Origin of the sequence: Paenibacillus sp. HGH0039 (assembly GCF_000411255.1) — a bacterium.
In the GTDB taxonomy this organism is placed as follows: Bacteria; Bacillota; Bacilli; order Paenibacillales; family NBRC-103111; genus Paenibacillus_F.
In genome coordinates this window covers 10,197-240,882 of the sequence record NZ_KE150412.1, presented here as the reverse complement: position 1 = coordinate 240,882, position 230,686 = coordinate 10,197, and the positions used below count along the sequence as shown (strand labels likewise).

Genomic DNA, 230,686 nt, shown 5'->3' with positions numbered 1-230,686 from the left:
GTGGACCGGGTTCTCGAAATCGGCAGCCGGAAAGGTTGATTGGATGAGGAAGGTTATACGCGTCCCATCGTAACCAGTTTTTGCAGGAAAGAAAAGCACCGGGAAGCGAGCCGTTTTCGTTTGGCCCGAATGTCCCGGTGCTTTTTTTTGCATGGAAGATAATGGAAACATGCAGATCTGCTTTAATTAACGTGAAGTTTCACTCGAATTTTTCTGTTTGCCGCTCTGCAGACCGGCTGAAAACACAAGCGCGATGATCACCGCGGCAGCTATTGCCAGAAAAGCATCGGAGTAAGGAGCGGCGTCCAGAACATAGAACGGGTTCAGCGGATCTTGCGCGGCTTCTTTACGCGCCGCCAGAAAGGCTCCGATAACGGAAGCGCCTGTTCCGGCCCCGAGGAATAAGGCCCCCTGGAAGATTCCGAGCCCCGCGCCTAGCTGTTCGTTTTCGAGCGTACTTGCAGCAGCGTTGTTCGCCGGCGAATTCGTAAAGGCGACGCCGAAGCCCAGCCCGAGCATTCCGGTCGCAGCCAGCAGAGGAGAACTCCCCGCTGCAAAAGTGGAAATGAACAAAAGCGAAATGCCCATGACCGAAAGTCCGGCGGCGACGGGTATTTTAGCTCCGATCCGGTCGGAAAGACGGCCGGCCGCAGGGGAAAAGACGGCTACAGCCGCGGCACCCGGCAGCAGGACAAGTCCGGCTGCCCCGGGGGAGAGGCCGTTGACTTCGACGATCAGAAGCGGCACGAAGACGAGCGACGAGACGTAAGCGAACATCGTGAAGAAACCTGCCAAGACTGCCGCCATATAGCCTTTGTTTGCTAACAAGGCAGGTGGAAGGAAGGGGTGCTCCGCCGTGAAAATTCGCCAGATGAAGGCGGCTGTCATAAGACTAGCGCCTGCCAGACTGCCCCAGGAGGATAACGACCGGAATCCTTCCGCCTGTCCCTGGGTGACGCCGAAAAGGAATAAACCCGCCGCCAGGCCGAATACGATCCCGCCAAGCAGATCGAAACGGCGCTCTTTTGCGGTTTCGGTTCCGGGACGTCCGCCCGGGAGCACATAAAGAGCGCAGGGAACAAGCGCCAGCAGCAGCACTAGAGTGATCCAGAAGAGCGCGGGCCAGCCGAACAGTTGACCGACAAGACCGCCGAAGATCGGCCCGACTGCCGTTCCGATACCAATGCTGCCTGCAAGGATGCCGAGTGCGGCGCCTCTGCTTCCGGACGGAAGAACTTGGGAGACCGTGATGACGGAAAGGACCGGAATGGCCGCGGAGCCCGCCCCTTGCAGCATACGGCCCAGTACCAAAACCAGAAGGGTAGGAGCGGCTGCGCAGACGAGGCTTCCGGCTGCAAATATCAGGAGAGCAAGCGGATAAAGCCTCCGTAAACTGAAAAAGTCCGAAATTCGGCCGTAGAACGGGACACCGATGGCGATCACGAGCAGAACCCCGGTGACTACCCAGCCTGCCTGAGCATCGGAAGCTCCGAAATCTTTGCGGATGAGAGGCAGAACCGGATTGACCATATCGGCTGTCATACAGGCCACGAATAAGGAAAAGACAAGTACAAGCAGCAGGGAAAGCTGCCGGGTTCTTTTAGAATTGGCTTGAACGTTCATTTGTGTTTACCTCCTAAAATTAAAGTGGGTTCAATCTTAGGAGGGGGTTCCCATGTTTTATTTATCACGAACAGTCACCTCCCTTCAGGCAGAAGAACAAGGGCAAAAAAGTACGCAAAAAAGACGCCTCAACAAACCGGCGCCAAGTCGTTGCGTGTTAAATTAAAATCTGCTGGTTAATCAGAAACGTCCATTCACTTTGCAGATTCCATTACGCGAGGCAAAAAGCATCCGGCGGTTGTAACTATGAAATTTCGTTTTAACATTGCACGAAAAAAGGCAGACGGATCCCGTTGCAGCCTGATCTCCGGATTTTTTGATTTTATTTTTTACCGGAACGAAAATCGTTTCCATCGCTTTTTGCCTCCTTTCCTGCGTGATTGACTCTAATAGTATTCGATATCGCTTAGAAAAACAACTTGGCTTACAGCTTCGTTACATAAGATTTTTCAAATAATCATCCTCCCACTGAAAATAAACTTCGTTATTTTCTTTTTGCGAAAACAAATGCTTAGGGTATGGCAAGGCCAGTTCAGGCATCTGTTCCGGGCTGAAATAACGAAGTTCGGCTGTTTCGCTGTCTAAGGGATTCAAGGTGCCGGATTGAACGACGCAATCAAACATAAAAACGTTATATTCCACTTTATGGCCGTTCGGATATTGATAGCGATATTCCTTTCCGCCGAATACGCCTATCAACTTGCTCGGGAAAACATACAGTCCCGTTTCTTCGCGCACTTCGCGAACTATCGCTTCGGCAGGCGTCTCCCCAAGTTCAATGGCTCCTGCCGGCAGACTCCATTTCTCACCGTTTCCTTTGTTTTGCAATAAGATTTTTCCCGACTCATTACGAATAATTCCCGCAACGCTTGGCATGAAGATCAATTCACTGCCCGCTTTTTCTCGCAGATTTTTATAATAATCAGACATTCCCATTTCAACGACCACCTTAAATTTTTTTATGCGAAACAGTAGTATTCGTTCTTGATTAGGAACTTCCTTCTTCTCTATCCAACCCTATTGCCCATGAACGAAAAAAGGACGCGGGGCTAATCTATATGAAAAACGTCGTTTGCTCCTGCAAAAATCAATATCTTTGACGGGCGGGATTTAGTATGCTAAGAGATAAGACTTTACCGTAGGGGGGATGCTGGTTGAACGATAAAGAATCTTTAAAAGAGGCCTTTAAACGGGCGCCTTATCCGCTGGGCGGCAACGGGCCCCGGGATATCGGAATCTTGAAGCAAGCCTTTGACGAGATTGAGGAAACGCTGGAAAGTGACGTTTACGGAACGGGGACGCTGATTGAGGGGTTTCAAAGCAAAATAGCCGCCTATCTGGGCAAGGAAACGGCCGTGTTTTTCCCGAGCGGAACGATGGCGCAGCAAATTGCGCTAAGAATCTGGTGCGATGAAAAAGGAAGCAGGCGGGTCGCGTATCATCCGCTCTGTCACCTGGAAATACACGAGGAAGACGGCTTGAAGGAGCTGCACCGCATAGAGCCGGTTTTGCTTGCCGACAAGGACCGGCTGATTACGCTTGAGGATGTGAAGCAGTTAGACGGGGAAATTTCCTGTCTGCTTCTGGAGCTGCCGCAGCGGGAAATCGGCGGCCAACTGCCGGCATTCGAAGAGCTGGAGGCCATTTCGGCTTCCTGCCGCGAAAGAGGCATTAAGCTTCATTTGGACGGGGCGAGATTGTTCGAAATTACGCCTTACTACGGAAAATCGGCCGCTGAGATAGGTGCGCTGTTTGACAGCGTGTACGTGTCCTTTTACAAAGGAATCGGCGGAATTGCAGGTGCCGTACTGGCGGGCGGCCGTGATTTTACGGAGCGGTCCAAAGTGTGGAAAAGACGCCACGGCGGCGATCTGATTAGTCTTTACCCGTACATAATCACGTCGGATTATTATTTCGACCGGCGAATCGGCAGAATGGCACAGTACTTCGAGGAAGCGAAGGAACTCGCCGCTTTCTTCAATGACTGCGAGGGCGTTTATACAAAACCCGCGGTTCCGGTGTCCAACATGTTCCATATCCATTTTAAGCTGCCGGAGACGGCAATTCTTCCGATCCTCATCGCAGTAGCCGAGGCCACGGGGGTAGGATTGGCTTCTTGGCTGCATGAACGTGAAGAAGGAACCTGCTACACCGAGATCAGTGTGGGCGACCGGTACGAGAATGTGCCCAAAGACAAGATCCGGGAAGCATTCCGCCTGCTCAAGGAGAAGTTGGAAGCGGCGTTATCCGCGTAAGCGGAGCAGTCCGGTCAGATGTCGGGACCTTCCTTATCCTGTCCGGCATGTGGAGAGGATGGATGGAAGGACTTAGTCGTACAGCGTAAGTACGGATATTAATTAATGATGTTAACTATTTAATATATTTAATCTCATTAACTATTTCGTGGAATCATTTTTCATCCGTCTGTCATCTATACACACGAAAGAAGGAACGTTATGAAACGAACGCTGGTCGTCAGTGACATACATGGGGAGATAGACAAATTTACAAGGCTGCTGGAAAAGGTGAGCTACAATCCCCTTCGGGATCAGTTGATTTTACTCGGCGATTATGTGGATAAGGGGCCCGATTCCAGAAGAGTGGTGGAGAAGGTGATGCAGCTTCACCGGGAAGGCGCGATCGTCCTCAAAGGGAACCACGATCATATGATGGTCAAATCGTTCGAACGGGACCCTGTATTCATCGAACGCTGGTTCCGGAATGGGGCACGTGCAACATTAACCAGCTATGAACATGCGGGGGCCGTTTCGGAAGCTCCTGCTCCCGAAACAATGGAGCTTACGCCTCTGCTGGAGGAACACCTTTCCTTTTTGGACGGCCTTCAAACCTATTATGAAACCGAAGATACCATTTTTGTTCATGCCGGGGTGCATCCTTCGACCTCGCTTGCAGAGACGGATGCTTATGTGCTGATGTGGATCCGCGACGAGTTTCACAAGGGCTACCGGGGCGAGAAAACGGTCGTGTTCGGGCACACAATAACGGAAACCCTTCACGGCAAGCGGGATGTTTATTTCGGCGACAACAACATCATCGGAATCGACGGCGGAGCCGTATACGGAGGGGTGCTGCACTGCCTCGAGCTGCCGGCCCGGAACGTCTATTCCGTCGACTAAACAACTTTTTGCACCGGAAAATGATTCTTGAAAAAACGCACTCGCAAAGCGAGAGGACTTCTTAAAAAGCCGTTCAGAAACTGAACGGTTTTTTTCTTTTCTAAACGATTGTATAGAGGAAAGTAACAATTCCTTAATAAAGGCTTTATTTTTCGTTTCGGAATGAATGCCGCCCTCCGTTGTATAATGCAAACAAACGTCTCTTATAGACCGATTCATAATCGAAGAACTGCATGTGCGGCCGCTAATTTGCAGACAAGAAAGGATTATACTCACCCATGTATCAAGGTAAGCTGCGTAAAATGACTCTTCTCTTGTTAGGCTTATACACCGGATTGATTTTCTATTTCTTATATATCGGATTTAATCGCAGTTCGCATCTTGCGGACCGGGGCATGCGCTGCAATCTGACTCCGCATGGAATTCCCCTTCATTTTCCGATGGGCAGAGACTTTCAAAGCTGGTTTTTCGAATTCGGCAACTTTGCCGCTTTTGTTCCTTTCGGGCTGCTCATTCCGCTCTTGTTCCGCTGCAAATTCGTCCCGTTTATGGTGTGCTTCCTGGCGTCGATCACGTTTCTAGAAATGTTGCAAATGCTCACCCGCTTAGGCGCTTTCGATATCAACGACATCGTGATTAATACGTTAGGAGCTGCCGTAGGCTTCTGGGCGCAGCGCTTAGTTCCCGGCAGCCGGGATAGTTTGCAGGGCATGGTCCGGCTTGTTTTGATGACGATCATCCTTTCGGCCGGTACGGTTGCCGCTGTCGGAGGGATGAATGATTCGTTGGAAAAAGGACGCGGCAGCTACCTTTTCAAGCCGCTGGAGTCTCCGTCACACAGTGTGGTGCTGGATCACGACGTTCAGCCGCGGAGGGCTGAATAAGCCGTCCATCACCCTTTACCCCGCACGCGGCTGCCAGCGAGCTGGGTTTTTAGTGTCGCATGACTACAAGAATTCCTCGGCCGAGCAACTGACATGCAGAAATTAGTGTAGGGAGTCGATCAGCAGCTTTTTGAAGTTGCGGGCCGCTTGGGATACAAACTGGTGCTCAAGCGTAATGATCGCGGTATCGGATTCGATCGGCGGATCAATCTCGTCATAGCGGACCTGCCCGGGCTTGGGCGTACCCTTGCCTGCGGCCAAAAGATGGGGCGGGGTGAAGGAAGCCTGACCCGCATTGAATCAAACCTTCTCTTGACGTATAGTTGAACTATCTTGCATAACTATCCAGGACAGGGAGGAAGCGGAACCCATGAGCAAGAAAGCCCCCGAGCTGCCGGTTCTTTGTTTTGAGAATCAAGAAGCGTTTGAGATTTGGCTCGAAAGCAATCATGAAGCGTCGCCCGGAGTCCTTTTACAAATCGCGAAAAAAAATACCCGCCTTGTGACGGTTTCTTATCAGGAAGCCCTCGAAAGCGCGCTCTGTTACGGATGGATCGACAGCCAGAAGAAAACATTCGACGACCAATCGTGGCTTCAGCGGTTTACGCCGCGCGGGGCCGGAAGCATCTGGTCCAAGGTGAATAAAGACAAAGCGGAGCAGCTTATCGCGGACGCGAGAATGAAGCCGGGGGGCTTCAAGGCGATTGAAGACGCCAAACGCAGCGGTCAGTGGGACAAGGCCTACGAACCGCAAAGCAGCGGCGCCGCGCCGGAAGATTTTGCCGCCAGGCTGGAGCTTAATGCGCAGGCTAAAGCGTTTTACGACACGTTAAACAAGCAAAACAAGTTTGCGATCCATTTTAGAATCCAGAATGTTAAAAAGCAGGAAACCCGGGAAAAACGCATTTTACAGTTTATCGAAATGCTTGAGCGGGGCGAAAAAATTTATCCCTGATCGGGCGTGAGCCGTATATTTGCGGCTTATATCGAAAACCGCTTAATGGCTGTTATAAATAAGAACCGGCGAAAGAAGCCGGACGGAACGGAAAGGGCAGGCGGTCCGCAGCTGCCTTGCTGACGCAGCCGACCTGTATGAAGAGCCCCCAATCTTCCGGAGTGAGAAACAAACCAACCCAAACCGTACCGGATATCCGGTACGGTTTTTTGCCGCACTGAATGCGAATAGCTGAATCTGTGACGCCCGTCAGCCTTGTTTACTGCTCCAGGCTGCGCAAATAATTCTCATACTCGACGCTGAATTCGAGCGCTTGTTTGAAATCGGAGGACAAGCGGGACAAGGCTTCTACGATGTCTTGCTGACTCGTCTCGGTAAGCGCGATAATTCCCGGCCGGCGGGGAATACGAAACCGGGTATGGTCATGGTAAGTAATGGTGACAATCGTTCCGACAGGCGGACCCTCGATTGGATGAAGCGTACTCCACATCCAGCGCTCCTGATCGCTTTGGTCCGGATTCCGTCCCCATTCGCGTGAAATATCAAAATTACCCGGCAGGCGGGGTTCCGGCCGCAGTCCGGCTTCACTTAGCTGACGGTGTACCGGCAGGAAAAGCAGGTTCAAGTACGTTCCGTAAGCCGGATCTCCCGCTTCCGCGTAAGCTTTCAGCAGCCGGTCGTTCTCTTTAACCAGAATCTCCTGCCAGTTTTCGCGAACATGAGATTCAATAAAGGCGGCGACGGCCCCAATCTTGTTTTGCGGCTGTTCTTTCAAGAAATCGCTTAATGCTTGGGTTGTAGGCATTTAGGTGTAAACTCCCTTCCCGTTAACCATTTTATGGAATACAATTTCATCTTACAACATGCATGCAAATGATAAGCTTACCTTCACAAAGCAGGCTGCTGAAGCCGGTTTAGGCGTGACAACATTAGCAAGTGCTTGAAGCGGGTACATGATTATGCGGCAGCGAATCCGAAGGGCGACACGTTCAATGACCCGGTATCGCTTGAAGCGAAGCTGAAATTCATATCGGAAAGTCTGCTTTCCGAGAAATAACCGCCGCACATCCGGAAGAGAGGGCCATACACCTGATAACCGAGAGCCTGGCGGTAGTCGGGTGTATGCTTGTCGAGGCGGACGCCGGTTGACAACACCGTTTTATTTTTTCTATAATGGCATGGATTTTAAAGACGGAACTAAAGGTGAAGCGGCCATGTCTCCACGTACCAAAGAACAAAACGAAGCGATCCGGAATCAGCGCAAACAAGAAGTGCTGCAGGCGGCTATTCAAGTCTATGTCGAGAAAGGCTATGCGGCGGCCGAAATGGGGGATATAGCGGATCGGGCGGGGCTTGCTCACGGTCTCGTTTATTATTATTTCAAAAACAAGAAAGCATTGTTCCGCGAGCTTTACGAAACCATGATGGAAGAATCCAAACACTTTACGAAAACTTATTTTGAGCAAAAGGGGTCCGTATCAGACCTGTTCGAGAGTTATGCCCGGGTCGTCTGCGAACGGGTCAGGGTTGATCCCGTGATCCCGCGTTTTTACATGCGGATTAGTTTGGATGTGCATCATTTGTATACGCCCGAGGAATTCTCTCCGTTTTCGTGGGTGAAAAGCTTTTTGCAAGAAATGACTCAGGCCATTGAAAAAGGGATTGGAGAAGGCACGATTCGGCCGGGTAATTCCGATCTTATGGCGAGACAATTCTGGGGAGCCGTGTCGCAAGGGATGAATTACTTGGATCAGGCCCGGCAGGAATGGATGGCAAACGGCATGCCGGAGACGGAAAAGAAGGAACAATGGGAGAAGGCTTTGAATCAGGTGGCGGAGTCGTCCGTTTCCATCTTAAGGCTGCGCTAATTTTTTTTATTTTAATATTGACTTGTAACTCAATCAAAAATAAAATGTGGTAAAGGAGAGTGATGTTTGTCTGAAAACGCTAGTCGTCGTGGCTCATCCGAATTTGCAGCAGTCCCGCGTCAACAAACGATGGGTGGAGGAATTGAGAAAACATTCCGGCGAGGTTACCGTGCATGACCTGTACGGCGCGTATCCGGAGAAGGTATTGGATATCGGGCGGGAGCAGGCTTTGCTGGCGGAATGTGAACGTCTCGTGCTGCAGTTTCCGCTTCAATGGTACAGCACACCGCCGCTTCTGAAGCAGTGGCTCGACGAAGTGTTCACAACGGCGTGGTTGTTCGGTCCGGGCGGTAAAGCCGTTGCCGGAAAAGAACTCCTGCTCGCCGTTTCTATCGGAGGGGCGGAGGAGACTTATGAGGCAGGCGGCCTGATCGGGTACACGATCAGTGAATTGACCCGCCCTCTGCAAGCTTTTGCCAATCAGATCGGCATGACGATGCTTCCGCACTTCAAATTTCACGGTGCGAATCAGGCGGCGGACGAGCAGATCGAAAGCAGCGCGGAGCGATACGTCCGGCATATCTTGACTCCCGAGCTTGATCCCCGGATCGCCCGGCAGAGAATGCTTAATGAAATGAAACAGAAGATGCAGGCCACCCTGTAAAAAACAAAGCCGATGCTCCTCACACGGGGAACTTCGGCTTATGTGACGTTCGGATTCCGGGAGAGTATAATGGGAATGGTTGGTACAAACAGACACATGGTGAGAACTTGGGAGGAATCTGACATGAGCACAGAACCGAATACGGCGGGCTGGGACGCCATTGACAAGGAATTCGTAAAGCTGTACGGAGATCAAGAACCGAAACATTACGGTACGCTTATCTCCTATGCGCTGGGGGGACCGGATCCGCTGGATGGAATCAGTGCATACAAAACGGACGAGCCTGCCCCGCATTGGCATTTCGTAACGTTCGGATTTTCGGAACTTTACGATAAGGAATCCGATCATCCGGAAGAGAGCGGCTACGGATTCGAATTGACGTTTCGGCTGGACCGCGGGGCAGAAGAGGAAGAGCCTCCGGCTTGGGCGATCAACCTGCTGCAAAATATGGGGAGATACGTATTCAACAGCGGCAATATTTTCCGGTCGGGCGATTACATGGACGCCAACGGTCCGATTTGCCTCGGTTCCGATACCCGGCTGACCGCTCTGGCTTTCATCCAGGATCCCGAGCTTCCTGCAATCGATACGCCTAACGGGCGGGTGGAATTTATCCAGATGGTCGGAATTACGAGAGATGAGCTGGAAGCCATGCAAACCTGGAATACGCTTGGTATGCTGTCCGCCTGTTTGCCGTATATGCCGCACTACATAACGAATTTATCGCGGGATTCTCTGCTTAAAGTGGAAGCCGTTTCCGAAGCCGCCGAGAAAGGAATGCGGGAAGACGGCTCCAATACCGGCTTTTTGTTTGTGGATCAGCTCGCTTGGGAGCCGGGTAAAAAAGGCTGGCTGAACAAAACTCCCGCAGCGCTGACACTGGGGGCCAAACAAGCCGGCATAATCGGCAAGTTGCTGCAAGGGCGGATTTTGAAAGGCAAAGACCTCACTCTCGTGGGACCGGAAGTCCGCGTGATCTTTAAGGCGGGAGAAAAGCCGGAGTGTGTCGCCGGAGACGGCGAGGTCCGGATCATTCTCGATGAGAAGGCTGCCGGCGAGCTGAGCAGAGGCTTAATGCCTAAAGAAAGCGTGCTTGAGATTCCGTCCTTGCAGGGAACGGTCATTCGCATCGTGAAGACAAACATTAAGGACAGCGAAGGAAACGTAGTGGAAGTTATCGGCTGACTTGAGACTGAAACCGAGGAGATCGGAGAGATTCTGAATTCGCTGCAAATACAGGATTAACGGACTATATCGCACGGAGATCAGGGCCTGGAAACGGGCCTTTTTTTGTCGAAAAGGAAAGTGATAACGGTTCCTTACGAAGGGTGGACACGGTACCCATTTGTTTAAGGAGCCGTTTTTTGTGCAGCTGAAAAACAGGAAATCCCGTAGGTCATAGGAGCATGCGGGCGATCGGCTCTATCCGCTTCTTATCCGAAATGAACCTGTCCAACGGAATTTCACGGATTTAAGACCCTGCATATAATGCGTTGAGACTATAAGAGCTAATTTTTTACCGGTTATTGTCGTAAAATGCCGATTAAGGAACCGGCAAGCGTTAGGTACGAAAGAAGCAGAAGAGAATGAGCCGGTTGAAAGTTCAGACCTATTCGTTGTGACTCAAGCCTTATTTTCTGCAAAATGAGCAACCGAAACACGGATTGTGCGTAGAAGCAGAAGAAAATAAAATCCATATATAGGAAATAACCATATATTTATGGTTTATATATCATTCATTTTAGTTCTAAAACAAAATTAAAAACCAATTAATTTCCAAAAATGGTAGTTGACATTTAATTTTGGTAATTATAGGATGTAAATGTATCCATAAATAACACATTATGGAAACTATAGTCGATTAATAGACTTTAAATATCCCAAAGGAGAGTTATCATGACCATTCCATTTGACCAGTGGCCAGAATGGCCTCAACACTCCGATCGTACCCGCCAGAACATTGAAGAAGTGTTTCAGTCGAACAGATGGGCGATAAGCGGATATTGGACAGGCGAGGAAAGCATGGAACGGAAGTTCGCGAAGGCTTTTGCGGATTTCAACGGGGTCCCTTACTGTGTGCCGACGACGAGCGGCTCCACGGCTTTAATGCTTGCCCTTGAAGCGCTCGGAATAGGCGAAGGGGACGAAGTCATCGTTCCCAGCCTGACTTGGATTGCAACCGCTACCGCCGTATTGAACGTGAATGCGCTTCCTGTTTTTGTGGATGTCGAGGCGGATACCTATTGTATCGATCCCCAATTGATAAAGTCGGCCATTACGGATAAAACGAAAGCCATTATCCCGGTCCATTTGTTCGGAAGTATGGCGAATATGGATGAAATAAACGAAATTGCGCAAGAACACAACCTTTTTGTGATTGAAGATTGCGCGCAAAGCCACGGTTCCGTATGGAACAACCAGCGTGCCGGAACGATTGGAGATATAGGGGCGTTCAGCTGTCAGCAGGGCAAAGTGTTAACGGCCGGAGAAGGGGGAATTATCGTGACGAAAAATCCCCGTTTTTTTGAACTCATCCAACAACTGAGAGCGGATTCCAGGGTTTATTGCGATGACTCCTCCGAATTGATGCACGGTGACATGCAGCTGGTCAAAAAAGGGGACATTCAAGGCTCCAACTATTGCTTGTCCGAATTTCAATCAGCCATCCTTCTGGACCAACTTCAGGAGCTGGATGACAAGAACGCGATCCGGGAAAAGAACGCCATGTTCTTGAACGATGCCTTAAGCAAAATTGATGGCATTAAGGTGATGAAGCGTCCTCCTCAAGTCAGCAGACAAACTTATTACGGGTATGTGTTCCGGTTCGATCCGGTGAAATTCGGCGGGTTGAATGCGGATGAGTTCTGTGAAATTCTTCGTGAAAAGCTCCATATGGGGACGTTTTACCTGCATCCGCCGTATCTCCCCGTACACAAAAATCCGTTGTTCTGCCCCTGGACAAAGAACCGTTATTTGAAATCGGTTCGTAAGACAGAAGCTTATTGGAGAGGGCTTCATTACCCGGTCTCCGAACGGGCTTCCGAGCAATCCATCGTTATCCACCATGCTATTTTACTGGCTGAACCCTCACATCTGTCGCTTCTGGTCGATGCCGTAGCCGAACTTGCCCGGAAATTTTGCGTGACTCATTAACGAAGGATGATTAGCGAGGAGGAATTGGGATGGACAAGCTGTTTTCGATGATCGAAGTAGAAGTCAATTCTCAATGCAACCGCACGTGCTGGTACTGCCCCAACAGTGTATCTCAGCGTAAAGAAAACGGAGAGATGGACCCCGCTTTGTATAAAACGCTGATGGAACAGTTAAGTTCGCTGGATTTTGCGGGACGTATTTCGTTTCACTTTTACGGGGAGCCGCTTTTGTGCAAAAATCTCGATCTGTTTGTGGGCATGACATCGGAATATATCCCTAGAGCAAGGCCCATTATTTACACAAACGGCGATTTTCTCACCGAAAAACGGTTACAAACTTTGACGGAACTGGGTATTCAAAAATTCATTGTGACCCAGCATGCCGGAGCCAAGCACAAATTCAGAGGCGTATACGACCAACTGGCGGGAGCGGACAAAGAAAAAGTGGTCTATCTCGATCATTCGGATCTGATTTTATCCAATCGGGGCGGGATTCTGGATAATATTCCTCAAGCTTCGAAAGCCAACATGTCGTGTATGGTGCCATCCAATCTGGCCGTTGTTACCGTTTTGGGGAACGTGCTTCCATGCTTTGAAGATTTCAATCAAAAGATGGTTATGGGCAATATCAGCGAACATCATATTTCCGATATCTGGAACAATGACAAATTTACATCCTTCCGGAAAATGTTAAAAGAAGGGCATAGAGGCAAATCGGATCTATGCAAAAATTGCAACAATGTAAGCGTGCAGACGGAAGATCAATACGATTATGTGCTGTAACGAAGAGGGGGTGTACGTTTGAATATTTTGCGGCTTACCCCTCATTACTACTTTGAGACTACCGAATGGCCGAGCCGGTTTGATCCGATGGGCGGCATGCAGGTTCAAATCACGAATTTAACGGAATGGCTGGCCGATCAGGGAGTCATGCAGGATGTGCTCACAACCGGCATTCCCGGCATCCCCCGAACATTACAGCTTCGCGAAAGGTTGACCGTCCATTCCGTTCGTTTTATGACGCTGCCCTTTAAGTCCAGCCAAACGGGAACGGTGTTTCTCGATCAGAGCTGGTTCATGGGCGCTGTCAAATGGATCGTTCTGAACGGGAAAAAGAAGAACTACGATGCGATTCATGTCCATGCAAGCGGAGTGGTGTGGCCGTTACTCGCCGGAATGTTCGCTCAAAAATATTTAAAAAAGCCGTTGATTTTAACGATACATTGCAGCCGGATATTTACGTACAAGCCCATGAACAAGTGGGATCAATTCGTTCACGATTTTGTTAAATCCGTGGAATTAAAGAGTATCAAACTCAGCCATAAAGCCGTCGTTCTTACGGACAAGAGACTGGACAGCTACAACCGGCTGCTTGAGGATTCGTCGAAAATGACGGCGATCAGCGACTGTATCGGATCGAATCATCTCAGTCATTCCATCGATTGTCCTTTTTGCAGCCGATTAAAAACCGAGCTTCTCGGCAAAAAAACGGTTTTGTTTCTAGGCAGAATCGCACACGAGAAAGGCTGGGCCACCTTTGTAAGCGTTGCGAAAGAGCTAGCGGACAAAATCGGCGATTTGCAATTCATCGTGTGCGGGGACGGTCCCCAGCGCGAGGCGATGGAAGAACAAATTAAAGCGGCGAATTTGCAGAACCAATTCCGTATCACCGGTTTTATTTCACATAAATTTGTCTCCTGCTATCTGCACCATGCCCAGCTGTTCCTGCTGCCCTCCCACCATGAGGAATTCGGCGGAAGCCTGATTGAAGCCGCCATTGCGGGAGTACCGATCATCTCAACCAATAACGGAGGTCCCGCCGATATTTTCACTCACGGTGAAACCGCGATTTTAACGGACCCGAGCGACGTGTTGGGGATCGCTGACGAGGCTTATAAAATATTGACGAACGACTCCGTTGCCGAGTCCCTGAGGCTCCATTCCAGACCCGAAGTTGTCAGTAAATTTTTGCCTCACTGCGTGTATCCGAATTATTTGAATTTGTACGCTTCAAAAGAGGCTGCCGTCCATGAAGGATAATCCGATCTCTTTGTTTCACGAATTGGAAAGCTACGTCAGAGGAAGCAAGGACCGTCTTCATCGTTACATGTACGCCTGTATCCTGGAGCAGCGATTGGCGGATTTGCTTTTGCTGAGCCGGTGCGGCGTACATCCTGAAGACAGGGATCGTCTGGCTGTCCGGCTGGCCTCTCAACGCAGCCTTTGCGTGCAGGCTGCTTCCGACATTGCGGAAGGTACGCAGGAGGCGGGGGGGAGCACACCGGCATGGCCGGACTACAAGGCTGCCAAATCCTCCGTTACGCAGAAAAGACCGGAGCTGCTCTCTTTAATCAAAGTGATGCAGGAGCTTCGTACCCCGGAATGCTCCGGGTATGATTTGTGCGACTTGGAGGTTTGCCGGGAGGATGCTCTGCACTGGCTGAGAGTCCATGCCGATCCGTCTTCACCGCCTGTACTCATCGGCGTTCGAACCGGCGGGGCTTTCTACGCTCCGTTATGGGCATCGGTTTTGAAGCAGAGGTGGGGGAATGAAGCCCTATATCACACAGTCAGGGCTCTGCGGAAGCCTTCCGATCCGGGCGCGTCCTTGTATTTGCCCGAGGAACTCTCGATGCTGCCGGAGGCAATAAAGTCGGATACGGACATCGTGATCCTGGAAGATCAGCCGCATACGGGCGGGACCGTTCTGGAGCTGGCCGGAAGACTTAGCGTGAAATATCGGCTGAACAAACCTGTCTGGGTATCTTCTCCGGGCCGGTTGTTCAAAATCGAAAACGGCCGGCTTGCGAAGTGCAGCGATCGTATTCCTCTAAATACGGCGACAAGAAAGCGCATCTGGCAGATGCTCGGCAATTCGGAAGAAGTGGTGGAGTTTCTTCTGCCGAAACTCGGTTTATCTGACGCGCGTCCGGCGGATTTGGAAGCGGTCCCTTATAAATCCGTGCCTCATTGGAACGATCCGATGTATCGCCGTGAAGTTCCCTTCCGGATTAATCCGAAGAAAACTCCGCTATTCATCCGACGAAAAAGCACGAATGAGCCGGTCGTATTCGCAAAATTTATCGGGAAAGATCTTTTCGGCGACTTTCAATTTCATCAGCTTAAAAAGTTTGAAAAGTATTCCTCTGATATTTTAGCGTACCAGGACGGTTATGTGATGACCAAATATGAACCGGGATTACGGGAAATGAGAGATATGTTCGTCAACATGCCTTCAGCCGTGACAGGTGAGATTTGCCAAATCATTTCCGGTTACTGGAAAACGCTGCTTGATTCGTGCCAAGTAAGCGGAGGTCATCCCGTTCATCCTTTAGCCGATCATTGGCAGGCCCATCTTGGAGAAATGGAGGACTTCATCGGAAGAAAGCTGCCTTATGATCTGGATTGGTTCGAACAAAGTTTGCATACCGAATGGACCTCGTCCGCTCATGTTTATACGTCCTTGCCTTACGCCAACCGGTACGGGCACTGGAAAGCGAGGCTTTCAGCCGGGAAGCGCTTGAAAACGTACCGTTTTCACATTGACTCCACCTGGGGAGGCACTTCCAGCATCGAGGTGGAACTGGCTTCGTTTCTTTTGGAAAACAGGGTGAGGCCCGATGACTTCCGTCTGCTGGTAAACCAGGTGAAAAAAGAAGCCGAATCCTTAACCATTGGAGCGGTTACCGATGCCCTGCCGATCGCTTGCATCCTGCAAGTCGCGAATCTTTTAAAACAGGCGAAGGGTGAAAGCCGCTTGCCGAAAGGACTGATTTTGTCGGAAGCGATGCAATCATTCGAGTATCTTCAGGCCATGAAGCCGAAGCTTTCGGATGTAAGATAACTGTCAAGGTCGAACGAAACCACGCACATGCTTGAGGAGGCTTTGTATGAATAGCTTCGGAATAAAATGCGAGAGATTGTTGGAGCTGCGGAACAATAAAACGTTTACAGCGCATATTCCCCCTCTTTATCCGATCGATCCTACAGCTGCCGTTGAATTCCTGGAACAATACAGCGGTACCGAGGAGGAATTGCCAGGCCGGCTGGCCCAGTACATGGAGCAGCGCGAACCATCCCGGTTCGATCAAATTAAAAAAGTTTGCGGGGACCTTCCATGGATTGTCAGAAGCTCCGGGGAAGAAGACTTAAACGAAACGACGAATGCCGGCGCTTATCTCAGTTTGGTTTGTGAGCGCAGGGATAGCTTTTACGAAGTGCTTGCGCAGGTCATGCTCAGCGGAAGCACGGAGCACGCCAGGAACCAGAATAGACGTTTCGTGAACCGGCATCTGCACGATCATGAACCTATTCCCGTTTTTGTCCAGCCGTTGGTTCAATCGGAGCATACGGGCCATCCCGTTCCTTATGATGCAACCCCTTATGTCAAGGGAGAGGATTTACAAACGATCATCGGTCTGCTTAAAAACCTCCACAGCACCATGCCGGACTATGCGCTTGATTGCGAATGGGTAGGGGACTCGGATTTCGGAACGATTTCCATGACAAGCTTAACGGAACTTGTCGACGGAAATCTTACGGGGCAGATTGCTTTCGGTTTCGATCTTTTCTCTACGCAGCATGTGAAAGCGAACAATAGTGTCCGGTATTTACTGTCGGGCGACGAGTTGAACTTGTGGCAGGGGCATATTTTTCAGGAAGTGAACATGCAAAGCTTGTTTCTGGTGCAGACAAGACCGGCTAAGAACTACCGCTTGTTCCAGCATGTCTACGAGCTGTCGGCTTCCTCCAAAAAGGAATTGGAAAAGGACGCCGCCCTTTGTCTGGATGCAAAGGAGTTCATCTCGCAGGGCGGCAAGCCGTTCTTCGGCAAGTTTATTAAGGCGGTTACCTTGAACGAAGCCTGGAACGCCTATCTTCAGTACACCAGCAAAGACGTTAAGGAGGATATTGCCGCTATCCTGGTGGAATTCGGTACGAGAACGGAACATGCCGGAATTATGTTTAACCAGGTCGGCATCCCGGTCATTCGTATCGAGATCACGCTTATACCGGAAAGTATGAATTATATCGTACTTGATCCGTTTTCCCTGCAGTGCCGTTTGTACAGCCACAACAAAGAAGTCAAGGCATTGCAATACGAGACCAGGGAAATTATTCCCCTACCGGATAACTGCATTCTTGTTCAGGATCGCGAAGAGAAGCAGCAGCGGGAAGCTATGGCGGTATCGGCGGACGAGCACTTTAACGAGGCGTTGAACAAGCCCTTCTTCTCGGAAAAGACTAAACAGCATTTGACGGCAAATAGTGCCTATCCGGATTACAGCTTCATTTTTCACGGAGAAGAGGGTGTCCGATCACCGAGTTACTACGCAAATGAGGCCGAACGGTTGACGGCTGAAACGGTTGACGCATTTCTAAAAAGCCGTGAGTGGCCGGAAGCATCGGCGAATTATTTTCTGGCCTTGTTTCATGCGAAAAACTTGCTCAAAGACCGGAACATCGCCGCTTATTTCGAACGGAAGCCGGAAGACCGGGGCCGGTCTAATGAAACGCTCGTGTACTGGAAAGTGCTGCGCATCCATCATCTGCTGGCCAAATGCAGCAGCCGGGACCGGGAAACGCTATTGGAGCGGGTCCGTTCGGAAATGAACGTGAATTCGGCCGTAATCGAGCTGCGGCTGGACGTGCTGTTTTTATTCGAGCAATATCTGGACGCCTTGTGCATTTATTCGAAGCGGGAGGAAGAGGCGCTGATCCAAAACTTTATCGGCATTCTTTCTTCCGTTAAGGATGAAGACCTGCCGATCGTTCTGGACCTAGCCCGCAACGGGATTTTTAACGCGGGTCACCTGTGCCAATTTTTAAAGCAGGCCATAGAGAACCGGCACTTGTTCGATCTCTACCGGAATTATTCTCTCGTCAGCAAAGAGTTTGCCATCCTTCCGTACGATTTGAGCGTCATCGGCAGATTCCCGTATTTTAACGAGGTTTTCGTTGATTTGAACAACGAGATGAATAAATACGAGTCGCTCGGCGAGTTAAGCAGCTCTATTTTTCATACCGTAGTCGAAACGTACGATAAATCGGCCAAAGAAATTCTTTTAAGTGTGATAGATGACGGCAGTCCGTCTTATTATCAAGCGTATCTCAGACTGTTAACCGAATGGCTCGGTTTAATCCGGCAGTTCGATAAGAACGAGCAAGTGATTCAAACCTTCCTTGACTGGATCGGGGTCCAAGAAGATCGGCAAGCGGAAATCGAAGATTACTTCCTGGAAGAAATTCATTGGAAAACAAGAATACAAGAAGCCGAGGCCGTTATTGCCGAAGACTTGTCGTTAACCAATTTGCATCAACTGCACAATGTGCTGCACCAGTGGTCGCTATATTTGGTTCCCGCGTCCAATGGCGCTCATATGCCTCTTTTCGTCAAAGAAATGGTGGCGTTCGCCCAATCTTTTTCCGAACAGGAAAACCGTTTGCTGCGGATGCAAAAGGACTTTTTTGAAATCGAGCTGGCGATGTGTACGCACAAGGCAGGGTTTATGTTCTACAAGCATTCCGTTTCTGTCGAATTTAGCGAGCCTCCTTCCGTACATGACGACGAAATCGCGAGATTATCGGCTTTTGCGTCCTTTATGAACAAGTGCAACGACTGGTTCGAGGCTTATCGTTTCCGCACTCATTACGAGAAGGTAGCCGGAACCTGGACCTGTTATATGACTGTAAAATCCAGCGAAGACGGCGCACTTCAGCAAAGCGATTACAAAACGATTTTTCACATCATCCGGTTTGTTTTAGACAGCTCGTACGATTTTTCGCATAATCCGCTTTCTGCGGTTGAAGATTTGACCGCTCAATTTAATGACCCGGAATGGAAAGATATTTTCCGGAAGCTGGTAAACTATCGTGTCCATTTTGACGATGAAGGGCAGTTTATCAACTTGAAATTATTCGCCATGTCCACGTTCTTTACGTACCTGTGTCTTTCGCCGTCTCTGCGAAGCCGCCTGCTCTCTTTGTATCGGGAAGGGTTCGATCGTATGGTCGGTGAGCTCGCCGTACTGGAAGACGGGATGGCGCGCGCCGGTCATTATTCGGAATGGCTCGAGCATTATGAATCGGCAACCTATACCGCCTTATTCCTTGCGGCTATTTATCCTCTGGAGACAGTGGGCAAACTGGAGGCGCTGCATGACCGGCGGTTAACCTACGATATCGTGTCCAGAAACTTGCTGAAGCACAAAGATGCCGCCAACAAAGTTATCGAGACGCTGCCGTCCTGGGATAAAGCGCTGCAATCCAGCGTGACGGACAAGCTGCTGCACTATTGTCCGGCTAAATTTTTCAAAACCGTTTCTTCTGTTAACGAAGTGGCCAAAGAGCTCTCCAAACGAAGCAAATCGTTTAAACGTGCCAAGCAGGTTTTGCTCAACGCGTATGCGGACTCCTTGGAGCCAGACATTTTACAACAATTCACCGACGACTTGCAGTACGTCCCTTATGCCGGGACCGAGGCGCAAAATCAACGGCTGGATAAATGCCTGACGGATTCCGGTAAAAAGAGATATGACATTCAAAAAGAAATTTTGTATATCTGATCCGCCGTACCGCATGTCATGACTAAGGAGTGAGCGTTGAAATGAAACAGGATTTGGTTGAAAATTCGGAAAAGCTGCTAGCTGTACTCGGTACTCATATCGATTCGCCGGTCGATCCTTTCCGCAATGAAAGAGTAATGTTTTCAAGGGGAAGCGGGGCTTACTTATTCGATTACAACGGGGGCAATTATATCGACCTGATGAACGGGAAGGGCTCGATTATATTGGGGCATAACGATCCTCACCTCAACGCCGCTTTGCGGAATTTTCTGGAGCAGGACCGGGAAATAGTGACGGGTCCGTCCAAACCGATCGTCGAGCTGGCCGAACGGATTAAGAAAGACAGTGCTTTGCCGGATGCGAAAGTGTCGTTCTACGCGACCGGCACCGCCGCCTGCAGAGCGGCCGTGTATGCCGCACGCGATTACAGCGGCAAGAAAATCGTCCTCAGCTCGGGGTATCACGGCTGGGATCCCATGTGGAGGCAGCAGGGGGCCCTGCTGGAACCGAATGAGGACGGGGTGATTGAGTTTTATTTCATCCCCGAGCTGCTGGAACGCGCCTTAACGGCGCACAAGGATCAAGTCGCCCTGGTTCTGTTCTCGCCGGACTATACGTATTTATCGGCGTCGACGATAGAGAGAATCCTTGGCATATGCCGGGCACACGGAGTCCTGGTTTGCTGCGACGATGTGAAACAAGGCTACCGGCACCGTCAAGGATCATCGCTCGAGATGGTGACGGCCGAGAAGGCCGACATGTACGTCTTCTCCAAAGGGTTGTCGAACGGGCACCGGATTTCATGCCTGGTGAGTACGGACGAAATTATGGCGGAGACCAAGGAACACACGTACACGGCCTACTACCAGATGCTGCCGATTCTGTCGTCCCTGGAAACGCTGAAAAAAATGGAAACCGGTAAAGGCTACGATTTGATACGTTTCTACGGCCATGCCTTGACCGGGAACTTAAAGGAGCTGTTCGCTCAGTCGGCTTTGCCTATCGAAGTCAACGGAAGTTCCATTTTTCAGCTGGTATTCGGAGACGAAGAGCTGGAGGAGGCATTTTACCGGGAAGCCTTCAATCAGGGACTCATTCTATTCGAGGGGGATAATCAGTCGCTTTCCCTGTGCATGGACAAAGACGTCCAAGTGGACCTCCTTCGCAGGTTTGCGAACGTAACCGATGTCTTATCGGAGCAATTTAAACACCTGAGAGGCAAAGAGGTTACGACCGAGCAAACGTTCAGGACCGCTTGGAACATGATTGACGGGGCATCGGATTTGCTCCCCTATGAGAAACAGCTCAAACTTCTCGATAATTTGATCGGTGGAGGTTAACATGACGACTACACAAATTTGTTTTGCGGACCGGTGTTTTAACTTTTCATTCGGCGAACAAGTTCTGGAATCGATTGAATCCTATATTCCCCGGGATGAATTCGATCAATATATCGTGATTTCGGACTCGGGGGTACCGGACTCTATTGTTCATCATGCCGCCGAGTACTTCGGCAAACTCGCCCCTGTACATATTCTTCGCTTCCAGGGCGGAGAAGAATACAAAACACTCTCAACCGTGACAAATTTGCAAGAGCAGGCAATTGCTCTGGGAGCCAACCGCAGAACCGCTATCGTAGCGGTTGGCGGAGGGTTAACCGGGAACGTGGCCGGAGTGGCGGCCGGTATGATGTTTCGCGGGATTGCGCTTATTCACGTCCCGACCACGTTTTTGGCGGCCTCCGATTCGGTTCTTTCGATTAAGCAGGCTGTTAATTTAACGAGCGGAAAGAACCTGGTCGGCTTTTATTATCCGCCCCGCTTCGTGTTCGCCGATACCCGAATCTTGTCGGAGTCGCCGCCCCGTCAGGTGAAAGCGGGAATGTGCGAGCTGGTTAAAAATATGCTCATCCTGGAAAACGATAACAAAGAATTTACAGAGGATGACTTAAATTCAACCAATGTGTATTCTCCGAAGCAGTTGGAGACGTTTATTAACTTCTGCATTTCGGCCAAAATGTCGGTATTAAGCGAAGATATTTACGAGAAAAAGAAGGGCCTGATCTTTGAATACGGCCATACGATCGGTCATGCGATCGAGCTTGCCGAGCAGGGAGGAATCACTCACGGAGAAGCCATTGCAGTGGGCATGATTTACGCCGCTAAAATAGCGAACCGGATGAACCTGATGTCCGAGCATGACGTGTCCGCACATTACTGGCTTTTAAATAAAATAGGGGCTTTGCAGGATATTCCGCTCAAATCGGACCCGGATTCGATCTTCCATTATTTAATCCACGATAACAAGAGAGGCTACATTAAGCTGGATGAGGATAATTTGGGCATGATTTTACTTAGCGGAGTAGGGAAACCGGCGGTGTATAACCAATCCCTGCTTACCCCTGTCAGAAAAACGCTCATAAAAGAAGTGATCCGGGAAGGGCTGTAAGAATGAATCAGGATAAGCGTGCTTTTATGTTTATCTCGCCTCACTTCGATGATGTCATTTTGTCGTGCGCCTCGACTTTAATGGAACTGGTGAATCAGGGGCACACCTGCAAGGTGCTGACCGTATTCGGGGGCTGCCCGTCGGTTCGCTTTCAGCCCGGCGAGATTGCCAGACAGTATGCGGCCGAGGATTTGGGACTGTTCGAGGATGAAATAGAGGGCGACCACTTGTCCATACTCGTGGCGCGCCGCCTTCAGGAGGATCAGCAGGCTTTCCGGCATCTTGCCGGTGTACAGGTTGAAGTACTGTCCTTTCCGGATGCCATCTACAGGGAAAATAAGGGGCAGCCTTATTACCGGACGGAGGAAGACTTATTCGGCCTTCCGGACAAACAGGACGAAGACATTTTCCTGCCTAAAATCGAAAAATATTTGCAGTCCTGCGATCTTGCCCGGAAATTCACCTGGGTATTTCCCGCCATCTCCAAACATGTCGATCACCAGTTGCTGACCAAAGCCGGGTTGAGGCTGATGTCGCAAGGGTATCCGGTGCTTTTCTATTCCGAATTTCCGTACTGGCAGCAGTACAATGAGTTTTTACAGGACGGATGGCGTCAATTGGAATTGAGAAACAGCGTCTACACGCCGGTAAAAAGAGCCGCTGTATTGGAATACAAAACGCAGCTGCTCGGATTGTTCGGCGAGGAGGCGGAAACGAAAATCAATAATGGCGATATCCTTAGCGAAGCCGAGCTATTTTGGATACAAGGAACGGATACTCAGGTTTGGCGGGTATTCCGGGCAATAAGTTCCGAACCGCTTCAAACCTGACACAAAGAAAAGGAGTGCTTACCATGGAGATTTTAACGTACACGGGTCCAAGTCGATTAATCGTGGAAACGGCAGAAGAATTGCCGTTAAAAAGCGGCGAATGCCGGATACAGTCCCTCTATTCGGGGATCAGTCACGGAACGGAAATGGGAGCTTACAGAGGAATCGCTCCCTATTTCACAAGAGACATGGATTCCGAAACCCGGTTGTTCGAGGACCTGGCCGAAGAGCACAAAGTTAAATATCCGATCCGGAGCTGCGAGGACGACGCCTGGTTTATCGGGTATTCGAACGTAGGGAAAATTATTGAAGTTGGAGCCGATGTCGAAGGATTTTCGGTCGGAGATATCGTGTTTTCCCACGGCAGGCATCAAACGATCGTGTGCAAGCATCACAAAAAGATCTTTAAACTTCCCCAAAAGCTGGAGCCTGAGCTCGGCATCTTCTACACAAACCTGATGACGGCTTATAACGCTGTATTGGACACGAGAATTAAAATCGGGGACGTTGTCGTCGTATCGGGACTCGGTGTAGTCGGGCAGTTAATCGCTCAATTAGCTAAACTGTCCGGCGCCACAGTCGTCGGAGTGGACCCGCTTGAGAACAGACTGAACATCGCCAGGGAAGTTGAAATCGACCATGTGTTTAATCCGAATCGGACGGATGTCGCCAAGGAAATCAGAGAGATTACGAATAACCGGGGTGCCGATGCCGTCTTTGAAGTATCCGGTCATTCGACGGCTTTAAATCAGGCGATTCGCATAGCGGCGCCGGACACGGTAATTACAGCCGTAGGCTGGTATCAGGGCGGGCAATCGGTGCTGAATCTTTCCGAAGAATTTCACCAGAACCGGATTACGATCCGCGCTTCGCAAACCCTCGGGATCGACCCTTCCATCAGCCATATGTATAACGATGCGAGAAGAAGGAATATCGGGAAAGATCTGCTGCTCAAGCTGAAGCTCCGTAACCTGATCAGCCACCGGATTCCGTTCGGCGATGCGCCGAAAGCCTACGAAATGATCGATAAACATCCGCATGAAGTTCTGCAGGTCGTTCTGACCTACTCTTAAGGGGGAAGCCCATGATCGTTTTAATAACCGGCGCGAACCGCGGGCTGGGACTGAGTCTTTGTGAGGTTTTTCTGGAACGGGGCCATCACGTTCTTGCCGGAGTGAGAAACATGAACAGAGCCGAGCAGCTGCTCCCGTTAAAAACCAAGTACAAGGAAGAGCTGAGCATCATTCCCGTGGATGTAAGCAGCCAGGATTCAATCCGGCAGGCTTATTCCCTGATTACCGCCGTGACGCCAAAGCTTGACGCGATTATCAATAATGCGGCCCGTGAAGGCATACGATGCAAAATGATCCAGGAAGTGGACATCGCGGATTTCGAAGAAACGTGGAAAACGAACGTTTTGGGTCCGATGGCCATTATCAAATACCTCAAGCCTATGATGGAAAGCAGCGCGGTCAAAAGCATTCTTAATATCAGCTCCGAGGCCGGAAGCATTTCCGAACTTCCTTTGAAAACATACGGTTATTGTATCTCCAAAGCGGCTCTTAATATGTTTACCCGTATGCTGGAGAGAGAACTGAAGCCGGAGAACTTTAAGGTCCTTGCGGTTCACCCCGGCTGGATGAAAACCGAAATGGGGGGAGAGGACGCCCCTTACGAACCCGGTGAAATCGCCCGGCATTTGTACGAACGCCTCACGGAATCACTCGGGAATGAGGTTGATTTCAACATCGTCGATCATCTTGGAAACCGCATGCCCCTGTAAGGGAGTTCAAGGCGATGATTAGCTGGACGAAAGCTTTTACCAAAGCCGTTTAAAGGGGAGAATTTTCATGCCCAAATTATTTGTCTACGGGACCCTGCGTGAGGGAGAAAACAATCACAAGTATATGAAAGAAGCCACCCTGCTTTCACGAAAGGCCAGCATAACCGGCTCCTTGGTTGATACCGGCAACGGTTACCCCGGCTTATTGCTGGACAATCAGCTGGTGGCGGGCGAGTGGTATGAAGTCTCGGAAGAAACGCTGAAACGGATAGATGAGCTGGAAGAGTATTTCGGTCCCGGGGATACAAGAAACTTATTTGACCGAATCGAATGCCAAGTAAACGAGAGCGGCGGAACACACCTGGGTTGGACGTATGTTTACAACCGGGACGATTACCTGGAAACAAGGTTTTCCGACTGGAAACAATACCGGTTGCAGCATGCTTCCGGAATAGAGGAGAAGCAAGATGTGCCTCACTCGTTATGATGAGAAATTTTTCGATTGCAGAAAATCGCAAATAATCGCGTACTTGGACTCAAAACGGGTCCCCGTCATCCCTCTATTTTATAACAGTTATCAAAGTACAGCGGAAATTTACCGTCAGATCTTTATCGAAAATAAGAGCAAGTGGAAGTATTCGGAGCCTTCTTTTTCCGACGATGATTTACTAAGAAAAGGAATTATGCCTGTTCGGACTTCTTTTCCCGACTTCAGCCAGGCTTTGGATTGTTTAAAGGATTTGCTGGCCCGGCATAAACTCGTTTTCGTATGGGGGGACGAGTATTATCTGCCTTACCGGAAGGAAGCCTTCCATGCCATTCATTCCACTCATTCGCTTGTCGTCACGGGATATGACGGTGAGAACAAGGCATACTACGTGGAAGATTGGGACGGGCTCTACGGATATTTGCCGGCTGCGCATTTGGAAGCGGCTTTCGACAGTCTGTCCGGGCAGATGCGGACATTGTTGGTTCTGGAACTTAACGACGAGGAAATGCGGGAAAACAAAGAAGAAGATCTGGCCTTGTTCCGGCAGTGGCTGCAAGCCTTTGAGGACGACTATATCTTCTACGACCGGGTGCTGCTCGATATGCGTGATTACGAGGAAAACCGGCTGATCTCGATGGATCACGGTTTACGTTTAATCGCCGCATCCCGGCATGTTTTCTCCAAGTTTCTTCATTATATAGAGGATGCCCCGGAGGAAGTCGGCCTCCTTATCCGCAATCATCAACTCGCTAACCATATCGCGACCATCGTCAGGCGATACATGATCGCCAAACAGATCGACTGGGACGGCGCAGCTTGCAAGATTCAGCAATTAAGAGAGCAAGAGGACGACTTTATGCGGAAGCTAAAGAGTCGTTACGGCTAGTTACGGCACCAAAAGCGGATAAACCGCTGTGCGGAAACCGTCATCCATTACAGAAGGAGTTGAATGCGATGTCTTTAGAAACTCAGGAAAATGTTCGGACCGCTCAAATTGTATCCTGTGTGAATGAAATTCTACAGACGAAGGAATCCATTACCCCGGAAACCGATTTGTTTCTGCTTGGGTTGGACTCGGTAACCGCCGTGAATCTGATCGTCAGTTTGGAAAGCCAATTCGGTATCACGTTTAACGACGACGAACTGATCGTAGAAAATTTTTCGACGGTGCGGAAAATTACGGAACATGTGACGGATAAACTTGAGGGAACCTTATGAAGTTCACTCATCCGCTGGATTATTATCGTCTGAACGGCAAACAAATCCTGTGGTACATGAATATCGGCGAAGACCAGGACAGCCAGGCGTCGAATTACTTTCCCTCCGTCAAGGACCCTCAATCCGAGAAGATTGTCGTGCAGCAGGAGCAGCAGCTTCTCTTTCTGGCGAGGCCGCAGGACACGGTATTTTTTCATACGATGCCGGAGCAAGCCTTTCTCGATTATTGGAAAGAGCGCCGCCTCTCCTTGCCGTCGATAATTTGTTGCGACGAACTTTCGCAAGTGCCTGACCTGGCGCGTTATACGGTTATCCCGTTCATCGTTTCGGATCATCTGCTTGAGCTGAAGCGGCGGTATCCGCACATGGATATCCTTGCGCCGGATTTGGCGGTCTGCCGGGAAATCAACCACAAGTTCAACACGAGAAGACTTATGGAGAAGAACGGGTTCAACGTCACAACCGGTTATTTCTGCAGCGATATCGAGAGCTTGGAGCATGCCTACGATCAGCTCATTTCCGCCGGCTTTTCCAAATGCGTGTTAAAAGTTCCATACGGTTCGTCGGGTAAAGGTCTCAAAGTCATCGACAACGAACGGAATTTCCGTTTTTTGCTGAATTATATTCGAAACCGCCAGACAAACGTCGACCTGCTCCTGGAAGGCTGGCATCCCCACCGTCTCAGCTTGACGTCTCAGCTTTTCATTTCCGAATATGAAGTCCATCTGCTGGCCGTCACCGAGCAAATCGTAGACCCGAACGGTGTCTACAAAGGAACGAATTTCACGCCTGCCTTATCGCAAACGGAAGCGGCCGAATATCGCGAAGAAATTTTGCGGGCAGGAGAACTGATACGGCAGATGGGGTACACCGGCGTGCTTGGGATCGATTCGATCATCGATACGAATGGAGAACTGATTCCGGTTATCGAGATTAACGCCAGGCTCACTCAGGTCACCTATATTCTTCCTCTGGTTATCGAACAGAAGAAGCGTTATGAGTTTGTCGAAAGCAGGGTGCTGGTGTTTAATTCCAGGGCGGATCTAAATTATGAAGATTACGTAAACGATCTCTCGGAAGTGACCCGCGATTTACCGGTCGAAATCGATCTATACAATTTCTGCAAGGCTTCGGGAGCCTTTAAAAACACCTATAAGCTCTTTGTGTTAGTCTCTGCCCACAATTCCGAACAGCTGAAAAAGGCCCGAAGCCTGCTTGACGAGCTGAACACAAAAATGACAACGGCTGTTCATTAAGTCATGAAGAAGGAAGGGGACTTGCGGATGAACCTGGATCAAGCTGAAATCACGGCCTTAACGAAAAGGTTTGAGACTCCTTTTTATTTGTATGACGGCGATTTTATCGAAACGCATTACCGGCAATTAAGAAGCCGGACGAACCCCGCGATTCAGTTTTATTTGTCCCTAAAGGCGAATAACAATATTCATCTGGCCAAATTGTTCCGGCAGTGGGGGCTTGGCGTCGAGGTGGCATCCGCCGGAGAACTCGCTTTAGCCCGGCATGCCGGATTTTCAGCCGAAAACATCATTTTCTCGGGACCGGGGAAGAAGCGAAGCGAGCTGGAGATTGCCGTTAAAAGCGGGATTTACTGCATCATCGCGGAATCCGTTGAAGAACTCTTTTACATAGAAGAACTGGCTGAAAAAGAAAACAAAACGGCCCGCGTCGCGATCCGGATCAACCCCGACAAAAGCTTCGGCAGCACGGCCATTAAAATGGGCGGGGTACCGAGACAGTTCGGAACGGACGAATCCATGCTGGATGCCGTAATTGATGTCATCCGCTCACTTCAATTCACCAAATTTATCGGGATACACGTCTATACGGGAACCCAGAATCTGAATACCGACAGCATTATCGAGTCGATGAAATATACCGTAGATCTAGGCAGAAGCCTTTATGAACGATACGGAATCGTCTGTGAATTTATTAATCTTGGCGGAGGGTTCGGAGTCCCGTATTTTTCACACGAAAAGGCGCTGGATATCGGCAGAATTACTCAAACGATCAGTGATTACGTTCAAGAGGCCAGAGATTCCTTGTTCCCTCAAACGACCTTTATTATCGAAAGCGGAAGATACTTATTGGCTCAAGCGGCCGTGTATGTAACCGAGGTGCTCTACCGGAAATCGTCCAAGGGAGAGACTTTTGTGATCGTAGACGGAGGCATGCACCACCATGCGGCCTCCACTTTCCGGGGAAGAAGTATGCGGAGCAATTATCCTATGGAATGTATTCCCGTTAGGGAAAACTCCGGCCGTCGCGAACTCGAAAAAGTCACCATTACCGGTCCTCTCTGTACGCCAGAGGATTGTGTGGGGAAGGATGTCCATGTGCCGGCCTTGTATCCGGGCGACCTCGTATGTGTGTTGAACTCGGGCGCCTACGGACTGAGCTTCAGCCCGGTTCATTTTCTGGGGCATCCGACCCCCATTGAAATTCTCAAACGGAACGGTTCATACGAGCTGATCAGACGGAAAGGAACGGCGGATGATATAGTCGCGACCCAGCTGCAGACCGAATCGAATCTCCTCTTTGTGGACAAATAGAAAGCCCAATATACGAAAAGCAGGGGGATGATTGCATTGGATACGATTCAGTATTATTGCCAAATTCCAGGCGTCAACCATTATGCGGCCAAAAAAGAATTCATGGAAAACTCCGTCAAAATCGCTCAACTGTCCGATGCTTACGGCATAGTCGGGTCCCTGTCGTTTTTTAACCATTCCGTATTGGACCCTTGGGCCGTAAGCTCGGTTATTATGCAGCATACGGAACGTCATGTTCCTCTAATTGCGCTTCAGCCCTATATGTATCCTCCCTATACGGCGGCCAAATTAATTCAGAGCTTCACTTATTTGTACAACCGGCGGATTGACTTGAATATGATCACCGGCGCCGTTACCGGCGAACTCCAGCAAACCGGGGGCTATATCGACCATTCGTCCCGCTACAAGAAACTGTACGAATATGTTCAGGTGCTCCGTCTGCTGCTGGAATCCGATTCTCCCGTTTCGTTCAAAGGCGATTATTATGAGCTGAATAATTTGGAGTTCAAGCCTTCGTTGCCGGACAAACAGCTTTTCCCGCGCATATTTATGTCCGGTTCTTCCGAGGAGGGGCTTGAAACGGGTTTGCAAGCGGCGGATTTCGTCGTTACTCATCCGGGACCGCTGGAACATTTTAAACACCATTTTAGCGAAAAGGTGCAGGGATCGCCTGTTCAGAGCGCCATAAGAATCGAGATTATTGCCAGAGAAACGGCGGAGGAAGCATGGAAGGCCGCTCATGCCCGTTATCCCGGCAACCGGCAGGGGACGATCCAGCTCCGGATGAAAAAAAATTCGGAATCAAGCTGGCAGCGGACGCTGGCCGAACTGGCTTTAGCGAGCGAAACGTACGATGAAGTCTTCTGGATGGGCGGGTACATGAACGGCGGAATTTACAGTCCCGTGTTAGTCGGGGATTACGAACAAGTGGCCGCTTATTTGAATGAGTATTATAAACTCGGCGTGAAAGCCGTGTTACTGGGTTCCATGTACAGCGAGGAGGATTTTATTCATTTCAGCCGGGTGAAGGAAGGAATTTCGAATCCGGTCTAGGGGACCGCAGCGAACAATCCGACGGAAGGAGAGATAGCATGCGATTGATTTTAATCCGTCATGCGCAGGCCCACTGCAATATTCTGGAGGACGACGCTCTTATGGACGCTTACGATCCTCATTGCGAGCTGACGGAAGCGGGGATCGGCCAGGCCGTGAAGCTCCGGGATGAATACCCGGTTTCGCTGACGCCGTCGGTCATTTATTCCAGCCCTTTGAAAAGGGCGAGGGAAACGGCGGCTATTTTCCAAGGGCGGTTTCCGGCCGTGCCTTTCATCGAAGACGAACGTTTGAGCGAGCTGAAAGCTCCGGAGTCTTTTATTCCGCCGATTACGCAGGGGCAGTGGGATCTGTATCTGGAGCAGCGGATCCGGTCGCCTCATTTGGAAATCGTAAAGGGCTTGGAGTCGCTTGACGTACAACGGGAACGGATCGAGCGGTTCTATAAGGATCTGTTCCGGAAGTATGCCGAAGAAGCGTGCAACATCGTCATTTTTACCCATGCTTTCAGCATCCAGCTGTCCATCCTGTTTTTTCTCGGATTAGGGAACGAACAGCTCCTGCAATGGCAAATCAAAGCAAGCAATACGGCGATGCACATCATTCATTACGATCCGACTAGCAGCAGTTTTCTCCTGGAGAGTCTGAACAACCGTTCACATCTCCAAACAACCGGATAAGGGAGGGCGAGACGGGATGGATAACAAAGAACGGAACGGTTTGTATCAAGTGATCTATGCGATTTCCGGTGTGACCGGCGAGGACGGGGACGAGCTTGTGGAAACGTTTAAACAAGGACCGATGGAAGTGGATAAGCGGGATTTCTTTGAAATTATACAGCGGGTTGAATCCCTTTTTGACTGCACGCTGGATATGAATTTGGAAGGTCCTTATTTGATACATGCCGATGAGATCGCGACTAAGATTACGAAGCTAAACGTTTAGTCCCGGCAATTGAAATAATCAAGTAGGGGGGAATCACCTTGACCAAGCAATTCGATGTATGTGTGATCGGCAGCGGAGCCGGCGGCTCCGTTGTCAGCAAGTATTTGGCCGAGAAAGGCCTGGAAGTCGTCATCGTGGAACAAGGCGAACTCATTGAACCGGGAACGAATATAGATTCGGTCATGAGCCATGCGGAGAAAGCCTACGCGAGAGAGTCGGACGGGACTTGGGGAGATAACGGCTATCCGTGGTCTGCCAGTGCGGTTGGCGGCGGAACGATTTTTTATGCCGGTATCTCGTTCCGGTACAAAGACGTCGACTTCGATGCGAGGGAATACGTAGCGCCCGATGCTCTGGACCCCCAGTGGCCCATCCGGTATTCGGACTTGGACCCCTACTACAATAAGATTGAACAGTGGCTTGGGGTGTCCGGGGATTTGAATGCCGATCCGTTCAAAAACAGGGCCGGTACCGGTTCGCTCCGAACGGCCCATTCCTACAGCCAGCAGGGAGCCCTGATCGACCAGGCGGGCAAAGAGCTCGGCCTGCATCCGTTTCCGACTCCGCTGGCGGTTAACACAACGGATCATAACGGATATCCGGGCTGCGACAACTTAACCAGCTGTACGGATTACGCGTGCCCGATCGGCGCCAAAGCGGACAGTTTTACGCGTATTTTGAAGCCCGTGTTGAAGCTGGAGCATGTGACGCTGATGAAAAATACGAAGGCTCTGGCATTCCATCAGACGGACCCGTCCGTAATCGACTCCTTGGAATGCCTGGATCTGGGCACGAAAGAACGGTTCCGCATCAGAGCGAAACAATTCGTTCTGGCCGGAAACGCCATCCAAAGCGCCGCGCTCGTGCTGCGTTCAACGAACAAATGGTGGCCGGACGGAGTAGGGAACAAATCCGGTCTGGTCGGCTCGGGATTAAGCTTCAAGAACAGCGAATACGTATCCGGCTGGGTGGACAATCATCCCTACGAGCAGTTGAACGAACCGCTGAAAGGGCTGTATTCCACCGTTTCGATTACGGATTATTATCAAGATCCGCACTGTCATTCCGGTCTGGGCGGGCTGATCTACGAAGCGAACCCGTGGACCTATTACGGCCATGAAGGCAGCGGCATGTATGTTCAATTGGAATGTATCATAGCGGACCAGCCTATGGTGACCAATAAAGTCCGGTTATCGAACGATAAAGAAGCCACGGGGGTACCCAAAATTGTCCTTGATTATCAGACACATGAATGGGACAAGCGCCGGCTGAGCTTTATGATCGAGAGGGCCGGAGAGATTTTGACGGCCATGGGAGCCAAGCAGGTCCAATGCAACCCTTCCTACTATTATTTAGGAAGCGCTCATTTGCACGGAACTTGCAGGGCAGGCACGGATGAGCTGACTTCCGTTGTCGATAAGTTCGGCCGATTCCACACGATCGACAATTTGTTTGCGGCGGACGGGTCCTTCATGCCTTTTGCGGGTGGCGTCAATCCGACCTTGACGATCCAGGCCAACGCTTTACGAATAGCCGAAAATATGAGTGTCTGATTACGCGCGATACCTGTGTAAGACGGGAAATCCGGAAGCAGGGAAGTGATCGTTATCGTTTCTGTTTTAGTAAGGCTCGGCTGGTTTTTTAAAGAGCATAAAATCCGGTATACGCTGGCGGTACTCATCCTGGTCCTCGTAAACGGGGTCGAAATGCTGCCGCCGCTGCTGCTGGGCTCCGCTCTCGACCATATCCAGCAAAACACGCTAACCCCGGCGAGTCTGGCGCAGTATATCGGATTTATTCTCGGGCTCTCCGTCGTCATCTATACCCTGAATTACGCTTGGATGTTTCAATTGCACGGCGGAGCGAACCGTCTGCAGCTGAAGATGCGTTCCCGCTTAATGAGCCATCTGCTGAAGATGACACCGCCCTTTTTCGAAAAGTACCGGACCGGAGATCTCATGGCCCGGGCGACCAACGATATCAAATCCATCGGAGAAACGTCGGGTTCCGGCATTTTAACCTTAGTCGATTCTTGTTTGTTTTCGGTGACGATCCTGATTACGATGGGCTTGTTTATCGATTGGAATTTAATGCTGGTCACCATCTTGCCGCTTCCGCTTATCGCGGCGGTCATTACCTTTTTCGGAAAATACCTTCACCGCCGTTTTACGATCGCCCAGGATGCTTTCGGCGCGCTTAACGATCAAGTGCTGGAGACCATTACCGGTATTCGCGTTGTTAGAGCTTATGTGCGGGAAGAGGCGAATCAGAAAAATTTTGAAACCATGGCGGAAGATCTGTTCCGGAAAAATGTCGCCATCGCGCGGGTCGAAGCTTTATTCGAGCCCACCATACGCATGTTAATCGGGATCAGTTATTTGATCGGTCTCGGATACGGGACCTATCTGGTTTTTCAGCAGCGCATTTCACTGGGCGAACTGATCACGTTCAACGTCTATTTGGGCATGCTGATCTGGCCCATGTACGCGATCGGTGAACTGATTAATATTATGCAGCGGGGGAGCGCTTCCTTGGACCGTTTGGATGAGATCATGAACTATCCGCCCGACGTACGGGATGGGGAAGATCTTGAGGAGGACATCGCGCTGCCGCATACCCTGCAATTCCACCGCGTAAGCTTCCGCTATCCGTCTTCCCAATCCGATAACCTGAAAGACATCACGCTGCATATTAACCGCGGACAGACCATTGGTATCGTCGGCCGGACAGGAAGCGGCAAGACTACCCTGTTAAGGCAGCTGCTCAGGGAGTATCCGGCAGACAGGGGCGAAATCACCGTTTCGGGCATCTCGCTGGAACGCATTCGGCTTGAAGCCTGGAATCAATGGATCGGTTATGTCCCGCAGGAGCAGCTGCTATTTTCGAAAACCGTCAAAGAAAATGTTCGATTCGGCAAGGAGAACTCGACCGATCAGGAAGTGTTCCGAGCTCTGGAGCTGGCTTCCTTTATGCAGGATATTCATACGCTTCCGGACGGGGTCGATACACTGGTAGGGGAAAGAGGGGTGTCCTTGTCGGGCGGACAGAAGCAAAGAATCGCTTTTGCGCGGGCGATCATTTCCGAACCGGAAATGTTGCTGCTGGATGACGCTTTATCCGCTGTCGACGCTAAAACGGAGGCGAGCATAATCGCGAACCTTATTGCGGAGCGAAAAGGGCGTACGACGCTCATTTCGACGCACCGGTTATCCGCCGTGGAACATTCCGATTTCATCGTCGTAATGGATCAGGGCCGAATCGTCCAATGCGGCACGCATCTCCAATTGATTGCCTGCCACGGTTGGTATAAAGAACAATACGAGTCACAAAAATTGCAAATGAACTTGTTAAAGTGAGCGTGGAAAATCCTATGAATGTAGGAAAGAAACTGTTCAAGTATGTTCTTTATTACAAGAAATCGTTTATCGGGGCGCTTTGTCTTCTCTTGCTGATGGTAGCGGCGGAATTGTCCGGACCGCTTATCGCCAAACAGTTAATCGACCAACATATTCTGGGGATTGAAAAACCTTGGTACGAAACACGGGAACCCGGGGAAAATGCCGTGCCATACAAAGGGAAGTATTATAAAAGAGGCGATTATTTTCACGAGCAGGAAGAGAAGGGACAAGAGGTCCGCATTCTGCAGGTGCAGCGGCAGTTCGTATTTGTTCCGGAAGCCGTGAAGGTGGACGGTGAACGCCTCGTACAAGGGGAGCAACTCATCATCAAGCGAAATGCGGAAACCGGAGCTTATCCGGCCGATATTCTCTCCACACGCGACTTGTTTCTCTTTTATGAACCGGAATTGGGGAAAATCGTCCACTTGATCCTTCTTTATTTCGGATTCGTAGGAGCAGCCAGCTTGCTCGAATACGGTCAAACGTATGCCTTGCAAGTCTCTTCCAACCGTGTCATTCAAAAAATGCGGGTAGATGTTCTAAAGCAAATTCACCGGATCCCCATTCCGTACTTCGACCGAATACCGGCCGGCCGGATCGTATCTTGCGTAACCAACGATACCGAAGCCGTGAAAGAATTGTTTGTTACCGTTTTGAGAAATTTTTTCACCGGAGCCGTCTACATCACCGGAATCTTGACGGCCCTCTTTATACTGGACGTCAGGCTCGCGCTTATTTGCACGCTCATCATTCCTGCCCTTGCGGGCTGGATTTACCTTTATCAGAAATTTGCATCCAAATACAGCCAAACCATCCGCTCCACATTGAGCGATATCAACGGGTTGATCAACGAAACCATTCAATGTATGCCTGTCATTCGCGCGTTCTCCCGGCAGCGCACCGTGCGGCAGGAATTTGAGGATAAAAATGTACGTTACTTTACGTATTCCAATAAACTGCTTACCTTAAAAGCGCTCACCTCCAATAATCTGGTTACGGTTCTCAGAAGTCTCGCTCTCGCCGCAATCATCTGGTATTTCGGCGGCGCCGGTTTGAGCCATCAATCGGTTTTCACCTTTGGCATGATTTATGCCTTTGTGGAATATGTGGAACGCTTATTCCAGCCTCTGGTGGGAATGGTGAATCAACTGGCTCAGCTGAATCATTCCCTCGTTTCGGCCGAACGGGTTTTCAGGCTGATGGAAGAGGAAGGCTCGGATGTCGTAGACGAGGAAACGCCGAGAATGAAAGGGGACGTAAAATTCGAGAACGTTTCCTTTGCCTATTCGGACGATCATTACGTTCTCCGAGATATTTCTTTCGAGGCGAAGCAGGGACAGACGATCGCATTCGTCGGGCATACGGGATCGGGGAAAAGTTCCATCATGAACGTACTGCTGAGATTTTACGAGCTGCAAAAGGGAACCGTTACGATTGACGGGCACAATATCCAGACCCTTTCCAGGCAGCAAGTAAGGAAACAGATCGGCATCGTTCTACAGGAACCTTTCTTGTTCACAGGCAACATTGCCAGCAATATCAGTTTGGACAATCCGGCCATCAGCCGCGAGTTGATCGAGGATTCGCTAAGAGCGGTCGGAGCCCAGCGCGTGCTTCAACATTTGCCCAATGGATTGGACGAACCCGTGATTGAAAAAGGAAGCACCTTATCGGTCGGGCAGAAGCAGCTGATTTCGTTTGCAAGGGCGCTCGCCTACAACACGCCCGTCCTTATCCTGGATGAGGCAACGTCCAACATCGATACGGAGACCGAAGGGATGATCCAATCGGCACTGGAAGTGTTGAAGAAAGGAAGAACTACGTTTGTCATTGCCCACCGGTTGTCTACCATCCACCATGCGGATCTCATTCTAGTGATGGACCGGGGCCAAATCGCGGAACGCGGCAATCACGACGAATTGATGCGGCAACGGGGCATCTACTATCAGATGTATCAATTGCAAATGCGTGATAGGGCGAACGTTCCCGTTTAATCCAAGAAAGCAGTCGACCGCATCGTGCGGGCACTGCTTTTTTGCTTTTTAAGCAAATCGACGTGGATTAGAAAATCCTGTGGAAATAAGGGTTGTAAAAATTGCCTGTTCATGGTAATTTAGCTCCTATCCAGTAAGAATCGGGAGGATTATTTCACATGAATTGGCTCAAATGGGATCTGAATCTAAAAATCAGATTAACAGGCGATACCGTGTTCAATCTGCTTTTTTGGATGTATTTCCCTTTCATCACCTTGTTTTTCAGCGAAGCGTTCGGCAAATCCGTTGCCAGCGTGCTGATGGCTGTACCGCCTATATTCAGCCTGGCTGGCGGCTTGTTCGGCGGTTTTCTGTCGGACCGCCTGGGCAGGAGGCCGGCCATGCTGCTGGGCGCGTTTATGCAAGCTTCGATGTTTGCCGTGTTTGCGTTATCTTCCTCCCACTGGCTGGATTATTTCGCTTACATCGGCATCGGGCTCGGGGGAGCCATCTATAATCCGGCCAGTTCGGCCATGGTGGCGGATGTGACACCGCCCAAAGACAGGCGGATGGTCTATGCCACTTTTGTGACCGGAAGGAACATCGGCGCCGTGTTCGGACCCGCGCTCGGTTCGGTCTTCTTTTTCCAGTACCGGCAAGAGCTGCTCTGGACCTGCACCGCTGTCACGCTGCTGTATTCGCTGGCCATCCTGCTGATGATCAAGGAGACGCTGCCGGCGGCGGCCGGAGCAGCCCGGCAAAGCATGAGGCTGTCCGGAATTTGGAAGGAGCAGGTGAGCAGCTACGGCGTCATTTTCCGGGATAAACTATTTGCTCTCTACATCGCCGCAGGCGTTCTGGTTACGATCGCTTTTATGCAGCTCGATATGTACCTGGCGGTGTACGTGACCGAATACGTACCGGCGCAGAAGCTGCTGACCCTCCGGGATTGGAGCCTTGCCCTCAACAGTTCGCAGGCATTCGGTTTAATCCTCGGCCTGAACGGCCTGCTGTTCGTCCTGTGTGTGATGCCGGTAACGAAATGGTTTGAAACATGGCCGGAACGCAACGTCCTTATCCTGTCTTCGCTGCTGTTCGGAGCGGGAATGTTTATGTTCGGATTCACGACACAAATAGGGCTGCTGCTGATTTTCACGGTTATTTTCACGATTGGAGAGCTGTCACGCAGCCCGGTTACGGAAAGCTTCATCAGCAAATATGCGCCGGACCATGCCAGAGGCCGGTATATGGGGGCATCGGGTCTTCAGTTTTCGATCGGCAGGCTGATTGCGCCCGTTACGGTTTTGTTCTCGGCCTGGTTTCCTCCGCTAGTGGTGTTCGGATTTATTTTTTTGGTTACCATCCTCAGTTCTCTCCTTTATATACGCCTGTTTAAAATGCTCCCTGCCAGCTACTACGACCACCAGCGGGAAGCGGATGCCGTCTGACTAAGAAACGATTGGGGGTAAAACAAACTTGAAAGAAAGCCGGAGAGGCTTTCTTTTTTTGTTGCGGAGATGCGAACGGTATGAAGTAAAAATAATTTCTTTTTTTGGGAGGGCTGTCGATTTTGCCGTTTGTTCTTCGTCGTCTTAATAGAAGGCGGCCGATGAAGCATTCATTCGGGACGATCCGAACCAGAGAAAGCCGGAAAGACAGCGTTGGAGAAGAAGTGGTTGAAGACAGGCACGTTGGAAAGACGCCCGCCTGCATGGTCCGGTACTTTCCAAAAACAGCGTTCCGTTTTAAGATAGCTAAATAATCCGTTCAGCAGAAAAGGAGACATTTATAATGGACTCGGTAATTTCAAAAGACGGTACAAAAATCGTTTACGACAAGACAGGGCAAGGCCCGGCGCTTATTCTCGTGACTGGAGCGTTCAGCTACCGCAAATTTCCGGGGCAGGTGCAGCTGGCCGAGCTGTTGTCCGGGCAATTCACGGTGTATAACTACGACCGTCGGGGAAGAGGCGACAGCGGAGACAAACAGCCCTATGCGATCGAACGCGAAATCGAGGATCTGCAGGCTGTTATTGACGAAGCCGGCGGTTCCGCTTTCGTCTGGGGCTTGTCTTCCGGAGCGGTCCTTGCCTTACAGGCGGCGGCGAGCGGGGCGGGCATCGCCAAATTAGCTTTGCATGAACCCCCGTTTGTGGTCGACCCGGCCGATCGGAAGCCGCCTCACAATTTTACGGCGCATGTAAGCGAGCTAATTGCCGCCGGACGTCGTGCCGAGGCCATCAAATATTTTATGGCCCAGGGCATGGGCGCGCCTTCGTTCGTGGTCGGCATGATGAAGCTGATGCCGAGCGTCTGGTCAAACCTGATGGCCGTTGCCCATACGCTCCCTTACGATGCCGCCCTGCTCGATGGCTATATGGAAGGAACGCCATTGCCAGCCGAATTATGGCGCTCCGTCACGCTGCCTGTTCTTGTGCTTGAAGGCACGGAAAGTCCGGCGGGTCTGCGTCATGGCGCACAAGCGCTCGCTCATGCTCTTCCCAATGCGCGGCTGCTCAGCAAGAAAGGACTCGGTCACACGAAAAAGCTCCCCGCAAAGTTAATTTCAACGGAACTTTCGGCGTTTTTTACAGGGAAACAGTGATGTTCGTTTTGCAGTTGGCAGGTAAGCGGGGGGTAGGGGAGTGTCCGGAATGTGACCTATATTTCCGAATGGCAGGAACTAGACTTGCTTCCGCCGAAAACTAGTAACCAAAGTTAACGTGAGAAATCGAAACGGGAAAATGGAAAACGAAAAAGGATCCGGTTGTCGATCTTTCGTATACCCATTCGTCGTATAAGTGAAAGTAAACGAAAAAGAGGAGGAAATATACCGATGAGATTTATGATGATTGTGAAAGCGACGACGGATTCCGAGGCAGGGGCCATGCCCAGCCAAGAGCTTATCGAGGCGATGCAGAAGTATAACGAAGAATTGGTAAAAGCGGGCGTTCTGCTGGCCGCCGACGGCCTGCAGCCAAGCTCGAGCGGAATCCGGATTTCCTATCCGGAACCCGGAGGCAAACCGAAGGTGGTAGACGGACCGTTCACCGAGGCGAAAGAAATGATTGCGGGCTATACGCTTATTGAAGTCAAAACGAGAGAAGAAGCTATCGAGTGGGCTATGCGTATGCCGGATCCGCACGGATATGGACAAGGCGAGATCGAGTTGAGACAGGTGTTTGAGGTGGAAGATCTGATGAGTAATCCCGAGACGGCCGAGAAGGAAAAATCGCTCCGCAGACAGGTTGAGGAGCAGAAGAAAGCGTGACGCAGTCTTCCGCACACCGGACGATCGATGCGATATGGCGTATCGAATCGGCCAAACTTATCGCGGGACTGACGCGTATGGTGAGGGACGTAGGACTCGCAGAGGATCTCGCCCAGGATGCTCTCGTAATCGCGCTGGAGAAATGGCCTCTTTCCGGTATTCCGGACAATCCCGGGGCCTGGCTGATGACGACGGCGAAGCGGCGTGCGATTGACCTCCTGCGAAGAACGAAGGTGCGTGACCGGAAATACGCCGAAATGGCCCAACGCATGGATTTGTATACGGAGGAAGACCTCAATCCCACACTGGACGGGGAGATCGGCGACGATCTCCTTCGTCTGATCTTTATGACCTGCCATCCGGTGCTGTCGCAGGAAGCCCGAGTCGCGCTGACGCTCCGCCTGTTATGCGGGCTTACCACGGATGAAATCGCCCGTTCTTTCCTGGCTGCGGAGTCAACGGTTGCCCAGCGGATCGTACGAGCCAAAAAAACGTTAAGCACGGAGAAAATACCTTTTGAAGTGCCGGCCGGAGAAGCGCTCAAGGAACGTTTGTCGGCCGTACTCGAGGTGATTTACCTGATGTTTAATGAAGGCTATTCCGCAACGTCGGGGGAGGACTGGATCCGGCCGCTGCTGTGCCAGGAGGCGTTGAGACTGGGACGCGTTCTGGCCGAGATCGCTCCTGGGGAAGGGGAGGTCCATGGACTGGTCGCCCTGATGGAAATTCAATCTTCGCGGTTTCGAACTCGGATTGGCGCAGCGGGCGAGCCCGTCCTCTTGATGGACCAGAACCGCGCGCAGTGGGACCGCCTGCTGATACGGCGGGGTTTGGCGGCGCTTGAACGCAGCCGGAAGCTCGGACGCCCGCTCGGTCCTTATGCGCTGCAGGCTGCCATCTCCGCCTGCCATGCGGAGGCGCTAAACGCTGCCGAGACCGATTGGATCCGGATCGCGGCGCTTTACGAAGCGCTGTCAAGAGCTGCGCCGTCGCCGATTGTCGAGCTGAACCGGGCCGTCGCCATCGCTATGGCGTTCGGTCCGGCCTTCGGACTGCAGATTGTCGACGAGCTGAGCGGCGAGCCTGCTCTGAAGGGATACCATCTGCTGCCGAGCGTCCGCGGCGACCTTCTGGTGAAGCTCGGACGGCTGGGAGAAGCCCGTGCGGAATTCGAGCGGGCGGCTTCCATGACGCGCAATGCCCGGGAACGGGATCTTTTGCTGAGCCGGGCCGCTGAATGCAGGACGGATACCGCGGAATAATTTTGTGCCGGTTTGTCGATCGCAAGGCTTCTCGTTCGTTGTCCTAATAAGGGGAAGAGCTGCGGAGGAAACTGCCGCAAGTATTCTTCCCGCGAGGAGGAGACGGGGATGCGATTTATGCTGATTGTAAAAGCGACTAGTTATTCGGAGGCAGGTGTAAAACCCGGCCGGGAATACGCCGAAGCGGTGGCTGCGTACCGAAAGTCACTGGCAGAGGCCGGTGTGCTGCTTGCAGCGGAAGAGCTGCGGCCAAGCTCCAGCGGAATCCGGATAGGCTATTCGCCGAATGGAGAGGAGCCTGAATTCGAGGCTGGGCCTTTTCAAACCGGGCAAGGGCTTTTGGCGGGCTACACACTCATTGAGGTGAATTCCGAACAGGAGGCCGTGAACTGGGCGCGACAGATGCCGGTTCCGCCAGGACTCGGGACTTTCGGTATTGAAGTCCGAGAGCTCACTGAGCAGTCCAATCGGGCAAAAGAACCGATGAATCGGGCCTTGGAAGCCGATTTGAAAAATCAGCTCGATATGCTGAAACATACCTAAAGGAGACAAAAATATGACCCCCACGAACCAGGAAGTAACCGATTTTATTGAAGCGTTGAAGGAACAATGGCAGAAAGAACTGTCTGCCGGGCTGCGTGAGGTCGTTCGCCAGGCTATCCCCGATGTGGCGGAACGGATTCAGTACAAGAAGCCGCATTTTCTGAAAAACGGAAAATACGCCGCCGTCATTTCGACTTCCAAAGATGCGGTGAGCTTTACGATCTTTAACGCCACCGATCTCCAGCTGCCCGAAGGAATGTTTGACGGTCCTCCAGAAAGAAAAACATTGAAGCTGCGTAAAGGGGAGACGTTTGATTCCGGGCTTCTGGTTCCTCTGGTTGTCCAAGCCTCAAGCGCACTTTAGTTAGGAGAACCGCAAAAAAAGCAGGGACTGATTTTGCACACGCTAAATCAATCCCTGCTTTTTTGTTGTTCCTAAGCTGTGTCAGGCGGAAAACGGGCCGGAAAGCATACGGGAGAAAATGATCTCGCTAGTTTGTGACCGTATAGCGAAGTTGTTTGGCGGGGTAAATCAATGACCTTCCTCGTTACATTTATAGTAGTAAAGCACGCTTAATCGTCGTCAACCGTTCATCTAAAGAATATGAATCTTCAAGGTTTATACCATGTTTTTTGATAGGACGATTTTTCCCCGTTTCGGCATCTCTTCGCTTTTGCGATACGCCTTAAGCAGGCCTTGAGCAGTAAAGGGATAGGTTTCATCGATATAGATACTCAATTTATTCTCTTTCATATGGCGAACAACAGATTCAAAATCGGGACGGTTAGGTCTTGCCTGGAAGTAATAGGCGTCAATGTCGCGGACCTTCGGATATTGATTAATCGCGAATGCCACTAATGAAATATAGGTTCCGCCATCCTTGATGACCGAGTAGTTCTTCTTTCCGATATCTCCCGGTAACCCGGTACCAAAAGTGGATTGGTCCATAGCGGAATCCAATACGAGATCAACAGGTTCTGTTATTTGGGTGGCAAAGTCGACTTTCGTGTAGTCGAACACCTCGTCCGCACCGAGTCCTTTGACGAAATCATGATTATAGTCCCTCGCGGTTGCGATAACATATGCTCCATGTTGCTTGGCCAACTGAACCGCCGCATGCCCCACACCTCCGGCGCCGGCTTGAACGAGGATGCGTTGTCCCGGTTGAAGACGGCCATGCTCAAACAGCGCTTGCCAAGCTGTCAGGGCAACCGCAGGCGCGGCACCTGCCTCTTCGAAGGAAAGACTCTCCGGGATAAGGGCAAGATGATCTTCTTCCACCGCAACATAGTCCATGTATGAACCCATCGGAACCATGCCCATGACACGATCCCCCGGCTTGAAATGACGCACTTTTTCTCCAACCTCTTTTACGATGCCGGCTACTTCATTACCAAGAACAAGCGGCAATTGAGCCGGAAATTTATCGGCCATCGGACTCTTAAGAATCGCGCCGTTACGCAAGAGAATATCTGCGGGGTTGATGGACGAGACACGCATTTCGATGAGAACTTGTGTGTTGGTGATTGTGGGAATCGGCACTTCCAGTTCCTCTAGCACTTCGGGGATTCCAAAGCTTGTCAAAGCAATTGCTTTCATGATTACGCCTCCTCATAAGTTAAACAAACGTTGAATTTTCAACATATGTTATATATAGTGAGCGTATCAAGGCGGTAGATAGTGTTCAATGGTTAAAACAAGCTCCGTTGTTGGTTTTTCAACAGAGGGCTTCGATATGTTCATTTTGTATGGGATAAAGGGGGAGAATGATATGGACAGGCGTATTCAAAAATCGAGGCAGGCAATTATGGATGCTTTTATGAGGTTGATGTCGGAAAAGGACTTCGAGAGCATGACGATCAACCAAATTGCGGAGGAAGCGAATGTCAATCGAGGAACGGTGTATCTGCATTTCGCTGACAAGTACGATCTGCGCGATCAATGCGTGGAAGCACAATTAAACCAGTTGCAGCTCAGTTGTATGCCTGAAGAGGGCTTGGTTCTTCTCACTTCCAAAACCGCGCTGCTGCGCACGTTTGAATATTTGGAACAGCATGCTTCATTCTATTCCATAATGCTGACTAGCAAGGGAAGCGCGGTTTTCCGAAACCAATTGGAGACAATGTTCCGGCAAAGTCTGAGCATGGTTTCGATCAGTCTCGATCGGGAGCTGAACAGGGACATTACGGTACAATTTTTAATTTCAGCGGGAGTGGGTTTATTGGAATGGTGGATTACCCGTTCGATGCCGTATCCACCATCGGTCATGGTTGAACAATATTGGAAATTGTTGAACAGGTTCCAATTGCAAATGTTCGAAGAAAATAGCGTATTAGAATGACTCAAAACCGTTAGAGCCTCCAGTGTTTTGAACGATTGAGATACGATATTGATTGTGAAACAGTGGTGTACAATAAAGAACTTGTTTTGATCCATGTTTGAACTGAATCCCGAATAGTGGACTTTTTATAAAGTGACCCTATTCGGGGTTCAGTTCACCCTGGCGGGTGCCTTTTTAAAATTGCTGATACAGGTAATATGGAGACGCTACGACTGCCGCGCCACTCGTGCGATACTTTCGTTGACACCGCCCTGAACGAGACCACCGTGGTAACAGATCACCCGATCAATATCGAAGGCGGCGAACTTCTTCAGTGACTCTAGTGCCTGCTCCATATTGGGCGTAACCGTCGGGTTGGGCCCCGACAATTCGCCGTTCTTGGCGATCATGGCGTCCCCGGCAATCAGCGTTTTGCTGGGTGAATGGTACAGGCTGACATGGCCTGGCGTGTGCCCCGGAGTATGGATAACGGTTAAACCTCCGCCGTAAGGCAGCGTCTCTCCGTCAGCCAATGTCCGGTCCACGTTCGGGCGCTGCGGATTCAGGAACGTCCGCTCGAACTGCTCCCGGACGTCCGCGGGCACCTGCTCGAGGAAACCGGCCAGCCGTTCCGGCGTCATTTTCAGCATCGGCTGCGTGCCGTTAATGGCGTCTTCGTCGCCGGGGTGGGCGAGGACAGGGGCCGAGCCGCCGGTAGCAGCCAAGATGCCGGGCAGTCCCCCGATGTGGTCGATGTCCTGGTGCGTCAGAACAATGGAGCGAAGCGGCAGTTCTCCGGTGCCCGCTTGTCTTGCCAGCTCCAGAATCGCCGGAGCGGACCCCGGCATGCCTGTATCGATCAGCGTCCAGGATTCCTGATCAAACAAGATTACTGGATGAATCGTCATCGGTCCTAATTGCAGCTCTAACATCTCAATACCTTCGGCAATTCGCATATGAACGCCGCTTCAAGCCTTCTGTCAGTGGCCTGAACCGGCTGCCTCCTTTCGTAGTGCGTATCGGATGAATTTATTTTAGAACTAAAAAATTTATGTGTCAATAGAGTGGGGCGCGGCTGTATAAGGGGCCCCGCCAATATTTTAATAAGACAGTAGGAATAACGAGTCAAGGCCGCTGGGGTTGGCAAAACATCGGACTGCATGAAAGGAAGCGTCAAATAACTCCCGCTTTATTAGGGGCGGGGGCTACTTGACGTTTTCCGGAATGATTCCATACAGCAAGCGGCCGTTATGGGATCGAGAAACTTAGTTTATCGGGCTTCATCATCGGCCGACGGACCGTAGAAGCCAGGTACCGGAATATCGAGAAGCCGCAAGTATACCCCGAGCTGCGCCCGGTGGTGGACCATATGGCTTACTCCGAAGGTGCGGAGCGCGATCGCCCGCGGCTCGCGGAGGATGACATGGCTGCCGTTGCGCAGCGTCCATTCCTCGCCGAGCGTTCTCTCGTCGCATTCGGCGAGCAGCTTTTGAAACCTGTCAACGTTCGCGTCGAACTCTTCCAGAATGTCAGCGCGTTTTTCCAAAGGCTCCCGCCGCAGCGCCACGGTCGAAAGATCAAACTCCGGGTACTGAAAAATCGCGATTTGCCAGTTCAGCAAGTTGATCAGGTGCGTGGCCAGCCCGCCGAGCGTCATCGATTTCTCGTGGGGCTTCCACGACATATGCTCCTCAGGCAAGCGTTCCAGAATGCGGCGCGTATGGGCCAGTTCATGTGCTGCGTCGCCGATGATCAGTTGTTTGTCCATAAACCCATCTCCTCTCTTACGGTTTAGCATACTATAAATTCCAGTGCAAAGATGTCCTAACTGAATGTGAGGGCATCTTTTTTTTGTGAATAAAACGATCTAAAAAGAACCTGTAAAAAACAACTGCAAACCGATTTACCCTTTGTTGGTCGGACTTCAGTAGTGATATTCTAATAAAAAACAACGGGAGTGATAACCATGACTTTTTACCCGGCAGCCAAAATTAGAAAGAACGCCGATTGTGCCGGAAAAACCGGCTGTGCAATCCAAACCATGCGGAGGTATCCGGGTGAAAATGATAAAAAGGTTCGTGACTTATTACAAGCCTTATAAAAAGGTGCTGTTTGCCGATTTGATATTTGCGGCGCTTGCTTCCATGTGCGCGCTTGCCTTTCCGATGCTGGTCCATTTCATGACCTCGAGCGCTATCAGCGAGGAGGGGATCGCGGCTGCGCTTCTTGTCAAAATGATTGCCGTTTTTTTATTTCTGATGGCGGTAGAGTATGGAAGCGGCTTTTATACGGACTATTACGGACATGCGATGGGCGCGGCGATGGAGGCGGATATGCGAAACGACTTGTTTCGGCATGTTCAAAGTCTTCCGTTCAGCTTTCATGACAAGACAGCTACCGGTCAGCTTATGTCCCGCGCCACCCATGATTTGTTTAACATCTCCGAACTTGCGCACCATGGTCCGGAGGATCTGGTCATCTCTTTCGTAAGAATCGCGGGATCGGCGCTTATTTTGTGGCTGCTGAACCCCGTGCTGGCCATGACTCTGTTAGCGATTCTGCCGTTTATGGTCCTGTTTGCCTATAACTACAGTATCAAGGTAAAAGAAGCGCTGAAAAGGAACAACGAACGAATCGGAGATCTTAACGCTCAGCTGGAAGACAGCCTTGCCGGCGTTCGCGTCGTCCAGTCTTTCGCCAACGAAGAGATTGAAACCGCCAAATTCAAAGCCAGCAACGAGTTGTTCCTCGGGAGCCGAAAAAAAGGCTATAAAGCCGAGGCTTTATTTTTTAACGGGTTGACTTCATTCATGTCCTTGATGAATATAGCGGTCGTTGTAGCGGGTGCGCTTCTCATCAGCAATAACATGCTTCTCTTGACGGAATTGATTACTTTTCTGCTGTATATAAACACCATCACCGATCCGGTAAAAAGACTGGTTAACTTTACGCAAAATCTGCAAAACGGGGCGGCGGGTTTCGAGCGGTTTGTAGAAATCCTCTCGATAAAACCCGATATCACCGACTCGGAAGACGCAGTAACGTTAAACCGGGTCCGCGGAAAAATCCGATTCGAAAACGTTGGTTTCAGGTATTCGGGCGACCATTCCCCCGTGTTCAGTCATTTAAACTTAACCGTGTTTCCCGGTGAAACCGTTGCGCTAGTCGGTTCGTCCGGTGTGGGGAAAACGACCCTTTGTCGATTGATTCCCCGCTTCTACGATCCCTGTGAAGGACATGTATACGTGGATGATCTGAACATTAAAGATGTGGAGCTAAAATCGCTACGCAGCCAAATCGGAATTGTGCAGCAGGACGTTTATTTATTCGCGGGCACCGTACGCGACAATATTAGGTACGGAAAACCGGACGCAACCGAGGAGGAAATTATAGCTGCCGCCAAATTGGCGCATGCTCATGAATTCATTACGGGTTTACCGGGCGCTTATGAAGCCTTTGTCGGGCAGCGGGGAAGCAAGCTTTCGGGCGGACAGAAACAACGCATCAGCATCGCCCGCGTTATTTTGAGAAACCCGGCCATCCTGATCTTCGATGAAGCCACTTCCGCTCTCGACAACGAAAGCGAGAAGATCATTCAACACCGTTTGGAAACGCTGGCCCGAAACCGCACGGCCTTAATCATCGCCCACCGGTTGTCCACGATCCGGAATGCCGACCGGATTGTTGTGCTTACGGAACAGGGAATCGCCGAGGAGGGAACTCATGAGACGCTTATGAGACAGGGAGGGACGTACGCGAAGCTGAATAACATGCAGTCGAATTGAGCGCGGCTGATATGCCGGCACGGTTCACGCGGAGATGTTTAAAATCCAGGATAAACATTTCGTAACCCAAACGATTCTTTCCCGTATAAATAGAACAAAATCGGTTGCCGTCCGGCGAGGGAATTGTTCTTCTAAGCACGGTTTAACCAAATAGAAGTCGAGGTCGTGCATCCTATGAATCAGACATTTACAGGCCAGCCCGAAACCTGGTACCGGCTGGCTGAGCAGAGAGCCGCGCAGTATTTCACATCGCTTTATGAGCAGGTCAAGGAGAAGAGCTATGTGCCGGTCCTGACTGAAGATATCCGCGTTTGGAAAAAAGATCATATCCCGCCTTTTTCGCTATTTCCCTTCTTATCCCGGAGAAAAAGAAGGCCCGATTCACGGGATTATTCCCGATATATCCAATGGCTCCGTTACACGGGAAAATTGGACGATTATCTGGACCGGAGCATTTCTTACATTTATTTGCGGGATCTGGGCCAAGCCCTGGATGCCCCCGCCACACAGAAGAAGGTCCTGGGCCTGATCGGCGATATCAAAAACCAGTTGATGGATTCCGGCAAAGCGGACGGGGGAGATCAGCCGAATTATATAAGCTGGGCGGGCTTGTACCGCTGGGCCCAGAAGGAAGGTATCGAAACCGCCGCAATATGGTTAATAACCAAACTCAAAAACGTTTCTTCCCGTATCCCCAAAGAAATGAATGCCGAGCAAGCCCAGCGCAAACTGCTCAAAATCATTCTCGGAGTCATTCTGCACGTAGACGACGATATGGACGATGAAACGCCGCCGGATGAACGGTCCCGCAGACTTGATGAAGCCATCCGGCTCGGATATTCGTACGGTCTGACCTATCCTTTCATAGACGATCTTCTCGATTCCGGTATCTTAACTGACTTAGAGAAAGAACAATTTACCGGCATGATACGCAACGCGCTTCTGACGGGTTCCGTGCCGGAATTAGGCGATTGGTCCGACAATAACCGGACTTTGCTGGAATTCGTACATGCGGAGCTGCGGGATGCTTTTCAGTCGATTCAGGCGTATCAGAGGCCGGAAACATTGAGAACCTTTTACGAACAATCGTATGTGTTCTTCCACTCCCAAGAGCTGGACCGTATAAAGGATCTGTCCTGTGAGTCTTACACGAATGAAGAGCTGTATGTCCCCATCATTTTAAAATCCTCTTCTTCCCGGCTGATTGTGCGTTCCGTACTTAGCGCGGATGCGGACGAAGGCTTTGATAACCGGACTTTTTATTACGGCATTTACAATCAGTTGGCCGATGATTTCGCGGATATGTTCGATGATAGGAAAGACGGTGCGGTAACCCCCTATACCTACTATTTAAAATACCGGGATCGCCGTCCGGATCTGATCAACCCCTATGAATTGTACTGGACGGTCATCTCCCATCTGATTCATAACGTGTACCGGTCCGATGCGAAGACCCGTGAGGTCATCCTGGATCGTGCGATCAACGGACTCAAACGATGCAGAGAACGTCTCGGTGCCGACAAGTATAACGAGATTATGGAGATATTTGCTTCCGGAGATCCCGAATTCAATCGTCTCGTCCAAACCATGGTAAGCAAAGCGGACGATGTCGATTTCTTCGATAAACTGCTGCGGGATCAGGTGGTTACCGTTCTCCAAAACAACCGGAGGGAGAAAGAGGCTTTCTCCGATACGATCCGGACTGTCCGGGATCAGATCAACAGCTTCCTGCACATTTCCAAGCCTCACGGAATGCCGGGGATGAAAGAAGCGCTTATTGACGCCGCCAATTACAGTCTGGAAGGATCGGGAAAGCGTATCCGGCCAATTTTAACCTGGGTTATGGGTGTAAACGAATACGGCCTGAAGGCGGAAGAGATCGTCCCGCTTCTCAGATCGCTCGAATATATGCACACCGCTTCCCTCATCTTCGACGATCTGCCTTCCCAGGATAATGCGTCCACGAGGAGAGGACGGCCGACCCTGCATCAGGTGCATAATATTGCGACCGCTGAACTTACCGGTCTGTACCTGATCCAGAAGGCCACCCAAGAGCAGACATCGCTGGACCGTTTTCCAGCCAAATCCGTACTTGCCCTTATCCGCTATTCGGCCGAAAAGACCGAAGAAATGTGTATGGGACAGGCGATGGACCTGCAGGCCAGGGGGAAAGCATTGACCCTGGAGCAGTTGAACCGGATCTGCTTTTACAAGACCGGCATCGCATTCGAGGCGGCTCTCGTCATGCCGGCCATTCTTGCGGAAGTTCCGGCTCCTGAGATGGAAGCTTTGAAAAAGTTCGCCTACCATGCGGGCATAGCCTTTCAGATCAAAGACGATTTGCTTGACGCGGAAGGAAATTTGGATGTGCTCGGCAAACCTGCCGGTAAAGATATTGAAAACAACAACTCGACTTTTGTGACGATCCTGGGAGAGGACGGCGCCGGCAAAGAGATGTGGGAGCACTACTGCCTGGCAACGGAAACGCTGAAGGAAATTCCCCGCAATACCGCTTTCCTGAAGCATTTATTGACTTATATAGTCGGCAGGGATCATTAAACTTGCGGTGCACAAACATAAGGCTCTGTAAAATATAAAAAAAAGCCGATTTTCTGAATACAGAAAATCGGCTTTTGCAGGGAAGAACGTTTACCTGAATAGGCCGCTTTTATTTTACGGGTAGCTGCAGCTTTTTACTTACGAATACCATTATCAGCGACAAAACGAGAAAATAAAGCGGCATGGTGAGTAAAGAATCATTGTGCAGGTAACTCATGCCGCTCGTGATCAGACTGACAAGGATATAGTAGCCCAAGCCGAAGATGGCGCCCGCCGTCCCGAGTACATCGCTGTATCGGACCAGCGCCAAGCTTAGACAGTTGGGTATAGCCATCCCGATTCCCAGCAGGAAGATGAAGATACAGACGGCCAGAAGGATTAGAAAGATTGCGGAAGGACTCGCCTTGTACAATACGATGGCGGTCATGCAGGCTGCTCCGACAGCGGATAGTACCGTGCCGGCGACGATGATCTTTTCGGCGGTGAATCTCGTTAACAGTTTTTTCGACAACAAGGCGCCGAGAATGGAAGAAAGCGCCACAAGAATACCGAAAATACCGAACTCGCCCGGTGTCAGTCGAAAATACTCCATAAAAATAAACGGCGACTCGGCATAGTAACTGAACAAAAGACCGTTAGTTGCACCAATGAGAAAACCGAATGCCCATAACTTTCTATCGCCAATCATGCGCCGGAACACAGACCGGATTTTGATGTTAGTTGTTACGGCTCCTTTTGTTTCAGGAAGTGCAGCGAACGTATACGCAAAAACGGCCGCGCTCATGATAACAAGCGTGAGGAAAACCGCTCTGAAACCGAGCGCTTGATCTACCCAGCCGCCAATTAACGGGCCGATCGCCGGAGTGAAGGCCAGCGCTGCGGAAATTTGGGCAAACACGGCGTGACGTTTGGCTCCGTCGATGCTCTCGCGCAGGATGGTTTGCGTGACAACCGAGCCGGTACTGGCTCCAAAAGCCTGAACGAACCGGCTTACCAATAGCCATTCGGCGGTGCCGGACAAATAACACCCCAAGCTTCCGAGACCATAAACGAGGATTCCCCAAAGCAGCGCGGGACGCCGTCCGATAGAATCCGAGAGCCTTCCCCAGCAAAAAACACCAAGGGCGAAGCCCAGGAAGTAGATACTGAGCGTCAGTTGGATCAAGTTCCGGCTGACCTGGAGATGATCCGCGATATCCGGTAATGAAGGCGTGTATATCGTTTCACTAATTTGCGGAAAACCCACAAGAATAATAAACAGCAGGATGGATGGTGTTGAGATTTTTTTTGTTAACACAGTTCATGCCCCCTATAAATTGAAAAATCTCAATTCGTCACGGGTATTACGGGATAGGGGGCTTGCATTTAATTAATCGGGCAAATGAGAGCATGTAATTTCACCTTATTTTTTTATAGGGGGGACTATAACGAGTATTATAGCAAGAATTCTCAAAGTTCCCAACACTGGAGGGGAAAAGGAATGGAGACAGAGAGCTTGAAGCTCGCCCGGCTCACAAAATTGGTTACGGAACATTATCATCTGGAGCCGATTAGCATCAGCCGGCAGCAAGGAGGATGGGCTTCCTTGGCTTACCGGATCGAGACCCCAAGTAACACGACCTATTTTTTGAAAGAGTATGAGAAAAAACGGTCGTCGACTCCCAAATTAACCGCACGGCTGGACAAATATATCCCCGTAACCTGCTGGCTTAACGAAAACACAGACCTGGCCGGTAAAATCCCGGTGCCTCTGAAAACTCAATCGGGGGAATATGTATGTGAAAATGCGGACGGTATTTTTCTTCTTTACGAGTATATTCACGGAGAAACGATCGGAGAAAAAGCTTTAAACCAAGCTCAGATCGAACAACTGACCCATATATTGGCCGAGCTGCACAAGGTCGGCAATTCCATCCCGGTGCCTGCGGAACATCTGACGGAGGATTTTCATGTCCCTTTTATGAACGCACTCAACGAAACGATGGCAGCCCGCCATTTGCCTCCAAGATTGAGATCCGCAATAAAACCTTACGAAAACGTTTTGTTTGAACATCTATCCATTTTGCAGGAGCTATCTTCGAAATTGGCCGGTCGCATGCTGCCCTTGCGCTGGTGTCATACGGATATTCATCCCTGGAACATGATGCAGAGCGATCATCAGCTGATTTTGATTGATTGGGAAGGTTTGAAGCTGGCACCGGTGGAAGCCGACTTGATGTTCCTGACAGATGAAACTTATTTTCACGATTTCTTCGCTTTATATAAAAAAATACATCCCAGCTATATCATTGATGAAGAAGCGCTCCGATTTTACAAAATCAGGAGACTGCTTGAAGATATTTGGGAATTTACGGAACAATTTTTATATGACGAACAAAGTGAACCTGAAAAAGAAGGAACTCTCAAACAATTGATCCATGAACTGGATGCTTTGAAGCGGTGGGGCCGGTAATGGCTGCCTCGGGACGGCTGATTGGCTCTCCATTGACAAAATAAAATTCGAATCGTATTCTGATAAAAACATACGCTGCCGTATCTAAAGGAGGAGTCATGCAAGTAACGAGAGAAGATTGGGTAAAAGCCGGACTAAATAAGCTGGGCGAAGCCGGCATACATGAAGTGCGTGTCGAAGTACTTGCCAAGGCGCTGAAAATAAGTAAAGGGAGCTTCTACCACTATTTTCGAGACCGTAAAGAACTTCTGGATTCCATGCTGGATTATTGGGAAGATCATGCAACCAAACGGATCATCCGGAATGTAGAACAGGATAACTCCTCGCTGGAACAACTGCTTAATCTTAGTATCAACAACCGGGACAAGAAAATGGAGATCGGTATTTATGCCTGGGCTAAACATGATCCTATCGTGGCATCCCGACTAGTCGATATTGAGGAACAAAGAATTCATTTTATTTCCGTCTTGTATCAGAAGAGAGGGTTGACGCATTCAGAGGCCGCCGACAGGTCCAGACTTACCTATTTAACTTATGTAGGATGGATGACTCGGTTTGAGAGCAATACGAATTTTGATATCGTCAAAATGTTTGAGATTTTATTAAAGCTATGAACACTCATGTCCCGATGCGGTTGTACGTGCTGCAGGGACATAAAAAATGCACAACCATACGGAAACGTATGGTTTAGCTGTTAACTACCGCTTGTTAGATGAAGAAAGGAGCTGGAGCTTCTATGAACATCCTATATCTTATCATGGCAATCATGATTATGCTTTTGGGGATTCTTCATATTTACATCACACCGCTAAGAAGGAGCCCGGTTTATTGGATTATTTTTGCCATGTAAATAACCTGCTGACTCTTATATTTTCATTTATTTTGCTTCGTGTACTTCCGAGGCCGCAAACGAAACTGTTCGCATGTTTAATGGTCTTGGAAACTTTGTTGGGTTTTTCGGACAAGTTTTAAAAACTGCACTGGGAGGCGGATGTAATGAAACTCGTTATGACTTTGTCAACCGTAAGTATTTTGGCTCTGATTAGCATCTTACATATTTATTGGGCGTATGGGGGACGCTGGGGGATCGGTGCTGCCATACCTTCGAAAGCGGGGGAGTATAAGCCTGCTTTTAAACCCGGGAAGTCGGGGACACTCTTCGTGGCTGTTCTTCTTTTAATGGTTTGTTTCATTCTCCTGATGCAAGGCGGTTATATAGATCAATTTCCGGCAAATCCCCTTTCAAGAACGGGGTGTATCGTTTGCGCTTCTGTTTTCTTCCTACGGGCGGTCGGTGACTTTAGACATATCGGATTTTTCAAGAAAGTAAAGCACACGGTATTTGCAAGAAATGATACGTGGTTATATAGTCCGCTTTGTTTATATGTAGCGCTAACGTGTACGATTCTTCTGTTTTAATTTGCGGGCTCAAAAAAATGAAGCGGCAACCCCTTAGGGTTATCGCTTCATGGAAATTAGATTCTTCGTTCAAAAACTAGGACATTCCGTCTGGATGACACAAGCCGAAAGCCGTGTCTTAACAGACAGCGTTCAGCAAAAAACACACGACCGCCAAAGAATAAGAAACGGTTGCATGGTCGGGCGCTGCCGATTATACGGAAGGCAATGATAATTCTTCGTCCGGTTATGACACTGCGTCTAAACTTGATTTCGACTACATCTCTTCTTATGCGGGCCATATTAATCACCTCGCTTTCCTTTGAATACTATAGATAATGCGAGAATTGATAGAAAGGTAACTTAGAAATCACTAGAAGCCATACAATTCCATGAATGACCTTATGTAGGGGACGCAGCAACATGTATTCATTGCCGATGCGTCTTTCGATCTCGTGACATGCAGAATCGCGGCACATCATTTTCGACGACCGATTCGAATCTCTCTACAACCAGGTGGAAAAACAAAGAGACCCGAGTCATGTTCGGGTCTAGAAAAAATTGGAATGGATTCAAAATCTGGTCCTTTTTAGTTCCTCATCGTTCACAGTAAGCTGTTGGCGGCAATCACGAGAAGCATCATGCCGCTAACCAGGGTGCCGAATTGGCCTAACGTAAAGGAACCGATGCGGATACCGGCAACTTTGCCGCCCAGCCAGACTCCAAGCCATACGGTCAGAAAACTTCCAAAAGCCGCCGTAAGAGATATCGCAAAGGGAGAGAGGCCGAGCAGCCCCGCACTTAACCCATTGGTCAGCGCATTGGCCGAAAGGGCAATCCCCAGAATAAACGATTCGGCGATTCCGATATGCTTGGAATTGTCCCGGTCCACTTGCTCGGGATTCTGTAAGATCCCCCGTAATCCATTCCTATTTGACTGAGAGGGAGCTATTTCGGGCTCCTTTCCCGGAGTTGCCATCAAAATGATCCGTATTCCGATGAAGAAGAGGCTAAACGCGCCCAGAAGGACGGGGAGCATGCCGGGCAGGACGGAAGAAATCCATTTTCCAAACCATATTCCCGTATAGCTGAACAAGAAGCAGACAGCGGCAACGATCAAGTTGGACAAAATTCCGATTCGGATTTTTCGAATCCCGTAAGAAATTCCCACACCTAAATTATCGAGACTCGATGAAATTGCAAAACCTAAGATAAGCAGCCACGCCATTTCTCAACACCTCGTTATGTTGTATTTGCTTTTAAAGTATGTGCCGTTGAGAAAGTAGTGCCAGTACCACCCAAAAATCTCAACAAACTTCGTGCTTTTACGGACAAAGACAAGGTAAATTTTTCAACAGTCTTTCATATACTAGTTCATAAAGGGTCGAGAAAGGAGATGCCCCGATGGAAGCTCTTGATCCGCCGAAGGAAAGCACGATTGGGGAACTCATTAAGGTTCAGTTGAAAAAGCAATCGCTTTCCATGCGTAAGCTTAGCAGTCTCTGCGGAATGGACACCGCTACGATTTCACGAATCGTAAACGGCAAACAGGAGCCGAAGCTCATTCATCTAAAGCTTTTTTCCGAATACCTGGATCTGTCGTTGGATAGGTTGATCGAAGCTTCCGGTTATAGAGTGAACCCTGGAAAACAAACCGGCCATTCTCACATCTATCATTCGCTGGGTATGCTGCTGGAGTTGTTCGGGGACTCCAGCGTGTCCGATTTAAAAGCCACAACGGGGCGCATTGAGCAGGAATTGGCCAAATACGAGCTGTATGCGCAGACGGAAGAAGGACACCGCTTGATCTGCCGGGAGTTCGATACCAAGCTGGCACAAGTGAACGGGGTAGGGCCGTTAATCGATCAATTGAAGGAAATGTATACGCTCTACAGCGCCAAAAGTTCCTCCGAAACCCATCAGGCTATCCTCGGAAGCGCTTTGTTGTACTTCATTTTATCTGCTGATATTATACCCGACTATCTGTTTCCGATCGGTTACGTGGACGATGCCATGGCTGTTCATCTTGTTCTAGACAGGCTGAGTCAAAGAGGTTTTCCGCACAAGCTTTGACCGCCTGCAGGCGGTTTTTTTAATTAACGGGCGGGTGGAGACTAGCCGGCGGCAGGCAGCGCAGACCGCCGAGATTTTTACCCGCAGCGGGCTGAACGCGCGGGTCGTCTGTTCCGGCGAGCTGGACGCCGATGTCGTGATCGGAAGCCGATGAGTACCCAAGTTCTTGTCATTGAGTTAGGACAAGTACTTGGGTGCTTAAAACAAAAAAGCCGCAGTTTATGCGACTTTCATAGTGTATATGTTCCTGTCGTCTGACAGTTGGAATAAATAGACAGTGGATTATAGCATACTCGCCGGTCATTGCACTCGTGCAGAAGACCCGTGGCTTTGCGTCCCAGTCTTCATTCTATGCATCCGTCATGCCAAGTGCTTTATTCCTTTCCTTGAACTTGGCATTATGCGAAGAAACATAGGCCGTCTTCGCTGCCGCCGGTTCCAAATACAGCTTGGCGCTATTGACTGCCAACACTGCATCGGTAAAAGCCCCGGCGATCAGATTCACTTTAGATGGGTAGTTCGCCGTATCCCCGGCCACAAAAATACCAGGCAAATTGGTTGCGAGTTTCTCGTTCACATTAATATTCCATTGCCCCATATCCATACCCCAATCGACAATCGAACCGAAGTCACCGCGCAGCCCGTGATTAACGATCACGGCATCTATCACCAATTGTTCCGTTTCTTCCATTAAAAAGCCCTCTGCATTCACCCGTGCAATCGATACCGCTTCAATGGCGTCACCGCTAACGTTGCCATGAAGCCGATCCACCGCATACGGCGTACGAACATCGACAGATGATTCCTTCATCCGCTTCACATTCTTCTCATGTCCGCCGAAGCGTTCACGGCGGTGCACGACAGTGACACTTGCGGCAATCGGCTCCAGTGCGTTGGCCCAGTCAACTGCCGAATCACCGCCACCGGAGATGAGCACCCGCTTGCCGTGAAAGCTTTCGAGCTCCTGTACGGTATAGTGCAAATTCGTCACTTCATAACGCTCAGCGCCTTCGATGTCCAGCTTCGCCATCTTCAGCACGCCATATCCCAGCGCCAAAACGAGCGTACGTGTATGGTGCTGCTCACCCGTTACGGCGGTCAGAAGCATTGTCCCATCCTCGAGCCGCTCCAGTCCGCTAATCTGTTGTCCCAATACGATGGTCGGATCAAACGTATGAGCCTGCTGGATCATTTGCTGGATGAGGTGCTCGCAACGGATTGGCGTAACTCCGCCGACATCCCAAATCATTTTCTCCGGGTAAATCAACAGCCGTCCACCCAGTTCCTCCTTCGCTTCGATCAGCTTCGTTTTCAAATCGCGCATGCCGCTGTAAAAAGCCGCATACAATCCGGCGGGTCCCCCGCCAACGATCGTAATATCATAAAGCTCCAACGCTTGTGTCATGCCGCTACCTCCTGTATGGTTATTAACGATTCGCATCTCAGTTAGCAGGTCTAAGCTACGGTACACGGGTGTGTACCTTTTTTGATACTAAACCTAATCACATAATTTTCTTCTTAAAAATATATGGCAGTACCTCTAACAACCGTCCGCGTGTGATGGGATCTTCATAATTCCACGTAGCATCCATAAAATGAATTTTACCGGGAGTTAACTCGGCTATAGCCTCGATCTGTGGACGGTGAGCAACAACTGTTTGCAATTCTAGGGGAGAAGCCAAGATGAAATTGCGGTCTCCAGCAAAGTGATTCATTTGATGCTGCTGAATTTCTATCCATGATTGCCCTTGCTCGATTAGGTGCATCACTTTGGCAGAGGGACGAAAGCCAAGTGATTCATACAAGGTGGCTGCAAACCCGCTGTGGCCCATAACATAAAGTTTTGCACCTAACTTGAGATAAACAGCAGCTGTCTCACCAGCAACATAAGCATTTGCTAATTGCCTGCGCACCAGTCTTACTTTGTCCTCATATGTAGTAATCCACTTCTCCGCCGCTTTACTACGTTCAAATAGTTTAGCGATATACCGTAACCGCTCAAATAATCTAAACTTACTGTTCAGTATAACAGTAGGAGCGATCGCATCTAGTTTCTGCAAATCTTGTTCAGGATGAAAATAGCTAAGCAATAATAACTCCGGCTGCAGTTGTGCTATTTTATCGGGATCTGCCCAGTACCCGATATTTTGAATATTTCGTAACTTATTGTGATAAATCACATTATCTTTCATAGAGATGGCCGCTCCTATAGGGGAGATGCCTAAAACGAGTAATTCTCCAAGTGTATATTTGCCATCCGTCACAATACGCGTTGCATTTTTAGGAACATGAACTTTTCTGCCAAGTGAATCGATAACTGTTCTTTGCTGAGTATGTAGATGGATATTGGCATATTCACGCGGAGTATTTCCGGTTAATTTACGAAAGCACCGGCTGAAATAGTATTCGTCCTTGAACCCAATTTGTCGAGATAGTTTGCTCAATGGCTCGGTGGAATTGCAAAGAAGTTTCTTTGCCTGTTTTATACGTAGATGCACTAAATAATCAGTCGGCTTTTGGCCGGTCAATGTTTTAAACTGTTGACTATATTGCCATCTGACCATTCCTGCCATGTTAGCTAGTTGTTCTACTGTCAAATCCTCATCATAATGCTGTTCCATATAATGTACAGTATATTGAATCATTTTTATCTTTTCTTCGCTCTGCAAATGGGTAGCTTGCTGATCTAACTGAGCCATCAACCCTAGAATAAGCTGAAGTCTGCCTTGCATCATAGCCATTTCTGATGTAGATAGGGAGGAGCAAAATCGATTCCTCATCCATGATTCATTCCCTAATACTTGCTTGACTTGAGAAAATAACAGACTATAAGGATAACCACAAAGCAACGGTGGGTGAGCAACCGGATTCAAAATCAATCCTTCTACTTCAAAGGTTTCAAAGCTAAAGCGCGCAAGCTGTGCTTCTCCGTTACTTGATTCCACAGAGTAGTGTTGTACCGGTAAAACTAGAATGCAGCTGCCTTGTCGCAGATCGATTGCAATTTTGTCTACATACAGCCGTATGCCATGACTGAGTGCTATCAATAATGTGCATAAATTTGTTTCATTGCAATTAATTTCCTCATTATGGCTGCTCACTGGCATCCTCTGGTCAACTTGAAACCTATCATAGTGTTGCAGCCTAATATACAGGGGGGCTAGATTCATAAGCGACTCTCCAAAAATGATAATGATTCTCATTATCATTATCATAACATATAATGACCTGCTTTCAACTATAGCAGTTCGAATATGCGCTATTTTAGAAAACTAACGGTTTAAAGAACGGAGTGGGCGGCAGATACAATTTCTTACGGCCGTCGCATCCATTGTGGCAGCTCTTTAAACAATTGCTCCAAAGCCAACAAACCATCTGTATTCCATTCAGCTGAAACAACGTATACATTTCCCTTTTGGACTGCGGGAAGAGTTTTCCATATCGGGCTTTGCAGCAGTTGGTCAGATTCTGTCTTACTTTCCCCATTATCTTGTACAAGTACAAACAAGTGATCACCAGCAAACTCTGGAAGCACCTCTTCTGAAACCTTAACGAAAGAAACCCCTTTTTGATCAATAATATTTTTCCGTACAGCTGGTGGGATGGCAAAGCCGTTCTCTCCATAAATAACGGCACCAAGTGAACGATTGCCCATAACATAAAGCGTTTTACCTAGCTGGTAGAAAACGGTTGCTGTCTCCCCGTCTGCTAATTGAAGCTTATCAAACATTTCTTTCGACTGTGTTTCAAACTTAGCAATCAATTGAGCTGCCTTTTCCTGTTGGCCAAAGATATTTCCCATCTCCTTTACACGTTCTGCATAAGGAAGAGCCGGGTTGAAGGGGATAGTAGGAGCAATTTTCGAAAATGCCTTATTTTTCTCTGCATCCGCATTGTGATAACTATTAATAATCAAATCCGGTTTTAAACTTAGAATCATCTCTAAGTCACCTGGATTGCCAACATCAACTATTCCTTCCGTTTTACCTTTATAGTAACTTTGATTCGTATGGATAAGATTACTACCAACGATTGGAATATCCATCACCAAGAAATCGCCAAGCGTCGGACCAATATAAACGACCTGTTTTGGATGTGCAGGTATTTCAATCTGTTCACCTGTAATCGTTGTATACTGAAATGTTTTTTCGTTTTTCCCTACCTGTACATCAGATGCATTGCCTCCAGAATTGCTGCATGCCGATACTATTAACAACAGGAGGAAAATCCCTCCCCCTAGCATAATTGGCATTCCACGATGTCTCTTCACACTTGCTGCCCCTTTCCTTCTCACATTCAATTGAAAATGATTATCATTCTCTGAGTTATTATAGTTTGTGTGAAAAGGGGGGGCAATGAAAAAAACGCAACGATTTATTTGGATAAATGTAAACAGCCAGGATATGAAAGGTCCCAAATCGTAAGTGATACATTAGCTGCATCCATTTATTATTTGTATAAGTAGTTCAATCGTTAATAGAATATGTATGCATTGTAAGCCGCATCGTGTGTGGCTTTTTCTTTTTTGATTGCTTACATAAGCAATTTCTGTTATTATCATGACAACTTATTAAATGCGTTTAATAAGTGAGTGAGGAGTGTGATACCGGGTGAGTGAGCTGCCTCCTACATCCAATGACAGCATGAAGAAAGCGATCCTTCGCAGCATACGCGCAGCTCTTCTGGAGCTTGGAAGCGCAACGAAGGTTGAACTTAGTCACAAACTAGGCATCAGTTTTCCTACCGTCAGTAAGTTTCTGACTCAAATGGCGAAGGACGGGGAAATTTTTTCAACCGGTCTTGATGGTTCGAGTGGGGGAAGACGGGCCGAAAGATACGCGTATAATCCGGATTGTATGCTTGGTTTGGCTCTGTTTCTGGAGAAAACAGAAACGAATTACACGATTTTCAATTGTTCGGGGGACATAAAAGAATATGGCCAAACATCCGGTGTCCTGACGGGTCCTATTCCCGGCTTAACGGATCAAATCGGGAGGATCATTGCGAAGTATCCGAAAATCCGATCCATAGCGGTCGGTGTGCCCGGCGCGGTCAACAATGGCCGGATCATCTATATTCCCGGCTATGAGCAGTTTCATCAGTTTGATCTGAAAAGCTATTTTGAAGAGCGTTTTTCCATTCCGGTCGCGGTTGAAAACGATATGAATGCGGCCATTCTCGGCTATCATTTAAAAGGGACCCAGACAGACAATCCGACTCTGATCTATCTGAATTTCGGACAAAACGGACCCGGTGCCGGCATTCTGGTCAATGGCGACGTGGTGCGGGGAAGCACGTTCTTTTCGGGAGAAGTTTCATTCGTGCCTCAGTATGACGACCGCAATTTCCTGCAAGCTTTGGAGCGTGAAGCGGGATCTGAGGAAGAAGCCCTTCGAGAGAAGGAGATAGATGCCGTTAGCAGGTTGATCGCTTCGTTTACCGCTATTCTTAATCCTCACGCGATTATTTTTTGCGTCAATGAAGTCAGCGGCTCTCTTCTTAATTTAATCGCAAGTAGGAGTGCCGCCTACATACCGGAAGAACATCTTCCGGAACTGTGTACCAGTGACTGGAAGCAGGATTATTTGAACGGATTACAGCACCTCGGGCTTGACCTTATGATGTGGGAGAAGAGGTGACCTATGGCTACTTTCTTTTTATTGATTATTTATATGGCTTTTATCAGCCTGGGCCTGCCTGATTCCTTGCTGGGATCGGCTTGGCCCGTCATGCAAACGGATCTAGGCGCGCCGCTTGAAACCGCCGGTTTGCTGTTTATGACCGTCACAGCCGGCACGATTGTTTCCAGTATGGCAAGCGGCACCCTGCTTAAATGGTTCGGAACGGGAAAACTCACTCTCATCAGCTGCATCATGACGGCCTGTGCTCTGCTCGGCTTTGCTGCAGCCCCGTCGCTTGTCTGGTTAATGATCTGCGCCATACCCCTTGGATTGGGCGGAGGCGCCGTAGATGCGGGCCTGAACAATTACGTTGCCGCACATTACAAAGCGCATCATATGAGTTGGCTTCATTGCTTCTGGGGAGTGGGAGCTACGCTCGGGCCGATTATTATGGCGCAATTTATTTCAGGGCCGGACTCCTGGAGAGATGGATACCTGACGGTTGCCGGGATTCAGTTTGCCCTGGTGATCCTCCTGTTCGTCACCCTGCCCTTATGGAACCGGGTGGCAAGGAACAACCACGCGGCTCTAGGCAAAGAAACGGAAGACCCGCACGGGGCAGGAGATGAGCATTCCGAGAGCTCCATAAAGCCTTTACAAATCAGGGGAGTTAAGCTCGCTTTGGTCACCTTTTTGTTTTATTCCGGAGCGGAAGCGACAATCGGGCTGTGGGGAAGCAGCTTTCTGGTGAGTATGAAAGAGCTGCCGGCCGCGGTCGGGGCGCAGTGGGTGTCCCTTTATTATGCGGGAATCACAGTCGGCAGAATGGTTACGGGATTTATTACGTTCAAAGTGTCTAACCGAACCCTTATCCGGTGCGGCCAAATCACCGCTCTCGCCGGTGCGGCCTTGCTGATTCTGCCATTGCCGCCTGTTTTCTCGCTTGCGGGTTTTATGATAACGGGATTGGGCCTGGCGCCTATCTACCCGTGTATGCTGCATGAAACGCCTGTGCGTTTCGGCCGGAAACACTCCCAGTCGATTATGGGGTATCAAATGGCCGTGGCCTATGTGGGCAGCACGTTTATGCCTCCTCTGCTCGGTTTTCTGGCTTCCCTTTTCGGCATCGGAGTGTTCCCGTTTTACATTGTACTGTCCGCCGCAGCTATGCTCTTGTTCTCGGAAAAATTGAATGTCTTCTTAACGGCCAGGAAGAATGCCTTGAAGAACAACACGACTTTCACAGGATGATCATTTTGTCCTTATGCGTTCCTAAGATATAATAGATGTACTAAAAAATAGGGGAGGCATTTCAATGAGCCAGCGTTATCGCATTACAAGGGCGTTTCAGGAAAACGGCAATTCCGCAAAAACGATCTCTTTGGAGGAGTGCAAACAGCTTTTCTCGTCCAAAGCCGATTTTACTTATACAACCGTTTTTACGGTGAATGGCGCAACCAGCATGTCCATTGAAGGGGACTTTTTCATGTGGAGCTACGACGAGGACACCAAGATTCCATTCAGGCATTACGAGGGGGACATCTACGTGTCCGGTACGAATAAAGTCGTCATTCCCTTGGTCATTGAAATTGCGAGCGAATTAGGGGCGGATGTACAGGAGGAGTAGATCCTAAACTGAATCGTACGAAAGCAGGAAGCCTTCCGGGGCGATTTTACGATTACCCTGAAAGGAAATGCGAAGCTGTGGGATGTTTCGTTCAGTGAAATGAAGGATTGGTGGGAATGACAAAAGAGCTTGTCTTCATGAGAAGGCAAGCTCTTTTCGCCTTTTGTAACTGTTAAGTTAGCGAAGAAAGCGGGGCAAAAGGCAGCGAATCTTTTAAAGCCCAGAGCTCTTCAAAACTGCTTACCCGGTGATCGGCGAGTGAAAGATCCTGATTGCCCGAACCGGGATTTTGAAGTCCGATGCACCGCATGCCGGCGCTTTTCGCGGCAATGACGCCGTTGCGCGAATCTTCGATGACGAGACAGGAAGAGGGTTCCACTCCCAGCAAGCCGGCCGCATGAAGAAAAATGTCCGGCGCCGGTTTTCCGTGATTGACTTCCTCTCCGCTGACTCGTACGTCAAGGTAACGCCCAAGGCCGGTCTTGTCCATAATCAGCTCAATAAGCGGCCGGGGGGAAGAGGAGGCGACAGCTACCGGAATCTGCTTTTCTTTGAGCCAGCTTAACCAGCGTTCCGCTTGAGGCATGGCCGTAAGCTCCGTATGTCCGGACAAAATAGTCATCACATTGTCCTTGTGATACGTTAACACCTGCTCCAGCGCAAACGGAATCCGGTGCTTGTCCAGTATTTGCTCCCACATGGATTCCAGCGTTACACCGACAAAACTATGATGGTCCTCTTCGCTCACAGGCACGCCGAAATGGTCGAACGAACTGCGTTCAATATCAAAATATATCGGTTCGCTGTCTATAAGGACGCCGTCCATATCGAACAGAACCGCTTTTATGGAAGCTGCCTTCCATTCGGATTTATTTAAATCCTTCAATGAAATTCCTCCTTTGACCTACAGTGCGGATTACAAACTCATGCTAGCATATTCGTTCGTTCTTTTAAAGATTAGGCTAAGTTTAACCTCAATGTTGAGTCTGGGTTAATTGAGCAAACGTGTCCGTTTATTACCGAAAATGTTCATTTACTTTAAAAGCAATGATTTAATTATTGGCTCTATTTCAAATGGTTCCGTCGTTGTTTCGTATCTTCCGTACAACTGACCGTTCTGATCGATCAAAAACTTTGTGAAATTCCACTTGATCCCATCACCAGCGTATAAATCAGGATATTTTTCTTGCAGAAAGTTTTGCATCTTTTGACCGTCTGAAGTCTGGGTATTGAAACCATGAAATGGAGCTTGCTCTGTCAAAAATTGAAATAATGGATGAGTCTTTTGACCTCTAACCTCCATTTTCTCAAATAACGGAAACGTCACTCCAAAGTTACTCTCACAATATTCTTGCACTTCCGAGTTGCTTCCTGGCTCTTTTTCGTTGAATTGGTTACAAGGAAAACAGAGAATCTCAAAATCTCGCTCATTATGACTTTCGTAAAGCTTTTGAAGACCAGCGAATTGGCGAGAATAACTGCACCTACTGGCAGTGTTGACAATTAGGAGAACTTTTCCACGATAAATTGACAATTCAATAAGATTACCGTTAATTGTGTTCACTTGAAAATCATAGATAGACATAAGTGCATTCCACCTCAATTCCGTTATTTAATTTATAACAATAACACATCGACTTTTATTGGTATAATATATAATGGAAATAACTTTTATAGGTAAATGAAATAAACAAATATTCATCCGTCAAAAATATACTTTCAATACTGCTTTCTCTCAACTATTCATCCATTTGATACAGCCGGAATGAACCTTTCAAAACGTGGTCCGCCATGCTATACTTCATGCAAGCAAGTACTTGCACGCATGAAAGGTGATGCAGATGGAACATACTGCGCAAGAAACCCGAGATAAGATTTTAACTGCCGCCATCTCTTTAATGAAGGAAAAGGGATACAAAGGCATGACGACACGCGCAATCGCAAAAGCAGCCGGTGTGAACGAAAGTACGATTTTCCGGCATTTTGTTAATAAACAAGGAATCTTGGACGCCTTAGTGGACCGGTATTCCTATGTTCCCGGCATCCATCAAGTCTTTGACAGCTTAATGGGAGAGCTTCAATCCGACCTGACCCACGTTGCGCGAGCGTACCAGGAGTTTATGAAGCACAATGGCGAGATGGTGTTAATCGGATTAAGAGAGACCGGGCAGTTTCCTGAACTGGACGAAAAAACAGCCGCTATACCGATTCAATTAAAGGAGCTGCTTGTCGACTATTTAACCCGTATGTACGAGAACGGCGTCATTCAGAGAACCGATTTTGAAGCGTCGGCGATGACTTTTATTTGGATGAATCTCGGCTATTTTATATCCGCTTCGCTTTACGGTCAAAAAATAACGCTCGTCAAAGTGGAAGATTTTCTCCAGTTCGGTGTTCGTACATTCGCTCAAGGTTTGTTAAAGGGACATTAGAGAAACGATAAAATCGCAGCTAGGGGAAATGTGAAGATGAACCATGTGGAAGTTATCATAATCGGCGGAGGACAAGCCGGTCTGGCTATGGGGTATTTACTGAAGCGGAAAGGAGTCACCTTCTTCATTCTGGATGCCCATAAACGGACCGGAGATTCTTGGAGATCGCGCTACGATTCCTTGACTTTATTTACACCGAGGATGTACAGCAGCCTTCCCGGCATGAAGTTTCCGGGGGTGCCTGAAGGCTTGCCTGCCAAGGATGAAACGGCTGATTATTTGGAGGCGTATGCCAAGGCTTTCGCTCTGCCTATCCGGCATCAGACGAATGTATATTCACTTACTAAACATGAATTTGGTTTTAAAATTGAAACCGGACAGGAAACTTTTACTGCGCGTCAAGTACTCGTGGCCACGGGGCCTTTCCAAGAACCTGTTATCCCGGATTTTGCGAAAAAACTGCCGAAAGAAATCGTTCAGTTGCATTCTTCCAGCTATAAAAATGAATCACAGCTTGCGGACGGTCCCGTACTGGTGGTCGGCGGCGGCAATTCGGGTGCGCAAATCGCGGTTGAGCTTTCGGATCGCAGGCCAGTTACGATCTCGGTGAGCCGACCCATGCATTTTAAACCCATGCAATTGTTCGGAAGAAACATTTTCTGGTATTTCGAGACATTCGGTTTGTTGAAAGCGAACGCAGAGTCTCCGCTTGGTTCTTGGCTGAAAAAACAACCCGAGCAAGTATACGGGACGGAATTAAAATCCCTGCTGAAAAAAAGAATCGTTTCTTTGAAGCAAAGAGCAATAGATGCAGACTCCGCAGAGATCCTCTTTAAGGACAAATCGCGGATGAAGGTATCTACTGTCATTTGGGCCACCGGTTTTCGAAACGCTTATCCGTGGATCGACATTCCGGAAGCGGTAGATGTCAACGGAAAGCCGATTCATCGCAGCGGTGTCAGCAAGGTGAAAGGATTGTATTATTTAGGATTGCCTTGGCAATCCTGCCGCGGCTCCGCTTTGTTAGGGTGGATGGGGCGAGATGCCGAACACTTGGCGGAAGTCATCGAACAGCATGCTGAGCGATCAGGGTGAAACATGCGACTGTCGATGAGAACAGCAAAGAGCGGGGAGCCCGCCGGAGAAAACGGGTGACGCGCGTGCATACCAGAGACATACGTACATGACAACGGAAAACTCCATAAATTTCACACCTTATCAGATAGTCTATAACCACGTTTAAAGGCCATATAAAAACTTCATGTATAGGATATTGTTCGATGGTCTTAAAACCGCTTTAAAAGCACTTAAAACCCGTTAAAACACGTATTTTATACATAGAAAACGTATGATATTATATAGACCTGTACAAAAAGGAGGGGTTCTTTGCGTTATTTTAATGTTGATGCTAAATGGTTGAACAGGCGGTCTTATTTAGCCGATGGGAGGGAGCAATGACTTTCTCTCTGATCGCGCTGGTGGTCGCTGCGGTTTTTGTCGGCGCCTTCATGAAATCTATGTTCGGCTTCGGGGAGGCGATCGTGAGCATGCCTTTGCTTGCCCTGCTGCCGGTGCCTCTGCAAACGTCGGTTTCTCTGATCGGTTTGGCGGGGCTGACCGTTGCATTGCTGACCGTGTTTAGCGGCTGGCGCCATGTTGAACGTCCTGTCCTGATTCGATTGGCCGTTTCCACTGTAATCGGCATTCCTTTCGGGCTTATTATGCTTCACCTTATTCCTGCTATCGTGATTACTTCCGCACTTGGTATTTTCTTAATCATTTTCGGCTGTTATTCCTTGCTGAAGAAGTTACTTTCCCGGAAAATCGGGCGGCCGCTGCTTCACAACCGAGGATGGGTTTTGCCGTTCGGTTTTGCTTCCGGAGTTCTTGGCAGCGCCTATAATTTTAACGGTGTACCGGTCGTGGTTTACGGTACCTTGCGGCGCTGGAATCCGGATCGTTTTCGGGGCACGCTGCAAGCACATTTTCTTATATCCGGTTTACTCGTTGTGACAGGACATGCACTCGGCGGATTATGGACGGCAGACGCGTTGGTTTTGTATGCGTACTCTTTGCCCGCTATTCTTGCGGCTACCGGACTTGGCGTCCTCTTGAATAAGCGAATTTCCGCTGAAAATTTCGAGCGGTACTTATTTATGATCATCATCGCACTTGGAATTTTGTTAATTCTGCCAAGCGGCTCTAACTAGGCTTATCCGATATCTTGTACCGTGTTTCTGGCGGCAGCATGATCGGAATAACTTTCCTGATCTAACTGGTTGGAACCAGATAAAGGGAAACGTCAAACCTAATTATGGTAAAATAAGTGAGTGCGGTATTTCTTTGTTATATACGAAAGAGGCGATAAAATATGAATGATGAAACCAATAAGGAAATATTAAAAGAACTAAGGAACTTAAACGAAAAAATCGATCATTTAATCGCCGCAAAAGGATTATCCGCCCCTCTTAAATTATTAGCCGTTTTTATCGGATTCGCGGTGATAGGTCCTATAGTTGTTGTAATTTTGTCGGCCTTGCTAAATTTATTCTAGATAACCGCTTTGGAACAAATCAGGAAGCTGAAAGAACGGGAAGCGCCGCTGGAAACATCGGTTTCCGAACTCATTGAACTGTATGACGAATTAATTGAATCCGCAGAAAAAAAGGCGGCCTGGGACCCGGTTCCGACCTGTACCCGTGTCCATTTTGTTGTAGGCTATTCCTTTGCGGGCAGCATAAAAGCGGCTCTGAAGCAGCTCAACTGGTCGGGCACACACAAGGTGATTACGCTGAGCGAGAACTACGCCATTGGACCGATTCATGGCTTGGACTCTTACGAAGGACGGAAAGCAAGGCGGGACTGGTTTCAGGACCATATTACCGAGCCCTTTGAAGTCTGCGATGACCCTGAAGAAGATTACGGTCAGTTACTGGAAAGGGTCAACAAAATTCCGGAGCAGGCGAAGGTAATTGTCTGGACCAGCCGCAACGCATGCGAGCAGACGGGAATGCTGCACGCGTTCCGTTTGCTTAGCGGGCGGTCAAATTCTTTAGCACTCTATGACGCTTGCACAATCTGCGAGGAACTTGATAATCGTCCGAATGCCACGATCAGCTACAGGCACTCGGGAGAGATTCCGTCAGATAAACTGCAAGCGGCGCTTGTCCGCATGGACGACAGTAGTTTCCTGAAGGATGCGGATAAGGCCAGATTGGAGCAAGAATGGCAAACAATCTCGAAGCAAAGCGGAGCACTTCGAATTTGGCGCGACGGCGCAGTGACTGAGGTGCCGGATGATTATTATGACATGTACTTGCTGGACAAGCTGGACAAGCTAAGACCAGCCTCCGATTCTCGTTATCTGAAAGCAGCCCGTCTAATTGGAGAAGCGATGGGCTGTTGTGAGCAATATATCGGAGACGCCTATTTTGAATTTCGGTTGAGGCAGTTGATTTATGAGGGTATTCTTGAGATTAAAGGTGTTCCCAGCTCAATGAGACGCTATAGCGTCAGACGTAAAAAGCTTTCGTCAAACTGAGTTCCGAGATTGTAAGGAACCTGTTCAGGATTTCCAGCGGCGCATGCAGCTATAACTCGGACCGCATAGGGACCGGAACAACAGAGAGGATGAAGGCAAGCTGTATCAGCATCTCAGACTTCTAAGCATCCGGAATAATCGTAAAGGCAATCGTTCGGACCGGTGCATTAGTATCTTTGCCCGCGGAATGGTAATACTTCGTCATCAATTCGTTTAATTCGTTCTGAAACTGACTGAATTGTTCCTCATCCAGCTTCATTTCTACCAATGAAAAAGTGGCGCCGTCTTCCCGGGTGTTTTGTTCTTCTATTTTTTTGAGATAAGTTTGATATTGAGTCATAAGGGATAGCTGATAATAGGAAACATAATCAAGCTTCTTTTCATGAGAAGCTTTTTTCCATTCTTCCACATTTAACTTCGCTTCAAGTTCATTCAGAACATAGTATTTTTCCACAACGGATTTCACTTTTTTTTCTTTAAGTACACGTAGGATTCCCGCATCCGACATCACCTGTATATGTCTATATAAAGTGGCTTGAGGTACGTCTTTGATGATTTTGACCATTTCCAAGGATGTCAGTCCCGTGTCTTTGTTCCTCATCAGCACTTGAGAGATTTTCATTCTTACCGGATGCATTAAAATTTCCGCTTTGTTAGCCATCATTTTCTCCTTGTGTGGGCATGAATTGGTTTTCGAAGCTCTGCGCTTCTATTCTTATTATAAATAATGAGAATAGGTATTGCAACGAACGCGCTTTGAAGTTAATATTATCGTTATCAATAACGATAATAAAAGAGGTGCTACACACATGCAGCTGCATTATGGGTTTGACGAATTAAAAGAAATTGACTTTATGGCTTTTATCCCTATGCTTCTCCCGTTTTTAGCCATTGGTACCCTGCTGGTTCTGATTGCCTTAATTGATCTATACCGGCACAGAACGACGAGAAAGAGCGTTCTCCTATGGACCTGTATAATCCTTTTCGTTCATACACTGGGTCCCATTCTGTACTTTGTGCTAGGCCGAAAGGATGACGTGAAACTATGAAATTGGAGATCAAGCATGTAAAGAAGGCCTATAAAGATAAAATTGCGGTAAATGATTTCTCGATGGAGCTTAGTACGGGGGAATGTGTCGGCTTAATCGGTCCGAACGGAGCGGGGAAATCGACTTTACTAAAAATGATTACAGATATGATCAAGCCGGACGAGGGCGAAGTTTTGCTCAATGGGAATAAAATAGCGCAAATGAAAAGGGAAATCGGCTACTTGCCGCAGTACCCAAACTTTTATCATTGGATGACAGCTCGGGAAACTCTTGCGTTTATGGGGCAGCTTTCCGGACTGCAAAAAGAAGAATTAATCCATTCAATCCCGGAGATTTTGGCTAAAGTTGGACTAAGGGAGGTCGGGAATTCAAAAGTCGGCACCTTTTCCGGCGGTATGAAACAGCGGCTCGGTATTGCACAAGCACTGCTGCACAAGCCTGCGCTCATCGTTATGGATGAACCGGTATCCGCACTGGATCCGATTGGCCGGCGGGAAGTGGTAAACCTGATCCGGGATATCAAACAAGATACCACGATTATATTGTCCACCCACATACTTAGCGATGCTGAAGAAATATGCGAACGATTTGTGATGATAAGCAACGGAATCAAAATAGAAGACACCACGATTGCCGAACTTTTCGCTCGCAGTAACAAAAACAAGCTGAGCATACAATGTACAGCGAAAGATTTAAAATGGATTGACGTTGCAAAAAAATTGCCTTACGTGAGAGAGATAGAAGTTACCGGGAACAGGATTGATATCGAAGTCGAAAATATCCAAACAGATAAAAACAGAGTATTGGAAAACGCTCTTGTTCATGAAGTGGACATCGTAAAATTCGAAATCCATACCGACACGTTAGAAGAAATTTTCCTGCAACTGGTGGTGAAGTAAATGAATACATTCTATGTGCTCGTAAAAAAAGAAGGGGTTCAAATGATACGTGAGCTAAAAGTGATATGGCTGCCGGTCGTTTTTATTTTATTGGGAATGACCCAGCCCATAGTGACTCATTACTTGCCATCCATTCTGGGAACATTAGGCAGTGGGAAGGGAATCACCATCGATCCGATTATGGCTGCTCAAAAAGGCGGGGAAGTTCTAGCCGGCACGTTGGGATCTCAATTTGATCAACTCGGCCTGATTATTCTTGCCGTCTCCATGATGGGGATGATTCAAAGCGAAAAGGCAAACGGCATGTTGGCTTTCATCCTGACACGACCTGTAACTGTCCGTACCTATCTAGCTGGAAAAATCATAACCCATTATTTGATGGCCGCTTTCAGTGTAGCAATGGGATACTTCGTTTCTTATGTATATGTTCATTTTCTTTTTACGAAGGTTCCGTTTTTCCAGATGATGACGGCCTTATTGCTTTATCTGGTATGGATTTGTTTTGTTACTTCTTTTATCACTATGCTCAGTACCCTTTTTAACAGCCAGAGTATGATTGCATTAACGGCGATTGTTTTGCTTATCGGTTCCCGGATTATGGCGGGTATAAGTCCGATCGTCGATTTAATAAATCCGGCAAGTATGAGCAAGCTGGCCATGGAATTGCTGATCGCAGGATCGATGCCTTCAAGAGAAATGGAGCATACACTCGTAACGCTTGTTTGGATTACGCTGATCCTCTTTGTAACGAATTACTGGATTTCGGGCAAAAAAATCAATTCCGATTAAGTAAACTGCATTGGACTGGACTTAGCGCGACAGGATACGCATTCTTTTTATGTACATTCTTCACAAATTTATGTGAAGAATATAATCATGGAGTTCACGAGAACAGATCAGGAAAAAACCAAATCCTATTTACATGATCGGACTAAGTGACGAAATAACGCTTAATTCGGATTGAAGAATACGCTGATCCGTGACAAGATTACCAAATCCATCGATGCCGAAAACGGAAAGTAACGCATTGGGTGTTGCGACGGAAGCCGTGTTAATTTGAACTTCATAAGAGACGTTCCCGGCAATAAAAAATTCTCTGACATTATAAGAGTTTGCAGGAACCACATACGTGACTAGATAGGCCGTATAGAAAGTAGTCGAATTTACAGAAGCGAATACCTGTACCGTAACGGTTACCGGGTTAGTCGTATCCAAATTCCTGACGTTCATCACAATGTTGGAAGATGCGGTGCCTACGTCTCTCGTATTGGTAATTAAACCTGTTGAAAATGGCATACATTTTCCTCTCCTTTTGGTAGATTTGCTGTAGGATATGAACGGCTGCTAGTGATTGATTGGATTATCATCTACGGGCAAGAGAAATGGATAAGATCCGGTATAAAAAAACAATAACGACGACCGTAATCTGGAAACGAATCGTTATAATGAACCATGATTTTGGAGATAAATACCGATATTCGCATAAAAAAAGACTTCAGGTTTTACGAATCGTAACGATGATAGAAGCGGTCGTCCGGCAGGAATGATGACTCTATAAGCGTTACAAATATTCCTTTACAGGAATATTCCTTATATGGTATATTGATTTCAGCAAGAAAAAGTAAACCGAACAACGACTCCGGACACTTACCTACAAGACCGGCAGAGAATGGATGATGACCATGGACGCTCGCGTTATGAGTGCTCTTGCCGAGCCGAACCGGCTGTTGATTTTGGAGCTGCTGCGGGAATGTCCGCTCACGGTAGGGGAAATTGCGGAGCGGCTGCAGATGCGCCAGCCTCAGGCATCGAAGCATTTGCGTGTTCTGAGCGAAGCGGGCCTTGTTAAGGCGCAGGCGGATGCGAATCGGCGAATCTACAGTCTTCAGCCGGACCCTTTCCGGGAGCTGGATGAATGGCTGGAGAGCTACCGCGTCATCTGGGAGGAACGATTCGATCGTCTGGACGACTATCTGCAGAAGCTGCAGGGCCGGGAAACCGGGGAAGATCGGCAAGATTGACGGAAGAGAACCCAATTATTGAGGAGGAATTTACAATGACAAATCCAATCACTTCCAAGGTGGAAGACAAGACCCTGACGCTGGAGCGCGTATTCAAGGCTCCCCGCGAGCTGGTGTTCGAGGCTTTCTCGCAGGCCGAGCACCTGAAGCTCTGGTGGGGACCGCGAGGCTGGAGCATTCCGGTATGCAGCATAGATTTCCGTGTCGGCGGCGTTTGGCATTATTGCATGAAATGCGAGGACAAAAATCAAGGCGAATTCTACGGGATGGAATCGTGGGGCAAAGCGGTATACAGCGAGATCCAGGCACCGGAGAAGATCGTGTACACGGACTATTTCTCCGACGCGGAAGGCGGCATTGCGGAAACGATGCCGACCACGGTCTGCACGCTGACGTTCACCGAAGTTGAAGGCGGCACCAAAGTCGTCAGCAGAGGCGAATATGCAACGGCCGAGGGCTTGAAGCAGGTGCTGGATATGGGTATGCTGCAAGGCATCACCGAAACGTGGGATCGTCTGGGCGAGCACCTGGAATCGATTCAGTAGAACAGCCGGTCGGTCACGCGGCCAGTCATCCTTAAAATCTATACATGAGAGAAGAGGATCACTCCCCGGAGTGATCCTCTTTATCGATAGCCGTCTAGGGGCATTTCCGGAGCCGGGCGCGTGACGTGGCAGAAGATAGAGTCATTGTCGTTCCCGGATAGAGGGTACAGGGGTATAAATGTTCCGAAGCTCCACATATACAATAAGGTATCCGTAAAAATGGACGTGTGGGAGGGACAATGATTATGGAAGGAAACAACGGACGGTTTCAATCAGACGCAACATCTCCACGCAGCGGTTCGCCGCAAAGATCTTCAGCGCAGCATGTACCGAGAGAGGAGCCTCCTAGAGGTCACATTCCTGCGCAAGGGGCGGGGAACATACCGGCAGCATTTCATTCACAGACGGTAGGCGAAAGAGGTCCGGTACTCGAACAGGACAATATTTTACACGAAACACTGGAAACCTTTGTACATACAAAAATTATCGAAAGGCCGGTGCATGTGAAAGGCAGCGGTGCCTTCGGTTACTTTCAGAACGTCCATTCCATGGCGGCTTATACCAAGCTCTGCTTTTTACAAAGTCCCGGCCAGCAGGTTCCCGTTACCGTTAGGTTTTCCCTCGCCGTCAGCAATAAAGGCACCCCGGATACTTCCCGCAATGTGCGCGGTTTCTCCACCAAGTTTTACACGGAACAAGGTGTTTTTGATTTGCTCTGCAATCATATCCCCGTATTTTCCGTACGGGATGCCATTCGTTTTCCGGAGTTCGTTCAAGCCTTTCTGCCCTCGCCGGTAAACAACCTGATCGATCCGGAGCGGATGTGGAGCTTTGTCGCCAGAGCGCCCGAATCCACTCATTTCCTGGTCCGGCTCTACTCGGACGCGGGTACGGTCAAAAGCTTTCGCCATATCCCGGGCCATAGTGTAAACACCTATGTGTGGAGAAACGCGCAGGGCGTCCGCACTTATGTAAAATACCACTGGATCCCGTTTGCCGGCGTGCAGGTTATCGACCGCCACGAAGCGGCCCGATTGAGCGAGAATCCGGATCTTGCAGGCCAAGATTTATTCGATACCCTGGCAGCGGGCAACACCGTTGAATACGGGCTGCATGTACAGCTTATGAACCCGGACGACGAGGCCAAACTTCCTTTTGATCCGCTGGATGATACCAAGGTCTGGGACGAGAGGCAATATCCTTTGGTGCCGGTAGGCCGGCTGGTACTGAACCGCAATCCGGACAACTATATGGATCAGGTGGAGAAAATAGCTTTCTCGCCGTCCAATCTTTTGGATGGAGCCGAGCTATCGGACGATAAGCTGCTGCAAGGACGTGCGAACATTTACTGGGATTCTCAGCGCCGGCGGTTGGGGCCGGATTTCCGCAAAATCCCTGTCAATCATCAGGAAAATTGGTCGCCGGATTCCCTTGTGACCAGCGGCAGCGGCAGATATGTGGAAGGCCGTCTCGTGCGGACCGATCTGCCCGAACCGGATAATTTTACACAGGCCGGCCAGTACTATCGCGCTCTGCCTCCTGTGCAGCAAGAGCATCTGGTGGATAACCTCTCTGCCGATCTTGCCGGTATATCCCAAGGAACGCAAAGCATTGTCTTAAACTATCTGTACCACGCCTCGGCGGAACTGGGAGAACGGGTTGCCCGGCACATTCAAATGCAGACTAAAGGATAATGATCCAGAAAATGAAGGACCCCTCAGGGCGGCACGCATGGTTGGACCTGCTTAGAGCGCAATCTGTTTTATAACAAGGATAGGTGTTCTTGTCTTTGGTACCGGACAAGAATATCTATCCTTTTTCCGTATTACCGGCAGCATTCTGTATTTCAGGCAAATCACAGAGGCGGAGCAGGAAAGGAAAAGCTGTACGATTCGGCGTCAGCCAAGGCCAGACTCCGCCGTCCCAGTCATTCGTGCAATCGTTTTATTGTCAAAAAGCGACGGGAAGGGAGGTTATTCCCTGCGAGCTCAGCGTGAAACTCCAGGCGACGCTCTCCCGGGGGACGCTGAGCCGCAGATTAGGCAAGCGCCTTAGCAGGGTGGTAAAAGCGATGTCACCTTCCACTCGGGCAAGCGGAGCCCCCAAACACATATGGATGCCTTGTCCAAAGGCGAGATGGCGATGGATTGTACGAGTGATGTCGAGCTCCTCCGGCTGCGTAAACTGATTTTCATCGCGGTTCGCTGATTTCAACACGGGAATGACGATATCGCCCTTCCTGATCGCCTGTCCGGCAAGCTTTAGATCTTCCGTTGCAAAACGCGGTCCGGCTATGGTGGCAGGTCCATTGAAGCGCAGCAGCTCTTCGACGGCGGAAGGAACCAGGCTAAGATCGGATGCTTGCGGGAACGCAAGAAACGTCAGGCACAGGCTGCCATTGAAGAAGCGGCGCTCCGGCTTTTTCAGCAAAAGGGCTACGAACAAACTTCCATCCAGGACATAGCTGATGCGGTGACGATGTCTCCGCGTACTTTTTTTCGCTATTATGCGTCCAAGGAAGAGGTCCTCTCCGGGCTCATTCATACCATACAGAGCGACGGTGTCCGTACGCTCATGCACGTTGCGTCAACGGCATCGCCGCACACTGCGCTGCGGGAAGTTTTTGGGTATCTGGCGGGCAGGTATCAGGAGCAGCGGTCCAATCTTTATATCCGTCATCAGATAGCCATGCAGACCCCGCCCATGGCTTCCTTGTTTCTGTATGCGCTGCTGGAAACCGAGCCGGCCATCTGCGAAGCGGTTTGCTCCCGCCTCGAACCGGCAAGGGACCGCAATGAGATGCGCTTCTTGGTCGCGGTCTATATGGCGGCATTACGTGTCTCCCTGGAGGAGTGGCTGGAGCATGAGGAAAGCCGTGATCTCGTCTCCCTGCTGTACAGCCATTTGGACTGCTTCTCTACCGAGCCGAAGCGAACCGATGAATGAACGCTAATTTGCTTGTATAGAGGTACTGCAAAAGAATGTACAACTCTTACCTGGTTTTGGTATAGTGAAGAAAAAAACACCACTGAATGCGAGGAAGTGAAGCAGTGAACATTGCACTTTTAATCGTCGATATGCAAATGGATTTCCTGCAAGACCGTCCGGTGGCAACCGCAAGCGCGTATATTAATCATACCGCTCAAATTTTGCGTTCCGGCGGACATCAAGTCATCCATATCCAGGATGTAGAAGAGGCCGGGACGATTAGTCCGGAACGGCTTGAGTTCATCCCCGAGATTCAAGTGGAGAAAGACGACCTTGTCGTGAAGAAGACGTTCTCCAATGCTTTCTGGCGAACGGATTTGGAACAAATTCTGCTTGACCGCCAGATCGGCCTTGTTGTGATAGCAGGCTTTGACGCGGGGAATTGCGTCTTATTTACCTACAATGGCGCGATTGAGCGCGGGTTTAAGGCTGCTATTTTACAAAATGGAATTTTGAGTGCCAAAGAAGATCTTATTGCCCTGACATACCGAGATCGGCATGTGATTTCCTATCCGGTCATTGAGTTCATGGTTCAGTCATAACCGGCAAGAAAGGTACAAATTCGAACATCCGCGAAACCGCGGATTTTTTTATTTTCAGGGAGAAAATAAATAAGGAAACGTGGTGTTAACTGTATGGCAGGATTCTTAGAGGGTACCGTTTAAATGTCCCCGATCCTGGTTACAAAGAGAAGTGTCAGACACTTTTCAGACCCTGCCGATGATACAGATAAGACCAAGAGGAGGACTTCACTATGCCTGAACAAGATCAATATAAAGTGCAAGATCCAACCGCCCAATATCCGAAGCCGACACCTGAATGGAAGCAAAAGCAGCCTGAGCCGGGTCTCCAAAAGAAAATGACTCCTGTGCCCGATGCAGGGGAGACAAGCTACCGCGGAACCGGACGATTAACCGGACGCAAAGCCGTGGTGACGGGAGCCGACAGCGGAATCGGCCGTGCGGCGGCGATTGCTTTTGCCCGTGAAGGTGCCGACGTGCTGTTGTCTTACTTGCCGGAGGAAGAGGCGGATGCGCAAGAGGTCGTCAAACTGATCGAAGAAGCCGGCCGTAAAGCCATTGCTTTTCCTGGCGATCTGAAGGACGAGCAGTACTGCGAGCAGCTGATTGCGACCGCGGTAGATAAACTGGGCGGAATCGATATTCTGGCCAACGTGGCCGGCATGCAGCAGTTCGTCGAGAACATTGCGGATCTGACGACCGAACAATTCGATGCCACTTTCAAGACCAATGTCTACTCTCTCTTCTGGCTTTGCAAGGCCGCGGTCAGACATATGAAGCCGGGCGGCTCCATCATTAACACGTCCTCCATTCAAGCGTATAAACCGTCCCCGATTCTTTTGGATTATGCGACTACGAAATCCGCGATTAATACCTTTAGCAAAGCCCTCGCACAGCAGGTAGCGAGCAAGGGCATCCGGGTAAATGTGGTGGCGCCGGGCCCCGTATGGACGCCCCTGCAAGTTGCGGGCGGACAACCGACCGAGAAGCTGGCGGAATTCGGTACGAATACGCCGCTTGGCCGTCCGGGACAGCCTGCTGAAATGGCTCCGGCTTTTGTCTTCTTGGCCAGTCAGGAATCCAGCTATATCAGCGGGGAAACCCTTAACGCTAACGGCGGTACGCCAACGCCTTAACCTTAGCGGAATTCATGTTCAAACCGTTAACTAAAAACCTTTCCGGTCTTAATTAAGATCGGTAAGGTTTTTTTAGGTTCAACAACGAACGGACCAACAAGAACCCGCCACACTCACCTTTATGTAAGTACCTGTACTAAAAGTGCATACTTACATATTTGTAGGCTGGACTCTATACTCAAGAAGTAAATACACTTTTAGGAGGAGAGCACTCTGAAAACTCTTGTTATCGTCACACATCCGAGCCTGGAAACATCCGTCATTAATAAACGCTGGGTAGAAGAACTCAAAAAATACCCGGAAAAATATACGGTACACGAATTGCATAAAGTTTATCCTGACGGAAACATAGACGTGGAGAGAGAACAGCAGCTGATTGAATCGCACGGCAACCTTGTTCTGCAATTCCCTGTGTATTGGTTTAATTGTCCGCCTCTTCTAAAAAAATGGCTCGACGATGTTCTTGCTTATGGCTGGGCCTATGGTTCTAACGGCGATAAATTAAGGAATCGCAAAGCGGCTTTAGCGGTTTCTGTCGGAATTAAAGAAGAAGACTACAGGGAAGAGGGGAAGTACCGCTATACGCTTGAACAGTTGCTAACCCCTTTTGAAACGACCTTCCGATACTGCCATGCGGACTATCGTTCGTTCTATGCGTATTACGGTACAGAAACCGAGCCTGGCGAAAATGAACCCGGTGCGGAAAATGAACCGCCGGCAAACAATTTGGATAAAAGCGCACAAAAGTATGTGAGTTTTATTGATCATCTTTAAGAGGCAATTATATTGAACTATAAAAAAGAAGTATTTCCTCAGGGGAGATACTTCTTTTTTTTGAACTAATACCTTTTGGCTACCGCTGTACAGCCTGGGGATCGGGCAAATTGTTCTCGCCCCACTCGCACATCATGTTCAGCAGCGGAAGGAGAGATAGGCCGCGTTCCGATAAAGAATACTCGACTTTAGGAGGAACTTGAGGGAATTCCTTGCGCAGGATAAGCCCGTCTGCCTCCATCTCTTTTAACATGACACTTAAGGTTTTAAAAGAAATGCTTCCGATACTTCGCTTCAGCTCATTATGCCGCATCACCTTGTTCTCGGCCAGCCAATACATAATGATCATTTTATATTTACCGCCTATTAAAGACAACGTATAGCCAAAGCCGGTGTCTTTTAGTGCCACGCCGGAGGGAACACAGGTTTCACGCATAAATTACACTCTCCTTTGGGTGAGTATAGGACATAAATAGGGATACAATCTAATAGATCATTATGCAATTTTTTGGTAGGAATGTAAAGGCAGACGGCTTTTGCGGTTGACTTTGCCCCTAGGGTAAGCTGTACAGTGAAGGTGAACAAAGCAAGGATAGTTAGACCGTATCGTTCGTAAAAAATAAGAAGAAGGGAGGTGACCTCTTGCTGTCGATCGGGGAGTTCTCGAAGATTTGCGAAGTGTCTACAAAAACGCTCCGGTATTATGATGAGATCGGATTACTCCATCCGGATGAGATTAACCCGGAGAACGGGTATCGGTATTACTCCATCCGGCAGCTTAAAAAGATGCTTTTGATCAACCGGTTGAAATCTTATCACTTTTCTCTGGAAGAAATCAAAGCCATGCTGGAAATGGAAGGGGATCAATCGGAAGAAAAGCTTTGTTCCGCTCTTCATCGCAAGAGAAAGGAAATACAGGAGAAGCTGACTGCTTTTGAATACACTCTAAACCAGATTAGCACGGATATTTTAAACGTACAGAAAGGTATCCCCATTATGTCCCACCTGGACCGGATAGAAGTGGAGCTAGTTGAAACCCAGCCCATGAATATCCTGTATACGCGTCAAATGATGAGCCGGGATGACTTTATTCGAGGATATGAGAACTATTTTGGCAAACTGTATGAAAAGATCGCGGTTGAAAAACTGACCCTGCTTGGCACGCCAATGACCATTTATCACAGCTCGGAATACAATCCTGCCGGCAATGATACAGAGTTTGCCATCCCGGTAGGGGAGTTCGTAAAGGGAACACGGGATTTGCCCGGAGGTCTATGCGCGAAGTCCGTTCTGGAGGGTGCTTATTCGGAATTGACCACGGTGTATGCCAGACTGATGGAGTGGATCGAGAATGAAGGATATCGATTGGTAAGATCCCCTTACGAAGTGTATGTAACCGATCCCACCCAAGCCGAAGATTCCGATGATATTGTGACCGAGGTATATTTTCCTGTAAAGAAAAAATAGCAGAAAGACCTGACATTATCTTTGGGGAGGTATCTATCGTGCAAAAAAACGACTGGCCGACTGCAGAATGGCAAGCCGCAGACCCGGCGCTCGTAAGACTGGACCCTGAAAAGCTTGCAGAGCTTGAACCTGTCATCCGATCCGAGTACAGCAATATAAACGGTGTGGTTATCGTGAGGAATGGAGCTATCGCTTGCGAGAGCTATTACAACGGCTATGGCCCTGATGATACGCATCATGTGGCATCGGTAACGAAAAGCATCCTGTCCGCCCTCATTGGCATTGCCATAGATACCGGTTTTATTAAACACGTGGACCAGAAGGTCCTGGATTTCTTCCCCGAATATGTTCCCGATGCCGCCGATAGCCAGAAACGGGAAATCACCTTGCGCCATCTTCTCACTATGACGGCTCCTTATCCATTCGAGGATTGGCACGAACCGCTGGACAAGATGTGCATGCAGCCTGACTGGGTAAAGTATACGCTGGATATGCTGGGCCAAAAAGGGGAAATCGGAACTTTTAAGTATTCCACCGCGGGGGCGCACCTGCTGTCAAGCATCCTTACTCGCAGCACAGGAAAAAGCGCCCGTGAATTCGCCAATGAACGATTATTCAGACCCATCGGCATGAAAGAGATCCCGGATTATGAAATGGAATCATTCGGGTTCGAGGACTTATTCGGGAAGAAGGTAAGAGGGTGGGTTCAAGACCCGAACCGGATTTCCACCGGAGGATGGGGACTTACGCTGACTCCCCGTGACATGGCGCGTTTCGGTCTTCTATATTTGAACCGTGGCTTATGGAATCATCATCCGATTATTTCCGGGACATGGGTGAACGAATCCACGGCAATGAACGCAAATAATTACGGATATTTATGGTGGTTACGTGAAGAGGACGGGGTCTATGCTTACTCGGCAATGGGGGACGGGGGGAATGTCATTTGTTGTATCCCGGAAAAAGACCTGGTCCTGGCAATTGCATCCGAATTTGTCGCTCATCCCCGGGACAGGTGGACACTGATTAAGGATCATGTGATCCCGGCTGTGTTAGACTAGTCATTACCGCCAAGCTGTAAGACAATACATAGAACATGCTTAACGCTTCTCCTGATGGGGAAGCGTTAAGCATCGTTGTGCAGAAGCCAACGAGTGATTCTAAACCAAAGCGTGGCTTTCGTTATTTGACATAGCCGCTTAAGCATCCCTATAATTTAAATGAACACCTGTTCAATAACTCCTTTGGAGGGAATCCACATGAGACTCGAAGGTAAAGTGGCGGTCGTCACCGGCGCCGCATCGGGCATGGGCAAAGCGATTGCCGAGCTGTACGCGAATGAAGGAGCAAAAGTCGTCGTTTCCGATTTGAATGTCGAAGGCGCGGAAGCGGTTGCGGCCGGTATTAAGGCGAACGGCGGCGAAGCGACCGCGGTAAAAACCAACGTTGCCGACCTGAACGATATTCATGCCATGATCGACACGGCTGTCACTAAATACGGCACGCTCGATATATTGGTCAACAATGCCGGTATTATGGATAATATGGCGGCAGCGGGCGATGTAGACGACGACAGATGGGATCTTATTTTCGACATCAATACGAAAGGCGTCATGCGTGCGATCCGTAAGTCGATTCCGATCTTCCTGGAGAAAGGGAAAGGCGTTATTATCAATACGGCTTCGACTGGCGGTTTCAGCGGAGCGCATGCGGGCGCCGCTTATACGGCTTCCAAACATGCCGTCATCGGCCTCACTAAAAACACGGCCTTCATGTACGCGCAAAAAGGCATTCGCTGCAATGCGATCGCACCGGGCGCTACGATGACGAACATCGCTTCGACGATCACCAATTCTATGAATGAAACCGATTTAAGAGTCATAAAGACGAAGAAAGCGCTACATCAAGCGCTCCTAGCCTTGTTAAAAACACAATCGCTCGAAGCGATCACCGTGTCCGCTCTCTGCCGCGAGGCTGCCGTAAACCGGGGGACTTTCTACTTGCATTACACAGACATCGGGGCTTTGTTCGATGAGCATCTCCATTTTTTGCTTCAAGATTTGGAGGATTCGTACAACGAGCCTTATCGCCATGTGGTACATGTAAACCCGAGCGAACTCGACCCTTCGACGATTCGTATCTTTCATCATGTGAAGAAATTCCAGTCGTTTTACGAGATCGTATTCGAGAAAAAGTCGCCGCTGGCTTACTATTATTCCTTGTTAGCGAAAATAAAAAGCCTGATGCGGACTAACTCGCAGGTTTATCCTTTGGGGGATAGAGATCTCTCCCTGCTGGTTGCTTATCAGGCCAACGCGATTATGGGCTTGCTTCTCCAATGGAGTGAAGACGGCTTTGCCCGCAGCCCGGAATATATGAACGAACAGCTCACTTATTTTTTAAGGAAACCCGATAAAGGTTCGTTCTCCGAATAAACTTCAGCGGACGGGCATGTATGGTTTGATCACCTGAAAAAATTCGGCCGGATGCGGTGGAGAGCTTGAACCGCAGCTGATTCGGCAGGGAAGGGGATTTACCTATGAAAAAGGCGTTAATGGACAGATTAAAGGCTTTCCTTCACCGGGAGGATAACAGTACACTGGCAGGCAGTCCGGCGAGCCAACAGGAAATAGCTCATGCACAGCAGCAGTTGGGCGTAACCTTTCATGAGGATTATGTGCATTTTATCCGGACGTTTGGGGGAGCGTATGCAGGTCTTGCGGTGTATGCGTTTTCTAACGGCTCCAGTCTCGGAAATGAAACGGTTATCGATTTGACGCTGGGGTACCGGGAGCAATTCAAGGAGCTTCCCTTAGCAGAGGTTTTGCGAACCGGCTATGTCATCTCAATGGATGGTTCCGGTAATCCGATTATCATCGATCAGTCCGGACAGGTCATCTTCTGTGATCACGATACCGGGGAGATCAAGTTATTGGCGGATTCCTTCGAAGCGCTGATCGAAGAACATTTTTATGAATGGTGAGTTACGGATTGCCTAATAGGTTTCATAGACGAGCTGACTGTTCAATTCATGCTTGCGGGTAAATACGGCGTAAATGTACAGCTGTCCGGCTGGAGACTCGCCTGCATCGTAGCCTATCCGAAAGGCGGCGTCTTTATCGAATACGAGCTCGGACAGGACTAATTCGGTAACATCTTCGTCAGGATGTGTGCGGGCAATCAGGTCTGCTGCCTGCTCATGAAGCTGATCCAGTCGTTCCCAGGTCTTCCTGATCACCGGTGACAGACGTTTCATATCCGCCTTGGCGGGTACATCGGCTCTAACGGATAGTTCCTTGTCCTTATAACGAAGTGCGGTTTGATAGGAACAAAACGAGCTGTCGTATTGAAAAGTACCCATTCCTTTGACCGTATGATCCGGCTCAACGATCAGATTATCGGCATAATCCAGCCGTTTCAGCATCGGATTACAACGAGTATGGAGTTCCGGGAGTTTATTTTCCGAGCAGTAAAGCTCGTTCAAAAGCGGATTGTGACTGAGATCCAAGCTTGTAAGATGATTCTGGAAGCATCTTAAACTTTCTAAAACCGGGCACTGAGATACGTCCAATTGCTTCAAATGATTGTTGTTGCAGCGTATTTTAACGAGGCCGGCGCCATCTTGTATAATCAATTCGATCAAATAATTGCTTCCGCAATCCAGGTACATGAGGGATGCATTCCGCTTCAGTTCCAAATTGAATAGGGAATTGTAGGAGCAGTTAAGTTCCTGCAGATTGGGGTTTTGCTCTACATGCAAGTCTGAAATCATGTTCCAGCAGCAGATCAACTTGGTGATCATAGGATTGCGGCTGACATCCAGGTTCCTAAGCCGGTTAAAGCTGCAATCCACCGCTTCCAACTGCACATTGGCCGTCAAATCTAGGGAATAAATCTCGTTGTTGCTGCAGGACAGCTCTTTCAGTTTCGAGTTATGGCTCGTATCCAGCAGATGAAGGTTATTTCTCTTGCATTCGAGTCGTTTAAGGTGCGCATTTTGGCTGATGTCAAGTTCCGTCAAGTTATTAAACGAGCAATCAAGCTCCTCAAGAGAAGTGAAGTGTTCAAGCCCTTTCAGACTGGAAAATTGCAGATTCGTAAGCTGAAGGGAGACGATTCCCTCCACATCGCCTGTTTGAATCCGACCGGGATTCTCGCTAAAATGGTCCAGAACATACGTTTTAAAACGTTCATCCATGAAATCTTGGGTAATATCCATGACAAATCTCCCCGCGATATGGTTTTTCCGTTCATTCGGCAAAAAGCCTTGTCATACGACAATCTTTAACAGCTTTAAAGTAATCTATTTCCAAAATTATTGCAAGTCTAAGCCCTTCTACTAAAATGGGAATTCGCTGTAGGACAATCCCTACGGATGTAAGCAAGGTATGCAAAAAGTTCTTCGGAATCTTATTGACAGGTTCGCAAAATCGAAGCTATTATAGATTCGTAAAGTCTTTAACTAAAGTGAAGAAAATGAACTATTCGAGAGCGACGAACTATGCCTCAGCGAGGATTCGCCGTGCGTTATCCGACAAGGGATGTTCACTGCCGAGGAAGCGATGGATCGGCATCTGAAGAACATCATAAGGATCGGATTTGCCTCTCAAGCCGCATTGTCCGTGTTAGTAGAAAGCGGATTGTTAAGGTTGGACCAATTATAGATATAAAATATCTTTTAAGTATATGAAGTGGTCTGTTGCCGATGTGTTGGGCGGGACTACCACAGTGGAGTATACGCAGCCGGGGATTCTGTCTATGTGATGCCTTCCCGATTGATTTATACCAAAGCCTCCGGCAGGAAGAAGCGTTGGCCGCCGCTGTAGACCTCACGGAAGAGAATTTCCAGTCATACAAAAAAAGGAGACAAAACTTATGAGCAGCGAACTTTCTAACAACCACCGGAACCCGAAAGTGTATCCGGAGCATCCGGATGTTGGTGTCAAACCGGGAGCGGAGGCCTTGGCCCTGCTGCAGCCGCGAACCGGAGAACGAATCCTGGACGTAGGATGCGGGAACGGTGACCTGACGGCGGAGATCGCGGCTGCGGGAGCGGTACCTACGGGTATCGATCTGTCGGAAGAGATGGTGAGAAAGGCCCGACAGAAGTATCCTGAACTGAACTTTCAGGTGAAAGACGTTTGTCAGTATCGGACTGATGTCCGATTTGATGCTGTGTTCTCCAATGCGGCTGTGCACTGGATCAAGGATGCTCCCGCTGTTGCCCGCACCATCTGGCTGGCTCTCCGGGAGGGAGGGCGATTCGTTGCCGAATTCGCCGGCAGAGGGAACGTTGCCGCGCTGACCACCGCCATGGAGCAGGAGCTGGAAGCTCGTGGCTATGCGTGGGCGGGACGGAGCCCGTGGTATTTTCCCACGATAGGCGAATACGCCAGCCTGCTGGAGCAGACCGGCTTTCGCGTTATGCTGGCTCAGCACTTCGACAAGCCCACTCCGCTTAAGGGAGATATCGGAGTCAGGAAATGGCTGGACAGTTTCGCCGATTATTTCTTCCGGGACGTCACCTTAGCTGACAAAGCGTCCATCTACCGTGCTATCGAGGCAAAGGTTAAACCCCACCTCGTCCGTGAAGGTCAATGGATGATGGACACAAGCCGGTTACGCATCGTCGCCGTCAAGGAATCCCTTGATTGAAGTGATGCCGCCCTACGGGCCTTCATACCTCCCGGATTACAAACAGCTAGGATTGGAGAAACGGGATCTAAAATCATATTAGTCCTGCTATCAGATGTTTTCGTATGGTAAAATAAAGTAAATATCCTTAATTAGAAGGGATTTTACGGTAGCCATATAAAGGAGCATCAGATGGACATGGATCTTACTCTAGAAACGATTCTGGACGAAATGAAACGGCAAATCGATAAATGGGCGGCCTACATTAGCGATAAGGACGCGGACCAAATCGTGAAGCGCACTTCGCTTCAGGTAGGCATTCACGATTACGCTCTGCTGGAATACGCCAATGGCAGGACAAACGTGTCGGATAATAATCTTGACTTTACAGTGCCGGGAGCTGCGGCCAGACGAGGCAATTCCGCGGAAACCCTGACAGAGGAACAAGTGAGGGAGCGGATCGTTCCGGAACTTGCTGCTTATATCGGGCAAACATTGGACGCTCTGACGCCTGCGTTAATTGATTATCATTTTACCTTCACTGGAAAATTCCGGACGAGGGAAGGCGAGGTCCGCGTTCGTATTTACGAATACGTCAACGAGACGAAGAAGAAACAACTGCTGGAACGAATCTCTTTCTACATCGAGAAAAAGCTCGAAGCGGGAAAATATCCGACCAAACCTTTGGAGACGTTTTTCCTGTCCAGACATCTGCTTGACGAGCGGCTGTTTCCGAACATGGATGTCGGGCGGATTATTTCCCTTTTCGAGAAGATTCAACAAGTGAATAAAGGGAACAAACATCTTGCCGAACATCGGAACTACCTGACAGTGGCTTTGCGGAATTGGGCGGAGGATCAATGGCTGCCCCGTTATTTTGATCAGGCAGGGACACAGTTCCAGAAACAATATAAGAAAAAAAGCGAGGCTTGGCTGGAAAATACCGAGCAGGGTCCGATCGAGCTTATCATTTATGCCGCAATCTTGATTCTGAAATACGAGCCCTCCTACAGCAGAACCACGGGGCTGGCTATGTTGGATTGCGCGATCGAGCTGGGAAGTGCCAGGGCAAAACGTCTTACTGTGGAAGGCAGCGGCACATACGCCAAGGAAGACGTCTGCTTTCGCGACGAAGTGGCGGAATGTACAGCCAATGATGTGTTTGCCGAGGTGACCCTTGTTATTAAGCGGGAAACGGAGGAGAGCTACGGTCGTGCGCTCTGGTTTCTGACTCGCTTGTTAAGCCTGGGTTTTCCCAAAAGCTATCAGATCAAGCTGAAATCCGGTCTCAAACAAGGGCTGCCGATCAAAGGGCTGGCCAAGTCGGGAACACACCGCTTCTTCGCCCAAGCCTTGGAATATCCGAATTTGCATCCCTTGCTGGAGGAGTACGCCCGAGCGGCGATGGAACCGTTCGAATGGTATGCGGATACGGAAGGGGAAAAGAATTGCATGCCCGGCAGCTATGCCGTCTTCGGCCTCGGATTGGCGGATCGGGCCTATTTTCCGTTAGTTGAAGATTATATGGGGAAGATTGACGCAGAACATCAGTCCGTTCAGAACCACTTCACAGTCGCTCTGGCCGAGCGGCATGGCGTTAACGCGGAGACAATTCCTACGCTGGTGAAATGCATGCTGCACAGCACGGATTCGATGAAGCTGAAGATCAAAGCGGATATGGAAGACGATACGCATCTCAGAGTGCTGCTTGAACAGGTTCGCGGCCTTCAGTCCTATGAGGTGGCGCATATCAATTATTTGATCTGGGGCGGAACAGATAAGTTGAAGAAAATGGCCGCCAAGGAGGAAGGGGATCGTCGGCAACGGCTTTCCGAGCTGCTGCAGCTCGCCGGCCACCAGTAATCATCGTGCGTTCCTCCTAGTTAAAGAAGTCGCCAAACGGGCGGCTTTTTTTGATTTCGTGCTAGAAATTGTTCTTCTATACCATGAACCCTAAAATGAACTTCTTGACAATGATAATGATTATCAATATCATTAAGACAGCCAGCGATTAGAAAAATTCGGAATGGTGGGAAAAGGATGACTGAATCTGTTCATGACAACGTGAATCAGTTTTTTGATCAAATGGATTTTTTCTATCGTTCTTTGAACCGGACAGAGAATATGGAGAGAAGCGATTCGACAGGTGAAGGTTTTGCTTTGCGCATCGTACCGAGACCTGAACTGATTATTGTTCTCACCAATTGTACGTTATACAAGAACAAACAAGTTAATTTCCGGTTCGACATTCCGATGGTGGAACTGTCGATCTGTCTGGAAGGGGAGGGAGTCGGACAAGTTAACGGCTTTGAGATTCCACTATGTCCGAATACGGTTAATCTCGGTCTTATGGGACATGGGGCCGGAGAATTTTGTTTTGCCGGCGGCCGCTCTCTCGTAACGGCGAGTATTTATATTCCGGTATCGTCTTTCAATCATTATCTTGAAAACATCGCCCAGGGCAAAACGGCCGATTTCCATCGTCTGCTCGGCTCCAAATCATTCCATCAGTACAGACAAGCGATAAATCCCGCCATGCTCCAGCTCGTCCGGCAGCTTATTCATATGCCTTTCTCCCAGGCAATCCGCAACATCCATATGGAATGTAAAGTTCTTGAGTTGCTCTCTTTATCGTTTCAGCAGCTGCTGTTTGAAAACGATCCCGGTCCTTCCTCGTTTTCCATGACTCGAAGCGAGCTGGAGAAGATTCGCCGCGCGAGGGAAATTTTGCTGGAACGGATGGAGTGTCCGCCGTCTTTGCTGGAGCTGTCCCGGATCGCCGGGTTAAACGATTTTAAATTGAAAGCCGGATTCAAGAAAGTTTACGGTACGACCGTATTCGGATATTTGCGCGAGCAAAGACTGGAAAAAGCGAAACAATTGCTTCAGAGCGGCCGGTTTCGGGTGGGGGAGGCTGCGGCTTACGTGGGATATACGAATTCCAGTTATTTTGCCGATGCTTTCCGCAAGCACTATGGGGTTAATCCGGGAGAATTCATGAGGAGTTCCTCGACTGTTTTTTGATCGCTACGTTCATTCATTTAAGAGACGCCGGATGCCTGCATCCGGTGTTTTTTTTTATTAGATTCGCCCGATAAAAAAATCCGTCTGACCGCTTTAAAATCCGTATGGAGGCGGCAAGGAAGAAAGAATTGGTATAGGATGTTGGTTGATCGAGAGTGAAAATCATTATCAACAAAGAGAGAGGGTTAGCACACATGATACGCAGCCGTATAACGTTACCTTTTTGGGCAGCAGCCCTGTGTATTCTTCTTCTGACGGGATGTTCCCATGCAGAGAAAACCGTTTCCCCGGAAGCGGGTAGTCCGTCAAGCGGACCCGCAGCACAAACGACCGGTGAAAAGGGGGCGTTCCCGCGTACGATCCAACATGCGAAAGGGTCGCTTGTGATCGATAAGAAGCCGGAGAAAGTAGCTACCCCCTACATCGTTTATTTGGACTACTTGACCGTACTCGGCGAGCCGCCGCACGCTTCGCAGGGGATGGATATGATCGGCAGTTTCCCTAATTTGAAGAAACGGCTCGAAGGCAAGCAGGTAATGGATCTTGGCCGGGAACCGAGTATGGAAAAGCTGCTGGCCGCATCCCCCGATTTGATTATCTCGGAAGATGAAAACAAATTTACGGAATACAACAAAATCGCCCCGACTGTCATTATACCGCACAGCGAGGACTGGAAGGCGCAGCTTCGGATCATCGCTAAAATCATCGGAGCCGAAGAGAAGGCGGAAAGCGTCATTGCCGATTATGAAAAAAAAGCGGCCGAATACAAAGAAAAGCTGGCGTCAAAACGAGGAGAGACGGTCTTAGCCGCCATGTTCAGCGGAAAAGAGTTCACTTCTTTCAACAGGAGCCGGATGGGGGTTTTCTATGAGGATCTGGCATTAACACCGGTCGAGGCGTTTAAGCAGGGAGGAAATTTTAATCTGGAAGGACTGGCGGAAGCCGATCCGGATTACCTGTTCGTTGTGAATAACTATGTCCAGCCCGTTGCCGGCGGTGTGATGGCTTCGATGAAGGACAACCCGATCTGGAACCGATTAAAAGCGGTGAAGAACAACCATGTATTTGTCCTGGACGACAGTTCGGTTATCGGGCCGATGCCGCTCGGAAAAATCGTGGCGATCGATGAGATTATGAAAGCCATGAGCGGACAGTAAATCGGGGTAAATCCACTGTTAATAGAATAGGAGCGAATCTTATGAGCAACAAGTCCGGCGTGGCCCGGCTGCTGCAGATCGCGGAAGAGAAGCGAGGTCTTCTCGTAGTTTCCGGTATATTGTCCGCACTTAGCGCGATCGGCCAGCTGATTCCCTACATATCGGTTTATTTTATCCTGAAAGAGCTGCTTGCTCATGCGGCACATCCTGCCGAAGCGGACGGTATGTTCATGGTCCGCTGGGGAATCATCGCCCTGCTGGGGCTAATCGGGAGTCTTGTTCTGATGTACGCGGGAGGATTGATATCCCACATCGCTGCCTTCCGGATTTTGTACGGCCTGCGAATCAAGCTGTCTTCCCACATCGGAAAGCTGCCTTTAGGCTGGCTGAACGGCACGTCTACCGGAGCGGTGAAAAAGACACTGGAGCAGAACGTGGAGAAAGTTGAAACATTCGTCGCCCATCAACTGCCGGATCTCGTTCACGTCGCGGTGACAACTCTTCTCATGATTACCGTGATGTTTTACTTAAACGTATGGCTGGCATTTGCCTGCATCGTGCCGATTCTGGTCGGCTTCGGCGTACAAATCATTCTGATGACAGGACCGGAGACGAAGAAAAACGTTAAAAAATACCATGATGCGCTGGAGAGATTAAACAGCTCGGCGATTCAATATGTGCGCGGAATGCCGGCCGTGAAGGTGTTCGGGCAAACGGTGCATTCTTTCCGAAAATTTTATGCCGATATGATTTACTATCGTGATTACTGCGTGAAATTCACTGACCAGTTTCAGAACGGTTTTCTGATTTTTAAAGTGATTCTGGTTTCGTTTGCGGCCTTCGTGCTGCCGGTCGGCGTATTTCTGCTCAGCCGCGATCCGGGCAACGTCGCCTTCGCTTCCGTGCTGCTGTTTTTCCTTGTCATGGCGCCGGGTGTGTCGGCTCCGATGTTTAAGATTATGTACTTGATGTCAACCCTGCGTGATATCGGCGAAGGGGTAGAACGTATCGACCGTCTATTGGCGGAAAAACCGATCCCGGAACCCGAACGCCCGGTTAAACCGGATCAATATGACGTCACATTCGATAAGGTGAGCTTCTCGTACGAGGCGAAAGCCGGAAGCGGCGAAGCGCTCTCGAATATTTCGTTCATCGCCGCACAAGGGCAGGTTACAGCGTTGGTCGGCCCGTCCGGAGCGGGCAAATCTACCGTAGCGAATCTGGTTCCCCGCTTCTGGGACGTTAATCAGGGCGCTATCCGTATCGGCGGTGTCGACGTGCGGGATATGTCTGTTACGGACTTAATGGATACGGTCGCTTTTGTCTTTCAAGAGACATTTCTCTTTTACGATACGGTGTATAACAACATCGCGGTAGGCCGGCCGGGCGCCGCTGCGGAAGACGTATATGCGGCCGCAAGAGCGGCACAGTGCCATGAGTTTATCGGCAGGCTCCCCCAAGGTTACGAGACCCGGATCGGCGAAGGCGGCGTTTACCTGTCAGGGGGCGAGGAACAGCGGATTGCCGTAGCGCGTTCTATCTTGAAAAACGCGCCCGTTCTCGTACTGGACGAAGCTACCGCATTCGCGGACCCGGAGAACGAAAATGAGATGCAGCTTGCCCTCAAAGAGTTGATCCGGGGGAAGACGGTTCTTGTTATTGCCCACCGGCTCCATGTAATCCGCGATGCGGATCAGATCCTTGTTCTGAGCGGCGGTAGACTTACCGAACAAGGTAAGCACGACGAGTTGGTTGCCGCAGGCGGCCTCTACGCCAGAATGTGGCATACCTACACGGATTCGGAGAAATGGCATATCGGCATGAAGAAGGAGGCGACAGACGATGGATTTACTGCGCAACATCACGGCAGGTAACCCCCGCGCGTTGATCAAGCCGGTGTTTTATACGACGCTGGCCAATCTGATCGGAATTATTCCGTTCGCTCTGCTAGTGGAAGCGGCACGGCTCATTTTCGAACCGTTTGCGTCACCCGGGGCCACTCTTCAAGCAGAGCGGCTGTGGTGGGTGTGCGGAGGCATGGCCGCCTCTCTGGTCCTTATGTATGTCAGCGAAGTTCCGGCATACCGTTCCCAATTCCGTCAAGCATACAGCGCCGCGGCGGAAGGGCGGACGCGCTTGGCCGAACATTTGCGCAAGCTGCCGCTCGGTTTTCTGAACAAACGGGATCCCGGAGATCTCGCAAACATGATGATGGGCGATTTTACTATGGTCGAGCATGGTATTTCTCATCTTGTTCCGCAAATGATCGGCGCGCTTGTCATGCCGGTTCTCGCTATTGCGGGATTGTCATTCCTGGACTGGCGTATGGCGCTTGCCTTATTCGCCGCGTTTCCGCTCGCTGTCGCGCTCGTGATGCTGACTTCCGGAATTCAGCATAAGCTTGGCGCCAACCATATGCGCGCCAAAATCGATGCCGCCAACCGTCTGCAGGAGTATCTGAACGGCATCCGTGTCATCAAAGCATACAACGTGACGGGGGAGAGCTTTACAAGGCTGACCCTATCGTTCAGGGAGCTGATGCGGCAAAGCATCCGGATTGAAGGGCTGCTCGGGCCGATCGTCCTGAGTGCGATTGCCTGTATCCGCGCCGGCCTTACCTTCATGATCATGGTCGGCGTTCATCTTCTGCTTGGAGGCAGCCTGGATCTGGTCGTGTTCGTTTCTTTTCTCATCGTCGGCACCCGGATTTACGATCCGCTAACCGCGGCGCTTGTAAATTATGCGGAATTCCGATATCACGAACAAGCGGGTGAACGCATTGTACGGCTTCTTCAAGAGCCGGTTATGCCGGGTAAAAGCCAGCCTCCGGCGGCTTATGATATCGAACTGGAGCAGGTCACATTCGGTTATAACAGGCAAACGGTGCTCAGTGAAGTGAATCTGTTCATCCCAGCCGGTACGTTTACGGCACTTGTCGGTCCTTCGGGCAGCGGCAAAAGCACGGTTTTGCGTCTGATCGCGCGTTTCTATGATCCTGTTGGGGGAAAAGTTCTTCTGGGCGGCGAAAATATCCGGGATATGGAGCCCGAAGCGCTGCTGAGCAAAGTATCCATGGTCTTTCAGGATGTGTATCTGTTTCAGGATACGATCGCGGGCAACATCCGCTTCGGACGCAATAACGCCACGATGGAAGAGATCGAGGAAGCGGCGCGCCAGGCTTGCTGCCACGATTTCATCATGAAACTTCCGAACGGTTACGACACACTTGTCGGAGAAGGAGGAAGTACGATCTCCGGAGGCGAGAAGCAGCGGATTTCCATTGCCAGAGCGCTTCTCAAGGATGCACCTATCGTCTTGCTTGACGAAGCTACGGCGTCACTGGACCCGGAGAACGAGGCTGTCATTCAGCAGGCGATCGACCGGCTTGTACAGGGCAAAACCGTCATCGTCATTGCGCATCGTCTGAAAACGGTGCGAAGTGCGGACAATATTGTCGTGCTGGATAACGGCAGCATCGTCGAGCAGGGCAGCCATTCCAATCTTCTGGCCGCGAAAGGGTTGTACGCCCGATTGTGGGATATCCAGCAGCAAACAGATACTTGGAAAATGATTGAATAAAACAGTTACTTTAATTTAATAAACGGTTGAGAGACGAGTTTATCCGTGTGAGGATCGCCGGGGTGAAGATTCAAACCGATGCGGCGAGAGACTTCTTGATCGCCAAGCTGGGCCTTACAAGAAGGTGTTATATTCTCGCAGAGAAGGAGACATTCCGTTACAGGGTCTCCTTTTTTTGTTAAAAAAATATTGTGATAGGCTCGGATCCGGCTTATAATATGGAAGATGTATCCACCAAGTGTCTGCTACGCTACTAAGGCTCGCTGCTAGATTTTTAAGGGAGGTGATGTCGTTTAAAACAACGAAATGTAAGCGCTTTTGGCGTTGAAAACCCAAATCTGAGGAGGAATGAATGATGAATTTGGCTTTACCGAATCACGCATTGCTGCACAAACTGGTTGCCGCATGCGGAATGCTGCTGATGCTCGCTTTACTGATGGTTTTGTTTCCCGAAACCAGCTCGGCTCACGGATATTTGGATGTTCCCGCCAGCCGTGGGCTTTTGTGCAAGAACAACGTGAACACGGATTGTGGAGGAGCCTCTTACGAGCCGCAAAGCGCCGAAGCGGGCAAAGGCTTTCCTAACGGAGGCCCCGGCGACGGTCACATCGCGAGTGCCGGCAATACCTTCCCCAAACTTGACGAGCAAACCTCGACACGTTGGAGCAAAGTTCCTATGAAGGCGGGCCCGCAGGCTTTCAAATGGCAGCTGAACGCGGCACACGCTACAACGACCTTCAAATATTTCATCACCAAGCCGGGCTGGAATCCGAACGCCCCTCTGACGAGAGCTTCCTTTGACTTGACGCCTTTCTGCCAAGTGGATCTGAACGGTGCAAGCCCTAGCAACTATTACACCACGAATTGTAACGTTCCCGAGAGAACCGGTTATCAGGTCATCCTGGCTATCTGGGAAGTCTCCGGTGCGCCTACCGCTTACGTCAATGTAGCGGATGTAGATTTCGGCGGAGGCAGCGCACTTCCCGCTCCGACGAATCTGGCCTCCACAGCCGTAACGGACAACAGCGTTTCCTTGAGCTGGGCATCGATAGCGGGAGCGGCTAGTTATCAAGTATACCGCGATAACGTTGCGGTAGGCACGACAACTTCGACCTCCTACACGAACACGGGCTTGTCGAGCGGCACTTCCTACAGCTTTACCGTGACCGCTATCGACTCCTCGGGCAAAGCATCTCCATCCTCTTCCGTAGTGACGGTCAAAACGACGGGCGGCAGTACAACCACGTATCCGGCCTGGAGCGCGACTACGGTTTATGTAGGGGGAAATAAGGTGTCCTACAACGGTGTCAACTATGAGGCCAAATGGTGGACACAAGGCGAAACACCGACCGGCACCAACGTGTGGAAGGTCATTCCTTAAAGTTAGCGCGCAGCAAGCCCTGGAGGCGGAAACCTCCAGGGCTTTTTTCGCATGGATATGGAATAAGAAAGCGAAGCGCTTGCCGGCTCCCAAGAATATATCCTTTAGAAATCGCGTGAGGAATGGTTGAACAGGGTTGGTTTAGGTTCACAAGCTTAGTAGAGCGGCAGCGCGTCTTGTTTCAGGTTTTTAAAGGTATCGCCGGATTGATCCAAGAAGCGATCGGGCAATTGATAGTACGCGTCTCCCATCGACACGATTTTGAACTCCGGGATGATATACATGGCCATGCTAGTCCCGTCCGTAAGGTTAAACTTCAGTTGATACGATTTTCCCTGGGATTGCGCCTCCGCGATGCCCTTGAAATCCCGGTTGGTTAAATCCGCCGTTTTGGCCGCGTAAAGGCCTTCGATGATGGATTTCACAGAAACAGGGTCCGTCATTTTCTTCAGTATGTCATTCCCCGCATGATTCAGAATATGGATGTCCTGCACATGTTCCTTAAGATTAGACATATCCAGATAATCCTTGGCAGTTATCGCGGAGTCGTTTACTTTGGCCACGATTTCCGCCAGGTAGAAGTTCTGTTCATATCGAACCGCAATACGGAAATGAGACGGGTACGCCGGGATCTCATACAGTTCCCCTCCGACGGCGAAAGTTGCGGCATAGTCCTTTTCCACATCGCTGTCTTCGGTATTCTTCCCGGTCTCGCGGTTGAGATCAACTACTAATGTTCCGAGCGATTTTACCGGCTCAGTTCCCGTGAACTTAAACGGTGCGCCATCGTCGACGAACGCATAACGATAGCCGTTGTACGTTAGAAATTTCCGGATTCCGGTCGGAGACGCGGACGGTGCCTGCTGCAAAATTTGCGGGGAGGCAGGCTGGGGAATAGGGGAGGACTCATAAAACGCCAGCCCCGACACCAGTGCGACACAGGCAGCGACCGATCCCCATAGCGCATAGGATCTTTTATTCGAGCGTCTCGGGGAGCCCTGGGATGGCTACCTGCCGCTGGTCCGGATTACATTCTATTCCGCCGCTAGAGTAGCTTTTTGAAATTCAATTTCCGGGTATTGGGGATGGGGGGCATCGTCAAGCAGTTGACCGCCCTTCTCTTTCAAATGTTTGGTAAAGAAATCAAGCACATAAGAATTGACAATGTCAGCCCCTCTGTACCCGTTAATGCTCCCGGTCATACCGGTATATTTTAACATTGGCGTATAGAACTGCAGGTCGGTGTAATTGAAATGGTCCGTTCCCCGTATATGAATGACCTGCCCGTTATGGGCGCCGACACTGTCCATCATCCGTTGCTCCTTCACCAGTTGTGCCCGGATACTGCCCGGAACCTCATTGTTTTTTATCGCCGCGGAAAGCATGGATCTTTTGTCGGAGTTAAGGAACATGAACGGTTTCGGCATCTGCCCTTTATCTTCCAGGTCATAAAGCGTTCCATCCATATCAATCCCGGCTTTGATCTTATCGTTGTAATAGGTGGCGTTAAAAGCAGTGGCGCCCCCGAACGAATGCCCCATGATACCTGTATGGTTTACATCCATCATGCCCTTCAAGCTGGATTTTGGGTCTTGATTCAACTGTTCCATTTCCGAAAGGACGAACTGAATATCTGCTGCCCACACGGCTCCGACCTCCTTGGCATACGTGTAAAAATCATCTGCCGGCGTCTTTGTCTCGAATCCGGTTATCCGCCCGTCCGGGAAAAGGGTAGCCGCTGTGCTGTAGGTATGGTCGATAGCAGCTACTATAAACCCGTGACTGGCCAAGTTCTCTGCCTGAGAGACATGCAGCACGCTGCCGGTACCCATACCATGACTAATCAGTACCACGGGATAAGGCGCGGAAGCGGGGAGAAGTTCGGCATTGAGATGGGAATAGCCGCGCGTATATTTCCAGTAATCGAGAATGAATGCGGGGACCTTGAACACTCCTGAGAAGTTTTCCTTGTATGTTCTAAACTGCGCCGGATCTTCGGGAAATAGCAGTTCCCCTTTTCCGGATTGAGGTTTTGCGGGATACCAAACTCTAACCATAAGCTCGCGGTCATTTTTGGGGACGTTAGGATAGCTCTCTTGTCGCGTGAAATCCGTAAAGTGAAAGATTCGGGTTCCCACCGCCGCCTCTCCTCCTGGCCTTGGCAAAACCAATATCGGCATCGCCTGTGCCAAGAAAACAGAAAAACTCAGCAGCACGGCAACTATAGAATAGCCGATGTATCGTGTTTTTTTCCGGGGTTTAACGGATTTCGGATTTCGATAAATCCTTATGGCAACCAGAATGAACAGGATAACCGCAGCGAAGTAGGCGGGGGCCAATTGCCAGCGGTACCCTTCCTGAATCAGATGAACGCTCAGTGCGCAGACAGCCGCAAGGCCTGCACCCAGGGCGATTTTTCGATTCCTCATGAAAAGCAGTACCGTCAGCAGAACCAGATTGGAGCCGATAAGTAGGACTTCAAACAAACGCATAACAATCTCTCCCCGTTTTTCATCTTTTTTCCTTCTCTATTGTAGAAATCCAAGGTTAAAGGTGAGGGGGGAGCGAGTTTAAATATTGGTTAATTAGACGATAGAACCTTTAATCATTGTCCATTGTACTTGAAATTGTTCGTCTAACAAGACAAGATCGGCATCAAAACCCGCGGAAATCTTACCTTTAGCAGCAAGTCCTAACAGCCGTGCAGGTGAACTGGATGCCATTTTAACCGCGTCCGTTAAAGAAATGCCGGTATCTACGGTTAGACGAAGCGCCTCATTCATCGTAACCGTACTGGAAGCTAAAGTTCCGTCCTCAAGGCGTGCTACACCTTCGGAAACCGTAACGGGATGGCCGCCGAACATATATTTCCCATCACCGAGCCCCATGGCTTGCAAAGCATCTGTGATAAGTACCATGCCATCCGGTCCTTTGAGACGATGCATCATTCGAACGATCGCGGGATGCAAATGAATGCCGTCTACAATCGCTTGGAGGCTTACATGTTCTTGTTCAAAAGCGGCTACAACCAGACCGGGATCCCGATGATGAATCGGACGCATGCCGTTGAAACAATGCGTAACATGACTGGCTCCCGCTTCAAAGGCCTGTTTGGCCTCCTCGTATGTGGCATCCGAATGCGCGACGGCGATAATTACGCCCCTTTCCTTCAGAAAAGAGACGAGTTCCATACCGCCGGGTAATTCGGGAGCTATTGTAACCATCTTGATCAGCCCGTCCGCTTCATCAAAAATTTCTTTCATTTCAGTAAGATCCGGATGTCTTAAAAACCGTTCATTTTGCATCCCTTTACGCTTCGGATTCAGGTAAGGACCTTCTAGATGAAGCCCGGCAATTTTGGCCCCGGCTTCATGCCCTGCGACACGCTTCACACTACGAATCATGGCTATTAATGCTTCAATCGTTGAGCTGACGGAGGTGACCAGAAATGAGGTACAGCCCGTTGCTGCACAAGCCCGCGAAACCTCCTGAATACTCGTCTCGCTTCCATCCATCATATCGAAGCCGTTGGCGCCGTGAATATGGACATCGATCATGCCCGGGATTAATAAGTGGCCTTGACCGTCCATAAATTCATAATCGCCATCCGGAAGAGCAGATAGGGAACTTTCTATCCGTTCAATCATTCCGTCTCGTATCCAAAGTGTCGCAGACATACAGGAGTTATCTTCTTGAACCACGTTTACATTGTGTAAAATTTTAAGACTCATCTTTATATTCCTCCTCGTATTTGTCTTTCTCCTCACATTGTATAAGCGTTATATTTTTAGTATGAAGTACTTCTCTAATAGCGAAAGGCACTTCTTGATCGGTAATCAAAATATCTACAAAATCAAAATCCAACCGATAAACCGACTTGTTTGTAAACTTCGTAGAATCTGCCACAACAATGACCTGATCCGATCTGCGGGCCATCTCTTTTTTAACCGCAACATCCTCTTCGTACGGAAAATAAAGCCCATCTGCTCGTATAGCCGTAGCTCCGATAAATGCCTTATCGGCTCTTAATTCCCTTAGCTTCTCGATGACGGAAGGTCCGTATAACAACCGGTTTTTGGCATGTAAATAGCCGCCGAGCACATAAACTTGCAAATCTTCCCGACCGGACAGAATCCCTACAATGTCTATGGAGTGCGTGACCGCCGTAATATGTTTAGCTGAAATTTGTTCGGCTGCGGATTGTACCGTAGTGGATACGTCCAAAATGACGGTTTCGTGATCTTGAACTAGTTTAGCCGCTAACTTCCCGATTTTTCTCTTACTGTCTGTTTCGTCAATTAAACGTTCCTGGTAGGTAGCTATTTCTTTCTGCAATTGAGGGAGAGCGACACCTCCGTGTGTACGAATGACGACCCCTTCTTGCACTAATTTAACAATATCTCTTCGGGCCGTATCCCTAGATACATTCAGAAGCGAACAAATATCCATCACACTCATCGCGTGGTGTTTATTAATATAGTCGAGTATTTTCAGTAATCGTTCTTCTTGATACATCATTTTCACCTCTTGTAAGTAAATTTATCATATATTCTAAGTATTTCAAGTTAAATTTTAAGTACATGTAAGTGATTTTGTTGATTCACCTAAATTAATGGACCTATACAGGCTGAAATAAGGCTGGGCAGCTATCACGAGGACGAATCGAGGCCAGGATGAAGATTAGCAAAATGAAAATTAAAAAAACAAGCCATCCTTCGCTTTAGCCCAGGATGGCTTGTTTTTGTGAATAAACGGATCGGCCTTTAAGACGAGGTATCGTTCCGACTTAGCGAGTTGCGTTGTTCTCGTCTTGAAGCTTCTGCAAACGCCGGTCGCTTGACTGGCGAAATAAAGGTTGAAACGGCAGCAAAATTTTGACGGGCAGAGGATACGGCGTCTGCATTTCCTGAAGGAGCGTTCTTGCGGCGACACTTCCGATTTCAAAGGTAGGAATATGAATAGTGGAGAGAGGAGGAACCGTGTAACGGGAAGGCTCGTTGTCGTCAAAACCGATAATGACGAAATCTTGCGGGATTTGATAGCCCTTCTCGGAAATGGCCCGCATAGCCGCCATCGCCATAATATCGCTGGCTGCAAAAACCGCGGTAGGCAGGTGGCCGCGATGCTCGTCCATGTAATTCAGGACGAGACGGTAAGCCTGATCCGGTTCCCACTCGGCGTTAAGCACGTACTGCGGCTTAACCGCCAAACCGGCTTGCTCCAGTGCCAGCTTGTAACCCCGGTAGCGCTTCTCCCTCTGGAATTCTCCGGACAAGCCGGTGCCCCCGATAAACAAGATGTCCTTGTGGCCTTGATCCGTTAAATGTTGGACGGCTGTACGAGCCGCTTCGACCCGGTCATAGGAGATGGTAGGAATGTCCGGATCGGACACGTCGATTCCGATGATATGCTCCACATGCTTGCGGATATAGTCATACAATTGTTTCTCGATGCCCTCGATAATAATTAGGCCTCCGATTTGATCCTTGTGGATGACTTGCTGCAAAATTTCAGGTTTTTGCAAATCTTCTTGCGTATAAGTGAACGCAATCTGATAGCCGTGAAGAGATAATTCTTTTTCTATTCCCTCGAAAATAACGGAAAAGTAAGGATGATAGCGCCGTCCCTGCATCGTGGAAACGATACAGCCGATTCTCTTCACCGGATCATGTGATGGAAGCTTGACCGTGTAGCCCAGTTCTTGGGCAGCGTCCCAAATCTTCCGGCGTGTTTTGCTGTGGGAGGCGCGGCTGGTATCATCGGCCAGAACGCGGGAAACCGTAGAGATAGAGACGCCGACCCGGTCCGCTATATCTTTTAGTGTGGGCATGCTATGACCTGCCTTCATTTCATCTAAGATTGAACGAACCAAAATACTTACTCTCTATGTTAAGTAAAATAAAAACGCAGGTCAACTGAAAATAAGAACAAATAAATTGCAATTTACGATCAAAAAAATGCAACTAAATTGCAAAATAAATATTGACGTCTCATTTTTGTGGAGGTATTATTTCTATGTGGACGTAGAAAATTCCAGATGAAATAAAAAGAAAGGGGTTACAAATTGAAAAAAGTCCGATTTTTTTCATTTATTTCTCTGTTGTTTGCAATGATTATCGTTTCGTCTTGCACAAATGATAAAGAAACGACGGCTGATAATTCTGCAAATCCGGACGGTAAAGTAAAACTCGTTTTTTGGAGCCATCAGGAAGATGCCTTTATGAATGCGTATAAAAATTTGATTGCCGCTTATCAGGCAAAGCATCCGGAAGTAGAGATCGACTATCAATCCTTTCCCTACGATGTTTACCCTCAGAAGCTAAAAGCTTCTTTCATTGCCAAAAATCCTCCGGACATCGCCGAGATGTTCGGCACCTGGGTTCCCGTCTACACCGAGAACGGTCTGCTGGCGGAAATACCGGACGGCGAACGGCTCCGGGACGGCTATTACAAAGCCCCGCTAGGGGGCTACACATGGAACGGCAAGCTTTACGGACTTCCCCTCGAATTCAATATCGAGAACGGGGGCATGCTGATCCATCCGCAAATGTTGAAAGAGAAGGGGATCGCAGGGCCTCCGTCTACATGGGAAGAGCTTGTGGAGAGCGCCCGTAAGCTGACGGTCCGGGACGGGAAAGGCATCAAGGTGAAGGGATTTGATTTTGTATCCGGCGACAATATCACCTTCACGTTCTTGTCCATGATTTTGCAGCAAAACGGGAAGTATTGGGGCGAAAACGATCACGTGAACTTCCGGACGCCGGAGGCGAAAAAAGCGATGGAAGCTCTAATCTCGCTTATCAAAGACGATAAAGTCGCGGATCTCACGACGTTCGGCGGCGAGCTTGACACCTCCGACTATTTCTTTCAGGGAAGCTCGGCGATGACGTATCGCGGACCCTGGTCCATAGCTGCCGGTTTGAATACATACAAGGCGGAAGACTTCGAGTATGTGCCGGTGCCGTCTTTCACGGGGAATCCGCCATTATATGCGGCCGAATCCGGATGGGGACTGGTAGCCTCACAGAAAAGCAAGCAGCGGAAAGCCGCCGTCGATTTCATCGAATTCGTTTCTTCCAACGAGAATCTGCTGCAATGGAATCTGAGCACGTTTACGGTCCCCGCCAAAAAAGAGGTGGCCGAAAATCCCGAATTTCTCAAAGCCAATCCGTTTATGAAAACTTCGTTGGATATTTTGACGCTGGGAGAGTGGATCGGACCGATTACGGACCGGGATTATTTCTTCAAAGTGATCAACGATCATTTTCAATTAATGGCAAGCGGACAGGAAACCGTGGATGCGGGTCTGAGCGGCATTGAAAAATCAATAAACGACAATCAGGATCAACACAAATGATCGGAGTGATCGGAGTATGAATCTTGAACCGGCAGCAGGCAGAACTCGAAAGATTCCACCGGCAGCCCAGCATAAAGGCCGAAAGAACGCGCGCGCGTTTGTTTATTTGTCGCTGATTCCAATCCTGCTGTTATTCGGCGCATTCGCTTTTCTGCCAATCGGCTGGAGTCTCGGGCTGTCCCTTTTCAAATATAATCCCCTCAGTTCCAACACGATTTTCGTCGGTATGGCGAACTACGTGCGGATGCTGGAAGATTCGGTTTTTCTGAAATCGCTCTGGGTGACGGTAAAATTCGTCGTCGTTGCCGTTGCGGTGAATATAGCCGTCACCCTGCTGATTGCGGTAGCCATTCAGCGGCTGCAGGCAGGATGGCTGCGCAATTTAATGCGCACGGTGTTTTTTCTGCCGACGATCGCTCCGCTTGCCGGAACGGCTATCGTGTGGAGCACGATGTTCAATTATAATCACGGCTTGTTCAACATGCTGCTTGAGAAGCTGCATATGGCGCCCGTCCAATGGCTGAGCGACCCGCATTATGCGCTGTATTCCGTCATTATCATGACGTTGTGGGCGGACATCGGCTACAATATCGTGCTGTTCATCGCCGGAATCGATTCCATTCCCGGGCTGTATTACGAAGCCGCTCTCCTGGACGGAGCGAACCGCTGGCATTCCTTCCGATATCTGACGTTGCCGCTTCTGCGGAGAACGATGCTGTTCGTATCCGTGACTACGGTCGTCTCCTATTTTCAGGCTTTCGCCCAATTTCAGATTATGACTAAGGGAGAACCGTTTAACGAAACGAGAGTGATTGCCCTGCACATTTATGAGATGGCTTTCTCCAACTCGAACATGGGCTATGCGTCGGCGATGGCGACTGTTTTCTTGATGATCATTCTGGCCGTGACCGTCCTCCAGCTTAAATGGGGCCGCACGGATTGGGAACATTGAAGGAGGCTCCAATAGATGCAACGTAGAAACAGATGGCTGGACGGAGCGATTCTGACGGTACTGGCGGCTGCCGGTTGTGCAATGCTGCTGCCTTATCTCTGGATGGTGCTGTCTTCGCTGAAAAGCAATATGGAAATTGTCTCCGGATCGCACACCTTGTTCCCGCAAGAAGCAAGCCTGGAGGGTTATCGCACGGTGCTTTTGGACGCGCCCTTTGTAAGATGGCTGCTAAACAGCGCGGTGACATCTGTCGTCATTACGGCAGCGACTCTTTTTACGAGCGCGCTGGCCGGTTATATTTTCGCCAAACACGAGTTCAGAGGAAAAAGGATCTTGTTCCTGCTCATTCTGGCGACGATGATGATCCCGTTTCAGGTCGTCATGATCCCGACTTATTTGATCACGGCCAAACTCGGTCTCGTCAACCATTTGCTGGCGATTATTTTACCGAATCTGGTCAGCTCGTACGGGGTTTTTCTCGCCAAGCAATTTATCGAGGACATCCCGCAGGATTTGCTTGATGCCGCCAGAATAGACGGTGCGGGGGAGCTGCGGCTGATGGTTCGGATTATCGCCCCGCTTATTTTTCCCATGCTGTCGGCGCTCGGCATCTTTACCTTCATGAATTCGTGGAACAATTATTTGTGGCCGCTCATCGTATTGGACGACACCCGGAAAATGACGGTGCCGCTGGCTCTCGTTTATTTTAACGGAACGCATACCGTCAATTATAACGTCGTCATGTCGGCGGCCGTTCTTATAACGGTTCCGGTGATCATCGTCTTTCTCATTTTCCAGAAGCAGTTTATTAAAGGCTTGACGATGACCGGCATGAAATAGACCTAATAAGGAGAGAACAACCATGACCAAAATTTCAATTATCGGCGCGGGAAGCGCATTTACGCAGGAAATAGCGACAGATATTTTGTTGATCGAAGGAATAGAGGGAGGAACCCTCGCACTCGTGGATATCGACGGGGAACGGCTGGAGATTGCCCGCAAGCTGGTGGCCCGGATTATAGAGCAAACGGGGAAGAAATGGAACGTAATCGCTTCTACCGACCGCAGGGAGGTAATCGGCGGATCCCGATTCGTCATTAATCAGATTGAAGTGGGAGGGTTGCAGACCGTCCGCTACGAATACGAAATTCCGTTGAAATACGGCGTGAATCAGTGTATCGGCGATACGCTCGGGCCCGGGGGGCTGTTTAAGACGCTGCGGACGCTTCCCACCTGGATGGACATCGTGAGGGATATCGAGGATTTGTGCCCGGATGCGACGATTCTCAATTATACCAACCCGATGTCGGCCGTCACGCTGCTTACGTCCCGCATCACGACGCTGCCCGTTGTAGGCTTGTGCCACTCTATTCAGAACACGTCCAGGCAGTTGTCCAAATATGCCGGCGTGCCTTACGAGCAGATGCAGTGGAAAGCGGGAGGCATCAATCATATGTCCTGGTTTGTCGAACTGACCCATGAAGGACAAGATTTGTACCCGCTGCTTCGGGAGAAAATTCAGGACCCCGAACTGCTGAAAAAAGATCCGGTGCGCTTCGACGCGATGAAATATTTGGGGGCGTTCGTATCGGAATCGAGCGGGCATTTCTCGGAATACATCCCTTACTACCGCAAACGCCAGTCGTTAATCGACCGGCACTGCAGCTCGGGATACAACGGGGCGACCGGCTATTACGCGGACAACTGGCCGATATGGCGCAAGGAAAACGACGAGAAAATCATCGAGCAGCTCGATGGAAAACAGCCGCTTGAGCTTGAGCCGAGCAACGAATATGCGGCTATCATTATCGAAGGAATGCTCAAAAACGAGCCGAAAGTCATCTACGGCAACGTGCCCAATAACGGTTTGATCACAAATCTGACCACCGACGGTATCGTGGAAGTGGCCTGCATGATCGACCGCAACGGCATTCATCCTTGTTATTTCGGCAGCTTGCCGGAGCATCTCGCCGCTTTGTGCCGCTCCAATATGGCCTTTTTCGAACTGGCCGTAGGCGCTGTGCTCCACAAGGATAAAGAGATGGCCCGCCACGCCCTGATGGTGGACCCCTTGTCCGCAGCCGTATGCTCGCTCGAAGAAATCGGCGAGATGTTCGAGGAGCTGTACGAAGCGGAGCGGGACTTCGTACCGGTGCTGAAATGATGCATACCGCAAGCACGAGAAAACCGGTCGTTGTCGTCGCCGGCGAGCTGAATGCGGACATAATCGTATCCGGCAGGGATGTAATACCGGAGTGGAACCGGGAGAAAATCATTGACGGATTCCAAACCGTGCTCGGTTCCTCTTCCGCGATTACCGCTTGCGCGCTGGCCAGTCTGGGGATCGACGTAAGGTTCGTGGGAGTTGCGGGCCAGGACGATCTTGGCGCCTACTGCATCGGCGAGCTTCAGCGGATGGGGGTTAACACCGATGGAGTAACGGTACTGCCGGATGTTAAGACCGGTGTCACCTTGTCGTTCACGACTCCATCCGACCGGGGTCTCTTGACTTATCCGGGCAGTATTCCGATGTTAGTACCCGAATATATTCCGGAAAGCATTCTGCGCGAAGCGGACCATCTGCATTTCGGTTCCTACTATTTGCAGGACGGCATGAGGCTGCACTGGAAAAAGCTTTTCAAAGAGGCCCGGACCAGGGGGACGCGTACTTCATTCGATGCGGGATGGGACGTGCGCAACGAGTGGGATTCCGAGGGCATCCGTTCCCTGCTGGAGGAAACGGACTTGTTTATGCCGAGCGAGGAAGAGGCGCTGCATATTTTCGCAGCGGACCGGATCGCGGATATCCGCGAGAAGCTCGGAAGCGCAGCGGGGCGGGTGGCCGTCAAGCAAGGGTCCAAAGGCGCGAGCCTTCTTGCTCCGGACGGGAGCGTCGCAACAGCCGGACCGTGCCGGGTATCTCCCCGGGATACGACAGGAGCCGGGGATTGTTTTAACGCCGGCATCATTTACGGTTCTCTCCATGGCTTGCAAGGGGAGGAACTGCTGCAGTACGGCAACGCGTGCGGCGCACTGTCCACGCTTGGCGTCGGGGGAACGGGCAATCTGCCGACGACTGCGGCCGTCGGCAGGCTGCTCAAAGAGCAGTCAACCGCCTAAACTCGGACAGGGAGGTGAGGCCCGCACAATCTCGCAGAGATATACGCGGTTTCGTTGAAGCGAATCAAAGTCCGACTATTAACCAATCAAGGAGATGATCATTCGTGCAATTCGGCAAAACGTTAATCACGGGGTTAAGTTTGGCTGTGCTTGGTTTAGGGCTGGGCATCGCTCAATCGCCGTCTGTATCGGCTTCAGGCACCGACTATTATGTGGCAGCGAACGGGAGCGATTCGAATCCGGGTACGTTAAGCTCGCCGTGGAAGACGCTGCAGCATGCGGCGGATCAAGCGGGTCCCGGCAGCACCGTGTATGTCCGGGGCGGCGTGTACAATGAGAAATTGAAGATCACGAAATCCGGCTCTGCGCAGCAAGGCCCCATCACGTTCGCGTCCTACAATTCGGAGGCCGCCGTCATCGACGGTACGGGACTTGCGGTCAGCGGAACGGAAGGGCTGATCGATCTCGCCGATGCCAGTTACGTCAACATTCAAGGATTTGAGGTCCGCAACTTCACGACGGCCAAAAGCAATGTCATGCCGGTCGGCATTTACGTGCACGGTGCCGGAGGCTTCATCAACCTGTCCGGCAACAAAGTGCATGCTATCAAGAACACGGCCGCTCCGACCGGAACCGACCTTCTGGGAAGGGACGCCCACGGCATTGCCGTGTACGGGACGAAAGCTCCCCAGTCGATCCACGACCTTACGATTGACGGAAACGAGCTGTACAATCTCGTGCTCGGATCGAGCGAATCTTTGGTTCTCAACGGTAATGTCGACACGTTCGCCGTGACGAACAACACGATCCACGATAACGACAATATCGGCATCGATGTGATCGGTTTCGAGGGCAAAGCGCCCGATGCTTCGTATGACCAGGCCAGAAACGGAGTCATCCGCGGAAATCGCGTCTATAACATTTCATCCAATAACAACCCTTCTTACGGCAAAAAGCTTCCGAACAACAGCAATTCGGCAGGCGGCATCTATGTCGATGGCGGCAAAGACAACCTGATCGAGCGGAACTATAGCTACGGCAACGATATCGGCATCGAGATCGCTTCCGAACACGCGGGCAAAGCGACCAGCCGTATTACGGTCCGCAGCAATATGATCTACAATAACCGCTTGACCGGCCTCGCTATGGGAGGTTACGACAAGAAGCGGGGAGCGACGGTAAACTGCGTCATTGTGAACAATACATTCTATAAGAACGACAGCTTGGGAGACGGCAGCGGGCAGTTGTATGTCCAGTACGATACTCAGAACAATGTCATTAAAAATAATATTTTCGTAGCCGGTACCTCGGATGTTCTGATCTATAACGAATATACGAAAAATTCGGGGAACATTGTGGATTATAATTTGTACTTTGCGCCAGGGGGCAGTGCCAACGCGGCCTGGACATGGAAAAATGTGACGTACAACGGTTTCGCCGCCTATAAAAAAGGCACGGGCAATGACGCCCACTCGCTGTTTGCCGATCCTTCCTTCGTAAATGCGGCATCGAGCGATTTTCATCTGCGGCCAGGCTCTCCGGCAATTGACGCCGGATCGACCGAGCCGGACATTATCGGCTCGCTTGATATCGACGGAGATCCTCGTGTACGGGGTGCCGCAGTGAATATAGGGGCGGACGAATAACCTTCGCTGCCGAGCCAAGCGCTTGCCGCATGAAGACAACCAGCCTTTCCTTTTATAGGGAAGGCTGGTTTTGCGTGTCCCTATAAACGAGCAATTAGTCCTAACGAATTCAATGGGGACGGTGTCCTGACGAAAGTGTAAATCCCGAGAGGCTTAACAATTTTCGGCAGTTTGTCGATATATAAGTTGCTATAAATTATCAGACAAATGAGGAGATAATATGGACTACCAACTGTTAGGAAAACAATTTATAGATGGCGAATGGAGAGATGGCCGGAGCGGCAAAGCGCTGCCAGACATCAATCCGTACAATGATGCGGTTATAACCACTTTTCAAATAGCCAACGTTGCAGACATAGACAATGCTTATCAAGCTGCCTACAAAGCGAAGCTGGAATGGGACAAGGTTAATCCTTACCGAAAACGCGATATTCTTGAGAATGCCGTTACATACATAGAAGCTCATGAGGAAGAAATTACGTCCCTTATTATTCAGGAGCTGGGTGGAACGCGTCTGAAGGCTGCCTTTGAGATCGGTCTTGTGAAAAATATGGTTAAGGAAGCGGCCACGTTCCCGCTTAGAATGGAGGGCAAGATTTTGCCTTCCGTAGAGGACGGAAAAGAGAACCGGCTGTACCGGATCCCCGCCGGCGTGGTTGGGGTTATCAGTCCGTTTAATTTCCCGTTCTTCTTATCTATGAAGTCGGTTGCTCCCGCGCTGGGTGCCGGCAATGGCGTAGTGCTGAAGCCGCATGAGGATTCACCGATTACAGGCGGAACGCTTATCGGCAAGATTTTCGAAGAAGCGGGTGTACCGAAGGGCCTGTTGAATGTTGTGGTGACAGATATTAAGGAGATTGGCGATGCGTTCGTCGAGCATCCGATTCCGAGAATCATTTCCTTCACGGGTTCGACTAAGGTCGGAAGCTATATTGGCCAACTGGCCGTCAAAAACTTCAAAAAACCGCTGCTGGAGCTCGGCGGCAACAGTGCGTTCATTATCCTCGAAGATGCGGATATCGACTATGCGGTACAAGCGGCGACATTCAGCAGATTCACGCATCAAGGCCAGATTTGTATGTCGGCCAATCGGATTCTTGTACAGAAGACGATCTATCCGGATTTTGTGGATCAATTCAAGGAGAAAGTCTCAACGCTTACAACGGGTGATCCGAGTGATCTGCAGACGATCATTGGACCCGTCATCAACAATCGTCAAGCCGAAACATTGGAGAAGCTGATCGCTAGGGGCATTGAGCAGGGCGCTGCTGTGCTGGTGCAAGGTAAAATTACCGGCAGAATGGTAGAGCCTACCGTCCTCGTCAATGTCAAACCGGACATGGATGTTGCTCAAGATGAGTTGTTCGGCCCGGTTGTGTGTATCATCCCGTTCGAAACCGAAGAGGAAGCCGTCGAAATTGCCAACGATACACGTTTCGGGCTTAGCGGGGCTATTCATACCTCCAATCTTGAGCGCGGAGTAGAAATGGCGAAGAAGATCCACACCGGTATGATCCATGTGAACGATGTCACCATCAATGACGAGCCGATTGTGGCTTTTGGCGGAGAGAAGCAGTCCGGCTTGGGCCGTCTGAACGGCGAATGGAGCTTGGATGAATTTACGACGCTGAAGTGGATTTCGGTTAATTACGGACAAAGGAAATTCCCGTATTAAGGGCTGGGGGAGAAAGCATGAATATTGAGACTGAAGGACAAACACAGCATGAGCTGATCAGAGCCTTTGTAAAGGTAGCTCCACTGCTCAAAAATCTCACTAATGATGACATCACAATCGGCATTTATGACACAGAGAAGCTGATCGTCAACATTCCGGGCAATACCTTCTCGCTGAATGTCAGCCCGGGGGACCCTCTAATGGAGGGAGACATTGTGACAAATGCGATCCGAAATAATACGGCGTTATCGGCTGTCGTTCCGAAAGAACTGTTTGGTTTTCCGCTTGCTGCACGCGCCATCCCGCTGCATGACGAGCAGGGCAGGGTTATCGGCGGTGTAGGCATGGGTACAAGCCTCGAGAAAGCGAATAAGCTTTTTGAGATGGCCGAAAGCTTTTCCGCAATTGTCGAACAAACAACGGCGTCCATCGGAGATATCAGCCAATCCGTTTCTAACCTTACCGACCGTGTGACCGACGTAACGAACCAAATGAAAGACGTTAGCTCCAGTGCGCAGCAGATCGGTAAGATCTCCACTGTCGTTAAGGAGATTTCGGATCAGAGTAACATGTTGGGGCTTAATGCTGCCATCGAAGCGGCAAGAGCCGGGGAAGTGGGAAGAGGCTTCTCCGTCGTTGCCGATGAGATCCGGAAGCTCGCGACCAGTTCCAAAGAGAATGTGGACCAGATTAATGGCATTACTAAGAATATTCAAGAACTTTTGCTGCGGTTAAACCATACTTTTTCTGATATCAACACGCTAACCGATACCCAGTCAGGGGCGATTCATGAATTCTCTGCAACGATCCAGGAGATAAGTATTAAAGCAGAGGAATTAGCGCAGGTTGCTGAAGAAACACTTTATTCCAAAGAGAACAGCCAATAGGAAAGTGACGATTTTCTCTTTTGAACGATTCGACAAAAGAAGAAGTGCAGTTGTTATGCACTTCTTTTTTTGTTTTTTTATCCGGGATTAATATGTAAGAAGTTCTAAGTCCAGATAATGACAGAGGACAACAAAGACGGGAGGTACCTCTGTCCATCATTACCTCGATATTTTCCTGATTGTATATAACGTACAATGCGGTTTTTAGAAATAATAGGAGAAGAGTATATCACATCTATGTATAGTATAATAATATGTACTACTGTCTAGGATGGAAAACAGGAATGAGGGAACAGATGCCTACTATACTGGTTGCGGATGACGATGCGAACATTCGCGAACTCGTCTGTTTGTTTCTACGCAACGACGGATTCGCAACAGCGGAAGCGGCAGACGGCAAGGAAGCACTGACCGTCTATGCCTCGACGCATATTGATCTTGTCGTGCTCGATATTATGATGCCGATTATGGATGGCTGGACGTTATGCAAGGAACTCCGAAGGGCCAACCCTGATCTTCCGTTACTTATGCTGACCGCGAGAGGCGAAACATGGGAGAAAGTGAAAGGTTTCGAACTTGGGACGGACGATTATTTGACGAAACCATTCGATCCGCTAGAGTTGACGGTTCGTGTTAAGGCATTATTGAAACGATACCGGATTGGCTCCACGCAGACGATCCAGTTCGGCAACGTTATCCTTGATCGGCAGACCTATAAGGTAGTGAGAGGATCGGAGTCGCTGACGTTGCCGCTCAAGGAGTTTGAACTCCTGTATAAGCTTGCCGGAACACCCGGACAAGTCTATACGCGCGGGCAGTTGATCGATCAAATTTGGGGGATCGATTACGCCGGAGATGATCGAACGATAGACGTGCATATTAAACGCCTGCGCGAACGATTCGCGACTACACCCGATTTTCGTATCGAAACGGTGCGCGGGCTTGGCTACCGGCTTGAGGTCTGCGAATGATCAGATCCTTATATATACGTGTTGTCCTGACATTTCTAGTCAGCGTCATCGCAGGCACGGTCATTGCTTTTTTTGTGTCGACTTGGATATTCGAAGATAAATTAAACTTAAACGCGCAAATCAACTTACGTAACTTTGGCCAAGACATTGTCCGGATTTATAAAACCCTTCCGTTACGTGAAGCGGATTCTTTCGTAAGCGATATGAAGCAGCTCGATTCCTATCATATTCGAATTTACGAAGCAACGGGTGGGTTCCAGTCTTACGGAAAACTTAACGGACACAAACCAGCCGCTGTGACGATGGAGCAGCTAAAGAAAGTAATGGATGGAGGCGTTGTTCAAGACACTCCGAATGGGATTGCTTCGGTCCTCTTAGGGTTGCCGTTGAAAACAGAAATGGGAACAAAGGCGATGTTTTTGGAAACCCTCGCCCCCCCTTCCGCCACTTTTGTCGCCCGTTGGGGAATAATCTTTGCAACCAGTTCGTTGATCGCAGGAAGCTTATTGATTCTGGTTGCCTCTATATTCTTAGTAAGGCCAATCAAAAAGCTGACAAAAGCAACCAAGCGGATAGCCGCTGGAGACTTCAACGTCAAGCTGAATATTAAGCAGTCGAGTGAGCTGGGTACGTTGGCTCGCAGCTTCGAAGACATGATGCACGATTTGAAGCAACTTGAGCAGATGCGCAGGGAATTCGTGACGAACGTGTCCCACGAGGTGCAGTCTCCGCTCACTTCGATATCCGGTTATGCTTCAGCACTCAAGCAAGTAGGTCTCTCAGATCATGAACGAAGCCGTTATCTGGATATTATTATCGCTGAAGCGAAGCGGATGTCCAAAATGAGCGATAGCCTGCTCAAGCTGAGTTTGCTGGAATCGCAGTCACGGCAACTTCGTTTGACCACACGTAGCCTTGATGAACAGATCAGACGGGTCATCGTTGCGCTCCAGCCGCAATGGAATGCTCGCAGGCTGCAGTTTGAGCTTGATTTAGATACGATACAAGTAACGGCGGATCATGAGCTATTAAACCAGGTATGGACGAATATTATTGGCAATAGCATCAAATTTTCCGAGGATGGCGGCATGATTAACGTAAGTATCGGACAAGATATCAAAAACGTGACAGTCCGAATATCTGACACTGGTATCGGCATTCCCCTTGATGACCAGAAGCGTATATTTGAGCGATTTTTCAAGGCGGATCGTTCCCACAGTCGCAAGGTTGACGGGAGCGGGATGGGACTTGCCATCGTTAAACAGATCGTATCGCTGCATCAAGGCGACATTCGAGTAGAAAGTGAGCTTGGTCAAGGAACGACCTTCATTGTCGCCTTGCCAATCACTACGCCAACTGATTAATAATATTCACCGGGTATCCATCGGATTGACTAGACCGCGTTCTCCATACTGCTGCGGCCCACATGCAAACTTCCTTGTATGTGGGCCGCAGCATTTTTTACTTGTTCATATTCCGTTCATATTGCGGTCATGGAGAGTACATCTTCATCGTATATGCTTTCCTTAACGACCCGTTAAGGCAGCCCAATACAGAGATAACGATAGGAGAAGGTGTGAGTGAAAATACAAGAGGTGGAGAAAATGAACTTGGACACAACAACAGGCAAAAAACCAGCAAATAAGATGAAAAAATGGCTTATCGTTTTACTTAAAATAGTTGCAGCATTCGTTATGGCAATCGTCGTTTTTCTAGCCATTGTTTTTGTCGTTGATAAGATCAGCAGTAAATCAGAGGAAGGAAAAATAAAACCCTATGGTCAGTCTGTAACAGTAGATGGGAAAAATATGAATGTTTTGATTCAAGGACAAGGCGAAGAAACCGTCGTGCTACTACCGGGTTTGGGAACAGGAACACCAGCACTTGATTTTAAACCGCTAGTAGAAGAGTTATCACCCTTTTACAAAGTCGTCGTGGTTGAGCCTTTTGGTTATGGATTAAGTGATGGAACGGATAAGGAACGAAGCACAGAAAATATTGTAAGTGAAATTCATGAAGCTTTACAGCGTCTTAACATTGACCGATATATTCTAATGGGTCACTCCATTTCGGGTATTTACGCACTAAATTATGTGAACAAATATGAACACGAAGTGAGTGCATTTGCCGGGATCGATAGCAGTGCTCCAAAGCAATACGGTGATAAGGTTGTTGAATCTCCAATACCTTCTTCAGTAATTACTCTACTCAAAGAATCAGGTTTAGGCAGACTGATAATGAAACTAAGTGCTGACCCGTATGCTGCACTACCCGTTGATGATGAAACAAAAGAACAAATGAGAATTCTTTCTTACAAAAACTTTAGAAATCCCACCATTGTGAATGAAATAGAAAATAGGTCTCCTAATTTTAAATCGGCTGAAAATTTGACATTCCCAAAAAACCTGCCTGTCATTTTCTTTTTACAACCGGATAGTGCGGCACTTGAAGGATGGTCAACACTACATGAAGAGCAAGTAAAAGATTCTGTACATGGGAAAGTGATGACATTTGAAGGAACCCATTATTTACACCATACCCAATCAAAAGAAATCGCTGAAAACTTCAGGGCATTTATGGAAGGAATTAAATAAGAAAAGTTGTATGATTTGGATTGTCTAATGCTGTCCCCGTATTCTCCATGCTACGTCGTCACATGCGAGCTTCCTTGCATGTGACGACGTAGCATTTTTTTCTTGTTCATCCTCCGTTCATATTGTCGACATAGGGAGTACATTTTCATCGTATAAGCTTGCCTTAACGGCCCGTTTAGGCAGCTCTATAAACAGATGAGGACAGGAGACGATGAGAGTGACACAAACAGAGGAAATGAAAATGAGGAATGGAACAAGAACTAATAAAGTGCGCACCATTTTGCTTAAAGTCATAGGAGCGATCCTTATAGCAATCGTGCTTTTGCTAGCTATTGTTTATACAGTTCATACAATCAGCACTCATTCGGAGCAAAAAAAATTAGAGCCCTATGGTCAGCACGTAGCGGTAGATGGGAAAAATATGAATGTTACCATTCAAGGACAAGGCGAAGAAACCGTCGTGCTCCTGCCTGGTTTTGGAACAGCAGCACCGGCTCTTGATTTTAAACCGCTAATAGAAGAGCTATCACCCTTTTACAAAGTCGTTGTGGTTGAGCCATTTGGTTATGGATTAAGTGATCTAACCGATAAGGAACGAAGCACAGAGAACATTGTGAGTGAAATTCATGAAGCGCTGCAGGTTCTTCATATTGAGCGTTATGTTCTAATGGGCCACTCTATTTCAGGGATTTACGGACTCGATTATGTAAACAAGTATCCAAACGAAGTGAGTGCATTTGTCGGGCTCGATAGCAGTGTTCCAACGCTAAGCGAGAAGAGGTTTTCATCTTCAGAAATAGAAACGGTTAAACTACTCAAAAAATCAGGTTTCTCCAGATTGCTAATGAAACCGGATACCGACGTATATGCTGAGCTACCCTATGATGATCAAACAATAGAACAAATCAGAATTCTTATGTACAAAAACATGGTTAATTCCAACCTATTAAATGAAATTGAACATATGTATTCTAATTTTACAAGGGCTGAAAATTCAACATTCCCCAAAAATCTTCCTGTTATTTTCTTTATCCAAGCGAATCATCCAGCAACGGATCGATGGATACCCGAGCACGAAAAGCAAATAAAAGATTCTGCACATGGAAAAGTGGTCCTACTGGAAGCAGGACATTATTTATATCGTTCCCATTCCAAAGAAATCGCAGAGAATTTTAGAGAATTTATGAAAGAAATAAAATAAGTCATCCAAATCTTGTTCATCCTCCGTTCATATTGTCGTCATAGGGAGTACATCTTCGTCGTGTAAGCTATCGGTAGTAACCCGTTTTGGCAGCCAGATAAACAGATAAAGATAGGAGAAGATGAGTATGGAACTAAAAGCAGAGGTAATAAAAAAGAGGATGAGTAAGCCGCTTCGAATGATACTTAAATCATTAGGAGCTATAGCTATATTAATCGTCCTTTTTCTAGCCATTGTTTTTATTGTTGATAAGGTCGCTAGTAAATCGGAACAAGGAAAAATAGAACCCTATGGTCAGTCTGTAACCGTCGATGGGAAAAAAATGAATGTTTTGATTCAAGGAAAAGGGCAAGAAACGGTAGTGCTTCTGCCTGGTTACGGAACAGCCGCACCAGCACTTGATTTTAAGCTGCTTATCGATGAATTATCGCCATACTACAAAGTTGTTGCAATCGATCCTTTCGGTTATGGATTAAGTGATAGAACCGAAAAAGAGCGAAGCACAGAGAATATTGTAAGCGAAATGCATGAAGCCTTACAGCAGCTTCATATAGACCGTTACACGCTAATGGGCCATTCCATTGCAGGCATTTACGGATTGGATTATGTGAACAAATATCCAAACGAGGTGAGTGCATTTGTCGGAATCGATAGCAGTGTACCCACACAACCGGGGATGGATGTTAAATTCCCATTAACCATGTTTAGATTTCTTAAGCAATCAGGCCTTCAAAGATTCATCGTGAATGTAGGTAGTGACCCATATGCATCCTTATTATTTGATGATAAAACAAAGGAACAAATGAAGATGATTATGAATAAAAACGCGAATAATAACACAATGTTAAATGAAATGAAAAATATTTCTTCTAACTTTAAGGGGGCTCAAAATTTAACATTCCCTAAAAATCTTCCCCTTCTTCTCTTTGTACAAGCGAATAATACAAGTGTAGAAGGATGGATACCTCTGCATGAAGGGCAAATAAAAGATTCTGTACATGGAAAAGTAATAACAATGGACGGATCCCATTATTTACACCATACCAAATTCAAAGAAATCGCTGAAAATTTTAGAGAATTTATGAAAGGAATAAAATAAACCCTCTAAAAAAGTCTCTAAACCCTAATAAACCGCCCTATGGGCAGGTTATTAGGGTTTGTTTACTTAACTTTATTGATAATCATTATCAGTCAAGGTATAATAAAACCGATTTCCATGTATTGTTAAGGGATAGAATGAGAGGTGCAGCGAAAAACGATGAACGAAGCCATGCTGGAGAAGCTAGAAAGTACCTTTAATGTAACGGCAAAAAAACAGGAAAATCCCGTGTTTAGTTGCCCTGCCGCTGACTTGACCGACGAGAATAAAGTAAAGCTGCTGCTGGATTTTTACACGCCTCTAGTAAAAGGGCTGGATCCATCGGTTGGTGAAGTCTATATGGCGGACTGGTTCCAAGGGCCGCTTCTCGGCCTCATTTATATGTTGTCCGCCTGGAATAAAACGCCTGATCTCACGTTGGATAATCTGACCGTTCAAATGTATACCGCTTCTTATAATGACCGCGAATATTATGCGATTAACTTTTTATTGACCAATCTTGAGCTTCATGACGGACCTGACGAACCGCTGGAACGCGCAAGCTGGACGGAAGAGAAGCTGAGCCGCTTTTTATCCCAGACCGTGCGGCCGGTTTTTGAGACGATTGCAAAAGCGGGCACCTTAAAGACGGGCATGCTGTGGAGCCAATTGCCGACCATGCTTGAGTACGGGTACGAAAGGCTGATGGAATCCGAAGAATGTGAGACTGTCATGCACCGGATGACAAGAAACTACGAGATTGTGAAATCATTGAACGGGGCTGTTTTTGGAAAAAGCAAAAATCCGCTCAACGTCAAATTTCGTATGACCCAATCAAAGGCCTCTCCCGATAAGCAAGTACGGTTGAAAGCAGCTTGCTGTCTGTATTATCTGGTTGATGGCGGCCATTACTGTTTTACTTGCCCTCGGGTCAAAGAAACTGAGCGTGACAAATGGCGTGAAGAATACAGAGAAGAGCAGAAAGCTAAATAAACGGCCCCCAAAGAACCATCTCCTTTCGACTCGGCGAAAGAAAATGGTTTTTTTGCGGACGGGAAAAGGAGTGGACCACTTGAAATTAGAGGATCACATGATGCTATGGAATCAGGTTTTTATAAAGATCATGGATGTTCGACATACAGCCATGGAGAAGGGAGAAGCGCTGCGAGCTTATCGGCTGCCTGTCAGCGCATTCCTCTATACGATACGTGGAAGTGCCCAGGTATGGCTGGACGGAAATGCCCACGTGGCCAAAGAGCCCTATATTTTTCATGGGGGGAAGGGTATGAATTTGACTATTTTGGCAAGCGATGAGCTGGAATATTATATGATCTTGTACAAACCGATTCTGCCTTTGCCTAATCGCCAGGAATTTGTGCACTTGATGGGAGAGGATAATCCTTTTCACTTTCAATATGCTTTTGCTCCAAGCCATCCTTTAGCTTTATTTGATAAGCTTGTACGGTTGGAGAAAGAGTGGGATCAGACCCATGCATTGGATAAGCTGCATGTCAAAGCGATTTTTTATCAATTCGTCTATGAACTGTTAAGGCAACTGGATCAACAAAGGATTAGACCCGTAAGGCCTAATCTGGCTTCACTGGCCGCTCATTACATACATGAGCATTACGCTGAGACGATTACGCTGGAATCGCTGGCCCAAGCGCTTGATTGCAGTGAAGGACATCTGTCCAGGCAGTTCAAGAGTGAGATGCAGAATAGTCCGATTCACTATCTAAATCAAGTGCGAATGAACAATGCTATACGGCTGCTGATGCGAACGGACGCAACTTTGCAGGAGATCGCGGAACAGGTTGGCTTTATGGATGCGCATTCCTTAAGCCGCAGCTTCAAAAAATATAAGGGGCTATCTCCTGCCCGCTTTAGGAAAAAGCATGCTCATGATTGGCAAGATCGGGAATTGCCATTATCTATGGATGGAATTGCCGTTCTGCAAACTAATAATCCTCTCTATAATGATATTGAAAATCATTATCAATACAAAACGGGGAGAGAGTTATTGATGCAAAGAAGAACGAAGATAGCGGTCATGGCCTTGGTAATGTGTATTTCTTTATTGGTGAGTGCGTGCGGGAATACGGCACATCCAAACGTTAATTCGCAAGGCTCGGCAAATAAGACGGAACAGTCTAATCAGCAAGCAGCGGCGACAGTAAAAACAAGAATAGTATCTACCCAGAAGGGAGATATAAAGATACCGGCTGAGCCTAAACGAGTGGCCTCCGATCAATATTTCGGCTATTTATTGAAACTGGGTATAGTACCGGTCGGAGTTAGAAGCATCATGCTCAACGAGGCGTGGATCAGTAAATCGGGCCTACCGGAAACCGTTATGGCCGGCATTGAAGATCTCGGCGATTTTCCGATGAATCCGGAGAAATTAACCTATCTGGAGCCGGATTTAATTATAAGCTCAATCGAAGAGAATATTGAGCTTTACGAGAAAATCGGAACTACCGTATTCTTGCCCTACTGGGAAGATAATTCAACTGCAGGACCCATAGATAAATTCCGCAGAATTAGTAAAATATTCGGCAAGGAACAGGCAGCGGAGGAATGGATAGCTGAATACGAGCAGAAAGTAGCGGATGCCAAAAAGAAAATCGCCGGTATCATCAAAGAAGGGGAGACCGTTTCGATCGTGCAATTCGGGTGGAACGGGCTGTATGTTCTGGCAGCGGAAGGCGGTAATTATGGCAGTTCAACGATCTATCAAATGCTGCGGCTGCCTCCTACGAAACAAGCTCTCCAAATGAAAGATGGATTTGCGAAGGTTTCTCTTGAAGTGCTTCCCGACTATTTAGGTGATCATGTGTTTGTCTACGGCGCAGAAGACAAAGGGGCGGAGAAAATCTTAAACAGTCCGGTATGGAAAGGTGTTCCTGCCGTTAAAAAAGGCCAGGTGTACTATTACGGTTCCTCCGGAGAGAAACAAGATGAGTTTGTAATGGAGGATCCATATTCGCTGGAGCTTCAACTGGACAAGGTTGTGAAGGTTTTATTGGCTGGGCATAAGTAGAAGCTTACTAAACAACTTTCAAAAGCCGGAAAAGCGGGAGCAAGTCCAATGGATTTGTTCCCGCTTTTTAAATCAAAACGATTGTCTTTATTGTATAATTTGCTAGTAATTAAAATATATGGATGGTCTAATGGTTTCATGCTATAATCTTCTAAACAGGAAAATTATGGGTTTTAGGCTGAGTATTCTGCTCAGGATGAACCCGTTTTTTCCAAAAAGGAGATGGATAAAATGAAAAGAAGATTTAGTATGATTTTAATATTTTTGACCCTTTTATTGTCCATATCTTCAACGGCAGCGGCAAGTGGCGAAGAGGAAGTGTATAGTTACCGATTTACATTTCAAGGACCGCTGTGGACTTTTAACTATAATCTGAATGCTTATTATTCGGGGAACGGCAGCACCCCTAGCTTGAAGGCAGCATTATTTAAAGTACATTCATGGGGAGAAGAAGACCTGGACAGAGAGGAGCGCTTCTTTCCTCTTTATTACTCCCCCCGCTCATTTGCTGCAAGCGCGCAATTTCTTCCTTTAGTCACCGGGAGTGAATACGTAGTTCGGGTGTACTCTACAGCCCCAAGGTCAGATTGGAGTGTATCCATTACTCCATTCTAAATCCTGTAGAAACCTGTGTCAGAGGTCGAGTCAAGCCCGCGTAAATCGCGGGCTTTTTCTTGTCAGATCTAGTTATTTTTCAGATCAATTTTAAATACATCCCCCGCGTTGCCGCCAAAAACGATCATCCCGCCTTCAGGCAGTACTACCGAATGCATGCCGCTTACCTTTGAGAAGTTCACGACCGTTCCCTCCGCGTCATAAACGGCGAATCCCCCGCTTGCCGGAGCTTTAACGGTTAACACTCGATTGGCTGATTTTTTATCAATTTTATACCAGACGGCCTTTCCATCAGAAGGTATGCTGCGAATTTCGGAGTTTCCTTGGGAAAAGGGCTGAATCGCATCTTCACGGATATAGACCTGTCCATGGGTTGACAGATACTCCTTATGGTTCTTTTGATAGAAATTCAAGTCAAAAACATCTCTGCCGGTAATAACCGGAATAGCGGCTGCATTCACTGTTTTATTCTCGCTAACAATTTTAGTGCCTGATGCGTATCCATGACCGGTATCAACGGATATTTTGATGGTCACACCCGCTTGGTTGATATAGCGGACGGAAGTTATCTTTTCATCCACTGCGTAGTAGTTTTTCCCGTTTCGATGTTCCCACACCGTTTTAGTCGTCTGATCGAGCGGGTTAGGGTCTAATTTTTGAAAATCATAGGTTACGATGACGATTTGACCTACGCCGGGAAAATTCAAATAAGTGTTAAGCTTTAAATAGGTTTTTCCGTTTTTCGCTAGGTCAAAGCTCAGGGTCACATTCCCGTCGTTGTTTTTGAATTGTCCGCTGCCCGTATACACATATTTTTGAGCCGGTATGACTTCGCCCAACAGAGCGGGCAAATCAATCTCTCCGTTCTTGATCTCCAAATTTGCCGTTTTACCTACGGAACCGTATAATCCGGAATAAGCCTGCATATCCGAAGGCATATCCACTTTCACGGGCGGTTGAAATGTCTTCTCAGGCAAAATCTCTTTAATGATGCCTTTGGCTTTTGCATATTCCAATAAAACATTCGATGCGAAAGCGGTATTGTGGATAGAAGTCCCTCCCGACGAAAGCACGGCGATGGAAATATCATGTTCGGGCAGGGAAATCAAGACAGCGTGATACGATTGCGTATCACCGCCTTTGGATAATGCCGTTATTCCATAATCATCAAAGGGCGCTAAACGGACGGCATCCCAGCCAAGACCATAATTAATGGTGTTGTTCTCTTCGGGGACCCATACGCCGTTCAGATACTCATGACTTTGCATGGCCTTGACCGACTTTTCGGATAAAATATCAGTTCGGTTGCCGATCAGGACTTCACCGAACTTGCTTAGTTCCTCGGCTGTGGAGTAAAGGCCACCTGTTCCGAGGACATTGACATTTTCGACGGGTAAAGCTTGATCCACCGCGGGATTATAGATTTTTGCGAGCCTGTTTCTGTCAAAGGAATCAAGTGGTGTTTTAGTTGAGGTTAATTGAAGTGGTTTGCTTACATGAGTTTCGAGGAATCTGCTGTAGCTTAACCCGCTCACGCGTTCAACCAAGAGTTCAAGCAGTTGGAAGCCGTCATTGCAATACACCGAAAATTCACCCGGGTTTGCTTTTAAGTGTTCTGATTTTAACTTTTCCAGTAATTCATCATGATTTCTCGTATCCTTGTCATCGAACATCGTACCGTTGCCATAGTGGCTGCCGTAAAGTCCCGATGAATGATTCATTAGCATGCGCGGTGTAATCTTTTTGTATCGTTCATCCGCCATTTTAAATTCCTTGATATAGGTGGTCAGCGGTTTATCGAGTTCAATTTTCTTAGAATCGGCTAACATCATCGCTGCAGCGGTAACATACATCTTACTTACCGAGCCGATGCCAAACATGGTGTTTTGGGTGATCGGCTGCTTGTTAGCTTTGTCGGACACACCGGCGCTGTCGGATAAAACAAGGGATCCGTGATCTCTAATTGCATACTGTATCCCGCTTGCGCCATAACCGGACACGATCTTCGACGCAAGCTCTTTGGCTTTTTCTTTTACAGGATCATGATTCGTTTGAGCAAAAACAGAGGTGGCCGGAATAGTTAGCAGCATAGCGGTTATGAATACCGAAACCATTTTTTTCATGAATAAATCCTCCTTGTAGGTATTACTAGATTTTACTAGCTAAATTGATCATACAAGGGAGAAGACTTTTTTATAAAAAAATCATCCTGAAACGAAAAAAACAATCCCTAAACAACATTTTGTTTAAGGATTGTTCGTTATCGAGAAGTTTTTTTATCACGGAGTTCACAATAAGTTTCTCGATATAGCCCGAATCGGTCATATTTTTTTGTTAAAAGTATTTTACATTAGGAAAGAAATCTTTTTTAGCGGCGCCGCCGGCTCATGAATATCAAAGACAATGCAATTACCGTGAGGATAATCCCAAGCGTTCGAAATCCCTCGAAGCTGAAATTACCTCCCATGACTGTGCCAATCAACAGAGAAGAGAGAATGGTTCCGAGGTATCTGGATGTGTTAAATAATCCGGATGCTACACCGATTATTTCTTTCGGTGAACTTTGGAACAAGGCCGCTTGCATCCCGACATTGTTTAACCCGTTGCTAATGCCGAATGCGGCCAAAGCCAAACACACGCTGATAACCGGTGAAGTTGGATTCAATGTCACGAGCCACACTGACCCGAATGTCATTAAGATTGCGGACAGGAACAATGCCGGTCTGGGCCCTGATTTATCAATCCATCGACCTCCCAATGGAGAAGCAGCGAGCGAACACACGCCTAAACTTAACATAAGAATCCCTATATGGAATTCGCTTACATGACGCACCGTTTGCAAGTAGGACGGAAGCCCGAAGAAGAGCGAGTAATAAAGTACGTTAACGAGCATGAATTCGACATTGACCCAAGTCATCGCAGGATATCTGGCGAATATGCGCAAAGGAATAAAGGGTGACGTCGTTTTTAGCTCGTGTCGTATGAAAGCCAAAAGCAGAATGAGGCCTGTCAGCCCGACAATACCATTTCCTACTGTGATAGGTCCGGATGATTTGACCGAGAGTAGTCCAACGAGCAGGGCAACCAGTCCCACTGTGAACAGCAGAATCCCTGACGCATCAATCAAATGCAACCATTTACGAAAGGACATGCCCCGTGTAACGGATGCTGGCGGTTCGTCCTTAGGAATCGTCCTCCAAGCCAATAGAAAGCCAGCGACCGCAAACGGAATATTGACGAAGAAGATAGCGGGCCAATCCCACAAATGAATCAAGATTCCGCCAATAAAGGGGCCAATGGCTGCCGCTCCCGATAGGAATATGGACAAAACAGACAGCGCACTCGCTTGATTCTCCGTAATAGACATGCGAATGATGGCCATTCCAACCCCAACCATCATGCTTGTTCCGACAGATTGCACAATGCGGAACCCGATAAGCCACCCGAAGTTGGATGATAATGGAGCTGCCATGGATGCAAAGAAGGCTACAATAAGCCCGGTAAGAAATATCTTCCTGCGACCGAATAGATCGCTGGCCTTTCCCATGACAGGTTGAGCGACAGCACTTGCAATGTAGAAAGAAAAAATAATCCAGGAAACACGTGTAAAGTCAAGTTGGAACACATTTTGCAGATTTGGAATAGCAACAGATACCATCGAAGAATTTAGCGGGTTGAGCAGGATCCCCAGTCCAACGGAAATCATCAACCACCAGCTGCGGGCATTCATTAGTGGAGTCCCCCTAAAGTATTTTAATGATAGCCTACTTGAAACGAGGTATTTACTCCAACGCATTTCATGTTATGATTTCATAGACTTGAAGGAATATATGGGGGTAGGAAATGGAACTTCTTCAATTGCACTATTTTCTTGCGGTAGCTCGGTTGGAACATATGACCGAAGCTGCACGAAGTCTGCACGTTACTCAATCGTCGCTGAGCAAAACGATTCAACGTCTGGAAGAGGATCTGGGGGTCCCTCTATTCGATCGAACAGGCAGGAAACTGCGATTGAATGAATTCGGAAGCAGATTTCTTCGTCGTACGGAAAGGGCTTTGTTTGAATTGAAACAGGGGAAGCAGGAGATGAGGGATCTATCCGGCCTGGAACCTAGCACACTCGAATTGGCGGTGACCACCGCAAGCACGCTGCCTCCTATTCTTCGAGAGTTTCGGAAAAAAATGCCCGATATCCAATTTCATGTCCAAATGCTTGCCACGCAGGAAATGGTAACGCTTCTTCATAGGGGAGAGGTCGACTTCTGCTTGTCTTCACCTCCGATAGAAGGGGAAGATATTGAATGTCAAATCGTGTGCATAGACCCGATCCTTGTAGCTATCCCGAAGGGGCATCGGCTGGCCGACCGAAGCAGCGTATCCTTGACAGAACTAAGGGATGAATGGTTTGTCGGTGTAAAGCGAGGCTACGGTACTCGCGATTTAGTGGATTCTGTATGCAACTCGGTTGGATTTGCGCCTAAATATGTGTATGAGGGAGATGAACCCGCAAGGTTAAGCGCTCTGGTGGAAGCCGAAATTGGCATAGCCTTCCTACCAAGCACGGCACGGAATTCGCGGGAAAATATCCACTATCTCCAAGTAGAGGACCACGAGCTAGTAAGGGAGATCGCTTTAATAGGGCACAAGAGCCGTTACATTTCGCGGGCTGCTTTGGAATTCCGTAAGGTCGTTGTAGACTATTTCGGGACGAACCCAAAATAGATAAGTTCAAAACGGAGTTGAAGAAGAGTAAGGTGATTCGGGGAGCGGGTATCAAAGAAACAGGGCACTCTTTAGTAGAGTGCCCGTCGCTTCTTAGGGGATTGCCTAATAATGATTCACCGCTTTAACCGGCAGAGAATAATAGGCGTTTCCTTTTTGTTTGCCGTAACTGTGCACCGCGACGCCGCCAAAACCGGCATGTCCGTCGTAATGAGCTTTTATTGCGGCCAGTGCGCGATCCAGATCATCCAAACCTTCTTCATAAAATGTCACGCTGTCCCCGCCGGCCGTTACGGGATCGATCGTTTCAAGTCCCACCGTAATTTTTTTGCCAACTTGTGCCGCGTAGTCAATTTCGCTCTGGGCATCCCGGACGGCTTGCCATTGACCATCGGAATACCGGTCCGTATAGTCCATAAGTCCAACCCAATCCAGCCGGTCGATTAAATGCTTATAAAACCCTTTATCGACGCTGTTGTACGTAACCGTGTATTCCGGACCGTCATACCATCTCGGAATATCTTGGGCGTAAGTCATACCGGTTCCGCTCATAAGTGCCTTGGCTTTATCGATATAGGCAAGAGCTTGCTCCATGACAAGGGCTTTATTGTCGTTCCATAGTGTTTTGTTACGGTAAACTTCGATATCTTGATGTACACCGTCGAATTTTTCGTTCGATGCCGCACTTCCGTTGAAGGTAATGACATCGGTTATTCTTTCCAGCCCTACCGAATGCTTATCTGTCAATCCCCAATCTATCTCCCCGCTTACCGCTTCCACCCTTATCCCTTTGGCATGCGCTTGAGAGATAAATTGCTTAAGCTGCGAATTATATGTGGTCAAATGAGTTTTGTTTATGGCAAGAAGAAGAACGTTAACCCCTTTGTCTTGAGCGAATTGGAACAGGGTCGAACGTTCCGCTGAATCCTCCAGCACGGAAGTCGTTTCCTGCCAAACCCACATGGCTTTGACGTCCTTATTTATCGCTTGGACCCCGCTTCTGGCTTTAAGACTAAGATCGTCCAGAAAGGCGTTTGCCCCGCTGTCGGCATTTTTATATATGTATACCTGGAGTTTGGCGGTCCCTGGAACGGTCGTAAAAGCGGTCGATTTAAATTCATACAGCGTTTGATTAAATCTCAAAGTGTTCTTGGCCAGTACATTGTTATTTGCATCTAAACAATCTACACCGACAATGGCCGTATCCGTACCGGCGCTAACGCTGCCGTGTCCGGACAAGACATAGGTCGTTCCCGACGGAATACCGGGAATGATTTGTCCCGCGCCCCCTTCACCGGAAGCGATCCGTGCCGCTTTCGCTCCCGCAAATGCCGGAGAAGTGACGCTGGAGGTATTTCCCCAGTTGGTCCAGCTTGCCAAGTTGTCTTCAAATCCCGGATTGGCGATCAGATTATCGCCCAGATTCAAAGCAGCCGCGCCCGAATCGGTACGATCTGTCGATCCGCTAATGATCTCAGGATTCAGCAGCAAATCGTTACCCGCCGCATATCCATGAGAAGGCAATCCCGAGAGGCCAAATAAGAGGGAAAATGCCATACCAAGCGACAAAGGTGCGTGCACAAACTTTTTCATCAGCATGTCTCCTTTTTATCATAGATTGGTTTAAATACTCATTTATGGTAACATGCCTCGATTTAATAGTACATATAAGCCGGTTTTTAGACTGTTAATAGACATGGAACGTGAAGAATGAACACATAAAACGATTTGTATCCTTTTTATGGTAATTTGATTACTTTACATAGCAACCTGATGACGATCATTTATACAGATATTGTTAAATATATATATAAATGTTAATTTTAATTCGAGATCGGAGTACTCATTCTCAAATTGAAAGCAGAGGAGGATGCCAAAAAATTTAACCTATTCATTTAACAAGTATCTTGTCTATATCCGGGCCGCTTTAGTTTTGCTGCCAATCAAGCGTGGCGGGCATTGTTTGTAAAAATGAATAAATAATTCGGTTATGAAAGGATGTAAAAATTATGATGAAGAAAATTTTAATCAACTCGGCACTTTCGTTATCTCTGTTGCTCTCCGCTGCACCGGCTTTTGCCGCAGTAGACACTTCAACTCCTACTACTTGTAACGATACGATCCAGGACAGATATCTAAAAAATCGGACAGGAATTTTTTCGGATCATTTCACGGAGAACGGGACTACATGGTACATTAAGGGAATTACTTCCGAGCATGTTTCGAATGATGGCGGATACGTTGTGTATACGGCTCATTATCAGGCACATGTTTGCGGCTGATGTCTTTATCCCCGCAGATCGCTCGTAACATGTAAATCCGGCAAGAACAAACGTTCAGGAAATAACCTTTACGAGAACAGTTCGGTCAATTATGACCGGGCTGTTTTATTTTAAATACGCTTACCCGGTATACTCATAACCGAAAAACAGCGTGGGTGAGCTGTATGAATAACGTGCGTATTCCAGTCCTTCCGCTAGGATTCGGATGCCCAATGCGATTTTCAGAAGAACAAAGTGAAGCATAGCTGCATAAAGTTTAAATCACCGTGTGATCGATCATTAAAAGGGTAGCCATAAACTAAAATCTGAGATACCATTTGGAGAGGAGTATCCCCAGCATGCGGATTCCGAAGCTGTCCGGGGTTAAACAAGATTCGGTGACCGCTGCTTACGTAGGGTTGCTCCCAATAAAACGAACAGAAATGATGTTGATGATGAAAATCGTACTCGGCCAACAACAAATAGAAGTTCACGTGGAATACGGTCCGCGCAAAAAGCTCTCGCTCCAAATCGATCCTTCGGGTCTCGTCACGGTGAAGGCGCCGAATCATACGGCTGATGATGTGGTGATGAACGCGGTAAGGCAGCATGGGAATAAAATTCTGAAGCAATTGCAAGCGATTGAGGCTGCTCGCGCGCCTCGGAAGTTCAGGGAATACGAAGAGGAAGGCAAGTTCCTTCATCTGGGCCGATATTATCCGCTTCATGAGTTAATCGAGACAAACGGACGTACGGAACAAGAGCTTCAAGATGATCTGAAGAAGTTTTACTTCGCGAGCTGTAAGAAGGTGATCGGGGAGCGCATAAAAATCTATCAGAAGCAGCTGAAAGTCACGCCCAAATCCTTCATCATCGAGGAGTCCCGAACGAAGTGGGGGAGCTGTAACTCGGCTAAGCATCTTACCTTCAATTACCGTCTGGCAATGGCGCCCGTTGACGTTATTGATTACGTGGTCATACACGAGCTTTGTCATCTCTTGCATATGAATCATGATCGATCCTTCTGGCGGCGCGTCGGAAGCGTGATGAAGGATTACAAAGCGAAGGAAGCGTTCCTCGCTAGGTACGGACACGCCATGACATTGTAACGAAAAGATACATGCTTTCGGATGACAAAGGTATGCCGGTCCAGTTGCAGACTACACTTAAAGGAAATGTTGACAAAGGAAACTTCAATCCTTTAATATATCGGTAAATATAGAAATATCGAATAAGACGAGGATGGCAACCCATGAATAATGTGCAATCACATCATGAAGCGGTAAAAATATTCAAAGCACTGGGGGAACCAACCCGGTTAAATATTGTAAAGCTTTTAAACAAGCATAAAGAATTAAGCTGTACCGAGATTGGAGATCATCTGCATTTTAAAGGCTCCACTCTTTCGCATCATCTGAAACAGCTCGTCGACTGCGGGGTATTAAGGCTGTCGCGTAAGGAAGGGACCTATCATTTTTATCAAATCAATCAAGATACATTAAAGCGTCATGTTGTGCTGGGGGGAGATCTGGATTAATTTTTTGTTTTATATTTCGATAGATGTAAATGTATTAAATTAATGAAGCACTTGCCTGAAAGGAGATGCTGAGATTGAATCATAACAATCGTCTGATTATAGGAAACAAAAGTATTGTTTTAGGAAATGAGCTGAATATTGAATCCCTGGTTGTCCAGTCGCCTGTCAGTACCCTCGTGCAGCTTGATAATGGAGCCGTGGATTGGAATCTTTCAGCAGGCGTATACCGCGCCAAAGATATCGTAAGAGAATTGGACACATTATTGGAGGCCGTACTTGTTCAGCTTGGAACGGCGGCTGACGCGGAGGCGTTGCTGTATAATCTCCAGGCTAATCTGGCGATTTCCGGGAGAGAGTCGGATTTGCCGCTCGAACAGCTGGCTCTTGAGACTGAGCCTGGAATCGAGTTGACCCGGCAGGCACAACGTATCGGAGAAGAAATATCTCGCTGGGCGCGTGAGTTCAACTCCGAAAAATGGGCATCCAAAGCCAATGGAAACTCCACCCTTGATCAGTTGCATTTCAGAAGCCGCTGCGATAACCATCTATGGACACAACAGGTTGCTAGTATGTTAATGGGCCCTGCGGGCGGTCCTGATGTCATGCAGATGTTCAATGAATACCTGCACCAACTCATCCTGTTAAGGGACGCGCTCCTGCCTTTCGAGAATTGGGAAGAAGTGCCGATCGAAATACCGGATGACAGCAGTCGGGGCAAAGGCCTGAGATTTGTCGAGCGAGGCCGGGAGGAGTTTTTCTACAAGCTTCTAAGCAAAAAGATGTCTCATAAGACGATCGTACAATTTGCCCAAAACGTGCTAAGTCCGGAGCTATCCACGGTAGGATACGGCTTTCAATACCAGCTCGGCACCATACTTCCGGCAAGTCTCAGTTCTGGGCAGTTGACCGCTTCCCGTTATTTACTTCGCTGGTACCCTGTACTACCAGTCATGGCTGGTAATGACAATAAGCCCGCATCCATAGCTTTTGACTATGAATACAGTGATTATTTTGCCGCACCACGCAGTCAGACAGCCGGTGGCATCAAGAGCACTGGATTGCAGCTACCTGATCAGGGGTTGAAGAATATAGTCGAAGCTCGGATTGTTCCATCGGGCGACAAAGAGCGGGTCGTGCTACATTACAAGTTGGCTATCCACTCTGTTGAGTATACAGTGGATCTCGGCCAGGCCTTTAGAGGCCACAGGTTTATGTATCACCCGGTGGAGCAATCCGGGTCTACTACAGAGCGTACAGAGACACCAACTGAGATCAGCACTCACGATGTCTGTGACATCCTGAACCTGCACGGTCTGGTAACAAACGAGTCAGGTATACATTTTATTTCAGCCGATGGCAACCCACTTGTGCTATGGGCGCTATTAGGTAAGCTATATCCGGAGAACGTTGTTTTTCTTGGGAGTGTCTGTGAGCAAGAGCTTCAGAACGCTCATCGTTCGGGTAAAGGATTTGGTGCGAAATTTCTGATCGGCTAATCAGGAAGCGTCCACTCCAATATTGATGGCGGTCTAGCGAATTTTGGAATTGCTGAGCAAAATTAATGGCCGCTTTTAATGGGATTGCCATTGCGATCCAGAGCCGGTGTAGGCTGATCCGGTCATAAATCGAATAGTGCATCGTTATAAAGCATTTCTTTGCCAAGAGAAATGCTTTTTATTTTTGCGTAAAATTAAGAAGAGTATACAAAACAATCAAGAAATATTTTAAATCAATCAAAATATATTGAATTGCGATAAATTTAATGTTAAATTCAGAATGACAATAACTTTAAGTGAGGTGCATTATGGAACGAGGAACAACACTCTTTTTAAAAATAGCTCTTATTCTTATCGGAGTCCCGGTTCTTGCTATGTGTATTTTTTTGGTGCCCGGAATTGCAAATTTTGCAGCGGAATTATATCCGGAACATAGTTACTTGAAATATCTCCTATGGATTGACTTGTATGCAACGGCGCTACCCTTTTACTTTGCCCTGTATCAGGCTTTCAAACTTTTAAGCTACATTGACAAGAACAAAGCTTTCTCGGAGTTATCCGTACAGGCATTGAAAATTATAAAAACGTGTGCCCTCATTTTCGGGGGTTTGTATGTCGCAGGCATGCCGCTTTTCTATCTTATGGCGGAGAAAGACGACGCTCCGGGTTTCATTGTTATCGGAATGGTCCTGATATTCGCTTCCATGGTGGTCGCCGTTTTCGCTGCGGTTCTCCAAAAGCTTTTAAAAGAGGCAATCGATATAAAATCAGAAAACGATTTGACGGTCTGAGGTGAATAACATGGCGATTATAATCAATATTGACGTGATGTTGGCTAAAAGAAAAATGAGCGTAACGGAACTTTCGGAGAGGGTTGGAATCACGATGGCTAACCTATCCATATTGAAGAACGGGAAGGCAAAAGCGGTTCGCTTATCGACTTTAGAGGCGATTTGCAAGGCGCTGGATTGTCAGCCCGGAGATATTTTAGAATACAAAATGGACGAAGACGCTCAAGGGTAGAATAAACATTCGACCGTATAATAACCGCCCGGAGTAGGATTGGAGCCGGTAGGCAGCGCTCTTCCGGACTTCCTTAACAGAAATGAGGCGCTCCATGTTCTCGGCCTCGCACAAATAAGTATTAAACCTGTCGACACGACAGGTTTTTTTGTGTAGAAATATTTGCAGCAAAATAATTTTCAACGTCAGCCAGAAGGAACTTAAAGAATGAGTTCTATGTGTCCTTTTGTATCAAAAGCAACTTACATTTGCATGAAAAATTTATATTTGATAAAATAACTGACGAACGTTCGTTAATTATCGAGGTGATACTATTGAAAAGTAAAGAGATTAAAGATATCGCTTTAAAATTTTTCACAATTCATGGGTATGAGGGAGCATCTCTATCTCAAATTGCCGAGAATGTCGGGATGAAAAAACAGTCTCTCTATGCTCATTTCAAAGGGAAAGATGATCTGTTTCTACAAGTTTTACAAGATGCCAAAGAGACGGAAATTTCTTCGAAACTAGACTATTTGAGTAAGGTGGATACCCAAAACCCCAAAGCGGATTTATTGGGATATTTGCAATTGGTCATTGATTTGTTTCAACAGAGCGAGCAGTTAAAGTTTTGGCTGCGTATGTCTTTTTTTCCACCTCTCCATCTTGCAACAGCGATTAATGAAGAAGTTTTCGATACGGAACAAAAGATTCAAACCGTATTGGAAAACAAATTTCAAGCTTGGATCGATGCCAAAGCTATCACGGAGGATACAGCCTTCATCCCGACTCTTGCCTTCTTAGGGATAGTGGATTCGATCATGCTCGAGCTTGCATATGGTAATAATGAAAAACGTTTAAACGATAAACTAAATGCCTCATGGACCGTATTTTGGAGAGGGATTTCACAGCTATGATGGTACAGAAAGAGGTATTGCTTCATGAAGAAACCATTGAAAGAACAAAAAACAGTCTTACTCATTCTATTAAGTAATATATTCATCGTTTTTCTAGGAATCGGACTTATCATCCCTGTTATGCCATCCTTTATGAATATGATGCATTTATCAGGTCAAACGATGGGTTATCTAATAGCGGCATTTTCGATCGCACAATTACTCATGTCTCCCCTGGCAGGACGATGGATTGACTGTTATGGCAGAAAAAACATGATCTTAATCGGCTTATTTCTCTTCAGTGTATCCGAGGTGATCTTTGGTTTAGGTACCCATGTATCCGTTCTTTATCTATCCAGAATTCTAGGAGGCATCAGTGGTGCATTTATTATGCCGGCTGTAACTGCCTTTGTTGCAGATGTTACCTCGGTAGAGGAAAGGCCAAAAGCGATGGGCTATATATCTGCCGCCATTAGTATCGGTTTTATTATCGGCCCGGGTATCGGAGGTTTTATTGCTGAGCTGGGTGTGCGCGCCCCATTCTACTTTGCTGCCGGCTTCGCATTAATCACCTGTATTTCATCCCTGTTTATTTTAAAAGAGCCGCTAACCAAACAGCAGCTTTTGGAAATCACTCAGCTTAAAAAAGATACCAACTTTGTAATGGATCTCAAACGATCCCTTCATCCACTATACATGATTGCCTTTATTATTGTGTTTGTACTGGCCTTTGGTTTATCGGCATATGAAACTGTATTTAGTCTGTATTCTGATCATAAATTCGGTTTCACTCCGGGAAATATTGCTACCATTATCACAATCAGCTCAATCTTCGGGGTTGTAGTTCAGGTCTTTATGTTTGGTAAAATGGTAGATAAACTCGGTGAAAAGAAACTTATCCAGATTTGCTTAATTTCTGGCGTAGTATTAGCGGTAGCATCTACGATGGTCTCCAGCTATTTAGCCATTTTGCTAATAACTTGCTTCATCTTTCTCGCATTTGATTTGCTGCGACCGGCATTAACGACCTATTTATCAAAAACTGCCGAAAAAGAACAAGGATTTATCGCCGGAATGAACTCAACCTATACAAGCCTGGGCAATATCTTCGGGCCCGCGTTAGGCGGTATCTTATTTGATGTAAACATCAACTATCCGTATCTCTTTGCTGCAGTCATTATGTTTATTGGTCTTGTCATTACGATGATGTGGAAAGAAAAACAATCCGTCAGCAGCTTGATACAATAAGATAAAAGCTTCGGTTTCCGTGACAACGGCGAAATTTGCGAAAACGAGTCAATCATCGTATTGCGACTCTGATTTTCTGCTGATCTTGTAAACTATTTAGTTAATTTTTTGAAAGGATGCCGACACATCGGCTTCTTTTAGATGCAAATGAAGTCGCGGTAATCGCGGCTTTTTGTGTTTTAACGATACAGGATATCGGATTGATCCCAACAAGAACTCCTATAAAATTCCGTAAGCATAAATTTTCAACCCTACTTTAAGGGTACCTGGAGTCGGTAATTAATGTCATTAAAGATTTATGGGCTAAAATACATGGCGACCAGACAATCAGTGGAACCATTCCGCGTAGCGGTCATGAGTACGGAAGCCATCTTCTTCATGAATCATTCCTCCGCGGCATTTCTATGGATTCTACTGACTGAACTAATCCTATGTGGAAAATACCCGGTTGACTACCTGCGTTCACACGCATATACTTAGGTTACCTATATAATTGATTACCTAATATATAAACGTCCTACTTAGGATGAAAACGAAAGGAGGTCGTCCATTATGCGCATGCGTGGAGTGACCTATGACACGGGATTTCTAAGTGAGGGAACCAGCACACACCCCGATTTCGATGCGACGAGAGTGAAGAGGGAGATGGAGATTATACGGCATGATCTGCACTGCACGGCCGTACGAGTAACGGGCGGCGAGCCCGTTCGCCTGGAGATCGCTTCACAAGCGGCTGCGGCAGCGGGCCTTGAGGTATGGTTCTCGCCGTTCACAAACGATCTGGACCAAGATGAGCTGCTCGACTTGCTCGCAGACTGTGCAGAACGCGCCGAACGCCTCCGGCTTACGGGGGCGAAGGTGGTCATGGTGACGGGTGCCGAACTCATGCTCTTTACCCGAGGTTTCCTTCCGGGCGAGACTTTGTCGGAGCGCCTCGCGGCATTGTCCGAACAGGCGGTTAGCCGGTCCGCGTTCGCCAAATTACCGGCTCTGCTCAACGGCTTTTTGACACGTGGCGTAGACGTCGTGCGAGCCCGATTCGGGGGTCCCGTTACGTACGCTGCCCTGCCCAGCGAACCTGTGAACTGGGAACCTTTCGACTTCAGCGCTGTCGACGCCTACAACTCTGCCGAGGTTGCTCATCTTTATGCGGATTCAATCAAGAAGCTGGCCGGCTCAAACAAACCTCTGGTGATCTCCGAGTTCGGATGCACAACCTTCAAGGGTGCGACCGATCTGGGGGCACGTGGAATGTTCATCGTAGAGTGGGACGGTGCGCAGGCAGTTGGGCTGAAAGGCAGCTACGAGCGTGACGAGTCCGAACAAAGCCAGTATTTTAACAACAGTGTCGACATTTTCGAAGAATCCGGAGTCGACACGGCCTTCTGGTGCACCTTTGCTAGCCACAACTTGCCGTACGATGAAGATCCCGATCGTGATTTTGATCGAGCCTCATACGGGATTGTCCGGGTGCTGCCAGAAACCTGCGGCATGACTTACCCCGACATGCCTTGGGAGCCCAAGGAAGTCTTTCACACTATCGCAGCGCGATATAAAGACGCAATGAAATCATAGAACAATCGTATCTTTGCATCTCACATGTTATTCATATTAGGGGAGTGAACGGATTGACGGATGAGCGGAAGCAAACCGCAGAGCAGTTAATGGAATCGTATTTCCAAGCGCAGGTCGGCGGAAATATGATGCAGAATCGCGCGGTACACAATCAAAAGCCGGGCGAAATAATGGTTCTCTATTTCATTAGTATGCATGTCGAAGATGAAAGTCCGGGAATGAAAGTTTCGGAAATCAGCGGAAAACTGAATGTCACTTCGCCAACGGTAACCCAGCATATCAACAGTTTGGAAGGACAGGAACTTGTCGAGCGTCACGCCGACCCCGCCGATCGGCGGGTTGTCAGAATCCGGCTTTCGGATAAAGGCAAAAAGTATATCCAACACATTAATGAAGCCCGCCTCAATATGTTCGTCGGTCTCGTTCAGCATCTAGGGGAGGAAAAAAGCCTGCTCTTTGCCGAGCTGCTGAGAAATGCTTCGGATTATATGCTTAAACAGCAGGAATTTTATATCCGGAGCTTACTTGCGGATGACAATGACGCGAAATGAGTAAGCAGGAAAAGCCCGGTCATTTGACCGGGCTTTTCCGATGCTTCCCAAAGGATGCGGATCCCTTTCTCAATATCTTGCTCATCGGTCCGAATAATGCTTTAAATACCGGTGCCGTACTATGCGTGGCGATTGCACGGCGATTCGCATCGAAATATTTTCAACGTCAGCTTTTATTCGCAGAGACATTTAAGTAATATGAAGTAAAACGCAGAAATGCAATAGGGGGGAAGAGTATGGTTTCAATCATTCAGATGAAACTCGAAGATTCGTTTAAAATACGCGATATAGACCGTTCCGAAACCATAGAACTTATCTATACATGCAAAAATGAAGTTCTGGAGGAAATAAAAACAGGTCATGAATGCTCTAACTGGAAAGAAGACGATTATAACGCTGTCATTTCAAGGTATGAGTATGAGCTAAAAAACGGCGGTACAGCTTTCGGAGCATACGACGGGGATACATTAGTCGGGTTCGGTGTCCTGGCTAATAAGTTTAGAGGCAAAGAGAATGACCGGCTTCAGATAGACCTTATGTATGTTACCCGGGATTACCGGAGACAAGGAATAGGCAGCCGAATAATGGATGAGTTAAGTAAAGCGGCCATTGAAAAAGGCGCGAAGTACTTATACATCTCCTCTACAGAAACAGAATCCGCTGTAAATTTTTACACAAGCTGCGGTTCGGCCGTTACGTCGGAAGTCGATGAGGAGCTGTTTGAAAAAGAGCCGGACGATATTCATATGATTAAACGACTTTAAGATCAGCCAAACGAGAATAAACCTATTTTGATGAACAAACCAAGTAATGAAGGGAGAAACTCTATATGATTACTCTCAGAAAAATCACATTGGAAAACCGACGTGCCATATTTAACTTGGAAGTTTCAGAAGAACAACGCCGCTTCGTAGCGTCCAATCTGTCAAGCATGGCTTCTTGTTATGTCCTTGCAACCAATGGGGGACATCCATTTCCGTTTGCTATTTATGAAGATGAGCAGCCTGTCGGTTTTGTTATGCTGACTTATGGAATCACCGGATACGAGCTCCCGTCAATTGCAGATGACAGCTATTGTATCTTACGACTAATGATTGACAAGCACAATCAGAACCGGGGCTACGGCCGAGAAGCCATGACCAAAATCTTGGAATATATCCGAACCTTTCCGGCCGGGCCAGCACGTTACTGCTGGATTCCTTATGGAACTGATAACTTCGCTGCCAAAAAGCTCTATGAAAGCTTCGGTTTCCGTGACAACGGTGAAATTTGTGAAAACGAGCCCATCACCGTACTGCAGCTCTGATTTGCTACCCCCATGATCGGAGCCGGGTACAACCGGAGAGCAGCTGTGTGGAACAATGAGCTGACGAAAGTAGGTTTTTAACAGTATAACTTCCGTTATTTTCTTTGCAACCGCCATGCTCCGTCCAGCTCTCAATACAAGATTATCGAAGATGGCAGGGAACGAACAGGATATGTGGCCGGTATGAATAATGCCTATATGAGTTTGGGCAATATCATAGGGCCCATTCAAGCCGGATTCTTATTTGAAATGAATATGTTCGCTCCCTTCATAGCGGGCTGTTGTATCCTGTTTATTGCTTTTTTGATGACCCTAAAATTCAAGTGAAAATGTTCTGCCTATAAGATCTCCAAAAGCGATTTGCGTGAGTTTGGAATTATGGTTTGCTGGAGGCAATGCGGGAAGCGGAACGGACAATGGCGTCCAGGTCAAAATATTCGATCAGGTAGAACCAGCACGAATCTCCTCCCATGATTTTATATTTTTTCATAAGGTAAGCGGAAGCGGTCAGGGAATAGGGTGCGAATGCTTCCATGCCGCTTCTGTGTTCGATTCCTGTCTCCGTTATTTCCCTTCGTGTCGGATATTCAGCCAGCAGTTTGCCGAGCGGAAACTGCCGGTTATCAAGCTGCCTGGCCAAATCTGCCGGGAGTGTCAGCAGGTTCGCATACACGATATTATAAGACAACACACGGCCGGGCAATGTTAGGCTCGATAGGCGTCTGATGAACTGTCCGTTGGCCGGAAAAGCTTGCCGGACGTCTTCAGGAACAGATTCCGAAACTGTCCGTTCATGTTCATACACATGAATGTTCACTTGATTACGGACGATAATCTCGATCGTTCGTGTTGTCGATCCGTCCGTTTGCAGCAGAAGATCGGATATGAGGAGCTGATCCTGTTCGTTGTCCGCGTAAATTGTCATAATGCCTCCTTTAATCTTTGTTTCTTACTCTTGATTATATATATAATGGTTAATTATTCAATTAATTAGCAGTAAGATAGAATGATTGGAAATAATTCCGAAAACATGATTCATTTTCTCTACAAATTTATTGACCCCTGTATGGTTATAAAAGTCGAATTATATACTTAAAAAATATCATATTTGCTTGAAAATAACATTTTTTTCTCTATACTTGTAGGTAATAAGGAAGGAGGAGGGATAAAGGATCAGGCATCCGTGGGGCTGAATAAAATTCAAGGTTTTCATTTATTACTGCGATAGGAGATGAAAATGACATATAAGGTTTCATTTGTTATTCCGACGTACAACTCGGGTAGCTTTATGGCCGAGGGATTGCGGTATCTCGCGGCCCAGCGTAATGAGAGCCGGACAGAGTTCGAAGTCATCGTCGTAGACGACGGATCTACGGACGATACGGCGGAACTAGTTGAAGCGGCGCGGGAAAGTCTGGATCGTCTGACTTATCTGTATATCCCCCGCGATGAAAATTCCAGCCGATCCCGTGCCCGCAATCGAGGGATTTGTGCGGCGACCGGTGATCTCTTATGTTTTCTGGATGCCGGAATAATCGTACCGCCTGACTATCTGGACACGGTTATCGACCGGTTCCGGGAGCGGCCGGATCTGGTGCTTTTGCACATGGTACTCGGGCTTAATGCGGACCCTGAGCGTGACGATACAACCGTTGTCCATAAGATGTCCCCGCTCAATCTGCGAGAGGAGGCTTCGAAACTGTCCGTGTCACCGGTATGGCAGGACAGCCGGTATCAGGCGCTCAGGATGCTCCGAGACAATCTGGATCTGCTTGCCGCGCCTTGGGAGATGGGACTGGGGGGCGCCATGAGCGTGTCTGCTTCGCGTGTTCATGAGGCGGGAGGGTATGACGAGAATTTTAGAGGCTGGGGCTCGGAGGATATTGATTTCGCTTACCGGCTTTACAGAGCGGGATGTTCTTTCCGTTCGGAGAGGTACGCCTTTGTGCTGCATCTGCCGCATCCCATCGTCAGATCCGAAGACCGAATGGAAAACGATTTTCGCAACAAACGCTGTATTCACCGCAAACTGTGGCAGCTGGAAACGGAGGCTTACCCGCACTATCAAGGGATGTTTTACTCCGCTTTTCTTGAAAAGCTGCTGTACATCGATTTATCCCTGTTAATGAAAAAATTTACGGCCCCCTTTATTCAACACCTGTATAACGAGCACATTCGAGGCGCATCCACTTCCTTATTGCTTGGAGTAAGCGAACAGAACTTGGCCAGGCAGTTGAACCCCACTCATATCTACCTTTGGAATCACCGATTGGAGGGTATGTTCCAATCTTCTCTCTCACAAGAAATCCATTGCCAGCTCGGCTGTGATACCCCTTACGAAAACAGTTTTTTCGACGTAGCGTTAATAACCGATTTTATTCTTTTGTTTCCGACTTATATGATGCAACAAATTATAACGGAACTTCTAAGAACCGCCAGTAAAATCGTGTATGTGTATGATTCTGATTTCGAGAACGAATATCCCGTCCAACCGGCCGGCCCTATGTCGATAAGCATGCCGGTCGTTTCACCGCATCTTACCCCGCGCTTCCGAACGGAGCTTGCCTTGAGCCCGCGTAAGTTAATGATGGAGCGCATCCAGGTGAGTGCCAGGAGTGAGCTGATCACGCTGCTGAATAGAGGCGATAGGAAAATTGTTCTGGAGCCGCTGTGCGCATCCGGTCATCCGATTACAGCCGATTAAGGAGGAAAATTTATGGAAGCGATTACCGAAATGAAAGCTCTCATTACCCGCATTTGTGAGGAGAAAATGAACATTGAGGTCAAGCCGGATGTAAATCCGGAAGAACCGATTGCCCAGGAATTCAGCCTGGATTCCATTTCTTTATTCGAACTGATCGTAAACCTGGAAGAAGAATTTCAGTTCAAAGTGGCCGATGACGATATCGACAAGGTTGGGAAGATGAACATCGCGGAACTTCATGAATTTATCCAAAGGCAGCAGCTGATTCATGGATAAACGTGTCGTTATAACCGGATACGGGGTTGTGACCCCTTTCGGGTTAGGGGAGGATCCCATTCTCGACAAAGTATTTGAGGGCAAGCATTGTTTCCGGCCTTTGCAGAGTATCGATACTTCCAGAAGCTATACGAAAGTAGGCGGTGAGGCGCCTGTCGAAGAACGTTCCTACAAGTTTTTTACAGAGTACTGCACGGAGCGGGCTTTAGTAATGGCCGGGCTCGACCCGGTGAATCACCGGAGCAGTCTGGAGAAAGCTGCAGTGGCTGTCGGAAATTTGGGAGACGGCACTCATCTTCTGAACTATTACGAGCAGTTCTCGCCTGACTGGGAGGCAGAGGAATTCGCAAACAGAAAATCCGAATTTATGCGATCGGAAGGCGATCGACCGGTATCCATTCATGATTCCAATCCCTACGAGCAGGCGGCGGCGGTTGCCGGCATAATCGGTTCCACCGGTGAACGCCTTGCCTTTACCAATGCGTGCGTGGCCTCAGCTAATGCGATCGGATACGGCTTCGATCAGGTTCGCAAAGGGAGAACTCCGGTCGCAGCGGCAGGCGGGATCAACGTTCTCTACCCGATCGTTTTTTATAATTTCGATTCGGGCCGGGCTATGGCGGAAGAAGTCGTACGTCCGTTCAGCAAGCATCGCAGCGGTCTTCTCATCGGCGACGGCGCGGCTATTCTCGTTTTGGAGGAACTTGAGCATGCCCTTTCAAGAGGAGCCGAGCCTTTGGCAGAAATGATCGGCTGGGGCCTAAGCTCGGACGGTTTCCATATCACGCAGCCCGATCCTGAAGGAGACGGACTGGCGAGATCGATGAAGACTGCCCTGCGCCAAGCGAACTGCAGACCGGAAGAAGTGGATTATATCAATGCGCACGGAACCGGGACGCCGCTGAATGACAGCAGCGAGACGAATGCGCTCAAGCAAGTTTTCGGAGAGTACGCCCGCAAAATTCCCGTCAGTTCCACGAAATCGACAACGGGTCATATGCTGGAAGCTACCGGTGCCGTCGAAGCGATTATCTCTGTTCTTGCCTTGACTCATGGGAGGATTCCTCCAACCGCGAATTTTGTTGAAACCGATGAAGGGCTGGATTTGGACTATGTGACGGAGGGCTCCCGGCAGAAGAGTCTGGACGTGGTGATGTCCAACTCAAGAGCATTCGGCGGGAATAACTGCACACTTCTTTTCCGCAGATGGAATGGAGGGGAATCATCATGAAGGAAATCTCAGAGCAGTCGCGCAGACTGGATACACGGAAGATGCAGGTGGTGGTCACCGGTTTTCACGAACAGAGCGAAAACGATCCCATCCCGCCTCTGCGGGGATTTGTCCGCTCCTCGTATAATCCGCTGATTTACCATGCGGCGATGAAAGCGGCAGAACAAGCGAGATCCCGGGATATCCAGCCGGCACGCAAGGCGATCCTGCTCGGAAGCTTGTTCACCGACATGATGACGCTCCAGGAGACGAGCAAGGATTTGCTGCAGGGCAGGAAAGTCAGCCCGATCATGTTCCCTCCCTCTGTGCCGAGTTCTGTCATGGGATACATCGCCAAAGAACTCGCTGTGCACGGCCCGCTAAGCTGTATCAGCGTTACGGCTGCAGGTGTGCGTGCACTGATCCGGCAGGCGAAGGACTATATCGAGGACGGCGAAGCGGATCTCGTGCTGCTCGTCCTGTGCGATACCCGGTCCATCCGGTCTTCACACTGGATTTCGGATCACGCGGGAGAGGGAGGAGACCCCAACGCATTAGGGGGCGTCATTTCGCTTGCCGTCGAATCGGCGGAACAGGCAAAGAACCGGGGCCTGAAACCCGTCCTCGCTCTGGAGCCGTGGCTCGAAAAGTATGAGCGTAATGCAGCCCGGGGTTACGGTCTTTATGTTCCTTCCGAAGGGGTGGGGCGATTATGATCTCATTCAAGCCTCTCTCTAAAACAGCCCTCCTGTCGTCAGAGCTGAGCTTGTCCTACGCCGAGCTAAACCGCAGAATTGGGGACAAAAAGAAATGGCTGGACGACCGGAGCTGGAAGAACTGCCGGGTTGCCATTGACCTGCCGGATTCGTATACGCTGCTCGAATGGACAGCGGCGAACTGGCAGCAGCGCAACCACGTTCTTCTGCTGGATCAGCGGATGAAAGAAGACGAAAAGCAGGCTCGTCTTCGTCTCTTTTCACCGGATCTGATCATAAGTGCCGAGTCCCGGAATCCCAAGCCGGTCGTTTCGTTCTTTCAAGCGGAAGTTCCCTTCTTCCTGTCAGCGGGAGACGGGGAAGATAGTAATCGCGTCGCATACGACAGCAAAAATACGGGCGAGGAGCAACTCCTTCCGAACCGTTGGGAAGCGCTTACTTTGTTCAGTTCAGGTTCGACGGGAACACCGAAGTCAATTACACGCACCTATCAGTCGTTGCTGGATGAATGGGACGGCTATGCCCGCGAAGAGGGAAGCCCCAGTGAAAACAGCCTGGTGTTGTGTCTGGTTCCGTTAAGTCACGCGCTGGGTCTGATGTCGGCTGCCATGCATACGCTGCTGCAAGGAGGAACCGTCGCATTCCCCGACTTCATAAACGGAGAGGAAATCGTTTCGTCCATCGAACGCTACGAAGCATCGCATGTGTACGGTGTGGCTTTCCATTACAAGCTGATGGAAGCCCGTATGGAGGAGTTTTTCTCTCAATCCGGTCACGTCCGGAGCGGTAAGCCCCTGTATCTAATCTCTTCCGGAGGGCCGCTCCCGGCGGATTTGGCCGGCAGATATCGTGAACGCATCGGCCTGCCGATCGGACAGCAGTACGGAATGAGCGAAATCGGCTATATCTCGGTTGACTTTACGGACAGCCATCCGCCTTCCCTCGGTAAAATCTCGCGGCATATCCGCTACGAATGGAGCGAGGAGCAGCTTCAATTGGCGATCCGTCTGGATAACAGCCCTTATACAGGGAAGCAGGACAATTGGATACCCGACCCCGATGGAGACGGGACCAGCGGAATTTTATATACGCAGGACCTTGTTCACATCGATGAGCACGGCTTTCTTACGGTGACCGGCCGCAGCAACGATCAGATCAGTATCGGAGGACTTAAAGTCACGCTCCAGGAAATCGAAGCGGCTCTGAGAGAACATCCGTTGATCCGAGAGGCCGCAGCCGTGCACTACGAGCATCCGGTTCTCGAACGCGTCATCGAAGCCTTCATCGTGTGGAATGAGCCAACGGCGACCGAGCCGCTTGACGACATCTCGCATTGGCTTCGGAACGTTCTTTCGGATTATAAAATCCCCAAAAAGTTGCATGCAATCGAACAGCTTCCCTTATCGGCTGCCGGCAAATTGCTGCGAGGAGAATTGTTAAAGGAGCTTTCTCATGGTACACATCGCTGACATCAAGTCAATTGTCATAGAATCGGGTCTTTTTCAAACCCTGGACGAACAAGTGGAATCGGATATGCCGTTGCAGCTTGATTCCTTCTCGCTGATTTGGCTCATCGAACAGTTGGAACGCCGGTACCGGATCAGCATCGATTACCGGACGCTCGATTTAGAGCACTTCAGTACGATCCGCAGGATTCATCGGCTTGTCCTGGATAAACTGGGGGCCATACAGCCATGAAAGCAGAGAAAATCTCCGGCTTTCTTCCTTATTTTACGTCGCAGCAGCTATTTATCCAACCGCCAGTCAGGAGGTCGTCCGATGGAAATTCCGGTTACATCCGTACTGCCGCATCGTTATCCGTTTCTGCTGATTGACAGAGTAACGGAAGTGGAGCCCGGGGTATGGGCGAGAGGGTACAAAAATGTATCGATCAACGAATGGTTTTTCCAGGGCCATTTCCCGGATGAACCGATCATGCCCGGCGTCTTCATTGCAGAAGCGATGGGGCAGCTTGGCGCATTTGCCATTCACAAGCCCGACCAAGCGCCTTCGGTCGGAATGATCGCCTCCATGAAAGAAATCAAATTCAATAAGCCTGTAGGGCCCGGCGACAGACTCGATCTTTTCTATGAGGTCATGAGTCATAAAGGTCCGTTTGTAAAAGGAAACGCCCAGGCTTCCGTCAATGGGGAAACGGTTGCGAAAGTAGCTGAAATGATCGTTTTCTTGAAGGGGGCCGAGGGAAAATGAAGGTACTCCTGGTAACGAGCAACTGGGCGGAAACTTACGGACACGCCGTGAGAAGCATGGCGGCGGCCGAGCAGTTAACGGCGGCGGGACACGAGGTTGCTGTGCTGGCTCCAGCATCCTTTCGTCATTTGTTTCCGAGCGGGGTCCGCTTCTACGAGTCTGTGCCCAAGCCCGCCTACATTGAGAACAAGCTCCCGTTCTTCGGTTATCACACCTATGAAGATTTAATTTTCGTCTCCGGTCATGCGGATGACTTTCACCTGATCGACACGATTGAGCGGGAAAGGGCGACGATCCGAGACTTTCAGGCGGATCTGGTTTTTGCCGATATGCAGTTCACGATCGCCATCTCGGCTCATACCGAAGGCGTCCGGCTCGCTTCAATCGTCAATTGGCCCCTTCATCCGGCCCACAACATTGAACTGGAAGATCTTCATCCCGGGCGCAAGCTCATTCTCAGAAGAGTCCGCAATATCTGGAACCGCGTACTCCATAAATACGGCATGCCGCCCGTGGAGCATGTCTGCCGTACGTTATTCGATCACTGTCAGCTGCTGCTTGTGCCCAGCTGCAAAGAACTGGAGCCCGAGCTGCTCCGGTATGAGCCGGAAGCCGAATTTGTCGGACAGCTGGTTCCGGACGCATTCAAAGAGGAACCGGGCTGGTTTAAACAATGGGAGCACACCTGCAAGGAGCCGCTCGTATTTGTTTACCTCTCGTCGCTCCCTTTCGGTATCAATTCCCGCAGCACGTTCGAAATGATGTACAACGTGTTTGAGAAGAATCCGGTACGCGCCGTATTCGCCATCGGCAAGTACAATTCCGCTTTCCTGGACCATCCTCTGCAGTCTTCGGAGGAGCGGATTCGCTTCGAGCCTTTCGTACCGTCCGAAACCGTCATGGCGCATTCGAGCCTCTGCATTACGCCCGGTTCCAATTCCATGATGGTATCGGCGATGAGGCATCATGTTCCGGGGCTGCTTTTTCCCGATACGTATGAACGCAATTTCAACGCCTTCTGTATGGAGCGCGCCGGTCTCGGAATCGTATGCGGAGAGGATGATCTCGCTCGCGAACGCTTCGAATCCCTGCTGCATGAAGGATTAGCGGGGAAGAGTACGGAAATTTCCTTGCGGATTCAGAATCAATTGACCGCCCTGGAGAAAACGCCGAGGCTTGTGCGGCTGCTCGAATCAGCTAGCAGAGGCGGTGTGACGCCTTGACGCTTCAACCCGCCTACAACTGTCTGTTGGGCTGTTTTTACAACGAGCTGACGATCCGGCACGGGCTTCGGTTTCCGCTGGAGAAATGGCTGCTCCGACCGGATTATTTCCAGGTTATTCACTGTGTGGTTCACGGATATTCCAAGCTTTCGGGGCCTCACCCCGGAGACCTGATTGAACAATTTCAGCAAGAATTCCCGGTGATCCGCACAGTCGTTCCCGAATTTCGGGATGTCAAGCAGGCCGTGAATTACGCTAGGGATTATACAGGGAAGCATGGATTTATTGCGGCCGCACACAACCTCAAGCACGCTCCTTTCGAGACGACAACCTATGACAGCGATTCCTGGAACTATCTGCTGCTTACGGAATTTACGGAGAAGGGCGATTGCCGCGTCTATAGTCCTTACAATAACGAGTATGCAATGGTTTCAGCGGAACAGCTTGAATTCATGCTGGATACGGCTTTTAATTACCGGCAAGCGGGGAAATTTACGCCTTACATGTACTGGGAATGCGAGGATACACAAAGCATCCAGAACGCTATGGACCGCTTGGATGAATTGGAGCTGTACCGGTCTGCCGTGCAAAATTATCCCTTGGAGTTTAACTTGCACGAAGGCCGCATTTACACCGATTCCTTAAAAGTGATGCGTGAGCATATTCCTCCGGAGCAAATAAGGATGCAAGTTAACGAAATCCATGCCTTTCATCGTATTCTTCTCAGAAGCCGTCAGGATTTGTTGGGTTTCCTGCGTGGAATGGGAATAGATGCCGGCAAGGAAATCGAAGCACTCGCAAATAAGTGGACGAGATTTACTCACCTTGTAGCTCTCGCCATTCTCAGAAACAGCGCGGGGGAGTACGAGCGTCTCTATCCACAGTTTGAAGAGTTGATTCGTGATGAAGAACGCTTGCTGAAAAGGCTGCCGGATCGATTTGCAGCTGCATCGCCGCAGAGCAATTTAGGCAAAAGCGGGGGAGATAACGATGTCCATCATAGAAGTTGAGCATGTGACCAAGGTATATGACAAGGGAAACGTCAGAGCGGTAAACGATGTTACACTCGATGTTAACGAAGGCGAAGTTTTTGGACTGCTTGGTCCTAACGGTGCGGGGAAGAGCACAACGTTCAAAATGCTCACCACCTTAATCCGGCCCACGGACGGGGTGATCCGGATATTCGGTGAATCCATTGCAAAGCAGCCGCGCGAAATCAGGAGCAGGATCGGCTACGTTTCTCAACAGGGCGGGCTGGATGAAGGCTTAACCGCGTATGAAAACCTGAGATGGGTCGGCAAGCTTTATCACATAAGTTCGTCCGGGATGGAACGCGCTATTTCGGATGCGCTGGAGACGGTGGATTTGCTGGCGGTCAAGGACCGTCTGCTCTACACCTATTCGGGAGGCATGAAACGCAGGCTGTTCATCGCTTCGGCTCTGCTGCACCGTCCCAAGATCCTGTTCCTGGACGAGCCGACAGTCGGGCTTGATCTGGAGCACCGGCAGCAGTTGTGGGAGGCGCTTAAGGTTCTTCATAACCGGGGAACAACCGTATTCATCACGACGCACTATCTGGAAGAAGCGGATAAGCTGTGCGACCGCATCATGATTATGGATTCCGGTCATAGTGTCTGCATTGGCGAGCCGCAGGTTCTTAAAGACCAAGTCGGAGGAGACCAGATCTTCCTGTCGTTCTCATTTTCGATATCCGCGGTCGACGAATCGCTGCTGCAGCGGCAAATTCAAGAGGCGCTCCCGCTTATGAGCTTGCAGCAAATCTCCGTCGGTCAGAACGGGGAGGAGCTTCGTCTCTGGGTCGATTATGCTCATAAGCATATCAGCCAGTTGATTGACTGGTTCGCATCTAGAAATTTACACGTGACTTCCGTACGCATATCGCAGCCGACCCTGGACGATGTCATGATTCAGTATACGAAAAGGAGCTTGGCTGATGATAAAAATGCAGCAGTTCTGGTATGACTTCAGCTCCATGTTTTACCGCAATTATATTTATGCGGTCAAAAAACCGCTGTATATCTTGTTTAATTTGTCCACTCCACTGATCTGGCTGCTGCTGTTCGGACAAATTCTGGCGCCGATTTCAAGCATCCCGGACTTCGGGCAGAGCGGAGCCGACTATTTGCTGTTTTTTGCGCCGGGCGTAGTCGTCATGACAACCTTGTATGCGTCGGGATGGTCCGGTATGGCCCTGCTTGAAGATATCCAGTCCGGCGTCATCGAAAAAATCATTTCAACCCCGTCCAGTCGTTCGGCTGTTATCCTGGGAAATTTGTCATACTCGGCCGCAATGAGCGTCGTTCAGGCGCTTGTGATTGTGCTGATCTCCGTTCTGATCGGCGCAAGCGGCAATTTGACAACCGTGTCCGTTCTTGCGATTATCCTGTTCGGTTATCTGATTTCGGTCGCAATTTCTTCGTTCTCATACATTCTGGCGCTTCTTACCCGCAAGACGGTTTCATTCGTCACCGTGCTGAATTTGACTCTGCTGCCGTTAATTATGCTGTCGAGCGCTATGATGCCGATCCGGCTTCTGCCGAAATGGATTCAATTCATCGCTGCGATTAATCCCATGGAATGGTACGTCCAGGTCGTACGCCAGGTATGGATGACGGGCTCGGGAGTAACTGAGCTGTATGTGCCGATGGGGCTGATTGCGCTGCTGGCTGTCGGCGGCGTCTTAATCTGCGCGTTTATATTCAACCGGACACTGAACAACGATTGGCGTTAGGAGGAGGGAAGAGGTTGAAACTCTCGATCGTAATACCGGCATACAACTGCGGTCCTCTCCTGCATAAAGGATTGCAGTACTTGGCCCGGCAGGACGCGGAATGGTTTCAATCGGAGCAAGCGGAGCTGATCGTCGTAGATGACGGCTCCAGTGACGGTACATCCTTCTATATCGAGCAGATTCGTTCCGTTTTACCTAAGCTCCGGTATATGTACCGGCCCCGCGATGAATATTCCGGACGGTCCTGCGCCAGAAACACGGGACTCCGGGAGGCTGCCGGAGAATATGTTTGTTTTCTGGATGCGGGGATGCTGGTGCCCCAAAATTTCGTGAGCCGGATCTTCACGCTTTACGAGAAATCGCCCGCAGTCGTTACCCTTCACAGTATGTACGGGATCGATCTGGACCCCGCTGTAACGGACACTTCTGTAGTGGAGGGGATCACGCCGGACAATATTGGAGAAATCGCTGTAAAGCTCAACAAGCTTCCGGTATGGAAAGACCGCAGAGAGCCGTTCTTCCTGTACATGCGGGACGACATTCAGCAGCTTGCGCTTCCGTGGGAATTGGGATATTCGGGAGCGATTACGGTGCCGGCCCGAGCGGCACTCGATATAGGAGGATTCGATGAATCCTACAAGGGCTGGGGGGTAGAGGATATCGACTTCGCGTACCGATTGCACCGGGAAGGAGTGAATTTTCGCTCGGACCGCCAAGCATACGCGATTCACTATCCGCACGAGTCCGCTTCTTCCGGCGACCGGCAGGCTTTTTCGGACTACCAAAACCGCATACAGATGCACACCAAGTTCAAGGAACTCGAAACGGAGCTGTTTCCCGAGTATCAGGGGCATTTCTACGGTGCATTCATTGAAAAAATGAATACGCTGCAGCTCTCCGATCTTGCGGCCTATTCAGCCGAAGAGCTTGATAAGGTCTCTGCCTGCACAGCTTTATCGTCCCATACGCTGCTGATCGGAGTCGATGATCCTGAACTGGTGAGACACATGGATGTCTCGCATATCTATGTGCATAACCGGCCTACGCTTGAACTTTTCCGCGCAGAGTTTCCTTCCCGGGTAATCGAATACTCGCTGGGCTTGCGCACTTTCCTGCCGGCAAATACGTTTGAGCTTTGTATCGTGACGGATATGATCCGAGTGCTTCATCCCGAGGTGCGGGCCAAGCTCCTGAAAGAACTAACCCGAATATCCAGGGAAGTTATTCTTCTTTTGTCAGCAGGAACATGTGCACCGGAAATGGCTCTGTCGGCCCCGAATAAGACAGGTCAGTCCGAACAAAAGGAAGCTGCTCACGAGCACACTCAAACTGCGCCTGCGTTTCTTGAATTCGACTTAGTCAGAAGCCCCAGGATCCGGCATGTGATGGAGCCGCTTTTCTGGTGCGAGGAGGACGAACTGCACGATTTGCTGGAGCGGATCAAGCGGGAAAAAGCGAGCGATTCTATCGCATAAGGATTTGCCGGAGACTTAACTTGTCCTTCCCCAAATGTAAGAGCCTGCATTTAGCTTGCGGGCTTTTCATCTTGGAAAAAATACCGGCCCGTGCTATTGTAACTGAAACGAGCAATTGGAGTGGAAACTGAACACTCTCTAAAAAACTGCGAAAGGATGGATTGTATGACTCCACAAATCATGCGTATACTCAAAAAGCTATATCGTTCCGACAATTACGACTATGACCGCGAGCGGTCGGTTTCCATCTATTCGGAAAGCGCATTGTCAGAAAAAGAACGAGAAATGTTGGAGCAATATGGATGGATTTCCAACGATGTCGTTGCTTTTACTAATCATGATGACATTTTGCAAAAGCTGCTTTCGTTGAAAGAAAACCCTGCTCTCAGCCAAAAAAGATGCATAGAAACCTTCATTGCCGGGGTTGGCGGAAGTTATCCACGAGGGCGTTCCGTTTTATCGGCCTGGCATAAATTAAATACGCTGACTATACATAATTACGATGAGCAAGGACACTTTGCCTGCTGCTGGGTTTGTCAGGGAAAAGACAAGCCGCTCTTTGAAAATGACGCTTACTTTCAATACTGCCTCTATATCGGACATGCCTATACATCTCAGCCCCACTACGCATACCTCAATCTGAACCATCTTTTGAACGCGCCTGCTGTGCAACCGACTGAGCAAGATGTTCAAACTTTTTCTAAACTAATGGATTTGCTTCGAATTGCCTCCGATGTCGAAACACCGGGCCAGTTTGAAAAGCGTTTAATAGCTGCCAAGATTTTAAGCGGTGACAAATACACCAAGCGGGGAATTTTAGATACCCTGGCCATTGTAGGTGTAATTCCGAATCCGTTTTTAACATTGACCCCATACACTTGGACGGATTTTGGAGATATCGCTTCCTGTGAGGATCGATTGAATAATACGAAAGGACGCTCGGATATGGAGATGCCTTGGGCAGGATGGCGAGGTTCGTTAAAGCCGAATGAAGAGATCATAACGGAGCTGTTTGGAGATTATTTATAGAATGGATAATAGATGCATGTTTCATAGCAATGTCCGGAGACAAGAGACAGCGAAGGAAGCGGCTTCGCTAACTTGGGGGGCTGTCTCTTTAAGTTAGGCTACTCGTTTCAAAACATAATTCGGCTCTTCACCGACTGTTAGAGGATACACGAGTCCAGCCGTGATCATGAATCTATCAAGTACGGAAGGTCCTAACCAGTTCTTTGGCAGAATGCTTGCCCGCCGAGAGAAGGCTGCCGCTCAGTTCAGGATCATTCACAGTCCGTGCAAGAACAAGAGAGCCCACCATGGTACTGAACAGTGCGCTGCCTTTGGACGCGTCAACTTCGGCAAGATTGGAGATAAAAGCAATCATCCGCTCCACTTCATGGGTGAATATTTCCCGGACGTCTTCTGAAGAACGGGAGATTTCGGCAGAAAGGGCAGGAATAATGCAGCCCATCTCCGTTTTGTCGCGGTGATACGTACTTAAATAATAATCAATGACCGTATTGATTTTTGGGGTCTGTTTTTCCTGATCGGCGGCTTTCTGCAAAAGCGCGATCGTATCGGTGATGGCATACCGACAGGCTTCGGCAACCAGTTGTTCTTTGTTGTCAAAGTGTGCATAAAACCCTCCATGAGTCAATCCGGCCCCCTTCATAATGAACGGAACGCTTACGTCATGAATCCCCTTGGTGCGAAAAGCTTGGGCAGCACTTTCTACGATCTTATTCCGCACTTTTGTCTTATGGCCTTTGGGATACGGCATTGTAATCACCCCGCTGCTTCATCATTCTGTTTCCAAAATATTATAAGCGTCATAATAAAACCTGTCAATTTAGGGGGACCCCCGTAACTGGCCGTTCAAGAAAGGCTAATCACGGCTGTTGACGGTTTTAAAATATGATGATTATAATATATTATGATCATCATCATATAAAAGGGCTTCAACTTGGAGGTATCGGGATATGAGTAAGCTTGAATCCGTAGAAACGTTGGTTATTGGATCAGGTCCGGGAGGTTATGTGGCGGCGCTGCGATCTTCACAGCTTGGTATGAAGACGGCGATTGTCGAACGCGGTCAGCTTGGCGGAGTCTGCACGAACGTGGGTTGCATTCCATCCAAAGCATTAATTGCGGAATCGCATCGCTATGATTTGCTTCGATCGTTCAACCAGGCAGATGCGGCTGCGTCATTTAAGAATGCTCAGGATTTCAAGCAAGGGATTGTGACTAAGCAGGCAGGCGGAGTCCGTTATTTATTAAATACTGCAGGTGTGAGCATTCTGGAAGGAGAGGCTAGATTGGTCGATGAACATACTGCTGTTATCGAACAATCCGGACAGGAGCAAACCGTTTCTTTTAAGTACGCCATACTGGCAACAGGATCGCGTCCGATTGAGCTGCAAGCATTCCCGGTTGGAGGACGTGTTTTGTCTTCGACAGAAGCTCTGTCGCTCCCTGAGGTTCCGGCCAGCCTGGTCGTTATAGGCGGTGGATATATCGGTGTCGAACTGGGGCAGATGTATGCCAAATTTGGAACAAAGGTAACGATTCTGGAGGGAGGAGAACAAGTACTGCCTGGATTCGAGGCGGACCTTGTGGTCCCGGTTATCCGGCGGTTGAAAGCCGATGGTATTAACATGATTACCGGGGCGATAGCTGAGCACGTCGTACAGAATGCGGATTCAATTACACTGCATTATTCAAAAAATCAGGAGCAGCATCATGTTACAGCGGACTATGTATTAGTCACTATCGGCAGAAAACCAAATACGGACGGCAAGTTGGGACTGGAACGCATAGGTCTGCCGGTGACGAACAGGGGATTGATCGCGACGGACGAACAGTGCAGAACGGCTATCCCGCATATTTTCGCAATTGGGGATATTACGGCTGGTCCGGCCCTCGCTCATAAGGCGTCCTATGAAGCCAAGGTGGCGGCAGAAGCCATTGCAGGCCTCACGTCCGAGGTTGACTATAAAGCCATGCCGCTCGTCGTCTTTTCGGATCCGGAGCTGTCCAGCGTCGGCTTAAGCGAAACGGAAGCAAAGGCAAACGCCATCCCGGTTGTGATCGGCAAAGCTTCTTTCGGGATTAACGGAAGAGCATTGGCATTGAGGGAACCCGAAGGATTTGTCAAGATTGTCGCGGACCCGGCCTCTGGAATCGTGAAGGGCGCACAAATCGTTGGAGTGGAGGCATCGACACTCGTATCGGAACTTGCGCTTGCTATCGAGATGGGGGCAACCGTGGAGGACTTGGCTATGACGATTCACCCCCATCCTACATTGGGAGAAGTGATTATGGAGGCTGCCGAAAACGCGGTCAAAAAAATGAGGGTGAAAAGTTAAAAAGAGCAGCAGATTTAACCCTATATGGGGAAGGGTAAGGTCTTCGCCACCATCCTGAAAGATGTACGGAGTAAAATTGTGAGTGGAGCGGGAAAAAGGATAAGCAGGTGCAGGGTCGTTCCATGTCGCGTGACATGAACATTATCTCATTCCCTGTATAGGCATTCTGCTGATCTTTAAAAAAAGGACGGACCAGATCGTAAAAAAAGAAAAGTGAGACTATACTTTTTCGGAGCTTTCCTGCTATTAAGGAAGGGCTCCTTTTTTGTTTTTAGGCCAAAATATATTTTCTCAATTCTTCACGACGCAACGAAGGAACTTACCAGGAATCAAGGCATATCGCTTCTCTCGGATAGGAATTGGAGGATTATTCTTTCAAATAATACCAAAAAGAAAATATTCATATTCATATCCACCTCCTAATAAGATGTACGGAAATGAAAACGAAATTTTCTGAAAAATTAACGAATATAAAGGAGGGGCTTATCCTTAATCAGGCGTGAAGATAGCTAGAAAAGAATACGGCTCATTTCGTTAAAAAATGGGCAAGCTGTCGGGATTATTTACTTAGAGAGGAGGAGGAAGCATTGCCCTCGAAATCAACTTTGAAAGCGTATACATCTATAGATCGGAAATCCAAGCAAGTCAATAGGAAAAGATTCACCCGAAACGACTGGATGGGGTACTTGTTTAGTGCGCCACTCATCCTAGGTGTGCTTGTTTTCGCGATCTATCCGATGTTTGCGGCTTTGTATATGAGCTTTCAGCAAACTACAGGTCTTACTTTGTCCGGCAACTGCGTAGGCTGGAGCAATTATACGTATGTCCTTCAGGATCCGATTTTCTGGCAGGCCCTTGAAAACACCTTCCTCATGGGCATTCTGTCGGTCTTGCTTGGAATCGGGCTTTCTTTCATTCTGGCAAGTCTGATCAACAATCTGAGATGGACGTTCGGCAAAAACTTCTTCAAAGCCGTTTATTTTCTGCCCAACGTTGTTTCTGCGGTTGCGACAAGTCTCTTGTTTTCCTTTCTTTTTTTTCCGTCGAAAGAAGGGCTCTTGAATTTTGTTCTGGGCTGGATCGGGCTAGATCCTGTTGGCTGGTTCACGAATCCGGCCGTTTCACGTTTCAGTATTGTACTGATGAGCCTATGGGGCGCGCTCGGCTACAACACGATTATTTTTCTGGCAGGGCTGCAAAGTGTGCCCAGGGATTTGTATGAGGCAGCGGAAGTCGACGGGGCAAGCGCATACAGCAAGTGGTTGTACATTACTATCCCGTACTTGCGTCCGATTTTTGGCTTTATGCTCATCATGGGAACCATCGGGGGGATGAAGAGGTTTACCGATGTATGGCTGCTTGGAGGGACGGCCGGGAATCCCGGAGGCAGTCTTATGACAGTCGTTCTTTATATATACCGGAACGCTTTTCTGGCAGCTCAAATGGGCCTTGCTACGGCAGCGTCTTACCTGTTATTCGTAATCATCCTGCTGCTAACGACTGTACTTATGATGGTTAACCGGCGAAAAGACAGCATGGACTAAGGGAAGTGCAGGACCAGTTTCCCCCGGACCAACAATCCGGGCAGAACGCCACTGCAAAAGGAGGAGAGATACGATGCCGCCTGCAGCTTATCCACGGGCACCGCTTTTACGGAAAAAAGTTCCGTTCAACCAATGGATACTTTTGCTGATTTTGTTTCTCGGGTCCTTCATTATGATTGTGCCGTTCCTCTGGATGCTCGTTACGAGCTTTGATTGGGGAGCACGTCTCAACATTACGTTTCCGCCGAAACTGTGGCCGGAGGAACCCACGATTAAAACCTACAAGGCTGCCTTTACGAATATCAAGATGATGCGCTATATCGGAAACTCCGCAGTCGTCAGCGGAGGCGTTATTATCGTAAGCGCTCTATCCGCCTTAATGTCCGGTTATGCGCTCTCCAAAATCAGGTTCAAAGGGGCGGGCATCGTTTTGCTGCTTGCACTCAGTACGATGATGATTCCTTTTGAAATGACGATGATCCCCCAATATTTACTGTTCAGCAAAATGGGGCTGATCGATACGTACTGGGCGTTTTATCTGCCCGCCCTTAACTACGCGTTCGGGACTTTTCTCGCCAAAGCCTTCTTCGACCAGCTGCCGTCAGCCTTGAGGGAGGCAGCCGTGCTGGACGGCGCCAAAGAATTCATCGTATTCAGCCGTGTATACCTGCCTTTGTGTACGCCGATTATTGCGACCATGGTCATTCTGCTTTTTCTGGGCGTTTGGAACGAAATGCTATGGCCCTTGCTGGCTTTAAAAACCGCATCGAAATACACGATCCAGATCGGACTCGCGATGTTTACGTACAATAACGGAATCAACCAGCAGCCTTCCATCATAATGGCAGCTACAACTGTGAGCCTGCTGCCGGTCATTGTTGTTTATCTGTTTCTTCAGCGCTACATCATTGAAAGCATCGCCTTGTCCGGCATCAAACAATAAAGCCGTTCGTGCCCGCCTTCACGCGTAGTCCTTTTCGTTATTCCCACCCACCTGATCGGAGGATGAATCTATGAAGAAAGTGATGTTAACTGTCTTGTCCGGTATGCTTGCCTGCACCCTGGCCGGCTGCTCGGACAGTGGAAGCGCCGATGTGACCGATGGGGCTGAGATCAAGAAGGTTTCGGATCTGTCGGGAACCGTGCGGGTAGCCTTGGCCGGATGGAAGCTGGAGAACGGAATCGATCCGCTGACCGGCAATGAGACAATCGGACTGAACCAGTATCTGGAGCAGACGTTTAACAAAATGTACCCCAATCTCAAACTGGAAGTGTACCAAATTCCTTGGGAAAACGTAAAAGCGAAGCAGTCGGCCATGCTCCTTTCCAAAGATGTCGATATCCTGTACACCGGAGGAGCGTTTGCATCCCAATGGTACCAGGAAGGCTTGCTTCGTGATTTGGATGATCTGATTAAGTCAGATCCGCTCTTTAAACCGGATATGTATCTGCAGGGAATATGGAACAATTCTTACAGTACCAAATCGCCTGACGGCAGCAAACAGTTCGGAATACCGTCCGTACTCGGAAGGCGCTTGACGGTGTATGACAAAAAGATGTTCGAAGAGTGGGGAGTACAGCCGCTTTCCGAGAAACCGACTCCACAGGAAGTATTGGAGAAGGCCAAGAAGATGCAAGGGAACAATCCCAAAACAGGCGAGCAGAACTACGGCCTTTACTGGAGCGGAAATACGCTGAACGGTTCCACGTTCGTAGCGCTGACTCATGCTTTCGGGGCACCGGGAGCCGAGGGGAATTTGAAGGACATTAAGCAGGTGAAATGGAAACTTAACACACCGGAAATGGCCAAGGTAATGGAATGGTTGAAAGAAGCTGCCAAACTGCCGCCGGCCGGTTTCGTCAATGCGCAGGGAGCGGAGAACTTCGGCCTGGCCAAAAATAATATTGCCATTCACCTCGATGGAACAGGCGGATCGACCATGAGCGAATTCCGTTCCAAAAAAGATCAGGCTCTGCTCGACCGCTTTGAGCCCGTTATGAATCTGGGGCCCAAGGGCGAAGGCTGGGTAGCTGTCGACCCGTTCGTCATGGCAAAAGACGCAAAGGACGTGAAAGCTTCCTGGGAAGTGCTTAAGTTCTTGTCCGGTTACGAAACGCAAAAGTACCTGTATAAAAATTATGCCTACACCCCGACACTCAAAGACGCCGATTTCGTTGACGCTAACGACAAGTTCGTTAAAACAGCTTTGAAAATTGCCGAGGTAGGCCACTCGGAGCTGATGGATGAAGCGAACCCGTTCTTTATGAGCGACATCGTTCCCGCTGTGAACGGGTATATATCCAAAGCAGCCTCCGGCAGCGCACCGGATGTCCAGACATTCTTGAATGATCTTCAGGCCCGTGCGGAGAAATGGTCGGCAAGTCTGAAGTAAGGGAACAGAGGGGACGGGGCGCCGCCTCCGTTCCTGCAACACGGCGTCCGCTGCAGAATACATGTACAGGAGGTGTCGTATGAAGAAAGGAATTAATCAGTGGTGTTTCCCGCCGGGAACGCCTCTCGAAAAAGTGCTGAAGGTAAGCGCTGAGGCGGGTTTTCATACCGTAGAACTTAATTTATATGCGTCCGGGGGAGTGGGACTCACGATGGACACAACGCCGGCCGAAGCCAGGAAAACGGGAGAGCTGGTCCGATCTTACGGGCTCAGTATATCCTCGTTGTCTACCGAAATGCTTGGCAAATTTCCGCTCAGTTCTCCGGATCCGCTCATACGGGCCAAGGGAGTGCACTCCATCTCCAGGCAAATTCATCTCGCTGCCGAGCTTGGCGTGGACACGATTCTTATCGTGCCTGGCCGGGTTTGCCCTGATGCGTCTTATGAGGAAGTATGGCAGCGCTCCCGGGCCGAATTAGCTCCTCTTGTAAAAGAAGCGGAAGACACGGGGGTACGTTTGGCCGTGGAAAATGTCTGGAACAAATTCTTGTGGAGCCCGCTTGAGATGGTCCGGTATATAGATGAATTTGCAAGTCCGTTCGTCTGTGCATACTTTGATGTCGGAAATACTCTCGCGTTCGGCTTACCGGAGCAGTGGATCAAGACGCTCGGTTCCCGGATTAAGAAAGTCCATGTCAAAGACTTCAAAACGGGTGTGGGCAATTACCAGGGCTTCGTCCCGCTGCTGTCTGGAGATGTCAACTGGACAGCAGTACGTGAGGCGCTGGAAGAGATCGGTTTCGTTGACAGCCTTACAGCAGAGCTGGATGCTTATTCCGGGTTTCCGGACCAGCTTATTTATGACACTGCCCGCCATATCGATGTGATTATCGGCAGAAAGCCGCATTGAATCAGAGGAGGAATGAACATGGTACGAGTAGGAGTCGTTGGGGCCGGCATTATCGCATCCGAGCATTTTAAGCATATACATGACCACCAAGAGGCAGAGCTTGTCGCCATTTGCGATATTGCGGCGAAGAACGCCGAGCAGGCCGCGAAGACGTATGGGGCTGCTGCCTATACGGATTATCGTTTGATGTTCGAGAACGAGAACTTGGATGCGCTGTTTATCTGTGTTCCGCCCTTTGCACATGGAAGCATGGAAGAGGAAGCTGCGGGAAGAGGGATTCATCTACTAGTGGAAAAACCGCTGGGACTTAATCTGGACGAAGTCCGGCGCAAAGCGGAGGTCATCCGGGAAGCAGGCATACTCGCCGGATCCGGATACTGCCTCCGTTACCTGGAATCCGTCCGGCAGGCAAAAACATATCTGACGGGTAAAGACATTGCAATGGTACGCGCTTATCGCTTCGGAGGAGTCCCGCCTATGCCCTGGTGGGGAGATCCGGCGAAATCAGGGGGCCAGCTAGTGGAACAGACGACGCATAATGTCGACTTGATGATCTATCTGGCAGGCGGCGTGCGCAAAATAAGCGCCGATTCAGCCAGGCTGCTCTTCAAAGATTCATCGGGGATTGAGATTCCGGATGTGACTTCGGTTAACATGGTGTTTGAATCGGGAGCCGTAGGCCATATCGACACGGGGTTTATTCCGCAGCCGGATGACCGTTCCTCCCTTGAGATTATGGGCAGAGGGTTTAGACTCACTTTGGAGGGAGCGTCTCTTACTATTGCAGAAGAAGGGAAGACAACGACTTACCTTGGCAAAGGCGATTTCTACCGGCAGCAGGATCATGCTTTTATTGATGCGGTGAAAACCGGAAATGCAGAACTTATTCTGGCTCCTTATGACGAAGCCTTAAAAACCCTCGAGGTTACACTTGCAGCCAATGACTCGGCGGCGAGTGGCCTTCCGGTAGCTATAAATAAACGGGTATAAAAGGATATAATTAACATCTAACAAAAAATCCTCCGTACCCCATAAAGGGTGTGGAGGATTTTTTTGAATTGCTTATGCTTTATTGAACGGACTCGTGACAAATTGTTAATGGATGCATGCAAAGATGAACCATTTTCTCGGTTGTGACAATGCTGAAAGAGTGTAGGGAAATGATGGTCTAACACTACCCTACCATAAACCCAATATTCTAAAGATAGTTTTTAGTCTAGCCAATAGCAAGCTATTAGTCCATGACTAAAATAAACGACTCACGTACACTGTACCATCTTTATAGGGAGGTGTCGTTGTTGAGTTGTCTTGATAGAAAAAAGCGATGCAAGAAGAAAACCATAATTGTTTGTCCTCCGAAAAGAAAAAGAAAGAAATGTCATATTCGAATTATTAAAAAAATTGTGCGAGTCAAGTGTCCTCGGACTAAAGTGATTATTAAAAATCGACGACTTACAGGACAGCAATTACTTCAAGGACTCGCGGGAGCAATTGCACAAGCCGGACCCCAAGGAGTTGCAGGAGCACTTGGACCCCAGGGACTTGCAGGACTTGTAGGAGCGATTGGCGCACTAGGCCCCCAAGGACTTGCAGGAGCACTAGGCCCTCAAGGACTTGCAGGACTTGTAGGAGCTATTGGCGCATTAGGTCCTCAAGGACTTGCAGGAGCACTAGGTCCCCAGGGACTTGCGGGACTCGCAGGAGCAATTGGCGCAATAGGCCCACAAGGACTTGTAGGAGCACTAGGCCCTCAGGGAATTGCAGGAATTGCTGGAGCAATTGGCGCAGCTGGCCTGGCAGGACCAGCAGGACCGACAGGACCAGCAGGATCAGCAGGACCAACAGGACCAACAGGAGCGACGGGTCCAGCGGGACCCGCAGGGCCGGCAAGTGGAGTAATAGGCTTTGCAGATTTTTTTGCCTTGATGCCTCCTGATAATGCAGCAACTGTTGCTCCCAACACGGATGTAAGTTTTCCGCAAGACGGTCCAATCAGCGGGACTGAAATTACCCGTGTAAATGCGAGCTCATTTAACTTGGCTAATATCGGCACTTATCAGGTTTTGTTTCAGGTAGGTGTAAACGAACCGGGTCAACTCATTTTGACACTCAATGGCGCTGACCTGGCTTATACGGTGGTCGGGCGTGCAACAGGTACTTCTCAAATAGTAGGATTAGCTCTTGTGCAAACAACGGTCATCAATTCAGTAATCACAGTTCGAAATCCTGCCGGCAATGCCGCGGCACTCACAATCACTCCATTAGCTGGAGGAACAAGGCCAGTTTCCGCACACCTTGTTATTACGCAGATTGCATAAAGGGAAAGGGAATTTTTTGATCAAAATGCCAATATCAAATTCAGTCCACCCTCGATATTTCTGCGGTACAAATACTTGGGGACCTTGTGCTCCTTCGACAATTTTGTAAGTGGAAATCAAAAGAAATTTTTACGGAATGAAGCTTAGGAAATAATAGATGAGAGATGAAAATATTCTCATTGTAGAGAAGTTACATGAAGGAAACCACTCCATGATCAGGAGTGGTTTCCTCTTTATCTGCTTGTCTATATTTTTGCTATCCCAATGAGGCAAGTTTAATAAGTGGGTCTAAGCTAGCCCTTTCTATTAAATCATAATATTGTAATAGAATTGTTTTTGCTATATGATTAACAATAATTTAAATCATTGTTTTCCAATCGAAATAATATACTTTAATGACTTGAGGTGAAGCTGTGCGTATTATTTATCTGGATATTGATTCGCTCCGGCCCGATCATATGGGATGTTACGGTTACAATCGCAAGACGACGCCGAACATAGACGCGATAGCGGCACAAGGAGCGCGATTCAATCATTGCTACTGCGCATCGTCTCCTTGCGTGCCGTCGAGGGCAAGTTTTATAAGCGGGCGCTTCGGTATTAATCATGGAGCGCTCACACATTGGGGACCCGGATATGATTTTTACTACCCGGAAGGTGAGAATCACAGCGAGCCGTATGCCTTTTTTACTCGCAGACTGCGGGAGGCAGGCTATAAAACCGTTACCTTCTCCTCGTTCGGGGACCGCCATCATGCCTGGTGGTACTTTGCAGGCTGGAATGAAGTACATACCCATACGCTGAAGGAAGGCAATGAAGATGCCGACGAAGTTAATGCGGCGGTCATTCCTTGGTTGAAGCGCCATGGGAAGGAAGAGGACTATTTTCTTCATGTGCAGTACTGGGACCCGCATACGCTGTACACGTATCCCGAGTCATATGCCGCTCAGTGGGATGAAAGCACCGCAAAAGCGTTCCCGTCGGAGGAGCGGATCGCCGAGCATCAAGCGGACAGGTTCCCTCATTCTGCCGTTTACTTACATACGGACGCTTCGTTTCCCGACACAATGCCCCGCAAAATTTCAAATAGGGGAGATTTCGTCCATTTGCTGAACGGCTATGACGGCGGCATCAGCTATATGGATCATCATGTGGGAGAGATTGTTGAAACGCTGCGGGAATTGGGCATTGAGGACGATGTTTGTTTTATCATTAGCGCCGATCACGGAGAGTCGATGGGCGAGCACGGCATTTATGCCGAACATGCCAGTGCGACGGAATCCGTGCACCATCTTCCCTTGATTATGAGAGTGCCGGGCGTCACCAAACCCGGAACGGTCGTGGACGGCCTTATTTACAATGTTGACGTCATAGCGACGTTGACAGAACTGACGGGACTTACGGTTCCTTCCGGTTGGGACGGGGAATCATTTTTACGGGTGCTGCGGGATGAACCTTGGCAGAGTCGCGATTACCTGATCATGGACCATGCCCTCTATACGTGCCAACGGGCTGTTCGCGACCCGATTTGGTATTTTATCCGAACCTACCATTCAGGATTGTATACCTTCGAACCGGTCAGCCTGTACAATATGGAAAATGACCCCCATCAAACGAACAATGTAGCCGGGCAATACCCCGAAATTGTTCAAAAAATGGACCGCCGGCTCGAAGAGTGGAAGCATCGGCAGGTAAGCAAGCACGGGCATTTCGACGATCCGCTGCAAAAAGTGATTGAATCCGGACCTTGGAAATACGTCACATTGGATGGATGGATAAGCGCTTTGCGCGGACATGGCGATCACAAGTCGGCCGATGCCTTGGAACGATTATACGCCGGTCGCTAACCGGAAAACAGGAGAGACGCAGCCTTTAGGCGTCTTCCTGTTTTTTTGTTTTAAGGCGCCAGATAGGAGAACGACAAATGTTTATCCAGCATGAAGTTTGCCGCGCCGAGCGCACCGCCGATCTCCTTGAACTGTCCGACTTTCACTTCGGTATCCCATGAGAGCGTGCTCATTGCCCGCTGTCGCATGACCTTCTCCGCCGTTCTCACGTACAAAGTGCTGTCTTTAGGGATGGGGCCGCCCAGGATGATGGCTTCGGGGTTAAGCAGATTAACCAGATTGGCCATAGCCGTACCCAAATAAGACCCGGCTTTCTCGATGATTTGCGCTGCCAGCTCATCGCCGTGCTCAGCGGCGGCGCAAACATGTTCGGCCCGCAGCAGCTGCAGGTCCGAGTCGGTCTGCGGCTGCAGGGAAGAAGCGGCGCCCGAACGAAGCAGCCTGCGTGCTTCCAATTCGATTGCCTGTGCAGCCGACAAGGTTTGCAAGCAGCCGGTGTTGCCGCAAGGGCAGAGGGGCCCATCGTCGGTCACGGTCGTATGGCCGATCTCACCGGCTCCGCCAATGGCGCCGTGAATCAATTCGCGGTCGACATAGATGCCCGCGCCGATTCCGGCGTCGATCCCGATGTAGATCATATGCCGGTGTTCTTTCCCCGAGCCGTAGCGGCACTCCGATAATCCTCGCGCTCTGCTGCGGTTAATGAGCGTTGTCGGCCATCCGAGCTCCCGTTCGAAAAGGGGGCCCCATTCGACCTGCTGCCATCCGAGCACGGCCGAGCTTCGCAAAACGCCATGATTGGAATCAACGATGCCGGGCAAGGAAATACCGAGGAGGGGCATCGGGCTTTTGTCAAGATTTGAAATAAAGGCGGGTAATTCATCAACCAAGGCGCGAAAAGCAGCTTCCGGTGTCAGCCGGCTGAAAGTGATGGGCCTGCTGTCCACCGTGTTGCCCAGCAGATCGAAAGCGCCCAGCATCCAGCCATGCTGATTCAGGTCAGCGCCCAGCACCAGATGCGTATGCGGCATCAGCTCTACATCGGTCGGACGTCTGCCCCCTGTCGATTGCCGGATTTCGGTTTCGTGGGCAATGCCCAGCTCGATAAGTTCCTGGATCGACATCGAGATCGTGGCCCGGCTTAATTCCGTCCGCTGCGCCAATTCGATCCGGGACATCGAACCATAGAGGCGAAGGGTTTGAATAATCGCCGATTTGCTGCCTTTTTGATCCACAACTTTGCGAATAGTTTCCATAAGCCATTCCTTTCATGTTCGAACATGCAAGTAAAATAAGTTTACTTACATACTAACAGATTTCAAAGATAGTTTAAATGTTGACAAAAGAATGGGCGAGGCCTTATGATGAGTCTAATTCGCTATATCATAGTAATTCAATGTGAATTTAAGTATTTCAGAGTGTTGTGACTGTTGAAGAGAGGTGTCGAGGATTGAGCGGTAAACCGGATAAACCTCACGTCGTGCTCATTTTGGCCGATCAATTGAGATGGGATGCCTTCGGCGGCCACACGCCCAATCTGAACCGGCTCCGTGCAGAAAGCGTAGATTTCACGAGAGCCTACTGCGCCTCCCCGTTATGCGTTCCCGCCAGAGGCTCATTCTTAACGGGGAAATATCCCAACGTGACCGGTTCGCTCATTAATGCGTGGACGGAACAAGAGAGGCGGCACGGCAACGTTCGTGCAGATCATACGCACTGGTATGATTTGCTGGAAAGCGAGTGGGACAGCTGGCATACCGGCAAGCAGCATTTAGTTGCCGAGGTGAAGCCGGAGCATGTTCATGACAGCAAGACGCACTGGCTTCCGCTGGAAGAGCGGTACGAAGCGTTCTTGAAAGAGCGGGGGAAGCCGAAACCCGGCGGCAAAGCTTATCAAGGTCCTGTCCCCGAGCAAGTTTATGGCGCCGTCACACGCATGCGGAATTATTCGATTCCGGCAACCGGATGCTACGAGGAGGGTTTGGACTATTTTTATGACGGCTTTATTCTGAAAGATTGTCTTCACGCGATTCGGAGCCGCGACAGGAGCAAGCCGTTCGCGCTTACCGCGATGTTTGTCGCGCCGCACCCGCCTTTTAACATCCCCGAACCGTGGTATTCCATGATTCAAGATGCGGAACTGCCAGACAATGTCGGTGAATGGGGCGATAATCAATCTCCTCTGCAGCTGTACAATTTGCCGGGTCTGCTCGGAAACACGTATTCTCGCCGGGAGTGGAAACGTATTTGGAACGTCTATCTGGGTCTGACGGCGCTGCTGGATCATTGTGTCGGTGAGGTAATCGGACAGTTGAAGCAGGAGGGGATTTACGACGAGACGCTGATCGTTTTTGCCAGCGATCATGGCGAGATGCTCGGCTCCCATAGGCTTTGGCAGAAGATGTGCATGTATGAAGAAGCGGTCCGCACCCCTCTTTTCCTCAAATTTCCGCGCGGCTTTTCTCCGGCGATCCGCAGCAGCAACGCGCTCGTCAGCGGTGTCGATGTCCTGCCGACGCTATGCGATTATCTTCAAATCGCAGCCCCGGAAAACGTATCCGGCATTTCGTTAATGCCGCTGATTGACGGAAAAGAGGAACGGCTCGACCGAGAGCGGATATTTATCCAGTTTGACGGCAACGGCGCTCGGGGTAATTTTCAGCGGTGTGTCCTGGAGGGGTTTTACAAATTGATTGTCGATATGTTTAAAGACGAACTGTTTATCGAACTTTACGACCAGCAATCCGACCCGCTTGAGATGCGCAATCTTGCGTTTCTTCCGGAACAACACAGCCGAATCGATTCGATGCTGAGCGCGCTTAGAGCCCATATGCGGGATACGGCAGATATGCTGACAGTTCCGGAGGATGCTTATGAACGGTTTTTGTCCCATTACGGACCTTTTCAAACGCACCGAAAATGATAAAGAGGTGAGATGAAATGTCTTCGACAGATGCAGAAATGAATTGGGTGGAGGAAGCTTGGCAGTTTGCGGCTGCCAAAGTCATCCGATTGAATGCTTCCATTGGCGACAACTTCGTTCATGTATCTCATGAAGGCTCATATGACCGTACCCGATCCCATGCGTGGACGGCCGGGTTTTGGCCGGGACTGCTGTGGTTGGTTTACCGGGATACGCTCAATGAGACGCTACGGGTCACGGCGGAACGATGCGAGCAAAAACTGGATGCGGGTATAGATGACTTCGTCAACCTGCATCATGATGTCGGTTTTATTTGGATGCCGTCTTCAGTCGCGAATTACAAACTGACGGGCAATCCGCTTTCGAAAATCCGAGCGCTGAAAGTAGCATCTTGGCTGGCGGGAAGATTCAATGTGAGAGGGAAGTTCATCCGCGCCTGGAATGAAGGATCAGGCATCGGCTCACGGAGTAACGCCGGTTGGGCGATTATCGACTGCACGATGAACCTGAGCCTGCTGCTTTGGGCGTCTCTTGTAACCGGCGATCCAAGGTACCGGCATATCGCGGTTGAGCATGCGAATACGGTGCTTCGGCATTTTGTGCGCGAGGACGGCTCATGCTGTCATATCGTTGCGTTCAACCCGGAAACGGGTGAACGGATCGAAGCACTGGGCGGTCAAGGGTACGCCCCGGATTCGGCATGGTCGAGAGGGTCGGCGTGGGCGCTGTATGGACTGGCGCTCCTCTACCGCTATACGCGAGACGAAGCCTATTTGCAGGGAAGCAGGCGGATCGCCGAATTTTTTCTGGCTCATCTGCCTGAGGATAATGTGGCGCCCTGGGATTACAGCTTCCCTGACAAAGAGCGGGTTCATAAGGATTCGTCGGCAGCGGCGATTGCGGCGAGCGGACTTCTGCTTTTGTCCGAGCTGGAGAAAGAGGAGGCGGCCGGCAAACGCTATGGAGTCAATGCGAGGCGGATTCTGAAGTCTTTGTGCGAGCATTACGCTGTCTGGGGGGACAAAGACGAAGCGATCTTACTGCATGGGACCGGCAACTTCCCTGCGAACAAAAATATCGACGCCGGGTTGATCTACGGCGACTATTTTTTCGTTGAAGCGCTGGCGAAACTGCGCGGGCAGAAAGAAACGTTCTGGTGAACGAAGCCGGTACCGGTCATCAATCTTTGCGGAAAGACAGGAGAGGAGTAGAGAATGAATTTATATTGGGGAGATTTACATAACCACTGCGGGATCAGTTACGGCTTTGGCGGATTGGAAAACGCGCTGAAAGCCGCCAAGAGCCAGTTGGATTTTTGCGCCATTATCGGGCATGGTTCTTGGCACGATATGCCGGACCGAACGCAGGGACTTGAATATCTCGTGGATTTCCATACGGAGGGATTCGCCAAACTGCGCGGTAACTGGGAACAAGTGCGTGAAACGGTTAAATCGTTCCATGTCCCGCACGAGTTTGTTACGTTTCAAGGCTACGAAGCGCATTCGAGCCGCTACGGGGATCATCACTTTGTATCGCCGGATGACGATCTTCCGTTAGTCGGGGGAAGCTCGACGGCAGCGATCCTGGAGCAGTTGAGCGAGTACAGGGTCATCGCCGTGCCGCATCATGTCGGTTACACGCCCGGCTATCGCGGCGGCAATTGGGACAGCTTTGATCCGAACGTCAGCCCGATTGTGGAAGTGTACTCCAAGCACGGCAGCGGCTTATCGGATCACAGTCCCTATCCTTATTACCATGATATGGGTCCCAGGGATTCAAGATCGAGCGTGTATGCGGCGCTGAAGCGTAAGCTTCGTTTCGGTTTCGTCGGCTCGACGGATCATCATGCCGGGTATCCGGGCTCATACGGCGACGGCCGTTTGGCCGTTCTGGCCGAGTCGAAGACGCGCGAAGCGATCTGGGACGCGATCCTGGCGCGCCGCACCTATGCCGTGACGGGCGATAAAATTCGCTGCAACTTTACGCTTAACGGAGCACCGATAGGCAGCGAAGTGCAGGGCGCCAAGCGGAATTTCGCGTTGGAGGTAACGGCAAGCGATCAAATCGACAAAGTCGTCGTTTTCAAAAACGTGAAGCCGTTCAAAGTATTCAACGGCGAAGATTTGACCGCACCGCAGTCGATTTCTGACGCCGGAAGCTCCAAATATAAAGTGAAAGTTGAATGCGGCTGGGGCAATTCCAAGAACGGATATGCCTGGCAGGGGAAGGCAGAGATTCATGCGGGGAAACTTCTGTCGGTGGAGACGTGCTTCCGCGGTCGAAGCATACTGGCCCCGACGCCGGATTTGAAGGACGACCCCGCCATGAACGCGCTTGGTAACGAAATCACTCGGCAAAACGATACGTCGGTCGAATGGACATGTACGACATTCCGCAATCCGACCACGCTTCATCCTCATACGGCAGGACTCATTCTCGAAGTGGAGGGCGACCGCGACACGGTTGTGAACGCGGAACTAAATGGGGGCATCATCAAGGCTACGATTGGAGAACTGCTTGAAGGTAACCGTACTACCCATCTAAGGGCGTATAATTCCGAAGCCTTCATGATTCACCGTGCTGTAGAAGAACGATTGTATACGCTGCGAGAAACCTGGAGCGACGATGTCGTTGAGTCCGAGTGCGACGTATATCACGTCGAAATTCGACAAATTAACGGCCAGTGCGCGTGGTTATCCCCGATCTATGCGCTTGCCTGAGGGAAGCAGCCGAGAATAACTTTGCATGACGATTCGCATGACGAATACCGGACGACCGGAGACGTCTACCATTGAACACATTCATGGGGGAGGTCTTTTTGTTATGCAATCGGGAGTTCCGCGCCGGGTTTTAAGAGAAGGGGGCACATGATGGAAACTGCTGTGCAAACACATTCCCGCGGAAGCGCTGAATACAAGCGTTCCAGGCTTCATTACCGCAACCGGAAAGCGTTGTGGTGTTGGCTGTTTATTGCGCCGCAGCTGACTCTGTTTTTATTTTTTACGGTATATCCCATAGCGATGAGCTATGTGTATGCTTTTTTCGACTGGTCGGGTTACGGACCGCTGCATGCGTTTATCGGGTGGGACAACTTCCGGGAAACACTGACCGATCCGCTGTTTTGGAACGCGTTTCGCAACAGCCTGGTTTTCATGGTTTGCCTTGTCGGCATTCAGGTGCCTCTCGCGCTGTTGACGGCCCTGCTGCTGAATGCGGATTGGATGCGCGGCAAGGTCATATACCGGACGATTTATTTTTTGCCGGTGGTGACGACGACCGCAGTGGTCGGACTTGTGATGCGCTTCATTTTTGGAGCCTACAAAGGTTTGGTCAATGAAATGCTGCTCCGGATTGGAATCATTCCTAAGCCGATCGATTGGCTCGGCTCCGCGGATACCGCTTTGCTCATTGTCATTCTTGTGGGCATATGGAAAAGCTTCGGCATGAAGCTGATCTATTGGCTCGCCGGCATCCAATCCCTGCCGAAAGAGCTGTTTGAGGCGGCCCGCATCGACGGCGCTTCTCACTTGCAATTGTTTCGCTATATCACGATGCCTCTCCTTATTCCGGTAGGAAGCGTGATTTTGCTGGTGTCGGCAGTCAATGCACTGCACGTTTTCGACCTCGTGAAATCAATGACCGAAGGAGGTCCCGCTTTTAAAACGGATATGGTGGATGTCTATATTTACCGGTATGCGTTCGCCGGAAAAGGAGAGGCGAGGATCGGTTTCGCTTCCGCCGCAGGTGTCATATACGGCATTGCCGTGATGATGATCTCGCTGCTTCTGGGACTGTTTGTCAGGCTGAGCGGCGGGCGAAAATCCGCAGGCGGATAGATGATAGGAAGGGGAAGGGTCATCATGAAAAGAAAACGGGGCGGCCGTTCACCGCTGCTTGTGGCAGCCCATCTGGGGCTCATCGGCGTCGGGATCGTTTGGATCTATCCGTTCGTCTGGATGCTGATGTCCTCATTCAAAACGAACACGGAATACATCACATCGGGCATCTCGCTGTTGCCTGAGAAGTTCCGATTCACTAATTATCAGCGGGCCTGGGAAACGGCTCATTTCTCGGTCTATTTCTGGAATACGGTTGTGGTTACCGTCTCTGTCGTGCTCATCGTCATTGCGGTTTGCTCGCTCACAGGTTATGCGATCGGCCGCTACCGTTTTCGCGGAAGGCTGCTGTTCATCTCGGCGATCACAGCCACGATGTTCATGCCCAAAGGCTATACGATCATCCCGACCTACATGTTAGTCAACGAAATAGGGCTGAACAACTCAATCTGGGGTGTCATACTGGCGGAAGTCGGAGGGGGGCACGTGCTGTTTATTCTGCTTTTCGTCGCCTACTTCAGAGGCCTGCCGAAGGAGCTGGAAGAATCGGCTGAAATGGACGGCAGCGGATTTTTCCGCACTTTCGCGCAAATTATGCTGCCGCTGGCTAAACCGATTATCGCGACTTCCGCCATTATGCAGTTCATGTGGACCTGGAACGCGTTTTTGATGCCGCTTGTGTTCACCTTGTCCAAACCCGAGCTTCGCACGCTTGGTGTGGGAATGTATCAGTTTGTCGGCGAACAGACGATGGACTGGACGGGAATGGCGGCAGCGGCGAGCATCGCGCTGGTACCCATTCTTGCCGTGTTTATAGCGCTCCAGCGTTATTTTATCGAAGGAGTTGCCGGAGCCGTTAAAGGATAGTTTACACCTAGAAATAATGTCCGATCGGACTATGGAGGGAGAACCGATGTCGAACAAACGATGGAATGCCGGAGGGGCGCTTGCGTTATGCGCCGCATTGCTTCTGAGCGGATGCTCGGGAATTTCCGACCAAGCGGCAGAAACGAACACCAAAACGACGCCGGAAGATGGCAAAGAGGTTGTTCTGACCTTATGGGGGGGCGACGATTTTCTGAAAGGCGGCGACAGCCCCGGGCAGCGTATGGTCAAAGCCTACAACGAAAAGCATAAAGGCAAAGTGCGCGTCGAGGCCAAATATATGCCTTGGGCTGAATATCATACGGCAATCCAAGCCGCCGCAACCTCGAATGAGCTGCCGGACGTGTTCGTTACGCCGCAAAACACGGATGTCCGGACGGTCGTCGCGAACGGTTGGGCGCTGCCGTTTGACGGAATTGTTTCGGACAACTGGAAGAAGCAGTTCGCCGAAGGCTCTTTCCAGGAAGGCGTCAATCTTATCGACGGCAAAACCTATTCCTGGCCGATCACCGGTCCTGTCCTGACTTCCATTCTCTACTACAACAAGGATGTGCTTAAAAACGCGGGCCTTGATCCCGAAAAGCCGCCGAAGACGTGGGACGAGCTGCGCAGCATGGCCAAAACCGTCACGGAAAAAGGCAAAGGCGACGTTTACGGCCTCGTCTTCAGTGGAGGCGAAAGCGCCACGGCTTCGGGGATCGCCAAAATTGTCGACGGGCTGGCGGCCGGTCTGAACAAGGAAGAGGTGGGGGACGGCTCCTATCGTTTTAATTATAAAAATGGAACTTATGCGTTCGATTCCAAAGCAACGATCGATTCCTTCAACTTCCTGAACGAATTGAAGAACGACGGCAGTATCCTGCCATCGTCCTATACGATGAAGCTTGCAGAGGCCACCGTCCTGTTCGGTCAGGCGAAGGCCGCGTTTTTTATAGAAGGCCGCGCGCGGATGTGGATCATCAAACGCGACACGCCGGACGCGAATTTCGGACTGGCCGGAGTGCCTACGCAAGACGGCAGCAGCCCGGGATATTATTATAACCGGGCTACCGCGACCGGATATTTAATTTCCGCCAATACGAAGCATCCGAAGGAAGCCGGCGAGTTTATCGAGAACGGGTTCGCATCGCCGTTGTTTTACGAGAACTATTTGAACAAGGGTGTTGCTTTAACCCCGATCGAAAGCATCAATAACGACAAAAAGCTGTATCCGTATCCTGAATTTGAGCAGTTTGTCCGGCTTCACAAAGATTTGCTGCACGAGCGTCCGAACTATGCGGTCAGAAACCCGCAAACGGCGAAAGTGATCGTCGAGCTGGGCGCCTTATCGCAGCCGAAGATCAAGCCGGCTTTCGGAGAGATTTTACAGGCGGGACTGACGGGTGCCCAGAAGGATTGGGCCGGGGCGCTCAAAGCATATAACGACAAAGCCGATAAAGGCTTGGACGATGCGATCGGCAAGATAAAATCCGGCGGTGTCAACGTCAGCCGAAACGACTTTGCGTTCCCGAACTGGAATCCGGATAAAGACTTTACCGAAGAAGATTATAAGCAATTAAAATAGCTTCACCGCAATTGAAACAAATGCCGACTGGATGACTGGAGGCTCGTTTTCTGAAAGGACACATGAACCATGTCCTTAGGCAAAGCGAGCTTCTTTCATATTTATTCGTTCCTGAGCCAGGAACATATCCAAGGGAGGAAAAATGATGAACCAAGGATGGGCACGTGTATGGAAAAAAGGGATCAGTTTCCTGACGGCAATAGCGATATCGGCGACCGCATGGTTTTCTTTGCCCGATAAGACATTAGCCGCAGACGATTATTCCCAGACCGAATCCTTTGAAGCGGCGGCCGTTCCCTCAACATGGACCGTGGAGAACGGCGGTTCCGCAGCGGTTTCCGGCAAGCATTACAAGCATGGGCAAAGCAGTCTGCGATGGACCTGGTCAAACGGATCTAAGCTTCGCGATACCCAGCCGGCTAATCTGGCTGCTGCCAACGTCAAGAACGGCGGCATGAAGGTGTGGATTTACAACGAATCGCCGGTAAATGACAAAGTTACGTTTAATTTTGGCAAGATCACCGAAATCAACAGCGGCATTTACCATTACTCCTTCGGCGTGAATCTGAACTTCAAGGGGTGGCGGGCCGTCTGGGTTAAGTTTCGGGAGGAGGGGAATAACCCTGCCTACACGAAAAGTCAAAGCAATGCGCTCGAATTGATGCAGATTGTCCCTCCCGCTTCGGTTCCGTCGGGCAGTCTTTATTTCGACAATCTGGAGTTCTCTTCAGCGATGATTAAAGCACGGTCCGCGGATTACCAGATGCCTAAACCCGGTATCGATGTAGGAGCCAGCACTTGGGATAATGTCTATCTGTACAGTCAACAGCAGCCTACGATACCGTTGGAACCGACGATCACCCAGCAGCAAATCCAAGCGTTTGACGCGATTGCCGACAAATATGAAAAGTGGATTTATGGCGATGCGCTCCAATATGCAAACTTGACGGGCCCGCTCAAAACGAGATACGACTCGCTTCAGGCTTTTATTACGGCAGGACTTGCGGCTTACAATACGCTGCATATCGCAAGACATCCGGATGGTTCGATAACTGGCGACGCCCTGTATGCAAGCCGCGACCCGCATTTACGCAAATTCGGTGAGGATATCAGCAAAAGAGTGCTCCTTCCGCTCGTCTTTGACTACAAGATAAACGGAAATGCGGCCAGCAAGCAGAAAGTGATCGACGTGCTCGATTATATGAACGATCAAGGTTGGGCGGAAGGCAGCGCGTTCGGTACGCAGGATCATGAAATGAATAAAAACAACGGATATTTCCATGCGGTTTACTTAATGCGCAACGAACTGAAGGAAGCGGGAATATTTGAACGCGAGTCCAGAACGAGCTTCTGGTATTCCAATTTTGGCAAAACATTCGATAATTCCGTTTATGTAGAAACGACGCCGGACGAATTCCGGACGAAATTTCTGTACGATCTGCTCTATGTGCTGGGTATGGATCATACGCCCAAAAAAGTCCAGTACATGAAAGGTCTGATCGGCATGTATGAACAAGCGTTGCAAACCGCTCCTGGCTATGCGGGAACGATTAAGCCTGACGGCTCACTATTCCATCACAGAGGCGTGTACCTGAACGCTTACGGGCCAGATGCTCTTCATGCCGCGTCTTTGATCGCTTATTTCCTGAATGGCACGCCATTTGCGCTGTCCGATGCCGCGTTCGGCAACATCAAAAAAGGCCTGCTCACCATTGAACAGGTTTCCAATAAATACGATATGCCGATCGGTGCGACGGGTCGTTTCCCCGGTCAAACAAGGCCGCTCACAGGCATTCTGCCGGCATACGCTTATTTGGCGCTTGCGAAGACGCCGACCGATAGTGAATTAGCCGCCACCTTCATGAGATTGTGGGACCCGCAGTCGATTTTGCTGCAAAATGAACTGTTCCCTTCGGCAGATACATATGGCGTCTCTTATTTGGATACACTTGGCGGCTTGCAGCTGGCGGATTCGCTCTCGAAAGCAGGGTTCAGCCCGAAAGCAAATCCGCAAGGTTTCTGGGTAAAGCCGTACGGCGCGCTTGCCGTTAACCGAATCAACGACCGCTTGGTCGGACTCAAAGGCTGGAGCCAATACGCCTGGGATTTCGAAGCGTCCAATAAATTCGACCCGCAAACGACGGAGAATCTTTCGGAAAATATATATGGCCGGTATCAGAGTTACGGCAATTTGCAGATTATCAATAACGGTCCGACTTCCGGTATTATAGAAAGCGGGATTAACGTAGGCGCGGGTTGGGACTTCAGCCGCTGGCCGGGGACGACCGTGAAGCATTTTTCCCTGAACGAACTTGCGCTGCCCGGGGGCGGGCCGACGCGGTCTTTTACAGACAGCACGTTTGCGGGTGGCGCGTCGCTTAAAAACCAGTATGGTCTTTTCGCCATGAAGCTTCACGATACCGTTTATGATACGAGCTTTAAAGCGAACAAATCCGTCTTTTTCTTCGGAGATAAATTGGTAAGCCTGGGCTCGGATATCGTTAATACGGATGATGCACATCCGACGGAAACCGTGCTGTTTCAATCGTATATGCCAAGCAGTTCGACGCCTTTCTGGTATAATTCCACTACGCCTATCGTGAGCCCGACTTATACGAAAACCGTTACCGGAACAACCAAAGCATGGATCGTAGATCCATACGGCAACGGGTACGTGCTGCCGAATCCGGCAGGCACGGTTATCGAACGGGGAGTACAACATTCCAAGAACAGCTCGGGAACCGCGGATACGTCCGGCAATTATACGACTGCATATATTAATCATGGCACGGCTCCGGCATCTTCCGGCTATGAGTACGCGATTAAAGTCGGAGCGGGCGCTCAGGGGACAGCCGATTTCGCGAACAATACCCAATATACTGTTCTGCAAAAGGACAGCAGCGCGCATATCGTTCAAAATACCGAGCCGGGCAAGCTGTTGACGGGATACGCGGTCTTTAACAGCAGCACGCCGATTAACAAGGGTTTGCTGTACAGCAGCAGCGATCCGATTACGGCGATCGTCCAGCAGGCGGACGCGAATGAAGTCTTACTGAGCGTCGCCGATCCCGATCTGCGTTTGCCTAAATATCCGAACCAGTCGATACCGAATGCCGACGTGCTAAAACAGAGCATCTTGAAGAAGGTCACGGTGACATTGAACGGCCTATGGCAGTTGAAAAAGGCAAACAGCGAAGCGCGCATCCTCAGCACCGGCGCCGCGACAACCACGGTTGAATTCGATGCGGTAGACGGCAAGTCAATCGAAATCGAATTAGTGAAGTAAAACAAATGTCTGCCTGAAGCCGATTAACGACGGATTTTGGCAGACTTTTGTCCGTATGATTAAGATTGGGCGCGTCCCTGTTATCATCGTAGCCATTTTGCAACGAAATTGTCGGCAGTTTGCAAAAAAGAGAAGGCTTTGATAATATGATTTCAATAATTAAACGCGATGACGAGAAGAGTAAGGGAACATGTTCTTGTACAGAGAGCTCCGGCAGTTGAAAAGGAGTCAAGAGTTTTTCCCTGAAGCAAGCCTCAGAGCAGGATGTCGGAACCGTAGGCGGGGATGGCATAACGGGAGCTCCCGTTACAGAGCTAGAGTATAAGCATGGACTGCTATGCCGTACTTGAAAAGGTTAATATGGCGACATATTAATGAATCTGGGGTGGCACCACGAAAATTTCGTCCCCAAGACTTAAGGTCTTGGGGGTGAGATTTTTTTTATTGATTTTCCCATATCCAGTTCATTAGGAGGAGTCGACATGGTTAACGAGAAGGAGCATCTAACCGAAAATTTTATTTTCAGGTTGATTAAAGAAGAGCTTGAACATAACCCTTTTGACAGCAAAATGTGCACGCGCTTTCCACCCGAGCCTAATGGCTACCTTCACATTGGGAGCGCCTATGCCATTCACACGAATTATTCGGTGGCTCAAAAGTTTAACGGGACATTTCATTTACGCTTTGATGATACGAATCCACTTAAAGAAGACATCGAGTACGTCAACGCGATCATCGAAGACATAAAGTGGCTTGGATACGATCCGGGTACCCACATTTACTTTGGCTCCGATTACTCGAACGAAATCTATAATGCTGCAGTTAAACTGATCAAGCAGGGGAAAGCCTACGTCTGTGATTTGACACCAAACGAAGTAACGAAGTATCGAGGGACTTTGACGGAGCCGGGTGTAGACAGTCCTAATAGAAATCGTTCAGTCGAGGAAAATCTGGAACTTTTTGAAAAAATGAAAAACGGCGATTTCCCAGTTGCTTCTAAGGTTGTTCGTGCCAAAATTGACATGGCTTCGCCGAATTTAAATATGCGTGATCCTATTATTTATCGAATTATTTATGCTGAGCATTACAGGACAGGAAGTGACTGGTGCATCTATCCGATGTACGATTTTGCTCATCCTATTCAAGACGCACTCGAAGGGATCACCTATTCTTTATGCTCAATTGAATTTAAAGACCACCGTCCCTTGTACGAATGGGTCTTAAAAGAACTTGGTTACCATGAACCGCCGCGGCAAAGGGAGTTTGGCAGGCTGAACATTACAGGTGTTGTGACAAGCAAACGCTTTTTAAGACCGATGGTAGAAGGAGGATACGTTGACGGCTGGGATGACCCAAGGCTTCCAACCATCCAAGGGCTTAGAAGAAGAGGCTTCACGTCGGAAAGCATCCGCAATTTCATCGAATTAATTGGCAATATTCGAACGGAAAGTACGGTAGATATTTCCCTTTTAGATCATTGCCTCAGACAGGATTTGAAAGAAAAAACGGTTAGTGTCATGGCAGTATTGAACCCTCTAAAAGTCGTCATTACCAATTATCCTCCAGATGAGGTGGAATTGTTAACGATAGAAAATAACAGCGAAAACGAATCTCTAGGGAAAAGAGAAGTCCCTTTTTCCAATATAATTTATATTGAGCGTGATGATTTTATGGAGCAGCCGCTCAAGGGGTTTCACAGGCTGAGTCCGAATGCCGAGGTAAGGCTGAAAGGGGCGTATTTCATCCAATGTGAAGAAGTGATCAAGGACCGGGAAACCGGTGAAATATCGGAACTTCACTGCACTTACGACCCGCTTACAAAGAGCGGCACGGGGTTTACAGGGCGTAAGGTGAAGGGGACAATTCATTGGGTATCTGCGGACCACGCCGTTAAGGCAGATGTTAATCTTTATGATAAACTGCTGCTCGATCAAGACAATTCGAAGGAGGATAGTGGGGGGTGGACTGAAAGGATAAATCCTGCCTCATTGGTCAGCATAAAGGATGTTTTAATGGAACCTTTCGTCAAATATGCCTCTCCAGAACAGAAATTCCAATTCTTCCGACATGGCTATTTTTGTGCGGATACAAAATATAGTACCAAGGATCGGCTTGTATTTAACCGGATCGTCTCGTTAAAGGATTCTTGGAGCAAAAGATGAGGCTCTGAACCTAAGGATAGCGTAAAAACTGCCGGCACGACCCGGCAATTGGCTCAAGACAAAAATTTGTGTTTATTGCCGACCGGTTGAATAACTTTATTACTCACGGCTGCGCAGGAGCGTAAGAAAAACCGGCAGCACTTGGCTCGTATACCCATATGTTAAGGACACTCATCAATGAGCTGTAGCCTTGGGAGACACCGAAAGCTTCTTCCCACGCAACACCGTGATTGTAGGTTGTAGCAGTAGTCATTTTTTTCTCTCCTTTACTTCAAAGTAAGGTTAGTATAAACTGAGCACAAATAAATAAGTAGTACGCACTATTTTGATAGGTACTACCCGAAAGGATAGTGTAAATATGAGTATGGCTGAATATAAAGGGAAAGTTAAACATATTCAAGATACACCTTTTGGTTATACAATGTCCGTCATTTCCGGCAAATGGAAAATGGTTATTCTTTATCTTTTGGCAGAAAACCAGCCTGTACGTTTTAATGATCTGAAAAGACAAATAGGAGCAATTACTTATAAAACATTGAGTTCACAATTAAAAGAATTGGAAGCGGACGGCCTGGTTAAACGGAAAGAGTATCCCCAAGTTCCCCCTAAAGTCGAGTACAGTCTCACAAATAAAGCGGAAAGCCTATTACCCATTTTGGAAGATTTATGTGAGTGGGGAGTAAAAAACCAACATAGCTGAATCCGGTTGTACTTGTTAAGTTCCGCGCAGTGCGCGGTTTTTTTTATGCATGCAAGTTCTTACTAACTTTAAAAGTGTGATCGGCCGCTATTCCGCTTGACGAGACACCAAATGGTGTCATATAATAAAAGTGTCACCAAATGGTGTCTAATAAGAGAATCAATGAACGATTTAGGAGAGGGTGTTGTGAGCGAGGACCATCAGTTGCGGGATGTGTTTGACGCGATTGCAGATCCAACTAGGCGCCGACTAATTCATCTGTTAGCGGAAGCAGAGGAGATACCTCTTCATGAATTAACGGCACAGTTTCAAATGGGCCGTACGGCGGTATCCAAACATTTGACCATCCTTAAAGAAGCCGGACTGGTACTTGACCGTAAAGTCGGCAGAGAAACGCGATTTAGGCTAAACGCCTCTCCACTTAGAGAAATTCAAGATTGGGTGGCTTTCTACAGCAAGTTCTGGAGTACAAATTTATTGCGATTGAACCAACTATTAGAGGAGGAAGAAGAATGAGTTTAACCTTGTCCCTGGATTTTCAGTATAAGACATCGATTGAGAAGCTTTGGTCCGCCTTAACCGATTCAAGCAAGCTTGCCAGATGGGTGGCCGACATCCACACCGGTCAAGCGATGGAGAATGATTTTAAGCCCGTCGTAGGACACCGTTTTCAGTTCCGCGCGCAGCCGACCGAATGGTGGAACGGAATTATTGAAGGTGAAGTGCTTGTCGTGGACGTACCCAACCGGTTGTCCTATACTTGGGCCAGCGGGGAGAAACACACGGTTACCTGGACGCTGAAGGATTTAGGAGACGGAAAGGTTAACCTTCATCTCGAACAAACCGGCATCTCAAATGATCAAGCACTTAATGGAGCCAAGTATGGCTGGACCAAATGGTGCGGTAATCTTGAAAAGTTGTTGGAACAATAACCACATTCGGTGCTAACTATCTCTTTCCTGAAGGCTAAAACCAATGGGAACGATAGTTGAACCATGCTTGACCCGAATCAACCTAAACCGGCTGCATATCGTTTGCAGCCGGTTTAATGTCTTTTCCGGACAATCTGCCAAGTTCTTGTCGTTTCGTGATATGTTTACACTAGATGCGTATGGATAAAGCTAGTATGTGAGCGATCCATTTGCTAAGCCCCGTTCTTATGGGAGGAAGTGGATAACGCAAAAAGGATTCTTTACATAGTCCGGATTTCAGTAATCATCCAAAGCATGAGGAGCAGCTATCTCTAAACATCAAACCGAGAAGAGCTATCGCATCACCTCCCAGGTTGATACTTTCTATGCACGGCGGATGGTACAATGTGAATTCAAGTGGAAATTAACAATCGGAAGGGTGTCAATCATGAGCGAATCTAATCAGGAATATATCGTCATCTCGGCTGCGAGGGAAAATAATCTAAAGAACGTATCCTTACGTATTCCCAAGCGGAAGATCACGATATTCACCGGGGTATCCGGATCCGGCAAGTCATCGATCGTCTTCGATACGATTGCCGCAGAATCCACGCGCTTGCTGAATGAGAACTTCAGCATGTTCGTGCGTACTTTCCTGCCCCGCTATCCGCAGCCGGATGCGGACGCGATCGAAAACCTGAGCATGGCTGTTATCGTCGATCAGAAGCGGCTGGGCGGCGGCTCCCATTCCACGATGGGCACGATTACCGATATCTCTCCCATTCTCCGTCTTCTATTCTCACGAGCGGGTCAGCCCTATGTCGGACAAGCCAACATGTTCTCTTTTAACGATCCGCAAGGCATGTGTCCCGAATGTAACGGGATCGGTCGCAGCCTGTGCGTCAACATGAGCAAGGCGCTGGACAAGTCAAAGTCGCTCCATGAAGGGGCAATTCTGCTGCCGGGCTATTCGGTGGACAGCATGGATTGGACAATAATCATACAGTCGGGGCCCTTCGATCCCGACAAGAAGCTGAGCGATTATTCGGAGGAGGAGCTGGAACAACTGCTGTACGGCAAGGCGAGGAAAGTGGCGACGCTGTTCGGAGGGAAGACAATTAACATTACCGTGGAAGGCGTCATTGAGAAGTTCACCAACAAATACATCAAGCAGGATGTGAAGACGAAGTCCGAGCGCACACAAAAAACGGTTGCGCCGTACATCTCCGAGGGTCCCTGTTCCAGCTGCCACGGCGCGAGACTCAGTCAGGCCGCGCTCAGCTGCAAAGTCAATGGGCTCAACATTGCGGAGATGTCTTCCATGGAGGTCGGCCGGCTCATTCGCGTCATTCGGGAGATTGACGATGCTGTCGCCGCGCCGATCGTTAAGTCGCTGACAGAGCGGCTGCAGCATCTGGTGGACATCGGGCTTGACTATTTGACGCTGGACCGCGAGACGGATACATTGTCCGGCGGCGAGTCGCAGCGGGTCAAGATGGTGAAGCACCTAAGCGGCAGTCTGGTGGATGTCACGTACATCTTTGATGAACCCAGCATTGGCCTGCATCCCCGTGACGTACACCGGTTAAATGAATTGCTTCAGAAGCTGCGCGACAAGGGCAATACCGTGATCGTCGTCGAGCATGATCCCGATGTGATCAAGGTGGCGGATCATATCGTCGATGTCGGTCCTTACGCCGGCAGCCGCGGCGGTGCCATCGTGTATGAAGGAAGCTTCCAAGGCCTGCTGGAGGCAGAGACATTGACCGGCACCCATATGAAGCGGCAGCTCCAGACAAAGCATGATTGCAGGCAGCCATCCGGCAAGCTGTCCATCAAGGATGCCACACTTCACAACCTGCGGAATGTGAGTGTAGATATCCCAACCGGAGTGCTGACAGTAGTTACGGGTGTGGCCGGCTCGGGCAAGAGTACGCTGATTAACGAAATATTCCTCGGCCAGCATCCGGATGCGATTGTCATCGACCAGTCGGCGGTAGGCGTGTCGACACGTTCGAATCCTGCGACCTACACAGGTATTATGGACGATGTGCGCAAGGCGTTTGCTGCCGCGAACAAAGTCAATCAAGGCTTGTTCAGCTTCAACTCCAAGGGGGCTTGCGAGAACTGTCAAGGGCTGGGTGTTGTATATACCGACCTTGCATTCCTCGACAGTGTGAAGCTGCCATGCGAAGTATGCGGGGGGAGACGGTTCAAAGAAGAAGTGCTCGCGTACAAGCTGAACAGAAAGTCAATTGCGGAAGTGCTGGAGATGACGGTGGAGCAGGCATTGGATTTTTTCCAGCTAAAAGAGGTTGTGCGCAAGCTCCAGGCGATGAGTGATGTGGGGCTGAACTATATTACACTCGGCCAGCCGCTCAGCACGCTCTCGGGCGGGGAATGCCAGCGGATCAAGCTGGCAAGCGAGCTGCATAAGAAAGGCAGCATCTACGTGATGGACGAGCCGACGACCGGGCTGCATATGTCAGATATCGGTCACCTGCTGGAGATTATGAACCGCCTCGTGGATGCCGGCAATACCGTGATCGTCATCGAGCACAACCTCGATGTGATCAGCCAAGCGGATTGGATCATCGATATGGGACCGGACGGAGGCAGCAAGGGCGGGCAGGTGGTGTTCGAGGGCACACCTCCGCAGATCATCCATGCGGAGCAGTCGATCACGGGAAGATACTTGATGTAATCATCACATCCACAGACATACAGGCTGCCGGCAAAATCGGCAGTTTTTTATTATATGAATGTCGGAGGACAAGAACACAGGTATTCCTTCCGATCTCTCGAATGGAAATAACACAGCTCGACTGTCCTTCAGAAATTTGTACGCATAGTTAAGTTAGACTCCTGATCCATATGTTGAAAGGTCAAAAAAAGCCTTCGTTCGGTATACGGCCGGACGAAGGCTTTTTTTAATTGGCAATACTCTGAAACTTTCCGGCTTACTTAAGAAGTTTTCTGCGGGATACAAAGATCGCGGCAATAAAGATAATAAAAGCAGTGATCATACCGGTTTCTCCGATCCAAATTTCGGTATGATTTCCGGTAGTTGCACGCGCGAATGGTCCTTGAACAACGGCATTCCACACGGAATGGATGATAACCGCAGGCCAGACGCTGCCTGTGGCAAGCCGCAAATAGGCGATAATATAGCCGAATGGAACGATACATAGGTAGAGGCCGGCTACAGTGAGAATAACGGACGGCCCTGCTACATATAAACCGGCTATCACGATTGGAACATGCCAGGTTGCCCAGATCAAACCGCTAACGAGGATGGGACGCGGAACTTTGGCATCGACCAACCTTGTCAGCATGTACCCCCTCCAGCCGACTTCTTCTCCCATAACCGGGATCAGGTTGATCAAGCTTCCCAGAATCCCGGTCACGACGACTATCAGAATGAAATTCAGCGGGGTTGGCAGATGCTGCAGTCCGAGAATATGGAAGACCGGTTCTAACGTACCGCCCACAGGAAGTTGAAATATAGCTAGTCCGCTGAACCAGGCGATGGAGTAGGTGATGAAACAGATGATCATAGGTATCAGTACGGCCAACCCGATGCCTCTCCATATTCCCGTGCTACCGAGATTGAACGATACGTCTTTAAACCCTTCCCGCAAGAGAATCCGGGCTAGAATGGAAGAGAGCGCGGGCGTAAACATGTACACGATGATGAGCGGGATGCTCTTCGTCAAGATTACGGCTATATTCATGATAATAGAAAAAACGAGCAGGATTCCTAAAAAGAGTAGAAGACCTTTTCTGGCACGATGAACTTGTTCCTTGGTAGAGAGCGCTGCCGCATTAGATATCATAGTAACCCTTTCCTTCCTCATTCATTAGTTTGTTCTTCATTCATTAGCTTACTCTTCAGCTAAAGAGCTAACAGAATATTGACTGATTTTCCATCAAGCTCACATCCTTTTTCGTAATCATTAGGTACGTTTTGATGAGCTCATTATCACCGGGGGATTGTCATTATCGCTAGTGATAGAAAGTCATTTCTCTCAACGTGATGTTTTGTCAAACCGTTTTATGACGGTTCGTCACTAGGAAAAATGATAGTAAATGAGTGACAATCGGATCAAAGCGATTGACGCATTGTATTAACTTGCGGATTATCTTGCTTAACTAGTTGAATGAGGTGGAGACGATGAAAAAGAAAATGATGTACGGCGGAATGGTAGCGGTGGTCAGTGCCGCTCTGCTGGTTGGAGGGTGCGCAAAGGAAGGGGAGACTAAAACGGTAGTAGTTACCCAATCCACTGAGCCTGTCCAAAACGATATGATCTCATCCATTAAATCGCAGGCGAAGCCATTGAAGACGATTGACCCGATGCAACCATTCGATGATTTGCAGCCGCTGAAGAACATGATCGGAGATGCCCGTTATGTCGGATTGGGAGAGAGTACTCACGGAAGCTCCGAAATATTTACGATGAAGTTTCGGCTTGTGAAGTATTTGGTCACCGAGCTGGGTTTTACGAATTTTGGGATGGAAGAAGATTGGGGGAGCGGTTTAAAGCTGAATGAATATATCCAAACGGGAAAAGGGAATCCAAGAGAATTTTTGAATCTGTTGTATCCGACGGATGAAATTGTAGCCATGTTGGAGTGGATGAAAGAGTATAATGCCGATCCTGCGAACAAGAAGAAAATTCAATTTATCGGACTTGACATAAAATCGCTGGATTCAGGTGTCTATCAAAAAGTGACAGATTATGTTAAGCGGCATTATCCCGATATGCTGGCAGAAGTGGAGCTTAGCTACAAAGAGCTTCAGTTATCAACCGGAAACTTGCAGGATTATATGAAGCTGTCCCCCGAAGTACGAGAGCGGTTTAAGGTGAACGCAGAGAAAGTCGTCCGATTGCTTGAAGAGAAGACCAAACAGGCAGACAAAGAGAAAGATGCAGCCGAGCTTGTCTGGGTGAAAGGAACAGCGATGGCTATACGGAATTTCACCACCATGCTGATTCCTGATGACTATCCAAGCATGATAAAGCTGCACGAGCAATATATGGCCGACCATGCGGTATGGGCCGGGGAGGCGCTTGATGGTAAAACGATGGTATGGGGCCACAACATCCACGTAGCCAAAGGAATTATCGACAAACAATTATATCCGGACGGTTCCGGTAATTTTTTGAAAAAGCGTCTTGGCGACCAATATATCGTCATGGGAAGCACCACTTCGGAGGGCGATTTCACCCTATACAGCGAATACAGACCTGACGGAACCGGGAAGCTCGGAACGGAAAAAATTCCTCAGGATGTGAACAGCTCCAATTATATGCTTGGAAAAGTTTCTCCTGAAATGTTTCTGCTTGATGCCCGCCATCTTGAAGGACCGGCCAAGCAATGGGTTGGTGAAAAGCGACCTCTGCTGAGCCTAGGGGGACAACTCATCCCGAACGCGCCGGTATACTTCGACGCGTCTTTACTGGAACAATTTGATATTCTTTTTCACATCCGGAAAACAAGTCCGTCCCATATGAAGTAACCGTCGGAGTTGCGTAAGACCGATCAGTACATATGACAGGGCCGCGGACTTACTGATTCCGAGGTCCACGTGCACCTCCTCAAAATACTCATCCATGACGGATGGGTATTTTTTTGTTTCCGTCATATGAGAAGATGAAATATACTCCCCACATTCTTCTTCATTAGACCTTGTTCGTCAACTTTAGGAGAGCGTTGCGTTAATTATGGATTGGAATAATTCTATATTTATGGACGTTTATATCCATTCCAATGGCTGATAAACTTACCTCACGATACTTCAATACAATAGGAGTGATAACAATGGATAGAGTACGTTACAAGATTAGAGAAGTGTTGGACAAGAGTAAGATTGATACATTTCTGCTGCAAGCTCGAATCGGACAACTTGGTATGGTCGATGGTCATCTGCCGTATGTCGTTCCGCTCAATTTCGTTTGGACAAATGGGAAGCTTTATTTCCATGGAGCCACCGGTGGGAGAAGAAATCAGGTGATGGGTGCTAATCCGGAGGTCTGTTTTACGGTTTGTGAAGAATATGGAACTATTACTGATCCGGTGCCGGCCAAAACGGACACAGCTTATATGAGTGTAATGATTTTTGGCAAGGCACAGCCTATCGTCGATCTGGATGAAGCTACACACATGCTGCAAGAAATGATGCATAAGTATGTGCCTGGTTACTATAATCGGCCGTTACCTCGGCAGCACGTAGATAAATACCGGTCAGCGGTATTTGGCGGTCCTGTTCAGGTGTACAGAATTGATCCACACCATATCACCGCGAAAGAAAATGCAGTAGAAGAAGAAAAAATGTTCAAACCTGGAAAAACCGTGTGAGATATTCTTATTTATACACAAGTACCCGTAGAGTCTCAACAAAATCATCGAATTTAAAAATGTGATCATTTACAAACGTGGGCGGAAAGAGGGGAAGAGACACATGGGCCATCTGGTTGAAGAGAATCTCAAAATCGTGAGGCAGCAGATGGAATTGGCTTGCCAAGCCTCGGGGCGCAAGCTGGAGGACGTGAAATTATTGTTGGCAACCAAAACCGTACCGCTTGATAAATTGCAAATGGCCATACAAGCGGGTGAAGCTCTTTTTGGGGAAAACAAAGCGCAAGAACTTCGGGACAAATTTCCGCTTATGCAGCAATATAATCAAGTGGAATGGCATTTTATCGGACATCTGCAAACGAATAAAGTGAAGGACGTTGTCAAATATGTTACGTTCATTCATTCTGTGGACCGTTTGAAATTGGGGCAGGCCCTACACAATCAGCTCGTCAAAGAGAACAAAACCATGGATATTCTTGTGCAAATCAACACGTCCTACGAAGAAAGTAAATTTGGTGCTCGTCCCGAAGAGGCACTGGAGTTGGTGGAACAATTGTCACAGTTCGAAACGTTAAGCGTGAAAGGCTTAATGACGATTGGAAAACTGAATGCTGCAAACGACGAGACCCGGCACTGCTTCCGATTATTAAAATCTATTCAATCACAAATTAGGGAGAAAAAGATTCCGCGTGTAGAAATGGATATCCTCTCGATGGGCATGTCTAGTGATTTCCGGGTGGCCATAGAAGAAGGAGCAACAATTATCCGCGTAGGGACAAGCGTATTTGGCCAACGTTACTTGCCGGATGGCTATTACTGGAACGAAAACGCGCACCGGGACGATTAGGGTCGGGGATGCTTGTAAGATAAAAGTATCCCCGCCAGACGATAAATGCCTTCTTCAATGGCTGCTTCATCTACTTTAGCGAAACCAAGTACCCATCCTTTACGATCGCTTTCCAAACAATACGCGCTAAGCGGATAAACACGGATTCCTTTTTCGAGTGCCAGGTTCGTCACGGCTTCTTCGTCAAATGATTGATTAGCTTCAAGCAGCATATGCAATCCCGTTTCTACGCCACTTAGTGTGAAGTGTTCACTCAGACCTGTCGCGATGATGGCCTTCGTCATGGCTTCGTGCCTGCGCCGATATATATTGCGAACTCGTCTCATATGACGCATGAAATGACCATGTTCGATAAAATGAGTAAGCGTAATTTGCTCCATAATCGGAAGATGACGATAGGTTAATTCGTGAACCCGGGCAAGCTGACGAATGGCCTCTTTGGGACCAATGATGGCCGAGATCCGAATACCGGGTGCAACCATTTTGGAAAAACTCATCATATACAACGTGTTCTGAGGTCGCTGGCTGAACAAGGTTGGAAGCGGATCACCGCGATATCGAAATTCGCTGTCGTAATCATCCTCAACAATCCAAAACCGCTGCCCGGCAGCCATGTGTAACAATTGTTGCCTGCGAGGCTCCGACATAATAACTCCAACCGCACACTGGTGCGATGGCGTAACAAAGACAAGTTTGGATTGAGGGTGAATGCGGTTAACGCATAGCCCGTACTCGTCGACCGGAACGGGTACAACTTGCATACGCCGATACTTCATCGCCATCCAGGCAGCAGGGAAGCCGGGATCTTCAACCGAAACCGTATCTCCTTCATGTAAAAGGGCTTGTGCGATCAAATCGATGCTATGTTGTGCGCCTGATGTTAGTATGATTTGATCGATATGCACATGAACGCCCCGTTCAAGTGACAAATAACGTTGAATCTGCTCTCGCAGCGGCAGGAATCCGTAGGAGTCGCCGTAAGCCCAACTGTCCAGGTCTGTTTCAGTGGAGGCATGTAAAAAAGATTGCCTCCAATTCTTTTGAAAATGTCCGTCTAAATAAGGCTCATGGGGACTAAAATCGATCTCTGCTTTTCGATTTTCTTTGTCTCCGAACCAACTGTGCAAATGGCCGATTGCAGAGTTTAATAAAGGCAATTCGGGGGGGACGGGTCCTTGTGTCGCTGAAACCTCTGAAGGACGGGTCGCATAGGTCCATTTGCTGACTCTTGTCCCGCCGCGACGAGAGGTTACGGTGTACCCGCGGCTGAATAATTCCTCGTAAACAATCTGTATGGTTGAACGGGAAACGCCAATCAATGGAGCGAGTTCGCGGGATGGGAGCAGCAATTCGCCCGGCGGCCATTTTCCGGTTGTGATATTATGAATCGCTTGGTCTAGAAGCTGCTGCCAGATGGGACGTTCGTCATCTCGGTTTACTTTTAGCATTCATTCACCTCTAATGTTTCTCCGGGATTATGGATTGCTCTAAAAGATTATATATGAACAATTATTCACACTCCATTGACTGATACATTATCATAACAAAATGAGGACGTACAGGGGATAAAATGCGGAGGAACCACCGAAGGATTAAAAATCCAGTGCGGTGGTTCTTTTTTTCTCCGGTCTCCTATGCCATCATTATAGACGGGGGCGATGAACGATGTTCCAGGATTTCAAGCTCGTCGGTGACCGTCCGGTCGCGCTGCAAGTGAAAGAATACATCAAACGGTTAATTATAAAAGGTGCGCTTCAGGCGGATCAGAAGCTGCCCTCCACACGAGAAATGAGCGGTCTGCTAAAGGTGAGCCGCAATACAGTCATTGCAGCCTATGAGGGTCTCGAGGATGACGGATTTAGGTATGCGATTCCCGGCAAAGGCAGCTATGTGGCCGCTACGGGAGGGCATTTGACTGCAGACCCCGGAGGAGCTGACGGCTCTGCCGCCTGGCAGATCGACTGGAAGGCAAGAATGAACGAGTATGCTGTATCGGCTGTGGAGCTGGATAGGATGAAGCAGGGCATTCGCGCCCAAAAAGGAGTCATCTCTTTCACAAGCATCGCTCCGGATGAGCAGTTGTTTGATCTGGGGGATGTAAGGCGAGCCTTTATGGATCGGATGGCAATCGAAGGGCAGGTGCTGCTCAACTACGGCTATGCCAAGGGCTATAAGCCGCTGATCGATTACCTGATACGTTATATGGAGAATAAGGGCATCGATATAAGCGGCAAGGATATGTTGATTACAAGCGGGTTTACAGAAGGCTTTGACATTGTGTTGTCGGCACTGCGCCCTTCGGCGCGCCGCGGAGCGGCCATTTGTGAAAATCCGACCCATCATACAGCGATCAAAAATTTGAAACTGCAAGGATTTGAAATTACCGGCATTCCGATGGAGCGTGACGGTATTGATGTGAAACAGCTTGAGAAGGTATTGCAGAACCAGACAAACAGTTTTGATCTGGCCTATTTGACTCCTTCCTATCACAATCCTACTGGCATCGTCATGTCGCCGGCGAAGCGCAGCGCCGTTATCAAATTAATGACCCGCTATCAGATTCCGGTGATCGAGGATGGATTCAATGAGGAACTGCGCTACTCGGGAGCACATGTTGCCCCGTTAATAGCGACAGCAGGGCAAGGGAACGGAGTCATCTATATCGGCAGCCTCTCCAAGGTGCTGTTCCCTGGCTTGCGAGTGGGTTGGGTGCTTGGAGACCGGTCGCTGATCAACAATCTGGAGAGCATTAAGCGTGCACGCACCATTCATACATCAACAATCGATCAATCGATTTTATATCAATACTTGCTCAACGGAAATTTCGATAAATATATAAAAAAAGCGCGTATGGAATATAAGCGCAAATATGAGCTGACGAAGGCGTGCTGTGAAGCACATCTCCCTGAGGCGCAGCTGTCTGGCGACGGGGGCTTGCATTTGTTTCTTACCTTCCCGTCAAGCGTAGATACACGCCAACTGCTAGAAGCTTGCACAGAACAGGGGGTTATTTTTACGCCGGGAGACAAGTTTTTTATTCAAGAAGGCGAAGGGACGAATACATTGCGGCTTGGTTTTTCACGAGTGACGGATGAAAATATCGAGCGGGGTATTCAGATAATCGGCCAAGAGGCGCGCAGCTTTCTTCAGGCATAACGATTTTTAAGAGAATGAGGGATCATGATGAAGATCGGCGTTATTATGGGTGGTATTTCCTCTGAACGAGAGGTTTCTCTGCAGACAGGTCAAGAGATGATCCGGCATTTGGATCGCAGCCGCTATGAGGTGGTTCCAATTGTGATCGATCAGCGAGCGGATTTAATCGCACAGGCTCAACAGGCAGACATAGATCTCGCGCTATTGGCGCTTCACGGCCAGTATGGCGAGGACGGCACGGTGCAGGGAGTGCTGGAGACACTGGGCATTCCATATACAGGCAGCGGTGTCCTGGCAAGCAGCCTATGCATGAATAAGGAACTATCCAAAAAGCTGCTGAAGGCTGTAGGCGTGCATACGCCTGAAGGCCTTTGCTGGCAGGGGATGAAGGATTATAAACCGCAGGCAGTGAAGCGGCTGGGTTACCCGGTTATTGTGAAACCGAATATGGGGGGATCCAGCATCGGTATCCAACTTGTGCATAAGGAGAAGGAATTGCTGCCGGCTGTTCAGCAAGCTTGCAGTTTCGATCAGGAGATCTTGATTGAGCCCTATATTAAAGGAACGGAGCTTACCTGCTCGATTGTGGACGGCGAGGTATTACCGATTATCGGGATTCGCTCCGCGCATTCGGAGTGGTTCGACTACAAAGCGAAATATGAGCCCGGCGGCGCTGAGGAGAAGGTGATCCAGCTCCCTCCAGCTACCCGGCAGCGTGTGCGTGAAGCTGCGCTTGCCAGCTACCGGCTGCTGCAGTGCAAGGTCTATGCAAGAGTCGATATGATTTTGTGTCAGGATGTACCTTACGTGCTGGAAGTAAACACCTTACCGGGAATGACCGAGAATAGCCTGCTTCCGAAGAGCGCAGCAGCTGCAGATATGACGTTTACACAGCTGCTGAACCGTATTATTGCCAGCTCGCTCCTTGAGCGGAAACAGGAATGGGGGATGGTGCAAGATGTTTAGTGAAGAAGGTACAGGGCAGTTTTTATCCTCGCGTGTACGGGATATTCGGCCATCGGGTATTCGCGCTTTTTTTGATCTGAATGCAGCAGGCGGAGATACAATCGCCCTTGGAGTCGGAGAACCGGATTTCGTTACACCGGAAAAGGTGCGTGAAGCCTGCATTCAAGCATTGCGTGAAGGGAAGACGAAATATACCTCGAATGCCGGCTCGATGGAGCTGCGGGAGGAGCTTTCGGCTTATCTTGCCGACAGCTTCACGCTTTCCTATGATCCCGAGCAGGAAATTCTCGTGACAGTGGGGAGCAGTGAAGCCGTCGATCTGGCTCTGCGAGCAGTGATTAATCCGGGTGATGAGGTGCTTATTCCGGCGCCAAGCTATGTTGCCTATGAACCGATTACCCATCTGCATGGCGGTAAAATCGTGGAGGTAGCGGCTTCGGTACAGGAGCAGTTCAAGCTGACTCCCCAAGCACTTCAAGCGGCGATTACGCCTCATTCGAAGGCTTTGATGATCAATTATCCGTGTAATCCGACCGGAACAGTTATGACTAAGCAGGATTGGATGCCAATTGTAGAGCTCGTTATCAAACATAATTTGGTTGTCATTTCGGATGAAGTTTATGCCGAGCTGACTTATGGCAGAAAACATGTCAGTATCGCTTCCTTCCCGGGCATGAAGGAGCGTACGATTGTCATCGGCGGCTTTTCCAAAGCATTCGCGATGACAGGCTGGCGGGTAGGCTATGCTTGCGGCCCGCGCGAGTTGATAGCCGGCATGCTTAAAATCCACCAGTACACGGCCATGTGCGCCCCTACCATCGCGCAGATCGCCGCAATCGAATCATTGCGTCATGGCTTGGCTGCCAAGGATGAGATGATGGCGAGCTACAATGAACGCCGCAAGCTGTTTGTAGCAGGCTTGAATGCAATCGGACTAACCTGTCACGAACCTGAGGGAGCTTTCTATGCCTTCCCTTCAATTGCTTCTACTGGCATGTCATCTCAGCAGTTCGCTCTTCGGCTGCTGGAGGAAGCGAAGGTGGCGGTCGTGCCGGGACATGTATTCGGATCCGGCGGAGAGGGTTTTATTCGCTGCTCCTACGCAGCCTCACTCTTCGATTTGGAGAAGGTGCTGGAGCGGATGGGAAGGTTTATGCGGGCGGCGCAGCCGATTTGATGAAACGATCACCATTCACTGAAGTTATCTTCATCGAAACTGATTTCAGCATACAGAAGAAACTAGAGAGAACTTCAACGTCACTGCAGTGGGTTGAAGTTTTTTTGTTCATCTATAAACACGTCACCTTGCAGGAAACTATTCGTAACTGCTTCCGTCCCATTGATAAAATGCAAGCATCTCCAGGTCGATTTCAATCCCGATTCCGATGCCGTATGGAATGGCTATCTCACCATTTGAAGGTTGAACCGAAATCAAATGGTTAAACGGGTTGTCCATAACATCCCATTCCACGGGTTCGATCATTTCCGTTTCCATTTTGCTCCATGGTTCCAAACAGGCTTGAGCAAATAAAGCATATAAGCGTGTTAATGCACCGTCATAGGCATGAGGCGTTGCACGAATGCCAAATTTTCTGGCAAGGCTTAATGTTTCCCTGTACTCGTCTATCCCTGCAATATGCAAGGGATCGGGAGTGATATAATCCAGAGCATAATGGGAGAGCAGGGGAATAAAATCCGATGCCGTTTTGATGTTCTCGCCTCCGGCCAAGGGAACAAAGAACCGGCTTCTTAATACAATATATTCAGCTATATATTTAATTTGGAGCGGTTCTTCCATCCATAGGAGATTGGGCGATTTCTCAAGCATAGTCTTCCATTGAAGAGCTGCCGCCACATCATAACTTTGATTGGCGTCTAGAGCCAAACTAATCTTTCCTTGCAACAAATGTTGTACGGACAGAACATGGCGTTGATCCTCAGCGATTGATTTACCGCCTATTTTTATCTTGATCATGTTAAATCCTTCGGTAACCGCTTGATTAATCGCTTCAAGTGAGTGTTTGTGCCAATCCGTTTCTACTGAATAGGACTGAAACGAGGCATAGACGGGTACTTTATCCCGATATTTTCCGCCCCATAGGTCGCATACGGACAACCCGCTCGATTTGGCTAAAATTTCTGTTAAAGCCATACTAACAGCTGTGGCTGCGCGCGAATGCCACTTTTTTAAAGTCAGAACCAATTTGCTTCTGTCAACGATCGGTTTACCTATCAAATAAGGAATGATTCGCTCCTGAAAACCTTTATGCAAGGTTGGCAGCCAATCCACACACTCTCCCCAGCCTTCGACGCCGGTATCCGTAGTAATCCGGAACAAATAATTGGTTCTGTATGATTTAATGCCGTTGGCATCTCCATATGCCGCGGGAAGACGATAAAAGAGCGGAAAGGTTTCGATTTTATGAATTAGCAAGCAAACGCTCCCCCTAAACTTGTTGTTCCTCCTTAGTATGTCACGTATTCACCGTTTTATGTCGGAAACTAGAATGAAAGTGTCAATTATTAAACCATTTATTCATTGCGACCGCGTGGAAGATTTACAATCCGGATCCTATCGAATAAAATTCAATTCCTTTTTCGAGAAAAGCAAAAAAAATGGCACACTGTCCCGTGACATTGTCCACGCTACTAGAAACACCAAAAATTAAGCCTTTTTAAATGTCGGCTAATGGGGATCACATCCTAGGAAATCTCTTTACCCTAAAATATGTGATCCGGCGAAAAAAAAGTATAACACTGACGACAGGACTTCATAATGGGATTTACGAACGCGTAGCCTGAGACAATAATTTCGGTCTGCCCGCTTTTTAATAAATGAACATTCAATTTGTATGAAACTTGATGAAAGGTGAGGGATAAGAGAAATTATAGAGATCATGCAACTGAGGACAAGATTAAGATCAAATTCATGACAAAATTGTCTAAGAAGTGTTTACCCGCTGAATAATCTCAGCGGTTTTTTTGAGTTTACTTGGAAGCTCTGCGATGAATATTGTCTCAAACCACTAGCAGAAACACGTTTACGAAGATAAACGGAATTTTTATTTAAACCAACGGGACTGAACTGCACCACGATTGCTGGATATGTATTACCTATTATCTACAATTATTTAATCACATACAAAATAAAATGCGAAAACCTTTATTCTACAAAATATTACAAATTTTTCAGGGTAAAGGTTGTATTATATATCTATAATATACAAATTAAAGGGGAAGCGGAAAATGAAATACTGGTACGCATTATTTGTTGAATCCAATCAAGAAGAAATGGTGCTCCAACATCTTAATCTGAATTTTGACTCCTCTGTTTTAAATGCCTTAGTCCCTAAGCGAAGAGTGCCCGAGAAAAAAAACGGCAAGATTCAACATGTTATAAAGAAACTTTTTCCTGGCTATGTTCTGATCAATTGTAGGTTGACCGACGAAATCTACTATAAAATTAAGAGAATCCCCCGTTGCTATCGTGTCGTCCATAATGGAAAGAGCTTTAACAAAGAGGAATGTAAAATAGAGCCTCAAGAAATCGAACCCATTATCAAATTGCTTGGTGATAGAGGTACACTGGAGTATTCTAGCGTTTATCTTGTTAAGTCAAAAGTACTTGTCACTTCAGGGCCTCTAAAAGGATTAGAAGGAATCATTAAAAAAGTTGATAGCCGTAAAAATAGAGCTAAGATTTCACTGAACTTTTTGGGAAGCGAAAAACTAGTAGATGTTGGAATTGAAATTATTCATAAATTAAATCCACGCTCCTTATGAACCTTCAAATTAAAAATCCGGCGAAGGCTGACTGTAGCCCCTCTTCGGATTTATGTTGTAGAAGATTTACTCGGTTTTGAACGAAATTATCATTTGACATCTGCTTCAATTTTTTGATCGATTTTTTCAAACGCCTGGATAACTTGACTAATATAAGCATCCAGCAGATTTTATTTCCATATATTACATATAAATAACCATTATGGCTGGATCATAAGACAAGCAAGGTAGGGATTCGTTCATCTGGGATTAAAGTTGCCATAGATACATTAGCGCGTATGTGTGAAGTGTGTTAAAGACTACAGTAAGAAACAAATTCAATCACTATTCTGATAACTATTGACAAAGTTTTATGAACAGGAGTATCATTTGATCATGATATGTCGCTTTATAACATATTAAAACAATTAATGTATTAATGTAGATGAATATAACAATACCTGACTGGCAATAATCGATGTTTCGGCACGTTATTGGTCATAAGGAGACATAACAAGTAGCTTGAGTAGTTCGGTGAAAAATATGGCTGGACGAGAGGGCGAAGCTATGTTTTTTTTTTTGAAAAATGTCGAAATGAGTAATTACACACAAATACATAAGAGTAAGCGACCTATATGTAAATGGATATAGGTCGCTATTTTTTTGCAGATTGAGTTACACAATTATGCATTACCTTAAAGAGCAACAGATTACTCCAATTTCATCAACTTCATTTTTTGAATCCATAGTTGCATAATTAAATGTGTAGTTTGGATGCTGTAAAGTGATCCCTTTCAATAATGGAATGGCAGCTTTTCCGTTATGTAAATTCCCAGAAGAAAGCAAGTCTCCAAGAATATACTGACTCCTTGTTCCGACTTCTAAGTGACCTTTAATTCCATAACTAAAATAGATTTTTCCCCGCACTACTTTTCTTGATTCTCGTAGATTGATTTCTGTTCTTCTTCCATTTTCTTTTTTTTGAACCAAGCTTCACGCTCGTGTTTAGGCTTTCGACCACGCTTTTTCGATACAGGCATCTTTTTTTCTTGTTTGGCTGGGGCTTGGTCTCCTGAATGTCTTCGAGAGCTTTGCTCTGACTGATCTTTACTACTGATCGGGATTAAGAAGCTGCCGAAGGAATTGTTTCTACAAGAGAGATTCCACATTCCGGAATATAGGTCATAGGGAGTTCACCTCGTCTCTTTGGTTTGCTTAGTCACTTAACCTGTTCGAGATTTGGGGAGGTACTCCTTTTTGATGCCTGAAGAACCTTGTTATATCAAGGACTGAGATTTATTAAATTGATTCATTTACTATTCATATGGGGGTAGATCATGACGACCTGTATTATGGAGGATGTGCGTGTGATAATCGAAGTTTCAGACGTGGTCAAAAAATATAATAATCTCGATGTGTTGAAAGGGGTTAATCTGAGCATACGTGAAGGTGAGATCTTTGGGTTGCTAGGACCTAATGGGGCTGGGAAATCTACGTTGATGAATACGATATTAGGACTTTTACGTTTTAACAGTGGCTCAGTGAAGATACTCGGCAAAGACTTTTCAACACATGCAACAGAAATTAAACGTAAAATTGGTTACGTTCCTCAGGAAATTGCTGTATTTGAAACGTTAAATGCGATAGATAATGTCACTTATTGGGGCAGATTGTATGGTCTGCGCGGAAATGAGTTAACACAAATGGTTAAGAAGGCACTGGAGTTTACTGGTCTGTGGGACAGAAGGAAATCGAAAGTGAGCACCTTTTCAGGCGGCATGAAGAGGAGACTCAATATTGCTTGTGCGATTGTGCATCAACCGCGTGTTCTATTTATGGACGAACCGACGGTTGGGGTTGATCCACAATCACGCAATCATATCTTGGAATCTATCCGTATAATGAACAAAGAAGGCACGACGGTCATTTATACGACTCACTATATGGAAGAAGTCGAGGCAATCTGTGACCGCGTTGCTATCATGGATTTTGGTCAGTTAATTGCACTTGGGACAATTGACGAATTAATCGCGGACCATATCCATGAACAGTGCCTAAGATTGGAATTCACTGCTGATACAGCGGAATCTGTCAAAGTAATCGAGTCCTTTGATGGAGTTTTGTCCTTTAGTGTTAACGAAGAGATATTAGAAATTAAACTAGACAAAGATGACAGTCGTATTCCTCTTATATTGGAACAATTAATCAAGCAACACTTTAATATAAAATATATGGCAGTAGAAAAACCGAATTTGGAAACTGTTTTCCTCCAATTAACAGGTAAGAAGTTGCGTGATTGATTCGGAAAAGAGGATATGCAATGAATATTTTGTTCCAGATGTTCTATGCGTTTAAACGGATGATCATGAATCCAAAAGCAATTTTGATTAATTTGCTTACTTATGCTATCGTTATTCTCATTTTGGGTTCAGTATTCGGTAGTACATATGATCTACAAAAGTCATTGGGGAAGGTCACAATAGCTTATGCAAACCTTGATTCAGGCAAGTATGGCGCTATTTTTGATGCTGCTTTACATTCAAATGATGTTACTCAGCTTGCGGAACTAAAACCGGTTGCGTCAGTAGATGATGGCAAAGTTCTTATTAATAAGGATGAAGCAGATGCCATTATTTATATTCCTGATAATTTCTCTGACGATGAAGATCTCCCCCATGTCGTCAATGTCTACTTAGCAACAGATTACGGTGTACCTACGCTGGTTGTTAAGAACATTGTAAGTAGCCTAACCAATTTGGTGAATACGTCTAGCGTTATTTATAACATAACAGGACAAGCAAAAGTCGATGCGTCTGGTTCCGAGCCTCAGAAGAAAAATGAAGAGAATGTCAAAGAACAATCCTTAACAAGTTCAAGTTCGCAAGCGACGACTGCGATGGGGTATTACAGCATAGCGATGATACTGATGCTATTATTATACGGGCAAGAATACGGTATTTTTATGGCGTCTGAAGACTATTTGGGCACTTTAGGTAATCGAATGCGCTTGTCTACTGTAAAACCGCATGTACAATATATTGGCAAAGGACTTGGTTTGTCATTGGTGACATTTTTCCAAGCGGTCATCTTACTCTTGTTTACAAAGTACGTGTATGGTGTGGATTGGGGAAACCATATTATAGTTGTACTTCTTACTTTGTTTATATTATCCATACTCGTTACACTACTTGGGTTGATGCTGGTTATTATTACACGTAGCATTCAAAAAGCACAATCATTATCCAATTTTATAAGTTTGGGGGGGACTTTCATCGTTGGCGGTTTTGTAATCGCGGACTTTGGATCAGTTGCCTATCTTTCACCAAGCTATTACGCTAAGACTGCTCTTTTCAATGTCGTATATGGGAATCAAGTGGAACAGGCACTTATGAATATTGGAATAATGATATTAATTTGTGTCGGATTCGTGCTTGTAAGCCTGGCTGCTTCGAGGAGGACGGTAGAATGACAATATTTCTTAATTGCATTAGACGTTTTTTCCAGAAGGGTTGGAGTTTGTTGTTTATTTTTGTTATACCGATTTTACTGACTGTTTTTTTGATTGTGGTGAAATCTCAGGAAGTTCAATATAAGATCGGGATAATAGATGAAGACAAGACCTTGTTCACTCAAGATTTTATAAAGCAATTGGAGGGGCAGTACAAGATTATCAATCTGACGAGCAATGATGATGTCAAAAGCATGGTTATTAATTCAGAACTAGACGGTGGGTTGCTATTTCAGCAGGGCTTCACCAAAAGCTTGTTGAATGGGGAAAACGTCTCTGTATTAACCTATGATTCAACAGGTACTGACATCTTTGGTCCTGTAAAAGTATATGTGTCAAGCTATGTATCTTCTGCTAAACAAATTGCAAGAGCGTCTGGAGGTGATGAGAAGATTTTTTACCAAGGCATGGACCATTACAAGAACAGCGCGTTTAACGTTACATATGAAAGTGCGCTTAAGTATGCAGGATCAGAACGAGACGTCAGCAATGCGGTAAAATCATTAGGATTTATTGCTAGTGGTATGATATTTCTTATGACATTCTCCACCAGTTTAATCTTACAAGATAAATTATCAGGTGTGTATGATCGTATTGCAGTTACGCCCGTATCAAGATTTAGTTATCTCATACAAAACATGCTGGCATGTTTTGTGATCGCTGCTATTCAATCCGTATTGTTACTAAGCATTATATCTGGCATAGTAGATTTTCCATTTGGGCAGACCTCTCAGCAGAAACAAGAAGTGTTGCTCGTGTGCTTGGCTTTCTCCCTTGTTTGTGTCGCTCTAGGTATAGCAATCAGTAGATTCTCAAACACTCGCCTTATGGCCGGTTCGCTCTCGACTTTAATTTACTTTCCTATGCTAATGCTGGGGGGGTGTTTTTGGCCGCGGGAGATTATGCCTAAATTTGCGCAGCAGATCGGAGATTTTTTTCCGACGACATGGTTTTTGCAAGCAGGTAGAGATGTTATAGCCGGGAAAGGTATTGCTGCTGCTTCACAGCAACTCATATATTTGCTTTGCTTTGCAGCTTTACTTATATTTATTTCCTTTATCGTAAGGAATGAAAAGGTAAGGATGTGATATGAACATACAAACAATTGTGGTAGGTCAAAAAATTAAATGATATGCAAAGACAGGTCGTAATCCAATGGATTACGACCTGTCTTAACATCCAAGGAGGGAGTGTTGCGTTTATGTACAACATAGCGATCTTACTGCCAGGCATAGGATCACAATATTTAAAAATGGGAAAATCCATGTATGACAACTATGCATCAGCAAAAAGGGTTTATGATATTGCTGACGAGTGTCTAGGTTATCATCTGCGGGAACGAATTATGTACGGTGATAGGAAGGAATTCGATGATAAAACATTTGTGTCGGCAGCTATTTTGACAACGAGCATTGCGTTTTTCACTGTTTTCCAAGACGTATTTAATATTAAGCCAGCTTATTATGCAGGACACAATATAGGAGAACTGTCGGCATTAGTTTGTTCAGGGGCAGTCGATTTTTCAGATGCACTTAATTTTATTGTAGGACATAGTCAAATTACTCTGTCCCAAAACGATGCATCAAATAAGGAAGAAATATCATTACGGTTACAGGCACTTATTGCAAAACTAACATTAAAAAGGCATGTTGAAAGCGTTATCACTGCTGTAGATGGCAAAATATATACGGACAGTGAAGATATTGTGAGATTAATGTTACAACCTTATACCCAGACACGATGGAAAGATACGATTCGATATATGACGAACCAAGGTATTTATCGCTTCATTGAAATAGGTCCTTCCAACATGTTACGTCATCAGGTTTTAGATGTTGAGCCTGCAGCACGTGTTCTTACGATGGATTATGAAGGCGACCCTTATTATTCCACAGAACTGTTCAAGAAAAGAAAGTTATTTAATAAGACGTATTTGTTGTCAAGGATGTTAGGAGTTGCAGTTAGTGTACCAAACAATAATTGTGACAATATGGATTATCTACAAAATGTCGTTACGCCATACAATCAGTTGAAAGACATCTATGATAAGTACTCGTCCTCCAATCAACAACCTTCCGACTCAGATATGGCAGATGCAAGCCGCTATTTTATGCAAATTATGCATGGAAAAAAGACTGAGGCAAATGAGATAAACCTAAGACTATCCGATCTCCAGGAAGAAACTCTAATCGAAGATGTTGATATGTTCATTGATTTGAGTAAGACCACGTTACTAGCAAAGGGCACACCGGTTAGTGGTATGTCTTAAGGAAGGAGCGACAATATGATAACAACTAAAAAGACGAATGCAATGGACCTCGTTATCTCGATGTTCAAAGACGGAAGAATAGATAAAGCAGAAGCGGGTCAATTATTAAAGGGACTGAATTCGCAAAAGACACCGGTTGCTATAGTTGGAATAGGTTGGAAATCTCCTTTGTCTGACAATTATAACGACATATGGGATGTAATATCAAACAAGCGCACGTTAATACAGGCTTGTCCAAAGGATAGAATAACACGCGCCGCGCAATTGTTAGGTGGATTAGATACTGATGAGCGTAATTATCATTATGGTGCCATCTTATCAGATATCGATGAGTTTGATTATGAGTTATTTGGTATATCGCATGAAGATGCTTCATTGATGGAACCTAGCCATAGAATCATGCTTCAAGCTGCGTACCGGGCACTTGAAGATGCGGGTTATCTTGGCACAGACCGCAGAAATGAGATTACAGGGGTGTATATCGCCGCTAATTTTACTGCTAACCAATTAGTTAATTATCTTAAGCATATCGATGATATTAACATGAAATCGTATATGTTGAATTGGACTAGCTTTCTTGCTACACGTCTTTCAAATAAATTTGATTTGCGAGGTCCTTCAACTGTAATTGAGAATAGTTGTGTTAGTGGTGCATTAGCGCTTTATGAGGCTTGCAATTTGCTTGAAATGGGTAAAATTACGTCAGCACTTGTCGGGGGAATCAATATTTCGCATTTGCTTGATCAAAGAATAGTATTGAATGAAGTTTTTCATCATGCGCCGGATATTGCGAGTAAAAGCTTTGATGATGAGCCTGGTGGTAACTATCTAGGAGAAGGAGCAATCGCCTTGTATTTAAAGCCGCTTGATAAGGCGGTGGCGGATCAAGACCGGATACATGGGATTATCCGGGGGATAGATACAAATAACAGTGGTGGGGCGAGCGTTGACTTTCTGCAAACAAGTTCGGAAATGATTACACAAGTCGTACAGGGAGCGCTTAATGATGCGAATCTAAGCGCGGAAGATATTACGTATGTTGACGGTGAAGGGTATTGTGAAAGAATTGAACAAGCGTTAGAAGTTAAAGGATTGATTAATGGCTTTCAAACTTCTACACAGAAAAAACAATATTGTGCACTTGGACTAACGAGTGTGAATTTAGGCTATTCAGAAGCAATGTTAGGTTTGAGTAATGCTGTGTGTTCTGTGCTTGCCTTAAAAAATAAACAGATACCGCCTGTCTATAAATTTGATACCCCTTCCTCCTATTTGGATTTAATCAATTCGCCATTTTATATAAACGACAAATTAAAAGACTGGGAAGTTGAGGAAGGGAAAAAACGTATCGTTGCATCGTTTTCTAGTGGATATGGCGGAGGGAATGCACTTACCATATATGAAGAGTATATTCCTGATGAACTGAATTTACAGCCATGGATTAAAGACTGCTATTTATTTTGTATATCGGGGCACACGCTTGTTTCCTTGCAACAGACAATCAGCAAATTTACGGAATTTGTAAAGCAATACAAGGATACGGAGACGGCTAACGCGCTTGATTTTTCCTATACGGTTCTAGCACGTCGGCAGCATTATAGTCCGTATCGCCTAGCGGTTGTTTACCGTACATTTGATGACCTCTATGATACTTTAAGCCAATGGATCGCTCAAAACAGATCCAGTCATGATATTTACTATGATGAGAAAAGAAGAAAGAGCGTTGCAGAAAATCGTGATGTAGAGCAAGGCATGCTATCTTCTTTTGCCAGGTATGATATGCATGAAATAGCTGAGTACTATGTGAACGGTTATGCCATTGATTTTAATAGTTTGTTTCATGACGAACAACCCAGATTGATTGATGTTCCAGGTTACTGTTTTACACAATCGAAATGTTGGATAGGAGGGTAGATTAGGGCGTTGATGAACGGTCTAATCAATTAAAATGATGAAAAAAGCATTCTATTTTCCGGGACAAGGTTCACAGTATGTTGGCATGGGAAAAACACTATGTGAAAATTCTAAAATCGCTTCAGATGTATTCGCGGAAGCGAGTGATGCATTGTCATTTGATCTAAAGAAGTTGTGTTTTGAAAGTGATCAAACGAATTTAACATTAACACATAATGCCCAGCCTGCGATTTTAACAACAAGTGTAGCCATGTATCGTGTACTGATGGATAGGCACATGATTAAACCCGACTTAATGGCCGGACATAGTTTAGGTGAGATTACTGCACTCACTTGCGCAGGTGCCATCGATTTTGCTGATGCGGTCAGAATTGTGCGTAAACGGGGAGAGTTGATGCAAGAAGCGATTGCACCGGAAGCAGGTTGCATGGTGTCAGTGATGATGCGTGATGTGGAGAAACTTGAGCATATTTGTCATTCGGTTACTCAATCAAACGAAGTGGTAAGTATCTCAAATTATAATTCACGCACGCAAACCGTTATTTCTGGACATCGTAAAGCTGTTGATAAGGTTGTAAATTTACTGAATGAAGAGGGGCTAAAATCTGTTTATCTCAATGTAAGCGCTCCATTTCACTGTAGCATTATGCAACCGGTTGCAACGCTTTTTGAAGAAGAACTTAAAAAATACCGGTTTACAAATTTTACGATACCTGTTCTTTCTAACGTCACAGCTAAGCCTTACCTGGGCAGCGAGGATATCATTCCTAATCTTACAGCGCAAATTTACTCACCTGTTCGCTGGGTAGACTGCATGCTCTATGCTAAAAAATATATGATCCAATATGGCGTGGAAGTAGGTCCGGGACATGTACTTAAGAACTTGATGAATAACATTTTCGGTGACACGCCTATATTTGCGTATGACCATACTAATGATATCGAAAAACTTGAAAAACACATTCAGAATACTGCTATTCCGTTTTTGTCCAGAAGTTTAGGTATTTTTGCGGCTACCCGTAACAATAATTGGGATAGTGAACAATACCAACGAGGGGTTATTGAACCCTATAACAAGCTAAATGCACTTCAGAGCGAGATTGAAAATGAAGGAAGAACGGCTACTGAAGATGAGATGCAACAAGCTATTACAATGCTGCTAATGATGTTCAAAACGAAACAAACAAGCCGAGAAGAACAGATCGCAAGATTAAAAGAGTTATTCAGAGATTCCAATACAGAAACCATTTTCGAGCATTTTGATTACAATGCAATTTAACAAAAGAAGGGGGCTATCCAGTGGATTTGAATATGATTAAGCAAATACCGTATTCGCTATCCGATTCCGATTGTCATGAACCTTCTGCTCAAGATATAGCGATCATTGGTTTACATGCAAAAGTTGGAAAAGCCAACAATGTGAATGAGTTTTGGGATTATATCCGCGATGGGATGGACTTGATCACTGATTTTCCGCAACAACGGTATCAGGATGCGGTTCGATCCTATCAATACATGCAACAGAAGGAAATGCCTGAAAGTTTAGGGCAATGTGCTTATATGGAACGAATCGATTTATTCGATCCAAGTGTATTTAATATCTCACCTCGGGAAGCTGAATTCATGGATCCAGCGCAACGTATGTTTTTGGAGTCGGCTTGGACAGCGCTTGAGGATGCCGGTTATGGTGGCGGTCGTTTAAAAGGAAGTCCGACAGGTGTGTTTTTAGGCTATACAAGTCCGCCTGATTCCTACCGTTCGTTGCTGAAAGAGAATGAAGCGCATACGCACGGAATTTCAGTTTCTGGAAATGTGGATGCCATTATCGCTAGTAGAATTAGCTACCTGTTAAATCTAAAAGGACCGGCAGTTAATATTGATACGACTTGCTCATCCTCTTTGGTAGCTGTGCATATGGCTTGTGAGCAAATCATGAATGGTAGCATTACAATGGCGATTGCGGGTTCTGTTCGATTCAGAATAACACCCACACCACAAGTGATTGAGAACAAGATGGGTATTGAATCTTCTTCTTCAAGAACGAAGACGTTTAACTATGATGCAGACGGTACAGGCACAGGAGAAGGTGTTATATGTTTTATCCTGAAGTCGTTACGCGATGCGGTCCGCGACCGCGATAATATTTATGCGGTTATTAAAGGGGGAAGTATCAACCAAGACGGAGCTTCGATCGGCATTACTGCACCAAATGCTGAGGCTCAAGAATCTGTCATAAGAGGCGCATGGAAAGACGCTCGAATCAATCCTGAGACGATATCCTATATTGAAGCGCATGGTACAGCAACAAAACTTGGCGATCCTGTTGAAATTAACGGTATAGAACGTGCGTTCAGCCGAGTGACGGACAAGAAACAGTTCTGTGCAATCGGATCTGTAAAAAGTAACGTGGGTCACCTTGATAGTGCGGCGGGAGCGGTAGGGCTACTTAAAGCAGTTTTAATGCTAAAGCATAAGCAATTACCTCCAACGCTTCACTTCACAGCACCTAACCAAAAGATTAATTTTTCATCATCTCCTCTTTATGTTAATGATAAGTTATGTGATTGGGAGCCGGCGCATTACCCAAGACGATGTGGCGTTAGTTCCTTCGGCATGAGCGGGACAAACTGCCATGTCATCTTAGAAGAAGCCCCCCAAGTAGATAGTGTACTATATAGTCCAAAACAGTCTCGGATATTTACAGTTTCGGCCAAAGATGAACAGACTGTTAGCCGTTACATTGAGCTATATAAGCAATACTTAACGCAAATGCCAAACTGCAATCTTGATGATTTATGCTATACCGCCAATGTCGGGAGAGTTCATTTTGAATGCCGTTTTGCGATGATTCTTCATTCTCCGGATGATCTTTTTGCGATTAGTTTCACACAGCATGCTAACGATAACCGATATGTCTATGGCGAACATAAAATAACAGATTCCGATATTACGGATGGATATATTCACCGCAATACGGTGCAATTACTTTCGCAAAAAGCTGCTGAAATAACGCAGCAAATTATCCATGAATCGGACGGAGGGCAACATAAGGAGTTATTAAATGCATTAATTGCACTATATGTCCAAGGTGCGACTGTTGACTGGGATCAATTATATGGAAGAGAAGAACGACGTAAATTGAGCATCCCTACTTATCCGTTCGATCACAAAAGATATTGGGTTTCGTTACCGTCTAAACAAGAAAAAGAATTAGTTGAATCTCGCAAAGAGAATCTTCATCCATTAGTTCATACATGTGTGTTAGATACCCATCGTATGCATGTATATATGACAAAGATGAATGTTGAACAATGTTGGGAATTAAAATGTCATATGATAAATGGTGTTCATGTTTTACCCGGCACTGTTTTTTTTGAAATGGCAGTATTCGTAAGCACTCGGTATTTAAAACATGCTCAATTTGATATTGAAAATCTATTATATTGTGTTCCATTTGCTTGTGGCCGGCATGAAACTCGTACGATTCATACCATCATAAGGGAGGAGCATGATGGCATTTCGGTAAATTGCTTTAGTAAAAACGATAAGGAATCTGAATGGATCCATCATTTAGAAGTATCTGTGCGCAAAAGAAAACATGCCCCTCCTAAAAATAGGTCAATTGATATCACTTCGATTATAGCTCGTTGTGAGGTAATGGATAAGCATACATCATTGGTACCTAAATCAATTGTAGAAATTACAGGTAATAAGTGGAACAATCTATCGGCGCTTTATAAGAATGATAAAGAACTTTTACTTTGTTTCTCAGTTGATAAAAGCTTACTAACAGAAGTGGATCAATATATACTGTTTCCGTCTTTACTAGATCCGGCAATTAATTCTGGAAATTTGATTATTAATGATGTGTTTTTGCCATTCTCCTGTGAACAAGCGCGCTTCTACCAACCTCTTCCGCCTAGGATGTATAGCTATATTAAACTAAAAGAGCAAGAACGTGTAACTCAGGAGTTTGCGGCTTTTGACATCACGCTACTGGACGAGGATTTTCATATCATTGGGGAGCTGAACAATTATGTTATTAAAAAAATCCATGACGAGAAGAACTTTATGAAGTCCTCCCAACATCAGTATAGAACGACACACTGGATTGCTTGTTCTGACCCCATTGATAAAGCGGTGAATGTTGTGAAGGAAGACGATTGCATACTCGTAATGTATCGTCAAGGGCAACTCAATTCATCTCTGATGCTGCAGATGCGTCAGTACTTTGGAGAGCGGATAATAGCTGTAGAGTTAAGAGAGGCATGTGATTTTGATACCATCCTATCTTCATTGGCGAAGGAGAATATTAAATATATTGTTCATATGGCTTCGCTTATTCATGAAGAAATGCAAACAGGATCACAGCTTATAACAGAGATGGAGTTGCTCTTCAAAAGCACATTTAATCTGATAAAAGCATTACTTAACCAAGATGTTCGTCATTCAATAAACTTGGTTATATACACCTCAAATGCAACGAAAGTAACCGGTGAGGAAGAATGGATTCAACCGTTGAGCTACGGATTGAGTGGTATGGTCAATACGATCGGCAGAGAGTATGCGAACATAAAGACACGCGTAATAGATATTGATAACGATACGTCTGCAGACGTTCTAATCGAAGACATGCTTAGCAATGAATCGTTGCATGCGGTGTCCTATCGAAAAAATGTTAAGTATATGCAACAACTTAACAATGTCACACATGGAACAGCCCTTAATGATGAACAAATGACGTTAGTCGATAACGGGGTTTATATCATCACAGGTGGGTTAGGTGGCATGGGGTTAGCCATTTCCCAATACTTATTCCGCCTTAATCCAACTATTCATATCGTGTTGCTTAACAGGACCTATTCAAGAGATACATTTTCGCTTCTATCGGAGCCTATTGATCCAATTCTGCGTAAGAAACTGGAGCAGGTACAAAGCCTTTGGTCTCAAGGATACTCATTGGATATTATGCAGGTTGATATTGCTGACTATATACAAATGGATGATGCATTACAGCAATTACGAGATGCACATGGAGCGGTCCGCGGGATAATACATGCTGCCGGTATTGCTGGAGATGGTTTCATTATGAATAAGACATGGCAAACGTATGAATCCGTCTTAAGACCGAAAATTGCCGGAACCTGGGTATTGCATGAACTGACGCGCAATGATCCTTTAAGCTTTTTTGTGATGTGTTCTTCTTACGTCTCCATATTTGGTGCAGCAGGACAAAGTGATTATGTCGCTGCGAATGCGTTTCTGGATAGTTTTTCATATTACCGCCGTACATTAGGGTTGCCTAGTTTGACAATTAACTGGACAGGGTGGCGTGAATCAGGGATGGCGGCAGTAAGTGGTATACGCGAAGAAGGGCCGTATGTGCGATTCCTTAATGATGAAGAAGGAGCCGCCGCGTTCTGGCATGCCTTAAAAACAAAGCTGCCACAGGTACTGATCGGAGATATTGATTATAAAGCTTTAGAAATGGAACATGACAATCTTATCATCAGTTTGTTTGAGAATAGTAGCAATCATAGAGGTAACGATCAGAGTCATTGGAGTAAGGGGACTAGCCCCGAGGATAAAGAGATCGTTGTGATCGGGAAAAGTATGAGCGATATTACGGATATTGAAAGAAATGTAATCTACGCTTGGTCACAAACTCTCGGCAATGATGAAGTAGATATCCATGCTAAATTTTTTGAGTCGGGTGGCAATTCATTGCTTGCTGCATATCTTCAAAAAGAACTGGATAAGTTCTATCCCGGTATCATCGTGATTACGGATATGTTTGTATATTCTACAGTAGTAGAAATCGCGCAATATATTGAGACAAAGACAACGAAGAGTAACAAAATAACAATTAAGAAGGAAAGTAGTAATAACATACAGGATATGGTAGACCAATTCGTTGCAGGTGATATGAATATGGAGCAGGTACTAGCGTTACTTGATAAGGACAATTAAAAGGAGGTATTTAGTTATGAACACTGTAAAAAGATTTATTTTAGATCAACTCAGCATGAAGCATATTTCCCAAACAGAAGCAGTAAATTTGTTAGCGAAGCTTCAACAAAATGAAGAAGAGAAATTAACCGAAATAGCGGTCATTGGCGTTGCAAACAGGCTGCCTATGGCAAAAAATCCAGGAGAATTCTGGGGTAATTTGGTAAATAGCAGGGTGTGTTTTGTGCCGAAACCTGAAGATAGGCTCGTTTTTGACAAAATGCTCTTAAAGAATATTGCATTTGCCGAGTATATCGGCTATAATCCATCGCCAGAAAATTATGACAAACTTGAACAGTTTCAAGGTGGTTATATTACGGATTGGGATAAATTTGATGCCGCCTTTTTCGGGATTCCTCCACGGGAGGCACGCTATATCGAACCTGAGCAAAGGGTATTCATGGAAACTGCGGTGACAGCAATCGAAGATGCCGGTTATAGCATTCCGTCGATAACCAATTCGAACATGGGTGTATTTGTAGGAAAAGATGAAACAAACTCTATCCATTATAAATACCTGACCGAAGATGATCAGATGAAACTAAGCGGATTTTGGAATGGGATCTTAGCAAGCCGTATTAGCTATACGTTTAACTTAAAAGGGCCGGCTCTCGTCCTTGATACTGCCTGCTCTTCCGGACTTGTCGCAATACATGAAGCGTGTAGTGCTCTTCGCAATCAAGAGTGTGACATGGCACTGGCGGGTGGAATTAACCTCGGCATCACTGGTTTCAATATGCAAGATAGTGATAACAAAGAAACATCAGATGAGGATATGAGTATTATGGACACCGTCCAATCCAAGGACTATCGCATCCGCACCTTTGACAAAAAGTGTAGTGGTACGGTGTTCTCTGAAGGTGTTGTTGTATTCTTATTGAAGCCGCTCAAGAAAGCGATAAAAGATGGCGACCACATTTACGGTGTGATAAAGGGGAGTTCAATAAACAATGATGGGGCTTCAAACGGTATCACTGCTCCGAATCCGCTCGCCCAGGAGGAAGTCATCATTAATGCTTGGAAAAAAGCTAATGTTTCACCTGAATCTATCAGTTACGTCGAGACACATGGTACTGGAACGTTGCTCGGTGACCCGATTGAAGTTACTGGCTTATCAAATGCTTTTTCAAAATTTACGGATAAAAAGCAATTCTGTGGAATTGGTTCTGTGAAAACAAACATCGGACATACGGTCGGTGCTGCCGGCCCTACAAATCTATTAAAAGTTCTTCTATCTATGAAACACCGGATGTTACCACCGAGTCTTCATTTTGAGGAGACGAATCCATACATTAATTTTATCAATTCACCTCTATATGTAGTCGACAAATGCATGAATTGGGATAGCGGGGAAATGCCGCTGCGAGCAGGAATAAGTGCGTTTGGTTTTAGTGGAACCAATTGCCACATTATCGTAGAAGAATATAAGGATTCTGATCTGTTACCAGACACGACGGCAAATAATGTACTTACTCTATCGGCAAAAACTGAAACCGCTTTAAAAAGCTTAATTCATAACTATGAACAATTTCTTGAGAATGAACAGGATATACCGATCGGTAACCTATGCTATACGGCGAACACGGGCCGGGGGCATTATACCTATCGAATCGCTATTGTATTCAATACCCTCAAAGACCTAACAGACAAACTTGCTATTCTGAAAAAAACCGAATTAAAAAATATGGTCAATCATAGCATTTACTATGGAAAAAATCATGTCGTATCGGATAAGCGGCAAAGTATAAATGAAGGCGATATTTCAACTAGTGAGCTAAATCGCATAACACAAGAAGCGCAAAAAATTGTTTTAACAGGAAGAGAAGGGAGTGAAAACAGTTCGCAACTCTCCAAGCTTTGTGAACTGTATGTGAAAGGAGCCACAGTTGATTGGAAGCAGTTGTATCAAGATGGTTCATATAAGCGCGTTTCCTTACCTACGTATCCATTTGATAGAACACATTATTGGGCTGAACCGATTACAATGGCACAATCTATTCTCAGGAAACCGGATAGTACGATATTACATCCGCTTGTTCATCAATGTATTGTTGATTCGATGAAGCAAAGTGTGTATCTCGTTAATCCCGAACTTACAAAAGAATGGGTTGTTACCGACCATAAGCTTATGGGCACCCATCTGCTAGTCGGAACGGCATATCTTGAAATGATTAAAGAAGCATGCCAGCATTGTTTTAACAATGCAAATATTGTGATTCAGGATCTCGTTTTTATGGCCCCGTTGCTAGCTTATGAGGGAGATATGGATATCCATATTGTTATTACCCAAAATGACGTTAACGCAGATTTTTCGGTTGTATCTAGGCATGAGGAATCAACTGGGGACGTGTGGATAGAACATTCCAAGGGTACGGTTTGTATGCATGATGATACGCCGCCTAAGCAGTTGCAATTTTCAGAAATAGAATCAGACCCCGCTTTGAAAAAGTTTAGTATTAAACAAGGGTTGGAAGAAAAAGAGCTGATTCTTAATAGTTGGGAAAGTGATAATTATTTTGGTGAGCGTTGGGAATCCATAATGAATTTCTTCACCAAAGCAAATGGTGATCGGGATGAAATTATAACCGAGATACAAATTCCAGACAAATATTTGTCTGATTTAGACCAATTTTCTTTCCACCCGGCATTGGTTGACAATGCAATTAATATACCTGTTATCCGACTCTATACGGGTGGGCGTAAACTATTGCCTTTCTCGTATAAAAACTTAAAATTCTATCGCCGGGTTCCGCGTCATTTTTATAGTAAGATTACTATTTTGACAAAGGATAATAATACAGAAGTTTTTACGTTCCGTGTCTCACTCGTGGATACATCTGGCAATGTGATCGCAGAGGCGGAAGAAGTCACGCTTCGGCAAATTAGCAAAATGAATGAGTTTAAAAAGAACGCCTTTTACGGTACAAACTGGATGTTGCAACCGGCAACGATACAAAAAACTCAGAATGTGCAAGGTAATGTATTAGTTTTTTGTGACCAGGGTGAATATTATGCTCGTGCGCTTGCAGAACAAATCCAGCATCAAGACAGTCGGTTGTTTTTTGTCTCTATCGGCAAAAAATTCAGCCAAATTGATGCAACCCAGTTTACGGTTGGTGAGGATGAGGAAGATTACGACAAACTGCTTGCTGCGATTGGTGTGAACAATCTTTGTTCGGTCTATCACTTCAGTACCGTTAACTTTACACGAACGGACGTTTCGGCGGAGCGATACGGAGAAGAATTACATCAAGGTCTCTATAGTGTGGTTTATTTGACCAGAGCGATACTTAGAACGATCCGTGATTCTGTCGAGTTTGTGTTGTTGACTGACTATGCACATGAAGTAACAGGGGAAGAAGCTTGTATCAAGCCTGCAAACGCAGCCTTTCTGGCAGTAGCCAAGTCAACTGCGACAGAGTATCCTAATCTTCGCTATCGTTGTATCGACATAGATGAGGCAACAGATATGGAGACTGTACTGGATGAGGTGTTGACGGAGAATCCAACCTTCCGCGTCGCATATCGAAACAATCAACGATTCACGGAGGCACTTACTGTAATCGAACAGAAACAAGAATCGATGAGGGAGATGGAGATTAAGCAAACGGGCGTCTATTTAATTACAGGAGGTACCGGTGGATTAGGGTTGCAAATGGCAATAGATTTAGGGAATAGGGGAGCACGAACAATCTGTCTTCTGGCTCGTAAAGCATTGCCTGACCGGTCAACATGGCAAACCTTACTTTCGAATAGAGATCGTAAACTTAGTACCCTTATTGAATCGATCTTATATCTTGAAAACCTAGGGTGTACCGTTTTGCTTCGCTATACGGATGTTAGTGATAGGGTACAAATGGAAAGCATTCTATCAGAGCTAAAAGAAGCATATGGCCCTATTAATGGCATTATCCACTGCGCTGGAATGGCAGGAGATGGATTTCTGTTTAACAAAAATATGAATACATTTCGTGATGTCGTAAGACCAAAGATTAATGGTACGGTAGTATTGGACGCTCTGACGAGAGGAGAGAAGCTTGATTTCTTTATCCTGTTTTCTTCGATGACGTCTTTATTAGGAGGACCGGGGCAAAGTGATTATACCGCGGCGAACGCTTTCCTTGATGCATATGCGCCGTACCTTCGGAAAAAAGGTATACCTGTGCAAACTGTGAATTGGCCAGGATGGAGTGAAGTGGGTATGGCAGTAGATTATCAGGTTGCTGATGCCGTTACCTTATTCCGTTCGCTAGAGACGGAAGTAGCTATTCAGGCGCTAAATGAGATCATAAAGTACGATTTAAGTAATGTTATACCAGGGCAAATCAATTATGACATTCTTCAACAAATAGGGGAGAATAATCTTCCGTTTAGACTGTCGCCATGGTTGAAGAAAAACCTTGATCGTCATATAAGTCGTCACAATACACAGAAAAAACAAGTAGCAAAACAAACGATTGCACCAGAAGATATACACATTATAGGTAAAAATGATAATTATACGACCACAGAGAATGAAGTGGCGTTCCGCTATGCTGTCGTTTTGGATCTAAGAGAGATTGATATCTATGAGAGTTTTAATTCTCTCGGAGGGGATTCAATTCATGCGATGGAACTTTTAAAGGAAATAAATGCGATATATCCTAGAACGATTGATATTACGGATATTTTTACGCACTCTTCCGTAGAAGAATTAGCGGGGCTCATTGATAAGAAGCGCGGTATCGGTAAAGAACAATCCGATGACAAGGCGGTTATTGTACCGGATTATAAATTGTCCGATGATGATATTATGTCAATGTTAGACAATGTGGAAAAAGGCAATGTATCCTCTTTCGATGAAGCGATAAAAGTAATTAAAAGTAACAAATGATACATGATTGTATCATCATATCTCGCATTGTCGATTTGTAGAAAGGGGTTATTGATATGGGCAATGAGATTAAACTGTTTTGCATTCCTTATTCAGGGGGATCCGCCGAAGTATATCGCAAATGGAGCAAATCGTTAAGCAGCGATATACAATTGTTCCCTGTGGAATTGCCGGGCCATGGCAAGAGAATTTTTGAGCCACTTCGGGATGACATAGATACTATTGTTGAGGATATCACTGCTACGATAGCAAGCAATGTTGCTTCGAACGACGATTATGCGATATTTGGACATAGTTTAGGTTCATTACTTACGTTTGAAACGTATTATAAGTTAATCGAGAACGGTGTTCATAAACCGCAGCATATTTTTTTTAGCGGACGTAACGCACCGCAAAATAAGCATAACCAAACTTCAATTCATCGATTGCCAGACGAGCAATTTTTGCATGCGGTTATGACTTATGGGGGCAGTACACATGAAATAATCAAAAATCCAGAGTTGCTTGATTTATTCTTACCGATATTGCGCGCTGATTTTAAGATATCAGAAACATATTGTTACCAAGAGAAAAAAGATAAGATCGCTTGTGATATTACAATCATTAATGGTCGCAACGACCGCAGTGCTATCATATATGACATGAGCGAGTGGAAATATTATGCGGGTGGGGCAGCGACTTTTCATACGGTAGATGGTGGTCACTTTTTTATTACAGAGAATTATGAACCTGTTGTGGATATTATCAAGCAGACATTGACAATATCGGATAAAATTCTCGAAACGCAAGGATAGATCGTTTTATTGTGAAATAATCTTCATTTATGTTAATTGGAAAGGGGTTTTGATCAATGAATAACAAAATTATTTGGGGGATCGTATTATTAGCGCTGAGTTTGTTTCTTAAGCCGTTATTGACGATAGTGGGGCTGAATGAAAGGTTGTTCGGATTGTATTGGCAAGGTGAAACTGTGTTTTCATTGAATCCATTCTTAGTTCGGATTATTTTAGCAGTAATCGGGATTATTATGCTTATCATGGGCGGTATGCAGAAGAAAAAATAATTGAAAGGGTAGAGAGCCATTATGAGAAAATTCGTGCCAAACAAGAAACATGAAGAAGACAGGTCTTCTTATTGGACATATTTACTTGACGATGTTAGTTCGACTGCGATTAAGCCCCTTTTTCCATACAGACCGAGTTCAGAACGGACAGCGGATACGAATCTAATGGACTGGGTATTTCCGCAGCATGTATGCGAAAAACTTAGAAAACTTAGCCGAGAACACAATATCCCTATGAACGTTATTCTAGAGGCTGCCTGGGGACTTGTTTTACAAAAGTATAACTATACTGATGATGTCATGTTTGGAACAATAATCGACGATCCTCATTTGAACAGTGTGATGATTCCGGTAAGAATGAAGTGTAATGGAGACGACGTATTATTGGATCTATTACAGCAACTAAAAGAACAAGAAGCGGAAAGTGGGAAATATGCCCATTGTGATATATTACCCCGAAAAATCAATCACTTGATTAAAACGGTGTGTATAATTACGGATAGATCGGACGAGGGGAAACAGTTCATACACTTTCCCCTTGAGGATCAATTATCTTATAATTCACCTGATTTGCTTCTTCATTTTTCTTTTGATTGTAATCAGTTGAACGTGATGATTCGTTTTGATGAATCAAATTACACCAAATCTGAAATAAACAATATACTAACAATGCTTACGTTTGCTTTGTGTGCCTTTGCTGAGAATTCGGAGAGGAAGGTACGTGATATTTCATTCGTGAGCGATGAGGATAGAGATAAAATCTTAACCCTGTTTCAAACCAAGCCAACCCAATATCCGCACGGGGAATCGATCAAAAGCTTATTTGAGGCGCAGGTGAAGAAAACACCGGATCGGATAGCGGTATCTTGCGGGACGGAGCAACTGACGTATGCGGAGTTAAATGCGAAGGCGAACATCGTTGCCAACCGGCTGCTTGCTGCTAAAGTCAAAAGCGAAACAGGCAAAGGCGAAACGATGGTAGCGTTGCTGTTAGAGCGTAATATGGATATGGTCATCGGAATACTCGGGATCGTGAAGGCCGGATATGTCTATGTGCCAATCGATCCAGAGGCGCCGCAAGACCGTATCCAGTATACGCTGGCAGACAGTGGGGCAAGCTTGCTTCTTGTCAATCAGGGAAAAGAGCAGATGGTGTCACTTCCGCAAGGAAGTATCTATGCGATCGAGCATTTGTATTCGGATGAACCGGATGCGGCATGGGGGCCAGAACTAAAAGCGAATCCGGATGTAGCCATCGCACCGCAAGATGCGCTATATATCATCTATACGTCAGGCACGACCGGCGAGCCGAAGGGAACGGTAATCGAACATGAATGTGTCGTCCGGTTGATGCATAACGATGACATGCCGTTTAATTTCCATGAAGAGGATGTATGGAGCCTGTTTGCAGCCTACAACTTTGACGTATCGGTATGGGAAATGTATGGAGCGCTCTTATACGGAGGTCACCTCGTCGTCATACCTAACGATGCGAAAAAAGACAGCTATGCTTTGTTAGACCTATTACGTGAAAAAAGGGTGACGGTACTCAACCAAGTGCCGTCCTCTTTTTATAATCTGATGCAAGTAGAGCTAGCCGAAGCAGGTGAGAGACTGCACGTCAACCATCTAATCTTTGCCGGAGAGGCGCTGCAGGTAGGAAAGTTAAAGGCATGGCAGGCGAAGTATCCGGAGATGAACATCGTGAATATGTACGGAATCACAGAGACGACTGTCCATGTAACGTACAAAGGGATCACTGCAGAAGATATTGCGCTAGATGTAAACGATGTCGGAAAGGCGCTCCCTACTCTCAAGGTCTATATATTAGATGGGGACAAGTTATGCGGGATCGGTGTGCCCGGGGAATTGTGCGTGGCAGGCGTCGGCGTCGCAAGAGGCTACCTCAACAAACCGGAGCTAACCGCAGAGAAGTTTATTGAGAATCCATACGGAGAGGGAAAACTGTACCGGTCAGGGGACTTAGCCAAATGGCTGCCGGACGGGAACATTGCCTATTTGGGTCGTATGGATGACCAAGTGAAAATCAGGGGATTCCGGATCGAGCTGGGAGAAGTGGAAAATGCGCTGCGGCAGCTGGAAGGAATCCAAGATGCGGCGGTCATCGTACGGGACACCCATGACGGAGAGAAAGCGCTGTTTGCTTACCTCATATCGAAAGATATCGTCCAGCTGCAAGCGGTGAGACGGGACTTGGAGGAAGTGCTGCCGGCTTATATGGTGCCGGCCTATATGATGCAGATCGAACAACTGCCGGTGACGCGCAACGGCAAGCTGGATAAACGGGCACTGCCGGAGATCGTGGCGGTAAGCGAAAAGGAATATACGGCTCCGAAAAACGAACTTGAAGCGCAGCTATGCAGTATCTTTAGTGAAGTACTGGGCGTCGAGCGGGTCGGCACGCAGGACAGCTTCTTTGAGCTGGGCGGAGACTCAATCAAGGCGATACGTATCGTATCGAAATTAAGGAGCGCAGGATATCACATCGCAAGCAAAGATATCATGCAAAAGTATACAGTTGAGGCAATCAGCTACGCGGCACAAAAGTCTGCCCTAGCGGAACAGTACGAGCAGGATGAAGTAAGCGGCATCGTACCGCTGACGCCGATCGTCAGAGAGTTTGCCTCCTGGAATCTTCCTAAGCCACACCACTTCAATCAGGACATGCTGATGGAGATTGATCTGGAAGAGGAGAACCAGCTTCAGGAAGTGCTTGATGCCCTTATGGCGCATCATGATATCCTGAGATCCGTCTACCGGCAAGGTCAGCTAGAGATCGTAGGGATGAGTGACAGTAAAGCATATGACCTAAAGGTGTATAACTATCTGGAAGAACAAGCAGCAGCAGAGCTCATGGAAGCGGCATGTACGGATCTGCATAGCAGTATCCACTTAGAAGAAGGGCCGCTGGTGAAGGCAGCGATGTTCCGGACAGCGGCAGGGAACCTGCTGTTTCTAGGGATCCATCATCTTGTGGTGGACGGCGTATCGTGGCGTATCCTGCAGGAAGATATCAGCACAGCCATCCGGCAAATAAAAGAAGGGACAAAGATCCAATTCCCGGCAAAGACAGCGTCATATAAGGCCTGGGCGGAGGCGTTGGCAGAATATAAGGACAGCCATCTATTGCAGAAAGAACGGGCGTACTGGGAGCAAGTAGCGGCGCAGATGGCGGCAGGCGAACTAAGGATGGACGAACAGACGGGGGAAAGCGGGTATGATAACTACACGATCCATTTAAGTGTGGAAGAAACGGAAAGCCTGTTGCAACGTGCAGGAAAAGTGTTTCGTACTGAAGTGCCGGATTTGCTTATCAGTGCCTTGGGAATGTCCGTTAGGAAACTGACAGGAGCAAGTGTAGTAACGATTGGTGTGGAAGGGCATGGGAGAGAAACAATTCATAAACGGATCGATATCGATCGGACGATAGGATGGTTTACGAGCGTCTATCCGATTATGGTAGCGTGTCATGACGAAATGGCGGAAAGTATCATTGCAACGAAAGAGATGCTGCGCAAAATACCGAACCGCGGAGTCGGGTACGGCCTGTTATACGATCTATTAACGGGAAATCAGCTACCAACCTTATTGTTTAACTATATGGGGCAAATGGATGCTGAAGCGAAGGGTAAAAAGATACACTTTCTTAGTTCGAGTAATGGTTTAGCGGATGAGAATAAAATGCTGTCGGAATTGTTTATTAACGGTGTGATCAGTGAAGGGAAATTATCATTTACGTTCCGTTACAACAGAGGTCTCTTTTCAAATGTTACGATACAAAGATTTGCTGAGGTATATAAAGCCCATATACAGTCTACTATTACATATTGTATGCAGTTGGAAGAATCGGTTCCGACACCGTCTGACTATCATGCAGCGGATTTGACTCGTGCAGATTTATCCGTCATCCAGCATGTAACCGGTGGTGCATTCCAAATAGATCGTATATACGGCTTAACCTCATTGCAGAAAGGGATGTTATACCATAGCATCGCCGAACCAGAATCGACAGCCTATAGAAATCAGAATATTTTTATAGGGCAAGGCTATGCCGATGAGCACATGGTGAAGCAAGCGCTTAAGCTGCTTGTCATGCGGCATGAAGTGCTCCGTACAGCGATTATTCATAAAAATATATCGATACCAAAGCAAGTCGTGATCCGAGGAAGAGAAGTGGAATACGAAAGAACCGATTTAACGGGAGTAGAACCATCTTTGCAGGCAAAACAGGTGGAAGCGCTCGCCCATGACCAAATCCAGCGAGGATTTGATCTTGAACAAGACCCGTTATTGCGTGTACACCACGTAGTGCTGGCAAGAGATCGTTATCAATTGATCTGGAATTTTCATCACATTCTGTTGGACGGTTGGAGCCTACCGATAATATACGGGGATTTCAATCGGATTTACAAGGCATTAGAGAAGGGTGTTTTGACATCTACGCTGGAAACACAGGTGATCACAGAAAAGCAGTACCAGGATTCCTACGAAGATTATATTAGTTGGCTAGAAAAACAAGATCAACAAAAAGGGCTGTCTTACTGGTTAGATGTACTAGCAGGATATGAAGAAGTTGCCGAGATTAAACCGATATATACGCCGCAAGAAAGTGAGCAGCAAGTACAGAGCTTGGCGATTACATTATCTCCTGAAGATGCCTTGCAGTTGAGGGAACTGATAGCTGCCCATCAATTGACGGTGAGTAATGTGGTGGAAACGGCCTGGGGAGTTGTTTTACAAGCATACAGCGGTCAGAAAGATGTGGTGTTCGGGAAAGTAATGTCCGGGCGTCAAGCCGATGTGCGCGGAATAGAGGGCATCGTCGGTCTGTTTATTAATACGATACCGGTTCGTGTAGCAAGCAAAGAAGACATGAGTACACTAGAACTGATCAAAGAAATGCAGCAGCAAGGGACTGAAAGTGAGCAATATGCCTATTGTTCGCTCGCTGAGATTCAAGCGCAGACGGAGCAGAAGCAGCATTTAATCCAAGTGCTCTATATGTTTGAAAATTACTACGTGGATGAGGACAAGCTGACAGATTTTATGTACGAGATTGAGTATGGCTTGGACCAAACCAATTACAGCTTAACGTTATGCGCTTATGAACATGAAGGGAAGATAGTATGTGAAATAATATACAATCCGAACGTGTATGCACGTGAGGACATAGAGCAAATTGTTGTACGGCTAGAACATGTTATACAAGCTATCGTAGCAAACCCTGAAGGGAAGTTATCTGAGCTTGAAACAATAACAGAGGAAGAACAAGAACAGATACTAGGTGTATTTAATGATACGAGCTCACTGTATGCAAAGGATAAAACGATTCCAGCATTATGGGAAGAGCAGGTTGCAAACACACCGGACGCAATCGCCCTCGTATATGAAGACAACTATATGACGTATGACGCGTTAAACAGAAAAATCAACCAAGTGGCAGGGGCGCTTCGCAGACTGCACATTAAACCTGATGACCGCGTGGTTATCGTGGCAGAGCGAAGTGTGGAGATGATTGCCGGGATGTATGGCATCATCAAGGCAGGCGCTGCATATGTGCCGGTCGATCCTACGTTTCCAGCAGAGCGAATCCAGTTCATTCTAGCTGACTGTAAACCAAAAGCAGTGCTTGTGTATAAAGCTACGATTGAAACTGGGCTGCCAACGATTAATCTTGCTGACGATATGCTATGGGAAGGAATCAGCGATAATCCCGAGCAAATCAATCGCCCGAATGATTTGGCTTATATAATCTATACATCCGGGACTACGGGGCAACCGAAGGGCGTAATGTTAGAGCATCAGGGTGTTGTATCCTTACGGCATCATCTTCTGAAGCAATATAACGTTACAAGTCAAGATAATGTGCTTCAATTTGCAAACTATGTCTTTGACGCTTCTGTATGGGAGATGACCTTATCACTATTGCTAGGGGCGACGCTAACATTGGTGTCAAAATCCATTATAGCGGATGTAACACGGTTTAATTCTTTTGTGCAAGAAAGCAGGATTACGTTAGCTGTACTGCCGCCACAATACTATCTCCAGACGGCGTTTACAGGAGTTAGATGGTTAACAACGGCTGGAGCCGCAACAAATGAGTCGGTTATTGAACAAACACGGAATAGTGATTGCGGATATTGTAACGCTTATGGTCCTACGGAATGTACAGTACAGGCTACGTATTGGGAATATGATGGGATAAGTGACGTGCCAAACAACATCCCGATTGGTAAACCGATTGCAAATAATCATGTATATATACTTGACGGGGACAAATTATGCGGGATTGGTGTGCCTGGGGAGTTATGCGTGGCGGGCGACGGCGTTGCAAGGGGCTACCTCAACAAGCCGGAACTGACCAGTAAAAAATTCGTAGCGAACCCCTTTGTACCAGGTGAGCGGATGTACCGGACCGGGGACTTAGCTAAATGGCTGCCGGATGGGAATATTGCTTATTTGGGTCGTATTGACGAACAAGTGAAGATCAGGGGGTTCCGGATCGAGCCGGGAGAAGTGGAAAATGCGCTGCGGCAGCTGGTAGGGATCCAAGATGCGGCGGTCATAGTACGGGAAACCCATGACGGAGAGAAAGCGCTATCTGCCTACCTAGTTTCGAAAGATGTAGTTCAACTGCAAGCAGTGAGGCAGGAGTTAGAGGAGATACTACCGGCCTATATGGTGCCAGCGTATATGATGCAGATTGATCAACTGCCGGTGACGCGCAACGGTAAGCTGGATAAACGGGCACTACCGGAGATCGTAGCGGTAAGCGACAGGGAATACACCGCTCCGAAAAACGAACTTGAAGCGCAGCTGTGCAGTATCCTTAGTGAGGTACTGGGCGTGGAGCGAGTCGGCATGAAGGATAGCTTCTTTGAGTTGGGCGGGGACTCGATCAAGGCGATACGGATCATATCGAAGCTAAGAAGTATGGGTTATCATATCGCAATCAAAGATATTATGCAAAGAAACACAGTCGGAGCGATCAGCTATGCGGTACAAAAGTCTGTAATCGAGGAGCAGTACGAGCAAGATGAAGTGAGCGGCATTGTACCGCTGACACCGATCGTCAGGGAGTTTGCATCTTGGAACCTTTCTAATCCGCATCATTTTAATCAAGATATGCTGATGGAAATTGATCTCGAAGATGAAAAACAGCTTCGGGAGGTGCTTGATGCCCTCGTAGTTCATCATGATATACTCAGGTCTATCTACCGGGAAGGTCAACTAGAGATCGTAAAGGCGAATGACAGCAGAGCGTATGAGCTGAAGGTATATGACTATAACGAAGAACAAGAAGCAGCGGGGCTAATGGAAGTGGTATGTACGGATTTGCATAGCAGTATCGACTTAGAAAAAGGACCGCTGGTGAAGGCAGCGATGTTCCGGACGGGTGAAGGGAATCTATTGTTTCTAGGGATCCATCATATTGTGGTGGACGGCGTATCATGGCGTATCCTGCAAGAAGATATCAGCACAGCCATCCGGCAAGTAAAAGAAGGGACGAAAATCCGATTCCCGGCAAAGACGGCGTCGTATAAGGCATGGGCAGAAGCACTGGCAGAATATAAGTGCAGCCCTCTATTGCAAAAAGAACGAGCGTACTGGGAACAAGTAGCAACGCAGATGGAGTCCGGTGCACTTAGCATGGACGAACAGACGGGGGAAAGCGGGTATGGTAACTACACGATACATTTGAATGAAGAAGAAACGACACAGCTTATTCACCAGGCAGGTCGGGCGTATAATACCGAAATCAATGACTTGCTTATCAGCTCCTTGGGGATGACTGTGAAGAAATTGACAGGGGCTAGAGATGTAACGATAGGTATGGAAGGACACGGAAGGGAATCGATTCATAAGCGTATCGATATCGACCGGACGGTCGGATGGTTTACAAGTGTGTATCCGGTGGTGGTATCGTGCCATGATGAGATCGCAAAAAGTATCATTACAACAAAAGAGATATTGCGAAAAATCCCGAACCGAGGTCTTGGGTATGGTCTATTGCAGGAAGAATTGTCGGTCAGACCGCTTGAAATCATGTTTAACTACATGGGACAAATGGACGCTGAGGCAAAGGGGAAGAAGTTACACTTTTTTAGTTCAGGTAAAGGCTTAGCGGATGAGAATAAAATGTTGTCGGAATTGTTTATCAACGGTGTGATAAGCGAAAGAAGATTAACATTTACTTTCCGTTACAATAAAGGTCTTTTTTCCAGCAGTACGATACAAAGATTCGCTGATATATATAAAGCGTGTACTCAGTCTATGATTGCACATTGTATGCAGCAAGAAGAAACGGTTCGGACACCGTCTGACTATTCTGCAATTTCGATTACGGATGAAGATTTGAGTGTCCTGCATCGACTTTATCCAGGGAAAAATGATATACAGGATATATTTGATTTATTGCCGCTACAGGAAGGTATTTTGTATCATGGCCTAAAAAGCAGCGGTTCCGAGTATTTAACCCAGTTTATTTATCGGATTAATCAGCATATAGATCCTAATCTCATGCGCAGTGCGTTCCAATGTTTACTTAAAAAGCATGATGTGTTGAGAACGGCGATGGTGTATGAAGGGTTAAAGCATCCGAAGCAGATCATTTTGTCACATGGCTCACTTGATTGGGAAGAAATTGATTTAACAACATACGATGAGAAAGAACAACTAGCTAGATTAAATGAACTGATAGAGATGGATGTCAAGCGGGGATTTGATCTGCAGCTTGATGCGCTATTTCGCATAAAAACTATTAAACTATCCACTAATTGCACGCAATTGATCTGGAGCTTTCATCATATTATTGCAGATGGATGGTGTAGTGAATTATTATGTAACGACTTAAAAAATTACTATAACTTGCTTCAAGATGGTTATAGTACACACGATGTAGAACAAGTTATTGAACAAGAGAAGTTCCAGGTTGCGACGTACGGTGATTATATTCAGTGGTTCCAGAATCAAGATGAGGAGCTTGCGCTTACGTATTGGCGCGAACGACTTCGTGATTATGACTTAACATACAAATACCGTCCGTATTTCGATCCACCATCTTCCAATTCCAACTTGGCTCAAGTGAAAAAGAAGCTGGATGTTGAATTGACAGGCAGGTTGTTACTTTTAGCACAAGCGCATCAGCTAACAATAAATACAATCACCGAAGCAGCTTGGGGAATCGTATTACAACAGATTAACTTTACAAATGATATCGTGTTCGGCAAAGTAATTTCGGGAAGGCATGCCGAAGTAAGAGGGATTGAAAAAATAGTAGGTCTTTTTATTAACACGATACCGGTAAGGGTTAGTGCAGACGAGAATTCAACGATTATATCACTTTTACAGGAATTACAAGATCAAGGTATTGAAAGTACGATGCACGCTCACTGTTCACTGGTTAAAATTCAAGAACAAACCGCACAAAAATCAGATTTGATTTCATCACTTTTTGTTTTTGAAAATCATTTGGCACAAGAACAGCAAAGTGAACATACAGATGGTTTGCAATTAGCGCTTGTTTCTTCGAGAGATGAAACAAACTATCCACTTAATCTATTGGCTGCTGTAGAGGACAAGGCATTACGATTTACAGTTCTCTATAATCCAAACAAGCATGCTTTAGAAGAAGTAGAGATGATGCTTAGCATGTTAAACAATGTATTATGTGCGTTTGCTGAGTCTCCTGAGAAGAAGATTTTCGATGTTGAATTAATTCGCAAGGAAGATAAGGCACGAATACTAGGTGAATTCAACAATACGGCAAGCACATATCCGAAACATAAATCTATTCCGGACTTATTTGAAGAACAGGCTCAACTTACGCCCGATCAAATTTGTGTCGTATGTGATAAGGAACAATTAAGCTATCAACAATTAGACAAGGCCGCGCAAGGTATTGCCACCGAATTGCGAAAAAGAGGGGTATCCTCAGGTCAATTAATTGGCATCGTATGTGAGAAAAGCGTGCACATGATTGTAGGGCTGCTGGGGATACTCAAAGCAGGATGTGGCTATGTACCAATTAATACGGATGAACCGGATACTCGCCTGCGCTTTATTTTGGAAGATTGCGATTTGAATATCGTACTGTGCGGTGATGTAAAAGGGGACATGATTAATGTCCTTCAAGAGTACTGCACCGTCATAGATCTAAATGGAAGTTATGCGGCAATGACAGAGCGTGCCTTAGTAACGGCAGATGATATTGCGTATGTCATGTACACATCCGGTACGACAGGATATCCGAAAGGTGTTTGTGTTACACATCAAAATGTCGTACGGCTTGTGAAGCAAACGAACTATGCTGATTTAAACGGGGCGCATATTTTGTTGACCGGTGCACTCTCCTTCGATGCGTCGACATTTGAAATATGGGGCGCACTTCTCAATGGCGGGCAATTGGTGTTAGCCCATACGCAGAGCATAACAGACGGGAACATGTTAGGAATGTTGATATACGAGCACCAGATTACGATGATGTGGATGACTGCGCAGCTTTTCAATTATATGGTAGACACTAGATGCGAAGTTTTTCAACCGTTACAGTATTTATTGGTAGGAGGAGAGAGATTATCTGCGAAACATATCAAAGCAGTAAGGGAAAAACATCCGAAACTCAGAGTAATTAATGGTTATGGTCCAACAGAAAATACGACCTTTTCTGTTACGTATGCGATAGAAACGGATTACTTCAATATTCCTATCGGGAAGCCAATCAACAATAGTACTGCGTATATTATGGATAGAAAAATGCAGCTATGTGGAATTGGTGTTCCAGGGGAACTTGTTGTAGGCGGCGACGGCGTAGCGAAAGGATATATGAACCAACCAAAACTTACTGTGGAGAAGTTTATTGAGAATCCGCTTATTCCTGATGAGCGGCTGTACCGTACCGGAGATATTGCGATGTGGCTGCCGGATGGGAATATTGCGTATATTGGACGTATTGATGACCAAGTGAAAATTCGAGGGTACAGGATTGAAGCGGGCGAGGTAGAGCATGCTCTTCGAAGATTAGAAGGTATCCAAGATGCGATTGTTATCGCGCGCGAACAAGATGGAAGTGAAACGGAACTGTATGCATACCTGGTATCTAGCACTGAGATTCAGATGAATGAAGTCCGGAATTCTCTTGGTAAGACAATTCCTGCCTATATGGTGCCGCAGCATATGATACAGGTTGAGAACGTTCCTATGACACGAAACGGAAAGGTAGATAAGCGAGCGCTTTCTGAAATACAAATCGTGCATGAGCAGCAATATACGGCTGCGGCGACTGAATTGGAATTCACGCTTTGTAATATATTCGGTGATGTGCTTTCTGTTGACCGTGTTGGTATTTATGATGATTTCTTTGCGTTAGGTGGTCACTCATTACATGCTGTACGCGTTATAAATCAGATTGAAGCGATGATTGGAATACGTTTACCGATAATAACATTGTTTGAGAACCCGCATATTAAAGCGCTCAGTCAGCACCTTGAACTAATCAGTGCAGAACATACTACGCACAATACGTTATATACGAAGGCTGTGTTTGAACCCATCCCGCATGCTATGCGGAAAGAATCATATCGGATGTCTTCCGCTCAAAAGCGTCTTTATGCGATTCAAGAGATGGATCAGCATAGTACGGCTTATAATATGACGTTATTGCGTCGAATGGATGCATCCCTTGATAGTGAACGACTTCAGCTTGCACTGAAGCAACTCATACAACGGCATGAAAGCTTACGAACAAGCTTTCATATGGAGAACGGAGAAGCAGTACAGCGTATTCATGACCATGTGCCGTTTACGCTTCTGATTACTGAGGATGAAGATGATGATACAGGGTTTGTGCGTGCATTTGATTTGTCTCAAGCGCCATTAATACGTGTTAAAGTAAATAATCAAAAAGAAGGTGGTTATCTCCTAGCCTTCGATATGCACCATATCATTTCTGATGGGGCATCGATTAATAATCTAATGCAGGATTTGTCCAAGCTATATAATGGCGAACCCCTTGAGTCAATGCCGATTCAATATAAAGATTATAGCGAATGGTTGCACACTCAAGACATGACGGAACATGAGACGTATTGGTTGAACTCGTTGCAAGGTGAACTACCGGTACTGAATTTACCAACAGACTTTACACGTCCGCAAGTACAGCAGTATACGGGGAAAGCAGTCGTGAGTCATGTAGAGTTACGGGAAGCTGTAACAGCATTGTGCCGGATGTCGGGTGCAACCGAGTATATGGTACTACTGAGCACATGGATGATTTTGTTGAGTAAATATAGCCGTCAAGAGGATATTATCGTAGGTTGCCCTGTTAATGGACGTTTACATTATGATACAGAGCCTCTAATCGGCATGTTCGTGAATACGATTGCATTACGTGGAAAACCATCGGGAAAGAAGAATTTCGTGGATTTTCTGTCGGAGATGAAAGAAGTATGTCTAAAAGGGATTGAGCATCAAGCATTTCCGCTCGAAGATCTGGTTGATCTTATGGGCTTGCACCGGGATATGTCCCGGAATCCGCTTTTTGATGTGTTGTTTGTATTACAGAATAATGAAGAAGCAGACTTTGATTTTTATGGCATAAACAGTACGAATGTTCATGATGACTATAGTTTACAGCACAGTTCGGCTAAATTTGATTTAACATTAGAAGTGACGCCAATGGTAAGTGGCTATCGCATTGAAGTACGCTATGCAACAAGTCTGTTCCAGGAAGAAAGCGTACGCCGAATGGTGAAACATTATGAAACGTTGTTGGCAGCAGTTACGCAATCCCCTAAACTTGAAATATGTCAATTGCCAATGATGACGCAAGCAGAAAGACAGCACATTTTAACGTCATTTAACGATACGTCCTGTGTTTATGATGTGACGACACCCATTCATGAACAAATTGAGCAGATTGTACAGGCTATGCCGGCGAAAACGGCTCTACGCTTTCGAGATCAAGCTCTGACATACGAACAGTTAAATATGAGAGCAAATCAGCTTGCGAGAATACTGCTTCTTCATGGTACGCGCCGCGGGGATTTTGTCGGTATTTTACTCGGTCGCAGTATAGAAATGATGGTTGGAATACTCGCAACGTTAAAGGTAGGCGCGGCTTATGTGCCAATAGATCCGACCTATCCTTTGGAGCGGATTCAGTACATGGTGGAAGATAGCGGGTTATCGACAGTATTGACTCAGAGGCAATACGATGACACGATCGAACTGCCTTCCCATGTAAGACGCATTCATGTGGATCAAGAAAGGTGTGATGAACCTAGTCATAATCTGCATGCGATTGTAGAAGCAACCGATATCGCTTATATCATCTACACTTCAGGCTCTACAGGCAAACCAAAAGGGGTAATGGTGGAACATCGTTCGATTAGTAACTTGATTGCAGGTCTAAATCAGCTACAAAACTTGGATTCGACGAAAACAATGTTATGTGTATCGAATATTTCTTTCGACGGCACAGTCTATGAAACACTATATGCCTTGCTCAAAGGAATGCAGATTATAATTGCCGATGAGGAGGCACAACACGATCCAAAGTTACTCTTGCAATTGATTGAGCAATATGATGTGAACATCATGAAGGGTACACCGACGCGGATGAAGATGCTTATGGATGAAGTTCGGGATGTTCATCCATTACATGGTTTGGAAGTAATTGTTGTCGGCGGAGAGCCATTAACGGATGATTTGGCTGCCGCTTTGCTTGAAAATTGGAATATTCGTTTGTTCAATGTGTATGGTCCGACGGAAGCAACGGTAGACGCAACTGGGATTGAAATTCATTTACATGATAAAGTTACGATTGGAAAACCGATTGCCAATGTACAAGTATTTATATTAGATTCGTACGGATCTCCGCTTCCAATCGGTGTGGCAGGTGAGCTTTGTATCAGTGGAGCGGGTGTTGCCAGGGGATATCTTAATCGGAGCGATCTTACCGCAGAGAAATTCGTTGACAACCCATTCAAACAGGGTGAGCGGATGTATCGCACGGGAGACCTTGCCCGCTGGCTTCCAGACGGTAGTATTGAATATGTTGGCCGCATCGATGATCAAGTAAAGGTTAGAGGATACCGCATCGAACTGGGCGAGATTGAGCATGTCCTGCGAAAACAACCTGACGTGCTGAATGCTGTCGTGATGGTTAGAGAAGATGCGGTAGGGGATGATTATTTATGCGCTTATGTGGTGCCAAATGATCAAGTGACATTGGATACGGAAGCAATTAGAGAAGATATTCGCCAAGTTTTACCTGATTATATGATCCCGGCATACATCGTTCCACTGGTGCAGTTTCCTGTTACGAATAATGGGAAACTGGACCGCCGCAGCCTACCTGAACCAGATCGCAAAGGGAAGGGCAATAAGTATGTTGCTCCGAGAGATCAAACTGAATCGGTGCTTGTGAATATTTTCCGAGAAGTACTTGGTGTTGAACGTATTAGTATAAAAGATAGTTTCTTCGAACTCGGCGGAGACTCCATAAAAGCTATCCGGATTGTATCGAAGATGAGAAACGCCGGTTATCTTATTTCGGTACCGGATATTTTAAGTCAATACACAGTTGAAAAGATTGCACACACAGTAGGCAGGGAATCAGAGATCCAGTATGATCAGGGTGAAGTTACGGGTCAGGTCCTGAATACACCGATCTTACATGATTTTTTTGCAAGAAATTACGCTAATCCTAACTATCATAATCAAGATGCTCTTTTGACGGTTAGAACGGATAATGAGTCGCACATTCATGAAGCCTTGCAAGCTGTTGCTGTTCATCATGATATATTACGGGCAATTTACCGGGATGGTAGTCTGACAATTTTAAGTAGTGCGGACAGTAAACTTTATGAGTTACAAGTGTTTGAGGTTCATGCGGATCTTAACGGTTCGGCGTGGATTGAAGACGCTTCCGCTATAATTCATCGAAGCATGGATATTAACAAAGGTCCTTTGATGAAAGCGGCACTCTTCAAAACCCAATCTGCCAATTATCTTTTCTTGTGTATTCATCATCTTGTCATTGATGCAGTATCATGGCGAATTTTGCTTGAAGACTTTGAGACTGCTCTCCAGCAGCTTAAAGACGGTAAGGAAATAAAGTTACCATCAAAAACGCTTGCTTTTAAAGACTGGGCGGAAGCATTAGAAGAATATAAAAACACAAACGAGATTACTACCCAAGCGAATTATTGGAATACAATCATTGCGGCCATGCAAGAAGAGAAACTGTTTATAGATGACGATCCGCATGATCATGGGTTTGAAGATGTGACAATAACGTTCCGTAAGGATAAGACAGAACAGCTTATAAGGCAAGCGGGAAAAGCGTTTGGTACCGAAATCAATGATTTGCTTATAAGTGCAATCGGCGCTGCAACACATGCGTTGACGAAACAATCCAAAGTGTCGGTTTGTCTGGAAGGCCACGGAAGAGAAGCGATACACAAGAAAGTAGATATCGATCGTACTATAGGATGGTTTACGGTTAAGTTCCCAATTAGTGTTCCGTGTCATGATGATTTACGGAAGAGTATAATTGAGACAAAAGAAATGTTGCGGAAAGTACCTTTACGCGGGTTGGGATTTGGCTTATTACAAGGTGATTATTTGGCGATTGAGTCCGATATTTACTTCAATTATTTAGGGCAGTTGGATACAGAATCGAATGCTACCCTGTTTACAAACAACAAGAGTATAGCGAATTCGAATAGTACCGAAGGCGCAATTGATATGAACGGGTATATTGTACAGAATATGCTACATTTTATAATTCGCTATGACTGCAGTAAATATAATAGGAAGACTGTAGAGCGTTTTGCAGCCTTATATGAGGAAAAGCTTAGCGACATTATCACCTATTGCTGTGTACAAGACAAACCGGTGAAGACGGCTTCTGATTATTCCTGCGATGACTTGACGAGTGATGAATTAGTACAGATCCAGGAGTACATTGCTGATAAAGAGGATATTGATGATATTTATACGCTAACTCCGATGCAGGAAGGAATCTTATACCATTATTTATTGAATCGGCAATCAACCGGCTATGTTACACAAATGGTGTATCACTATAACGGTAATCAAAGTGAACATACGTTTGAGGCAGCGCTGAAATTGCTAACGAAACGACATGAAGTACTTCGCACGGCAATTGTATATGACCATGGCGCTAAGTCTAGACAACTTCTTTTGCGTAGTCGTGAAATCGAATATGCAGTTGTGGACTGGTCGGGCAGGGATCGTGCAGAAATTTCTACATGGATTGATTCTGACCTGCAACGGGGGTTTGATCTACAGCAAGAAGCATTGTTACGGGTTACCAATATCATGTTAAGTAGAACAGAAGGGAAATTAATATGGAGTTCTCACCACATCATCTCGGATGGGTGGTCAGATAACGTTATATTTAATGACTTTATTCAAATATGCGAAAAGCTACAACAGGGCTTGTCTGTTGCGGAGCTTGAGCAAGGACTAGAGGAAGAGAAGGAAAAGAGCTTAAATTTCAAGGACTTCGTTAACTGGTTGGAAAAACAAGATGAAGAAAGAAGCTTGCTATACTGGAGAGAGCTCCTTCTAGACTATGAAGAGTCTGCTGACATTAAGCCGCTCCGTCAACCTGAAGAAACAACTAGCGAGATGAAGAGAATAAATCATAAGCTTCCTGTTGATGTAACAAGACAACTTCTTAATACGGCTGCAACGTACAATATTACGCTGAATACTATGATAGAGACGGCTTTAGGTATCGTATTACAGGAATTGTGCGGCATAAAGGATGTTGTCTTTGGCAAGGTGGTCTCCGGAAGAAATGCTGATGTAAGAGGGATAGAGCATATTGCCGGAATATTTGTTAACACCATTCCCATTCGTATTTGTTGTGATGATGAAATGCACATATGCGATATTTGGAGAAAAACTCAAGAACAAGCGATACTAAGTGATCGGCATGGACATTGTTCTTTTGCCAAAGTACAACGACTGACCAAACAGAACACCGATTTAGTTAAAGTTTTGTTTACATTTGATAACGATGATTCATGGGATGAAGTGCGCCAAAGTGAAACTTCAGCTTTTCGGTTTACCGTAGAGGATGGACGGGAGCAAACCAATTATACGACCACGTTTAAAGCGTATCTTGATATCAGTCAGCTGCATGTCGATGTATTGTATGATCCTAGAAAGCTGGCAGCAGAAGACATGGTCAATATTATGTCCAAGATACAAAGTGTATTATTGTCCTGTGCAGCCAACCCGGAAATGAAGTTATCTGAACTCGAGACGACAACAGAAGAAGAAAAAGAGCAGATACTAGGTGCGTTTCAAACTAAGCCAACCCAATATCCGCACGAGGAATCG

General features: G+C 47.7%; 186 protein-coding genes, 3 pseudogenes and 1 other annotated feature (1 of these 190 running past the window's edge). Of the genes and pseudogenes, 153 read left to right on the top strand and 36 right to left on the bottom strand.

The window, feature by feature from the left end; translation table 11 throughout:
* Nucleotides 1-39, top strand: partial view of an ABC-F family ATP-binding cassette domain-containing protein gene (locus HMPREF1207_RS00935; RefSeq protein WP_009672367.1) — the 3' portion only. Its footprint begins 1,500 nt before the window's first position; only the last 39 of its 1,539 coding nucleotides appear in the window; its start codon lies beyond the left edge, outside the window; its stop codon occupies nucleotides 37-39.
* Between the two features lie 147 nt (nucleotides 40-186).
* On the opposite strand, the gene HMPREF1207_RS00930 is transcribed toward HMPREF1207_RS00935, so the two are convergent.
* The 3 genes from HMPREF1207_RS00930 to HMPREF1207_RS00925 form a co-directional block, all read right to left on the bottom strand.
* Nucleotides 187-1,623, bottom strand: a complete 1,437-nt coding sequence (locus HMPREF1207_RS00930) for an MFS transporter (RefSeq protein ID WP_009672353.1) — start codon at nucleotides 1,621-1,623, stop codon at nucleotides 187-189.
* A gap of 180 nt (nucleotides 1,624-1,803) precedes the next feature.
* The gene (locus HMPREF1207_RS29095; RefSeq protein WP_016423367.1) at nucleotides 1,804-1,977 is read right to left on the bottom strand and encodes a hypothetical protein; all 174 of its coding nucleotides are present in this window, start codon (nucleotides 1,975-1,977) and stop codon (nucleotides 1,804-1,806) included.
* An 81-nt stretch (nucleotides 1,978-2,058) separates the two neighbouring features.
* Nucleotides 2,059-2,559 (bottom strand): NUDIX hydrolase, encoded by a 501-nt coding sequence (locus tag HMPREF1207_RS00925; RefSeq protein ID WP_009672341.1) that lies wholly within the window; start codon nucleotides 2,557-2,559, stop codon nucleotides 2,059-2,061.
* Between the two features lie 218 nt (nucleotides 2,560-2,777).
* Here HMPREF1207_RS00925 and HMPREF1207_RS00920 point away from each other — a divergent pair, with 218 nt between their 5' ends.
* The 3 genes from HMPREF1207_RS00920 to HMPREF1207_RS00910 all read left to right on the top strand — a co-directional run bounded on the left by HMPREF1207_RS00920 (nucleotide 2,778) and on the right by HMPREF1207_RS00910 (nucleotide 5,644).
* Complete coding sequence (locus HMPREF1207_RS00920; protein WP_009672339.1) at nucleotides 2,778-3,878, top strand: threonine aldolase family protein; 1,101 nt, start codon at nucleotides 2,778-2,780, stop codon at nucleotides 3,876-3,878.
* Between the two features lie 201 nt (nucleotides 3,879-4,079).
* Nucleotides 4,080-4,760 (top strand): metallophosphoesterase family protein, encoded by a 681-nt coding sequence (locus HMPREF1207_RS00915; protein ID WP_009672360.1) that lies wholly within the window; start codon nucleotides 4,080-4,082, stop codon nucleotides 4,758-4,760.
* Between the two features lie 278 nt (nucleotides 4,761-5,038).
* Nucleotides 5,039-5,644, top strand: a complete 606-nt coding sequence (locus HMPREF1207_RS00910; protein ID WP_016423366.1) for a VanZ family protein — start codon at nucleotides 5,039-5,041, stop codon at nucleotides 5,642-5,644.
* Nucleotides 5,645-5,746: 102 nt separating this feature from the next.
* On the opposite strand, the gene HMPREF1207_RS29090 is transcribed toward HMPREF1207_RS00910, so the two are convergent.
* Nucleotides 5,747-5,905, bottom strand: a complete 159-nt coding sequence (locus HMPREF1207_RS29090; RefSeq protein WP_155977419.1) for a hypothetical protein — start codon at nucleotides 5,903-5,905, stop codon at nucleotides 5,747-5,749.
* A 109-nt stretch (nucleotides 5,906-6,014) separates the two neighbouring features.
* On the opposite strand from HMPREF1207_RS29090, the gene HMPREF1207_RS00905 reads away from it, so the two are divergent.
* On the top strand, nucleotides 6,015-6,599 hold the full coding sequence (locus HMPREF1207_RS00905) for a YdeI/OmpD-associated family protein (RefSeq protein WP_009676442.1): 585 nt from the start codon (nucleotides 6,015-6,017) through the stop codon (nucleotides 6,597-6,599).
* Nucleotides 6,600-6,858: 259 nt separating this feature from the next.
* Here the strand turns inward: HMPREF1207_RS00905 and HMPREF1207_RS00900 are convergent, their stop codons facing one another.
* Nucleotides 6,859-7,404: a DUF6022 family protein gene (locus HMPREF1207_RS00900; protein ID WP_009676489.1), complete on the bottom strand. Its 546-nt coding sequence runs from the start codon at nucleotides 7,402-7,404 to the stop codon at nucleotides 6,859-6,861.
* A gap of 340 nt (nucleotides 7,405-7,744) precedes the next feature.
* Between HMPREF1207_RS00900 and HMPREF1207_RS00895 the strand changes: the two genes are divergently transcribed.
* From HMPREF1207_RS00895 to HMPREF1207_RS00750, 30 genes are all read left to right on the top strand, one after another.
* Nucleotides 7,745-8,467 carry a TetR/AcrR family transcriptional regulator gene (locus HMPREF1207_RS00895; protein ID WP_009676426.1) on the top strand — a complete coding sequence of 241 codons (723 nt, stop codon included), beginning with the start codon at nucleotides 7,745-7,747 and terminating at the stop codon, nucleotides 8,465-8,467.
* Nucleotides 8,468-8,513: 46 nt separating this feature from the next.
* Nucleotides 8,514-9,131: an NAD(P)H-dependent oxidoreductase gene (locus HMPREF1207_RS00890; protein WP_009676523.1), complete on the top strand. Its 618-nt coding sequence runs from the start codon at nucleotides 8,514-8,516 to the stop codon at nucleotides 9,129-9,131.
* A 123-nt stretch (nucleotides 9,132-9,254) separates the two neighbouring features.
* Nucleotides 9,255-10,316 (top strand): suppressor of fused domain protein, encoded by a 1,062-nt coding sequence (locus tag HMPREF1207_RS00885; protein ID WP_009676420.1) that lies wholly within the window; start codon nucleotides 9,255-9,257, stop codon nucleotides 10,314-10,316.
* Between the two features lie 711 nt (nucleotides 10,317-11,027).
* Complete coding sequence (locus HMPREF1207_RS00880) at nucleotides 11,028-12,284, top strand: DegT/DnrJ/EryC1/StrS aminotransferase family protein (RefSeq protein ID WP_009676499.1); 1,257 nt, start codon at nucleotides 11,028-11,030, stop codon at nucleotides 12,282-12,284.
* A gap of 29 nt (nucleotides 12,285-12,313) precedes the next feature.
* Entirely contained in the window at nucleotides 12,314-13,066 is a 753-nt protein-coding gene (locus tag HMPREF1207_RS00875) for a radical SAM/SPASM domain-containing protein (protein WP_009676482.1), read from the top strand.
* 18 nt (nucleotides 13,067-13,084) lie between these two features.
* On the top strand, nucleotides 13,085-14,323 hold the full coding sequence (locus tag HMPREF1207_RS00870; protein ID WP_009676513.1) for a glycosyltransferase: 1,239 nt from the start codon (nucleotides 13,085-13,087) through the stop codon (nucleotides 14,321-14,323).
* On the top strand, nucleotides 14,313-16,127 hold the full coding sequence (locus HMPREF1207_RS00865; RefSeq protein WP_009676458.1) for a hypothetical protein: 1,815 nt from the start codon (nucleotides 14,313-14,315) through the stop codon (nucleotides 16,125-16,127). The genes HMPREF1207_RS00870 and HMPREF1207_RS00865 overlap by 11 nt, the downstream gene beginning before the upstream one ends.
* A gap of 46 nt (nucleotides 16,128-16,173) precedes the next feature.
* Nucleotides 16,174-19,848, top strand: a complete 3,675-nt coding sequence (locus HMPREF1207_RS00860) for a hypothetical protein (protein WP_009676464.1) — start codon at nucleotides 16,174-16,176, stop codon at nucleotides 19,846-19,848.
* 41 nt (nucleotides 19,849-19,889) lie between these two features.
* Nucleotides 19,890-21,188, top strand: coding sequence for an aminotransferase class III-fold pyridoxal phosphate-dependent enzyme (locus tag HMPREF1207_RS00855; protein WP_009676433.1), 1,299 nt, complete (start codon nucleotides 19,890-19,892; stop codon nucleotides 21,186-21,188).
* A 1-nt stretch (nucleotide 21,189) separates the two neighbouring features.
* Nucleotides 21,190-22,296 carry a 2-deoxy-scyllo-inosose synthase gene (locus tag HMPREF1207_RS00850; protein ID WP_009676472.1) on the top strand — a complete coding sequence of 369 codons (1,107 nt, stop codon included), beginning with the start codon at nucleotides 21,190-21,192 and terminating at the stop codon, nucleotides 22,294-22,296.
* A gap of 2 nt (nucleotides 22,297-22,298) precedes the next feature.
* A complete protein-coding gene (locus HMPREF1207_RS00845) occupies nucleotides 22,299-23,126 on the top strand; it encodes a PIG-L deacetylase family protein (protein ID WP_009676460.1) in 828 nt (275 codons plus the stop codon).
* A 23-nt stretch (nucleotides 23,127-23,149) separates the two neighbouring features.
* Entirely contained in the window at nucleotides 23,150-24,199 is a 1,050-nt protein-coding gene (locus HMPREF1207_RS00840) for a zinc-dependent alcohol dehydrogenase (protein ID WP_009676447.1), read from the top strand.
* A gap of 11 nt (nucleotides 24,200-24,210) precedes the next feature.
* The gene (locus HMPREF1207_RS00835) at nucleotides 24,211-24,909 is read left to right on the top strand and encodes an SDR family oxidoreductase (protein ID WP_009676467.1); all 699 of its coding nucleotides are present in this window, start codon (nucleotides 24,211-24,213) and stop codon (nucleotides 24,907-24,909) included.
* A 67-nt stretch (nucleotides 24,910-24,976) separates the two neighbouring features.
* Nucleotides 24,977-25,396: a gamma-glutamylcyclotransferase family protein gene (locus tag HMPREF1207_RS00830; RefSeq protein ID WP_009676491.1), complete on the top strand. Its 420-nt coding sequence runs from the start codon at nucleotides 24,977-24,979 to the stop codon at nucleotides 25,394-25,396.
* Between the two features lie 196 nt (nucleotides 25,397-25,592).
* Nucleotides 25,593-26,285: a BtrH N-terminal domain-containing protein gene (locus HMPREF1207_RS00825; protein WP_231391991.1), complete on the top strand. Its 693-nt coding sequence runs from the start codon at nucleotides 25,593-25,595 to the stop codon at nucleotides 26,283-26,285.
* A gap of 68 nt (nucleotides 26,286-26,353) precedes the next feature.
* On the top strand, nucleotides 26,354-26,617 hold the full coding sequence (locus HMPREF1207_RS00820) for an acyl carrier protein (RefSeq protein WP_009676518.1): 264 nt from the start codon (nucleotides 26,354-26,356) through the stop codon (nucleotides 26,615-26,617).
* On the top strand, nucleotides 26,614-27,873 hold the full coding sequence (locus tag HMPREF1207_RS00815; RefSeq protein ID WP_009676501.1) for an ATP-grasp domain-containing protein: 1,260 nt from the start codon (nucleotides 26,614-26,616) through the stop codon (nucleotides 27,871-27,873). Before HMPREF1207_RS00820 ends, HMPREF1207_RS00815 begins: the two co-directional genes overlap by 4 nt.
* Before the next feature lie 27 nt (nucleotides 27,874-27,900).
* Nucleotides 27,901-29,187, top strand: coding sequence for a type III PLP-dependent enzyme (locus tag HMPREF1207_RS00810; protein WP_009676434.1), 1,287 nt, complete (start codon nucleotides 27,901-27,903; stop codon nucleotides 29,185-29,187).
* A 27-nt stretch (nucleotides 29,188-29,214) separates the two neighbouring features.
* Nucleotides 29,215-30,240: an LLM class flavin-dependent oxidoreductase gene (locus tag HMPREF1207_RS00805; protein WP_009676509.1), complete on the top strand. Its 1,026-nt coding sequence runs from the start codon at nucleotides 29,215-29,217 to the stop codon at nucleotides 30,238-30,240.
* A 38-nt stretch (nucleotides 30,241-30,278) separates the two neighbouring features.
* The gene (locus HMPREF1207_RS00800) at nucleotides 30,279-30,920 is read left to right on the top strand and encodes a histidine phosphatase family protein (protein ID WP_009676453.1); all 642 of its coding nucleotides are present in this window, start codon (nucleotides 30,279-30,281) and stop codon (nucleotides 30,918-30,920) included.
* A gap of 16 nt (nucleotides 30,921-30,936) precedes the next feature.
* Nucleotides 30,937-31,185: a DUF6137 domain-containing protein gene (locus HMPREF1207_RS00795; RefSeq protein ID WP_009676514.1), complete on the top strand. Its 249-nt coding sequence runs from the start codon at nucleotides 30,937-30,939 to the stop codon at nucleotides 31,183-31,185.
* Between the two features lie 38 nt (nucleotides 31,186-31,223).
* The gene (locus HMPREF1207_RS00790; RefSeq protein WP_009676439.1) at nucleotides 31,224-32,738 is read left to right on the top strand and encodes a GMC oxidoreductase; all 1,515 of its coding nucleotides are present in this window, start codon (nucleotides 31,224-31,226) and stop codon (nucleotides 32,736-32,738) included.
* 54 nt (nucleotides 32,739-32,792) lie between these two features.
* Nucleotides 32,793-34,541 carry an ABC transporter ATP-binding protein gene (locus HMPREF1207_RS00785; RefSeq protein WP_036739748.1) on the top strand — a complete coding sequence of 583 codons (1,749 nt, stop codon included), beginning with the start codon at nucleotides 32,793-32,795 and terminating at the stop codon, nucleotides 34,539-34,541.
* Between the two features lie 14 nt (nucleotides 34,542-34,555).
* Complete coding sequence (locus HMPREF1207_RS00780; protein WP_009676446.1) at nucleotides 34,556-36,577, top strand: ABC transporter ATP-binding protein; 2,022 nt, start codon at nucleotides 34,556-34,558, stop codon at nucleotides 36,575-36,577.
* 158 nt (nucleotides 36,578-36,735) lie between these two features.
* Nucleotides 36,736-38,004 carry an MDR family MFS transporter gene (locus HMPREF1207_RS00775; RefSeq protein WP_009676481.1) on the top strand — a complete coding sequence of 423 codons (1,269 nt, stop codon included), beginning with the start codon at nucleotides 36,736-36,738 and terminating at the stop codon, nucleotides 38,002-38,004.
* Nucleotides 38,005-38,347: 343 nt separating this feature from the next.
* Complete coding sequence (locus tag HMPREF1207_RS00770) at nucleotides 38,348-39,160, top strand: alpha/beta fold hydrolase (protein WP_009676505.1); 813 nt, start codon at nucleotides 38,348-38,350, stop codon at nucleotides 39,158-39,160.
* A 231-nt stretch (nucleotides 39,161-39,391) separates the two neighbouring features.
* Complete coding sequence (locus HMPREF1207_RS00765) at nucleotides 39,392-39,826, top strand: YciI family protein (protein WP_009676473.1); 435 nt, start codon at nucleotides 39,392-39,394, stop codon at nucleotides 39,824-39,826.
* A complete protein-coding gene (locus tag HMPREF1207_RS00760; RefSeq protein WP_009676496.1) occupies nucleotides 39,823-41,088 on the top strand; it encodes an RNA polymerase sigma factor in 1,266 nt (421 codons plus the stop codon). The genes HMPREF1207_RS00765 and HMPREF1207_RS00760 overlap by 4 nt, the downstream gene beginning before the upstream one ends.
* A gap of 108 nt (nucleotides 41,089-41,196) precedes the next feature.
* Nucleotides 41,197-41,631: a YciI family protein gene (locus tag HMPREF1207_RS00755; protein ID WP_009676443.1), complete on the top strand. Its 435-nt coding sequence runs from the start codon at nucleotides 41,197-41,199 to the stop codon at nucleotides 41,629-41,631.
* Nucleotides 41,632-41,644: 13 nt separating this feature from the next.
* Nucleotides 41,645-41,995 (top strand): DUF1801 domain-containing protein, encoded by a 351-nt coding sequence (locus tag HMPREF1207_RS00750; RefSeq protein WP_009676451.1) that lies wholly within the window; start codon nucleotides 41,645-41,647, stop codon nucleotides 41,993-41,995.
* 255 nt (nucleotides 41,996-42,250) lie between these two features.
* On the opposite strand, the gene HMPREF1207_RS00745 is transcribed toward HMPREF1207_RS00750, so the two are convergent.
* Nucleotides 42,251-43,231, bottom strand: coding sequence for an NADP-dependent oxidoreductase (locus HMPREF1207_RS00745; RefSeq protein ID WP_009676431.1), 981 nt, complete (start codon nucleotides 43,229-43,231; stop codon nucleotides 42,251-42,253).
* A 172-nt stretch (nucleotides 43,232-43,403) separates the two neighbouring features.
* Between HMPREF1207_RS00745 and HMPREF1207_RS00740 the strand changes: the two genes are divergently transcribed.
* Nucleotides 43,404-43,973 (top strand): TetR/AcrR family transcriptional regulator, encoded by a 570-nt coding sequence (locus HMPREF1207_RS00740; protein ID WP_036739746.1) that lies wholly within the window; start codon nucleotides 43,404-43,406, stop codon nucleotides 43,971-43,973.
* A gap of 206 nt (nucleotides 43,974-44,179) precedes the next feature.
* On the opposite strand, the gene HMPREF1207_RS00735 is transcribed toward HMPREF1207_RS00740, so the two are convergent.
* Together HMPREF1207_RS00735 and HMPREF1207_RS00730 are read right to left on the bottom strand one after the other, a co-directional pair.
* Nucleotides 44,180-44,884, bottom strand: coding sequence for an MBL fold metallo-hydrolase (locus HMPREF1207_RS00735; RefSeq protein WP_016423362.1), 705 nt, complete (start codon nucleotides 44,882-44,884; stop codon nucleotides 44,180-44,182).
* Between the two features lie 338 nt (nucleotides 44,885-45,222).
* Nucleotides 45,223-45,720, bottom strand: a complete 498-nt coding sequence (locus HMPREF1207_RS00730) for a DinB family protein (RefSeq protein WP_009676455.1) — start codon at nucleotides 45,718-45,720, stop codon at nucleotides 45,223-45,225.
* Between the two features lie 289 nt (nucleotides 45,721-46,009).
* On the opposite strand from HMPREF1207_RS00730, the gene HMPREF1207_RS00725 reads away from it, so the two are divergent.
* The gene (locus HMPREF1207_RS00725; protein WP_009676449.1) at nucleotides 46,010-47,737 is read left to right on the top strand and encodes an ABC transporter ATP-binding protein; all 1,728 of its coding nucleotides are present in this window, start codon (nucleotides 46,010-46,012) and stop codon (nucleotides 47,735-47,737) included.
* A gap of 174 nt (nucleotides 47,738-47,911) precedes the next feature.
* Entirely contained in the window at nucleotides 47,912-50,296 is a 2,385-nt protein-coding gene (locus HMPREF1207_RS00720; RefSeq protein WP_016423361.1) for a polyprenyl synthetase family protein, read from the top strand.
* Between the two features lie 109 nt (nucleotides 50,297-50,405).
* On the opposite strand, the gene HMPREF1207_RS00715 is transcribed toward HMPREF1207_RS00720, so the two are convergent.
* The gene (locus HMPREF1207_RS00715; protein WP_009676510.1) at nucleotides 50,406-51,593 is read right to left on the bottom strand and encodes a multidrug effflux MFS transporter; all 1,188 of its coding nucleotides are present in this window, start codon (nucleotides 51,591-51,593) and stop codon (nucleotides 50,406-50,408) included.
* A gap of 183 nt (nucleotides 51,594-51,776) precedes the next feature.
* Between HMPREF1207_RS00715 and HMPREF1207_RS00710 the strand changes: the two genes are divergently transcribed.
* The 3 genes from HMPREF1207_RS00710 (at nucleotide 51,777) to HMPREF1207_RS00700 (ending at nucleotide 54,167) form a co-directional block, all read left to right on the top strand.
* Nucleotides 51,777-52,748 carry a phosphotransferase enzyme family protein gene (locus HMPREF1207_RS00710; protein WP_009676483.1) on the top strand — a complete coding sequence of 324 codons (972 nt, stop codon included), beginning with the start codon at nucleotides 51,777-51,779 and terminating at the stop codon, nucleotides 52,746-52,748.
* 98 nt (nucleotides 52,749-52,846) lie between these two features.
* Nucleotides 52,847-53,362 carry a TetR/AcrR family transcriptional regulator gene (locus HMPREF1207_RS00705; RefSeq protein ID WP_009676492.1) on the top strand — a complete coding sequence of 172 codons (516 nt, stop codon included), beginning with the start codon at nucleotides 52,847-52,849 and terminating at the stop codon, nucleotides 53,360-53,362.
* Between the two features lie 382 nt (nucleotides 53,363-53,744).
* Complete coding sequence (locus tag HMPREF1207_RS00700) at nucleotides 53,745-54,167, top strand: DUF3995 domain-containing protein (protein WP_016423360.1); 423 nt, start codon at nucleotides 53,745-53,747, stop codon at nucleotides 54,165-54,167.
* Between the two features lie 583 nt (nucleotides 54,168-54,750).
* Here the strand turns inward: HMPREF1207_RS00700 and ytaF are convergent.
* Complete coding sequence (ytaF, locus tag HMPREF1207_RS00695; RefSeq protein WP_009676470.1) at nucleotides 54,751-55,374, bottom strand: sporulation membrane protein YtaF; 624 nt, start codon at nucleotides 55,372-55,374, stop codon at nucleotides 54,751-54,753.
* 176 nt (nucleotides 55,375-55,550) lie between these two features.
* Between ytaF and HMPREF1207_RS00690 the strand changes: the two genes are divergently transcribed.
* The gene (locus HMPREF1207_RS00690) at nucleotides 55,551-56,219 is read left to right on the top strand and encodes a helix-turn-helix domain-containing protein (RefSeq protein ID WP_009676441.1); all 669 of its coding nucleotides are present in this window, start codon (nucleotides 55,551-55,553) and stop codon (nucleotides 56,217-56,219) included.
* 349 nt (nucleotides 56,220-56,568) lie between these two features.
* On the opposite strand, the gene HMPREF1207_RS00685 is transcribed toward HMPREF1207_RS00690, so the two are convergent.
* The 3 genes from HMPREF1207_RS00685 to HMPREF1207_RS00675 all read right to left on the bottom strand — a co-directional run bounded on the left by HMPREF1207_RS00685 (nucleotide 56,569) and on the right by HMPREF1207_RS00675 (nucleotide 60,489).
* The gene (locus tag HMPREF1207_RS00685; RefSeq protein ID WP_009676438.1) at nucleotides 56,569-57,624 is read right to left on the bottom strand and encodes an NAD(P)/FAD-dependent oxidoreductase; all 1,056 of its coding nucleotides are present in this window, start codon (nucleotides 57,622-57,624) and stop codon (nucleotides 56,569-56,571) included.
* A 97-nt stretch (nucleotides 57,625-57,721) separates the two neighbouring features.
* Complete coding sequence (locus tag HMPREF1207_RS00680) at nucleotides 57,722-59,389, bottom strand: AraC family transcriptional regulator (RefSeq protein WP_170318722.1); 1,668 nt, start codon at nucleotides 59,387-59,389, stop codon at nucleotides 57,722-57,724.
* A 143-nt stretch (nucleotides 59,390-59,532) separates the two neighbouring features.
* Nucleotides 59,533-60,489 carry an ABC transporter substrate-binding protein gene (locus tag HMPREF1207_RS00675; RefSeq protein ID WP_196809646.1) on the bottom strand — a complete coding sequence of 319 codons (957 nt, stop codon included), beginning with the start codon at nucleotides 60,487-60,489 and terminating at the stop codon, nucleotides 59,533-59,535.
* A gap of 373 nt (nucleotides 60,490-60,862) precedes the next feature.
* Here HMPREF1207_RS00675 and HMPREF1207_RS00670 point away from each other — a divergent pair, with 373 nt between their 5' ends.
* The 3 genes from HMPREF1207_RS00670 to HMPREF1207_RS00660 all read left to right on the top strand — a co-directional run bounded on the left by HMPREF1207_RS00670 (nucleotide 60,863) and on the right by HMPREF1207_RS00660 (nucleotide 63,467).
* Nucleotides 60,863-61,858 carry an ROK family transcriptional regulator gene (locus tag HMPREF1207_RS00670; protein WP_170318721.1) on the top strand — a complete coding sequence of 332 codons (996 nt, stop codon included), beginning with the start codon at nucleotides 60,863-60,865 and terminating at the stop codon, nucleotides 61,856-61,858.
* Nucleotides 61,859-61,861: 3 nt separating this feature from the next.
* On the top strand, nucleotides 61,862-63,091 hold the full coding sequence (locus HMPREF1207_RS00665; protein WP_009676471.1) for an MFS transporter: 1,230 nt from the start codon (nucleotides 61,862-61,864) through the stop codon (nucleotides 63,089-63,091).
* A 64-nt stretch (nucleotides 63,092-63,155) separates the two neighbouring features.
* Nucleotides 63,156-63,467 (top strand): hypothetical protein, encoded by a 312-nt coding sequence (locus HMPREF1207_RS00660; RefSeq protein ID WP_009676500.1) that lies wholly within the window; start codon nucleotides 63,156-63,158, stop codon nucleotides 63,465-63,467.
* 172 nt (nucleotides 63,468-63,639) lie between these two features.
* Here the strand turns inward: HMPREF1207_RS00660 and HMPREF1207_RS00655 are convergent, their stop codons facing one another.
* Both HMPREF1207_RS00655 and HMPREF1207_RS00650 read right to left on the bottom strand, forming a co-directional pair.
* Nucleotides 63,640-64,353 (bottom strand): HAD family hydrolase, encoded by a 714-nt coding sequence (locus HMPREF1207_RS00655; RefSeq protein ID WP_009676463.1) that lies wholly within the window; start codon nucleotides 64,351-64,353, stop codon nucleotides 63,640-63,642.
* Nucleotides 64,354-64,500: 147 nt separating this feature from the next.
* The gene (locus HMPREF1207_RS00650) at nucleotides 64,501-65,052 is read right to left on the bottom strand and encodes a glutathione peroxidase (RefSeq protein WP_016423358.1); all 552 of its coding nucleotides are present in this window, start codon (nucleotides 65,050-65,052) and stop codon (nucleotides 64,501-64,503) included.
* A gap of 250 nt (nucleotides 65,053-65,302) precedes the next feature.
* On the opposite strand from HMPREF1207_RS00650, the gene HMPREF1207_RS00645 reads away from it, so the two are divergent.
* From HMPREF1207_RS00645 to HMPREF1207_RS00625, 5 genes are all read left to right on the top strand, one after another.
* Nucleotides 65,303-65,899 (top strand): TetR/AcrR family transcriptional regulator, encoded by a 597-nt coding sequence (locus tag HMPREF1207_RS00645; protein ID WP_331271667.1) that lies wholly within the window; start codon nucleotides 65,303-65,305, stop codon nucleotides 65,897-65,899.
* Between the two features lie 36 nt (nucleotides 65,900-65,935).
* On the top strand, nucleotides 65,936-66,994 hold the full coding sequence (locus HMPREF1207_RS00640) for a flavin-containing monooxygenase (protein WP_009676462.1): 1,059 nt from the start codon (nucleotides 65,936-65,938) through the stop codon (nucleotides 66,992-66,994).
* Between the two features lie 317 nt (nucleotides 66,995-67,311).
* Entirely contained in the window at nucleotides 67,312-68,109 is a 798-nt protein-coding gene (locus tag HMPREF1207_RS00635) for a sulfite exporter TauE/SafE family protein (RefSeq protein ID WP_231391989.1), read from the top strand.
* 161 nt (nucleotides 68,110-68,270) lie between these two features.
* On the top strand, nucleotides 68,271-68,453 hold the full coding sequence (locus tag HMPREF1207_RS00630) for a hypothetical protein (protein ID WP_009676436.1): 183 nt from the start codon (nucleotides 68,271-68,273) through the stop codon (nucleotides 68,451-68,453).
* Between the two features lie 9 nt (nucleotides 68,454-68,462).
* Entirely contained in the window at nucleotides 68,463-69,440 is a 978-nt protein-coding gene (locus HMPREF1207_RS00625) for a DUF1835 domain-containing protein (RefSeq protein WP_009676469.1), read from the top strand.
* 121 nt (nucleotides 69,441-69,561) lie between these two features.
* Here the strand turns inward: HMPREF1207_RS00625 and HMPREF1207_RS00620 are convergent, their stop codons facing one another.
* Nucleotides 69,562-70,101, bottom strand: coding sequence for a helix-turn-helix domain-containing protein (locus tag HMPREF1207_RS00620; protein WP_016423357.1), 540 nt, complete (start codon nucleotides 70,099-70,101; stop codon nucleotides 69,562-69,564).
* A gap of 148 nt (nucleotides 70,102-70,249) precedes the next feature.
* Between HMPREF1207_RS00620 and HMPREF1207_RS00615 the strand changes: the two genes are divergently transcribed.
* Genes HMPREF1207_RS00615 through HMPREF1207_RS00605 form a run of 3 tightly spaced genes read left to right on the top strand, consistent with a single transcriptional unit; the run spans nucleotide 70,250 to nucleotide 72,177 of the window.
* The gene (locus HMPREF1207_RS00615; RefSeq protein ID WP_016423356.1) at nucleotides 70,250-70,489 is read left to right on the top strand and encodes a PLD nuclease N-terminal domain-containing protein; all 240 of its coding nucleotides are present in this window, start codon (nucleotides 70,250-70,252) and stop codon (nucleotides 70,487-70,489) included.
* Entirely contained in the window at nucleotides 70,486-71,388 is a 903-nt protein-coding gene (locus HMPREF1207_RS00610) for an ABC transporter ATP-binding protein (protein WP_009676474.1), read from the top strand. Before HMPREF1207_RS00615 ends, HMPREF1207_RS00610 begins: the two co-directional genes overlap by 4 nt.
* Nucleotides 71,389-72,177 (top strand): ABC transporter permease subunit, encoded by a 789-nt coding sequence (locus tag HMPREF1207_RS00605; RefSeq protein ID WP_009676487.1) that lies wholly within the window; start codon nucleotides 71,389-71,391, stop codon nucleotides 72,175-72,177.
* Nucleotides 72,178-72,306: 129 nt separating this feature from the next.
* Here HMPREF1207_RS00605 and HMPREF1207_RS00600 read toward each other — a convergent pair whose 3' ends face one another.
* Nucleotides 72,307-72,684, bottom strand: a complete 378-nt coding sequence (locus HMPREF1207_RS00600; RefSeq protein WP_009676459.1) for a hypothetical protein — start codon at nucleotides 72,682-72,684, stop codon at nucleotides 72,307-72,309.
* A 386-nt stretch (nucleotides 72,685-73,070) separates the two neighbouring features.
* Here HMPREF1207_RS00600 and HMPREF1207_RS00595 point away from each other — a divergent pair, with 386 nt between their 5' ends.
* The 3 genes from HMPREF1207_RS00595 to HMPREF1207_RS00585 all read left to right on the top strand — a co-directional run bounded on the left by HMPREF1207_RS00595 (nucleotide 73,071) and on the right by HMPREF1207_RS00585 (nucleotide 75,648).
* Entirely contained in the window at nucleotides 73,071-73,409 is a 339-nt protein-coding gene (locus HMPREF1207_RS00595) for an ArsR/SmtB family transcription factor (RefSeq protein WP_009676488.1), read from the top strand.
* 35 nt (nucleotides 73,410-73,444) lie between these two features.
* Nucleotides 73,445-73,954 carry an SRPBCC family protein gene (locus tag HMPREF1207_RS00590; RefSeq protein WP_009676516.1) on the top strand — a complete coding sequence of 170 codons (510 nt, stop codon included), beginning with the start codon at nucleotides 73,445-73,447 and terminating at the stop codon, nucleotides 73,952-73,954.
* Nucleotides 73,955-74,199: 245 nt separating this feature from the next.
* Nucleotides 74,200-75,648 (top strand): catalase, encoded by a 1,449-nt coding sequence (locus tag HMPREF1207_RS00585; protein WP_016423354.1) that lies wholly within the window; start codon nucleotides 74,200-74,202, stop codon nucleotides 75,646-75,648.
* Nucleotides 75,649-75,904: 256 nt separating this feature from the next.
* Here HMPREF1207_RS00585 and HMPREF1207_RS00580 read toward each other — a convergent pair whose 3' ends face one another.
* Nucleotides 75,905-76,399, bottom strand: coding sequence for a cytochrome P450 (locus HMPREF1207_RS00580; protein WP_009676508.1), 495 nt, complete (start codon nucleotides 76,397-76,399; stop codon nucleotides 75,905-75,907).
* A gap of 129 nt (nucleotides 76,400-76,528) precedes the next feature.
* Here HMPREF1207_RS00580 and HMPREF1207_RS29585 point away from each other — a divergent pair, with 129 nt between their 5' ends.
* From HMPREF1207_RS29585 to HMPREF1207_RS00560, 4 genes are all read left to right on the top strand, one after another.
* On the top strand, nucleotides 76,529-76,900 hold the full coding sequence (locus HMPREF1207_RS29585; RefSeq protein ID WP_170318719.1) for an acyl-CoA-like ligand-binding transcription factor: 372 nt from the start codon (nucleotides 76,529-76,531) through the stop codon (nucleotides 76,898-76,900).
* A 104-nt stretch (nucleotides 76,901-77,004) separates the two neighbouring features.
* Nucleotides 77,005-77,484, top strand: coding sequence for a cysteine hydrolase family protein (locus HMPREF1207_RS00570; protein ID WP_009676440.1), 480 nt, complete (start codon nucleotides 77,005-77,007; stop codon nucleotides 77,482-77,484).
* A 212-nt stretch (nucleotides 77,485-77,696) separates the two neighbouring features.
* Nucleotides 77,697-78,599, top strand: a complete 903-nt coding sequence (locus HMPREF1207_RS00565; protein WP_009676512.1) for an SDR family oxidoreductase — start codon at nucleotides 77,697-77,699, stop codon at nucleotides 78,597-78,599.
* 213 nt (nucleotides 78,600-78,812) lie between these two features.
* Nucleotides 78,813-79,373, top strand: coding sequence for an NAD(P)H-dependent oxidoreductase (locus HMPREF1207_RS00560; RefSeq protein WP_036739369.1), 561 nt, complete (start codon nucleotides 78,813-78,815; stop codon nucleotides 79,371-79,373).
* Nucleotides 79,374-79,452: 79 nt separating this feature from the next.
* On the opposite strand, the gene HMPREF1207_RS00555 is transcribed toward HMPREF1207_RS00560, so the two are convergent.
* On the bottom strand, nucleotides 79,453-79,809 hold the full coding sequence (locus HMPREF1207_RS00555; RefSeq protein ID WP_009676428.1) for a winged helix-turn-helix transcriptional regulator: 357 nt from the start codon (nucleotides 79,807-79,809) through the stop codon (nucleotides 79,453-79,455).
* Nucleotides 79,810-80,015: 206 nt separating this feature from the next.
* On the opposite strand from HMPREF1207_RS00555, the gene HMPREF1207_RS00550 reads away from it, so the two are divergent.
* The 5 genes and pseudogenes from HMPREF1207_RS00550 to HMPREF1207_RS00535 all read left to right on the top strand — a co-directional run bounded on the left by HMPREF1207_RS00550 (nucleotide 80,016) and on the right by HMPREF1207_RS00535 (nucleotide 83,823).
* On the top strand, nucleotides 80,016-80,840 hold the full coding sequence (locus HMPREF1207_RS00550; protein WP_009676475.1) for a MerR family transcriptional regulator: 825 nt from the start codon (nucleotides 80,016-80,018) through the stop codon (nucleotides 80,838-80,840).
* A 38-nt stretch (nucleotides 80,841-80,878) separates the two neighbouring features.
* Entirely contained in the window at nucleotides 80,879-81,901 is a 1,023-nt protein-coding gene (locus tag HMPREF1207_RS00545; RefSeq protein ID WP_009676421.1) for a serine hydrolase domain-containing protein, read from the top strand.
* 198 nt (nucleotides 81,902-82,099) lie between these two features.
* A pseudogene (locus HMPREF1207_RS30105) lies at nucleotides 82,100-82,705 on the top strand (SDR family NAD(P)-dependent oxidoreductase); the annotation flags it as partial.
* Nucleotides 82,697-83,275 (top strand): TetR/AcrR family transcriptional regulator, encoded by a 579-nt coding sequence (locus HMPREF1207_RS30705; protein WP_231392051.1) that lies wholly within the window; start codon nucleotides 82,697-82,699, stop codon nucleotides 83,273-83,275. The pseudogene HMPREF1207_RS30105 and the gene HMPREF1207_RS30705, both read left to right, overlap by 9 nt.
* 104 nt (nucleotides 83,276-83,379) lie before the next feature.
* Entirely contained in the window at nucleotides 83,380-83,823 is a 444-nt protein-coding gene (locus HMPREF1207_RS00535; RefSeq protein WP_009676520.1) for an SMI1/KNR4 family protein, read from the top strand.
* A 12-nt stretch (nucleotides 83,824-83,835) separates the two neighbouring features.
* On the opposite strand, the gene HMPREF1207_RS00530 is transcribed toward HMPREF1207_RS00535, so the two are convergent.
* Nucleotides 83,836-85,059, bottom strand: coding sequence for a leucine-rich repeat domain-containing protein (locus tag HMPREF1207_RS00530; RefSeq protein ID WP_009676511.1), 1,224 nt, complete (start codon nucleotides 85,057-85,059; stop codon nucleotides 83,836-83,838).
* Nucleotides 85,060-85,715: 656 nt separating this feature from the next.
* Between HMPREF1207_RS00530 and HMPREF1207_RS00525 the strand changes: the two genes are divergently transcribed.
* The 7 genes from HMPREF1207_RS00525 to HMPREF1207_RS00495 all read left to right on the top strand — a co-directional run bounded on the left by HMPREF1207_RS00525 (nucleotide 85,716) and on the right by HMPREF1207_RS00495 (nucleotide 95,615).
* Nucleotides 85,716-86,495, top strand: a complete 780-nt coding sequence (locus HMPREF1207_RS00525) for a class I SAM-dependent methyltransferase (RefSeq protein ID WP_009676507.1) — start codon at nucleotides 85,716-85,718, stop codon at nucleotides 86,493-86,495.
* A 177-nt stretch (nucleotides 86,496-86,672) separates the two neighbouring features.
* A complete protein-coding gene (locus tag HMPREF1207_RS00520) occupies nucleotides 86,673-88,337 on the top strand; it encodes a DUF6138 family protein (RefSeq protein ID WP_036739736.1) in 1,665 nt (554 codons plus the stop codon).
* A 177-nt stretch (nucleotides 88,338-88,514) separates the two neighbouring features.
* Nucleotides 88,515-89,498 carry a helix-turn-helix transcriptional regulator gene (locus tag HMPREF1207_RS00515; RefSeq protein WP_009676435.1) on the top strand — a complete coding sequence of 328 codons (984 nt, stop codon included), beginning with the start codon at nucleotides 88,515-88,517 and terminating at the stop codon, nucleotides 89,496-89,498.
* Nucleotides 89,499-89,881: 383 nt separating this feature from the next.
* Nucleotides 89,882-90,655 (top strand): ABC transporter substrate-binding protein, encoded by a 774-nt coding sequence (locus tag HMPREF1207_RS00510; RefSeq protein ID WP_231391988.1) that lies wholly within the window; start codon nucleotides 89,882-89,884, stop codon nucleotides 90,653-90,655.
* A 41-nt stretch (nucleotides 90,656-90,696) separates the two neighbouring features.
* The gene (locus HMPREF1207_RS00505) at nucleotides 90,697-92,529 is read left to right on the top strand and encodes an ABC transporter ATP-binding protein (protein WP_009676484.1); all 1,833 of its coding nucleotides are present in this window, start codon (nucleotides 90,697-90,699) and stop codon (nucleotides 92,527-92,529) included.
* Complete coding sequence (locus tag HMPREF1207_RS00500) at nucleotides 92,498-94,234, top strand: ABC transporter ATP-binding protein (protein WP_009676477.1); 1,737 nt, start codon at nucleotides 92,498-92,500, stop codon at nucleotides 94,232-94,234. Before HMPREF1207_RS00505 ends, HMPREF1207_RS00500 begins: the two co-directional genes overlap by 32 nt.
* Nucleotides 94,235-94,586: 352 nt before the next feature.
* Nucleotides 94,587-95,615, top strand: a complete 1,029-nt coding sequence (locus tag HMPREF1207_RS00495) for a lytic polysaccharide monooxygenase (protein ID WP_009676479.1) — start codon at nucleotides 94,587-94,589, stop codon at nucleotides 95,613-95,615.
* Nucleotides 95,616-95,770: 155 nt separating this feature from the next.
* Here HMPREF1207_RS00495 and HMPREF1207_RS00490 read toward each other — a convergent pair whose 3' ends face one another.
* From HMPREF1207_RS00490 to HMPREF1207_RS00470, 5 genes are all read right to left on the bottom strand, one after another.
* On the bottom strand, nucleotides 95,771-96,544 hold the full coding sequence (locus tag HMPREF1207_RS00490) for a hypothetical protein (RefSeq protein WP_009676468.1): 774 nt from the start codon (nucleotides 96,542-96,544) through the stop codon (nucleotides 95,771-95,773).
* Nucleotides 96,545-96,649: 105 nt separating this feature from the next.
* Nucleotides 96,650-98,107, bottom strand: a complete 1,458-nt coding sequence (locus HMPREF1207_RS00485) for an alpha/beta hydrolase family protein (protein WP_016423350.1) — start codon at nucleotides 98,105-98,107, stop codon at nucleotides 96,650-96,652.
* Between the two features lie 93 nt (nucleotides 98,108-98,200).
* The gene (nagA, locus tag HMPREF1207_RS00480; protein ID WP_009676519.1) at nucleotides 98,201-99,346 is read right to left on the bottom strand and encodes an N-acetylglucosamine-6-phosphate deacetylase; all 1,146 of its coding nucleotides are present in this window, start codon (nucleotides 99,344-99,346) and stop codon (nucleotides 98,201-98,203) included.
* Nucleotides 99,336-100,130 carry a DeoR/GlpR family DNA-binding transcription regulator gene (locus tag HMPREF1207_RS00475; RefSeq protein ID WP_170318718.1) on the bottom strand — a complete coding sequence of 265 codons (795 nt, stop codon included), beginning with the start codon at nucleotides 100,128-100,130 and terminating at the stop codon, nucleotides 99,336-99,338. The genes nagA and HMPREF1207_RS00475 overlap by 11 nt, the downstream gene beginning before the upstream one ends.
* A gap of 271 nt (nucleotides 100,131-100,401) precedes the next feature.
* Nucleotides 100,402-101,445, bottom strand: coding sequence for a LacI family DNA-binding transcriptional regulator (locus HMPREF1207_RS00470; RefSeq protein ID WP_009676437.1), 1,044 nt, complete (start codon nucleotides 101,443-101,445; stop codon nucleotides 100,402-100,404).
* Nucleotides 101,446-101,835: 390 nt separating this feature from the next.
* On the opposite strand from HMPREF1207_RS00470, the gene HMPREF1207_RS00465 reads away from it, so the two are divergent.
* The 16 genes from HMPREF1207_RS00465 to HMPREF1207_RS00390 all read left to right on the top strand — a co-directional run bounded on the left by HMPREF1207_RS00465 (nucleotide 101,836) and on the right by HMPREF1207_RS00390 (nucleotide 120,751).
* Nucleotides 101,836-102,972, top strand: a complete 1,137-nt coding sequence (locus HMPREF1207_RS00465) for an ABC transporter substrate-binding protein (protein WP_016423349.1) — start codon at nucleotides 101,836-101,838, stop codon at nucleotides 102,970-102,972.
* Between the two features lie 16 nt (nucleotides 102,973-102,988).
* Nucleotides 102,989-103,924: a carbohydrate ABC transporter permease gene (locus HMPREF1207_RS00460; RefSeq protein WP_009676430.1), complete on the top strand. Its 936-nt coding sequence runs from the start codon at nucleotides 102,989-102,991 to the stop codon at nucleotides 103,922-103,924.
* A gap of 15 nt (nucleotides 103,925-103,939) precedes the next feature.
* Nucleotides 103,940-104,764, top strand: coding sequence for a carbohydrate ABC transporter permease (locus HMPREF1207_RS00455; RefSeq protein ID WP_009676524.1), 825 nt, complete (start codon nucleotides 103,940-103,942; stop codon nucleotides 104,762-104,764).
* A 22-nt stretch (nucleotides 104,765-104,786) separates the two neighbouring features.
* Entirely contained in the window at nucleotides 104,787-106,088 is a 1,302-nt protein-coding gene (gene melA / locus HMPREF1207_RS00450; protein ID WP_009676521.1) for an alpha-galactosidase, read from the top strand.
* On the top strand, nucleotides 106,085-107,044 hold the full coding sequence (locus HMPREF1207_RS00445; RefSeq protein ID WP_009676478.1) for a carbohydrate kinase family protein: 960 nt from the start codon (nucleotides 106,085-106,087) through the stop codon (nucleotides 107,042-107,044). The genes melA and HMPREF1207_RS00445 overlap by 4 nt, the downstream gene beginning before the upstream one ends.
* A gap of 104 nt (nucleotides 107,045-107,148) precedes the next feature.
* Nucleotides 107,149-108,690, top strand: a complete 1,542-nt coding sequence (locus tag HMPREF1207_RS00440; protein ID WP_009676517.1) for a choice-of-anchor Q domain-containing protein — start codon at nucleotides 107,149-107,151, stop codon at nucleotides 108,688-108,690.
* Between the two features lie 220 nt (nucleotides 108,691-108,910).
* The gene (locus HMPREF1207_RS00435; RefSeq protein ID WP_009676480.1) at nucleotides 108,911-110,365 is read left to right on the top strand and encodes an aldehyde dehydrogenase family protein; all 1,455 of its coding nucleotides are present in this window, start codon (nucleotides 108,911-108,913) and stop codon (nucleotides 110,363-110,365) included.
* A 17-nt stretch (nucleotides 110,366-110,382) separates the two neighbouring features.
* Nucleotides 110,383-111,252, top strand: a complete 870-nt coding sequence (locus HMPREF1207_RS00430) for a methyl-accepting chemotaxis protein (RefSeq protein ID WP_009676506.1) — start codon at nucleotides 110,383-110,385, stop codon at nucleotides 111,250-111,252.
* A 296-nt stretch (nucleotides 111,253-111,548) separates the two neighbouring features.
* Nucleotides 111,549-112,223, top strand: coding sequence for a response regulator transcription factor (locus HMPREF1207_RS00425; RefSeq protein ID WP_016423348.1), 675 nt, complete (start codon nucleotides 111,549-111,551; stop codon nucleotides 112,221-112,223).
* Nucleotides 112,220-113,587, top strand: coding sequence for a sensor histidine kinase (locus HMPREF1207_RS00420; RefSeq protein WP_009676456.1), 1,368 nt, complete (start codon nucleotides 112,220-112,222; stop codon nucleotides 113,585-113,587). Before HMPREF1207_RS00425 ends, HMPREF1207_RS00420 begins: the two co-directional genes overlap by 4 nt.
* A gap of 216 nt (nucleotides 113,588-113,803) precedes the next feature.
* Nucleotides 113,804-114,817: an alpha/beta fold hydrolase gene (locus tag HMPREF1207_RS00415; RefSeq protein WP_016423347.1), complete on the top strand. Its 1,014-nt coding sequence runs from the start codon at nucleotides 113,804-113,806 to the stop codon at nucleotides 114,815-114,817.
* Between the two features lie 211 nt (nucleotides 114,818-115,028).
* A complete protein-coding gene (locus HMPREF1207_RS00410; protein WP_016423346.1) occupies nucleotides 115,029-116,018 on the top strand; it encodes an alpha/beta hydrolase in 990 nt (329 codons plus the stop codon).
* A 127-nt stretch (nucleotides 116,019-116,145) separates the two neighbouring features.
* Nucleotides 116,146-117,117 (top strand): alpha/beta hydrolase, encoded by a 972-nt coding sequence (locus tag HMPREF1207_RS00405; protein WP_009674459.1) that lies wholly within the window; start codon nucleotides 116,146-116,148, stop codon nucleotides 117,115-117,117.
* A gap of 159 nt (nucleotides 117,118-117,276) precedes the next feature.
* On the top strand, nucleotides 117,277-118,089 hold the full coding sequence (locus HMPREF1207_RS00400) for a (2Fe-2S)-binding protein (RefSeq protein WP_009674463.1): 813 nt from the start codon (nucleotides 117,277-117,279) through the stop codon (nucleotides 118,087-118,089).
* Nucleotides 118,090-118,168: 79 nt separating this feature from the next.
* On the top strand, nucleotides 118,169-120,136 hold the full coding sequence (locus HMPREF1207_RS00395) for an AraC family transcriptional regulator (protein ID WP_016423345.1): 1,968 nt from the start codon (nucleotides 118,169-118,171) through the stop codon (nucleotides 120,134-120,136).
* Nucleotides 120,137-120,367: 231 nt separating this feature from the next.
* The gene (locus HMPREF1207_RS00390; protein ID WP_016423344.1) at nucleotides 120,368-120,751 is read left to right on the top strand and encodes a hypothetical protein; all 384 of its coding nucleotides are present in this window, start codon (nucleotides 120,368-120,370) and stop codon (nucleotides 120,749-120,751) included.
* 68 nt (nucleotides 120,752-120,819) lie between these two features.
* Here HMPREF1207_RS00390 and HMPREF1207_RS00385 read toward each other — a convergent pair whose 3' ends face one another.
* Nucleotides 120,820-122,874 (bottom strand): serine hydrolase domain-containing protein, encoded by a 2,055-nt coding sequence (locus tag HMPREF1207_RS00385; RefSeq protein WP_009674466.1) that lies wholly within the window; start codon nucleotides 122,872-122,874, stop codon nucleotides 120,820-120,822.
* Nucleotides 122,875-123,119: 245 nt separating this feature from the next.
* A complete protein-coding gene (locus HMPREF1207_RS00380) occupies nucleotides 123,120-124,481 on the bottom strand; it encodes an MFS transporter (protein WP_009674451.1) in 1,362 nt (453 codons plus the stop codon).
* A gap of 113 nt (nucleotides 124,482-124,594) precedes the next feature.
* On the opposite strand from HMPREF1207_RS00380, the gene HMPREF1207_RS00375 reads away from it, so the two are divergent.
* On the top strand, nucleotides 124,595-125,473 hold the full coding sequence (locus tag HMPREF1207_RS00375) for a LysR family transcriptional regulator (RefSeq protein WP_009674462.1): 879 nt from the start codon (nucleotides 124,595-124,597) through the stop codon (nucleotides 125,471-125,473).
* A 105-nt stretch (nucleotides 125,474-125,578) separates the two neighbouring features.
* Here HMPREF1207_RS00375 and HMPREF1207_RS00370 read toward each other — a convergent pair whose 3' ends face one another.
* Complete coding sequence (locus HMPREF1207_RS00370; protein WP_009674454.1) at nucleotides 125,579-127,066, bottom strand: carbohydrate binding domain-containing protein; 1,488 nt, start codon at nucleotides 127,064-127,066, stop codon at nucleotides 125,579-125,581.
* 416 nt (nucleotides 127,067-127,482) lie between these two features.
* Between HMPREF1207_RS00370 and HMPREF1207_RS00365 the strand changes: the two genes are divergently transcribed.
* From HMPREF1207_RS00365 to HMPREF1207_RS30700, 13 genes and pseudogenes are all read left to right on the top strand, one after another.
* Entirely contained in the window at nucleotides 127,483-127,755 is a 273-nt protein-coding gene (locus tag HMPREF1207_RS00365; RefSeq protein ID WP_016423343.1) for an LCI fold-containing protein, read from the top strand.
* Nucleotides 127,756-128,189: 434 nt separating this feature from the next.
* A complete protein-coding gene (locus tag HMPREF1207_RS00360) occupies nucleotides 128,190-128,843 on the top strand; it encodes a M48 family metallopeptidase (RefSeq protein ID WP_170318675.1) in 654 nt (217 codons plus the stop codon).
* A 143-nt stretch (nucleotides 128,844-128,986) separates the two neighbouring features.
* Nucleotides 128,987-129,271: an ArsR/SmtB family transcription factor gene (locus HMPREF1207_RS00355; protein WP_009674453.1), complete on the top strand. Its 285-nt coding sequence runs from the start codon at nucleotides 128,987-128,989 to the stop codon at nucleotides 129,269-129,271.
* Nucleotides 129,272-129,345: 74 nt separating this feature from the next.
* Nucleotides 129,346-130,767: a hypothetical protein gene (locus HMPREF1207_RS00350; RefSeq protein ID WP_009674449.1), complete on the top strand. Its 1,422-nt coding sequence runs from the start codon at nucleotides 129,346-129,348 to the stop codon at nucleotides 130,765-130,767.
* 308 nt (nucleotides 130,768-131,075) lie between these two features.
* Nucleotides 131,076-131,558 carry a DUF2975 domain-containing protein gene (locus tag HMPREF1207_RS00345; RefSeq protein WP_009674457.1) on the top strand — a complete coding sequence of 161 codons (483 nt, stop codon included), beginning with the start codon at nucleotides 131,076-131,078 and terminating at the stop codon, nucleotides 131,556-131,558.
* Nucleotides 131,559-131,568: 10 nt separating this feature from the next.
* Nucleotides 131,569-131,790: a helix-turn-helix domain-containing protein gene (locus tag HMPREF1207_RS00340; protein WP_009674461.1), complete on the top strand. Its 222-nt coding sequence runs from the start codon at nucleotides 131,569-131,571 to the stop codon at nucleotides 131,788-131,790.
* 314 nt (nucleotides 131,791-132,104) lie between these two features.
* A complete protein-coding gene (locus HMPREF1207_RS00335; RefSeq protein ID WP_016423342.1) occupies nucleotides 132,105-132,686 on the top strand; it encodes a TetR/AcrR family transcriptional regulator in 582 nt (193 codons plus the stop codon).
* Nucleotides 132,687-132,710: 24 nt separating this feature from the next.
* Nucleotides 132,711-133,913 carry an MFS transporter gene (locus HMPREF1207_RS00330; RefSeq protein ID WP_009674450.1) on the top strand — a complete coding sequence of 401 codons (1,203 nt, stop codon included), beginning with the start codon at nucleotides 132,711-132,713 and terminating at the stop codon, nucleotides 133,911-133,913.
* 552 nt (nucleotides 133,914-134,465) lie between these two features.
* A complete protein-coding gene (locus HMPREF1207_RS00325) occupies nucleotides 134,466-135,488 on the top strand; it encodes a hypothetical protein (RefSeq protein ID WP_016423340.1) in 1,023 nt (340 codons plus the stop codon).
* Between the two features lie 53 nt (nucleotides 135,489-135,541).
* On the top strand, nucleotides 135,542-136,039 hold the full coding sequence (locus HMPREF1207_RS00320) for a MarR family winged helix-turn-helix transcriptional regulator (protein ID WP_009673201.1): 498 nt from the start codon (nucleotides 135,542-135,544) through the stop codon (nucleotides 136,037-136,039).
* Nucleotides 136,040-136,275: 236 nt separating this feature from the next.
* Nucleotides 136,276-136,803, top strand: coding sequence for a GNAT family N-acetyltransferase (locus HMPREF1207_RS00310; protein ID WP_009673202.1), 528 nt, complete (start codon nucleotides 136,276-136,278; stop codon nucleotides 136,801-136,803).
* 65 nt (nucleotides 136,804-136,868) lie between these two features.
* Nucleotides 136,869-137,345: a GNAT family N-acetyltransferase gene (locus HMPREF1207_RS00305; protein WP_009673218.1), complete on the top strand. Its 477-nt coding sequence runs from the start codon at nucleotides 136,869-136,871 to the stop codon at nucleotides 137,343-137,345.
* Between the two features lie 85 nt (nucleotides 137,346-137,430).
* A pseudogene (locus tag HMPREF1207_RS30700) lies at nucleotides 137,431-137,672 on the top strand (MFS transporter); the annotation flags it as partial.
* A gap of 49 nt (nucleotides 137,673-137,721) precedes the next feature.
* Here HMPREF1207_RS30700 and HMPREF1207_RS00300 read toward each other — a convergent pair.
* On the bottom strand, nucleotides 137,722-138,270 hold the full coding sequence (locus tag HMPREF1207_RS00300) for a chorismate pyruvate-lyase family protein (RefSeq protein WP_009673195.1): 549 nt from the start codon (nucleotides 138,268-138,270) through the stop codon (nucleotides 137,722-137,724).
* 312 nt (nucleotides 138,271-138,582) lie between these two features.
* Between HMPREF1207_RS00300 and HMPREF1207_RS00295 the strand changes: the two genes are divergently transcribed.
* The 13 genes from HMPREF1207_RS00295 to HMPREF1207_RS00235 all read left to right on the top strand — a co-directional run bounded on the left by HMPREF1207_RS00295 (nucleotide 138,583) and on the right by HMPREF1207_RS00235 (nucleotide 150,941).
* Entirely contained in the window at nucleotides 138,583-140,049 is a 1,467-nt protein-coding gene (locus tag HMPREF1207_RS00295; protein WP_016423339.1) for a glycosyltransferase family 2 protein, read from the top strand.
* Between the two features lie 12 nt (nucleotides 140,050-140,061).
* Nucleotides 140,062-140,325, top strand: coding sequence for an acyl carrier protein (locus HMPREF1207_RS00290; protein ID WP_009673196.1), 264 nt, complete (start codon nucleotides 140,062-140,064; stop codon nucleotides 140,323-140,325).
* On the top strand, nucleotides 140,318-141,556 hold the full coding sequence (locus HMPREF1207_RS00285; protein WP_009673206.1) for a beta-ketoacyl-[acyl-carrier-protein] synthase family protein: 1,239 nt from the start codon (nucleotides 140,318-140,320) through the stop codon (nucleotides 141,554-141,556). Before HMPREF1207_RS00290 ends, HMPREF1207_RS00285 begins: the two co-directional genes overlap by 8 nt.
* Nucleotides 141,553-142,251 carry a hypothetical protein gene (locus HMPREF1207_RS00280; RefSeq protein WP_009673199.1) on the top strand — a complete coding sequence of 233 codons (699 nt, stop codon included), beginning with the start codon at nucleotides 141,553-141,555 and terminating at the stop codon, nucleotides 142,249-142,251. Before HMPREF1207_RS00285 ends, HMPREF1207_RS00280 begins: the two co-directional genes overlap by 4 nt.
* Nucleotides 142,248-143,720 carry a class I adenylate-forming enzyme family protein gene (locus HMPREF1207_RS00275; protein ID WP_009673198.1) on the top strand — a complete coding sequence of 491 codons (1,473 nt, stop codon included), beginning with the start codon at nucleotides 142,248-142,250 and terminating at the stop codon, nucleotides 143,718-143,720. Before HMPREF1207_RS00280 ends, HMPREF1207_RS00275 begins: the two co-directional genes overlap by 4 nt.
* Nucleotides 143,704-143,949 (top strand): hypothetical protein, encoded by a 246-nt coding sequence (locus HMPREF1207_RS00270; protein WP_009673190.1) that lies wholly within the window; start codon nucleotides 143,704-143,706, stop codon nucleotides 143,947-143,949. Before HMPREF1207_RS00275 ends, HMPREF1207_RS00270 begins: the two co-directional genes overlap by 17 nt.
* 81 nt (nucleotides 143,950-144,030) lie before the next feature.
* A complete protein-coding gene (gene fabZ, locus HMPREF1207_RS00265; protein WP_009673226.1) occupies nucleotides 144,031-144,462 on the top strand; it encodes a 3-hydroxyacyl-ACP dehydratase FabZ in 432 nt (143 codons plus the stop codon).
* The gene (locus HMPREF1207_RS00260) at nucleotides 144,459-145,685 is read left to right on the top strand and encodes a glycosyltransferase (RefSeq protein ID WP_009673211.1); all 1,227 of its coding nucleotides are present in this window, start codon (nucleotides 144,459-144,461) and stop codon (nucleotides 145,683-145,685) included. Before fabZ ends, HMPREF1207_RS00260 begins: the two co-directional genes overlap by 4 nt.
* Nucleotides 145,682-146,695: a hypothetical protein gene (locus tag HMPREF1207_RS00255; protein ID WP_009673229.1), complete on the top strand. Its 1,014-nt coding sequence runs from the start codon at nucleotides 145,682-145,684 to the stop codon at nucleotides 146,693-146,695. The genes HMPREF1207_RS00260 and HMPREF1207_RS00255 overlap by 4 nt, the downstream gene beginning before the upstream one ends.
* A complete protein-coding gene (locus HMPREF1207_RS00250; RefSeq protein ID WP_009673197.1) occupies nucleotides 146,676-147,668 on the top strand; it encodes an ABC transporter ATP-binding protein in 993 nt (330 codons plus the stop codon). The genes HMPREF1207_RS00255 and HMPREF1207_RS00250 overlap by 20 nt, the downstream gene beginning before the upstream one ends.
* Complete coding sequence (locus HMPREF1207_RS00245) at nucleotides 147,640-148,437, top strand: ABC transporter permease (RefSeq protein WP_009673221.1); 798 nt, start codon at nucleotides 147,640-147,642, stop codon at nucleotides 148,435-148,437. Before HMPREF1207_RS00250 ends, HMPREF1207_RS00245 begins: the two co-directional genes overlap by 29 nt.
* A 14-nt stretch (nucleotides 148,438-148,451) precedes the next feature.
* Complete coding sequence (locus tag HMPREF1207_RS00240; protein ID WP_009673189.1) at nucleotides 148,452-149,912, top strand: glycosyltransferase family 2 protein; 1,461 nt, start codon at nucleotides 148,452-148,454, stop codon at nucleotides 149,910-149,912.
* Nucleotides 149,913-150,077: 165 nt separating this feature from the next.
* Nucleotides 150,078-150,941, top strand: coding sequence for a hypothetical protein (locus HMPREF1207_RS00235; RefSeq protein WP_009673213.1), 864 nt, complete (start codon nucleotides 150,078-150,080; stop codon nucleotides 150,939-150,941).
* A gap of 175 nt (nucleotides 150,942-151,116) precedes the next feature.
* Here HMPREF1207_RS00235 and HMPREF1207_RS00230 read toward each other — a convergent pair whose 3' ends face one another.
* Nucleotides 151,117-151,692, bottom strand: a complete 576-nt coding sequence (locus tag HMPREF1207_RS00230) for a TetR/AcrR family transcriptional regulator (protein ID WP_009673203.1) — start codon at nucleotides 151,690-151,692, stop codon at nucleotides 151,117-151,119.
* 199 nt (nucleotides 151,693-151,891) lie between these two features.
* Between HMPREF1207_RS00230 and lpdA the strand changes: the two genes are divergently transcribed.
* The 8 genes from lpdA (at nucleotide 151,892) to HMPREF1207_RS00190 (ending at nucleotide 162,289) form a co-directional block, all read left to right on the top strand.
* On the top strand, nucleotides 151,892-153,277 hold the full coding sequence (gene lpdA, locus HMPREF1207_RS00225) for a dihydrolipoyl dehydrogenase (protein WP_009673223.1): 1,386 nt from the start codon (nucleotides 151,892-151,894) through the stop codon (nucleotides 153,275-153,277).
* Between the two features lie 677 nt (nucleotides 153,278-153,954).
* Nucleotides 153,955-154,821, top strand: coding sequence for a carbohydrate ABC transporter permease (locus tag HMPREF1207_RS00220; protein WP_231392049.1), 867 nt, complete (start codon nucleotides 153,955-153,957; stop codon nucleotides 154,819-154,821).
* Nucleotides 154,822-154,894: 73 nt separating this feature from the next.
* Nucleotides 154,895-155,764 carry a carbohydrate ABC transporter permease gene (locus HMPREF1207_RS00215; RefSeq protein WP_009673222.1) on the top strand — a complete coding sequence of 290 codons (870 nt, stop codon included), beginning with the start codon at nucleotides 154,895-154,897 and terminating at the stop codon, nucleotides 155,762-155,764.
* Nucleotides 155,765-155,834: 70 nt separating this feature from the next.
* Nucleotides 155,835-157,214: an ABC transporter substrate-binding protein gene (locus HMPREF1207_RS00210; protein WP_009673209.1), complete on the top strand. Its 1,380-nt coding sequence runs from the start codon at nucleotides 155,835-155,837 to the stop codon at nucleotides 157,212-157,214.
* 79 nt (nucleotides 157,215-157,293) lie between these two features.
* Nucleotides 157,294-158,124, top strand: a complete 831-nt coding sequence (locus HMPREF1207_RS00205; RefSeq protein WP_009673194.1) for a sugar phosphate isomerase/epimerase family protein — start codon at nucleotides 157,294-157,296, stop codon at nucleotides 158,122-158,124.
* 18 nt (nucleotides 158,125-158,142) lie between these two features.
* Entirely contained in the window at nucleotides 158,143-159,114 is a 972-nt protein-coding gene (locus tag HMPREF1207_RS00200) for a Gfo/Idh/MocA family protein (protein ID WP_009673225.1), read from the top strand.
* A 308-nt stretch (nucleotides 159,115-159,422) separates the two neighbouring features.
* Entirely contained in the window at nucleotides 159,423-160,442 is a 1,020-nt protein-coding gene (locus HMPREF1207_RS28570) for a collagen-like protein (protein ID WP_016423338.1), read from the top strand.
* A 413-nt stretch (nucleotides 160,443-160,855) separates the two neighbouring features.
* Nucleotides 160,856-162,289, top strand: coding sequence for a sulfatase family protein (locus HMPREF1207_RS00190; RefSeq protein WP_009673219.1), 1,434 nt, complete (start codon nucleotides 160,856-160,858; stop codon nucleotides 162,287-162,289).
* Between the two features lie 50 nt (nucleotides 162,290-162,339).
* On the opposite strand, the gene HMPREF1207_RS00185 is transcribed toward HMPREF1207_RS00190, so the two are convergent.
* On the bottom strand, nucleotides 162,340-163,545 hold the full coding sequence (locus HMPREF1207_RS00185; protein WP_009673191.1) for an ROK family transcriptional regulator: 1,206 nt from the start codon (nucleotides 163,543-163,545) through the stop codon (nucleotides 162,340-162,342).
* 194 nt (nucleotides 163,546-163,739) lie between these two features.
* On the opposite strand from HMPREF1207_RS00185, the gene HMPREF1207_RS00180 reads away from it, so the two are divergent.
* The 8 genes from HMPREF1207_RS00180 (at nucleotide 163,740) to HMPREF1207_RS00145 (ending at nucleotide 176,945) form a co-directional block, all read left to right on the top strand.
* Nucleotides 163,740-165,212 (top strand): sulfatase family protein, encoded by a 1,473-nt coding sequence (locus HMPREF1207_RS00180; protein ID WP_009673217.1) that lies wholly within the window; start codon nucleotides 163,740-163,742, stop codon nucleotides 165,210-165,212.
* Nucleotides 165,213-165,229: 17 nt separating this feature from the next.
* Nucleotides 165,230-166,372, top strand: coding sequence for a glycoside hydrolase family 88 protein (locus HMPREF1207_RS00175; RefSeq protein WP_009673193.1), 1,143 nt, complete (start codon nucleotides 165,230-165,232; stop codon nucleotides 166,370-166,372).
* Nucleotides 166,373-166,426: 54 nt separating this feature from the next.
* Entirely contained in the window at nucleotides 166,427-167,932 is a 1,506-nt protein-coding gene (locus HMPREF1207_RS00170) for a DUF3604 domain-containing protein (protein ID WP_009673215.1), read from the top strand.
* A 147-nt stretch (nucleotides 167,933-168,079) separates the two neighbouring features.
* Nucleotides 168,080-169,048 carry a carbohydrate ABC transporter permease gene (locus tag HMPREF1207_RS00165; RefSeq protein ID WP_016423337.1) on the top strand — a complete coding sequence of 323 codons (969 nt, stop codon included), beginning with the start codon at nucleotides 168,080-168,082 and terminating at the stop codon, nucleotides 169,046-169,048.
* A gap of 24 nt (nucleotides 169,049-169,072) precedes the next feature.
* Nucleotides 169,073-169,915, top strand: a complete 843-nt coding sequence (locus tag HMPREF1207_RS00160; RefSeq protein ID WP_016423336.1) for a carbohydrate ABC transporter permease — start codon at nucleotides 169,073-169,075, stop codon at nucleotides 169,913-169,915.
* Nucleotides 169,916-169,961: 46 nt separating this feature from the next.
* On the top strand, nucleotides 169,962-171,497 hold the full coding sequence (locus HMPREF1207_RS00155) for an ABC transporter substrate-binding protein (protein WP_009673205.1): 1,536 nt from the start codon (nucleotides 169,962-169,964) through the stop codon (nucleotides 171,495-171,497).
* Nucleotides 171,498-171,642: 145 nt separating this feature from the next.
* Nucleotides 171,643-174,783, top strand: a complete 3,141-nt coding sequence (locus HMPREF1207_RS00150) for a chondroitinase family polysaccharide lyase (protein WP_016423335.1) — start codon at nucleotides 171,643-171,645, stop codon at nucleotides 174,781-174,783.
* A gap of 159 nt (nucleotides 174,784-174,942) precedes the next feature.
* Nucleotides 174,943-175,196: a binding site (T-box leader), on the top strand.
* Nucleotides 175,197-175,265: 69 nt separating this feature from the next.
* Nucleotides 175,266-176,945 (top strand): glutamine--tRNA ligase/YqeY domain fusion protein, encoded by a 1,680-nt coding sequence (locus HMPREF1207_RS00145; protein ID WP_009673200.1) that lies wholly within the window; start codon nucleotides 175,266-175,268, stop codon nucleotides 176,943-176,945.
* 103 nt (nucleotides 176,946-177,048) lie between these two features.
* Here HMPREF1207_RS00145 and HMPREF1207_RS30095 read toward each other — a convergent pair whose 3' ends face one another.
* Complete coding sequence (locus HMPREF1207_RS30095) at nucleotides 177,049-177,198, bottom strand: hypothetical protein (protein WP_016423334.1); 150 nt, start codon at nucleotides 177,196-177,198, stop codon at nucleotides 177,049-177,051.
* Nucleotides 177,199-177,303: 105 nt separating this feature from the next.
* Between HMPREF1207_RS30095 and HMPREF1207_RS00140 the strand changes: the two genes are divergently transcribed.
* The 4 genes from HMPREF1207_RS00140 (at nucleotide 177,304) to HMPREF1207_RS00125 (ending at nucleotide 181,260) form a co-directional block, all read left to right on the top strand.
* Entirely contained in the window at nucleotides 177,304-177,645 is a 342-nt protein-coding gene (locus HMPREF1207_RS00140; protein WP_009673224.1) for a winged helix-turn-helix transcriptional regulator, read from the top strand.
* A gap of 162 nt (nucleotides 177,646-177,807) precedes the next feature.
* A complete protein-coding gene (locus HMPREF1207_RS00135; protein ID WP_256124199.1) occupies nucleotides 177,808-178,161 on the top strand; it encodes an ArsR/SmtB family transcription factor in 354 nt (117 codons plus the stop codon).
* Complete coding sequence (locus HMPREF1207_RS00130) at nucleotides 178,158-178,577, top strand: SRPBCC family protein (RefSeq protein ID WP_009673192.1); 420 nt, start codon at nucleotides 178,158-178,160, stop codon at nucleotides 178,575-178,577. The genes HMPREF1207_RS00135 and HMPREF1207_RS00130 overlap by 4 nt, the downstream gene beginning before the upstream one ends.
* 427 nt (nucleotides 178,578-179,004) lie before the next feature.
* Nucleotides 179,005-181,260, top strand: coding sequence for an ATP-binding cassette domain-containing protein (locus HMPREF1207_RS00125; RefSeq protein ID WP_009673210.1), 2,256 nt, complete (start codon nucleotides 179,005-179,007; stop codon nucleotides 181,258-181,260).
* A gap of 256 nt (nucleotides 181,261-181,516) precedes the next feature.
* Here HMPREF1207_RS00125 and HMPREF1207_RS00120 read toward each other — a convergent pair whose 3' ends face one another.
* Complete coding sequence (locus tag HMPREF1207_RS00120) at nucleotides 181,517-182,392, bottom strand: CPBP family intramembrane glutamic endopeptidase (protein WP_009675141.1); 876 nt, start codon at nucleotides 182,390-182,392, stop codon at nucleotides 181,517-181,519.
* A 365-nt stretch (nucleotides 182,393-182,757) separates the two neighbouring features.
* Between HMPREF1207_RS00120 and HMPREF1207_RS00115 the strand changes: the two genes are divergently transcribed.
* From HMPREF1207_RS00115 to HMPREF1207_RS00105, 3 genes are all read left to right on the top strand, one after another.
* Complete coding sequence (locus tag HMPREF1207_RS00115) at nucleotides 182,758-184,080, top strand: erythromycin esterase family protein (protein ID WP_170318688.1); 1,323 nt, start codon at nucleotides 182,758-182,760, stop codon at nucleotides 184,078-184,080.
* 302 nt (nucleotides 184,081-184,382) lie between these two features.
* Nucleotides 184,383-184,919 carry a pyridoxamine 5'-phosphate oxidase family protein gene (locus HMPREF1207_RS00110; RefSeq protein WP_009675143.1) on the top strand — a complete coding sequence of 179 codons (537 nt, stop codon included), beginning with the start codon at nucleotides 184,383-184,385 and terminating at the stop codon, nucleotides 184,917-184,919.
* A 103-nt stretch (nucleotides 184,920-185,022) separates the two neighbouring features.
* A complete protein-coding gene (locus HMPREF1207_RS00105; protein WP_009675145.1) occupies nucleotides 185,023-185,766 on the top strand; it encodes a YggS family pyridoxal phosphate-dependent enzyme in 744 nt (247 codons plus the stop codon).
* Here the strand turns inward: HMPREF1207_RS00105 and pdxR are convergent.
* Nucleotides 185,763-187,214, bottom strand: coding sequence for a MocR-like pyridoxine biosynthesis transcription factor PdxR (pdxR, locus tag HMPREF1207_RS00100; RefSeq protein WP_009675139.1), 1,452 nt, complete (start codon nucleotides 187,212-187,214; stop codon nucleotides 185,763-185,765). The two genes, HMPREF1207_RS00105 and pdxR, sit on opposite strands and share 4 nt — an antisense overlap.
* A 217-nt stretch (nucleotides 187,215-187,431) precedes the next feature.
* Between pdxR and HMPREF1207_RS00095 the strand changes: the two genes are divergently transcribed.
* Genes HMPREF1207_RS00095 through HMPREF1207_RS00085 form a run of 3 tightly spaced genes read left to right on the top strand, consistent with a single transcriptional unit; the run spans nucleotide 187,432 to nucleotide 191,065 of the window.
* A complete protein-coding gene (locus tag HMPREF1207_RS00095; protein WP_009675142.1) occupies nucleotides 187,432-188,922 on the top strand; it encodes an aminotransferase-like domain-containing protein in 1,491 nt (496 codons plus the stop codon).
* A 27-nt stretch (nucleotides 188,923-188,949) separates the two neighbouring features.
* Nucleotides 188,950-189,888: a D-alanine--D-alanine ligase gene (locus HMPREF1207_RS00090; RefSeq protein ID WP_016423333.1), complete on the top strand. Its 939-nt coding sequence runs from the start codon at nucleotides 188,950-188,952 to the stop codon at nucleotides 189,886-189,888.
* Nucleotides 189,881-191,065 (top strand): aminotransferase class I/II-fold pyridoxal phosphate-dependent enzyme, encoded by a 1,185-nt coding sequence (locus HMPREF1207_RS00085; protein ID WP_009673919.1) that lies wholly within the window; start codon nucleotides 189,881-189,883, stop codon nucleotides 191,063-191,065. Before HMPREF1207_RS00090 ends, HMPREF1207_RS00085 begins: the two co-directional genes overlap by 8 nt.
* A gap of 138 nt (nucleotides 191,066-191,203) precedes the next feature.
* Here HMPREF1207_RS00085 and HMPREF1207_RS00080 read toward each other — a convergent pair whose 3' ends face one another.
* The gene (locus HMPREF1207_RS00080) at nucleotides 191,204-192,322 is read right to left on the bottom strand and encodes a mandelate racemase/muconate lactonizing enzyme family protein (RefSeq protein ID WP_009673917.1); all 1,119 of its coding nucleotides are present in this window, start codon (nucleotides 192,320-192,322) and stop codon (nucleotides 191,204-191,206) included.
* An 812-nt stretch (nucleotides 192,323-193,134) separates the two neighbouring features.
* On the opposite strand from HMPREF1207_RS00080, the gene loaP reads away from it, so the two are divergent.
* Entirely contained in the window at nucleotides 193,135-193,671 is a 537-nt protein-coding gene (gene loaP, locus HMPREF1207_RS00075; protein WP_016423332.1) for an antiterminator LoaP, read from the top strand.
* 761 nt (nucleotides 193,672-194,432) lie between these two features.
* On the opposite strand, the pseudogene HMPREF1207_RS30695 reads toward loaP, so the two are convergent.
* Nucleotides 194,433-194,590: pseudogene (locus tag HMPREF1207_RS30695) on the bottom strand (IS5/IS1182 family transposase); the annotation flags it as partial.
* Nucleotides 194,591-195,017: 427 nt separating this feature from the next.
* Here HMPREF1207_RS30695 and HMPREF1207_RS00070 point away from each other — a divergent pair.
* The 11 genes from HMPREF1207_RS00070 to HMPREF1207_RS29580 form a co-directional block, all read left to right on the top strand.
* Nucleotides 195,018-195,950, top strand: coding sequence for an ABC transporter ATP-binding protein (locus HMPREF1207_RS00070; protein WP_231391987.1), 933 nt, complete (start codon nucleotides 195,018-195,020; stop codon nucleotides 195,948-195,950).
* A gap of 20 nt (nucleotides 195,951-195,970) precedes the next feature.
* Nucleotides 195,971-197,119, top strand: a complete 1,149-nt coding sequence (locus HMPREF1207_RS00065) for an ABC transporter permease (RefSeq protein ID WP_009673922.1) — start codon at nucleotides 195,971-195,973, stop codon at nucleotides 197,117-197,119.
* A complete protein-coding gene (locus tag HMPREF1207_RS00060; protein WP_016423331.1) occupies nucleotides 197,116-198,246 on the top strand; it encodes an ABC transporter permease in 1,131 nt (376 codons plus the stop codon). The genes HMPREF1207_RS00065 and HMPREF1207_RS00060 overlap by 4 nt, the downstream gene beginning before the upstream one ends.
* A gap of 113 nt (nucleotides 198,247-198,359) precedes the next feature.
* Entirely contained in the window at nucleotides 198,360-199,427 is a 1,068-nt protein-coding gene (locus HMPREF1207_RS00055; RefSeq protein WP_009673914.1) for an ACP S-malonyltransferase, read from the top strand.
* Nucleotides 199,428-199,442: 15 nt separating this feature from the next.
* A complete protein-coding gene (locus HMPREF1207_RS00050) occupies nucleotides 199,443-201,341 on the top strand; it encodes a beta-ketoacyl synthase N-terminal-like domain-containing protein (protein WP_009673928.1) in 1,899 nt (632 codons plus the stop codon).
* Nucleotides 201,342-201,375: 34 nt separating this feature from the next.
* Nucleotides 201,376-202,620 carry an ACP S-malonyltransferase gene (fabD, locus tag HMPREF1207_RS30090; protein WP_036739332.1) on the top strand — a complete coding sequence of 415 codons (1,245 nt, stop codon included), beginning with the start codon at nucleotides 201,376-201,378 and terminating at the stop codon, nucleotides 202,618-202,620.
* A 20-nt stretch (nucleotides 202,621-202,640) separates the two neighbouring features.
* Nucleotides 202,641-207,311 carry a beta-ketoacyl synthase N-terminal-like domain-containing protein gene (locus HMPREF1207_RS00040; RefSeq protein ID WP_009673918.1) on the top strand — a complete coding sequence of 1,557 codons (4,671 nt, stop codon included), beginning with the start codon at nucleotides 202,641-202,643 and terminating at the stop codon, nucleotides 207,309-207,311.
* Between the two features lie 16 nt (nucleotides 207,312-207,327).
* A complete protein-coding gene (locus HMPREF1207_RS00035) occupies nucleotides 207,328-212,223 on the top strand; it encodes an SDR family NAD(P)-dependent oxidoreductase (RefSeq protein ID WP_016423329.1) in 4,896 nt (1,631 codons plus the stop codon).
* 56 nt (nucleotides 212,224-212,279) lie between these two features.
* The gene (locus HMPREF1207_RS00030) at nucleotides 212,280-213,017 is read left to right on the top strand and encodes a thioesterase II family protein (protein ID WP_016423328.1); all 738 of its coding nucleotides are present in this window, start codon (nucleotides 212,280-212,282) and stop codon (nucleotides 213,015-213,017) included.
* Nucleotides 213,018-213,073: 56 nt separating this feature from the next.
* Nucleotides 213,074-213,286, top strand: coding sequence for a hypothetical protein (locus tag HMPREF1207_RS00025; protein ID WP_009673916.1), 213 nt, complete (start codon nucleotides 213,074-213,076; stop codon nucleotides 213,284-213,286).
* 21 nt (nucleotides 213,287-213,307) lie between these two features.
* Nucleotides 213,308-230,686: non-ribosomal peptide synthetase (locus HMPREF1207_RS29580; RefSeq protein ID WP_016423327.1), on the top strand; the 17,379-nt coding region annotated here is incomplete at its 3' end.

Coding starts and splice junctions, on each gene's coding strand:
- HMPREF1207_RS00105 (WP_009675145.1), top strand. CDS start 185,023: ATGGGCCATCTGGTTGAAGAGAATCTCAAAATCGTGAGGCAGCAGATG.
- HMPREF1207_RS00845 (WP_009676460.1), top strand. CDS start 22,299: ATGAATCAGGATAAGCGTGCTTTTATGTTTATCTCGCCTCACTTCGAT.
- HMPREF1207_RS00740 (WP_036739746.1), top strand. CDS start 43,404: ATGGACAGGCGTATTCAAAAATCGAGGCAGGCAATTATGGATGCTTTT.
- HMPREF1207_RS00245 (WP_009673221.1), top strand. CDS start 147,640: ATGATAAAAATGCAGCAGTTCTGGTATGACTTCAGCTCCATGTTTTAC.
- HMPREF1207_RS00060 (WP_016423331.1), top strand. CDS start 197,116: ATGACAATATTTCTTAATTGCATTAGACGTTTTTTCCAGAAGGGTTGG.
- HMPREF1207_RS00400 (WP_009674463.1), top strand. CDS start 117,277: ATGAACGAAGCCATGCTGGAGAAGCTAGAAAGTACCTTTAATGTAACG.
- HMPREF1207_RS00215 (WP_009673222.1), top strand. CDS start 154,895: ATGCCGCCTGCAGCTTATCCACGGGCACCGCTTTTACGGAAAAAAGTT.
- HMPREF1207_RS00680 (WP_170318722.1), bottom strand. CDS start 59,389: ATGAATCTAGCCCCCCTGTATATTAGGCTGCAACACTATGATAGGTTT.
- HMPREF1207_RS00260 (WP_009673211.1), top strand. CDS start 144,459: ATGAAGGTACTCCTGGTAACGAGCAACTGGGCGGAAACTTACGGACAC.
- HMPREF1207_RS00290 (WP_009673196.1), top strand. CDS start 140,062: ATGGAAGCGATTACCGAAATGAAAGCTCTCATTACCCGCATTTGTGAG.
- fabD (WP_036739332.1), top strand. CDS start 201,376: ATGATGAAAAAAGCATTCTATTTTCCGGGACAAGGTTCACAGTATGTT.
- HMPREF1207_RS00500 (WP_009676477.1), top strand. CDS start 92,498: ATGGATTTACTGCGCAACATCACGGCAGGTAACCCCCGCGCGTTGATC.
- HMPREF1207_RS00820 (WP_009676518.1), top strand. CDS start 26,354: ATGTCTTTAGAAACTCAGGAAAATGTTCGGACCGCTCAAATTGTATCC.
- HMPREF1207_RS00375 (WP_009674462.1), top strand. CDS start 124,595: ATGGAACTTCTTCAATTGCACTATTTTCTTGCGGTAGCTCGGTTGGAA.
- HMPREF1207_RS00800 (WP_009676453.1), top strand. CDS start 30,279: ATGCGATTGATTTTAATCCGTCATGCGCAGGCCCACTGCAATATTCTG.
- HMPREF1207_RS00130 (WP_009673192.1), top strand. CDS start 178,158: ATGAGTTTAACCTTGTCCCTGGATTTTCAGTATAAGACATCGATTGAG.
- HMPREF1207_RS00175 (WP_009673193.1), top strand. CDS start 165,230: ATGTCTTCGACAGATGCAGAAATGAATTGGGTGGAGGAAGCTTGGCAG.
- HMPREF1207_RS00525 (WP_009676507.1), top strand. CDS start 85,716: ATGAGCAGCGAACTTTCTAACAACCACCGGAACCCGAAAGTGTATCCG.
- HMPREF1207_RS00875 (WP_009676482.1), top strand. CDS start 12,314: ATGGACAAGCTGTTTTCGATGATCGAAGTAGAAGTCAATTCTCAATGC.
- melA (WP_009676521.1), top strand. CDS start 104,787: ATGACCAAAATTTCAATTATCGGCGCGGGAAGCGCATTTACGCAGGAA.
- HMPREF1207_RS00805 (WP_009676509.1), top strand. CDS start 29,215: ATGATTGCATTGGATACGATTCAGTATTATTGCCAAATTCCAGGCGTC.
- HMPREF1207_RS00085 (WP_009673919.1), top strand. CDS start 189,881: ATGTTTAGTGAAGAAGGTACAGGGCAGTTTTTATCCTCGCGTGTACGG.
- HMPREF1207_RS30705 (WP_231392051.1), top strand. CDS start 82,697: ATGAATGAAACCGATTTAAGAGTCATAAAGACGAAGAAAGCGCTACAT.
- HMPREF1207_RS00775 (WP_009676481.1), top strand. CDS start 36,736: ATGAATTGGCTCAAATGGGATCTGAATCTAAAAATCAGATTAACAGGC.
- HMPREF1207_RS00585 (WP_016423354.1), top strand. CDS start 74,200: ATGGAAGGAAACAACGGACGGTTTCAATCAGACGCAACATCTCCACGC.
- HMPREF1207_RS00860 (WP_009676464.1), top strand. CDS start 16,174: ATGAATAGCTTCGGAATAAAATGCGAGAGATTGTTGGAGCTGCGGAAC.
- HMPREF1207_RS00590 (WP_009676516.1), top strand. CDS start 73,445: ATGACAAATCCAATCACTTCCAAGGTGGAAGACAAGACCCTGACGCTG.
- HMPREF1207_RS00355 (WP_009674453.1), top strand. CDS start 128,987: ATGAATAATGTGCAATCACATCATGAAGCGGTAAAAATATTCAAAGCA.
- HMPREF1207_RS00050 (WP_009673928.1), top strand. CDS start 199,443: ATGATAACAACTAAAAAGACGAATGCAATGGACCTCGTTATCTCGATG.
- HMPREF1207_RS00850 (WP_009676472.1), top strand. CDS start 21,190: ATGACGACTACACAAATTTGTTTTGCGGACCGGTGTTTTAACTTTTCA.
- HMPREF1207_RS00830 (WP_009676491.1), top strand. CDS start 24,977: ATGCCCAAATTATTTGTCTACGGGACCCTGCGTGAGGGAGAAAACAAT.
- HMPREF1207_RS00650 (WP_016423358.1), bottom strand. CDS start 65,052: ATGTCTATCTATGATTTTCAAGTGAACACAATTAACGGTAATCTTATT.
- HMPREF1207_RS00710 (WP_009676483.1), top strand. CDS start 51,777: ATGGAGACAGAGAGCTTGAAGCTCGCCCGGCTCACAAAATTGGTTACG.
- HMPREF1207_RS00755 (WP_009676443.1), top strand. CDS start 41,197: ATGCGATTTATGCTGATTGTAAAAGCGACTAGTTATTCGGAGGCAGGT.
- HMPREF1207_RS00275 (WP_009673198.1), top strand. CDS start 142,248: ATGATCTCATTCAAGCCTCTCTCTAAAACAGCCCTCCTGTCGTCAGAG.
- HMPREF1207_RS00840 (WP_009676447.1), top strand. CDS start 23,150: ATGGAGATTTTAACGTACACGGGTCCAAGTCGATTAATCGTGGAAACG.
- HMPREF1207_RS00700 (WP_016423360.1), top strand. CDS start 53,745: ATGAAACTCGTTATGACTTTGTCAACCGTAAGTATTTTGGCTCTGATT.
- nagA (WP_009676519.1), bottom strand. CDS start 99,346: ATGAGTCTTAAAATTTTACACAATGTAAACGTGGTTCAAGAAGATAAC.
- HMPREF1207_RS00815 (WP_009676501.1), top strand. CDS start 26,614: ATGAAGTTCACTCATCCGCTGGATTATTATCGTCTGAACGGCAAACAA.
- HMPREF1207_RS00025 (WP_009673916.1), top strand. CDS start 213,074: ATGAATAACAAAATTATTTGGGGGATCGTATTATTAGCGCTGAGTTTG.
- HMPREF1207_RS00705 (WP_009676492.1), top strand. CDS start 52,847: ATGCAAGTAACGAGAGAAGATTGGGTAAAAGCCGGACTAAATAAGCTG.
- pdxR (WP_009675139.1), bottom strand. CDS start 187,214: ATGCTAAAAGTAAACCGAGATGACGAACGTCCCATCTGGCAGCAGCTT.
- HMPREF1207_RS00445 (WP_009676478.1), top strand. CDS start 106,085: ATGATGCATACCGCAAGCACGAGAAAACCGGTCGTTGTCGTCGCCGGC.
- lpdA (WP_009673223.1), top strand. CDS start 151,892: ATGAGTAAGCTTGAATCCGTAGAAACGTTGGTTATTGGATCAGGTCCG.
- HMPREF1207_RS00465 (WP_016423349.1), top strand. CDS start 101,836: ATGAATGCGTATAAAAATTTGATTGCCGCTTATCAGGCAAAGCATCCG.
- HMPREF1207_RS00605 (WP_009676487.1), top strand. CDS start 71,389: ATGAATACATTCTATGTGCTCGTAAAAAAAGAAGGGGTTCAAATGATA.
- HMPREF1207_RS00270 (WP_009673190.1), top strand. CDS start 143,704: ATGGTACACATCGCTGACATCAAGTCAATTGTCATAGAATCGGGTCTT.
- HMPREF1207_RS00885 (WP_009676420.1), top strand. CDS start 9,255: ATGAGCACAGAACCGAATACGGCGGGCTGGGACGCCATTGACAAGGAA.
- HMPREF1207_RS29585 (WP_170318719.1), top strand. CDS start 76,529: ATGCACGTTGCGTCAACGGCATCGCCGCACACTGCGCTGCGGGAAGTT.
- HMPREF1207_RS00595 (WP_009676488.1), top strand. CDS start 73,071: ATGGACGCTCGCGTTATGAGTGCTCTTGCCGAGCCGAACCGGCTGTTG.
- HMPREF1207_RS00360 (WP_170318675.1), top strand. CDS start 128,190: ATGAAAATCGTACTCGGCCAACAACAAATAGAAGTTCACGTGGAATAC.
- HMPREF1207_RS00405 (WP_009674459.1), top strand. CDS start 116,146: ATGGAACTAAAAGCAGAGGTAATAAAAAAGAGGATGAGTAAGCCGCTT.
- HMPREF1207_RS00720 (WP_016423361.1), top strand. CDS start 47,912: ATGAATCAGACATTTACAGGCCAGCCCGAAACCTGGTACCGGCTGGCT.
- HMPREF1207_RS00385 (WP_009674466.1), bottom strand. CDS start 122,874: ATGAAAAAAATGGTTTCGGTATTCATAACCGCTATGCTGCTAACTATT.
- HMPREF1207_RS00035 (WP_016423329.1), top strand. CDS start 207,328: ATGAACACTGTAAAAAGATTTATTTTAGATCAACTCAGCATGAAGCAT.
- HMPREF1207_RS00865 (WP_009676458.1), top strand. CDS start 14,313: ATGAAGGATAATCCGATCTCTTTGTTTCACGAATTGGAAAGCTACGTC.
- HMPREF1207_RS00420 (WP_009676456.1), top strand. CDS start 112,220: ATGATCAGATCCTTATATATACGTGTTGTCCTGACATTTCTAGTCAGC.
- HMPREF1207_RS00665 (WP_009676471.1), top strand. CDS start 61,862: ATGGCTACTTTCTTTTTATTGATTATTTATATGGCTTTTATCAGCCTG.
- HMPREF1207_RS00555 (WP_009676428.1), bottom strand. CDS start 79,809: ATGCGTGAAACCTGTGTTCCCTCCGGCGTGGCACTAAAAGACACCGGC.
- HMPREF1207_RS00425 (WP_016423348.1), top strand. CDS start 111,549: ATGCCTACTATACTGGTTGCGGATGACGATGCGAACATTCGCGAACTC.
- HMPREF1207_RS00210 (WP_009673209.1), top strand. CDS start 155,835: ATGAAGAAAGTGATGTTAACTGTCTTGTCCGGTATGCTTGCCTGCACC.
- HMPREF1207_RS00640 (WP_009676462.1), top strand. CDS start 65,936: ATGAACCATGTGGAAGTTATCATAATCGGCGGAGGACAAGCCGGTCTG.
- HMPREF1207_RS00165 (WP_016423337.1), top strand. CDS start 168,080: ATGATGGAAACTGCTGTGCAAACACATTCCCGCGGAAGCGCTGAATAC.
- HMPREF1207_RS00565 (WP_009676512.1), top strand. CDS start 77,697: ATGCCTGAACAAGATCAATATAAAGTGCAAGATCCAACCGCCCAATAT.
- HMPREF1207_RS29095 (WP_016423367.1), bottom strand. CDS start 1,977: ATGGAAACGATTTTCGTTCCGGTAAAAAATAAAATCAAAAAATCCGGA.
- HMPREF1207_RS00205 (WP_009673194.1), top strand. CDS start 157,294: ATGAAGAAAGGAATTAATCAGTGGTGTTTCCCGCCGGGAACGCCTCTC.
- HMPREF1207_RS00305 (WP_009673218.1), top strand. CDS start 136,869: ATGATTACTCTCAGAAAAATCACATTGGAAAACCGACGTGCCATATTT.
- HMPREF1207_RS00430 (WP_009676506.1), top strand. CDS start 110,383: ATGAATATTGAGACTGAAGGACAAACACAGCATGAGCTGATCAGAGCC.
- HMPREF1207_RS00905 (WP_009676442.1), top strand. CDS start 6,015: ATGAGCAAGAAAGCCCCCGAGCTGCCGGTTCTTTGTTTTGAGAATCAA.
- HMPREF1207_RS00200 (WP_009673225.1), top strand. CDS start 158,143: ATGGTACGAGTAGGAGTCGTTGGGGCCGGCATTATCGCATCCGAGCAT.
- HMPREF1207_RS00120 (WP_009675141.1), bottom strand. CDS start 182,392: ATGATATCTAATGCGGCAGCGCTCTCTACCAAGGAACAAGTTCATCGT.
- HMPREF1207_RS00455 (WP_009676524.1), top strand. CDS start 103,940: ATGCAACGTAGAAACAGATGGCTGGACGGAGCGATTCTGACGGTACTG.
- HMPREF1207_RS00185 (WP_009673191.1), bottom strand. CDS start 163,545: ATGGAAACTATTCGCAAAGTTGTGGATCAAAAAGGCAGCAAATCGGCG.
- loaP (WP_016423332.1), top strand. CDS start 193,135: ATGAAATACTGGTACGCATTATTTGTTGAATCCAATCAAGAAGAAATG.
- HMPREF1207_RS00300 (WP_009673195.1), bottom strand. CDS start 138,270: ATGACAATTTACGCGGACAACGAACAGGATCAGCTCCTCATATCCGAT.
- HMPREF1207_RS00220 (WP_231392049.1), top strand. CDS start 153,955: ATGGGGTACTTGTTTAGTGCGCCACTCATCCTAGGTGTGCTTGTTTTC.
- HMPREF1207_RS00345 (WP_009674457.1), top strand. CDS start 131,076: ATGGAACGAGGAACAACACTCTTTTTAAAAATAGCTCTTATTCTTATC.
- HMPREF1207_RS00780 (WP_009676446.1), top strand. CDS start 34,556: ATGAATGTAGGAAAGAAACTGTTCAAGTATGTTCTTTATTACAAGAAA.
- HMPREF1207_RS00620 (WP_016423357.1), bottom strand. CDS start 70,101: ATGGCTAACAAAGCGGAAATTTTAATGCATCCGGTAAGAATGAAAATC.
- HMPREF1207_RS00855 (WP_009676433.1), top strand. CDS start 19,890: ATGAAACAGGATTTGGTTGAAAATTCGGAAAAGCTGCTAGCTGTACTC.
- HMPREF1207_RS00810 (WP_009676434.1), top strand. CDS start 27,901: ATGAACCTGGATCAAGCTGAAATCACGGCCTTAACGAAAAGGTTTGAG.
- HMPREF1207_RS00505 (WP_009676484.1), top strand. CDS start 90,697: ATGAGCAACAAGTCCGGCGTGGCCCGGCTGCTGCAGATCGCGGAAGAG.
- HMPREF1207_RS00470 (WP_009676437.1), bottom strand. CDS start 101,445: ATGCCCACACTAAAAGATATAGCGGACCGGGTCGGCGTCTCTATCTCT.
- HMPREF1207_RS00635 (WP_231391989.1), top strand. CDS start 67,312: ATGGTTGAACAGGCGGTCTTATTTAGCCGATGGGAGGGAGCAATGACT.
- HMPREF1207_RS00690 (WP_009676441.1), top strand. CDS start 55,551: ATGGAAGCTCTTGATCCGCCGAAGGAAAGCACGATTGGGGAACTCATT.
- HMPREF1207_RS00310 (WP_009673202.1), top strand. CDS start 136,276: ATGGTTTCAATCATTCAGATGAAACTCGAAGATTCGTTTAAAATACGC.
- HMPREF1207_RS00615 (WP_016423356.1), top strand. CDS start 70,250: ATGCAGCTGCATTATGGGTTTGACGAATTAAAAGAAATTGACTTTATG.
- HMPREF1207_RS00140 (WP_009673224.1), top strand. CDS start 177,304: ATGAGTATGGCTGAATATAAAGGGAAAGTTAAACATATTCAAGATACA.
- fabZ (WP_009673226.1), top strand. CDS start 144,031: ATGGAAATTCCGGTTACATCCGTACTGCCGCATCGTTATCCGTTTCTG.
- HMPREF1207_RS00750 (WP_009676451.1), top strand. CDS start 41,645: ATGACCCCCACGAACCAGGAAGTAACCGATTTTATTGAAGCGTTGAAG.
- HMPREF1207_RS00230 (WP_009673203.1), bottom strand. CDS start 151,692: ATGCCGTATCCCAAAGGCCATAAGACAAAAGTGCGGAATAAGATCGTA.
- HMPREF1207_RS00765 (WP_009676473.1), top strand. CDS start 39,392: ATGAGATTTATGATGATTGTGAAAGCGACGACGGATTCCGAGGCAGGG.
- HMPREF1207_RS00930 (WP_009672353.1), bottom strand. CDS start 1,623: ATGAACGTTCAAGCCAATTCTAAAAGAACCCGGCAGCTTTCCCTGCTG.
- HMPREF1207_RS00600 (WP_009676459.1), bottom strand. CDS start 72,684: ATGCCATTTTCAACAGGTTTAATTACCAATACGAGAGACGTAGGCACC.
- HMPREF1207_RS00280 (WP_009673199.1), top strand. CDS start 141,553: ATGAAGGAAATCTCAGAGCAGTCGCGCAGACTGGATACACGGAAGATG.
- HMPREF1207_RS00150 (WP_016423335.1), top strand. CDS start 171,643: ATGAACCAAGGATGGGCACGTGTATGGAAAAAAGGGATCAGTTTCCTG.
- HMPREF1207_RS00630 (WP_009676436.1), top strand. CDS start 68,271: ATGAATGATGAAACCAATAAGGAAATATTAAAAGAACTAAGGAACTTA.
- HMPREF1207_RS00115 (WP_170318688.1), top strand. CDS start 182,758: ATGGTAGCGGTGGTCAGTGCCGCTCTGCTGGTTGGAGGGTGCGCAAAG.
- HMPREF1207_RS00770 (WP_009676505.1), top strand. CDS start 38,348: ATGGACTCGGTAATTTCAAAAGACGGTACAAAAATCGTTTACGACAAG.
- HMPREF1207_RS00460 (WP_009676430.1), top strand. CDS start 102,989: ATGAATCTTGAACCGGCAGCAGGCAGAACTCGAAAGATTCCACCGGCA.
- HMPREF1207_RS00485 (WP_016423350.1), bottom strand. CDS start 98,107: ATGCGTTTGTTTGAAGTCCTACTTATCGGCTCCAATCTGGTTCTGCTG.
- HMPREF1207_RS00160 (WP_016423336.1), top strand. CDS start 169,073: ATGAAAAGAAAACGGGGCGGCCGTTCACCGCTGCTTGTGGCAGCCCAT.
- HMPREF1207_RS00610 (WP_009676474.1), top strand. CDS start 70,486: ATGAAATTGGAGATCAAGCATGTAAAGAAGGCCTATAAAGATAAAATT.
- ytaF (WP_009676470.1), bottom strand. CDS start 55,374: ATGGCGTGGCTGCTTATCTTAGGTTTTGCAATTTCATCGAGTCTCGAT.
- HMPREF1207_RS00900 (WP_009676489.1), bottom strand. CDS start 7,404: ATGCCTACAACCCAAGCATTAAGCGATTTCTTGAAAGAACAGCCGCAA.
- HMPREF1207_RS00735 (WP_016423362.1), bottom strand. CDS start 44,884: ATGTTAGAGCTGCAATTAGGACCGATGACGATTCATCCAGTAATCTTG.
- HMPREF1207_RS00730 (WP_009676455.1), bottom strand. CDS start 45,720: ATGGACAAACAACTGATCATCGGCGACGCAGCACATGAACTGGCCCAT.
- HMPREF1207_RS00370 (WP_009674454.1), bottom strand. CDS start 127,066: ATGAAAAAGTTTGTGCACGCACCTTTGTCGCTTGGTATGGCATTTTCC.
- HMPREF1207_RS00835 (WP_009676467.1), top strand. CDS start 24,211: ATGATCGTTTTAATAACCGGCGCGAACCGCGGGCTGGGACTGAGTCTT.
- HMPREF1207_RS00295 (WP_016423339.1), top strand. CDS start 138,583: ATGACATATAAGGTTTCATTTGTTATTCCGACGTACAACTCGGGTAGC.
- HMPREF1207_RS00095 (WP_009675142.1), top strand. CDS start 187,432: ATGTTCCAGGATTTCAAGCTCGTCGGTGACCGTCCGGTCGCGCTGCAA.
- HMPREF1207_RS00325 (WP_016423340.1), top strand. CDS start 134,466: ATGCGCATGCGTGGAGTGACCTATGACACGGGATTTCTAAGTGAGGGA.
- HMPREF1207_RS00825 (WP_231391991.1), top strand. CDS start 25,593: ATGCCTGTTCGGACTTCTTTTCCCGACTTCAGCCAGGCTTTGGATTGT.
- HMPREF1207_RS00125 (WP_009673210.1), top strand. CDS start 179,005: ATGAGCGAATCTAATCAGGAATATATCGTCATCTCGGCTGCGAGGGAA.
- HMPREF1207_RS00135 (WP_256124199.1), top strand. CDS start 177,808: ATGAACGATTTAGGAGAGGGTGTTGTGAGCGAGGACCATCAGTTGCGG.
- HMPREF1207_RS00055 (WP_009673914.1), top strand. CDS start 198,360: ATGTACAACATAGCGATCTTACTGCCAGGCATAGGATCACAATATTTA.
- HMPREF1207_RS00065 (WP_009673922.1), top strand. CDS start 195,971: ATGAATATTTTGTTCCAGATGTTCTATGCGTTTAAACGGATGATCATG.
- HMPREF1207_RS00475 (WP_170318718.1), bottom strand. CDS start 100,130: ATGTATCAAGAAGAACGATTACTGAAAATACTCGACTATATTAATAAA.
- HMPREF1207_RS00365 (WP_016423343.1), top strand. CDS start 127,483: ATGATGAAGAAAATTTTAATCAACTCGGCACTTTCGTTATCTCTGTTG.
- HMPREF1207_RS00285 (WP_009673206.1), top strand. CDS start 140,318: ATGGATAAACGTGTCGTTATAACCGGATACGGGGTTGTGACCCCTTTC.
- HMPREF1207_RS00660 (WP_009676500.1), top strand. CDS start 63,156: ATGAGCCAGCGTTATCGCATTACAAGGGCGTTTCAGGAAAACGGCAAT.
- HMPREF1207_RS00925 (WP_009672341.1), bottom strand. CDS start 2,559: ATGGGAATGTCTGATTATTATAAAAATCTGCGAGAAAAAGCGGGCAGT.
- HMPREF1207_RS00170 (WP_009673215.1), top strand. CDS start 166,427: ATGAATTTATATTGGGGAGATTTACATAACCACTGCGGGATCAGTTAC.
- HMPREF1207_RS00530 (WP_009676511.1), bottom strand. CDS start 85,059: ATGGATATTACCCAAGATTTCATGGATGAACGTTTTAAAACGTATGTT.
- HMPREF1207_RS00685 (WP_009676438.1), bottom strand. CDS start 57,624: ATGACACAAGCGTTGGAGCTTTATGATATTACGATCGTTGGCGGGGGA.
- HMPREF1207_RS00090 (WP_016423333.1), top strand. CDS start 188,950: ATGAAGATCGGCGTTATTATGGGTGGTATTTCCTCTGAACGAGAGGTT.
- HMPREF1207_RS00030 (WP_016423328.1), top strand. CDS start 212,280: ATGGGCAATGAGATTAAACTGTTTTGCATTCCTTATTCAGGGGGATCC.
- HMPREF1207_RS00495 (WP_009676479.1), top strand. CDS start 94,587: ATGATGAATTTGGCTTTACCGAATCACGCATTGCTGCACAAACTGGTT.
- HMPREF1207_RS00340 (WP_009674461.1), top strand. CDS start 131,569: ATGGCGATTATAATCAATATTGACGTGATGTTGGCTAAAAGAAAAATG.
- HMPREF1207_RS00435 (WP_009676480.1), top strand. CDS start 108,911: ATGGACTACCAACTGTTAGGAAAACAATTTATAGATGGCGAATGGAGA.
- HMPREF1207_RS00110 (WP_009675143.1), top strand. CDS start 184,383: ATGGATAGAGTACGTTACAAGATTAGAGAAGTGTTGGACAAGAGTAAG.
- HMPREF1207_RS00645 (WP_331271667.1), top strand. CDS start 65,303: ATGCAGATGGAACATACTGCGCAAGAAACCCGAGATAAGATTTTAACT.
- HMPREF1207_RS00330 (WP_009674450.1), top strand. CDS start 132,711: ATGAAGAAACCATTGAAAGAACAAAAAACAGTCTTACTCATTCTATTA.
- HMPREF1207_RS00535 (WP_009676520.1), top strand. CDS start 83,380: ATGAAAAAGGCGTTAATGGACAGATTAAAGGCTTTCCTTCACCGGGAG.
- HMPREF1207_RS00795 (WP_009676514.1), top strand. CDS start 30,937: ATGGATAACAAAGAACGGAACGGTTTGTATCAAGTGATCTATGCGATT.
- HMPREF1207_RS00410 (WP_016423346.1), top strand. CDS start 115,029: ATGAGAGTGACACAAACAGAGGAAATGAAAATGAGGAATGGAACAAGA.
- HMPREF1207_RS00515 (WP_009676435.1), top strand. CDS start 88,515: ATGACTGAATCTGTTCATGACAACGTGAATCAGTTTTTTGATCAAATG.
- HMPREF1207_RS00380 (WP_009674451.1), bottom strand. CDS start 124,481: ATGAATGCCCGCAGCTGGTGGTTGATGATTTCCGTTGGACTGGGGATC.
- HMPREF1207_RS00235 (WP_009673213.1), top strand. CDS start 150,078: ATGACTCCACAAATCATGCGTATACTCAAAAAGCTATATCGTTCCGAC.
- HMPREF1207_RS00745 (WP_009676431.1), bottom strand. CDS start 43,231: ATGAAAGCAATTGCTTTGACAAGCTTTGGAATCCCCGAAGTGCTAGAG.
- HMPREF1207_RS00390 (WP_016423344.1), top strand. CDS start 120,368: ATGAAAAGAAGATTTAGTATGATTTTAATATTTTTGACCCTTTTATTG.
- HMPREF1207_RS00520 (WP_036739736.1), top strand. CDS start 86,673: ATGGATCTTACTCTAGAAACGATTCTGGACGAAATGAAACGGCAAATC.
- HMPREF1207_RS00155 (WP_009673205.1), top strand. CDS start 169,962: ATGTCGAACAAACGATGGAATGCCGGAGGGGCGCTTGCGTTATGCGCC.
- HMPREF1207_RS00915 (WP_009672360.1), top strand. CDS start 4,080: ATGAAACGAACGCTGGTCGTCAGTGACATACATGGGGAGATAGACAAA.
- HMPREF1207_RS00145 (WP_009673200.1), top strand. CDS start 175,266: ATGGTTAACGAGAAGGAGCATCTAACCGAAAATTTTATTTTCAGGTTG.
- HMPREF1207_RS00910 (WP_016423366.1), top strand. CDS start 5,039: ATGTATCAAGGTAAGCTGCGTAAAATGACTCTTCTCTTGTTAGGCTTA.
- HMPREF1207_RS00880 (WP_009676499.1), top strand. CDS start 11,028: ATGACCATTCCATTTGACCAGTGGCCAGAATGGCCTCAACACTCCGAT.
- HMPREF1207_RS30095 (WP_016423334.1), bottom strand. CDS start 177,198: ATGACTACTGCTACAACCTACAATCACGGTGTTGCGTGGGAAGAAGCT.
- HMPREF1207_RS00250 (WP_009673197.1), top strand. CDS start 146,676: ATGTCCATCATAGAAGTTGAGCATGTGACCAAGGTATATGACAAGGGA.
- HMPREF1207_RS00670 (WP_170318721.1), top strand. CDS start 60,863: ATGAAGAAAGCGATCCTTCGCAGCATACGCGCAGCTCTTCTGGAGCTT.